Here is a 199,864-nt window from a genome sequence, read left to right as displayed (position 1 = left end):
CAGCGGACGATATTGCGCCATTGCGCTTGAATAAGAGCTCCATGTCGCCGGCGGAACCTCATAATTGGGATTACCGGGATTGGACAAAGCCCTATGCAGCCTGGCAATCGTAATTTGCTGGCTCGTCGGCGTGTTGAAGAACCGCTCCAGCAGGGCCATCAGTTCATAGGTCCACTGCAGATGGGGGCGCGAAACGATGAGCCGCATCGCCCCGAGGATCGCCTGCAGCGCCAGACTGGCACCAACCGTCGGCGGGTCGACCATCGCAACCATGTCGACCATGTGGCCGGCTGCCATCAGCAGGCGGGCTGCTTCGAACGCCACCATGGCGCCGTTGCATTTGCCGCCCAGGAGGAAAGGGCCGCTCGCCTGCCTTTCTAGGATAAGCGGCAGCCGATCGGCTGCCATCTTCTCGATCGATGGCGGAATTGGCTCCCCGTGACGACCATGGGGATTGATGGAGATGATCGGGTAGTCGGCCCCGAAAAGCTCGACCATCTGCCGCATGCACGAGTGGCCGCCGACGAGATCCCCATTGAAGAAATATAGCGGAGGCCGATCACCACGCCCGTTGAACTCCAAGATCGGCGTCGGCGGAGCGTTCATCTGCATGGCGATCTTGGGACCGAATTCCCGGATCGTCTCTGCCCCGAACAGGATCGTGTCCGGCACGGGACGGCCGATGCGCCGCTCCACCTCGAGAAGCATTTCCATCGCAAGAAGGGAGTCGCCACCGCTGGCAAAGAAATCATCGTCGATCGTTACGGCCTCGGACTTGAGCAGCCTCCGCCATAGGGTCAGCAATTCAGCTTCCAGATCATCCAATGGCCCCCTGTTCACATCAGGCCCGGGCATCGCCTCCTGATGGTCGGTCGGGGTATCGATCAACTCGCGCAGCCGTCGCCGCTGAACCTTTCCCGTCGGACCCTTCGGCAGTTCGTCGAGGATCAGAATGCGTCGTGGAATCTTGAACGAGGCCAGCTCGCCTTGCAGGAAGTGGCGAAGCTCGAGAGGCGTCGCGTGGGCATGGGGGCGAGGAACAATGGCGGCTGCGACGTCCTCACCGAGGCGTGGATGGAAGACTGCGAAGGCAGCGGCCTCGGCGACGGCCGGATGGCGTAGTAATACCGATTCGACCTCGGCCGGCGCGATCTTCTCACCGCCACGGTTGATCAGTTCGCTCACGCGCCCGTGCACGGACAGAAAGCCGTCCGCGTCCAGGCTGCCGATATCGCCGGTGCGAAACCACCCTCCCACGAAGGCAGCCCGATTGAGTTCCGGCGCATCGAGATAGCCGGAGGTCACGGTAGGACCGCGAACCATGATCTCACCTCGTGCGCCAACGGGTAGCGGATGGCCATCCTTACCAACAATGGCCAAGGTTTCAGGCCAAGGTTGCCCACAAGTCCCCGGTCTGTTCGGGCCGGGCGGCGGCTGATTGGCCGTGATCTGCGCGGCTTCGCTGGAGCCATAGTGCTCGAGCACGGGCACACCTAGAATGCGCTGCAGACCGTCATGCACTTCCTTCGGAAGCGGCGCACCACCCGACACGACGAACCGCAAGGTGTGCTCTGTCAGCGCATTCTGAGAGGTTGCCTTGTCCAGCACGGCAGCGTGAAGCGTGGGGCCGGCCGAATACCAGGTCGGCCGCAGGATATCGAACCACTCATCCAGCGCCAGGATGGTACCGTTCTTCGGAACAGCAATGCTGCTGCCAGTCAGGAGCGGTGTGAACACCGTCACTTTGAGCCCGTGCGAGTAGAAAGGGGGTGACACGCTAAGGCAACGGTCTCTTGGCGTGAGATCGAACCAGGCCTGAAGCCGTGCGGCTGCGGCCAGCATATTGCTGTGGCTGAATGGAATGAGCTTCGGCTGCGCCGTCGTACCCGACGTTTGCAGGATGAAGGCGGCCGAACTCGGGTCAGGCTCGGCGTCGGTCGCCGGAGAGTCGGCCACATGCACGGCGACGGCCAATCCAAGTTGTCCGTGCCCGGCCGGAGCAGCTTCGAGGATTGCAATCCCTCGACGCTCTGCACGCTTGCGGACCTCAGAAGAACTGCCTTGCGGTATGAGAAGTGCATTCAGACGCAGCATGTCGAGGCGCTGATCAATCTCCGTCGCCAATAGCCGCGGATCAAGAGGAACCGCGATGCTGCAGCAAGCTACTGCCACGATGGCGAGAACCGCCTCCGGACCGTACGGCATGAGCACGCCGATGCGGGCGCTGCAATTGAACCCACCCAAACGCAACTGCCCGCGGATCTCCTCCAACTGGCGCTGAAGGTCGCCGTACGTCAGCGGCGCAAACGTGGTGGAAACGATCGCAGTCTGGTGCGGGAACCGGCTGGCAGTCCGACCAATGACTTGGCCCAGCGTGCATTGTGCTTGGGGCTCTGTACCGTCGGCGGCGAACGAGTTTATTGGAGAGTTCGCGATCTCTCGGAGCAAATTCGTCACAGAAGCCCCATCACCCTCAGGAAGCTGTCAAAGCCGCCGCAATTGCCCGTTGCAAAGATTACGCACGCTTTCCTCCATACCGGGCAACTGGCAATGATGATTACCTCGGAATAGGAAGGGAATTTTACGCTCCCCGGGAGGTCGCCTTTGGTTCACAAGCAGTAATGCTCTAGACGATTAGAAGACTTCCGGTCGGCTCTCAGGAGCCGACATTCCGTTTATGAGTACACTGCCCTACAGCTCGCGGCTCATGGCCGGATACGTGCGGTTCTTGATCTTGAGCCATTCGCGCGTGCGGCCGGCGATGTAGCGGCGATCGCGACGTTTGGAGATGATGCCCTCAAGGCGCAGATCGCAGGCGGCGCGAAACAAGTCGGGCCCGATCGCACCGCTCTCGAACGGCGCGATGAACATGCCGTCGGGTCGGCCACGCAAAAGCCTGGCGAGGTTGGTCTTGCGCATCTCCAGCGGCAGCTGGCGCAGATCTTCGCCGCCCAGCGCCAGAATGTCGAACGCATAGAGCTGCACCTCGTCATCGTGCTTGCGCGAGTGCAGCGCGTCGAAATCGGAAACGCCGTCGACGCCGAGCGCGACGGCCTCGCCGTCGATGGCGAATTCCTGGTGATCAGGCGCACGGTGCGACCCTTGCGCTCGACGCGCAGGCGATAGCCGTCGTACTTGATCTCGTGGAACCAGTCGGGACCGTCGGGGACGGCCTTGACGGATGTGGGCAGGCAGAACTCGAACGCGGGTGACGTGAGAAGGAGATAGTCACGCGGCCGCGAATATGCGAATCTTGGGCTCGATTTGAGCGTCGGAATTTCGTCAGTGAGGCGCCGATGACAAATGCATTGCCGTATCTTGGAATTGCGCTCTGCTGCTCGCTCTCGGTGTGGTTGGTGAGCCTGATGCTGTAGTGTTCTTTCAGCCGCGACGGTAAGGCGGTCGACGGCGGGGCAAGGACTCCAGCTAGACTGCGCTCAATGGCAGCGCTAGCTGAACGCCGATCGCGCGTCCGCGCTGCCCTTCAATGAAGTCCTTCAGCCTATCCGATATCTCGTAGCCGTCGGCTGCGATGCGGAGCTCGAGCAGCAGTGAAGAAGGCGGTCAAGAAGGTGGGCAGCAGCCGTAAGAAGGTTGAGCGCCGTCTCGGCCGATGAGGAAGGCGTGCGGCCGTCGCTTGTTAGGAACGAGCGCCCCCTGCGGCCATTTCAATGATCAGGCTTGCGTGCCCTCCTTCGCAAGACCTGTTGCCGCGACTAAGCTCCAGCTCGCTACCCGGCGGGCTGGAGCGCTCGTTTTTGTGTCGGATTCACAAATGTGAATCCCACCGGGATCGCTTTTTGGGATGAAAGCTCCGTTTGTCGCTGTCTGCCGCCCAGACAGGGGCAGACCTCTCGGTCCCAGCTCGTTTTTCGATCCGGAAAAACCTCCAGGCTGGGGCCGATGTGGTCTGCTCAAAAGCAAGCAAATGCGGGGTACGCCGGTTGCTCAATCGCTAAGTTACCCGCGGCATGCGAGTTGTTCCCTCCCGGCTAGCGTCCAGCCTTAGCTGGCGCGGCAATCGGCCGCCAATCGAGACGGCCTTACTCTCTCGGGAAAAACAGGGGAGTCCGATGAAGACTTATCGGGCTTTCGTCCTCACTTTTGGGGGGCAGATTATTCAGTCGGTTGATTTGGTCTGTGCGACTGAAGAAAACGCCCGAACACTTGCTGAGCGGCTAGCTGAAGATAACCCGGTGGAGCTATGGGACGGGGCGCGGCGAATAGCGCGTTTTGAGCCCAAGAAGACCGACTGAGGCGGCCCTAGTTCCGCGTCAAAGGCTTTGGCGGCTGTTCGCCCATCGCTATGTCAGCGGGTGGGAGTTCTCCGGTTCGGTCCTTCAGGTCGGCCGCCCGCTGAATCAAGCCAGACGCAACCGCCGGGTCCTTTGTGGTCTTTGCCATACGGAGCAGCGTAGCTGCGGCCTCTCTGGCGAAATAATGAAAGCGCGACACGTCTCGACATTCCGACACTTGGCCCGTGGACATGATTCACAGGGCGCGCTTCGGTTCCGGCTTCCGTGCAAAAATGTACACAAGCGATAAAAAGGCCTCAGCTCGGGGCTGGCGGAGCTGAGGCCTTTTGTGTCGGCATCACGTTGTCGAGGCGTGATTCCGGACCCATCAACTTAGATGTGTGGGAATTTGTTCCAACCTTCAGCGGCCTTACTCTGCAGCGTCCTGAACGGTGCGGATCAGCTCGGATCGCCGGGCGATGTCGTCGTAGGTCTTGGCGATCTTCCGGAGCGGTTCCTTGACCCGCTTATGCTCGCAGTTGTCCGCCTTCGCGCGGAACTCTTCCGCGCGGTCTCGCCAGTATTTGGGCGGGTGCATTTTCTCTATGCCCATGAGCCCTCCACGTTTCCGGGGGCGTGTCCCTGGGCCTTGTCTCGCTAACGTATACCACGTGCTGAAGTTGCGGAATTGAACTCCGGGAGCCAGCCGGGTGCAACAGCCACTGGCAGGATATCGAACCACTCATCCAGCGCCAGGATGGTAGCGTTCTTCGGGACAGCAATGCTGCTGCCAGTCAGGAGCGGTGTGAGCACCGTCACTTTGAGCCCGTGCGAGTAGAAGATTTCCGGTCGGCCCTCGGGAGCCGACATTCCGTTTATGAGTACACGGCCAGCTATGCCTCCACTAGCGGACCTCAATGAGTGTCCCGTCACTTCGCTGATGGGCCAATAGGCGACGTCAAGCTGCTACGACGGCGCCACACCCCCCGCGCGCGGCTCTGGGAGCGCGCCGCTCCTCAGGGGAAGCGGCTGATCGCCAAGCAGCACCTTCACCACGACGTCACGCGCATTGTTAGGATCAAGCGAGTGCTTTGCGATCAGGTCGCTACAGTCGGCGACGATCTGGTCGGCGTCCTGCATGATCTTGAGCTCTTTGTAGCGATCGTGCCGATGCAGGCCCATGCTTTCGCCAACCACTTCAAGGATATTTATGATGCGGAATGGCCAGTCGCGCTCGTGCGCGCACAGTTCGCGATGATCGGAATGATAGATCGCGACCAGTGCATCGACGCCTGCATCGCGCGCCGCCTCAAGCTCCATAAGTTGCAATTCGCGCTTGAACTTTGGAAGTACGCCGACATCCACGCTCTGCAAACCCACCGCCGGCTGGTTCAGATCGACGAGTTCGATACCGGGGACCGTCGTCAGGATTTCAGCGGCGGCTTCCACGACGCCGGCCACGCCGGGATGCTTGTGCAGCGCGACCCGCATTTCGACCTTGCGCTGAAGGTGCGGCTTTAGCTGCGCCAGCCGGTCACCGAGAAAGCGCATGAACGGGCTCATCTCGAACGGGCGGGAGCCGCGCTGCCGCTTCACCGTTGGCAGGATGGTTTCTGTGTACTGGACGTAGCACGACGGACACCAGGAGATCACCTGCCCCGAGTTGGAGTGCGACAGCTTTTCCATGGTGCTCGAGCCCATACGACCGGCCATCTCTGCGTCCCCAGACTTGAGTTGGAGGATGCCGCAACAGTGGCTTGGTCCGCCCATCACCTGATAATTGACGCCGAGCGCATCCATGATATCGAGGGCAAGCAAGGCGATGTGCGGCGTCTTGAGCACATTGCAGCCGGTGTAAAACACGAAATCCGGCGCCTCAACGGGCGTGGAGACCGACGCCGATTTCTGACCCAGTCGTTCGAGCACGTCCGTATCGAGTTGCAGGCGCGAAAGCACGCTCACTCCACGACTGCCGTCGCGGTACTTCTCCACCCCCTGCCGGCGTCGTTCGGCAAGCTCATTGTCCGACTTCGAGATGCCAAGCCGCGCCATGCTCAGCAAGAAACGCGGATTGACGCCATAGTCACACGCCTTGATGCATGCCCCGCTCCGCATGCAGGACTGCGCCCATTTGCGCGACGCTTCCGGGCCGTTGCCGGTACGTACCAGTTCGAGGATGCCGCCGATGATGTCTTCGGACTTTGTCCCCAAGATGCCGGCCGGCTCGACACTCGGACAAGCCTCGACGCATTTCCCGCATCGCGTACAGGCGTCGAGCATTTCTTCGACATATTCAGCCAGGGTCGTCTCGAATGGGACCTCGTTCATCGGCTGCATGACCAGCTCCAGACCTGCTGACGGATCAGCTACGATGCGGCACATGACAACTTCGGAACCTAACCCACAAATGGCGAGCTGTACAACGAGTAGGCCGCGATCGGGGTTTGTAGGGGCGGCAAAAGCGGGCTCAGCAAATCGGTGGCCAGGAACGTACGAGCGCCGAATACGGGCTTCTTCTCAGCAAGGCCGGCTTTCGCTTAACTCAGGTGGTGCCGACGAATTCAGCTGCAAGCGTGGTGGAAGCCGTGGTGGCTTGAGCTGGGTCGATGTCAGTTTGGATATCCGTTCTGGGTGACGAGCGTCGATCTCGCTGAAGACCGCTGACTGCCGCGTTGCATCCGGAGCGGAGGGCCTTGCCCTCTCCCAAGTCTTGCGAGGATGCCATCCTGCCCCTGTTTTGCCCGACGGGTCAACGGTTTCGCAAAATCAGCAAAATGCGCGGTGGTTCTTTGAAAGGATCATGCTCGATCAACGAGCCAATGCGCGGTGACGATCCATCCCATCGCGTTGCGCTTTAAGCCGTTGATTTTACTGCCCCCGGCTACTGTGCATGGGGTTGTTTTCGACACTTTTGTTTTGGAGGTGCGAAAGCGCCACGCAGATGCGCGCGCTACTTCATCACCCGCAGGCCCTTGGTCGTGAAGCGCTGCGTCTTGCCGCCGGGGCGAACGGGGCGCTTGGTGCCGGCGGCCTTGCCGGTGCCGGGCGGCTGATGCGCGGGGACGAGCTGGTGGGGCTGCGAGCCGATCAGGTCGCGGCGGCCCATCTCGATCAAGGCCTCGCGCAGCACCGGCCAGTTGTCGGGATCGTGGTAGCGCAAAAACGCCTTGTGCAGGCGGCGCTGGCGCAGGCCCTTGATCGCCTCGACCTTGTCGCTGCCGCCGTGGCGCACGCCGCGCAGCGGATTGACGCCGGTGTGGTACATCGCGGTTGCGGTCGCCATCGGCGAGGGCAGGAAGGTCTGCACCTGATCGGCGCGATAGCGGTTCTTCTTCAGCCACAGCGCGAGGTTCATCATGTCCTCGTCGGTCGTGCCCGGATGCGCCGCGATGAAATAGGGGATCAGGTAATATTTCTTGCCCGCCCGCTCGGCCGCTTCATCGAACATCCGCTTGAACTTGTTGTAGGCGCCGATGCCCGGCTTCATCATCTTGTCGAGCGGACCGCGCTCGGTATGCTCCGGCGCGATCTTGAGGTAGCCGCCGACGTGATGGGTGACGAGCTCCTTGATGTATTCCGGGCTCTCGACCGCAAGGTCGTAGCGCACGCCTGAGGCGACCATCACCTTCTTGATGCCCTTGGTCTCGCGCACCTTGCGATAGAGCCGGATCAGATCGTCATGCGAGGTGTTGAGGTTCGGGCAGATCTCCGGGAAGACGCAGGACGGCCGGCGGCACGCGGCCTCGACCTTCGGGTCCTTGCACGCCATCCGGTACATGTTGGCGGTGGGGCCGCCGATGTCGGAGATCACGCCGGTGAAGCCCGGCGTCTTGTCGCGAATGCGTTCGATCTCGCGCAGGATCGAGCCTTCCGACCGGTTCTGGATGATGCGCCCCTCATGCTCGGTGATCGAGCAGAAGGTGCAACCGCCGAAGCAGCCGCGCATGATCGTCACCGAGAACTTGATCATGTCCCACGCCGGGATCTTGGCATCGCCGTAGGACGGATGCGGCGCGCGCGCGTAATGCAGGTCGTAGACCGCGTCCATCTCGTCGGAGGTAAGCGGGATCGGCGGCGGGTTGAGCCAGAGGTCGCGATCGCCATGACGCTGCACCAGCGGCCGCGCGTTGCCGGGATTGCTCTCCCGGTGCAGCACGCGTGAGGCGCGCGCATAAGCTTCCTTGTCCTGCTCGACCTGCTCCAGTGCCGGCAGCCGGATCACGGTCGCGCCCTTCTGGCGCGTTGCGCCCTCGTCGGCGGAATCGAGGTCGTCGGCGTGCAGCTCGGCGTAATCCGCAGGCACCTTGCGGAACAGCGCGACGCCCCTGATGTCGTCGAGCTCGCGCGGTGCTTCGCCGGCCGCGAGCCGCTGCGCCACCTCGACGACGGCGCGCTCGGCATTGCCGTAAAGCAGGAGGTCCGCCTTGGCGTCGGCCAGCACCGAGCGGCGCACCTTGTCGGACCAGTAGTCGTAATGCGCGATCCGGCGCAGCGAGGCCTCGATGCCGCCGAGCACGATGGGCACGTCCTTGAACGCCTCGCGGCAGCGCTGGGCGTAGACGACGGTGCAGCGGTCCGGCCGCTTGCCGCCTTCGCCGCCGGCGGTATAGGCATCGTCGCTGCGGATGCGGCGGTCCGCGGTATAGCGGTTCACCATGGAATCCATGTTGCCGCCGGTGACGCCGAAGAACACCTTTGGCTTGCCGAGCGCCCTAAACGGCTCGGCCGAGTGCCAGTCGGGCTGGGAGATGATGCCGACCCTGAATCCTTGCGCCTCGAGCAGGCGGCCGATGATGGCCATGCCGAAGCTGGGATGATCGACATAGGCATCGCCGGTCACCAGCACGATGTCGCAGGCATCCCAGCCGAGCGCGTCCATCTCGGCGCGGCTCATGGGAAGGAACGGCGCGGGCTTGCGCGGCCGGGCCTGGGCCATCAGGGGCTTTTCGGCGGTGATGATCTGGGTGTCCATGGCGGATACGCATAGGACTCCGGGCCTCCGAATACAACCGGCCGCTATGCCGCCTTCGCTGATTAAGGTTCCCGGTGGCGCATAATTCGGCAGCACAGGCCGCGGGAAAGGCCCGGTTCGGCTGTGTGACGCCGTCCACATACCCGCCGGCCGCGCCGCGTCATCCTGCTCCCGGTTTCAAGGGAGAGGCCCCATGTTTCTGATCGACGCGTTGCTGGTCCTGGCGATGTTGTTCTTCCTGCTGCTGCCGGTCACCGATCGCAGGACGGTGCACATGAGGCTCTGCGCGTTCTTCGCATTGCTGGCTGTGTTCGCAGTTTCGATCGCCCATACCCCCATCGTGCCGGTGCAACTTGCAGGCATCGTCCTGACGCATTGAGTGTCGCAATCGTCACATCTGCCGGCATTGTGGTTCACTCGCAGGAACCAACCGCCCTCGCGAACATTCTGACCCTGGCGCCTGCGCGAGCCCCCGCTCGCGCGCGCCTCGACAATTCCGGCACAGCGCCGCTGGCCGGATTTCTGCCCCGATGCTCGCTTCGGGGCGAGGGGGGCTTGTGAGCACGGTCATAGAGAACTTGCTGGCGCGAAAGCAGAAGCTCGTGGAGGAACTCGAGAAGGCGCAGGTCGTCCAGGATCGCGACAGGATCGAGCACCAGCTCGAGCAGATCAACACCGCGCTGGACTTCCTGGACAGGCCAGGATCGAGGGACGGGCAGTAGGCGCGCTCATTCCGCCCTCAGCGCTTCCACCTTCAACGCCTCCACCTTCAACGCCTTGGCATAGACCAGGCCCGAATTGGTGATGTGCGTCGTCATCAGCTGTTCGAAAGCGGCGAACTCGCCGCGCGCGAACAGGGCCAGCAGCTTGCGGTGCTCGTCGAAGGACGTGCGAGTGCGCACGTCGATCGGCGAGGTCAAATTGGTGCGGAGCGCGGCGACGCGGCCCGAGACGAGCTGGTAGGATTCGATGAGGTAATTGTTGCCGCAATGGGCGAACAGCGCCTCGTGGAACGCTGCGTCGGCGCGGCCATAGGCGATGTTGTCCCTGGCCGCGACGGCAGGCTCCATCGCCGCGATCGCATCGCTCATCGCGGCGATCGCACTGTTGCGATCATGGCGAAAGGCCAGTTCGGCCGCCTTGGGCTCGAGCGCGATGCGGAAGGTGCAGAGCGCGGTGATGTCGTCCGCGCTCGGCGTGAACACGAAGCTGCCGACCTGCGGGCGGATCACCACGAGCCCCTGCGCCTGCAGCTGGCCCATGGCCTCGCGCACCGGCGTGCGGCTGACGCCGAAGGAATTCGCCACCATCTCTTCCGAGATCGCTGCACCCAGCGCGAACTCGCCGTCGATGATGGCCTGCCGCAGCCGCTGCATCACGCGCTGCGACAGCGATTTCGGCGTATCGAGCTTGAGCGTTCGCATGCGCCTTCCCGCTCAGATCACCTTGCCGGGATTGAGCAGATGATCCGGATCGAGCGCGGCCTTCAGCGTCCGCATCAGCGCGATCTCGGCTTCGCTGCGGGCATGCCCCAGCCATTTCTTCTTCAGGGTGCCGATCCCGTGCTCGGCGGAGACGCTGCCGCCCATCTCGCGGACCAGACCATAGATGATCGCGTCCATCTCCTCCTTCGGCTGCTGCTCGACCGTGAGGCCGGTGACCCAGGAGACCAGATGCAGATTGCCGTCGCCGATATGGCCGTAATAGACGCTCTCGCAGCCCTTGATGCCGGAAGCCAAGCCCGCCTTGCAGCGGGTGACGAACTCGTCCATCCGCGACACCGCAAGCCCGATGTCGTAGGAGATGTGCGGGCCGAGCACCTGGCCGAACTCGGCGCAGATGTCGCGCACGCGCCAGAAGCTCTGCGTCTGCGCCAGCGACTGCGCCACGGCGGCATCGGCCAGCAGCCCGCGCTCCATCAGCTCCTCGAGCCAGCTCTGGAAGCGCGGCGCATCGACGCTCTCGTCGGTGCCTTGCGCCTCCACCAGCACGTAGAGACCGTGGCCTGCCGCGACCGGCGGCTTGACGCCGGCGCGATTCGTGATGACGTCCCAATAGTCCGGCCACATCACCTCGAAGGCCGACAGCAGCGGGCCGAGCCCCGAACGCGCGGCATCGAGCAGCGCGATCACCGCCGCATAATCCTTCAGCGCGCAGAGCGCCGCCATGGTCGAGCGCGGCTTCGGGAACAGCTTCAGCACCACGCGGGTGATGATGCCGAGCGTGCCTTCCGAGCCGATGAAGAGATGCTTCAGATCGTAGCCGGCATTGTTCTTCATCAGCTTGTTGAGATTGGTGATGATGGTGCCATCAGGCAGCACCACTTCGAGGCCGAGCACCAGCTCGCGCGTCATGCCGTAGCGGATCACGCGGTTGCCGCCAGCATTGGTGGAGAGATTGCCGCCGATGGCGCAGGAACCGCGCGAGCCGAGGTCGAGCGGAAAGAAGAAGCCCGCCTCGTCGGCGGCCTTCTGGATCGTCTCCAGCGGCGTGCCCGCCTTCACCGTCATCGTCATCGACGCGCGATCGACCTCCTCGATGCCGGTCATGCGCTCCAGCGAGATCGCGACCCAGTCGGCTTCGGGCGATGCCCCGCGGCACAGTCCGGTCAAGCCGCCCTGCGGCACGAACGGCAGGCGCGCCTGCCGGCACGTCGCAATCGCATCGGCAACGCCCTGCGCATCGGTCGGACGGATCACCGCGCGCGGCGTCTGCGGCAGGCTCGCGCTCCAGTCGTTGCAATTGCGTGCCGGCACGTCCGCGCCAACAAGCACGGCGGCGGCGCCGAGCCGTTCGCGCAGCGCGCCGAGCAGTTGGTCGGGTCGTTCGAGGGGGGTCACCATGTTCATGCGAGACCTCCTTTAGGATTCGGCTGCGCCTCATGCGCGCCGCGACGATGGAAAGGGTTTGCGCCCGTCTTGTATGTAAGGTACAAGATGAAAAGTAAAGCAAAAACATGGCCCCGTCCGGCTGAGAAGATCGTTATGGATCAGAGGCTTAGCCGGCGGCCGCAGCAAAGGGTGGTGTAATGACGGAGGCGATTCGCGGGTTCTGGGTGGCGTCGGCGACGCCGCTGGCGACGGACGGCAGCGTGGACTCCGCAAAGCTCGCTGCGCACGCCAGGCAGCTCTTCAGCAAGGGCGTCGATGGCGTCGTGCTGTTTGGCACCACCGGCGAAGGCACCTCGTTCAATGCCGCCGAACGTATTGCGACCATCGAGGCGCTGCTCAAGAACGGCATCGCTGCGGACCGCATCGGCATCGGCGGCGGCTTCCCCGCCATCACCGACAGCATCGCGCTGACGCGCGCCGTGCTCGGCCTCGGCGTGCGTCACGTGCTGCTGTTGCCGCCTTACTTCGATCGCAACGTCACACCCGAGGGCATCGAGGATGCCTTTGCCGCGATCATCGACGGCGTCGCCGACGATCGGCTGCGCGCGTCGCTCTATCACATCCCGCAGGTCTCGGGCGTCGCGATCCCGACGACAGTCGCCGCAAGCCTGCGCAAGCGCTACGGCAAGGTGGTCGCGGGCCTGAAGGACTCCAGCGGCGACTTCAAGCAGTTCCAGGCGTTCCGCGCTGCCGCGCCAGAGCTCGCCATCACCGTCGGCAACGAAGCCGATATCACCCGCGCGATCGCCGCCGGCGGCGCCGGCACCATCTGCGGCATGGCCAATGTCGTGCCCGAGCTGGTGAAGGGCATGGTTGACGGTAAGGACGTCGAAGCGCGCATGCAGGCCGCGATCGATGTCGTGGTGAAGACGCCATCCCTGGTCGCGACATTGAAGGCGATCCTCGCGGCGCAGACGGGTGATGCCGGCTGGCTGCGCGTGCGCCCGCCGCTCCGCGCCCTGTCCGACGGCAGCGCGTTCAAGCGCAAGCTCGACGAGTTGATCGCTCCCGCCATCGCGTGAGATCACGCAACATTGCGACATGCTCGCTGCGAACTCTCGCGCAGCGTGTCGCAATTGCTGCGAGATCAATCGGAGATTGATGCCCGGCGCTCCTCTGCGCTTAGAACGATTCAACACTAGAGCGATTCAAGCTCCGCTACGGTTCTCCTCGATCCCGGCGACTGTTACACGCGCACACTTCAACGTTCTTGACTTGAAGTGGAATGAAAGTGCGTGCCTTCGTGGATGGCCAGCGCGACAGCGGCCATCGAACTCGTGCCGGCAAGAGCCGTGCAGGTCTTCTCATCGGTGCAGCGGTGCTGCTCATTGAATATCCCACCAACACGGCGAGAGCGCAGGCGCAATCGGCACTACCGCCGGTGACGGTGGAAGCGCCGGCGCCGCGGTCGAAGCCGGCACGTGCATCGGAGGGGGCACCACGCCGCACGCAAGCCGCCGCGCGCCAGCGCAGTCGCAATGCCACGGCCGCGCCCGCGGTGCCGACGCTCTCGGAGCGCGCCGCCGCGGAAGCTGCCGCGCAACAGGCCGCAAAGCTCGGTTACCGCGCGATGCCGAGCGCGACAACGTTGCGCAGCGGCGCCTCGCCGCTCGACACGTCGCAGTCCGTCAACATCGTGCCGGCGCAGGTGTTAAAGGATCAGCTTCCGCGCAACATCGACGATGCGCTCATCAACATCTCCGGCATCACCCAGACCAATACGCTCGCCGGAACCCAGGACGCCGTCATTCGCCGCGGCTTTGGCGACAACCGCGACGGCTCGATCATGCGTAATGGCATGCCGCTGGTGCAGGGCCGCAGCCTCAATGCTGCGGTCGAAAGCGTCGAGGTGCTGAAAGGGCCGGCCTCGCTGCTCTACGGCATCATGGACCCCGGCGGCATCGTCAACACCATCAGCAAGCGTCCGGAGCTCTATCAGCACGGCTCGGTCACGCTGCTTGGCTCGACCTACGCCAACAACCGGAACGGCGCCGACGGCACGCTCGACATCACCGGTCCGATCGGCGATGGCGGTCTTGCCTATCGCTTCATCGGCTACGGCGTCAGCGAAGACTATTGGCGCAATTTCGGCCGTCACAGGGAAATGCTGGTGAACCCGTCGCTGGCTTGGTACGGCGAGACCACGACGGTTCAGCTCACCTATGAGCATCGCGAATTCATCTATCCGTTCGACCGCGGCACGGCCTTCGTCAACGGCGCTCCGCTGGCAATTCCGAAGACCCGCCGGCTCGACGAGCCCTTCAACAACATGTGGGGCACCTCGGACCTGATACAGGGCTCGGTCGAGCAGAAGCTCGACGACAATTGGAAGGTCACGGCAGCCTACAGCTACAACACCGAGACCTACAGCGCCAATCAGCTGCGCATCACCAACGTCAATGCCAAAACCGGCATCGAGACCCGCAGCAACGACGGCACCCGGAACTCGCTAAGCAACGCCAGTTACGGCACCTCCTATCTGCAGGGTGACGTCTGGGTGGGCGGCTTCCGCAACGAGATTTTGTTCGGCGGCGAGGCGCTGTATCGCACCATCGATCGCCACGACCTGATCCGCCAGGCGACCCCGAGTTTCAATTTCTACAACCCGGTCTACGGGCTGGTTACACCCGGCACGACCGTTTCGGGGGTCGACAGCGAGCAGACCGACAAGCTCGGCACCCGCAGCTTTTTCGCCCAAGACACATTCCACGTGACCAACTGGCTGTCCGTGGTCGGCGGCCTGCGCTGGATGGAATACGAGCAGCTTGCCGGAAAAGGCCGGCCGAACTTCATCACGAACACGAATCTGGCGGGCGACAAGGTGCTGCCGCTCGGCGGCATCATCTTCAAGCTGAACGATCAGCTCTCGTACTACGTGAGCTATACGCAGTCGCTGAAGCCGACTTCGACCATCGCGCCTTTTTCCGGTGCTCCCACTGGCTTCGTCGTCGACTCCACGATCGCGCCCGAAGAGGGAACGCAATGGGAGACCGGCGTCAAATTCGACGTCAACAAGCGGTTGTCCGGCACTTTGGCGATCTACGACATCGAGAAGAAGAACGTGCTGGTCCGCGACGATCTCGGCAACAACAACATTGCGATGCGGACGTCCGCGAAGGCGCGGTCGCGTGGCGTCGAATTGGACGTGACCGGCAAGCTGACCGACGATTGGAGCATAATCGGAAGTTACGGCTACACCGATGCGCGTCTGGTCGGCGATCCCATCAACGGTGACGCCAAGCTCCTGAATGCGGCGATGAACACGGCCTCGCTCTATCTCGTCTACGATTTCGGCGACAAGCTGCCCGGACGCCTGCGGCTCGGCGGCGGCGCGCACTATGTCGGTGACCGCCCGGGCGACTCCGCCAACACGTTCTTCTTGCCGGCCTATACCGTCGCAGACATCTTTGCGACCTACGACACCAAAATCGACAATCTGCCGGTGACCTATCAGTTCAACGTCAAGAACCTGTTCGACAAGGTCTACTATACGTCCACCACCGGAAGTGCCTTGAATGTCGCAATCGGCGATGCGCGCCGCGTGTCGCTGTCGGCGACGGTGAAGTTCTAGCCATGGCAGCGCGGCTGGGCCACACCATCAAGGCTACCCTGTTCCAGGTCCATTCCATTGCGGGCCTGGTGCTCGCGCTGCTGCTTGCTCTGATCGCGCTGACCGGCGCGGTCATGAGCTTCGAGGACGAGATCGTCGATCATCTCAACGCCGGCATCATGCATGTCGCGCCGCGCGAGATGCCGGCGCTGATGCCGGACGAACTGGTTGCCCGGCTGAAGGCAGGACAGGATCTCGGCGCGGTCTCGGCGGTGACGCTGTCCAGCGATCCGGCCGCGACGGTGCGTGTTCGCTTCGCGCGCGACGAGCAGGGCACGCGGCCGACGTCGCTCTATGTGGACCCCTATGACGCCCATGTGCTGGGCTCGCCGCGCGGCGAAGAATTCTTTGCGACCGTGCGCAGGCTGCATCGCTGGCTGCTGATCCCCGGCGACGCCAAGGGATGGGGGCGGCAGATCACGGGCGTCGTCGCGATCGGCCTGATTGTCATGCTGGTGTCGGGCCTCGTGCTGCGCTGGCCGCGTCGCGCCAGCAGCGTGAAGATGTGGCTCAAGCCCAACCTCGGTCTGAGCGGGCGCGGCCTGCACCGGTCGCTGCATGCGGTCATCGGGACCTGGGTCCTTCCGGTCTATCTCGTGATGGCGCTGACCGGGCTGTGGTACGCGTTCGACTGGTATAAGGACGGGGTCGTCTGGTTGCTGGCACGCCCGGAGGTCAGTGCTGCGAGGATGCAGCCCAAGATGTCCGCAAAGCCGCCGCGTGCGGCCGGTCATCCCGAGCAAGCCCGGCCGATCGGATTCGATCAGGCATGGACGACGTTCCAACGCGAGGAGGGCGGCCGCTTCTCCAGGGCCTTGCTGACGCTGCCGGCCGGCCCGGGCACGGCGATACGGATCCGGTCGTGGGCGAAGGGCATGACGCTCGAGGCCACGCGCGACGAGTTTCGTATCGACGCCGTCACCGGTCAGTTGGTTTCCGCGGAGCGCTATGTCGACAAGACGTTCGGCGAGAAGACAATCGCGGCTATCTACGACATCCATCGCGGCGCGATCCTGGGGTGGCCGGGCAAGCTCGCGTTCATGATCGCCGCGGGCTTGATGCCGCTGTTCCTGGTCACCGGCATTTTGCTTTATCTCTCGCGCCGCAAGCTGCGGCGGCCCGCACAACCGCCGCTCGGGCAGCTCGTTCCCGGCGAGTGAGCCGTCGCGCAGGCTAGCCAACACGCTCGCAATCGTTCAAAAGCCCATGGCACGTCCTCCTCAGGGTTCACGCCATGAAGCTTCCCCCCGTCCCCCCCGCCGATATCCGCCGCGCGCTGCTTCTGCGCGAGGAAATCGCGCTGCTCGATCTCAGATATGAGGCCGCCTTTGCCACCGGCCATCCGCTGTTCGCCGCCAACATGGCCGCGGACCGGATCGCGATCGAGGCCGAGGTGCGGCTGCCGCGCAAGGACGTGGCGATCGTGCTCTATGATGACGGTGAAGGACTGGTCGCGACCGGCGGCGAACGCCTTGCGGCGCTCGGCTACACCAATATCAGTGCGCTCGAGGGCGGGCTGACGGCCTGGCGCGATGCGGGCTATCAAATGTTCGAGGACGTCAATTCCTATTCGAAGGCGTTCGGCGAGCTGGTCGAGGCGCGCCGCCATACGCCTTCGCTCAGTGCCGACGAGGTGGCAAAGCTGATCGCTGAGAAGGCCAACATTGCCGTCCTCGACGTCCGCCGCTTTGACGAATATGCGACCATGAACATTCCGGGCTCTGTCAGCGTGCCCGGCGCGGAGCTGGTGCTGCGGGCAGGGCAGGCCGCGCCCGACCCTGAAACCACCATCATTGTCAATTGCGCCGGCCGCACCCGCTCGATCATCGGCACGCAGTCGCTGATCAATGCCGGTGTGCCGAACAAGGTGCGGGCGCTGCGCAACGGCACGATCGGCTGGACGCTGGCGCGGCACGCGCTCGATCACGGTGCCGACAGGCGCGGCGCCATCGGATCGTTCGAGGGCGGCCCGGCCAATGCCCGCGACGTCGCCTATCGCGCCGGTGTCCGCCACATCGGCGCGATAGAGATGATGGCGCTGCTCGCGGAGACCGATCGCACGCTCTATCGCTTCGACGTGCGCGACGCCGCGGAATATGCGGCCGGCCATCTCCCAGGCTTCCGTCACTATCCCGGCGGCCAGCTGGTCCAGGAGACCGACATGGCCGCGCCGGTGCGCGGCGCGCGCATTGTCCTGACCGACGACAAAAGCGTGCGCGCCGACATGACGGCATCCTGGCTCGCGCAGATGGGCTGGGAGGTCTATGTGCTTGAGGGCGGCTATGACGGCGCGCTGGACGTCGGCCCGCCGCTGGTGCTGCCAAAACCTGATCCGGCCCACCGCTACCGCCGTCCCTATGAGGGCACCGACGTCGCGCAAGCCGCGATGCAGGCCTATCTCGACTGGGAATACGGCCTCGTCGAGCAACTCCGCCTTGACGGCACGCACGGGTTTTATGTGATTTGACGCGCGTGATCTGCGCGCTCCGCGTCAATACTCCATGACCGTCACCCTGAGGTGGCCGCTTCTTAGCGGCCCTCGAAGGGCGACGGCCCGGCTGGGGCCGTTCATCCTTCGAGGCTCCCGGCGCGATGCTGGGCATCGCGCTACTCGCACCTCAGGATGACGGGACGGCTGCTCTGAGCGTGGGAATGACGGAGCTGGTGGGATGCCAAGCACACCCGTCGCCCCCGCCATCTTCTCCCCGTATCCGACCCCTATTGTGCTTTGCACCGTCTGCGGTCTATGAGCTGCGGCAAAGCCGCCATTTCAGGAGATACTATGCCAGCCCCAGGCCAAAGCCCTGAGCGGAGCGCGAAGGCGCTGCTGCTCGAAGGCGTCAATGACAGTGCTGTGGACCTGTTCAGGAGCGCGGGTTTCACCAATGTCGAGCGGCTCACCAAGGCGCTGGACGGCGAGGATCTGCGCCGGGCGCTCAAGGGCGTGTCGCTGCTCGGCATCCGCTCGCGCACCCAGATTACCGACGACGTGCTCGCCGCCGCCGATGGGCTGCTCGCGGTCGGCTGCTTCAGCGTCGGGACCAACCAGGTCGATCTGCTCGCGGCGCGCAAGCGCGGTATTCCCGTGTTCAACGCACCGTTCTCAAACACGCGCAGCGTTGCCGAGCTCGTGATCGGCGAGATCGTGATGCTGCTGCGGCAGATCTTTCCGCGCTCGGTGTCCGCCCATGACGGCGGCTGGGACAAGTCCGCGGCCGGCAGCCGCGAGGTGCGCGGCCGCACCCTCGGCATCGTCGGCTACGGCAATATCGGCTCGCAGCTCTCGACCCTCGCCGAAGCCATGGGCATGCGCGTGATCTTCTACGATCGCACCGACAAGCTCCGCCACGGCAACACCGAACCGGTCGAAAAGCTCGAAGAGCTCTTGGCGCAGAGCGACGTCGTCAGCCTGCATGTGCCGGAAACGCCGGAGACATCAGGCATGATCGGCGAGAAGGAGCTGCGGGCGATGAAGCCGGGCTCGTTCCTGATCAACAACAGCCGCGGCACCGTGGTTGATCTCGATGCGCTGGCGCGCGCCTTGGGCGACGGTCACATCGCCGGCGCCGCCATCGACGTGTTTCCGGTCGAGCCGTCCTCGAATTCCGAGCGATTCAAGAGCCCGGTGCAGGGCCTTAACAACGTCATCCTCACGCCGCATGTCGGCGGCTCGACCGAGGAGGCGCAGGAGCGCATCGGCGGCGAGGTCGCGCGCAAGCTGGTCGATTATTTCATCACCGGTTCGACCATGGGCGCGGTGAACTTCCCGGAGGTGCAGCTGCACCTGCGTCCCTCCGGCGCGCGCTTCAGCCACGTCCATCGCAACGTGCCGGGCATGCTGCGGCGTCTGAACGAGGTCTTCCTCCAGCGCGACATCAACATCGCCGCGCAATACCTGGAGACCGCCGGCGACCTCGGCTACGTCGTGCTCGATGCCGATCTCGGCGGCCAGGATTCTGGCGAATTGCTCCAGCAGATCCGCGCTCTCGACGGCACGGTCGGCGCAAGGCTGGTATTCGAGCACTAAAAGCGTTTTCGAGCGAAGTGGATACCGGTTCGCGTCAAGAAAACGCGTCCAACTGGAAACTAGGCTCCACGTTCCGGTTGCATCTTGCGGCAACTGCTCTCACACTGCGGTCGAATTCGACGTGGTCGAAAATCGCGTCGCATTTGAGCTTCAGTTGCGTGAGTGTCCGCCATGGAACGCGACGCCGTACTGATTGATCTCGCGCTGCAGGGCGGCGGTTCGCACGGCGCCTTCTCCTGGGGCGTGCTCGATCGCCTTCTTGAGGAGAAATGGCTGGAGATCGCCGCGATCTCCGGAACCTCCGCAGGCGCGATGAATGCGGCGGTGCTGGCGGACGGCTGGACCGCCGGCGGTGCCGAGGGCGCGCGTGAGGCGCTCGAACAATACTGGCGTCGTGTTTCGAAGGCCGCGGCTCTCAGTCCGCTGCAACGCTCGCCGCTCGACCGCTTGATGGGGCGCTGGACCCTCGATACGTCGCCCTTCTACATCCTCACCGATTTGATGTCGCGTGTGCTGTCGCCCTACGATCTCAATCCGACCGGCTACAATCCGCTGCGCGCAGTGCTGGCCGAGAGCATCGATTTCGAACGCCTCGTGCGTTCGCCGATCCAGCTGTTCATCACCGCGACACGGGTGCGCACCGGGCGCGGCCGTATCTTCCGCAACGCGGAGATCACGGCGGATGTGCTGCTGGCATCGGCCTGCCTGCCGACCATGTTCCGTGCCATCGAGATCGACGGCGAGCCCTATTGGGACGGCGGTTTTGCCGGCAACCCGACGATCACGCCGCTGGTCCGCGAAAGCGACGCGCACGACACCATCCTCGTCCAGATCAATCCGACCGAGCGGCTGGAAGAGCCGCGGACGGCTGCGGAGATCCTCAACCGGCTCAACGAAATCTCGTTCAACTCGCCGCTGATGAAGGAGCTGCGCATGATCGCGCTGCTGCGCCAGGCGGCGGATCCCGGCAGCGGCGAGGGCGCGCGCTGGGCGAAGATGCGGACGCACCGGATCAAGAGCGACATGCTGGCGAAGTTCGGCGCCTCGTCAAAGCTCAACGCGGAATGGGAATTCGTCTCGATGCTGCGCGCTGAGGGGCGTATGGCCGCAGACGCTTTTCTCGGCGAGCATGGTGCCGACATCGGGCGGCGATCGACCGCCGATCTCGACGTCCTGCTGACGGAGTGCTGAGGCATGGGTCTCCTCGGCCTCCTCGTCGGGCTCGGTCTGCTCGTTCTGTTCGCCTTCCGCGGCTGGAGCGTGCTGCTGCTCGCGCCGTTCGCCGCCCTCGTTGCCGCGCTGTTCGGCGGTGAGCCGCTGCTCGCCAACCTGACCCAGGTGTTCATGGTGAACGCAGCGGGATTTCTGGCGCAGTTCTTCCCGATCTTTCTGCTTGGTGCCGTGTTCGGCAAGCTGATGGATGACAGCGGCGCGGTGACCTCGGTCGCGGGCTTCATGGCGGAGCGTCTCGGCGAGCGGCGCGTGATCCTGGCGGTCGTGCTCGCCGGCGCACTGGTCACCTATGGCGGTGTCAGCCTGTTCGTTGCGTTCTTCGTCATCGTTCCCATGGCCCGTTCGCTGTTTCGCGCGGCTTCGATCCCGCGCCGTCTGATTCCGGCGGCGATCGTGCTGGGAACGTCGACCTTCACGATGTCGGCCCTGCCGGGCACGCCGTCGATCCAGAATGCGATCCCGATGCCGTTCTTCGGCACGACGCCGTTCGCCGCGCCGGGCCTCGGCATCATCGCCTCGCTCATCATGCTCGGCGCGGGATTGTGGTGGCTGCACCGTGCCGAAGCTGCGGCGCGTCGCGCCGGGGAGGGCTATGGCGACGATGCCGACGGTGCGATCGAGCAGGCCGCCGCCGACGAGCTCGTGCGCGAACGCGCGACGACCGCCCGCGAGTTCGATCCGGCGGAGCTCCAGCACGGTCATCGCAGCGACCGGCCTTCGCCCGTGCTGAACGCCATCGCGCCGCTGGTCGTCGTCGTCACCGTGAATCTGGTGATGTCGCTCGTGGTGCTGCCGCGGCTCGATGTCAGCTATCTCGCCGAGCAACGCTTTGGCGACACGACGCTCGCAGCCGTCGCGGGCGTGTGGTCGGTCGCGGTGGCGCTGGCTGCCGCCATCGCCACCACCATCGCGCTGAACTGGGCGCGCCTGCCGGCGCTGCGCAGGACCATGGATGCCGGGGCCAATGCGTCGGTCCTGCCTGCGTTCAGCGTCGCCAGCCTCGTCGGCTTCGGCGCGGTCGTCGCCGCGCTGCCGGCTTTCACGATCGTGCGCGACTGGGTGCTGGCGATCCAGGGCGGACCGCTGGTCTCGCTTGCCGTCGCGACCAATATCCTGGCCGCGCTGACCGGGTCGGCGTCAGGCGGTCTGACCATCGCCCTCGAGGCTCTCGGTCCGACCTATGTCGAACTTGCCGCGCGGACCGGCATCGACCTTGCGCTGATGCATCGCGTGGCGGTGATCGGCGCGGGTACGTTGGACATCCTGCCGCACAATGGTGCTGTGGTCAGCCTGCTCGCGATCTGCGGCCTCACCCATCGCGACAGCTATTTCGACATCGTCATGGTCGGCATCGTGACCTCGCTCCTGGCGCTGGTGGCTGTGATCGCCCTGGGCAACGCGCTGGGCTCGTTCTGACGGAAAGCCGGCGTCGGCGATTGACGAACGGGCGAAGGTTGCATTGAATGCGGCCAACTTTCGAACGCAACAGAACAAGCCGGGTGGAAACGATGAGGCGAAACAGAGCGAAGCTGTGTGCATGGCTCGTGGGCACGGCGGCCGCAATGAGCGCGAGCAGCGCATCGGCGGTGACGCTGGCGGAGGATGCCGAGACGGTCTGCAAGGGGCTGGTCGGCGGCACCGATGCCGTGAAGATCGATGCCACGACGTTTCAGGCGCCATCGCAACTCGCTGTTGCCGAGCGCGGCCCGACGCCGTCGGGGCGCATCACCCCCGCCAACCCCGGATTCTGCAAGGTGCTCGGCCATATCGATCCGGTCGATCCCAAGGCGCCGCCGATCAAATTCCAGGTCAACCTGCCCGTCGAATGGAACGGGCGCTCGGTGCAATATGGCGGCGGCGGCTTCAACGGCGTGCTGATCACCGGGCTTGCGCTGCCGCCGGCCTATCCCTTCGACAAGCCGTCGCCGCTCGCGCGCGGTTTTGTGACCTACGGCACCGACTCAGGCCACGAGACAAAGCCGGGCGAGCTGCCGCAGCTATTCGCATTGAATGACGAAGCCTTCGAGAATTTTGCCCACCGCGCCTACAAGAAGGTGCGCGACGCGGCCGTGACGCTGATGGAGCGCGCTTACGGCAAGAAGCCGGAGAAGATGTATTTCATGGGCTCGTCCGAGGGCGGCCGCGAAGGCCTCACCATGGCGCAACGCTACCCCGACGATTTCGACGGCATCTTCGCCCGCGTGCCCGTCATCAACTGGGTCGGCCTGCAGCACGCCGGCACGCGCTCGGGCCTCGTGACTATGGGCGAGGGCTGGATCAACCCGGCGCAGGTCAAGCTCGTCGGCGAGGCCGTGCGCGCGGCGTGCGACAAGGCTGACGGTTCCGACGATGCGCTGGTGCAGGATCCCGTCACCTGCAAGGCAGTGTTCAAGGTCGAGACGCTGCGCTGCGGGGCCGGCAAGAGTGGTGATCAGTGTCTCACCGATCCTCAGATCAAGGCGATCAACACGCTGCATGCGACCTACAAATTCCCGTTCGTGCTCGCCAACGGCCTCGACGACTATCCGGGCTGGGGCGTGTCGGGCGAGGACACGCCTGCGGCTGGCCCGACCGGCGGCTGGGTGTCGTGGTGGCTCGGCACCGCGCCGCCGGCGCAGCCGCCCGCGCCCAACAACGGCATCGCCTGGATCTATGGCGCCGGCGGCATTCAATATGTGTTCGCGCGCGATCCCAAGCTCGACGTCACCACCTACAAACCCGAGGACCACAAGGCACGGCTGCTCGAGGTCTCCAGCCTGATGGATTCGACAAATCCCGATCTCAGCCGCTTTCGCGAACGCAAGGGCAAGCTGATCATCCTCGAGCACATGGCCGACTATGCGCAAAGCCCCTATGCCGGCATCCGCTATTTCGAGAGCGTCGAGCGCTTGATGGGGACGGCGACGGCGGCGCAGTTCGCGCGGCTCTACACCGCGCCCGGTGTCGATCATGTCGGCTCCGGGGCGCCCGCCAATGTCGACATGCTCAGCGTGCTGGTCGACTGGGTCGAGAAGGACCAGGCGCCCGGCGACTTGGAGGTCACCGAGCAGAAGGTCGAGGCGCCGTCGTTTGCGGTAGCCCGCTCGCTGCCGCTGTGCCGCTGGCCGGCCTGGCCACACTACAAGTCGGGACCGGTGACGGAGGCGTCGAGCTATTTCTGCGCGCAGTGAGACGGCTCTTCACCTCTCCCCGCTTGCGGGGAGAGGTCGGATTGCTCCCGGCGATGCGAAGCATCGTCCGGCGCAATCCGGGTGAGGGGGTACAGGTCTCCAGATGGATCTCACGTGTGGAGAGAGCCCCTCACCCCGACCCTCTCAGCGCGAGCGAAGTTCGTCGCGGCCCCGTAAGAACGGGGAGAGGGAGAGGAAGCGCGCCTAATGCGCACCACCTCCACCCGCCGCCTTCACCCGCCGCGTCAGCAGCACTGCGATCGCGGCGAGGACCAGCACCACGCCGATCACGGCAAAGGTGTCGGAATAGCCCATCACCAGCGCCTGGCGCTTCACGGTCTTGCCGAGCGCGATGATGGCCTGCTCGCGTGCGGCATTGGGGTCGGGGACGCCGTGGGCCATGAAGTAATTGGTCATCTGGGCGATCCGATCACGGACCTCCTCGCGGCCGAGCGTGACCGAATGGCCGATGATGTTGGAGTGGAACTGCTCGCGCTTGGTGACGATGGTCGCCAGCACCGCGGTGCCGATGGCGCCGCCGAGGTTGCGCATCATGTTGGAGATGCCGGAGGCGGCGGGCGCATCCTGCGGCGCGACGCTGCCGAGGCTGAGCGCCGAGAGCGGCGCGAGCGTCAAGGCCTGGCCCACGGCACGCACCACGTTGGGGATGAAGAACTGGTCGCCGGAATAGTCGAGCGACATCTCGATATTCAGGAAGGAGCTCGCAGCGAACAGCAGCAGGCCAACGGTTGCGATATAGCGGGCGTCGAAACGCTGCATCAGCTTCGGCACCAGCGGAATCAGCAAAAGCTGCGGCAGGCCGGTCCAGGCCAGCACGTTGCCGATCTGCTCGGCATTGTAGCCCTGCACCTGGCCGAGATAGGCCGGCAGCAGATAGACCGAGCCGAACAGCGCGAAGCCGAGGAACACCGCCGCGATCGTGCCGATGCCGAAATTCCACTGCGTCAGCAGGCGCAAGCGGAGCAGCGGCTTCTCGACCACGAGCTCGATATAGATAAAGAGCGACAGGCTGACGGCGGCGATGATGGCGAGCCGCACGATGAAGGGTGAGCCGAACCAATCGTCCTTGTTGCCTTCCTCGAGCACGGCCTGAAGCGAGGCAAGGCCAATCGCCATGGTCGCGATGCCGAACCAGTCGCCTTCACGCAGCAGACCGAGATTCGTCGGCTGGCGCTCCAGGGTGAAGAAGAGGATGGTCACCATGATGGCGGTGGGCAGCACGTTGACATAGAAGATGGTCTGCCAGCCGTAATTCTCGGTGAGATAGCCGCCGATGGTCGGGCCGATCGCGGGCGCAAACGTCACCGCGAGCGAGAACATGGCAAGGCCGATCGGCTGCTGGCCCTTCGGCAGCTTGGTGAAGACCAGCGTGAACGCCATCGGGATCAGCACGCCGCCGAAGAAGCCCTGAAAACCGCGCATCGCGATCATCGAGGGCAGGTCGTGGGTGAAGGCACAGGCGACCGAGAACGCGGCGAACAGCGACGCGAAGCTCAGCATGATGTTGCGGAACGAGAACACCCGCGACAGGTAGTCGGTCAGCGGGATGACGATGATCTCGCCGATCAGATAGGACGTCGAGATCCAGGATCCGTTGTCGGCGCCGGTGCCGATGCCGCCCTCGATGTTGAGCAGCGAGGCGTTGGTGATCTGGATGTTCAGGATCGCCATGAAGGCGCCGATCATCGCCGCGAACACGGCGATCCAGATCGTGGCGCTGGCCCGATTGGGGTCGGCAGCGACGCGCTCAGGCGTCGCGGCCGGAATTGCTTGTGCTGGCGTCGATATTGAGAGGCTGTTTGACATGGCACGACCCTCCGGAAACAGGTTTTGCTTTGGGCGTCGCTGCCGCCTGGGCGGTCGGCGCTGAGCGCGTTGCGATCGTCGGGATCACGGACATGCCGGGCCGCAGCGCGATCGCGGGCGCGGTCTCGGCCTCCAGCGCGATCTTCACGGGAATGCGCTGCACGATCTTGGTGAAATTGCCGGTGGCGTTGTCGGGCGGCAGCAGCGCGAACTCCTGGCCGCTGGCCGGCGCGATGGAATCGACATGCCCGTGCACGAGCTGGCCCGGGAACGTGTCGATCTCGATCTCGACGCTCTGTCCGGCGCGGACATGGCTGAGCTGGGTCTCCTTGAAATTGGCGACTACATAGGCGCCCGTGGCCGGCACGATCGACATCAGCTGCGTGCCCGCCTGCACGAACTGGCCAACGCGCAAGGTGCGGTTGCCGACGACGCCGTCGATCGGCGAGACGATCGTGGTGTAGCCGAGATTGAGCTCCGCCTGCTGCTGGACCGCGGCTGCACGGGCGGCGGCGGCCTTGGCCTGCACGATCTCGGCCTTGAGGAGATCGACCTGCTTCTGTGCGGAGACGAGGTTGGCGTTGTCGCGCGCGATCGCGGCGTCCGCACCGGCATCGCGCGCCTGCGCCTGCTGCGCATTCTGCACGCTGCCATAGCCGGTCCTGGCAAGATCCGTGTAGCGCCTGTTCTCCTGCTGGGCGAAGGTCTTCGCGGCGGTGTCGACATCGATGGTCGCCTTCGCGGCTGCGATCACCGCTTCCTGAACCTCGAGCTGGGCCTCCTTGCTGACGACCGTCGCGTTCGCCGCCTGCACGTCGGCCTTGGCCTGATCGAGCGCGACGCGGAAGTCGCGGTCGTCGATCCGGGCCAGCACCTGGCCCGCTTTCACATGCTCGTTATCGCCGACCAGAACGCGGTCGAGATAGCCGCTGACCTTCGGCGCGATGGTGGTGTTGTCGGCCTTCACATAGGCGTCATCGGTGGAGACGAGGTATTGGCCGACGGTCCAGTAATCGTAGCCGTACCAGCCCGCGCCGGCGAGGGCGGCAGCGGCCACGCCCGCCAGCAACAGCTTGCGAAGGTTCAGCTTTCGGCGCGGGGCGGGGACCGGCGCTGGGGGCAGAATGCCTTCGGGCGGGCTGGTCGGCACCACGATGGTTTCACTCTTGGGCGGGTTGGTGTGCACGGTCATGGCCGGCTCCCTGAATTAGGAAACTTGACGATTTCCAAAATAGGACTAGCTTGGGGAGAGTCAATGGAATGACAGTCATCATCTAAAAACATGGCTCAGGCAAAACCGACATCAGAAAGCCGCCCGCGCGGGCGGCCGCCGGTACGCAGCGACGACGAGACGAAGCGGATCGTCATCGAGGCGGCACGGCACGCCTTCGCCGTCGATGGCTACGCAGCAACCAGCACCGAAGAGCTGGCGCGCGGCGCCGGCATCTCCACCAAGACTCTCTATCGGCTGTTTCCGGGCAAGGCCGCGCTATTCGAGGCGATGTGCGCGGACCGGCTCGACCGGTTGCTGTCCGACGTCAATCTTCAGGCCAACAACCAGGCCGATATCGAAACCAGCCTGGCTGCCGTGCTTGCCGCCTGTGCCGATCTCGCGCTCGATCCAGAGGTCGTGGCGCTGCAGCGTATGGTGCTGCAACAGTCAGCCACGTTTCCCGACCTCGCCGCGAATTTCTACAGGGACGGCATCGCCCGTACCGCGGCGGCGCTCGCGGGCTGGCTCCGCGATCAAGTCAGGAAGAAGCGCATCGCACTCGATAACGTCGATGAAGCCGCCGGGATGATGATCGGCATGATGGTCTCAGCGCCGCAGCGCGCGGCGATCTACGCCAGCCTTGCACTGCCCTCGCGCAAGGAGATCGAGAGGCGGGCGAAGGTATGCGCCGCAATTCTGCTCGACGGCTGTCGCGGGCCGTCGGGCAGTTAGCTCCGGCAGGTTTTGACAATCGGCCGGCGCTCGACTATATGTTTCGCATGCGAAATAAATCGCCCGAGGCGAGGCATCACCGGCTGATCTACCTGCTCAACGTCGCGCAACGCCGGTTGCAACGCTGGATGGCAGCGCAGCCGTCGAGCGAGGTGACGCCGGCGCAGGCCGGGCTGCTGTTCATTCTCGGCAAGCAGGATGGCGTGCTGATGGGCGAGGCGGGCGCAGCGCTCGACATGGGACCGGCCGGCATCTCCGGGCTTGTGGATCGCACGGCAGCCGCGAGGCTGGTCGAGCGCCGGGCCGATCGCGAGGACGGACGCGCTTTTCGCGTGTGGCTGACGCCGAAGGGGCGCGCCGCGCTGGCGCAGGCGAAGACCGACGCGGCCAGGATCAACGAGGCGCTGACGGACGGATTTACCGCTGCGGAGATCGACATCGTCGCGCGCTGGCTGACGAGCGTTCAGGACAAGTTTCCAAGAGACCCTGAGGAATAAGGAGAGAGCAATGACCGAGCATGTGCGAGTTGAGAACAACAACGGAATTCTTACCCTCACGCTGGCGCGTCCCGACAAGAAGAACGCGCTGACCGATGCGATGTACGGCAAGCTCGCCGATACCATCGAATCCGCCGAGTTCGATCCGTCCGCCCGCGTGATCCTGATCCGGGGCGAGGGCGACATGTTCACCGCCGGCAACGATGTCGGCGAGTTCGCGGCCGTCGCGTCCGGCAAGTCGGAAGGCAGCCGCAATGTCATCCGCTTCATCCAGTCGCTGGCGCGCTGCACCCGGCCGCTGGTCGCGGCCGTGCAGGGCCGCGCTGTCGGCGTCGGCACCACGATGCTGCTGCATTGCGACCTCGTCGTGCTCGCCGATAACGCGCAATTGTCGACGCCCTTCGTTAGCCTCGCCCTGGTGCCGGAAGCCGCGTCCAGCCTCTTGATGCCGGCGCGCATCGGCTATGCCCGCGCTTATGAGATGTTCGCGCTCGGCGAGACCGTGCCGGCCAAGGCCGCGCTGGAATGGGGCCTCGCCAACCGCGTCGTCCCGCTCGACAGGCTCGACGCCGAGGCGCTCGCGCTGGCGCAGCGGCTCGCCCGCCAGCCCGCCGGCGCGCTCACCGCCACCAAGAAGCTGATGCGCAACGGCGAAGCGCTGGTCGCGCAGATGCAGGCGGAAGGCGAGCAGTTCGCGCAGCGCCTGCGCACGGCCGAGGCACGTGAAGCTTTCACGGCGTTCGCCGAGCGCCGCGCGCCGGATTTCACGAAGGTTGCGTAATGGAACCTGGCCGCGTGGACGTGCGGCAGGCCGGAAAGCTGGCATTTGACTACAACCTTAACGAAACATTGGCATGTCGCGATGCAAGGTGGCCGCTATTGACGGATAGGCCCCCTTGCTCATGGCAATTCTTAAGAAATCGGTAAGCACGCTGCTTCTGGTGCTGATGGCGCTCCTGGCGGCCGGTGCGCTGACCAGCACCGCGATCCAGATGGTCGGCGCCTTCGGCCGCTATAGCGAGAGCCTGGAAACGGCCCGCCTCGCTGCCGCGGACAAGGCGATCTTCCATGGCGTCCTCGCGCTTCGCAACAATCGCGGCGACGCCCAGAGTGCCATCCTTGGCGAGGACGATCCCAAGGCAAAACTCACCGAGGCCGAGAAGGCCGAGCAGTCCGGCCATGACGGCATCATCGCCGCGCTCGCGACCGTCGATTTCGTGCGTCGCGATGAGTTCGCCAGCACGCTGAAGCAGCGCTGGAACGACGCCGCGCCGCAGTTCCAGCTGTTCTACGACGAAGCCAAGCGTCCGCGCGCCGAGCGCAAGATCGAGCGGACCAATTCCTGGTACGATGCCGTCACCAAGGTCATCGACACCGCGAACCTCGCCTCGGCCGCGGTGTCGAACCGCGCCTGGATGAACGATCCCTACATCGCCCGCATGATCCAGGTCCGCCGCTTCGCCTGGCAGGTGCGCGACCGCTATGGCATCCATTGCTCGTCGCTTCGCTCGAACGTCAACAGCAGCAAGCCGCTCGACGACGCCCAGAAGCGCTCGGTGGCGCAGTGGGATGGCACCATCACGTCCGGCTGGGCAGGCATGGCGGAGCTGCTGGCTGCGCCCGATGTGACGGCTGAGCTGGTGACGGCAGCGTCGGACGCGAAGGCCAAGACCGACGGCGTTCTCAAGCAGATCAACGACCTCACCAGGAATTTCGACGGCAGCGGCAAGCCCGCGATGTCCGCCTCGGAATGGAATGTGCTGTGCCAGTCCCCGTTCGCGCCCATCGTCGCCATCGCGAACAAGGCCCTCGACCAGTCGATCGCGCGCGCGGAGACGATCCAGGCCAAGGCCCTCACCAATCTCGTGGTGCAATCGCTCGCGTTCCTATTGGCGGTCGCGGTGACCCTGGCCGGCGTCTATGTGGTGCGCAGCCGCCTGATGCGGCCGGTGCGCGCCATTCTGGACGCCATCGCGCGGATCGGCGCGCGCGATTATGCGACACCCGTTCCGCAGTCCAAGTATCCCGACGAGTTCGGCACCATGGCGGCAGCGCTCGAAAGCCTGCGCGAAAGCGCGGCGACCGCCGAGCGTCTCGGCCAGGAGCGCGAATCGCAGCAGGCGCTGCAGCTCGCCCGCTCCGGCACGGTGGATGCGGCGTGCCGCAGCTTCGACGACACCGTGCAGGCCGTCATTCACAGCGTTGCGGCCTCGGCCAAGGAGCTCGATACGACGGCAACGGGCGTGCGCTCGCTGGTTGCGGAATCCAGCAGCCAGACCGCGGCGGTGTCCTCCGCGGCCGAGCAGGCCACCAACAATCTCGAGACCATCGCGGCCGCGACCGAGGAGCTCTCGGCCTCCGTCGGCGAGATTTCCGCGCAGGTGCAGTCGAGCGCCCGTGAGGCTCGCGATGCCGTGGCGCAGGCCGAGCAGACCAATGCGACGGTCGAGATCCTCGACCAGACCGCCAGCCGCATCAGCGAAGTCGTGAAGATGATCCACGCCATCGCCGGCCAGACCAACCTGCTGGCCCTGAACGCCACCATCGAGGCCGCGCGCGCGGGCGAGGCCGGCCGCGGCTTTGCCGTGGTCGCCGGCGAGGTCAAGAGCCTCGCCGCGCAGACGGCGACGGCGACCGAAGAGATCTCTCGCCAGGTCGAGGAGATCCAGGGCGCGACCGGCCAGGCCGTGACTGCGATCCGCGCCATCGGCGGCGCCATCAGCGGCATCGACGAGAAGATGACCGCGATTGCCGCCGCCGTCGAGCAGCAGCGCGCCGCCACCACGGAGATCTCGCGCAACTTCCAGCAGGCCGCCCAAGGCACCCGCGAGGTCACCGACACCATCGGCAGCGTCGCGAGGCTCAACCGGGAGACCGGCAACGCCGGCACGGTGCTGTCGGAATCCGTGAAGAACATGTCGGCCGATGCCGATCGTCTCCGCGTCGCGGTCGAGGGTTTCCTCGGCGCGGTGAAGACCGCGTAATTTCGCTCATCCTCCATCCTGACGTCGCGCGGCCATTGCCGCCGGTCCGCGCGGCGGGTACATGTGTGCCGCCGCGCCCCGTATGCGGCGACAGACGTAAGACACCTCAGGGATGGAGAGTTCGATGCCGGTCACCCCACACAAGGCCCAGCGCCCCTATCGCGGCGTGTTCCCGGTCGCGCCCACCATCTTCGACGAGCGCGGCGAGCTCGACCTCGAGGGCCAGCGTCGCTGCATCGACTTCATGATCGACGCCGGCTCGCACGGAATCTGTATTCTCGCCAACTTCTCCGAGCAGTTCGTGCTCACCGATGCCGAGCGCGAGACCGTGATGCATGCGGTGCTGGAACAGGTCGCGGGCCGGGTTCCCGTCATCGTCACCACCACCCATTTCAGCTCCGCCGTCTGCGCCGCGCGCAGCAAGCAGGCCGAAGCCGCCGGTGCTGCCATGGTGATGGTGATGCCGCCCTATCATGGCGCGACCTTCCGCGTCCCCGAGAAGGGCATCGTCGAATTCTTCAAAGTGCTTTCGGGCGCGATCAACATTCCCATCATGATCCAGGACGCGCCGGTCGCCGGCACGCCGCTGTCGGTCGAGCTGCTGGCGCGGCTGGCGCGCGAATTCTCCAACATCCGCTATTTCAAGATCGAGGTTCCCGGCGCGGCTGCAAAGCTCCGCAGCCTGATCGAAGCGGGCGGCAAGGACATCGAGGGCCCCTGGGACGGCGAGGAGGCGATCACGCTGCTCGCCGACCTCGATGCCGGCGCCACCGGCGCCATGACCGGCGGCGGCTATCCCGACGGCATCCGCCAGATCATCGATCCCTATTTCGCCGGCGACCGCGAAAAGGCGAAAGCCGCCTATGAACGCTGGCTGCCGCTGATCAACTACGAGAACCGCCAATGCGGCCTGATCGCCTGCAAGGTAATGATGCAGGCCGGCGGCGTGATCAAGTCGGAGGCCATGCGCCATCCCTTGCAGCCGCTGCATCCGGCGACGCGGGCCGGGCTATTGGAGCTCGCCAAGGAGCGCGATGCGCTGGCGCTGCGGTGGGGGAAGTAGGTCTCTCCCCGTCATTGCGAGGAGCGAAGCGACGAAGCAATCCAGACTGTTTCCGCGGAGAAAAGCCTGGATTGCTTCGCTGCGCTCGCAATGACGGGGGACGCCCATTTCCCCTGAAGGCGTCGAATTAGCGCGGCCTGGGCCGTTTCACGCAGCCCGGCGATGGCATATTGTACGCTTGCCGACCAGGCCCTGCGGAGCATCTGAAGACATCGCGCAACATTTCTTCATTATGCCGCTATCCCGAGCCAGGTTGGAGCGAACCGATAGAACAGGGAGGCAGTGCCATGACGATGAGGCCGGATCCGACCTTTCACGCATCGCCCAAGCTTGCGATGGAAGCGCCTGCGGAGAACTTTGCCTACACCTTGCTGCTCAGTCCGGATTTCTCGAAGCCGGACGCTCTCGCGGTCATCGACGTCAAGCCGGGATCGCCGAGCTATAGCCAGATCGTTCACACCGTGACGATGCCCAACAAGGGCGACGAGTTTCATCACTTCGGCTGGAATGCCTGCTCCTCCGCCTTGTCGCCTCTCGCCGGACACGCCTTCATCGAGCGGCGCTATCTCATCATCCCCGGGCTGCGCTCGTCGCGGATCTACATCATCGATACCAAGCCCGATCCGACCCAAGCCAAGATCCACAAGATCATCGAACCGGAGGAGGTCTTCAAGAAGACCGGCTACTCGCGGCCGCATACCATCCATTGCGGACCGGACGGCATCTATGTGAGCACGCTGGGCGGCGGCGGCAAGGACGGCACTAACGGACCGCCAGGCGTCTTCATCATGGATTGCGAGACGTTCGAGGTCCTAGGACGATGGGAGATCGACCGTGGTCCGCAGACACTGCATTATGATTTCTGGTGGAATCTGCCGCGCGACTACATGGTGACCAGCGAATGGGCGTTGCCGCCGCAGTTCGAGAACGGGATCGTCCCGGAAGATCTGCTTGCGAATAAATATGGCCATCGTCTCCACTTCTGGGACCTTCGCGCCCGTCGCAACGTGCAAACGATCGACCTCGGGGCCAATCATCAGATGGCGCTGGAGGTGCGGCCGGCGCACGATCCGGTTCGCGAGTACGGCTTCGTCGGCGTCGTGGTCGACACCACCAACCTCGAAGCATCGATCTGGACCTGGTGGCGCGAGGGTGGAAAATTCCATGCCGAAAAGACGGCGACGATCCCTCCCGAACCCGCGCCCAAGGAGAAGCTCCCGCCACTGCTGCAGGGATTTGGCGCCGTGCCGCCGCTCGTGACCGACATCGATCTGTCGATGGACGACCGGTTTCTCTATGTCTCGTGCTGGGGCACGGGTGAGATGCGCCAGTACGACGTCAGTGATCCACGCAAGCCGAAGCTTGCGGGCTCGGTCCATATCGGCGGCATCGCGCGCCGCACGCCCCATCCGAACGGCAAGGCCTTTGCGGCGGGTCCGCAGATGGTCGAGATCAGCCGCGACGGCAGGCGCGTGTACTGGACCAATTCACTCTATTCCACCTGGGACGATCAGTTCTATCCCGATGGGGTTCCGGGCGTGGAGGTCATGGCCAATGTCGGCCGCAACGGCGGCCTCGAGCTCGACAAGGACTTTTTCGTGAGCTTCCCCGATGGATATCGTGCGCACCAGATCAGGCTCGAGGGCGGCGACTGTTCGACCGACTCCTTTTGCTACCCGTCGGTCTAGATTGGATGCATGCGAGCCCGGCGCTCGGCTGGCTCTGGCTCGCGCTTGTTGCGAGCGGCCTCTACCACGGCGTCAATCCGGGAATGGGATGGCCGCTCGCCGTTTCGGCCGGGCTCCTGGACAAGAGCCCGCGCGCGCTCTTCCGTGCATTGTGGGCCCTGGCGGCGGGGCATCTCCTGGCAACACTTCTCGTGCTGCTGCCATTCGCGCTCCTGCTCGTGCTGGCCGAATGGCAGCGTCCGATCCAGATCGGTGCGAGCCTTCTCGTCATCGGCTTTGGCGTCTATCGGCTGATCGACCGGCGTCATCCGCGCACGCTGGCACGAATTCCGCCGACGCAATTGGCGCTCTGGTCGTTTGCCGTCGCCATTGCTCACGGCGCCGCGCTGATGCTCGTGCCGATCTATCTCGGGCTCTGCCAGGCCTCCGAGCTCGATGCCGGCCATGAGGCGGCCGGCGCGCTGATGAAGCCAAGTCTTTTGAAGTCAAGTCTGGGGATGGCTGTGCTGGTGTCCCTGGTGCACGTGACCGCCATGGTCGGCGCCGGCGGGTGTCTGGCGTGGCTGGTGTACCGCCATCTGGGATTGAAGTTCGTCTCGCGGAGCTGGTTCAATCTCGATGCAGTCTGGGCGGCCAGCCTCGTTCTGGTCGGCGCGGTGGCGCTCGCCTTCAATCTGGTGAGCTGGCGCTAGGCTGAGAATGTCTCCCCAACGTTATTGCGAGCCACCGGGTCCGCGCGAAGCGCGACCCGATGACAGGCTTCCGCGAAGCAATCCAGACTCTACCTCTGGAAACAGTCTGGATTGCTTCGTCGCTTCGCTCCTCGCAATGACGGAGGAAGTGCTATCTTGCTAACGCCCACTCGCCGATGATGCGAAAGCGCGCCCTGGCGTCATCCTGCTTGAACAACGCGATGCGGTCGACCGTCAGCGCATCGAGCCTCAAGCCCGCAAACCGCTCCCGCAGCATCTGCAGAATCGGCCCGCGCCGCTCCGCATCCAGTCGCCCCGTCAGCGTCATGTGGAAGCGGAATTCTTCCATCACGTAAGGATAGCCCCAGCGGTCGAGATAGTCGCGCTGCCGCTCGCTCAGCTTCTCCGGCCTGCGCCGCGCGCGGTCTTCCGCCGTCAGCGGCGCGCGGAAAGCGTCGAAATCGCGGACGCTATCGGCGGCGAGGCCTTGCAGCGCTTCGACCGGCTCGGCCGGAATGACGGCGATGAAACCGCTGATGGCATCGACGACGGGGCGGATCACCGGAAAGGGCCGCGCCTTGCCGACGAAGGCCGCGCAGGCGGCCATCAGCTCGGCTTCGGTCTTGCCAGGCGCCAGCGCCATCGGCGCCTTCAGCGTGGCGTGAAAGCCGTATTTGCGGGGATCGGCGCTGACGTCGCGCCAGTCCGGTGCGACGTGCAGTGCTTGCTGCGGAAACGGCAGCTCGTCACCGGTATAGGCATCATAGCCGAGCAGTTCGGCGCCGAAGCGGGAGAGGGCGCTGTCGCTGCCGGCGGCAAAATAGATCGCGTAGCGGGGAAAACCTGTCATCGCCTCAGCATAACCAATTTAGGCCGCGACGATAGCCTCGCGCGGCGCAGCCGCCGCGCTGAGCAGCCGCGTCGCATCGGTGAGATGCACCAGCTTTCCGCCTGAGATCACCGCGACGAGCCGCGGCCGCAACGGCACGCTGTCGTCGACCAGCAGAATATCGGCGCGGCGCCCTTCGGCGAGCTGGCCGCGATCGGTGAGGCCGGTCGCGCGTGCGGGGCCGGCGGAGACCAGATCCCAGGCCTTGGTCAGCGGCAGCACGCCGTCGGCGGCGAGACGGAATGCGGCGAGCAGCTGTGCGGGATAGTAGTAATCCGACGCCAGCACCGAGCAGAGCCCCTTTGCAATCATGTCGGATGCCCGGGTCCAGCCGGTGTGGCTGCCGCCGCGCACGACGTTCGGCGCGCCGTAGACGATGGCATCGCCGTGGCTTGCCGCTGCGCGCGCCGTCTCTTCGTTGATCGGGAATTCCGCGATGTCAGCGCCCAGCTCGCGAAACTCCTTGCGCATCGCCGGCGTCGCATCGTCATGCGAGAGCATGCGCACTTCGGCTCCGCGGGCTGCGGCGGCGAGCCTCGAAACCGAAGCCGGCACCTCGGCGGCCCGTGCGACCACGCGCTCGACCAGCTTGTCGAAATCCTCAGCTGACAGCCCGGTGCGCTCCACCATGCGGTTGCGCTTGCGCGGCTTGGCCATGTCGGCCACGGTACCGTCCATGTGGTCGTTGAAGGCGAACAGGTCGACGCGGCCCTCGCTGAGCCATTGTGCGATCTCGTGCTCCGCGTCGAGATTGTAGGTCTCATGCCGCAGATGGAAGCGGGTGTCGGCGGCGAATTGCGGGCGCTGCCGCTCGATCGCCTCCATCAGGCCGCGCGCGTTGTCGGCGCTGCGCAGGCCCGGCTCCCACGAGCAGGTCGTGGCGTGAAACACCGTAGTGATGCCGTTGCTGATGGCCTGCCGGTCGCTGTCGGCGAGCGCGACGTCGATCGGGAAGTCGACCCCGGCGCGCGGCATCATCTGCCGCTCGAAGGCATCGCCGTGCAGATCGACGATGCCGGGCAGCACCAGCAGGTTGCGCGCATCGATTGCGAGCCGCGCGCGGCCGCGGGAGGCGTCCACCTCGGCAATATCGATACCAGAGACGCTCAGCGATGTTTCGACGATCTCGGTGCCGATCAGGGCCCGGCCGCCTTCAAGGAAAATGTCCGTCACGCGATTGCGCTTTTCTTGCTGCTGCGAGGGAAGTTTGTCCGTGCTTCATACGTGGCGAGGAAATCTTCAATCCCGAGCTTGCGGAAATGAGGCAGGGCTTCACGCAATTTGTCGTGATCCCAGTCCCACCAGGCGAGCCTTGCGAGCCGTCCGGCGATCTCCTCCGAGAACCGCCGCCGCACGATCCGCGCCGGATTGCCGGCGACGATGGTATAGGCCGGCACGTCCTTGGTGACGATGGCGCCGGCTGCGATCACCGCGCCGGTGCCGATGTTGCGGCCCGGCAGCACGATCGCGCCATGGCCGATCCAGACGTCGTGGCCGATATGAACGTGATGCTGGCGCCGCCAGTCGAAGAACTCGGCGTCGTCGCTCTCGCCGTCGAAATAGGCGCTGGAACGATAGGTGAAATGCGCCTGCGTCGCGCGGTGCATCGGATGATTGCCCGGGTTGATGCGCGTCATCGCCGCGATCGAGCAGAATTTTCCGATGGTCGTGTAGGTGATCTGCGAATCGTTCACGACATAGGAGTAATCGCCCATCGTGACCTCGTGCAGGATCGTCCGCGCGCCGACCTCGGTGTAGGCGCCGAGCCTGGTCTCATGCAGCTTCGCGGACGCGTCGATGGTCGGTTGGACTGAGAGCACCTTGCCGGCCATGTTGCGTCCGAACGTTCGAGGGCGGGCAATTCTCTTCGAGTGGCTTGATGACAATGTCATGACGCAGCGATGACAGGGGATGAGGTGTGTAGGATCGCCGCAGCGCAACGTGCGTGTCACACAAGTGTCAAGCGTCGGCGTTAGCGGTTGGCTCCAGCTACTCTGGAGCTCCTGTATGCTGGTGGTTGAAGGTCTGACGTGCCGCTTTGGCGCAAAAGCCGCGGTGGACGACGCTTCGTTTCAAATCTCCCCCGGCGGATTCGTCGGTGTGATCGGACGATCCGGCGCCGGCAAGTCGACGCTGCTCCGGACCATCAACCGCCTGGTGACGCCGACGCAAGGGCGCATCCTGTTCGACGGCACCGACGTCACGGCGTTGCGCGGCAAGGAATTGCGGCAGTGGCGCGCCCGCTCGGCGATGATCTTCCAGCAGTTCAATCTGGTTGGCCGGCTCGACGTTCTCACCAACGTCCTGATGGGACGGCTGGCGACGATGCCGGCCTGGCGCTCGCTGTCGCAGATCTGGCCCGAGCAGGACAAGGCGCTGGCGATGTCCGCGCTCGAGCAGTTCGACATTGCCTCGCTCGCCGCCCAGCGCGCCGACCAGCTCTCCGGCGGTCAGCAGCAGCGCGTCGCGATCGCCCGCGCGCTGGTGCAGCAACCCGACATCATCCTCGCCGATGAGCCGATCGCCTCGCTCGATCCGCGCAACACCAAGATCGTGATGGACGCGCTGCTGCGCGTCAACAAGCACTTCGGTATCACCGTGCTCTGTAACCTGCATTCGCTCGATCTCGCCCGCACCTATTGCGACCGCCTGATCGGCATGGCCGCCGGCCGCGTGGTGTTCGACGGCGCGCCGTCCGCGCTGACCGATCACGTCGCGCGCGAGCTCTACGATCTCGAAGCCGCCGACGTCATGGGCGGCATGCCTGTCCCGGCGCCCGAGGGCGTGCCGGCGCTCGGAACCGCCGCGGCCGCCTGAGCCGCGTCGCACCTGTTCAGTTGCCAGTTTTGCGTCAACCGACCCCAACCGATGAAGAGGGTATCATGATCACTCGCAGATTAATCCTTGCCGGCGCCGCCGCGCTTGCCTTCACCGCCTCCGCGTCCGCCGACGACTGGAAGGCCAAATATCCCGAGCTGACCTTCGCCGTCGTCCCGGCCGAGAACGCCTCGGGCGTCACCGAGCGCTGGGCGCCGTTCGTGAGCTATCTCTCCAAGGAACTGGGCGTGAAGGTCACGCTGCGCATCGCCAACGACTACGCCGCGGTAATCGAAGGCCAGCGCGCCGGCAACATCCACATCGCCAGCTACGGCTCGGCCTCGTTCGCCCGCGCCCGCCTGACCGGCGTCAAGACCGACGCCTTCGCCAACGACATCAACGCCGACGGCTCGACCGGCTACTATTCGGTGTTCTTCGTCAAGGCGAGCAGCGCCTACAAGAAGGTCGATGACCTCAAGGGCAAGAACCTCGGCCTCGTCGACCCGAACTCGACCTCGGGCAACAACGTGCCGCGCTTCGAGCTCGACAAGATGGGCATCCCGGATGCCGACGGCTATTTCAGCAAGGTCGTGTTCACCGGCAGCCACGAGAACGCGATGCTGGCGCTGGCGCAGGGCACGGTCGACGTCGCCGCCAACCAGTGGACCAGCGACGACGATTCCACGCTGGCTCAGATGCTGACCAAGGGCATGCTGAAGAACGCCGATGGTTCGGCGATGAAGAAGGACGACTTCCGCATCATCCACAAGTCGGCGCCGATCATCAACGGCCCCTATGCCTACAATGCCGAGCTGCCGGAAGATGCCAAGGCCGCCATCGCCAAGGCGTTCTTCGAGGCGCCGGCCAAGGACAAGGCGGCCTTCGACCGCCTCCAGGACGGCCAGAAGAAGGGTTTTCATCCCGCCACCACCAAGGACTGGGATGGCACGATCGAGCTGATCAAGTTCGTCGATTCGCTGCGTAAGAAGAAGGCGTCCTGAGCTTTCGGGACGAGCTACTCGAGCCGGGTCGATGGACCCGGCTCTTTCTCTTTTTGAACGACCACGCACCTTGACCCAATGACCGTCGCGGTTTCCATCCTTCCCGAGCAGCAGCTTGCCGCGCTGAATGCCGCCTATCGCCAGGCGGTCGCGCGCAGGCGCCTGCGTCTCCTGGTGGGAGCCGCGATCTTTGCCGCAGCGTTGGTTCTCGCCGCGATCGGCGCCGAAGTGAATTTGCGCACGCTGTTCACCTATTTCGGCAACTTCGTCAGCTATTTCGACCGCATCCTCACGCTCGATAGCGGCCAGCGGGTCTGGACCGATGTCGGCGAGTGGCTGTGGGGCTGGCGCAAATGGCTGAAGATGCTGGGCGAGACTCTGCTCATCAGCTATGTCGGCACGCTGATCGGCGCGACCTTCGCCTTCGCCCTCAACTTCTTCGCGGCTGAAAACACCTCGCCGTCACCCTGGCTGCGCTTCACGGTGCGGCGCCTGCTCGAATTCGCCCGCACCGTCCCGGGCATCGTGTTTGCCCTGGTCTTTGTGATTGCCTTCGGCCTGGGGCCAATGGCGGGCGTGCTGGCAATTGCAATCCACTCCACCGGCGCACTGGGAAAACTGTTCTCGGAGATCGTCGAAAATGCCGACATGAAGCCGGTCGAGGGCATTCGCTCGACAGGGGCCAGCTGGCTTTCCTGCATGCGCTTTGCCATCGTGCCGCAGGTGACTGCGGGCTATGCCAGCTATGCTCTGCTGCGCTTCGAGATCAATGTCCGCGAGGCCTCCGTGATGGGCTTCGTCGGTGCCGGCGGCATCGGCCAGGAGCTCGTCGTCGCGATCCGCAAGTTCTACTACTCCGACGTCAGCGCCATCCTGCTCACCATCATCGTCACCGTCTTCATCATCGACATCACCACCGGCTGGCTGCGCGGCCGCCTGTTCGGCAAGGAGGCGCGGACGTGACGCCGCAGGAGGTCGATCCGCGCCAGATGCGCGCGCGCTACCCCGATGTGTTCGACCGCCCGGCCTCGACGCGGCTCGCGATGCCCGCGATGATCGTCGCGGCGTTCGCGATCCTGATTTATGGTCTCGTCGATCTCGATTTCTCCCCGTCGCGCTTCTTCGCCGGCCTCAGCCAGCTCGGCTGGATCAGCCTGATGATGATCCCGCCGGATCCAGGCTCCTCGCTGCCGATCTACCTGAAGGCGCTGGGCGAGACGCTCTCGATCGCGCTGCTCGGCACCACGCTGGCGGCGGTGTTTGCACTGCCGGTGAGCCTGCTGGCGGCGCGCAACATCGTGCCGTCCAACATCCTGCGCTTCCCGATCCGCCGCTTCCTCGATTCGATCCGCGGTGTCGACACGCTGATCTGGGCGCTGGTCTGGATCAACGTCGTCGGCCTCGGCCCGTTCGCCGGCGTGCTCGCCATCGCCGTGTCGGATTTCGGCGCGTTCGGAAAACTGTTCTCGGAGGCGATCGAGGGCGCCGACCAGAAGCAGGTCGAAGGCATCCGCGCTTCCGGCGGCAGCGCGCTGCACGAGATCCGCTTTGGCCTGTTGCCGCAGGTCCTGCCCGTGATCGCCGGCCAGGTGCTCTATTTCATCGAATCGAACACGCGCTCGGCCACCATCATCGGCATCGTCGGCGCCGGCGGCATCGGCCTCCAGCTCGCCGAGCAGATCCGCGTGCTGGAATGGCAGAAGGTGTCGTTCCTGATCCTGATGATCCTGGTCGCCGTCGCCGCGATCGATTTCATCTCGGGCAAGCTGCGCTTTGCGATCATTGGGCGGAGAGCGGTGGCCTGATCGCAGGTGCCGTAGGGTGGGCAAAGCGAAGCGTGCCCACGACTTCTAACGATCAAGAAAAATCGTGGGCACGGCGCGAAGAGCGCCTTGCCCACCCTACGGCCCCGGTTTCGTGGAGGGAGAGTCCCCTACGACTCCACCAGGAACTCCACCCGTTCCGCGGCAAAGCGTGAATGCTTCGTCACCAGCGGCTTGCCGGCGAGATCGTGGTCGGTGGCATCGACCACGAGGATCGGCCGCCCCAGCGGCAGATCGAGCCGTGCGGCGTCGGTGGCATCGACGATGCCGGCGGTGATCCGGGTCGCGCCGCGGCGATAGTCGCGGACGCCGTAATGCTCGAGCAGCTTCGTCATCGAACGCGTCGCGGCAAACACCTCGCCTGCGCCCGGAAACAATTCGGCTGACAGCCAGGTCGTGGAGACGCAGATCGGCGTGCGATCGGCGAGGCGGATCGCCTCGATCCGCACGAGCGGCGCACCGGTCTTCAGTCCAAGTTCCCGCGCCAGCTCCCGCGTCGCGACATCATTGGTCGCCTCGATCAGCCGGCCATGCGGCTCGCGGCCCTCGGCGCCGACGATCTCGGAGAAGCGCGTGCGCGAGCGCAAGGGATAAGCGAGCTTTTGGGCCTCCACATAGGTTCCGCTGCCGCGCTCGGCGCGCACCAGACCGCGCTCGGCAAGGGCCGCGAGCGCGCGGCGCACGGTGTGGCGGTTCACGCGATAGGTTTCGGCGATCTCCATCTCGCCCGGCAGCTTGTCGCCGGCGGCGAAGCGGCCGTCGGCGATGCCGCGCTCGATGCCGTCGGCAACGAGGCGCCACAGCGCGACGCCCGAAGAGGCTGTGTCCTGCATGCTCATGTCGTCGGCCAAGCTAGCCCAGAAATCACACCTTTGTCACGAAACAGTCATGGCGCTCCCGTATGAAGTTGTCTATTATCATAGACAACTTCAATTCGGCAAGTTCTGCCAAAGCTCGGTGGATCCGGTGACCCAGCACAATACCCAGCAAGCCCAGCGCAAGGCCGCCATGGCCGTGCTGGCGCACGCGGAGGCGGGCGAGATCGCCGCTCGCCTCCGCGATCTCGCTCTGCCGGCTCATCAGGATCTGCGTGCGCCGGAGAACGGTCTCGTGATGCTGCGCGGCCGGGTCGGCGGCGACGGTGCGCCGTTCAACCTCGGCGAAGCCACGGTGTCGCGCGCGGCGGTGAGGCTCGCGAGCGGCGAGGTCGGCTTCGGCTACTCGCTCGGGCGCGACGGCGAGAAGGCGCGGCTGATCGCGCTGTGTGATGCGCTGGTGCAGTCCCGCGATTTCGGCGGGCTGGTCGAGCGCAGCGTTATCGCGCCGTTGCGCGAGCAGCTTATGGTCAGGCGGACGCGGGTGGCGGAAGAGACCGCCGCGACGAAGGTTGATTTCTACACCATGGTGCGCGGTGAGGGGTGAGATCATGACCACGATTGCGGAACTGCCGCCAGGCTTCGCCGACAAGGTGCTGTCGGCGCAATCGACTTTTCGTTCGGTCATGGACGCGATGGCGCGGCCGGGCTCGGTCCAGCGCATCGTCCCGATGGCGGGCGCGCCCGGCGTGATGATGCGGGGCACCGCGGCGATCGCACTGACGCTGTTCGACCACGACACGCCGCTCTGGCTCGACGCGCGGATGGCGGAAAGCTCCGACGTGACCAAGTGGCTGAAATTCCACACCGGCGCGCCGGTCGTGCAGGATTCATCGGTCGCTTCATTTGCGCTCATCAGCGACGGCGGTGCGCTGCCCGCGCTCGAGCGCTTCGCGCTCGGCACGAGCGAGTATCCGGACCGCTCGACCACGGTGATCATCCAGGTCGACAGCCTCAGCTCCGGGCGCAGCTTCGAGCTGCGCGGCCCCGGCATCGACGGGGTGGCGGCGCTGCATGCGTCGATCAAGCCTTTCGACCTGTTCGAGCGCCTGCGTATGAACGAAGCGCTGTTTCCGCGCGGCATCGACGTGGTGCTGGTCGCCGATGACGCCGTGGTCGCGATCCCGCGCACCACGCGCGTCGTGAGCAAGGGAAGCTAGAAGCATGTATGTCGCAGTCAAAGGCGGCGAACGCGCCATCGAGAACGCCCATCGCCTGCTCGCCAATGCGCGGCGCGGCGACCAAAGCGTTACGGAAGTCACCCTCGACCAGATCTCGGAGCAGCTTGGGCTCGCCGTCGACCGCGTCATGAGCGAGGGCTCGCTCTATGACCGCGAGCTTGCGGCGCTTGCGATCAAGCAGGCGCGCGGCGATTTGATCGAGGCGATCTTCCTGGTCCGCGCCTTCCGCGCCACGCTGCCGCGATTCGGCACCAGCGAGCCGGTCGACACCGGCGCCATGCGGGTGCAGCGTCGGGTGTCGGCGACCTTCAAGGACATTCCCGGCGGCCAGATCCTCGGGCCGACCTTCGACTACACGCACCGTCTGCTCGATCCCTCGCTCGCCGAAGGTTTTGTGCCGGAGGTGCCGGCGGCGGCTGAAGCCTCCACCGCGCCGACACCGCGCGTCACCGACATTCTCGGCCGCGACGGGCTGATCGAATCCTCGCCGGAGGCAGAGGACGGCGCCGCCGTCGGCGATCTCACCCGCGAGCCGCTGAACTTTCCGGCCGACCGCGACCTGCGCCTGCAAAACCTTGCGCGCGGTGACGAAGGCTTTCTGCTCGCGATGGGCTACTCCACGCAGCGCGGCTATGGCCGCAACCATCCCTTCGTCGGCGAGATTCGCTTTGGTGAGGTCGAGGTTGAATTCGCGGCCGAGGACGTCGGCTTCGCCGTGCCGCTCGGCGCGATCGAGCTCACTGAGTGCCAGATGGTCAACCAGTTCAAGGGCTCTGCGACGGAAGCGCCGTGCTTCACCCGCGGCTATGGCCTCGCCTTCGGCCAGAGCGAGCGCAAGACCATGTCGATGGCGCTGGTCGATCGCGCGCTCCGCGCCCGCGAGCTCGGCGAGGAGGCGCTCGCTCCCGCGCAAGACGAGGAATTCGTGATGTCGCATTCTGACAACGTCCAGGCGACCGGCTTCGTCGAGCATCTGAAGCTGCCGCACTATGTCGATTTCCAGTCCGAGCTCGGCCTGCTGCGCAAGCTGCGTCAGGAGTTTGCCGAGGCCAATGCGCCCGATGCCATGAAGGAGGCCGCGGAATGAACGCGCCCGCCTACAACTTCGCCTATCTCGACGAGCAGACCAAGCGGATGATTCGCCGCGCGATTCTGAAAGCGATCGCGATCCCCGGCTATCAAGTGCCGTTCGCCAGCCGCGAAATGCCGATGCCCTATGGCTGGGGCACCGGCGGCGTGCAGGTGACGGCCGCGATCCTCGGACCCCAGGACGTGCTGAAGGTGATCGACCAGGGCTCCGACGACACCACCAACGCGATCTCGATCCGCAAATTCTTCGCCAAGACCGCCGGCGTTGCCACCACGACGGCAACGGATGAGGCAACCGTAATCCAGACCCGCCACCGCATCCCGGAGACGGCGCTGCACGCAAATCAGGTGCTTGTCTATCAGGTGCCGATCCCGGAACCCCTGCGCTTCCTCGAGCCGCGCGAGACCGAGACGCGGCGCATGCATGCGCTCGCCGAATACGGCCTGATGCATGTGAAACTCTATGAGGACATCGCCCGCTTCGGCCACATCGCCACCGCCTACGCCTATCCGGTCAAGGTCAACGCGCGCTACGTGATGGACCCGTCGCCGACGCCAAAATTCGACAACCCCAAGATGGACAATTGCCCGGCGCTGCAATTGTTCGGCGCCGGCCGCGAGAAGCGCATCTATGCGATCCCGCCTTACACGCAGGTGGTGTCGCTCGATTTCGAGGACCACCCGTTCGAGCCCTACCGCTTCAATGCGCCTTGCGCGCTGTGCGGCGCGGAAAACTCCTACCTCGACGAGATCGTCACCGACGACAAGGGCGGGCGCATGTTCGTCTGCTCCGACACCGACTATTGCGAGGGACGTCAGGCCGCCGGCCATCACGGCAGCCTCAGCGCCGCGCCGTACAAGGAGAAGGCGGGCTCACATGGTTGATCTCGATACGTCCGATAACGACCAGCCGCTGCTGGTCGCCGAGTCCTTGAGCAAGTCGTTCGGCCGCATCGCCGCCTGCCGCGACGTGTCGTTCTCGCTCTATCCGGGCGAGGTGCTGGCGATCGTCGGCGAATCCGGCTCGGGGAAGTCGACGCTGCTGCAAATGCTGTCGGGCCAGCTTGCGCCGAGCGCAGGCCATGTCTCGTATCGCATGCGCGACGGCGTCACCCGCGACCTCGCGACGCTGGGCGAAGCCGAGCGGCGCTTCCTGTTCCGCACCGATTGGGGTTTTGTCCATCAGGATCCCGCGCAGGGCCTGCGCATGGCGGTCTCTGCCGGCGCCAATGTCGGCGAGCGGCTGATGGCGGTCGGCTGGAATCACTACGGCCGAATCCGCGACACCGCGTCCGACTGGCTCACCCGCGTCGAGATCGATACCGCGCGCATCGACGATGCTCCGCGCACCTATTCCGGCGGCATGCGCCAGCGCCTCCAGATCGCACGTAACCTCGTCACCGAACCGCGGCTTGTGTTCATGGACGAGCCGACCGGCGGCCTTGACGTATCGGTGCAGGCCCGCCTGCTTGACCTCCTGCGCAGCCTCGTCGCCGAGCTGAACCTCGCCGTCATCATCGTCACCCACGATCTCGCGGTGGCGCGCCTGTTGTCGCACCGTGTGATGGTGATGAAGGGCGGCCGCGTCATCGAGACCGGTCTCACCGACCAGGTGCTCGACGATCCCCGCGAGCCCTACACGCAACTCCTCGTCTCCTCGATTCTGCCGCCATGAGCATCCCAATGACCGCCATGATCGACGTCACCGATGCGAAGAAGACCTTTACGATGCACCTGCAGGGCGGCATCGAGCTGCCCGTCGTCAGCGGCGTGACCTTCGACGTCAACCCCGGCGAATGCGTCGTGCTCTCGGGACCATCGGGCGCCGGCAAATCGTCGATCCTGAAGATGATCTTCGGCAATTACCGCTGCGATAGCGGCCGCATCGGAATCCGCCATCGCGGCGCGGTGATCGATCTCGCCGCCGCCGAGCCGCGCCAGGTGCTCAACATCCGCCGTTCCACCATCGGCTATGTCAGCCAGTTTCTGCGCGCGGTGCCGCGGGTTGCGACCATCGACGTCGTCGCCGAGCCGCTGATCGTCAACGGCATGGCTCGCGCCGATGCGCAAGCTCGCGCCGGCAGCCTGCTGCATCGTCTCAACATCCCAGAGCGGCTCTGGCAGCTTCCGCCCGCGACCTTCTCCGGCGGCGAGCAGCAGCGCGTCAACATCGCGCGCGGCTTCATCTCGGACCTGCCGATCCTGCTGCTGGATGAGCCGACCGCATCGCTCGACGCCGCCAATCGCACTGTGGTGGTCGAGCTGGTTGCTGAGAAGAAACGCCAGGGCGTTGCCATGGTGGCCATTGTCCATGACGACGAAATCCGTCATCTGATTGCCGACCGTATCGTCGACGTCACCAGCTTTGCCGCCGCCGCCTGAAGGACATGGAAATGAAGCCGAAGGACACATTGATTGCCAACGCCAGGATCGTCCTGGCCGACCGGGTGATCGAGCAGGGCTGGCTCGCGCTCACTGACGGACGCATCGCCGAGATCGGCGATGGGACTGCACCCGCGGGCGCCGAGGATGCCGGCGGCGATTTGATCATGCCCGGCCTAATCGAGCTCCACACCGACCATCTCGAGGCGCATTACGTGCCGCGCCCAAAGGTGTTCTGGAACCCGGTCGCCGCCGTGATCTCCTATGACGGCCAGCTCGCGACCTCGGGCATCACCACCGTGTTCGACTCGCTCCGGGTCTGGCGCGAGGACGGTGCCGAGGAGGTCGATGGCCGCGCCGGCGTGCTCGCCGCCGCCATCACCACCGCGCGCGAGGCCAGCCTGCTGCGCGCCGACCACTTCCTGCACCTGCGCTGCGAAATCCCGATGCCGAGCGTAGTGGAGGAAGCCAAGGAGCTGATCGACCGTCCCGACGTCAAGCTGATGTCGCTGATGGACCATACGCCCGGCCAGCGCCAGTTCCGCGACGAGGTCAAGCTGCGCGACTATTACCGGGGCAAGGGCGGCGGCAAGACCGATGCCGAGCTCGACGAGCTGTTCGCAAAGCGCTTCGAATATCAGAGGCTCTATGCCGCGGCCAACATGCGCGAGATCGTGGCGCTGGCGCATGAGTACGAGATCCCTCTGGCCAGCCACGACGACACCACCGAGGAGAACGTCGCGGACGCCGTGCGCGATCGCGTGTCGGTGGCGGAGTTTCCGACCACGCTGGAGGCCGCGCGCGGCCTGCACCAGGCCGGCATCGACATCCTGATGGGCGCGCCGAACGTGGTTCGCGGCGGCTCGCATTCCGGCAACATCGCTGCGGTCGATCTCGCGCGCGAAGGCCTGCTCGATATCCTGTCGTCGGACTACATCCCGTCAAGCCTGCTGATGGCCGCGCTGCAATTGCCGGAGCATGTGCCCGCGATCAGCCTTCCGGCGGCGGTTCGCACCGTGACGAAGGCGCCCGCCGAGGCGGTCGGCCTCACCGACCGCGGCGAGGTCGCGACCGGCAAGCGCGCCGATTTGATCCGCGTGCATGTCGCAGGCCACGTTCCCGTGGTCCGCAGCGTCTGGCGCGAAGGATACCGCGTCGCATGAGCGAGATCGCGACCACGACGCAGGATGAAGCGGGTGCGACCGGCCCCGGCCGGCTCGTGCTCGTGGTCGGCCCCAGCGGCGCCGGCAAGGATACCCTGCTGCGGCTGGCGCAAGCGGCCTGCAGCGACGATCCCGACATCGTCTTCCCGCGCCGTGTCGTCACGCGCGCCTCCTCCGCCGACGAGGACAATATCGCGATGGGCGAGGACGACTTCCGCCGCGCGCGCGCGCACGGCGACTTCGCCGTGCACTGGGAGGCGCATGGACACGCCTATGCGCTGCCGCTCGAGATCAACGACGACATCCGCGCGGGCCGCGCGGTCGTCGCGAATGTCTCACGCACCGTGATTGCCGCGCTGCGCCGGGCCTTTGCCAATGTCGTGGTGGTCGCGATCACGGCGCCGCCGGACGTGCTGGCGCAGCGCCTCGCCGCGCGCGCCCGGCACAGCGACGGCAATATCGCGGAGCGGCTGTCGCGCAGCGTCGACGAGGCGTCGGCGCAGGCCGATGTCACCATCCTCAACGCCGGCAGCGCGGAGTATCACAGCCGACAGCTCGTGCGCGTGATCAGGAATGAAGGCTGGCACGAATAGCTGGCGCAACAAGGAGAGCGTGGAAGATGACAGTGATCGAAACGGTCGAACAGCTTGAAGCCATCTACGGCGTCACCAATGACGCCTCGACCGTGAAAGTCGCCGACCACGTCACCCCGCTCTACCGCATCTTCATCGAGACGGCGCCGTTCGCCGCGCTCGCCACCATCGGGCCCGAGGGTATCGACTGCTCGCCGCGCGGCGATCTGCCCGGCTTCGTCCGCATCCACGATGCCAAAACGCTGATGCTGCCGGACCGCCGCGGCAACAATCGGGTCGATTCCCTGCGCAACATCGTGCGCGATCCCCGGGTGTCGCTGATGTTCCTGATCCCCGGCTCCGGCAACGCGGTGCGCGCCAACGGACGCGCGCATCTGTCTGTTGATCCGGAGCTGCTGGCCTCGTTCAAGGTCGAAGGCAAGGCGCCGCGCAGCGTCATGGTGATGAACGTGGATGAAATCTACTTCCAGTGCGCCCGCGCCATCGTCCGCTCCGATCTCTGGAACCCCGACAAGCGCGTCGATCCCAAGACACTGCCGACGCCAGGCCAGATCCTCGCCGAGATGAGCCAGAACAAGGTCGGCGGCGCGGAGTACGATCGGATCTGGCCTGAGCGTGCCGCCGCGACGATGTGGTGAGGGTCCGCGCCCTCTCGTCTCCCTCGCCCCGCTCTTGCGGGGAGAGGGCGGGGTGAGGGGCCTCTCTCGACACGTGAGATCGTCGTGGGACCTGTACCCCCTCACCCGGATCGCAAGAGCGATCCGACCTCTCCCCGCAAGCGGGGAGAGGTGAAGGAAGCCGCCGCCCTCCGTCAATTAAACGCCATCCCGCCACTCAGCGCGATCGTCTGCCCGGTCATGTAGGCATTGTCGACCAGCAGCATCACCGCTTTCGCCACCTCATCCGCCGTGCCGAAGCGGCCGAGCGGGATGCGGCTGGCGAGCTGGGGCTGGCCGCTCATCATGTCGGTCTCGATCAGCGACGGCGCCACCGCATTGACGGTGATGCCTTCCTTCACCAGCCGCGCCGCATAGCCTCGCGTGAGGCCCTCCATGCCGGCCTTGGATGCATTGTAGTGCGGGCCGATCGAGCCGGCACCGCGCGCCGCGCCCGAGGAGATGTTGACGATGCGGCCCCATGTCCTTGATCGCATCGAAGGCAGCACCGCCTGCGTGCACAGGAACACCGATTTTAAATTGACCAGCATGGTGCGGTCGAAATCGTCCTCGGTGAGATCGTCGACGCCGCGCGCGATCGCGATGCCGGCGTTGTTGACGAGAATGTCGATCGGCCCCAGCCCGGCCGTGACGCGCTCGACCATTTCGGCCACGGCTTCGGCTTGCGAGACGTCGGCGGCGACGACGATGGCGCGGCCGCCCTGCTTGCCGATCTCGCCTGCGAGCTGTTCGGCCTGGCCGATTCTCTCGCGGCAGTTGATCGCTACCGCTGCACCTGCTTCGGCCAGCGCACGACAGACGGCGGCGCCAATTCCGCGCGAGCCGCCGGTCACGAGCGCTGTGCGCCCCTTCAGAGCATCCGCCATGCCTAAAACCTCCCAAATCATCGGCCGTCCGGTTGCTCGAAGCGTATCATGCTTGCCGCCCGCGCGCGTTGAACTCATCGCGAGATGAATCCGTCTGTCAGCGCTTGCGGCGAGAGAAGCGCTCCCGCGCCCTCACGGCAAATATGGATAGCCATTTCATTGACCAATCGGGCCAACCGCTCGATATTCGGAGCAGTAGAGACTGCTCCTCGAGCTTGAAACCGCGATATGAGAATCGACCACCAGCGCAATCAGAACGACATGCAGGCATGCATGACGCGGCGCTGTTTCTCGGCGGCAACGGGCGCCTGTTGTTGTTGCTGACCGTCTCCTAGCAGCACCTCACACCGCAAATCCCAAGACAGGAACGCCGAATTTCCGGCGAACGAGCAGTCATGTCCCAGACCCAGTCGAACGCCTACATCATCGAGATCCACGACCGCGCCGCCGGCATCATCACGAGAGATGATCGCGGCTTCCGGTTCTTTTCCTCCGAGCGCCTGTTCGACAGCCTCGAAGGCCGCCAGTTCCGTTCGGCCCGCGAGGCCGAGCGCGCCGCCCGTGCCGTGTTCTCCGAGCGTAGCCGGCGCGCGAGCTCGCAACTCTTCGCCAACTGATCCCACCAAAAGGACCGAGTCATGATCACCCGACGACACATCCTTGCAACGACGCTCCTGCTCGCGACCAGTCTGGCTGCACCCGCGCGCGCCGAGGACAAGCCGGCGGAAATCCGCATCGGCACGCAGAAGGGCGGTTTCTTCCCGGCGGTGCGCCAGCGCCAGACACTGGAAAACGCGTTCAAGCCGCTGGGCATCGAGATCAAGTGGGTCGATTTCCAGTTCGGTCCGCCGCTGCTGGAAGCCATCAATGTCGGCAGCGTCGATTTCGGCTATGTCGGCGACTCCCCACCGATCTTCGCGCAGGCCGGCGGCGCCAAGATCCGCTACGTTGCCGCGGTGAAGTCGGACGGCAACACCCAGGCGATCATCGTGCCGAAGGACTCGGCTATCAAGACACTGGCCGATCTCAAGGGCAAGCGCGTCGCCTTCGGCAAGGGATCGAGCGCGCATAATCTCCTGGTCGCGGCGCTCGAAAAAGCCGGCCTCTCCTGGTCCGACATCACGCCGGCGCCGCTCGCGCCGGCCGATGCGACCGCCGCCTTCGTCAAGGGTTCGGTCGATGCCTGGTCGATCTGGGATCCGTATCTCGCGCTCGCCGAATTGAAGGAGAACGCGCGCGTCATCGCCTTCGACAAGGACGTGCACAAGCCGAATGCGTTCTACATCGCCAACACGGATTTCGTCGAAAAATATCCGGCGCTGGTCGCGAAGCTCAACACGACCTTCGCGTCCGAAGGCGTCTGGGCCAACCAGCACCACGAGGACGTCGCCAAAGCGCAGGCAGGCGCGACCGGCGTTGACATCGAAGCCGTCAGGCGTTTCGTGGATCGCTCCAACTTCCGCGTCGTGCCGTTGGATGCCGAAATTGTCGCCAGCCAGCAGGCGGTCGCCGACCGTTTCGCAAAGCTCGGCCTGATCCCGAAGCCGGTCAACATCTCCGACATCGTCTGGAAGTGGACGCCGGGCTCCTGAACCGGCGTGACTGATCAGCTCCGGCGGCGCGCCCTGGTGCGTGCCGCCTTCTTTGCGGCGGCGGAGCGGACCTTCGATCCCTTGGTGTGGCTCGCTTTCCGCGCGGCGGCTGAGCGTGACGCTGCGGTTCGCCGGCTTGCAGCCCGCTTGGCCTGCTTCGACAGCGCGCCGCGCGATGCGGTTGACCGCGGCTCCTTCTTCAGGACGTTCTCGACGGCGCGCGACACTTTCGGCCGACGCTTCGGCGTGCGCTTGCCCTGGCCGACCTCATAGGCGTATTTGGCGCTGCGGCGCGTCGACTTCTTGGTGCGTCCCTTGCGCGGTGGCGGCAGATCGACACCGGCGCGGCGCGCCTCGGAAAGGCCGATGGCGATGGCCTGCTTGGTCGAGCGCGCGCCGTGCTTGCCTTTCCTGATCCTGTCGATCTCGTCCTTGACGAATTCGCCGGCCTGCGTGCTGGCCGACTTGCCGGCGCGCTTGTCCTGCCTGGCTTTACGAATGACTTCCTGTCTTGGCATGGTCGAGTTCCCCTTCTTGATTCAGAGGGATGTCTGACCGCAACGCGCAAGGCGGGAGATCGATCCGCTTAGTTCCTCAGCGCCGCCAGCAGCTCATCCGGGCGTTCGGCCATGATCATGTGGCCGGCGCCGGGCACCACGACGGTCTTCGCATGCGGGATCGCGGCTGCAAGCGCCTTGCCGGCCTTGGCCGGCGTCATCATGTCCCGCTCGCCGAGAATGAGCGTCGTCGGCACCTTCACGCTTGCCGCGGCGGCAAGCGCATTCGCGTAGGCATTGCAGGCCGACAAATCCCTGAACAGCACGCCCGGCTCGCAAGCCTTCAGCACGGCCTGCGCGCCGCCATGCATCCACAGACCCGGCGCGAGGCTGCCGCCGAGTTCCGCGTTGAAGCCGAGGCCCCAGATCGCGACCATGTCGTTGGCATCCTGCGAATTGGCCTCGGCGGCTTTCAACAGATCCGGGCCGACCGTCATGGTCGCGGCGGTGCCGATCAGGCTCAGCGCAGAGACCTTGTCGGGGTGCCGCGCGGCGGTCTCCAGCGAGATCAGCGACCCCATGGAGTGGCCGATCAGATGCGCCTTCGCAGCTCCCGCCGCATCAAGCAGCGCCGCCGTCCAGTCGGCCATCTCCGCGATGCTGCCGAGCGAAGGGCCCGCCGAGCGGCCGTGGCCGGGCAGGTCGGGCGCCAGCACGCTAAAACCGTGATGGGCGAACCAGCGCGTATGCAGTGCCCAGGTCGAATGATCGAAGCCGGCACCATGGATGAAGACGACCGCGGGCAGTGACTTGTCGAAGTCGCGGCCGCCGGTTGCAGCAAACACATCGGTGCCGTTGACGGAAAGCTTCATGGTGTCAGGCCTTTTGCGAGATGCGCAGCGCTTGGTTGAGGTCGTCGATGATGTCGGAGGCCGTCTCGATGCCGACCGAGAGCCGGACCAGCTCCTCGCCGATGCCGGCGGCCTTGAGCTGCTCGGCATCCATCTGCTGATGCGTGGTCGAGGCGGGGTGGATCACCAGCGTCTTGGCATCGCCGACATTGGCGAGATGGCTGATCATGCGCAGCGATTCGATGAACTTGCGGCCCGCGGGCCGGCCACCCTTGATGCCGAAGGAGACGATCGAGCCGGCGCCGCGCGGCAGCAGCGTCTTGGCGAGCTGGTAGTCGGTGTGGTCCTCGAGCGAGGGATGCAGCACCCAGGCGACGGCCTTGTTGGCCTTCAGCGATTCCAGCACCAGATGCGTGTTCTGCATGTGACGGTCCATGCGCACGCCCAGCGTCTCGACGCCCTGCAAGAGCTGGAACGCGTTGGTCGGCGACAGGCAGGCGCCGAAATCGCGCAGGCCCTCGGTGCGCGCGCGCATGATGAAGGCCGCGGTGCCGAACTGCTCGTCGAAGACGATGCCGTGATAGCCGCCATAGGGCTCGGTCAGCACGCCGAATTTGCCGGAGCCACGCCAGTCGAACCGGCCGCCGTCGATGAGGGCGCCGCCGATCGCGATGCCGTGGCCGCCGATCCATTTGGTCGCCGAATGCATGACGATGTCCGCGCCGAGCTCGATCGGGCGGCTGAGATAGGGCGTGGCAAAGGTATTGTCGATCAGCAGCGGAATCTTTGCCTCATGCGCGATCGCCGCGACCTTGGGGATGTCGAGCACCTCGAGGCCGGGGTTGCCGATGGTCTCGCCGATCACGAGCTTCGTGTTCGGCTTGATCGCGGCGCGAAACGCGTCGAGGTCGCGCGGCTTGACGAACGTCGTCGTGATGCCGAAGCGCGGCAGCGTGTGCGCCAAAAGGTTGATGGTGCCGCCATAGAGCGAGCTCGACGCCACGATGTGGTCGCCGGCGCTCAGCAGCGTGGCGATGGCCAGATGCATCGCCGCCTGGCCGCTCGCCGTGCAGATCGCGCCGACGCCGCCTTCCAGCGCCGCGAGCCGCTCCTCCAGCACGCCGGTGGTCGGATTGGAGATGCGCGTATAGATGTGGCCGGCGCGCTCCAGGTTGAACAGCGCGGCGGCGTGGTCGGAATCCTGGAACACGTAGGACGTGGTCTGGTAAATCGGCACCGCGCGGGCACCGGTCGTGGGATCCGGATGCTGGCCCGCATGCAGGCTCAGGGTCTCGAAGGCAGGCGGCTTTGGCGCGGGCATGCGTGGCCTCGTTGGTCGGTCGGTAAGGGTGGCCGTTGTGCCATAAAACGGAACACGAAGTCAGCCATTGACAGTGCCGCATCGCCGGTGCGCTCCCTCGCCCCGTTCTTACGGGGAGAGGGTTGGGGTGAGGGGCTCTCGCCGCTATCACGGTGGCAGTTGGACTCGCGGAGACTCCCCCTCACCCGGAATTCAAGCCTCGCTCGAATTCCGGCCTCCCCGCTCGCGGGGAGAGGCGAAGCTAGCCGCCGATTGCTTGCTCGATCGCGCGCGCCTCCCGCAGCAAAATCTCCGCCACCTCCTGCTCGCGCCGAGGCCCGAGCCTCGTGCGAACGGCGGAGACAGTCATCGCCGCGGCGGGCTGCCCGTCCGGGGTCTTGATCCACGTCGAGATCGATTTCGTCCCCTGCACGAGGCCAATCTCCCTCATGCCGTATCCCAGCCGTCGCGCGGCGGTGACTTCGCCGAGCACCGTCGCGACATCGGTCCGGTAGGCCTCGAACCGCTTCTCATTGGCCGCGACGATCTTTCGCGCCTCCTGCCCCGGCATCGCGGCCAGGATGGCGACGCCTGCGCTGGAGACGCCGAGCGGCCGGCGCGCGCCGACCTCGATCGACAGCACCTGGATCGGATAGACGCCGATCCTGCGGTCGACGCACAGCGTGTCGTTGCCGGTGCGCACAGTCAGGAACAGCGTGTCGCCGATCGCGGCGGATGCACGTTGCAGCGAGGGATTGGCAGCGATCAGCAGCCGCGATGGCCGGGGACGCGCCAGCGCGAGCTCCGGCACCTGGTTGCCGATGGCATAGCGGCCGGTGCGCGCGTGCCGTTCCACGATGCCTTCCTCGATCAGCACATGGACGATGCGATGCACGGTCGGACGGGTGAGGCCGGTGGTCCGCACCACCTCGGCCAATGGCACACCGTCCTCACGCCCTGCGGCAAGAATACGCAGCACCGCGAGCGCGCGCCGGATCGCCTGCGCGCCCTGCCGCGGTTCCATGGCGTTGCGGGTCAATCTGGTTCTGTCCATAATATGGACAAGAACGCCACAATTCACTCGACAGGTAAAGTGCGCATCTGGAGATTGCGCCGCGATCGGGATGCCGTGCGCGACGTCATCGGCACTCGATACTGGAATTGGAAGCGCTGCTGGGAGGTTAACATGAGATTAATCTGGATTGCCATCGCTGCTGCAGCCGCGATGCTGGCAAGTCCCGCGTCGGGCGAGCAATGGCCGACGCGCAACGTCAAGCTGATCGTGCCTTATCCGGCCGGCGGCAATGTCGACAGCGCGGCGCGCATCATCGCCGACAAGCTCCAGGAAAAGCTCGGCCAGCCCTTCATCATCGAGAACAAGGCCGGCGCCGGCGGCATGATCGCGGGCGAGGCCTTCGCGAAGTCGGCGCCCGACGGCTACACGCTGTTCGTCGGCGCCAACGGCCCGGTGCTGTTCGCGACCGAGATCAACAAGCGCGAAGCCTATAACTGGAAGAAGGATTTCCTTCCCATCTCGACCATCTCGATGACGCCGCTGGTGCTCGAGGTGCATCCGTCGGTGCAGGCCAGCAACTTCAAGGAATTCATCGACCTCGCCAAGCGTGAGCCCGGCAAGCTGACCATGGCCTCGCCCGGCCCCGGCACCACCAACCATCTGCTCAGCGAGCTGATGCAGTCGAACCTCGAGCTGCAATGGGTGACCGCGCACTATCGCGGCAATGCGCCGGCGGTCAACGATCTGCTCGGCGGCCAGGTGCAGTTCGCATTCGACCAGCTCACGGTCAGCCTCCAGCACATCAAGGCCGGCCTGTTCCGCGCGCTGGCCGTCACCAGCCCGCATCGCCTGAAGTCGTTGCCTGACGTGCCGACCTTCGTCGAGCTCGGCTACAAGGACTTCGATGGCCAGACCTTCACCGGCCTGTTCGCGCCGGCAGGCACGCCGGCGCCTGTCGTGGACAAGCTGCACGAGACGCTGATCGCGATCCTGAAAGACCCCGGCGTCGTCGACAAGTTCGAAAAACTCGGCGGTGAAGCAACGGCGATGACGCCCGCGGAGTTCAGGGCTTATCTCGAGCGCGAGGACGCCAAGTGGATCCCGGTCGTGCGCAAGGCCAACATCAGGGCTGAATGATCGATGCGGATCGACCCCACCGAGCTCGGCGCCGAGCGCATCTACCGCCTGATGACCGGCATCGTGGTGCCGCGTCCGATCGCCTGGGTCACGAGCCTGTCGAGCAAGGGTGTGCTCAACCTCGCCCCGTTCAGCGCCTTCACCTTCGTCTCGCAGAAGCCGCCGATGCTCGCCATCAGCGTCGGCCGCAAGGGCGCCGACTACAAGGACACCGCGCACAACATCCTCGACACCGAGGAATATGTGATCCACATCGCCGATACACCCCTGATGAACGCGGTGCACGACAGCTCGGTCGAGCATCCGCCTGAGATCAGCGAGGTCGAGCATCTCGGGCTGGAGACGCTGCCCTGCGAGCGCATCAAGGTGCCGCGGCTTAGCGCTGCACCCGTCGCGATGGAGTGCCGCTTCCGCCAGTGCCTCGAATTCGGCGATGCCAAGAGCCGGCTCATCGTCGGCGAGGTCGTGATGTTCCATTTGCGCGACGGTCTCGTGAACGACGGCAAGGTCGAGACGAGAGCGCTCGACCCGATCGCGCGTGTCGGCGGGCCGCGCTATGCCCGCCTCGGCGAGATCGTGACGCTGAACACCGTCTTCCAGACTCCCAAATCGAAAGACTGAGTGCGCGGGCCCGTCGCGGGCCAGGCCGACTCAAGATCATCGGAGGAAATCACAATGCGACTCCTGAGCTATCTCCTGGACGGCGAGCCGCGCTATGGCGCGGCTGTCGAAGGCGGTGTGGTCGATCTGACCAAGCGCATCGGCCGCGACTATTCCGACGTGAAGGCGCTGATCGCGGCCAACGCGCTCGCCGAGGCGCAGGAGGCTATCGCCGGACAGAAGCCGGATCATGCGCTGGACAAGCTCGTCCTGCTGCCGCCGGTGCTGGCGCCGGAAAAGCTCTGGTGCATCGGCGTCAACTACGCCGAGCGCAATGCGGAATATAAAGACAATTCGGACCTGCCCAAATATCCCAGCCTGTTCGTGCGCAGCATGTCCTCGATGACCGGCTCCGGCCAGCCGCTGGAGAAGCCGAAGGTTTCGGAGCAGCTCGATTATGAAGGCGAGCTCGTCATCGTGATCGGGCAGGGCGGCCGCCACATCCCGCGCGAGAAGGCGTGGGCGCACATCTTCGGCATGACGCTGTGCAACGAGGGCACGATCCGCGACTGGCTGCGCCACGGCAAGTTCAACGTCACGCAAGGCAAGAACTTCGATCGCTCCGGCAGCATCGGGCCGTGGATCGTCACGTCGGACGAGCTCGATCCGCGCGGACCGCATGACATCATGACGCGCGTCAACGGCGAGGTGCGGCAGCAGGACACCACCGAGCGGCTGATGTTCCCGTTCGATTTCATCATCTCCTATCTCTCGACCTTCGCGACGCTGAAGCCCGGCGACATGATCGTCACGGGCACGCCGACGGGCGCCGGCGCGCGCTTCGATCCGCCGCGCTGGTTGAAAGTCGGCGACGTCGTCGAGGTCGAGTCGAGCCGCATCGGCGTGCTGCGCAACACCGTCGCGGCGGAGCAATAAGTTATGCTGGACGCCGCCACGATCGAACGCCTTGCCGCGCGCCTCGATGAAGCCGAGCGCACCAAGACGCTGATCCCGATGTTCTCGAAAGAGTATCCGGACTTCAGCATCGAGGATGCCTACGCGGTCCAGCGCACCTGGACAAAGCTTCAGCTCGGCCGCGGTCGCGTCATCAGGGGTCACAAGATCGGCCTGACCTCGAAGGCGATGCAGAACGCAGTCGGCATCAACGAACCCGATTACGGCGTGCTGTTCGCCGACATGTTCTATGCCGATGCCACGCCGATCCCGTTCGATCGCTTCCACGCGCCGCGGATCGAGGTCGAGCTCGCCTTCGTGCTGAAGGCGCCGCTGCGCGGGCCGGATTGCACCATCTTCGACGTGCTCAACGCCACCGACTACGTCACGCCCGCGCTGGAGATCCTGGAAACGCGCATGCATCGCGTCGATCCCGAGACCGGCAAGACGCGCAAGGTGATGGATACGATCTCGGACAATGCGGCCAACGCTGCGCTGGTGCTCGGCGGCCGGCCGATCCGCCCGATGGATGCGGATTTGCGCTGGATCGGCGCGCTCCTGTTCCGCAACGGCGAGGTCGAGGAGACCGGCCTTGCCGCCGGCGTGCTCAACCATCCCGCCAACGGCATTGCCTGGCTCGCCAACCGCCTCGCGCCGCATGACGAATATCTCGCCGCCGGCGAGGTGGTGCTGGCGGGATCGTTCACGCGTCCGGTCGACATCCGCCGCGGCGACACATTCCACGCCGACTACGGCGCCTTCGGCTCGGTGTCGTGCCAGTTCGTCTGAAGCAACAACAAGCAGGGAGCGCACCATGACGGGTCACACGCGGCGCAAGAGCATCCATATCGGCGGCTTCAAGCACGTCAATCCGATTCCGAACGCCTGCCGCATCGGCAATCTCGTGATGTCGGGCGTCATCCTCGGCCGCGACCCCGCGACCAATGCGATGCCCGAGAGCCTCGACGCCCAATGCGCCAACATGTTCGCGCATATGAAGGCAACGGTGGAAGCCGCCGGCGGCACCACCGACGACATCATCAAGATGACGGTGTGGCTGAAGGACCGCTCGCAGCGCGGCCCGGTCAATGTCGAGTGGCTGAAGATGTTTCCGGACGAGCATTCGCGCCCGGCGCGCCACGCGCTGCCGATGGACAACATGGATGGCGGCGCGCTGGTGCAGTGCGACTTCACCGCCGTGATCGACTGAGGAGTTTTGCGCATGCCGACCTATCTGCCGTTCGATCCCAATCCGCGCCGCCCGGTGAAGGCGCCGCCGCCAAAGACCATCGACAGCCAGTTCCACGTGCTGGGGCCGATCGACAAATATCCGGAGCGCCCCGGCGCCGCCTATCGGATGCCGACCGCGACCTGGGAAGCGGCGCTGCGCGTGCACAAGACGCTCGGCATCGAGCGCGGCATCATCGTGCAGACCACGACCTACGGCGCCGACCATGCCGTGGTGCTCGACGGCCTCGCCGCGATGGGCCCGAACTATCGCGGCTGCGCCAATGCGCTGGTGTTCGCCGAGGCGAGCGACTCCTATCTTTCCAAGCTGCATGATGCCGGCGTGCGCGGCGCGCGTTTCAGCTTCCGTCAGGAGCTTGGCGCCGTGCTCTCGGATGCCGACTTCGCCCGCGCCATCGCGCGCATCCGCGAGCTCGGCTGGTACGTCAAGATCCAGCCGGAGAAGGACGGCATCATGTCGAGCGTCGCCAAGTACGAGAACCTCGACGTCCCCGTGCTGATCGACCACATGGCGCGCCCCGACCCCGAGGCCGGCAGGAACGATCCGAATCTGCGCAAGATGCTGGAGCTGCTGGCCAAGGGCAATTTCTGGGTCATGCTGTCGCTCGGCGAGAAGACCTCGAAGGCCGGCGCACCCTATGACGACGTGATCCCGATCGCGCGCGCCTATATCGAGGCCGCCCCCGATCGCTGCGTCTGGGCCAGCGACTGGCCGCACCCGGTCTCCGTCAAGCAGCCGCCGAACGATGCCGATCTGCTCGAGCTGATGTACCGCTACGCGCCCGACCAGGCCGAGCTGGAAAAGATCCTGGTGCACAATCCTGCCAAGCTGTTCGGCTTTCCGGACTAGTCGGGGCGTTCACGATCGGAGGCGCATGTTGAGGGTCTCGGCACGACGAAGGCTGCACCGCCAGTTTTGGCCGTGTGCGGCGCTTGCCCTCATCGGAGCCATTGTCTCCGCCGGGACCGCGGCCGCCGGCAGCGACACCATCTCGCCCGTGATCGCATGTGATCGGCTCCAGTCGGAGGCTGGTCCGGCGATGCGTGTCAGCGAGGCTCAGCCGCGTCCGGCTGCCGGTGGACTGCCCGCGCATTGCGAAGTGATCGCCTATCTGGACGAGCGCACCGGCGTCGACGGCCAGAAATTCGCCATCGGCCTGCATCTCAGATTGCCGGAGGCGTGGAACGGCCGCTTCGTGTTCCAGGGGCAGGGAGGCACTGACGGCGTTCTCGGCAACGGAGATGCGCTGCCCGGCGGCGGACAGCCGAGTGCGCTCAACCAGGGATACGCGACGGTCACGACCGATGCCGGGCACAGTAATGCGCCGGGCCCGCTCGGCGGCGCCAGCTTCGGCCTCGACCCGCAGGCGCGGATCGATTTCGGCTATCGCGCCGACGATGTCGTGACGCGGCGGGCCAGGCAATTCATCCAGGCCTATTACGGCCGCTTGCCGACATACTCTTATTTTCTGGGCTGCTCCAACGGAGGGCGGCACGGAATGGCGCTCACGCAGCGCTTCCCGGAGCACTTCGATGGGGTCGCCGCCGGTGCCCCGGCTTTTCGAATGCCGGAGAAGGGACTTGCAGGAGCCGCCTCGACGCAAGGCTTCGCGGCGATTGCGCCGAAAGCTCCGGATGGCCGCCCCATTCTGGCGGAGGCGCTGTCGAGGGCGGATATGGAATTGCTCTCCAAGGCGGTCGTTCAGTCCTGCGATGAAGCCGACGGACTTGCCGACGGCATCATCGACAATGTGCCCGCCTGTCGCTTTTCGCCGCGCACGCTGCAATGTCCCGCCGAGAAGACCGCGAGCTGTCTCTCCGGCGCCCAGGTCGCAGCGCTCGAAAACTATTTCGAGGGGCCGACCACGGCACAAGGCCGCCGGATCTACGCGCCCTATCCATACGACTCCGGAATTGCCACGGAGGGATGGCGGCGCTGGATTCTGGGCACCGCGCCCGACAGCCGCGTCAACGCCTTCAACGTGTCCTTTGGCGCGACCCTGGCATATCTCTACATGACCCCGCCCCATTCGCCGCTGGCGAGTGAAGCGGAGGCCGTTTACGACTTCTACCGCACTGTGGATGTCACGGCGGCCCATGCCGGGATTTTCGGCACGAGTGCTGCGATGCCGGAATCCTCCGTGCAGACGATCTCCGCAAATTCAGTCGATCTCTCCGCGTTCCGTCAGCGACGCGGCAAGCTGCTGCTCTATCACGGCGTCAGCGATCCCACGTTCTCGGCGCTGGATACGCTGGACTGGTACAAGCGGCTCACCAATGCTGCGGGCGGAGAGAAGGAGACGGCCGAATTCGCCCGCCTCTTCCTCGTGCCCGGCATGAACCATTGCTCGGGAGGCCCTGCCACCGACGGCTTCGACGTGCTGACCCCGCTGGTGGCCTGGGTCGAGCAGGGCCGCGCGCCGGAGCGCATCGAGGCGCGCGCCGGCGCGACGACGCCCTGGCCGGGACGCAGCCGGCCGTTGTGCCCCTATCCCCGCCAGGCTCGCTATCTCGGCAGCGGCAGCATCGAGACGGCCGAGAGCTTCGTCTGCACCGCCCCGTAGCGCGATCAGGGCGAGATGATCCGGTCGCGCATGGCGATCATCACGGCCTGCGTGCGGGTGGTCGCGCCGAGCTTCTTGCAGCAGCTCTTGACGTGCGCCTTCACGGTGCGCGCCGAGATCGTCAAGGCGTCGGCAATCTCCTCGGTGGATCGCCCGATCGCGGCCAGCGTCAGCACCTCGCACTCACGCATTGACAGCGCGAGTGTTCGTGCCTCGGGCCGGCCGCGCAGTGCCAGCGCGCGGTCGAAGGCATAAAGTGCCATGAGATGCAGAGCCGGCAAATCACGCTCCGGCAGATCGATTTCGCGGCCGCCGAAGAACACCTGACCGATGCGGTTGGCGGGTGAAGCGATAGGGACCATCACGCCGTCGCGCAGCCCGAAGTCGCGGGCGCGGCGGACCAGTTCGACCGCGCGCGGCTCCCGGGTCGGATCGAACGGCGCTTCCCTGAACCATCGGAACGGGCGCAGCGTCGTCTTGCAGTAGCGCAGCGCCGGATCGTCCCAGACGAACTGCTCGGTGGAATACATGTCCAGAAAGCCGGGCGGCAGCCGATGGGCGAGAACGGCCTCGCGCGGGACTTCGGTCGAGAGCGGGGCGACATAGGCGCAGCAGAACTGGTCGGGGCCGTACTGGCCGAGCATGCGTCCCATTGCGTCCAGGACACTCGCGGTGTCGGACAGCCTTTCGACGGTCTCGATGAACTCGAATGCGCGGCTGCGGATCACATCCATCGTCGATCCTCCGATCGGGCCTTGAGGGATCGGCGCGACACTACCCTTCTATGTCCCGAGTTTAGGACAGCATTGCGGGGCCTGCAATCTCACGCATGTTCCAGCCTGGTTCAGCGATTGGGCGACGCCGCCAGGCGGTCGCGCACCTCGGCTGCGATCTCGAACGAGCGCAGCCGCGCGGCGTGGTCGTAGATCTGCCCCGTCGTCATCAATTCGTCCGCGCCGGTCTCAAGGATCAGTGCCTTCAGCTTCTCTTCGACGACGCTGGGCGAGCCGACCGCGGAGCAGGACAGCGACTGGCCGACGCCGGCCTTCTCGGCCGGCGACCACAGCGCGTCCATGTCGTCCACCGGTGGCGGCAGCGGACCGGGCGTGCCGCGGCGCAAGTTGATGAACTGCTGCTGCAGCGAGGAGAACATCCGCTGCGCTTCCGCATCGGTGTTCGCGGCGAACACGTTGACGCCGACCATCGCATAGGGCTTGTCGAGCTGCACTGAGGGCTCGAAGCGCGCGCGATATTCGCGCAGCGCCGGCATCATCATCTGCGGCGCGAAATGCGAGGCGAACGCGAAGGGCAGGCCGAGCATGGCCGCAAGCTGCGCGCCAAAGGTGCTCGAGCCCAGGATCCACAGCGGCACCTTGGTCCCCATGCCGGGCACGGCGCGGATCGCCTGGTTCGGCTGCACATCGCCGAGCAGCGCCTGCAATTCCAGCACGTCATGCGGAAAGTTCTCGGACGTGGTGGCGAGGTCGCGTCGCAGCGCTCGCGCGGTGAACTGGTCCGTGCCCGGCGCCCGCCCGAGCCCGAGATCGATCCGTCCGGGATAGAGCGACTCCAGCGTGCCGAACTGCTCGGCGATGACCAACGGCGAATGGTTCGGCAGCATGATCCCGCCGGATCCGACGCGGATGGTCTTCGTCCCGCCCGCGACGTGCCCGATCACCACCGACGTCGCCGCACTCGCGATGCCCGTCATGTTGTGATGCTCGGCCAGCCAGAAGCGCTTGAAGCCCCATTTCTCCGCGTGTTGGGCGAGATCAAGCGAGTTGCGAAACGCCTGCGACGCATCGCCGCCCTGACGGATGGGAGCGAGGTCGAGCACGGAGAAGGGGATCATGCGAGGATACCGGTGAAGGGCGCAACGCGCCGGGCCTCCATATGTAATACCGTCCGGCCCGAATGTTAGCGTTGCGGTGTCGGTTCAACACGGGCGCAATTGTGCCATTCGAAATTGTCGCGGGTGACCGGCGAACCGCCCAGACAACGTTTTTGACCCAGCGGGCTTTCAGCGTGGGCTTGACTTACGTCAACATTCGAAACCAGGCTTTCCAACATTGGTTGCTTCGATGTCCTTCTGGAGAGGTATCATGGCCGATCCGACCAAGCTCTCGGTTGAGAAAGCGCTCGAAAAGATACGTCAGCGCGACGAGCCGAAATCAGAGAATTCACGCCTCGATGAGAAAACCGACGCTCTCAATGAAGAGATCAAACGCATGAGAGCACAAAGGCTCCGCCTTGAACGACAGGGCAAGCGCAGCTGAATAGCGCGTAGGATGGGTAGAGCATTTGCGAAACCCATCATGTTTCATCGAGCAAAGCTGTTTCGCTTCGCTCTACCCGTCCTACGAAGCTGTCTGAGCGGCCCGCACGCCCGTTCACAACACTGTTATTGCGACCTGTTGCGTCCTTTGTCCCAACTGGGCGTTTTGCACCTGTTGTTGTACCCTTGGCGGAGCCATTGCACGGCCGCCAGGAGGAACTGACATGACCGTTGTCGTACTCAATCGCCGCAACCTCCTCGCCGCCGGCGGCTCCGTTCTTGCAACCGGAATTCTGGCCGCAGGCGTGCCCGGGCTCCTGCTGCCCGCCCGCGCGGACGGCCTCGTGCCGACCGAGTCGATGTCGGGCGGGGCGAACAACTACCGCAAGGGCGCGGCGATCGTGGACCGGATCGGCAAGGGCGGCTTCTGGATGAGCGGCACCGTGCGGCGCGCCGGCGACGGCGCGCCGCTGGCCGGACAGCGCATCCAGATCTGGGCGCATACGGTCGAAGGTCAGGAGCACGAGCCGCAGAGTCACGGCGCCACGCTCACCGACAAGGACGGCAAGTTCCGGCTCGAGATGCCGCAGATCATTCCGATCTTCGGCCAGCCGCATGGTCACCTCGCCTACGACAGCGGTGAGTTCAAGACCGTCTTCCTGCGCCCGGTGATGCGGAGCGCGAAGGAGACCAGCCTCGAGGCGCACTTCGTCCTGCAGCCGGCCTGACCGGGCCAGCGAATGACGCGGTGGAAATTGGCCCGGGTGATCCTGATCTGGGCCGCTCTTGCCTTGGCCGTCGGCGTGCCGATCGCGCTTGCTGCGGCAAGCGAGCAGCTCGCATGGCGCGGTCCAATTTACATCCTCGCCGGATTTGCCGGCATCGTTGCCCTCGGCCTCGTGCTGGTTCAGCCGCTACTGATCGGCGGCTACCTGCCGGGATTGTCGGCCTATCGCGGACGGCGCGTCCATCACTGGATCGGCGGCGCGCTGGCCCTTGCGATCGTGATCCATGTCGCCGGCCTCTGGATCACCAGCCCACCCGATATGATCGATGCCCTGTCCTACACATCGCCGACGCCGTTCTCCCCCTTTGGCGTGACCGCCATGTGGGCGATCTTCATCGTTGCGCTGCTGGCGCTGCTGCGTCGGCGCCTGGGATTGCGGCCGCGAACCTGGCGCTTCGTCCATATGCCGCTCGCGATCGTCATCGTCGCAGGCAGCGTCGTTCATTGCCTGCTGATCGAGGGCACGATGGAGACGATCTCGAAGGCGGCGCTGTGCGCGCTCGTCCTCGCGGCGACCGTGAAAGTCATGATTGACCTCCAGGTGTGGCGAAAGCGAAGGGCGCTGCGCGGAGAGAGCATTGCGCGGCAGTGACCGCGCCGACCGGGTCACATCCGAGACTTTCCCGCTTTCCTCCTTTGTGCGCAGAATGGCGCGCGAAGGGTCGTCATCGGGCCGGGAGGATCTCGACATGCCAGAGCAGACAATTCACTTCGACGACGGTGCCGCCTACGAGCAGATGATGGGAATCTGGAGCCGGTCCGCCGGCGAGATATTCCTTTGATTTGCGCGCGCACACGCGATCACGGGGCGCCGGCCCGGATAGTTCGTAGCCCGGATGGAGCGAAGCGCAATCCGGGACGATTGCGTTCGCGGCCGATGATCCAGGATTACGCTCACGCTCCATCCGGGCTCCGCGACTTTCAAGCAATGCCGGGCGCTGTCAGCGCCAATCTGCTCTGCTTGCCGCAAGTAGCGACGGGGCGTATCCTCGCGCGATGACTGTCACGGCCCCCGATCTGAAAGCGTTCCTGCTGGCGACGCCGTTCTTCGGCGGTCTTCCGGATCCGAGCCTCGACCTCCTGATCTCGATGCTGGTCGAGTGCCGCTTCGATGCCGGAGCAACCGTCGTGGCCGAGGGCGAGCCGGGACGCTCGATGTTCATCGTCAAGTCCGGACGGCTGGCGGTGAGCAAACGCACGAATTCAGGGAGCGTCGTCCCGATTTCCCGTCTGGCGCCGGGTGATTTCTTCGGTGAGATGACGCTGATCGAAATGCAAAATCGCTCGGCCACGGTGGTCACGGAGAGCCCGACCGTGCTGTACGAGCTGACGGCCCGAAAGCTCTACGCCTGCTACAAGGCCGATATCCACGCCTATGTGATCGTCCTGCAGAACATCAATCGCGAGCTGTGCCGACGGCTGCGCCGCTCCGACGATCGCTTCGCCGCACATCAGGTGGGCGACGGCAATTGACCGTGCGTAGGATGGGTAGAGCACTTGCGAAACCCATCATGTTTCGAGCGAGACGCTGATGGGATTCGCTTTGCTCGGCCCGTCCTGCGAGCTGGGAGTCACGACTTGTCGTGCGCGTACTTCTCCAGGAGCAGCCGATTATATTCATCTCTCACGGCTCTCTTCGAGACATGCCCTTTTCGGTCCTTGGCAATCCTCAGAAGGTCAGGATCAGTCGGGGCCCGTGACTTCCGCCTGAATCTCGCAAAGAGTGGGGTCGTAGGCGCCGACGTCCTTCCAAACAGCCCGTCAAACCATCCCATTGTGTCCTCCCGGACAGACCGCGAGACATGAGATTATCACTATGGAGGGCAAACGGACAGTGCGACTGTATCTTCTCGAAAAGCTCGCCAACGTATGGTCCGCAATGGGGCAGGCCTTGAGCGACGCAGCTCGAATGTCGGTAAGGGGGGGCACGGTTCGGGCGTGTCGATGCGCTGCAACTTCTTGCTTCGCTGGTGCGCTAAATTTATTCTAGGTTGTGGTGCGGGGGTGCGTCGAATTGCGGGAATGCAACGCTCATGATCTTTCACATCTGCTCACCCACACTATGGGACGTAGCGAAGGGTAGCGAATACCGCTCTCCGTCGTTCGACACCGAGGGCTTCATCCATTGTTCAACGTCCGATCAAGTCGTTGAAGTCGCCAATTATCTGTTTCGTGGGCAACGCGGTCTCGTTTTGCTGGTCATCGATCCCGATCGCGTGACGTCGCCCATTCGGTACGAGGATGCAGGGAACGGTAAGCTTTACCCGCACATCTATGGGCCTCTCAATCCAAGCGCCGTTGTCACAGTCGAGCCTTTTGAACCAGGCGCGAACGGAACGTTCGAGCTATCGTGGCGCTCCATGTGACGCGTGCGCGGCAATGCCCGCGACGGTTCAGCCCGTAGGATGGGTAGAGCACTTGCGAAACCCATCATGTTTCGTCACCGAGCGACGCTGATGGGTTTCGCTTCGCTCTACCCATCCTACGAGCTACGACCTGCAAGTCCGCTGAAGCGGGCGTGATCGCTCGTAATCCAGCCGCGTATGCTCAGGACTTGGCCAGAGATCCGGACGTTCAGGGGAAGCCTGGCTCGGCTACAGCAGCGCCATCGAGTGCAGCGAGTTTCTGTGAAAGCCGAAAGCAACCAAGCCGGTCAGAAGCAGCACAGTCCCAGTCACGATCAGGCAAAACGCAAACACTATCGGAGCCCCTGGTTCGTCATGAATGAGAAGACGATAATAGATAAAATTTTACCGACAATCGAAAGGAAGAATTAACCTTACCTGCGCGGTCCAGCGGGGCGGAGCCTCGGCAATCAGGTCTTTGGGAGGTGTCGTCGGGCCTGTGTTCTCCATGCAGGTCAATTTGCCCGTCGGGCAAAACACCCGCCTCCCGCGCGAAACCCGTCAATACCCCGCAGCAAAAATATTTCGTTTTACCGAAATTCGGATTTACGGCAATATCGCGCCATCCCGGTCCCCGGAGAGGGGCGATCGTACGTCGTAACGAACGTGGATCGGGGTGCGGTGGACGCGGCTGCGTCAGGCACGGGAAGCGGGCCAGGGCGAGATGAACCTCGTGAGGTCTTGCTCCGTGCGGACGGACGGCGCAGTTGCGTACGGCAAAACCATGTGGTCCTGACCGTCGTTGCTACGGTCAAGCCTTGCGGAGATGTTTTGAGGCTCAACCGGGCCTGGAGACATCGCCAATTCGCGAGGTGACGGAGGCCAGAAGGAACTCGGCTCCGGGGAGAGCAGGCATAAGCCGTCAAACCATCGCGCAGGGAAGGCCGTGTGTTGGGCTTCACCTGTATGCCGCTGTGCAAGTTTTCTGCGTATGCCTTCGCACAGTGGACCGTGGGTGCCAGCCGGCACCCGGCCTTCCCTGCGCCCTCTTCACAGAGGAGGGCGAAAGAGAAGAGCAAAACTCGGGCGTCAGATGCCGCGAGAACGCTGATTCATGTCTGATTGAACGAAGAGAATGGTGCTGCCAGACAGGATTGAACTGTCGACCTCTCCATTACCAATGGAGTGCTCTACCACTGAGCTACGGCAGCATGTGCTGGGATCAGAATCGGCCGCTACAGGGGCCTACCAAGCGGGCCGATATCTGCCACAAGCCCCCCTCCTGTGCAAGCTTGCTAGCCCCATCAAAACGAGAAAATCGGGCCGATATCGGGGCCAAAATGCCCGTTTTCGCTTGAAACGGCTGACTTTCCGCCGATTAGGGGGCGATATCCCGCCCAACTGGCCAGTTGGCCCGGGGGCGGATTCGATCCATTTCGAGTTTCGCACGATCGGATCGCGCTCGCCTCTTGAGCTGCCATGTTCGTTGGGCATGTTATGGCCGATCGCTGCGATGGACTTTTGATGACTGACCGGAACGACAAGAGCACGAGCCAGAATTCGCAACAGGGCCGGGGATCCCGGGACGACCGGCTGAAATCGGCGCTGCGCGAAAACCTGAAGCGGCGGAAGCTGCAGGCGCGCGAACGCGCCGCAATCACCGAGCCCTCGCAGAACGACGATGGTTCCCTAAATGAGGGGACCGCCGGCAAGTCCGGCGATTGAAGGCCGGCAGCTGAATTTTTGGAATGAGCGGGGAATGACGATGGCGCAGGACGAAGTGCAACGAACCGACCGGGAGGCGCAGATGGCGCAGTTCACGCGTCCCGAGCAGACCTTTCCGACGCTGACACAAGTCGAGATCGAGCGCCTGCGCCATTTCGGCGAGCTCAGGCACTTTGAGGACGGCGAGTTCCTGTTCGAGACCGGCAAGCCCGGGCCCGGCATGTTCGTGGTGCTGGCGGGCCACGTCGCCATCGCCCAGCGCGACGGTCTCGGTCACGTCACCCCGGTGATCGATCAGGGGCCGGGGCAGTTTCTGGCCGAGCTCGGCCAGCTCTCGGGCCGGCCGGCGCTTGTCGACGGCCGCGCCGAGGGCGATGTCGAGGTGCTGCTCGTCCCGCCGGACCGGCTGCGCGCGCTGCTGGTGGCCGAGGCCGAGCTTGGCGAGCGCATCATGCGCGCGCTGATCCTGCGCCGGGTCAATCTGATCCAGGGCGGCATCGGCGGCCCCGTGCTGATCGGGCCGTCGAACTCCGCCGGCGTGGTGCGCCTGCAGGGCTTTCTCACCCGCAACGGCCAGCCGCATCATCTGCTCGATCCCGACAGCGAGCACGACGCCGCCGAGCTGATCGCGCGCTATTCGCCGAAGCCGGAGGATTGGCCGCTCGTCGTCACGGCCGGCGGCACGGTGCTGCGCAATCCCAGCGAGACCGAGCTCGGCCGCGCCATCGGCATGATCGGCGGGGCCAAGGACAACCGCATCTACGACGTCGCGATCGTCGGCTGCGGACCGGCAGGGCTGGCAACCGCGGTCTATGCGGCCTCCGAAGGCCTCTCGGTCGCCGTGGTCGACACCCGCGCCTTCGGCGGCCAGGCCGGCGCCAGCGCGCGCATCGAGAATTATCTGGGTTTCCCGACCGGCATCTCCGGCCAGGCGCTGGCGGGCCGCGCCTTCACCCAGGCGCAGAAGTTCGGCGCCGACATCATGATTCCGATGTCGGTGAGCTCGTTGGATTGCTCGCGCACCAACGGCACCTTCGCGCTGGCGTTGGATTGCGGCGACACCTTGCGCTCGCGCGCGGTGGTGGTTGCGAGCGGCGCGCGCTATCGCCGGCCCGATATCGCGAATCTCGACAAGTTCGAGGGCCGCGGCGTCTGGTACTGGGCCTCCCCGGTCGAGGCGAAACTCTGCGCCGGCGAGGAGGTGGCGCTGGTCGGCGCCGGCAATTCGGCGGGCCAGGCCGCGGTGTTCCTGTCGGGCCACGCAAAGAAGGTGCTGATGATCATCCGCGGCGGCGGCCTGGGCGCCAGCATGTCGCGCTATCTCATCGAGCGCATCGAAGCGACGCCGAACATCGAATTGATGTTCAACACCGAGATCACCGCGCTCGAAGGCGACGAGACCTCGCTGCTGCGGCGCATCCGCTGGAAGAGCCGCCTGTCGGCCGATGAGGATGAAGCCGACATCCGCAATCTCTTCCTGTTCGTCGGTGCCGATCCCGCCACGTCCTGGCTCGACGGCTGCGGCGTGACGCTCGATCGCGGCGGCTTCGTCGTGACGGGCGCGCAGTCCGAGCTGAACCAGGGCAAGCTGGTGGCGCCGCTCGAAACTTCGGTGCCCGGCGTCTACGCCGTCGGCGATGTCCGCTCCGGCTCGGTCAAGCGCGTCGGCGGTGCTATCGGCGAAGGCGCCCAGGTCGTGGCCTCCCTGCACGGCTATCTCGGCGACGCCGCAAAACCGGCGCTTTAGTCAAGGAGAAGGCAAGGGAATGGCAAGCCGAATCCGGCTTGCCATCTTGCTGCGTCCCACAGACTATCGTCTCGTCGCGAGGCCAATCGCGCGTGGAAAAACAAGGATTCCCAAGGGAGGACTCAATGGCTGAAATCGTCGTGCTGTACAAAACACCCAAGGACGCTGCCGCCTTCGACAAGTACTATGCCGAGACGCACATCCCGCTCGCCACGAAGCTTCCCGGCCTGAAGAAATACGCCGTCAGCAAGGGGCCGGTCGCATCTCCCGCAGGTCCCTCCGGAATCCATCTCGTCGCCATCCTCACCTTCGACAGCGTGGCCGACATCCAGGCGGCATTCGCCAGTCCCGAAGGCAAGGCGACCGGCGCCGACGTGCCGAAATTCGCCAGCGGCGGCGCCGATTTGCTGATCTTCGACACCAAGGACGTGTGAGGGATCGATTCAACTTTCGTCGAAAGCCTGAATGTCCGTAGCCCGGATGGAGCGAAGCGTAATCCGGGACCTATCGGACTTATGGAGAGCCCCGGATTTCGCTGCGCTCCATCCGGACTACAAGCTGCCGTCGTTCGCGACAGCGCTGCAAAAAATTCAGCCATGCGTTTGTCGATTCGCACGATGACGCATGGCTGTGCGCAAGCCTGTGACATTGCGTGTGTAGCCATCCAATGAGGACCGTAATACCATCTAGCTGTTTCCCCATGGAGAGAGTGAGATGTTTGGATTGAGCCTGTCTGCCATTACACTGATCCATGTCGTCATCAGCCTGATCGCGATCGTCGCCGGCTTCGTCGTGATGTTCGGCCTGCTCGGCTCGAAGTCGATGCCCGGCCTCACCGCGATCTTCCTGCTGTTCACCATTCTCACCAGCGCCACCGGCTTCCTGTTTCCGTTCAAGGAGCTGCTGCCCTCGCACATCATCGGCATCATCTCGCTGGTGCTGCTCGCGATCGCCTGCCTCGCGCTCTACGGCATGAAGCTCTCCGGCGTCTGGCGTCCGGTCTACATCGTGACCGCGATGATCTCGCTCTATTTCAACGTCTTCGTGCTGGTGATCCAGTCGTTCCTGAAAGTGCCGGCGCTCGCCGCGCTCGCGCCTGCCGTGCCGCCGGCGCCGCCCTCCGGTCCGGTGTTCGCCGTGGTGCAGGGCATCGTGCTGGTGTTTTTCGTCGTGCTCACGATCGGCGCCTGGCGCCGCTACAAGCCGATGACGTTTGCTTGAACGCACGTTTCAGGTCGGTGCGCGGCATCGACCTCGTGATATCGCACAACCATCTCCGGTTCGCCGGCTCGCGCTTTTGCGAGTCCCGGATTGATTCTCACTGAAGGAGCCATTCATGCCCACCATCACCACCAAGGACGGTGTCGAAATCTTCTACAAGGACTGGGGCTCGGGGCAGCCGATCGTTTTCAGCCATGGCTGGCCGCTGTCGGCCGACGACTGGGACGCGCAGATGATGTACTTCGTCACGCGCGGCTATCGCGTCATCGCCCATGACCGCCGTGGCCACGGCCGCTCGGCGCAGGTCGCCGACGGTCACGACATGGATCACTACGCCGACGACCTCGCCGCGCTGACCGCGCATCTCGATCTCAAGAACGCCATCCATGTCGGCCACTCCACCGGCGGCGGTGAGGTCGTGCACTACATCGCCCGTCACGGCGAGAGCCGCGTCGCGAAGGCTGCGATCCTCTCGGCGGTGCCGCCGCTGATGGTGCAGACCGCGGCCAATCCCGGCGGCCTGCCGAAGAGCGTGTTCGACGATTTCCAGGCCCAGCTCGCCGCCGGCCGCTCCGCATTTTACCGTGATATCGCGGCGGGCCCGTTCTACGGCTACAACCGCCCCGGCGCAATACCACTGGAAGCGGTGATCGAGAACTGGTGGCGCCAGGGCATGATGGGCGGCGCCAAAGCGCATTACGACGGCATCGTCGCGTTCTCGCAGACCGACTTCACCGAGGATCTGAAGAAGATCAACGTCCCCGTGCTGGTGATGCACGGCGACGACGACCAGATCGTGCCCTATGCCGACTCCGCGCCGCTCTCGGCCAAGCTGCTCAAGAAGGGCATCCTGAAAACCTACAAGGGTTTTCCGCACGGCATGCCGACCACCCACGCCGAAACGATCAACGCCGACCTGCTGGCGTTTTTCAAGGAGTGAAGCGGCGAGACAGGTGAGGGGCTCTCTCCGCGAGCCCGGAATCGTAGGGTGGGCAAAGGCGCACTTGCGCCGTGCCCACCATCGATCCAGCCCTGCAACGGAGGCGGTGGGCACGCTTCGCTTTGCCCACCCTACGATACTCGCGATTGAATTCGCGGATCGCCCCCTCTCACAAGGGGGAAAGGAAGAGAACACTCACTTCAATATCGCCCTGATCGCGTCGAACGTTCGCTTCACGAACGCCTCCGGCTTTTCGCGTACACCCTCGCCGATCCAGCTCTCGCCGCCGACGCGCATCGCGCCGGTCGAGATCATCGCGACGAGCCGCGCCTTCAGCTGGTCCGATTTGTTTCTCGCACGCCGTGCAAGCCCTTCCGCCAGCGCGCGCTCGAGCTTCTCGTATTTGAGCTGGTCGCGCGCCTGTAGCGCAGGATTGTCGCGCTTGAGCCGCGACATTGCGGCGGCTTCCGCGGGATCGATCCGCTTGACCGCCGCTGCGATCGCGTTCTCCGCCGCTGTCAGCATCGATTCCTCCGCAGGCCGTGCCAGGATCTCGATGACCAGCGCGGCCGCGGCGTCTTCCTGCCAGGCGGAAACGACGTCCTCCTTCGACGCGAAGTAGTGGAAGAAGCTGCGGCGCGAGACGTCGGCAGCCGCCGCGATGTCGTCGATGGTGGTGGCCTCGAAGCCGCGCTCCAGGAACAGCGCCATCGCTGCGCGGGTCAGCCGCTCACGAGTCTCCTGCTGCTTCCGCTGGCGCAGGCCGGCGGAGGGCGGCGATTTTGCGGCCGCTGACAATGGCTTGGCGCCTTTCCTGACCGCTTTCGAAGCCTTCAAATCATTTCACCTCTTGCAAATTTGCACTCAGTGCACATTTAGACCCGTCGCGGGCTTTTTGTAAGGCCGAACGGAGACACCGCATGACCGACTGGACCACGGCAGACATTCCCTCCCTCAGCGGCAAGACCGCGGTCGTGACCGGCGCCACCGGCGGGCTCGGTTATGAGACCGCGATGGCGCTGGCGGGCGCCGGTGCCATTGTCATACTCACCGGGCGCAGCGACGCAAAGGGCCTGCGGGCGATCGAGGGCATTTGCGAGCGGTTTCCCAACGCCTTGATCGCCTATGAGCATCTCGACCTCGCCAGCCTTGCCTCCGTCGCCGATTTCGCCAGGCGCTTTGCCGCTGGCAACGAGCAGCTCGATCTCCTCGTCAACAATGCCGGCGTGATGGCGCTGCCGAAGCGGCAGCAGACGGCGGATGGTTTCGAGATGCAGCTCGGCACCAACTATCTCGGCCATTACGCGCTGACGGCGCATCTGCTGCCGCAGCTTCGCCGCGCTAAGGCGCCGCGTGTCGTCAATCTCTCCAGCCTTGCGCACCGCTCCGGCGCGATCAATTTTGACGATCTGCAAGGCAAGCATTCCTATCGTCCCTGGCGGGCCTATTGCCAGTCCAAGCTTGCGATGCTGATGTTTGCGCTGGAGTTGCAGCGCCGCAGCCTCGCCGCCGGCTGGGGTGTGACGAGCCTTGCCGCCCATCCCGGCTATGCGCGGACCGATCTCATTTCGAACGGGCCGGGCGCCAACACATTCCAGTGGCGGGTCGGCCGGTTGCTGCAGCCGCTGATGAGCCAGTCCGCGGCCGAAGGCGCGTTGCCGACGCTGTTCGCGGCGGCCTCGCCCGGTGCTGAACCGGGCGGCTATTACGGTCCGAACGGATTCTACGAACTGAAGGGGGCGCCCGCGCCCGCGAGGATCATGCCGCAGGCGAAGGACTTTGCCGCGGCTGCGATGCTGTGGGATGTCTCGGCAACGCTGACCGGTGTATCCTTCGACGATATCGCGGTCGCCGCATGAGCCGCGACATCCTTGGGGACGCCCGATGCGCGTGATCATCTTCGGTGCGACCGGCATGGTCGGGCAGGGCGTCTTGCGCGAGTGCCTGATCGATCCCGGCATCAGTCGCGTGCTCGTGGTCGGCCGCAGCCCGACCGGCGTGCGCGACGCCAAGTTCGCCGAGATCATCCACGATGACTTCCTGAATTATTCAGCGATCGAAGCCGAGCTCACAGGCTTCGACGCCTGCTTTTTCTGCCTCGGCGTCTCCTCGATCGGCATGAGCGAGGAGCGCTATCGCCACCTCACCTACGACCTCACGCTCGCGGCGGCGACGACGCTGGCACGGCTCAATCCGCAGATGATCTTTACTTACGTCACCGGCGCCGGCACCGATTCCACCGAGCAGGGGACGCGGATGTGGGCCCGGGTCAAGGGCAAGACCGAGAACGATCTCCTCAAGCTGCCGTTCAAGGGCGCCTACATGTTCCGGCCCGGCGCAATTCAGCCGCTGCACGGCGTCCGTTCCAAGACCGCCTGGGTGCAGGCCGTGTATACCGCAACCTGGCCGCTCTGGTTGGTGCTGCGCCGGATTTCGCCCAGGCTCGTCACCTCGACGGAGCAGATGGGCCGCGCCATGATCCATGTTGCCCGGGAAGGGTATCCGCGGAAGGTGCTGGAAATGGAGGATATCAATAGCATCTAGCCGGCCGGCCCGTTAGTTGTGAGGAAATTTCGGCGCCTGCGCGCGTTGAGCCCCGTCCGCCCTGAAGGAGAAGCGCCGGCGATGTCTCCCCAGCTCAAAATGATTGCGCTCGATGCCGACGATCTCGCTGTGATCTCGGCCCATGTCCAGGACGCCCGCGTGCAGGCCTCGGACATCATCTGGCGGCAGGGCGAGAAGCGCCTGGTGGTCGGCATGAGCCGGCTGGACTGGGAGCAGACCCTGGACGGCGAGACCGAGCCGCGCCGGCTGGTCGCCGCGCTCCGCTTCGACCGCGTGCTCGCCTGCAAATCGCGCAATATCGATTTGGGCGCGCTGGACAAGGTTCTGGACCTCGTCGGCATCGAGTTTCACCCCCAGGACGGCCGCGCCGAGGAGCCCGGCGGCAGCGCCCTCCTGCTGTTCGCCCAGGGCGGCGCCATCCGCCTCGACGTCGAATGCCTGGAATGCGAGCTGACGGATCTGGGTGCGGACGACCTGGGGACGGGCGTGGAGGTCGAAGGGGAGGGGTGAGGGATGGAATGTCGTACGCCACCCCGGCCGTCGTCCTGGCGAAAGCCAGGACCCATTACCCCAACTTGTTGTAATTGAAGCAGGATGTGGCCCCAACCCACTCTCTCACGACCGCCGGTGGTAATGGGTCCTGGCTTTCGCCAGGACGACATCGAAGCAGGATGACGACCGATGACGACGACACCTTCCAAGGGTTGACGGCGGGGGGCCGCCGCGCCATTGAGCAGGGGGCCTTGTGACGCCAATCCGCCCCAAAGACCAGCCGGAAGCCAAGCCAAAATGCCCGTCCGTCTCGACCGCAGCAGCGCCGATTTTGACCAGCGATTCGCGGCCTTCCTCGCCGCCAAGCGCGAGGTTTCGGCCGACGTGGAGGCCGCCGCGCGCTCCATCGTCGACGATGTGGCGAGGCGCGGCGACGCGGCGCTGCTCGAGGCCACCGCCAAGTTCGATCGGCTGAAGCTGGATGCATCCGGTCTGCGCGTCACCGCTGCCGAGATCGATGCTGCGGTGAAGATTTGCGATGCCCCGACGCTGGACGCGCTCAAGCTCGCGCGCGACCGCATCGAGACCTACCATCGCCGCCAGCTGCCGAAGGACGAGCGCTTCACCGATCCGCTCGGCGTCGAGCTCGGCTGGCGCTACACCGCGATCGAATCCGCCGGCCTCTACGTCCCCGGCGGCACCGCGGCCTATCCGTCGTCGGTGCTGATGAATGCGGTGCCTGCAAAGGTCGCCGGCGTCTCGCGTCTCGTGATGGTGGTGCCTTCGCCCGACGGCAAGCTCAATCCGCTGGTGCTGGCGGCAGCCCAACTCGGCGGCGTCACCGAGATCTACCGCGTCGGCGGCGCGCAGGCCGTGGCCGCGCTCGCGCACGGCACCGCGACGATCGCGCCGGTCGCAAAAATCGTCGGCCCCGGCAATGCCTATGTCGCCGCCGCAAAACGGCTGGTGTTCGGCAAGGTCGGCATCGACATGATCGCCGGTCCCTCCGAGGTGCTGGTGATTGCCGACGACACCGGCAATGCCGACTGGATCGCCGCCGACCTCCTGGCGCAGGCCGAGCACGATGCCAGCGCGCAATCGATCCTGATCACCGATTCGGCGCGGCTTGCGGCCGATGTCGAAAAGGCCGTCGAGGCGCAGCTGAAGACGCTGCCGCGCGCGGCGATCGCGGGCAGCTCGTGGGCCGATTTCGGCGCCATCATCATGGTGAAGAACCTCACTGAGGCCATTCCGCTCGCGGATGCGATCGCGGCCGAGCATCTCGAGATCATGACCGTTGATCCCGACGCGCTCGCCGCAAGGATCCGCAACGCAGGCGCGGTGTTTCTCGGGGCCCATACGCCCGAGGCGATCGGCGATTATGTCGGCGGCTCCAACCACGTGCTGCCGACGGCGCGCTCGGCGCGATTCTCCTCGGGCCTCGGGGTTGCCGACTTCATGAAGCGCACCTCGATCCTGAAATGCGGCCCGGATCAGCTCCGCGCGCTGGGACCGGCCGCGATGACGCTCGGCAAGGCGGAGGGGCTGGATGCTCATTCGCGCTCGATTGGATTGCGCCTCAATCTGTCATGACAAAGCCGCCCGAACAGGACGACTCCAGCAATCGCATCGTCGCGGTCACCCTCGACGAGGACTCGATCGGCCGTTCCGGGCCGGACATCGAGCACGAGCGTGCGATCGCGATCTACGATCTGATCGAGCAGAACCTGTTCGCGCCCGATGGCGCCGACGGGAAGGGGCCGTTCACGCTGCATATCGGCATCACCGGCAACCGCCTGATGTTCGACATCCGCAGCGAGGATGGCACGCCCGTGGTCGCGCATCTCTTGTCGCTGACGCCGTTCCGGCGGATCGTGAAGGACTATTTCATGATCTGCGACAGCTACTACCAGGCGATCCGCACCGCGACGCCGGACAAGATCGAGGCTATCGACATGGGCCGCCGCGGCATCCATGACGAGGGATCGCGCACGCTGCAGGAGCGGCTGAAGGGCAAGGTGCGGATCGATTTCGAGACCTCGCGCCGGCTGTTCACGCTCATTACCGTCCTTCATTGGAAAGGCTAAACGCGGATGGCTGCGCCCCCACGCGCACGCGATCCGCAATCGGTGCTGTTCGCCTGTGCGATGAACAGCGTGCGCTCTCCGATGGCCGAGAGCCTGCTGCAGCACATGTTTCCGCAAGGCCTCTACGTGAAGTCCGCCGGGGCGAGGAAGGGCGAGCTCGATCCCTTCGCGGTCGCCGTGATGGGCGAGCTCGGTCAGGACATCTCTGGCCACAAGCCGCAGACCTTCGAGGAGCTGGAGGACTGGGAGGGGCTGAATTTCGACCTGATCATCACGCTGTCGCCGGAGGCGCACCACAAGGCGCTGGAGCTGACCCGCACGCTCGCCGCCGATGTCGAATACTGGCCGACCCAGGATCCCACCACCATCGAGGGCAGCCGCGACCAGAAGCTCGCCGCCTACCGCGAGGTCTGCGACCAGCTCCTGCTGCGCATCCGCCGCCGGTTTGCCAAGGTCGGCGCGGCGAGCGGCTAGCATCCGGCAGGCGTAACACCCGCGTCACAGGGCGCAGGCACACCGTGTCGGAAACCTCGAATCAGCAAAGTCCGGGTTCCCGGGTTGTGAAATCAGCCCCCTTCCGATAGGTTCCGCGCGCAATTCACCCCTGCCTCATCCCCCAAATCACCTGATGCTCGGCCGCCCCAAATTCGTACTTGCCTCCGGTTCGCCGCGACGCCTGTCGCTGCTCAACCAGGCCGGCATCGAGCCGGACGCACTCCGGCCGGCCGACGTCGACGAGACGCCGCGGCGGGGCGAGCTGCCGCGCGCCTGCGCCAATCGGCTCGCGCGCGCCAAGGCCGATGCGGCGCTCAAATCGGTGCAGCTCGACGACGAGCTGCGCGGCTCCTTCATCCTCTCCGCCGATACCGTGGTGGCGGTCGGCCGCCGCATCCTGCCCAAGGCCAATCTCGTCGATGAGGCCGCGCAATGCCTGCGGCTGCTGTCGGGCCGCAACCATCGCGTCTACACCGCGATTTGCCTCGTCACCCCGCGCGAGGCCTTCCGTCAGCGCCTGGTCGAGACCCGCGTCCGCTTCAAGCGCCTCTCGGAGGACGACATCCAGGCCTATATCGGCTCCGGCGAATGGCGCGGCAAAGCCGGCGGCTACGCCGTGCAGGGCATCGCCGGCTCCTTCGTGGTCAAGATGGTCGGCTCCTACTCCAACGTGGTCGGCCTGCCGCTCTACGAGACCACGACGCTGCTGGGCGGCGAAGGCTTCCCGATCCGCTTCGGCTGGCTCAACTCCACCGCGGTCTGAGTGCCAGGCCGCGCCGACAAAAACATCGAAAACAACCCCATGCACAGTAGAATGGCCCGGCCGGGTCCGAGCGGCGGCGCATGCGCCGCTGCGCCAGGAACCCGTTCGCCGACAGGCGTTTGAACTGCCTCACCCCGTGTAAGCTGCGCACCTCATGGACGACCAGGTCAACAAGCCCGCCGGGCCGCTCAAAACCTGCCCGATCTGCGGCAAGCCGCAGGCGCAGGCCACCCGCCCGTTCTGCTCCTCGCGCTGCCGCGACGTCGATCTGAACCGTTGGCTGAAAGGCTCCTACGTCATCCCCGGCCGCGACGACGAGGTGGATGATGTTGAATAGCCAAATGATTTCAATAATTTAAAAGAATGGCCAATGCGCCGCGCGCCAGCCGCGGCCAGCCCGCCCCACCTTGTGCACAGCCGGGCCGCGCCCCGCGAAGCCAAAGGCGAAGCGTGGGTGGACAGGCAGCTCTCGGCCCACTATAAACCGCCCGCTCGATGGGCTTTGGCCCCTCTTTGGAGCACGCCCAGGTAGCTCAGTTGGTAGAGCATGCGACTGAAAATCGCAGTGTCGGTGGTTCGATTCCGCCCCTGGGCACCATCCCCCCACCATTCCGTATAAAACCGCGAGCCGTTGCAGAGCTCCCGCAGGCCTATTCGGTCCCCGATCGGCATCCGCGGCGGTGTCGTTGCCAACGCCTCAGCGGATAGCGGCCTGCCGCTCCGCTCCGTGTCGCCTGGGCGCCACTTCGACCGCCGACGCCAAAAGGGTCGGCTGGAGCAGGACCGTGAACTCTTCGAGCGATACCGGCGGAGAGAAAATATAACCTTGCGCCATGGTCGCGCCGTTTTCGGCCGCGAACCGAAGGTCTTCGGCCGTTTCGATGCCTTCTACGACCGTTTCGAACCCCAATTCGTCCGCAAGTCCGAGCGCCAGGCGAAGGATCGTCTGCTTCTCGCGGTCTTCCGCGACACCCGCGACGAGCGTGCGATCGAGCTTCACGGCGTCGAAGGGGAGCCTCGCCATCGTCGAAAGATTCGAATAGCCGGCTCCGAAATCGTCCATTGCGAAGCGTATGCCCAATTGCCTGAGCAGGCTTATTCTCTCGCGCACGACATCAGGATTGCGCATCGCGACCGACTCTGTGACCTCGATCTCGAGGTGTGACGGCGGGAAGTCGGCCTTGCGAACGGTCGTGACGATATCCTTGATGAACAGCGGGTCCTCGATTTCCGTCGCCGCGACGTTTACGGCGAGCACGAGGTTTGAGCCGGCCCGGATCAAGCCCCCGATTTCGGCAAGCGCGCGCCTGAGCACAAAGCGGTCGATCTCCATGATGAGGCCGATCTCTTCCGCGATCTTGATGAAGCGCTGAGGAGGAATGTTGCCCTCCTTCGGATGATGCCAGCGCGCCAGCGCCTCCACCCCGACGATGCGGCCATCCAAGCAGGACACCTTGGGCTGGTAATGGACGATGAGCTCTTCATTGCGGATCGCCAAGGCGAGATCGGTTTCGAGCGCATGCCGGGCACGCGCGACCTCTGCGAGATCCGGGGTGAAGAACGCGTGGGTATTGCGTCCCGAGCTCTTCGCGACGTACATCGCAAGGTCGGCGCGGATCAGAAGATCGTCATAGGTCGTGCCGTGGGTGGGCCAGATCGCAACGCCGATGCTGACGCCGATGGTCGCATGGTTGCTCTGGAGCTTGAACGAAACCTGCAGCGTCTCGATCATCTCGCGGGCACAGAGGCTCGCGGCCTCGACCGTCTTCACCCCGGCGATGATGGCGACGAACTCGTCGCCCCCGACCCGGGCGAGCAGACTTTTGCCGGCAGCGACCTTGGACGTCAGCAAATTGCTCAAGCGCTCGGCCACCATCTTGAGCAGCTCGTCGCCAGCCTTGTGCCCGAAAGTGTCGTTGATGGATTTGAAGCCATCGAGGTCGAGGAAGAACAGCGCTCCATCTTCTTCGGCGTCGATGAGCGCCGGCGCATCGAGGCGCATCTTCTCCCGATTGGGAATGCGGCTCACCGTATCGTAGAAAGCGAGCTGACGAATTCTTCGCGTGCTGGCCCGCAAATGCGTCAGCATTCGCTCGAATGCGAGGCCGAGGCCGCGAACCTCGCCGATGCCCGTTGCGCGGAACGGAACGTCGAGATTGCCTCCCGCGATTTCCTGGGCGGTCTTGGCGAGCGCCGAAAGTCCTTTCGTGAAGTGCCTTACGGCGACCAATAGCGCGACGACCAAGGCACCGAGCGCCAGCGCCGCGGATGCCAGGAACTGCCACATCAGCGAACGGGTATGGGCGGCGCCGATCTGGAACATCTGATCGCGTGTCGTCGTCACGAGCGATGCGCTCGCGAACGTACACACCTTGAGCGTCGCCTCATATTCGACACAGCGCGCGACGTAGTTGCCGTCATCCGAGCGCTGCAGCCCGCCCAAACGCGTCCTGGCGCTGCTGAATTTCACCCCTTCAGGCCCCGCGGAAGACACGATCTCGTTGTCTCCCGTGATGATGACCACGCCGGCATTAGCCAGCGAAGTGAAGTTCTCGAGAGTCCCCTCCGTCCGCCCGAGCGGTCGGATGGCGACAAGCGCGCCGATGAGGTCGCCGAAGTCGTCGAACACGGGCTCGATTGCGGTGTGCGCTATAGTGCGGCGCTTCGGCAGGCCAAGCGCCGACAATTCACCCAATTTGAGCTCATAGGTGCCTTCCTCACCCCGCGGGTGCGAGCGGCTATTGTGCTTGAGGATCGACCTGAGATTGACAGAGAGGTCGGTCCCCTCGATCGCCCCGTTCAGAGCGAGGAGGTCGAGGGGCGTGTTGGCACCGATCACGCGGCCGGTTTCGTCGAAGGCGATCAGCCTTTCGAAGCCGGAGGTCGAAGCAACGATGCTGAGCAGCTCGCGGATCGTCACATCGTTGTTCGAGGCGACCGCCTTGGCGACATCGGCGCGCTGAGCGATCTGACGCAGGCGCGATGCGGTTTCCGCGCCGAGGACCTCGATTCGCGCGCGCGCCAACTGCGCCTCGCCGTCGAGGCGATGAGCGAGCTGGTCTTCTGAGAGTTCACCCAGTGCCGCAGCCTGCTGGCTCAATTGCTGCTGCAGGCGTAGCGCCGTCAAGCCGCCGATGAGGCCGAGTCCGAGCACGCCGGTCGCGAGCACGACGGCAACAAGGCGCATGGCGATAGACGAGGGGAAACCTGGAACCCCGGACGCAACGGCCCGACGACGCCAGCGGGGCGGCGCCTTCGATGCCTTCGCCATATCGGTGTCAGTCGCCACCACTGCCAGCACCCTGAACTTGCGGGGACCGATCAAATGTCGCTCACTGAGGCCCCCACTGACGTGTCTTCCAGGCGCCGAATTTAGGCGAGTGAAACCCACTAAATCGTCTATTTCTCGTCTATTTGTGCCTAGTTAATTACCAACTGGTTTTTCGAACCCATCAGATTGTGTGCTTTCACTTTCTGTTCGCCACGCCGATGATTCCAAAAGGCACGACGTTGCGACAACAGAAGGTTTAGGTTTCTTTGCCAGATTGTGCACCTCGTGGTTCGAAGGGGTCTGCAATGGCATTTTCGAGGATAATGGCAGCCCTTTTGGGCCTTTGCCTTGCGGTGGTGAACGCCGCTGGCGCCGAAACACGCAAGCTCGACATCGTCGGGACCGGAGACGGCATCGATGTCCTGCGGGCCATCGCCGCGAGCTTCATGCAGCAGGAAGGATCGGCACAGGTTGAGGTCCCGCCGAGCATCGGTTCTGGCGGAGGCATCGCGGCCGTGGGGTCCGGTAAGGCGATCTTAGGGCGCGTCGCACGCCGCCTGACCGACGCCGAAGCGGCTTCCGGGATCGTCTACAAGGCGATCGCCCGTCTCCCCTCAGCTTTCATCGTCCATCCCGGCTGCGGAGTGAGTGCCGTCACAAGCGCTCAGCTCGTTGCGATCTATTCGGGCCGCCTTGCGAACTGGAAGGAGCTGGGTGGCGCCGATATGCGCATCCGCGTCGTGCGGCGCGAGGACCAGGACAGCACTCTCACCGTGCTACGGGCCAGCATGCCCGGCTGGCATGATCTCGAGATCACCGAGAAATCGAAGATAGCAACGACCACACAGGAAGCGATCGAGACGGTTCGCGAAGTTCAAGGCGCGATCGGCTTCGGTCCTTTCTCGCGGCCGTTGGAACAGGGGCTCACGGTGCTTCGCGTGGACGGCCACTACCCGACGGACTCGGATTATCCCTCGAGCGTGGTGCTGGCGCTGATCTATTTGAAGACGTTGCAGGATCCGGACGCCCTGGCCTTTCTACGCTTTGCCGATGCGCAGAAGGCAGCCGACGTCATCACCAGCCTCGGTAGTCTGCCCGTCAAGCCGTGAAGCGCCGGGGCTCGGCGGCCGTCGGCGCTGCTGAACTCGGCATCGGCTCACAGACCGGGGCGGTGAGGTTGCTCCCGGCTTCGCCATAGACGGGTGACTTTGTCCATCAGCGATGGGGCTTGAGAGCTCGGCAGGAAAGGATCGGCGTAGCATTGCGCATTGGCCGAGTGCGCCTTGTTCTTCACGATCTCGACGAGGCCAACGGGGCCGGCGACGTAGACCGTATCCTCCAGCCCAAGCAGGGGCAGGTAGTGCGATGGGCGCCCGGGCCTGATCGGCAGGGTAGACCCGACCTCCGTCGTCGCAATGACGTCGCGGACACCGTCGTCGATCAGCCACTGCAACGAGGGAAGCATATAGAGATTATCGACATCCCGGCTGCCGGCGACGACCGCCATCTCGCGGTTGCGCTGGGTCGAGCGCGCCGAGCGGGCGAGCGCCCAGATCGGGGCCCAGCCTGCTCCGCCGGCGACCAGCACCAGCGGCCCCTCGCCCTGTCGCAGATAGGCTTGTCCGAAGGGGCCTTGCACATGCGCCGCATGGCCCAGCCTGATGGCTTTGCCGAGCTGCCCCGACACGGTGCCGTCGGGCAGGCAGCGGATGTGGAAGACGAGTTCGACTTGCTTGAAGGAACCATCGAGCCTGAAGGTCGGGCTGAACTCGCGCGCAGGATAGCCGGAAAACTTGACGCGCACGTATTGTCCGGGCCGAAACTCGAGCGGCGCTGAGGTCGTCAGCACGACTTCGGCGATCTCCGACGAGAGCTGGTTGATCTCGGTGACGGCGCCCGCCCGCTTCACCGGTAGCGGCAATTCTTCGAATTCGATCTCGGCATCGCCTGCGACCGCCGCCTGGCAGGCGAGCACAGTGCGGCCATGGCCCGAGCCGCCGTCATCGATCGAGCCCGAAACGACCGTCACCCGGCAGCTCTGACATTGTCCCGACCTGCAGTCGTGTGGAACGAGTATCGCGCCGCCGAGCGCCGCATCGATCAGGCTTTCGCCGGCGCGGGCTTCGACGGGCTTGCCGTTGATGACGAGCCGACAATGCCTCTTCATCGCGAGGCCTCTAGCAGTAGCCTCCGGTCGAGCCCGTCGCCCCTCATCAGATGCCTATTTCTCCGACACCACACGCACCGGACGGTTATGGCTCGCATGCCGCGTCTGTGTATGGTCGAAGACGGCGACCCACATGTAGAGATCCCGGCCCGGCACGAAGGCTTTGTCATATCTGCCATCGCTTTTCATGTTGCGCGTCAGCTCGAGCGTCCAATGTCCGTTGCTCCATTTTGAAACTCCGGCGACATTGGCTCGTTCTCCTTCGGTGTCGCCAGCAATAATCACGCCGGGCAGGATCGTGCCCACGGGAATCCTCGCGTCGGCCTCCGGCGTGTAGGGTTCGCTCTCCCAGTCGAACATGTACCAGCGGCCGTTCTCGTCGTCGTTGCTGTCGGGATCAAGATCGAATTTGCCGAGGGCTGCGACTTGCGCCTTCAAGTCCTTGGGAAGCCGCAGAACCGTGACTGGCCCTTTGTCGTCCCGGTGGATGAACTTGAAATTATACGAATAAAGAGAGCGGCCAGGCTTATTCCAATAGCCGCCCTGATAGCGGGCATTGTAATTCTGCTCGTCCAGGGTCGGGGCGTAGGGCGGGCCGATATATTGGCTGTCGACGCGCCCGAGCATGCCCCCGCGCGAGGCCTTCCACTGCCACATGTCTATGTAGCTGCCATCCGTCGTGAAGTGGAAGCCCCGGCCGTTGATCGGCATCGGTTTGCCGGGCAGCGGGTTGGCGCCGAGATCCGTCGCGCCGGCGCCGCCTAGCGATGGATTGTCCGAGAAAATGACCGCCAGCTTATCCTCATAGAAGTCGGAGGCGTCTTGCAGGCCCGCACGCTCGTCGAGGGCGTGCCAGCCATCCTCTTGCTTGATGATCGGAACGCGGCGGAGGGAGCGCGTGGGATCCTCCCAGCGGAAGGCAAAATAGATCTTCTGCCCGTCGTGCAGGGCGCGCACCTCCACGAGCGATTCGCCCGATCCGGAGAGATTCGCTCCTTGTTGCGTGTGGATGAAGACGGGGGTCGCGCGCGACCAGGCGGGATCGCCCATGGCGCCGTCGAGCTTGGGCGCGGCGCTCACCCGCGCGATGACGAGCGTATCGCGCGTCGCCCAGTCGAGCCCGGCGACGCCGCACGTGACGGCCACCCCGATTGCAGCGGCGACGAGAACAGGTCTCGGCCGCACGGCCTTCGTGATCGCGAGCGCCGTCGGCCGAAACACCCGGAAAATCTGCTGCCAGCCGCCATGGAGATAATGCGCGGCGACATGCGCGAAGATATAGGCGAGCCCGACGAAGGCGGCGGTCGAGTGGAGATAAGCCCACCAGCCGCCATAGCCGAGATACATCATGACGCCCGTCGCCGTGAGGAAGATCACGAGCGCATAGACGAACCAGTGCAGGATGACGTTGACGGCGCCCCATTTGAGGCGCGCCGGGGCGCGCATCGCCAGGATCCGCGTCTTCTTGGGGCTGTTGCGCTCGACCAGGCCGCTGCGCGCGAGGTAGGCGACGTAGGCCGCCCCGCAGAAGAAGACGGCGAGCCCCGCGAGGAAATGCCAGGAAAAGATCTCGCCCTGCGGCAGGACCGGAGCGAGCCATTTCGAGAAGGGGGCGTGCAGCGCGTCCGCTGCGATGCGTATGCCGGTAACGAGGCTTACGACGAACGCGAGCGCGGTCGCCCAATGGAGAATGATCGTCCCGACATCGGTGCGTGGCGGGCTTTCTCGGGTCTTTGTCTGAGCGAGGCGTTTCTCGGTCAAGGCATCGGCGTTCGTTCGAGCGGCGACATCGTTCATTGCACAAAGTTTGCCTACGGTAAACCAGCAGTTGCGCCAGAAGGCTGCGAAGCATTGGGGGATTCGGCGAGATGGGCGTGGTCGCCGAAGAAGCCAAGGCGGCCGGCAACGATCATTATCCCAATCAATGCGGTCGGCCACAACGAGCCGCCCTCGGGGCCTACGCCAGTCTCGAAGTCTGGTCTCTAATCCTGCTTAGCTCTGGTGCTGGGCAGCTCAGAGCGCTGCCGTTGCGCGGGTCGCCGTTGGGAAGACGTCGGTCGCCGATGCTCCCGCGCAACTTGAATTTATATAGTAATTTCAATTATATACGAATTCTTGATTTTGTTCTGACTGGCGCACAGCCTGTTCGCTGAATCTCCCCAATCCTTAGTGAAGCCGAACGACGGCCGCGAGCTCCGCCCCGCTTGCGCGTTCACCGGTCCATTCTGACGGCCGGACCATCGCGCAGCTCGCTCCTGAACCAGATCTCGCCCCGCCCATTCCTGGCACTCCGCTTGCTCAGTCAGGACCAATCCAGGCCCCAGCAGAGGTGGCCGTTTCAGGTTGAGGCAAAGTGATGCAGGAAGTGTCCCGTTCTGGTGCTGGTGAACTCCAGCTCGATGCGTTGATCGCCGATTTGTGGTGGCGTGTTCGGCTCCTGAACACCGACATTCTCGAGGAAGAAGCGAGAACCGGGGTGTTCGACGCGAATCAGCCGACCTATCCGCTGCTCGCGGCCAATCTTCGCGCGCGACGCGACAATCTGGTGTCGACGATCGGCGTGCTCGAGCAGCGTGCGAAATCAATGTCGGAAGCGGCTTGAGCGTGGTCTTCGGCTGAGGGCCGCGATCCGCGGCCCTCATTCCCGCAACCGCCCGCGCGATGCACGCACATTCCCTGTGCGCGGTCGCCGGCATCATCGGATTGTCATCGCCCGGTCAATGAATGCTGCTCCTTTCGCCGCGCTTCGCGGAGAGAGTGGACATGCATCCGATCAAGACAATTTTTTCCGACCGCCGGTCGATCCTGAAGGGCCTCGCGGCCGCAGCCGTCGCGCCGCTGGCGGCGCCGGCGCTTGCCGCCGAGGGCCTTCCGCCGCAGCCGACCGGACCTGCGGCCGCAATCGCCACCGACAAGGCCTATTGGACGGCCGTGAAGGGGCTCTATTCCGTGACGCCTGACGTCGTCAATCTGGAGAACGGCTTCTGGGGCATCATGGCCGAGCCGGTGAGGCGCGAGTTCATCCGCCTGTCCGACATGGTCAACTATCAGAACACCTATTATGCGCGGCAGCGCGCGGGCGCGGATTTCGAGGCCGTGCGGGCCAAGGTGGCGGCGGCGCTTGGAGCTGCGCCGGAGGAGATCGCGCTCACTCGCGGTGCGACCGAAGCGCTGCAGCTGCTCATCAGCGGCTACAACAGGCTGAAGCCCGGCGACAGCGTGCTCTACGCCGACCTCGACTATGATTCGATGCAGTACGCCATGAACGCGCTGAAGGCGCGCCGCGGCGTCGACGTGGTCAAGTTCGATGTGCCGGAGCCGGCCACCCGTCAGGGCGTGCTCGACGCCTATGCCCGCGCGCTCGAGGCCAATCCGAAGACCAGGCTTCTGCTCCTCACCCACGTTAGTCACCGCACCGGCCTCATCATGCCGGTCGCCGAGATCGCGCGCATGGCCAAGGCGAAGGGTATCGACGTCATCCTCGATGCCGCTCATTCCTGGGGACAGATGGACTTCAGGGTGGGCGAGCTCGAGGTCGATTTCGTCGGCTTCAACCTGCACAAATGGATCGGCGCCCCGGTCGGCGTCGGCTTCCTCTACATCAAGAAGGACCGCCTCGCCGCCATCGACCGCGACCTCGGCGACGAGGACTTCCCGGAAACCGACATCCGCTCGCGCGTGCACACCGGCACGGTCAATTTTGCGACGGTGCTGACGGTGCCCACGGCGGTCGAGCTCCATCAGCAGATCGGCGCTGCGGCGAAGCAGGCGCGGCTGCGCTATCTGCGCGACTACTGGGTCAGTCGCAGCAGGGGCTTCAAGGACCTCGAGATCCTGACGCCGGACGAGGCCGGCCTCTATGGCGCGATCACGTCCTTCCGCCTCGCCGGCAAGACGAGCAAGGCCGACAACGACGCCATCGTGGCGAAGCTCAGGGACACGCATAAGGTCCTGACGGTTCGCCGGGCGGGCGTCGCCAAGGGCCAATGCATCCGCGTAACGCCGGCGCTCTACACCGATGAGGCTGATCTCGACCGCTTCGTCGAGGCGCTTGCGGCCATCACGGGGTCGAAGACCGGCTGAAGCGGCGCGGGCGATTCAGCCAGCTGCGGTATTTTTCACGTCAGGTTGCATAGTTATTCCATGCAACGTCAATTGACGCGTAGTATCCTTCCGTGCGCGGGGATGGAATTGGCCGTCCCCGCCTCTGGAAGGACATGGCCATGACGCTGTCGTCACGCTTCATTGCGGGGCCCGCTCTCGCCGTCTCTTCGATCGGACTGCTGTTGTGCGCTCTTGGCGGCACGGCAATGTCTCAACCGACACCTGCGGACACCCAGATTCCCGGCGTCACGGTCGATGCGCCGAAGCACGCTGTGCGGCCACACCGACCGGCACACGCTGTGACAGCGCGCCGTTCCGCCTTCCGCACCTCGTCAGTGATTTCGACGGCATCGGCTGCCCCGATGTCGGATGCCGTCAAGCTTGCCAAGCTCGAGCGCGAGACGGGCAGTTGCGTCGGCGGTTGCCAATCGAGCTTCAAGACGGCCGACAAGCCCTGGGTCGGCTGCAACGCCTCGGGCGGTGTGTACTCAGCCACGTGCCGTAACGTCGGCAACTACAAGAGTTACGACGAGTGCAAGGAGGCCGGACGCGTCACCGGCTGGCGATCAGGCGAGACCTCGGCGTATTGCAGCAGCGTAGCGTTGGCGACCGGCTGGCGTTGAAATAATTTGCGGCTGCAGTTGATGGGGCCAGTGTCCACTCAAGTAGCCCGGATGAGCGAAGCGACATCCGGGTCTTGTCCAGGTCTTGTCGGCTACCGTTCCCGCATATCGCTTCGCTCATGCGGGCTACGAGCTGGCTCATGCTCTCCAATGGCACTGGTCGCGCTTCGCGGCCTACTGCGCCACCTTGGTGAGGTTTGCCAGGCTCGCCGCCAGCTCGTCGCTCCGGAAGGGCTTTGTCAGCCGCGACAAATCCGGCGCGATGCCTTCGTTGTTGGCGTAGCCTGAGACGACGAGGATCTGGAGCTCGGGATATTGGCTGCGCAGCGCGCGGCCGAGATCCGTTCCACTCATGCCCGGCATGAGATGGTCGGTGACGAGCAGGTTCGGCCGTAGGCCCTCCCTGACGCGTTGAAGGGCGTCTTCCGCCGAGGTCGCCTCGACGACCCTGTAGCCGAGCTCGCTCAGCATCTCGGCGGTGCTCATGCGCACCAGCGGTTCGTCGTCCACCAGCAGCGCCGTGCCGGCGGGAAGCGGCTGCAGTTTCGGCTGAGGGACGCTGTCGATCGCGCCCGCGGTCACCTGACTCACCGGCAGCCATAACTCCACGGTCGTCCCGGCCCCCACGGCACTCCTGATCGTGAGCGCGCCGCCGAGCTGGGACGCAAGGCCGTGGACCATCGAAAGCCCGAGACCGGTGCCTTGTCCGACGCCCTTGGTCGAGAAGAACGGCTCGACCGCGTGCGCCAGTGTGTCCTCGTCCATGCCGATGCCGGTATCGGCGACCGCGATGCAGACATAGGTTCCCGGCGTCAGCCCCGATGTGTGTGCGCGCTCAACCGTGCGGGCCTTGGCCGAGATGCGCAACTTGCCGCCGTCAGGCATGGCGTCCCGCGCATTCACGCTGAGGTTCAGGATCGCCATCTCGACCTGATTGGGATCGGCCATCGCCTCGGGAAGCCCTTCCGGCGCGTCCACCGTCACCTGGATCTGCGGTCCGGTCGTGCTCGAGATCAGGTCGCCCATCTCGGCGACGAGCCGGCCGATATCGACCGGCACGGCCTGCAGCGGTTGCCGGCGCGCAAAGGCGAGGAGACGCTGCACCAGCGTCTTGGCGCGCTCGGCCGCCTGCGCTGCGCCGGCGATCAGGCGGTGCTCGCGCTCGCTGCCGATGCCCCTGCGCTGGAACCTATCGAGCAGGCCGACGATCGGTGTGAGAAGATTGTTGAAGTCATGCGCGACGCCGCCGGTGAGCTGGCCCATGGCCTCCATCTTCTGGGCCTGGCGCAGCGCCTCCTCCGCCTGTGCCAGACGCGCCTGCTCCTCCAGGCGATCGGTCACGTCCGTCCCGGTCAGGAACGCACCGATCCGCGTGCCATCCGGCGCGCGCAGCGCCTCGAACCTCATCTCGTAGACGCGGCGGTCGAAGCGGGGATCGCCGAATTCCTCGATCGTGGTGAAGGCTTCGCCGCCCAGCGCGCGGCTCCAGATCGCAATGGCCGCAGCAAGATGCTCCGGCCGGTCGGCGAGGAATTCGTGCAGGGAATCGCCGACCCTCGGCCGCTTGCCGTAGATGCGCTGATAGGCATCGGCGCAGGACGCGTTGATGGCGAGCCAGCGGTAATCGAGATCGAGCGCCTGAATCTGCCCGTCGGTGGTTTCCACGATCGTGGCAAGCAGGTGCCGCTCGGCGGTGCGTTCGGCCACGCGCTGTTCGAGCGTGCCATTGAGCTCCCTGTAGCGCGCTTCGCTGGCCCGCAGCTGGGTCTCGCCGAGAACACGCTCGGTGGTCTCGGAGACGATGCAGAGGACGCCGCCGACCGAGCCATCGTCATCCGGTATGGCCGAATAGGACACGTCCCAGTAACTCGTCTCGCCGTAACCGTGACGCTCGACGTAGAAGGGGCGGTCCTTTGCGGCGAACGTTGTCCGCGTTCGGCGGACGCCGGCCAGCAGCGGTTCGAGATCGTCCCACAGCTCCCCCCAATTCTCGATCGCCGGGCGGCCGAGGGCGCGGGGATGATTGGCGCCGATGCCCGGCGCATAGGCATCATTGTAGAGCGCGACAAAATCGGGCCCCCAGAACAGAACGATCTGGGCTTGCGCCGCCAGCAGCATGCCGACCGTCGTCTTGAGGGCCTGTGACCGATGATTGGGGGGGCCGAGCGGCGAGTCCGACCAGTCGAGGGCGCGCATCATCGCGCCCAGCTCGCCGCCATCGGCGAGGAAGCGTGCATCAGTTGACTGCCGAGCGGCTTTCTCAGACAGCACCGAACTCCTCGCGACGCGTGACATGGGCATCCTTGCCCAACCGAGCCCGGATTTCGAAGACTCGACGGCCGACAACGTCCGGCACGGCTTCTGGTTCCGTCCCAGTAGTTTTGCGCTGGCCTTGTGCTATTGCTGCCTCCCGCAACGACGCGAGGTTCCCATGCTCCCCATTCCCGCCGACATCTTCACCGAGCCCGAGGACGTCTCGCCCGACGCCCTCGCCAATCTCGGCCCGCTTCGCCGTCTTGCCGGCACGTGGCAGGCGGACAAGGGCATCGACATCAATCCGAAGGCGGACGGGCCGGAGCGGCGGACCTTCATCGAGCGTATCAGGATGGACCCGATCGATCCGCAGGCGAACGGCCCGCAGCTGTTCTATGGCTTGCGCTATCACATCCACATCAACACGCCGGAAGAAGACATCACCTTCCACGACCAGGTCGGCTACTGGCTGTGGGAGCCCGCGACCGGGCTGATCATGCAGACGCTGGCGATCCCGCGCGGGCAGGTGCTGCTGGCCTCGGGCAAGGCCGCGCCTGATGACCGCAAGATCTCCGTCACCGCCAAGCGCGGCGATACCGCTTACGGGATCTGCTCGACCGACTTCCTGGAACAGGCCTTCCGCACGGATTCCTATCGCTGCGACATCACCTTCAACGACGATGGAAGCTGGACCTATCTGATCCAGACCGAGTTGTTCGTCCGCGGCGCGCCGTTCAATCATCACGACACCAACACGCTCCAGCTCATAGCGCCGCCAAAGCTCAATCCGCTCGCGGTGATCGTCAACGATCGCGCCAAAGCCGACGGCGGCGGCGGAACGGCGGCGTGAGCGTCATCCGGAGATTTGCATGAAGCCGTATGTGATTTGCCTGATGCATTCGAGCCTGGACGGCCGCACGCATCCCAGCCGCTGGCGTCCGAAGGGTGCGGGCACGGACTGGTTCGAGAAGATCCATGAGGAGCTCGGCGGCGATGCCTGGGTGATCGGCCGCGTCACCGGCTCCGAGTTCGCCAAGGGCAAGCCCTATCCCGCGATGTCGGGCGCGGCCTTTCCGCGTCAGAACTGGTTAGCGCGGCGCGACGCTAAAACCTACGGCGTCGTGCTCGACGCGCAGGGCAAGATCGGCTGGGGCCGCTCCGACATCGGCGGCGATCCGATCGTGGTGGTGCTGACCGAGAGCGTGCCGGATTCGCATCTTGCCGGGCTGCGCGGCGAGGGCGTGTCCTACATCTTCGCCGGCAAGTCCGAGATCGACCTGGCGCTGGCGCTCGACATCCTCAACCGCGAACTCGGTGTAAAGCGGCTGCTGGTGGAGGGCGGCGGCGTCGCCAACGGCGCCTTCCTGCGCGCCGGTCTGATCGACGAATTCAATCTGATCCTCAGTCCCGCGATCGACGGCGCCAAGGGGGCACCGTTCGTGTTCGACTCGACGGAAGCGGATAGCGACAAGCGCGCGCCGCTCGCCGCGATGACGCTGGAGAGCGTGCGCGAGCTCGGCGGCGGCGTCCTGCTGCTGCGCTATCTGATCAAGAACGATCCGCAAGGCGTGGCCGGGTAAAGCGCCGCCATGCCGGAGACGTCGGAGCACATTGTCATCGTCGGCGCCGGTGCGGCCGGGCTGATGGCGGCGCGCGCGCTCGTGCGCGCCGGCAAGAGGGTGACCATCCTCGAAGCACGCGAGCGCTGCGGCGGTCGCATTCATCCGCTGCCGGCATCGGAGTTCGGCTATCCCGCCGATGGCGGCGCCGAATTCATCCATGGCGAGGCGCCGGTCACGCGCGCTTTGCTGCGCGAGGCGGGGCTATCGCTTCGGGAGATCGCAGGCACGCAATGGAGCTTTGACGGCACAGGGCTCTCGCGCGAGGATCGGCACGATCCGCATGAGGCGGAGCTGCAAGCCGTGCTCGGGGCGTTGAAGGACGATCTCACCGTCGCCGATTTCCTGCGGCGGTACTTTGCCGGACCAAAATACGAGCGGCTGCGCCATTCCATCGAGCGCATGGTCGAAGGTTACGATGCGGCCGATCCGGCGCGCGCCTCCATCCTGGCGCTGCGCGAGGAATGGATGGACGGCGGGCATCACGCCCAGGCGCGCATCGTCGGCGGCTATGGCGCACTGATCGAATTCCTGGCGGCCGAGTGCCGTGGGCATGGCGCCGCGATCCGCTTCGGCTGCGTGGTGTCGGCCGTCGAAGAGGCGGGCGGCGCGCTTGTCGTCCGTTGCGCCAATGGCGAGGTGCACGGCTGCGATCGCGTGATCGTCACCGTTCCGCTGCCGTTGTTGCGGGACATCGCTCTGCCCGCGGCTGCGCGGACGAAGGCCGCTGCCGCCGACGACATCGGCTTCGGCAGCGTGATCAAGATCCTGCTGCGCTTCGCGCGGCCGTGGTGGCGCGAGCGCAAGCCGGAGCTCGCCGATATGACCTTCCTGTTGTCGGAGCAGGCCATCCCGGTGTGGTGGACGCGCTATCCGGACGAGCGTGCCGTGCTCACCGGCTGGTTCGGCGGCCCGCGGACGGCGCAGCTGTCGCATCTCGATTCGCAAGGATTGGTCGACAAGGGACTGGACTCGCTCGCCGCGATCTTCAGCCTGCCCCGCGAGGACGTCGCGCGCGAGCTCGTCGCGGCGGCGGCGACCAACTGGACGCATGACCCTTTCGCCCGCGGCGCCTATTCCTGGGCGACGCCGCGCACGCGCGATGCGCAGGCGATCCTCGCGCGCGCCGATGGTGCCGTGCTGTTCTCGGGCGAAGCGCTCTATCGCGGCCGCGACATGGGCACGGTCGAGGCCGCGCTGGCGAGCGGGCTGGCGACGGCGGAGATGATGTTGCGCGGATGAAAAAGGCCCGCGCATGCGCGGGCCTTTCGTTCGTCCGTGCCGGCCAGTTTACCAGCGGCTGCCGCCAAAGCCGAACGTGACGCTGGGGCCGCCGCCGTAATAGCCGTACGGTCCGCCACCATAATAGCCTTGGTGCCGCGGGTAATAGCCGTAGTTCCGGTAGTGCGGACGATAATAGCCATGATTGTGATGGCGCCAGTGATGATGGCGGTGGCCATGATGGTGCCGATGCTGCGCGCTGATGTCGGTCGGCGCGTTCTGCTTCGCGCTCGTGCTGTTGGCCGCGTTCGCCGCCGATCCGCCGGCCAGCGCCGCAGCGCCGATGGCCATCACGGCAATGAGATACTTCATGTCGTCACTCCAGTTGAATGTCGTGTGACAACACATGGGTGCTGGCCGCGTTCCGGCCAGTGCGGGCGTCGAAACGACGCAGCGCGCGATGTCTGACTGGTAATGATGATCGCGCGTCGTGAGATTTATTGTCGCATCATCCGCGTTGATCGCATTGTTGCCATCACTTCGCCGCGAATGATGCGACGACCTCGTCCGTCGTGACGATGCGCGCGAATTCGCCGTTGAGATTCGACAGCGTCATCGCGTGGATCTCCTCGGCGGAATGCGCGTCACCATCGGGCCCGATCCGCTCGAACGTCCAGGTCGCATCGCGCACCAGACGCGCATCGAAGTCGAGATTGCCGGCCATCCGCGTCGTCGTCTCGACGCAATGATTGGTGGTGGCGCCGCAGATCACGAGCGTGGTGATGCCAGCCTCGCGCAGGCGCGTTTCGAGATCCGTGCCGATGAAGGCGCTGTTGACACGCTTGACGATGACGGGCTCGCCGTCCTGCTCGCGCGCCTCGTCCTTGACGGCATAACCGGAGCGCGACGGCAGAAACGACGAATTCGGCTTCGTGCCCTCGTGGCGGATGTGGAAGATCGGCGCGCGGTTCGTCCTGAACGCTGCGAGCAGTTCGGCGATGCGCGCCACGGCCTCGGGGTTGTTGCGCCGCTTGCCGGCAGCCTCCCATTCGTCGAACGCACGCTGGACGTCGACCACGATGAGGGCGGGGAGGGGCGTGGGCATGGTGGGGCGGGCTCGGTTGGCTTGTTGCGCCGACTATGCGCAGCGATCGACAGGACGCAATGCCAATCTTCCCTCGTTTCGCGACGTATCCTGTAGCCCGGATGAGCGAAGCGATATCCGGGACGACTGCTCCCGCATGTCGCTGCCCTCATGCGGGCTACGGGACCATTTCCTACGGATGCGGATCGGGAAAGCCGTGCCGCTCTGAGAGCGCGGCGAGGATCGCGTCCCTGTCGGCGATGAAAGCGCGGCCCTGATGGCTGCCGGTCTGGTGCCGCGATGTCGCGCCATCGGCGAGCACGAGCAGCGGCAGCGACTGGTTCTGTTCGCCGACCAATTCGATCGCGGCCTGCCGCGGCCGTGGCCAGGCGATGCGCTCGACGTCGAGCTTTTCGGCCAGTGCCGGAAACGAGGCGAGCACGCCCTCCATCAGTGCGCAATGCCAGCAATAGAAGCGTTGGCCCGGATAGGCCGGGTCCTCGAAGCCGGGGCGCAGCAGGAACAGGCGGTCGCGCGTCATGGGTCGCTCCGAGGTTGATCGCTACTGCGGCGCTGCCAGCGGCAGGCTGACGTGAAAGACGGCGCCCCCTGACGGGGCATTTTCAGCCCAGATGCGGCCGCCATGCGCCTCGACGATGGTATGCGCGATCGAGAGGCCTATGCCCATGCCCTGCGCCTTGGTCGTGAAGAACGGCTTGAAGATCTCGCTCACTTTCTCCGCGAGGATGCCGTGACCGGCGTCGGCAATGGAGACAAGGGCCAAGTTGCCCTCAGTGAGACTGGTTCGTCCGACCACGCGGCGCCGCTCGTCCGGGAGATGGGCCACAGCCTCCATGCCGTTCATGACGATGTTCAGGATGGCCTGCTGGAGCTGCACCTTGTCGCCTTTCACGCGGATGTCCGCGGGCGACGGCTGTGACAGGAGCTCGACATCGTGGGTCAGGGCCTGCACGGAGAGGAATCGAAACACCTCGCCGACGGTGGCATTGAGGTCAAGCTCGCGCCGTTCGGTCGGGTCTCGTTTCAGAAACGAGCGCAGCCGGCCGATGACTTCGGCGGCCCGCTGATCGTCACGGCGGATGTGGTCCAATATGTCCCTGACTTCGCCGAGGTCGGGCGCCGGCTTCCGTAATATCTGCTGGGCCGTCTCGGCATTGATCATAATGGCGGCGAGCGGCTGGTTCAGCTCGTGTGCGAGCGAGACGGACATCTCCCCCGCGGTGGCGCGACGGTTCATGTGGGCGAGCTCCGACATGCGCTGGCGCGCCTCGACCTCGGCCACGAAGCGCAAGCGCCGCTCGCGCAGCAGAATGGTGATCATCAGCGCCTGCACCAGCACCACGCCCGCGATGATGATGGAGTGCCAGTAATACTGCGCCCAGAAGCTCGGTTCGCGGAAACGTACCTCGCTGCCGGGGGGCAGATTGACCTCGTCCACATTCCAGCGCTTCAACTGCCGCCAGTCGAAGATCGGCTTCACGTTGTTGCCGCTGAACGGAACGATGCTCGACGGCGCTTCGCCGTCGAGCATCCGCATCGCCACCTCGCCGGCTTCCCGTCCGATGATCTCGGGCAGCAGCAGGAAGCCGCCCACGCCCGAGCGCCCGAGGAACGTATCTGATGTGATGATGATCGGGCGGTTCGCACTCTCGGCGACGCGTGCGAGTGCCGAGGCGGGGGAATAATAGGTGCCTTCGCCGTCGGAATACATCGCCGAGGTCAGGATCGCAGAGCGTGCGGGCAGGGAGGCGACGTGGCTGCGGACCTCACGCAGTACCGCGCCGGACAGATCGGTGACTTCGAGATCGGGCATCTCGGCCGCGAAGTCCTGTTTCCAATGCCCGTAGGTTAGTGGATTCTTCCAGGCCTCGCCCACGAGGACGACATGGGTCAGGTCGGGAACGATGGCGCGCGCTGCGGTCAAGAGCTGTGCTGGTCTCACCCTTGCGAAGACGGCTGTCGTGTTGGGCAGGAATAGCGCGCGCGTCTCGGGCAGATCGGGCACGAAGCCGTAAACGACGGGCGCGGCGGGCCAGATGTCCTGCTTGCGCGCTTGAAGGAATTTCGCCGATGTCACGCCGATCGAAACGATGACGTCGATCGGCCGCTGCGCATATTTGGTCTTGAGATGACCGACCAGACTCTCTTCGTAGCCCGGTCCCGGGAAGCGGGCGAGATCGAGGCTTTCGCCGTAGATCACCGTGTGACCCCTGCCGTTCTGCTTCGCGGCGGCGCGGATACCGGCAAAGATCTCGGAATAGAAGGGCGAGCGAAAATCGGCTTCTTCCAGCACCAGGATCGAACGCTGCCGTGGGCCGTCGGCTGCGATGCATTCACGCGACAGGCTTGCGAGCAGGCAGACGATCAGGATGCGCACGAGCCCGGTGATCACAAGCATTGCTGGACTCTCGGCCCCCCGGCTCCAGTTGCAATCGGGCCTCCTCGATGAGGACGCGCGCGCGAGCATACCCGCCTGGTCCGGAGTTTCAAATGGAAGGATGCACGCCCGCTTCGCTGCCGGGCAGGGCGGGACGAAGTGCCGCTACTTGAACGGGTCCTGGATCGACGGCGACGATTGCCGGATGCGGCGCACACTCACCGGCGTACCGTCGGAGACGAACAGCAGTTCATATCGGCGGCCTTCGCTGTCGGTCGCCGAGCAGGTCACGTCGTTCACCTTCTTGGCAGCGAAGTTACCGGTCTGGCGGCAAATGCCGGTGGAGGCCTGTTCGGCAGGTACCGGCAGTCCGTCGACCCTGGGCCGGTCCTTGGAGTTGAGCAGCATGCGGTCGATCGGCAGCTCGTAGGAATTATCGTCAGCGCGCTTGCCGTTCTCGCCGGAGAACGACACGACGTGGTTTTCGTCGCTGGGGTCGTCGACGGCGACCGCGAAATTGACCCGGCCCGTGTCGCCATGGGCGTAGGCGACCGTCTTGCAGGCGAAGGTGCGGCCCGCGACCTTCAGCGTCTTGCACTGGCCGGACATCAGCGCCAGCAGGTCGATCAGGGCGTTCTGCTGCGCCGGCGGATTGTTGACCGCAATGGGCTTGGAATCTTCGGCGAAACAAGGGCTTGCCGAAGCTGCAAGGGAGGCGACGAGGGTTGCTGCGAGGACCGGTCGGCAGAGGCGCATCGTCAGGCTCGTATGCCAAGGGACGCTGGAGGGACGCTGGAGGTCCGCTTCATAACCATCGAACCGCAAATTGGTTGCGATCCCGTTCGCGCTGCCGAGTCCGTCTGGAATACCACCGCACCATCCCTGGCGATTCGTCCAAATCGCCCCACCGTCCCGCCGGGCACTTGCCGTCAGGCCGGTGTTTTTTTCGTGGCGGAGCTAAGCCATCGTCGCCTGCCAGCGCGTATCGCGCAGGGAGGGGCGGCGGTGCAGGCGGGCGTCGAGCAGGGTGCGCGCGCGAGGGACGTCGCCGCTGCACATCAGCGCGACGATGAAGGTATCCTCGATCAGCTCGCGCTGGGCGTGGCTGCCGCCGATGCGGACGACCTCGCCGAGGACGGGCGCGAGCATTTGCACGCAGGCCGCATAGTCCTCGTCGGCAAAGGCGGCCAGCGCGCGGCAGATCGCGGGGACCACGGGACCGGCGGGCAGCTTGCCCTCGGCGAGGCGTTGCTCGATGACGGCAAGCCGCGCCGCCAGCGCCTCATTGTTTTGCGTTGCCGCAGCGAACAGCGCCATGTGGACGTCGGCGAACGGCAGGCTCGATTTTGGAAATAGTTTTTGCGCGGCCGTGTCGGCTTCCAGCCACAACGCTCTGGGCACGGCGTGGCCGTAGGCGGACAGGCGCCAGAGCAGCGAGGCGCCGTCAGTGACGACGTTGAGCGGCGGCGCCTGCGTGGCGGAAGGCTGGAGCACGTCGGCATAGATCTTGAGCGCGCGTGCTGCGTCGCCATGCTCGAGCGCGCCGAGCGCCTGGTGCCACAGGATATGGCCGTGCAGGATGCCGGCGCGGTCGTAAGAGAGGATCCAGTCGTCGACGAGACGATCAGCTTCCTCGATCGAGCCGTCCTCGAACATCGCATGCAGCACCGCATGCGCGGCGTGAGCGTTGGTGCGGCGGAGGTTGAAGCCACGCTCGGTGACGGCGCGGCCGCGCGCGACATCGCCATTCTCCGTCATCGCCCAGCCGGACATGGTGAGAAACCACCAGTCCTCGCCATAGTGCCGTGCGACCCGCTCGCACAGCTGATGCCGCGCGCGATCGTGATCGGCCATGCCCGAGAACGCGAACAGGCCGAAGGCGCCGAGCGGCAGCGACAGCACCACGGCATCGCGCGGCCAGGCGTCGACGTGCTTCAACATCGTCGCGATCGCTTCGGGCAGCCGCCCCTCGATCGCCAGCGCCAGTGTCTCGACATGCGAGCGCTCGCGCTCCGTGCCGCGCCTGGCAACGAGCTCGCGCGCCAGCGCCGCCTTCTGCCGCGCGAGATCGCCCTGCTGGTAGAAGGCGTGCACGCGGCCGCGGGCAATGTGAGCAAGCGCGAAGCCCGGATCAGCCGCAATCGCCCGCTCCAGCGTCTCGGCCGTACCGGTCCAGCCGGAGAGCATGAGATCGATGCCCTCGCGATAGGCGGATGCCGCCTCGTCCGAGGAGGTAGACAGCGGAAGACCGTAGCGATCTTCAAGCGGCATCATCGTCTCCCGCTGTTAGCTCGTCCGCGCGCGGCGGCCCTCGATCGGATAGGCCGGATCGTTGTAGCCCGGCGTCGAGGGATGGCCCGGCACGACCAGTCGGTCGATCAGCGCCTCGTCCTCCGCCGTGAACCGATAGTCGAGTGCGCGGATATAGTCGTCCCACTGCTGCTCGGTGCGGGGACCGGCGATGATGGAGGTCACGAACGCCGAGTTCAGCACCCAGGCGACCGCGAACTGGCCGGCGGTGATGCCTTTCTTCTCGGCGTGAGTCTTGATCTCCTGCGCAAGCTGGAGCGATTCCGGTCGCCATTCCGTCTGCATCATGCGGGTGTCGTTGCGGCCGGCGCGCGTCTCCTTGTCCGGGGCGGCATCCGGCTTGTACTTGCCGGTGAGCACGCCGCGCGCCAAAGGGCTATAGGGCACGATACCGAGGCCGTAATAGGCGCAGGCCGGAAAATGCTCGACCTCGGGCATGCGGTTCATCGCGTTGTAATAGGGCTGGCTCACCGCGGGCCGGTCGATGCCGAGCCGGTCGCAGATGTTGCAGATCTCGGCGACGCGCCAGGCGCGGTAGTTGGAGACGCCGAAATAGCGCACCTTGCCTGATCGGATCAGGTCGCCCATCGCGCGCACCGTCTCCTCCAGCGGCGTCGCATGGTCTTCCTTGTGCAGATAGTAGATGTCGATGTGGTCGGTGCCGAGCCGCCTCAAGCTTTCGTCCGCGGCCTGCAACACCCAGCGCCGCGACAGGCCGCCACGGTTGGGATCATCACCCATAGGATTGGCGAGCTTTGTGGCGAGCACCCAGGCATTGCGGTTGCCGGCGATGGCGCGTCCCACGACCTCTTCGGATGCGCCTTTCGAATAGGCGTCTGCGGTGTCGATGAAATTGATGCCTGCACCGTGCGCCTTGTCGATGATCCGCTTCGAGGCAGCTTCATCGGTCGGCCCGCCGAACATCATGGTGCCGAGACAAATCGGCGAGACTTTCAGGCCGGTGCGGCCGAGCTGGCGGTAGTCCATGGGCTATCCTCGATGCTTCTTGTCGCGCCAGCATAGCCGCCCGGTTCCGTCATTGCGAGCGCAGCGAAGCAATCCAGAGATGCGTCCGCGGAGAGATTCCTGGATTGCTTCGCTGCGCTCGCAATGACGGGGAGAGGGAGGCACCTCCTCTCGTCGTCCCGGACAAGCGCAGCTCCCGGCAACGCGAAGCGTTGCCTAGAGCGGAGCGCAGATCCGGGACCCCCGCGCGAGCGATTGCGCTCGTCGCGATAGCCGCAGCAAGAGTTTTGCGAAGACTCGGAGTTGCCTATTTCGCGCCACTCCACTCCCTGTGGTTATGGGTCCCTGCGTTCGCAGGGACGACGGCGGAGTTTGTGGCGCGCGGAGTAGGCCGCCTGACAACGGCGGCCTACGTCGGCCCCTTCAAGATCTTGAACACGCCATTCGCCATCACGATGCAGCGGTCGTCCACCGTCACCTCGGTGCTCATGAAGATCAGGCTGCGGGTCGAGCGCACCACGCGCGGGCGGGAGATCAGGATGTCGCCGATCTGGCCGGCCTCGACGAAATGGGTGTCGAGCTGCACAGTCGCCATGAATTCCTTGCCGGAGGTGTAGCGGGCGGTCATGCCGCAGGTGCGGTCGGCGAAGGTCATCATCACGCCGCCCTGAACCATGCCGCGGCGGTTATGGTGCTTGTCTTCGGTGGCGAGTGCGAATTCGTAGTGGCCGTCGACCTTGCGCTCCCACAACGGGCCGATCAAGTGCATGAAGCCGGTGGTATCGAGGATGCTCCAGCCCTCTGATTTGAGCCTTGCGGCGGCCTTGTTGGTCATCTCGTCGTCCATTCCTGTGCGGGCCTTCGATCTCATTTCATCGGGGCCGGACGTGGTGTAGTCAAGCATGATGAGACCGTTCGACGATGCCACACGGCGGAATATCGCGGCTGCCTGCGCGGCCTTCACGCGTCTGCCGGTGCATGACACTGCGCCGGCGCTGAAGCGCGCCGCGGTGGCGGTCGCGCTGACCGCAGCGGGCGAGGGCGACGACACCGCGTTCCTGCTGACGCTGCGCGCATCGCATTTGCGCGCCCATCGCGGCCAATGGGCGCTGCCGGGCGGGCGCTGCGATGCCGGCGAGACGCCGGTCGAGGCGGCGCTGCGCGAGCTCGACGAGGAGCTCGGCCTTCGCCTCACCGGCACTGACGTGCTCGGCACGCTCGACGACTATCCGACCCGCTCCGGTTATCTGATCACCCCGGTCGTGATCTGGACCGCGGGCAGCGCTGCGATCCGGCCGAACCCCGAAGAGGTCGCTTCGGTTCATCGCATCGCGCTTGCCACGATCGAGCGCGAAGAGGCCTTCGACTTCGTCGCGATCCCCGAGAGCGCGCGCCGCGTGATCCGCTTCCATCATCAAATGAGCCTGATCCACGCGCCGACGGCGGCGCTGATCTATCAGTTCCGCGAGGTGCTGGCGGGGCGGCAGACCCGCGTGGCCGAGCTGGAACAGCCGGTGTTCGCCTGGAAGTGACGATGGTAAACGGCACGTTAACGTGACGGTTACCGGATGCCTGCTAAGAGGGCAGCATGCATCACTCGATTCGAAAAAGCCTGGTTGCGGTTCCACTCACGCTCGTTCTGCTCGCGCCCGCCGCGCGTGGCGGCGAGGCCGACACGCTGCCGCCTTCCGTCGCCAATGCCAACGCCCAGCTGCTGTCGCAATTCTTCGCGCAAGGCGGCGCCTCGCCCGCCGTGCTCGAATATCGCCGCAAGCTGCAGGAATATCAGGCCGCGCGCGCCGCCTTCGACGAGGAGGCCGGCGCCTATTGGAGCCAGATCTCCGAGAAGCGGAAAGGCCGCAACGCCAAGCGGCGCAGCGGGCAGCAAGTGACGCTCGACGATTACGTGCTGGAGCATCCGCCGCTCTATACCGGTCCGAAGCGCCCGGTGAATCCGGAGCCTGAGGAAACGCCGGATCGACCGACCAAGAAGCCGATTCCCGTCGTCGCCGACCTCCTGCGCGCGGCGCAGGAGCTCTACCAGTTCACGCCGCAGCGGCCGTCCAGCGAGGTCGAGTTCAAGCGCGCCTATGCGCGCTACGCGCTCGCCTCGGGGCTGACGCGCGAGCAGGCGGTGCGGGTCTATTCGTTCGAGACCGGCGGCACCGGCAGCTACGACGTGCAGGCGGGCATCGAGCATGGCGGCAAGCGCGCGATCTCGACGGCGATGGGCTACAACCAGCTGCTCACCACCAACAGCGTCGAGCTGCTCGCCGAGCAGGGCCACGAATTCATCCGTGCGCTCTCCGACAAGGTGGCGCGGACCTCGGGGCCTGCGCGCCAGGCGCTCGAGCACAAGCTCGCTGTGCTCAAGAAGATGGTGGCGCATGCGAAGTCGGTGCCCGACACCTGGTCGGAGCACGAGAAGATCGGCAACACCGCGCAGGGCTGGGCCATGCATGCGATGGTGCTCGACGTCGACATCGGACCGATGCTGCAGACCCACAAGCTGCTCACCTCGGTGCTGTTCGCGCGCGCCAAGGGTTACAGCCGTCCGCTCACCGCGGCCGAGCTCGAGATGATGAACCTCACCGGGGACGGCACCGGCCTCGACATGGTGACCATGCCGCAGGCGATGCGCGAGCAGGTGCCGACCTCGAACTTCTTCCAGCGCGGCGGCTACGAACGCAACCCGGTCGCGATCCGCCACAACACGGTGGCGAAGCTGCTCGCGGTGACGGACACGCGGATGGACTCGAACAGCAACAACGCCGGCGCGAGGGAATTGGCGGCGGCGTTTTAGGGCTCGGTGTCGTCCCGGACAAGCGCGCCTAAAGCGCGCGCAGATCCGGGACCCATAACCACAGAATCAGATTTGGCGAAGACTCGTGGTTACCGGCTTCGCGCCGCAACTGCTCCCTGGGGTTATGGGTCCCGGGTTCGCGCTTCGCGCGCCCCGGGACGACAAAAAGGGATTACTGATCCGGCCCGAACTTGAACTTGCCGTCGCCTTCCAGATACGGGCCGCTGCGCATGTAGAGCTGGCCGTTGTGGCCGATGAAGAACAGCGTGCCCTTCGGCACCTTCTTGGCGCCCTTCAAGAGCTCGCCGGCATTGCTGGTGCCCATCTTGTAGGAAAAGGTCTTGCCCTCCTTGTCATAGGCGTAGCCCGTGTCGGGCTTGAGCTCCCAGGGCGCCGGCCCTGTCTGCGCCAATGCGGGTGCTGCGAAGGCCGCGAAGGCGGCAGCGATTGCAAATGTCTTCGTTGAAAATGCCATGTTTCCATCCTCCCCATCCACGGGGCGCCCGCTTGAACAAATCACGAACGGTATTTCCCGGTCAATTCGCGAAAGCACCGCGGCGCATCACGTCTCGCCCAGCAGTTTGTGATTTTCCCTTCGTCCCCTCGCGACTATGTTCCGCTTTCCGTCTAGAACGCAATTCGACAAAAATATTGGTGGGGATGATTCGAATGAACCATGTCATTAAAGCCTGCTCGGCCGCCGCGCTGCTGCTCACGGCGCTGGCGCCGGCCGCCCGGGCCGATGATTACCAGCTCAGCCACAACCAGCGGATTTCCTGCAGCCGCGGCCTCGCCCCGGGCAAGCTGAACACGGCGACCTGCAAATCCTACACCTACCTCTTCAACACCAAGACCTCGGAATATTTCCGCTGCCAGGTCTCCCTGGCGCTGACGCGGGATAACAAGGAGGTCATCAACGTCCAGACCGACGGCGGCTGCACCAAGAAGCCGCGCATCTTCGAGACCGACGGCAAGTACGATTTCGACGCCACCGAGACCGAGCCACCGAACACCAACTCGTTCTTCGGTCCAGGCGGCTACTCGGTCTGGGCCGCCGACGTCACGACCCAGAAGGTGCGCGGCTGCATCATCATCTCCTCCGGCCTCGGCTCCGACATCTCCAAATGCCTGGACATGACGTTCCAGTGAGGGTGCGCTTACGTGCGATGAGGCCGGGCTCGACCATCGCCTCGTAGAAGGTGCGCTCCCTCCCCCGCTTGCGGGGGAGGGCTGGGGAGAGGGTGTCTCCACAACGGGAGACCCCCTAGAGGTGAGAACCCTCACTCGGCGCTACGCGCCGACCTCTCCCGCAAGCGGGAGAGGTTGCACCGAGCCTGCGGCATGAGCATCTGTTCATCATCGTTCCTGCGCCACCTCGCCGCACCCATCGGGTTCCCCAAAAGCCCAGCGCGCGCGGCCGTTTACCGCAGTCCTGTTTTGCCTTTTGGATGGGTTGACCCGCATCCCCTGTCCGGCCAATTTCGCCGCCGGTTTGGGGAGTACAAAAATCATGAAACGGACGTTCTTCGGCGTGGCCGCGGCTCTTGCTCTGGCGGCGTCGGCACCTTGCGCGCATGCGCAATCCTTCATCAACGTGCTGACCGGCGGCACCTCCGGGGTCTACTATCCGCTCGGGGTCGCGATCGGGAAGATCTACGGCGACAAGATTCCGAACGTGAAGACGCAGGTGCAGGCCACCAAGGCGTCGGTCGAGAATTTGATCCTGCTGCAGCAGGGCCGCGGCGAGCTGGCGTTCACGCTGGGTGACTCGCTGAAAGCGGCCTGGGACGGCGAGGAGGAGGCGGGCTTCAAGACCAAGCTCGACAAGCTCCGGACCATCGGCGCGATCTATCCGAACTACATCCAGATCGTCGCGACCGCCGAGAGCGGCATCAAGACGCTGGCCGACCTCAAGGGCAAGAGCCTGTCGGTCGGCGCGCCGAAGTCCGGCACCGAGCTGAATTCCCGCGCGATCCTGGCCGCGGCCGGCATGAACTACAAGGATCTCGGCAAGGTCGAGTACTTGCCGTTCGCCGAATCCGTCGATCTCATGAAGAACCGCCAGCTGGGTGCGACGCTGCAATCGGCCGGCCTCGGCGTCGCCTCGCTGAAGGATCTCTCGACCTCGAGCCCGATCACGGTGGTGTCTGTGCCGAAGGAGACCGTCGACAAGATCGGCCCGCCCTTCATCTCGGCGACCATTCCCGCCAACACCTATACCGGCCAGGACAAGGACGTGCCGACCGCGGCCGTGGTCAACTACCTCGTGACCAGCTCGGCGGTGTCGGACGATCTCGCCTATCAGATGACAAAACTGGTCTACGAGTCGCTGCCGGAATTGCAGAATGCGCACGCGGCCGGCAAGGAGATCAAGCTCGAGACGGCCGCCAATGGCAGCCCGGTTCCGCTGCACCCCGGCGCGATCCGCTATTACAAGGAAAAAGGGCTGATCAAGTAATTCTCCCTCCGTCGTCATTCCGGGTTCGATGCTCCGGGCCGCTACGCGGTCCCGTCGCATCGCCCCGGAATGACGGAGCGAGAGTGGATGCCCGGGGCAGAGGCGAGCGGAAGCGACGCCGTCCTTTGGACGGCTATGCCCGGGCATGACGTATTCAGGGTGCAGCGCGAATGCTGTAGGAACGCCCCATCAGGGCGCGGGGACATATCGATGTTGCAGGCTGAGGGCACTCAAGAGCCCATCAAGGTCGAGTTCGACAATTTCGAGCACGGTTTTCCGGAAGGTTTTGGTCCGGGCTGGTGGGGCCAGCTCGCCTACTGGATCGGCATCGCTTTTGCCACGTTCCAGCTCTATGTCGCCGCCTTCAACTATCTGCCGAGCCAGGTGGTGCGCGGCGTCCATGTCGGCTTCCTCGTTCTGCTCACCTTCGGTCTGATCGCCAACTTCACCGCGAAGAGCAATTTCGGCCGCGCGCTCGGCTGGGTGATCGGCGGCGCCGGATTCTTTTGTGGCCTCTACCAGTGGATCTTCTATGCGGACCTGATCGCGCGCGACGGCGATCCGACGAAGCTCGACCTCGCGGTGGGCACGCTGCTCGCCGTGCTGATCTTCGAGGGCACGCGGCGCCTGATGGGCGCGGCGCTGCCGCTGATGTGCGGCGCCTGCCTCGTCTACTGGTTCTTCGGCCAGTACCTGCCGTCGCCGCTCAATCATCGCGGCTATGATTTCGACCAGATCGTCACGCATCTGTCGTTCGGCACCGAAGGTTTCTACGGCGTGCCGATCTACGTCTCGGCGACCTACATTTTCCTGTTCATCCTGTTCGGCTCGTTCCTGGAGCGCGCCGGCATGATCCAGCTGTTCACCGACGTTTCCCTTGGGTTATTCGGCAGGACCCGCGGCGGGCCTGCCAAGGTCGCGGTGTTCGCCTCGGGCATGATGGGCACGATCTCCGGCTCGGGTGTCGCCAACGTCGTCACCGTCGGCCAGTTCACCATTCCCCTGATGATCAAGTTCGGCTATCGCCGCGCCTTCGCGGCGGGCGTCGAAGCCACGGCCTCGATGGGCGGCCAGATCATGCCGCCGGTGATGGGCGCGGTCGCCTTCATCATGGCGGAGACGCTCGGCGTCCAATATTCGGAGATCGTGAAGGCGGCCGCGATTCCCGCGATCCTCTACTTCGCGTCCGCGTTCTGGATGGTGCACCTCGAAGCCGGCAAGCATGGTCTCGTCGGCATGAAGTGCTCGGAGATCCCGAGCGCCTGGAGGGCGCTGGTGACGCGTTGGTATCTCGTGCTGCCGCTCGCGGCCCTCGTCTACATGCTGTTCGAAGGCTTTACGCCGCTCTATGCCGGCAGCATGGGCCTCGCGCTCACGGTGACGCTGATCCTCGGCACCGCCATCACGACGGGCGCCTCCTCGATGGTGATCCGCACCATCTTCTGGGTCGGGCTCGCGCTGGTCGTCGCGGCGCTGTCGCGCGACGGCCTCCAGATCGTGCCGGTCGCGAGCGTCGTCGTTGGATTGATCGTCATCACCGCGTTCGTGCGCGGTGGGTTCAAGGCCTTGCGCGAGTGCCGCGATGCGCTCGCCGAGAGCGCAAAATCGGCCATCACCGTCGGCATGGCCTGCGCCATCGTCGGAGTCATCATCGGCATGATGTCGCAGACCGGCGTCGGCACCATCTTCGGCAGCTGGGTGATCGGGCTCGGCGAGAAGAGCCTGTTCCTGGCGCTGGTCATGACCATGCTGCTGTCGATCCTGCTCGGCACCGGCATCCCGACCATCCCGACCTACATCATCACCGCCGCGCTCGCCGCGCCGGCCCTCGCCAAGCTCGGCGTGCCCCTGATCGCGAGCCACATGTTCGCGTTCTACTACGGCATCATGGCCGACCTCTCGCCACCGGTGGCGCTGGCCGCGCTCGCGGCGGCGCCGATCGCGAAGGAGAATCCGGACAAGATCGGCTGGGAGGCGATGCGCATCGCGCTCGCCGGCTATGTCATTCCCTTCATCTTCGTCTATTCGCCGGCCTTGATGCTCCAGGCCGGCGATCCCATGGCGGCAAAACTCGGCTTCTACGGCGCGGTGGCGCTCGCGACCGTCAAGGCGCTGGTGGCGATCGGCCTGTTCGGCATGGTCGCGATCGGCTTCCTGTTCACGAAGCTGACGATCGTCGAACGCCTGGTTGCGCTCGGCGCCGCGTTCTGCCTGCTCGGCGACTTCGCGTTCAGCGACACCGCCGGCTTCGTGCTCTCCGCCGCGCTCGTGCTGTGGCAATGGCGGCAGCGTCCGCCGGCGCCGGTCGAGGCCGTGTGAGCCTCTGCTTCGCAACAGCCGGGGCTACGAAGGCGCTGGTGCTGTCCGCCTTCACGCTCGCATGGACGCATTCAATCGCGAAGGTCGAGTGGCAGGAGGACTGGCGGGTGACGCCCGCCGGCCTCGAACTGGTGCAGGCCCGCGTCAAGGGCACCGGTCCCGGCATGGAGCCGCCGCCCGAGGCGCGGCTCGTCGACGGCTGGTTTCAATGGCGGCCGCAGCGTGCGCCGATGCCGGAGGTGGTGCTCGGCAACTCCGGTGCGGCCGGCGAATGGCGGCTATGCCATGAGGGGACGTGCCGGACGTTGTCGGAGATTGTCGGCCATCCCATTGGTGCTAACGTCACGACGATGAAAATTTGCAAGGATCTGTAGCCCGGATGAGCGAAGCGATATCCGGGAACGGTCCCCCCGGATATCGCTTCGCTCATCCGGGCTACAAGAACACGGGAGACACGCGATGGATCGGCTCAAGGGCAAGGTTGCGATGGTGGTGGGGGCCGGCTCGATCGGACCGGGCTGGGGCAACGGCAAGGCGACCGCGGTGACCTTTGCGCGCGAGGGCGCGCAGGTGTTTTGCGTCGACCGCAACGGTGCCGCGGCCGAGGAGGCCGCCAAGATCATCACGGGTGAGGGCGGCAAGGCGACCGCGTTCACGGCCGACGTCTCGCGTCCCGCCGAGATCGAGGCGATGGTTGCGGCGTGCCTGAAGGCCTGTGGCCGCATCGACGTGCTCGACAACAATGTCGGCATCGCCGAGATGGGCAGCGTGGTCGAGGTGACCGAAGAAAGCTGGGACCGTGTCTTCAGCGTCAACCTCAAGAGCGCCTATTTCGCCATGAAGCACGTCATCCCCGTGATGGTGAAGCAGGGCGGCGGCTCGATCATCAACATCTCCTCGATCGCCTCGATCCGCCATGTCGGGATTTCCTATGTCAGCTACAACGCCAGCAAGGCGGCGATGAACCAGCTCACCCGCTCCACCGCAATCGAGTTCGCGAAGAACCATGTGCGGGTGAACGCGATCCTGCCCGGCCTGATGAAGACGCCGATGGTCGAGCATTCCGCCGGACTTGCGAACAGCTACGCCAAGGGCGATGTCGAAGCGATGTGGCGCGCCCGTGATGCGCAGGTGCCGATGGGGCACATGGGCGAGGCTTGGGATGTCGCCAATGCCGCGCTGTTCCTGGCATCGGACGAGTCGAAATATGTGACGGGAATCGAGCTGGTGGTGGACGGCGGGATTACGTGCAAGGCGGGGGCTTGATACGCAGCTGTTAAACCCGTCATCCTGAGGTGCGAGGCGCGCGATGCAGAGCATCGCGCGGGGAGCCTCGAAGGATGAGCGGCCGGGATGCAGCCGGGCCGTCGCCCTTCGAGGGCCGCTGAAGAAGCGGCCACCTCAGGGTGACGGATTGGCATTGGTGCTTCGGGACGGCACCGAGAGCTACTGCGCCAGCGCCAGGATCCCGCCGGCAAATGCATGCCACGCGGCCGTCTCGCTGATCGGCCAGTTCAGCACCTTCACCGCCAGCAGCGCGAGCGTGCCGTAAATGTAGACCGGATGCACGCGGCCCTCAGCGCGCCAGTCGCGCACCATGGCGACGACGAGCAAGAGTGCGGCGACCACGGCGGGGGCGATCGTCACCGGCACCGGCGGCGGGCCGGGCGGTCCCGGGGGCGCGAGGAAGGTCAGGAACCAGCGGGCGATCGCGGCGTCGAGGATCGAGACTGCGGCGAGCAGCATCAGGCGCTTGTGAATTTCAGGCTTGCGCGTGTTCATGATCGCAAGCGCGAACACCACGGCGAAGAACGCAATCCCACTCATCGGCACGATCGAGAAGGCGATGCCGGCGTCTTTCTGCCCAAGCGCGGCGGAATGCTGCATCACATGCACTGAGGCGAGGAAGCCGAAGATCGTCATTGCGGTCGCAAGCGACACGCCGACAATGCCGAGCGAGCGGTGATTGACCACGCGGCCCGAGGCCGCGAGCCAGGTCTGGAGCACGAAATAGAGCGACCAGGTGAAGAACAAGAGTCCGTGAAAATGAATCACCGGGCTTGCGGAGAATGTCCGGTGAGCGAGCGGCACCCAATAGGTCGGCGCGAAACCGAGAAAGGCGGTGGCCGCGCAGGCCAGGGCCATGTGGAAATAAAAATATCGTGCAGGCGACGCATCACGCGCGCGTACACGACGGTCGTCGATCAGGGTTGTCATCAAGAATGAGTCTGGAGGGGCGGCGTTTGGTTCAAACTCGCCGTCGTCCCGGACAAGCGCAGCGAAGCGGAGCGCTGATCCGGGACCCATAACCACGGGATCGCGTTGCTTCGCTCGCCGGCAACTCCGAGTCTTCGCCAAATACAATGTCGTGGCTATGGGTCCCGGATCGGCGCGCGCTTTGGGCGCGCTTGTCCGGGACGACGGCGGGGGTTATCCCCCCGCGCTCAATTCCGCGCGATCGAGCTCTTCCTCGAGCCGGTGAAACGCGTCGTCGCCGATCACCTCGGTGGTGCGCAGGTCGAAGATGGATTTGCGCGCGGCCTCGATGGCGCGGCGGCGCAGGGGATCGGCGGGCAATTCGCCGCTCGCGATGCCGCCATTCGGATCGGTCTCGGTCTGCATCAAGATGGCGCGATATTCGAGCCGCAGGATTTCCGCCTCTTCCGACGGATCGCTTTCGATCGCATCGAGCGCTGCGCGATAGGCGACGGCGCGACCGCGCGCGACCTCGATGCCGACGGGATCGTCGTCCTTGAGATCGAAGGCGAGGATCAGCGGCCGCAGCGTCAGGCCCTGGATGATGAGCGATCCCAGCACCACCGCAAAGGCGATGAAGACGATGAAGTCGCGATAGGGAAAATTCTCCGGCAGCGCAAAGGCGGTGGCGAGCGTGACGAGGCCGCGCATGCCGCACCAGGAGATGATGAGGCCGCCTTTCGGCGAGGCGACCTGTTTCGGATCCTTGGGATGGTAGAGGTTATGCGCGATCAGCACGCGCAGCGTCGTGCGATAGAACGTCACCCAGGACAGGCGCACCAGGACCACCGTGAGCAGGATCCAGGCCGCAGCCACGCAATATTCCCAGCGTACGTCCGTGTCCAGCCGCGTCCAGATCGGCCGCATCTGCATGCCGATCAGCATGAAGGCGAGCACGTTGAGCACGAACACCGTCGTCTCCCACACCGCATAGGACGGCACCCGCAGCCGTGCCGGCATGCGCGCCGGCGCGGTGCGTGCGAGGGCGATGGCGTAGATCACGATGGTGAGGATGCCGGACAGGCCGAGATGCTCGGCACCGATCCAGATCATGAAGGTGGTGGCGAACTGGACGATGATCGCGCTCGGGGCTTCCGTCACGCGCTCCATCATGGGCGCGATGATGCGTGCTGCGGCAAGGCCGGTGATGACGCTGCCGACCAGCGCCAGCGCCATGGTCGGCGCGACCTGGCTCCAGGTCAGATGCTCGGTGGCGACCGCGCCGACGGCGATGCGGTAGATCAGGAGCGCGCTCGCATCGTTGAGCAGGCTCTCGCCCTCCAGCACCTTCACCATGCGGTGGGGCAGCTTGACCTGGCTCAGGATCGCGACCGCGGCGGCGGCATCCGGCGGCGCCACGATGGCGCCGAGCGCAACCGCAGCGGCCCAGGGCATATCAGGCATCAACCGGTGCGCGACATAGGCGACGCCCGCCGTGGTCAGGCCGACGGCGGCGACGACCAGGGTGGAGACCGGAACCCAGTTGTTGCGCAGATCCCGCAACGAGGTATCGAACGCAGCATCGAGCAGCACCGGTGCGACAAAAAGCGCCAAGGCCAGGTCCGGCTCCAGCGTCCAGGTCGGGCTCGACGGCACGAAGGCGATCAGGGCGCCGCCGATGGCGAGAAAGGTCGGGTAGGGGACCTTGATCCGCCGCGCCAGCGCCGATAAGGCAACGGCGCCGAGCAGCAATGCGATGATCCATTCGAATGTCGACACGATAGTCCCCGAGACCGATTTGGGCGGTGCCACAAGCTAGCACCAATCCGGCCGTATGATGGATAATGCGGCCCCAAGGCAAGAGTGAAGCAAGACCTTCCGACTGCAACAAGCATGCGTTTTCAAAAACTCATCCAATGGTCAGCTGCCGCAGCGCTCTCGGCGCTTCCGATCGGCGCGGTCCATGCTGCGACCGGCGGCGAGCCGGCGGCCGTCACGCAGGTTGATATCGCACCGTGCCTCGCGGCCACCGCGGCCGACGACATCGACAAGGCGAATCCCGCCTGCGCGGCCGTGATCGACAACGAGAAGACGGCGAAGGCGGACCTGGTCAAGGCATTGATTGCGCGCGGTGCACTGTATGCGCGGCACGACCAGACCGATCGCGCAATCGCCGACGACAGCCGCGCTCTTTTGCTCGATCCCACGCTCGCCGATATCTTCAACGCCCGCGGCGAGCTCTGGCTGAAGAAGGGCGACAAGCCCAAGGCAGTGCAGGATTTCGGTGCCGCGCTCAAGATCGATCCAAACCACGAGAAGGCCAAGGCCAATCACAAGGCGATGGCGCGCGAGCTCGAGCGCATCGGCGCGCAGATGGCGGTCGCCGGCAAGCCCAGCTTCAATTGCGCCCGCGCGGCCAGGGCTGTGGAGAAGGCGATCTGCGGCAATCGCGAGCTCGCCGATCTCGACCGCGAGATCTATGGGTCGCATCTGCGCGCTGTCCGCGAGGCTCAGAGCCCGGCGGAGGCGCGCAAGATCCAGCGCGAGCAGGACGCCTTCGTCGCCCGCCGCAACGCCGAATTCGGGCGACCGGGGTACGACCTGAAAAAGGCGATGCAGGAGCGCTTGCAACAGATCAACGGCGTGGACGGATATTGATGCCGCGCTTGTCCTTTCCCGCCTGCGGCCGCGTTTTGGGGCGAGATATTAGACCCTCATGGTGAGGAGCCCGCCAAAGCGGGCTCTCCGGACGATGCTGCGCATCGCCGGGCGAACCATGCAAGCCGAGCTCATCCGGCAGTCTCCCACTGTCATGCGATAGGCCTTCCCGCCCGCGGCGGGGAGGAGAGCCCGCCGTTTGAACCTGTTGCCGGATGGCGGCGACAATGGGGAAAGCCCTTGTCCTGGAGTCCAAAGCCATGTGCGGCATGTCCCGTTCCGCGCAAATGTTCTCGTTTGCCAAAATCTCGCTCCGCGCCTTCTTCCTCGGCGCGGTTATGGGCCTGACCCTCATCGGTCCGGCTTCCGCCGGCACGGATTGCGTGCCGGGCAGCAAGGCTGCTCCCGCGGAACTGATCTCCGCGTGCGGCGTCATCATCGACCAGACGGCAAATCCGGCGTCTGAACGCTCCATGGCGCTCGTCGCTCGCGCCGAAGCCAATGCGCGAACCTCCGGAGGCCAGTCGCAGGCGCTGCGCGATCTGGACCGCGCCATCGCCCTCGACGGCAAGAACGCAAAGGCCTGGCGCGTGCGCGGCAACCTCTTGCGCGAGGCCGGCGGCGACCTCAATCGGGCCGCGGCGGATCTGACCAAGGCGATCGAGCTCGATCCGCAGGATGCGGAAGCTTTCGAGCTGCGCGGCGTCGTCTACACCAACCAGCATCGCTTCGACCGCGCCATTGCAGACTACGACCAGGCCATCAAGCTGAAGGCAGATTCCGCCCAGGCCTGGTCCGACCGTGGCGCGACCTTCTATCTGCGCGGCGACTACGACAAGGCTGTCGCTGACCTCAGCGAGGCGCTACGGCTCGATCCGAACCGGGCGCGCAGTTACACCAACCGCGGCGCCGCCTACAAGAAGCTCGGCGAGCTCGACAAGGCGATCGCAGACGACAGCGAGGCGATCCGGCTCGATCCAAAGGTGCCGGAGTACTTCGACAACCGCGGCCTCACCTATGCCGCGATGAAGGAGTACGACAAGGCGATCGCCGATTACGATCAGGCGATCCGTCTCGAGCAGCGGGTGAACTTCCTGACCAACCGCGGCGACTCCTACCAGTTCAAGGGCGAACTCGGTGCTGCGCTGTCGGACTACAATGACGCGCTGAAGCTCGATCCGAATTTTGCCAAGACCTACAACAATCGCGCCGTGCTCTACAAGAAGATGGGCGAGCGCAAGAAGGCGCTGGCCGACTACGAGGCGACGTTGCGGCTCGATCCCGCCAATGAGAACGCGCTCAACGGCCGCCGCGCGATGATCGCCGAGATCGCAAAATTCGGCGGCGAGCCGTCCCGTGTGCTGAACGCCGCCGCCAGCGATCCGTCGTTCGACTGTGCCTCCGCCAAGCGCGAGGTCGAGAAGGTGATCTGCGCCGATCCGCAGCTCGGCGTGCTCGACCGCCAGATCGCCGAGGCCTATGAGCGCGTGCTGAAAGCGGCGAGCAAGCGCTCGGCGGATGGCCTGCGCAAGTCCCAGCGCGATTTTCTCGTCACGCGCGATGCGAGCTTCCGTCGCCCCGACTACGATCTGAAAAAGGTCATGCAGGAGCGATTGCAGAAGCTGAACGCGATGGAGAGCTGAGAGGCGAAGGAGCCGAAGCCTTGCGGCTGGCTCCGTACCTCTCCCGCTTGCGGGAGAGGTCGACGCGCTCGGAGAGCGCGGCGGGTGAGGGCTCTCTCCTCTTGGGGACCTTCATGAGTCCTGCACAATCCCAGCGCGGAGGCACCCCCACCCAAACCCTCCCCCGCAAGCGGAAGAGGGAGCCGACTGCCGATGCCGCGCAAGCTCCACACCTCTCCCCAAAGCCCATCCTTTTCGGCTTGAACCGCGGCTCGTTCCCGGGAAAATAGCCCTCAAGCAAGGCCGGCAATTGATCCTGGTCATGGCGGGACACCTGTCCTGCCACAAGGGTCAGGGCCAGGCCATAAAGGGAACGGGAGCGCGGGAATGAATGTCCAGGGGAAGAGTCTCTATCACGAGGTCCATGCGCGCTCGCTGGCCGACCCCGAGGGCTTCTGGGCCGAGGCGGCCAAGGAGATCGACTGGATCGAGCCGCCCAAAAAGATCTTCGATGCCTCGCAGGGACCCTATGGCCGCTGGTTTACCGGCGGCGTGGTCAACACCTGCTACAACGCGCTCGACCGCCATGTCGAACGCGGCCGCGCCGACCAGGTCGCGCTGATCCATGATTCGCCGCTGACGGGCTCGATCACCAAATTGACCTATGCCGAGCTCCTCGGCGAGGTGCAGGCGCTTGGCGCCATCATGCAGGATTTCGGTGTCACCAAGGGCGACCGCGTCATCCTCTACATGCCGATGGTGACGGAGGCGGTGGTCGCGATGCTCGCCTGCGCACGCATCGGTGCGGTGCACTCGGTGGTGTTCGGCGGCTTTGCCGCAAAGGAACTCGCCACCCGCATCGACGATGCGCAGCCGAAGCTCATTCTCTCGGCGAGCTGCGGCATCGAGCCCGGCCGGATCGTGCAGTACAAGCCGCTGCTCGACGAGGCGATCAAGCTTGCCGGCAGCAAGCCGAAGGCCTGTATCGTGCTGCAGCGTCCGCAGCTCACCTGTGATCTCACGCCCGGCCGGGACTATGATTGGGCAAGTCTGCGCCGCAAGGCGATCAACGACGGCAAGAAGGCGCCTTGCGTGCCGGTTGCCGCCACCGATCCGCTCTACATCCTCTACACCTCGGGCACGACGGGCATTCCCAAGGGCGTCGTGCGCGACAATGGCGGCCATCTGGTTGCGGTGAAATGGTCGATGTTCAACCTCTATGGCGTCAAGCCGGGCGAGGTCTGGTGGTGCGGCTCCGACATCGGCTGGGTGGTCGGCCACAGCTACATCGTCTATGGCCCGCTGCTGCATGGCGCGACCTCGATCATGTACGAGGGCAAGCCGGTCGGCACACCCGATGCCGGTGCGTTCTGGCGCGTCATCAGCGAGCACAAGGCGGTCGCCTTGTTCACCGCACCGACCGCGTTCCGCGCGATCCGGAAAGAGGATCCGGACGGGAAGTTCATCCGGCAATATGACCTGTCGAAATTCCGCACGCTGTTCCTCGCCGGCGAGCGCGCCGATCCGCCGACGGTGGAATGGGCGGAGCAGCAGCTGAAGGTGCCCGTCATCGACCATTGGTGGCAGACCGAGACCGGCTGGTGCATCGCCGGCAATCCGGTCGGCCTCGGCATGCTGCCGGTGAAGCACGGCTCGCCGACGGTGCCGATGCCGGGCTATCAGGTCGATGTCGTCGATGAAGCGGCCAAGCCCGTCGGCCCCAACACCATGGGCTCGATCGTCATCAAGCTGCCGATGCCGCCGGGCTGCCTGCCGACGCTGTGGAATCAGGACGCTCGTTTCAAGGAAGCTTACCTCAGCGAATTCCCCGGCTACTACAAGACCTCCGACGCCGGCTACAAGGACGAGGACGGCTACGTCTTCGTCATGGGCCGCACCGACGACATCATCAATGTCGCCGGCCATCGCCTGTCGACCGGCGGCATGGAGGAGATCCTGGCCTCGCATCCCGACGTCGCCGAATGCGCCGTGCTCGGCGTCAAGGACGCGATCAAGGGCGAGGTGCCCTGCGGCTTCCTGGTGCTCAAGGCCGGCGTGAAGCGCGCCCCCGCCGAGATCGAGAAGGAGATCGTTGCGCTGGTGCGCGACCGGCTCGGCCCGGTCGCCGCCTTCAAGCTCGCCATCACCGTGGGCCGCCTGCCCAAGACGCGCTCCGGCAAGATCCTGCGCGGCACCATCAAGAAGATCGCCGACGGCGAGTCCTGGACCATGCCGGCGACGATCGAAGATCCCAAGGTGCTGGACGAGATCGGCGAGGCGCTGAAGGGGCGTGTGTGAGGTTTCGAACCGTCATTCCGGGGCGATGCGAAGCATCGAGCTATGGTGCGCGATTGCGCACCTGAGAATCTCGAGATTCCGGGTCTGGTGCTTGCGCACCAGACCGGAATGACGGTGTTACCGACTTACAATCTCCGCATTCCGCGCTAAACAGGGGCCGGCCAAAAGGGGACCTTCGATGCCACTCGCCACCGCGCCGCGTCTGCTCGCAGCCGTCACTCTCGCCATCGCTCTCTCCGCCTGCTCGGCGCGCTACCAGACGCCGGTGGCCGTGGGCGGTGACGATGACGACGCGGTGTGCCAGAGCCGCGGCTACGCCCAGGGGTCGCCGGAATACGTGGCCTGCCGCAAGGATCGCGACGTCCAGCGCAACGCCGCCACCGCGCGCGCCGATCGCCGCCAGCGCGATCTCGGCGAGTACATGCTGAACAATCCCGTGCGGCCGTAAGCGCGGAGCGCGGAATTATCCTGCCGCGCTACTGTCTCGCACCTGCATCTGTCGTGACACATCTGCAACGCCACGGCCAAATCGTGTCGCGTTTGTCCTGATTTGATCGGCGTCAAATCCTTCACCGTCCCCTTTCTGCTCTGAGGCCCATGTCGCGCAACGACGCGCGAGAGATGGCTGAAGGGGAATGCAATGGAAGGAACGATAAGAAACCTGGCGCGGCTCGCGATGATTGGCGCGATGCTCGCGGGGACCTTTGTCGCGGCGCAGGCTGCCGATCTGCCGGTCTACAAGAAGGCGCCGCCACAGGTAGAAGGCTTCAATCCCTGGATGGTGCGCCTGCGCGTGCTCGGCGTCTTGCCGGACGCCGGCGGCTCCACCGTCAATGTCGCGGGCGTTCCCTCGCTGTCGTCGCCGAATTCCGGCCTCGAGATCAGCGACCAGGTCGTGCCCGAGCTCGACATCAGCTATTTCTTCACGAAGAACATCGCGGCCGAACTGATCCTCGGAGTGACCAGGCATTCGATCAGCGGCACCGGCTCGCTCGCAAGCCTGCCGATCGGCAAGACCACGCTGCTGCCGCCGACGCTGACGCTGCAATATCACTTCGACAATTTCGGCGCGTTCAAGCCGTATGTCGGTGCCGGCGTGAACTACACCGTGTTCTTCAACAATTCCGCCGCCAACGTGCCGGCCGCCATCGTCGGACCGCCCGCGATCGTCGCCACCACCACGAACCTGCACGTCAGCAATGCCTTCGGCGGTGCCGTGCAGTTCGGCTTCGACTACATGCTCGACCGGCACTGGGGTCTCAACGTCGACGTCAAGAAGCTCTGGCTGCGGCCGGATTACTCGGCGACCGTTAGCGGCCTCCCCGTCAAGGGCACTGCGCATATCGATCCCTGGCTGGTCGGCGCCGGTGTGACGTACAAGTTTTGAGATGCGGCGGTGTTGGGGAGGCACACTACCTCCCCGCGTCGTCCCGGCGAAGGCCGGGACCCATACCGCGTGATCTCGCGGTTGCGGACGGTCGGCGTACCGGACGACGAGTCTTCGCCAAACCTCTCCTTGGGGTTATGGGTCCTGGCTTTCGCCAGGACGACGATGGGGAGACGCGCAAAACAAAAACGCGGCAGGTTTTCCTGCCGCGTTTTGATTGCATTTGATCGCAAACGAGCGAGGAGCCTTACTCCTCCTCTTCGTCCTGCTTCTTGCCGCCGAGCGTCTTCAGCTTGGCGAACACGGCGTCGACGTTGAGGTCGTCGCTCGATCGCTCGGCGGGCTCGAACTCGTCCTTCTTGGTGGTCTCGGAGGCCGGCAGCAGGGTGGCGCCGCCATAGGCCGCGTCGATCGGCTTCTCCTTCGCAGCGCGCTGGACTTCGAAATCCAGCTCGATCTGCGAGCAGAGGCCGAGGGTGACGGGGTCGATCGGGGTCAGCTGGGACGTATTCCAGTGGGTGCGGTCGCGGACGCTGGCGATGGTGCTCTTGGTGGTGCCGACGAGGCGCATGATCTGGGCGTCCTTGAGCTCCGGATGGCTGCGCAGCAGCCAGAGGATCGCGCTCGGGCGCTCGTGGCGGCGCGAGACCGGGGTGTAGCGCGGGCCCTTGCGCTTGGGCTGCGGCGGCAGCACCACCTTGCTCTCCTGCAGGCGGAGCCGGTAATCCGGGTTCTTCTCGCCCTTCTCGATCTCCTCGCGGGTCAGCTGGCCGTTGGAGAGGGGGTCCATGCCCTTGATGCCCTGGGCGGCGTCGCCATCGGCGATGGCGCGCACCTCGAGGGGATGCATCTTGGTGAAATCGGCGACCTGGTCGAAGGTCAGCGCGGTGTTGTCGAGCAGCCAGACGGCGGTCGCCTTGGGCATCAGAGGTGCGTTGCTCATGGCAAATCTCCTTTGTGCTTCGCCCACCCCTCTGGAGGCGAAACCGGTGGTCATCAGCGATGACAGGGAATTCGCGCTATATAAGCCCGGAGGGGCTGGCCACGCAATGGTTCTGCTATAGATAGTGCCTTGACAGCGCCCGAAAGGGGGCCCAATTCCCTCTGCAGTCCCGTAAGCCCGTACCTAAGCCCATTCATCCATCCGACCGCTTCCCGCCCCATTTGGCGAGGTGATTCGGTCCCGAGATCGCCCAATGTCAGCCAAACCAGACCTTAAGATCGTGCTTTGTTCTCCCCGCGGCTTCTGTGCCGGGGTGGTCCGGGCGATCGACACCGTGGAACGGGCGCTCGATAAGTACGGCGCCCCCGTCTATGTTCGCCATGAGATTGTGCACAACAAGTACGTCGTCGATGGGTTGAAAAAGAAGGGCGCCATCTTCGTCGAGGAACTGGCCGAAATCCCCGAAAATACCACCGCGCCGGTGGTGTTCTCGGCCCATGGCGTGCCGAAATCGGTTCCGGCCGACGCCCAGTCCCGCAATCTGTTCTCGCTGGATGCGACCTGCCCGCTGGTGACCAAGGTCCACCGCGAGGCCGCGATCCACTTCAAGCGCGGCCGCGAGATCTTCCTGATCGGCCATTCCCATCACCCTGAGGTGGTCGGCACGCTCGGCCAGCTCCCCGTCGGCGCGGTCACCCTGATCGAGACCGCCGAGGACGCCAAGACCATCAATCCGAAGGACCCCGATAACCTCGCCTTCGTGACCCAGACCACGCTGTCGATCGACGACACCGCGGAGATCGTGGCGCTGCTCAAGGAGCGCTTCCCGAACATCAACGGGCCGCACAAGGAAGACATCTGCTACGCCACCACCAACCGCCAGCTCGCGGTGAAGAAGGTGGCGCCGGTGGTGGACGCCTTGATCGTGGTCGGCGCGCCGAATTCGTCGAACTCGCAACGCCTGCGCGAGGTCGCCGAGCGCGAGGGCTGCAGGATCGCGGTGCTGGCGCAGCGCGCCGCCGACATCGACTGGGACAAGTTCGGCAACATCGCGAGCCTCGGCATCACCGCGGGCGCCTCCGCGCCGGAAGTGATTGTCGAGGAGATCATGGACGCCTTCGCCGAGCGCTACACGCTGCATGTGGAGACGGTCTCGGCCGCGGAGGAGAACGAGTTCTTCCCGCTGCCGCGTCAGGTGCGCCCCGAAGCTGCCGCCGAGTAGACCCTTATGGCGGTCTACACCGACGTCGCCGCCGACGAACTTGCGGATTTCCTGAAACAATACGATCTCGGCGAATTGCTCTCCTACAAGGGCATCGCCGAGGGCGTCGAGAACTCCAACTTCCTGCTGCATACCAGCCAGGGGTCGTTCATCCTCACGCTCTATGAGAAGCGCGTGGCGAAGAACGATCTGCCCTTCTTCCTCGCGCTGATGACGCATCTCGCCGAGCACGGCGTCAATTGCCCGCTGCCCGTGAAGGGACGGGACGGCGAAGCGCTGCGCGAATTGTCGGGCCGCCCCGCCGCGATCATCACCTTTCTCGAAGGCGTCTGGCCGCGCAAGCCGAACGCGACCCATTGCGCCGGCGTCGGCGAGGGGTTGGCCCGGATGCATCTGGCCGGCGCAAATTTCGCGGTTCGGCGCGCCAATGCGCTGTCGGTTGGGGGTTGGCGGCCGCTGTTCGACGCGGCGTCGAGCCGTGCCGACGAGGTACAGCCCGGCCTGCGTGCGTTTCTCGCCGCCGAGCTCGATCATCTCGCGAGCGGGATCTGGCCGACCAACCTGCCGGAGGGCGTGATCCACGCCGACCTCTTCAACGACAACGTCTTCTTCCTCGGCGACAAGCTCTCCGGCATCATCGACTTCACCTTCGCCTGCAATGACATGCTGGCCTATGACGTCGCGATCTGCCTCAACGCCTGGTGCTTCGAGCCGGATCATTCCTTCAACGTCACCAAGGCGCGCGCCTTCCTCAATGCCTATGGTCGTGTGCGCAAGCTGAGCGAAGCCGAAGAGGCTGCGCTGCCGCTGCTGGCGCGCGGCGCTGCGATCCGCTTCCTGCTGACGCGGCTGGTGGATTGGCTCAACGTGCCGCCCGGCGCGCTGGTCAAGCCGAAGGATCCGCTGGAATATGTCCGCAAGCTGCGCTTCCATCAGAGCGTATCGAGCGTGCGCGATTACGGGCTGATGCCATCAGGATTGGTCGCGTGAGCGAAAAGCCCGTCGTCACGATCTATACCGACGGCGCCTGCTCGGGGAATCCCGGGCCGGGCGGCTGGGGCGCGATCCTGAAGTTCGGCGACAAGGAGAAGGAGCTGAACGGCGGCGAGCGCCACACCACCAACAACCAGATGGAGCTGATGGCGGCGATCTCCGCGCTCGAGGCGCTGAAGAAGCCGTGCACGGTCGATCTGTACACCGACAGCCAGTATGTCCGGCAGGGCATCACCGGCTGGATCTTCGGCTGGAAGCGCAACGGCTGGCGCACCGCCGACAAGAAGCCGGTGAAGAATGTCGAGCTATGGCAGCGCCTCGACGCCGCCTTGAAGCAGCACGAGGTGCGCTGGCACTGGGTCAAGGGCCATGCCGGCCATCCCGAGAACGAGCGCGCCGATCAGCTCGCGCGCGACGGGATCGTGAAGGCGCGGTTGCAGCAGCGGGTGGGGGAGTAGGACGCGGCGCATTTCGCTTGTGTCACCGCCTAGCACCCCAATCCCCGCGGTCATCCCGGCGAAGGCCGGGATCCATAACCACAGGGTCGAGTTTGGCGAAGACTCGTGGTTACCAGCTCGTGCCGCAACTCCACCCTGGGGGTATGGGTCCCGGCCTTCGCCGGGACGACACCGAGAGCGCGGCTAGAAGCGACGGCAGTTTCGTAGGGTGGGCAAAGCGAAGCGTGCCCACGGCTTTTTTCAATCTGGGACAGATGGTGGGCACGGCGCTGGCGCGCCTTTGCCCACCCTACGGCACTTCCGCCGTGGCTCAGAGCTGCCCGAGCAGCGTATCGCCGCCGGAGACCTCGACCTTGCCGGGCATGGCTTCGAGGTTCAGCTTCTTCACCACGCCGTCCTCGACCAGCATCGAATAGCGCTTGGAGCGGATGCCGAGGCCGTTGGCGGAAGCATCTAGCTCCATGCCGATCGCCTTGGCGAACTCGGCATTGCCGTCGGCGAGGAAGATCGCCTCGTCGCGCTGGTCGGTGTCGCGCTTCCAGGCGTTCATGACGAAGGCGTCGTTGACCGAGACGATGGCGATGGTGTCGACGCCCTTGTCCTTCATGGCGTAGGCGTTGAGGAAGATGCTCGGCAGATGCATCTTGTGGCAGGTGCCGGTATAGGCGCCGGGCACGGCGAACAGCGCCACCTTCTTGCCCTTGAAGATATCGTCGGTGGTCTTCACCTGCGGGCCTTCCGCCGTCATTACGCGGAATTTCGCCTCGGGCAGCTTGTCGCCAGTCTGGATCGCCATCGTCAGTCTCCCTGAAAATCGGTCCCGCTTTTTAGACCGAGCGGCGGGCCCGCACAATATTGCCGGCGGGGAAAGCGACGTGGGCCGTGGCCCTTCACCGTGATGTCATCAGCCCGCAAATCCGCCGCCGTCGAGGAAGGCCTGTTCTTCCTCGGTGGTGTCGCGGCCAAGGATGCGGTTGCGGTGGGGGAAGCGGCCGAACCGCTCGATGATGTCGGCGTGCTCCCGGGCGTATTTCTGGTTCTCGGTATTGTCGGTGTTCGCAAACAGCGCGACGCAGTGCAACTGGTCGGGCAGGTGCTCCGAATGCATGAAGGGCATGTAGAGGAATTCGAGCAGGATGGGATCGATCCTGCGGTCGACGCCCCGCGCGATGGCGCGGCGGGCGACATCGCGTGCCAAGGCGTCGCTGCCAAAGGCTTGCCGAGTGCCGCGAAACATGTTGCGGGGAAACTGGTCGAGCACGATGATCAGCGCGAGTGCGCCGTCGTCGCTATCCTCCCATGACGAGAGTTCGCCGGCGACGGCCTTCTGCCAGAGCGCGGCAAAACGGTGTCGCACGTCCGCGTCGAAGGCGTCATTGCGCTCGTACCAGCGTTCGTGGCCGGCCTCTCGCCAGAAGGCGAGAACGCCTGCCGGCGTGATGTCGCGGGCGTCGGTCATGAACGGGAGGCGCGCGTTACGCCGCCTCCGCCTTCTTCTCGTCCCGAAGCTGCCGGCGCAGGATCTTGCCGACATTGGTCTTCGGCAGGTCGGTGCGGAATTCGATGTGCTTGGGCACCTTGTAGCCGGTGAGCTGCTCCTGGCAGAACTTGATCACGGCTTCGGCGGTGAGGTTCGGGTCCTTCTTCACGACGAACGCCTTCACCGCCTCGCCGGATTTGGCATCGGGGATGCCGATCACGGCGCATTCGAGCACGCCGGGATGGCTCGCGATCACTTCCTCGATCTCGTTGGGATAGACGTTGAAGCCGGAGACCAGGATCATGTCCTTCTTGCGATCGACGATCTTGGTGTAGCCCTTCTCGTCCATGATGCCGATGTCGCCGGTGCGGAAATAGCCGTCCGCCGTCATGACCTTGGCGGTCTCCTCCGGCCTGTTCCAGTAGCCCGACATCACCTGCGGGCCCTTGGCGCAGATCTCGCCGGCCTGGCCGAGCGGCACTTCGTTGCCGTCGTCATCGCGGATCGAGATGTAGGTCGAGGGCACGGGAATGCCGATCGATCCCGAGAATTCGGTGGTGGTCGCGGGGTTGCAGGTGAGCGTCGGCGAGGTCTCGGACAGGCCGTAGCCTTCGGCGATGAAGCAGCCGGTCACCGCCTTCCACTGCTCGGCGACGGAGCGCTGCACCGCCATGCCGCCGCCGTTGGAGATCTTCAGCTTGGAGAAGTCGAGCTTCTTGAAATCCGGGTGGTGCATCAGGCCGTTGTAGAGCGTGTTGACGGCCGGGAAGCTGTTGACCTGGTACTTTGCCAGCTCCTTGACGAAGCCGGCGATGTCGCGCGGATTGGGGATCAGCAGATTGCAGCCGCCGGCGCGCACCGCGAGCAGGTAGCAGGCCGTCAGCGCGAAGATGTGATAGAGCGGCAGCGCGCAGACGATCATGAGCTGCTCGACATGCGGCGGCTGGGCCAGCGCCGGCTGGAGCCAGGCGTCGTTCTGCAGAACGTTGGCAACGATGTTGCGGTGGACCAGGGTCGCGCCCTTGGAGACGCCGGTCGTGCCGCCGGTATATTGCAGGAAGGCGACGTCGCCCGGCGACAGCTTTGGCTTGTTGAAGGCCAGAGAGCGGCCGGACGACAGCGCGTCGTTGAACGACACCGCGCCCGGCAGCGACCAGGCCGGCACCATCTTCTTGACGCGGCGGACGACGAGATTGACGATCACGCCCTTGAAGCCGAGCAGGTCGCCCATGCTGGCGACGATGACGTGCTTCACCGGCGTCTTCGCGATCACCTGCTCGACGGTGTGCGCAAAATTCTCCAGCACGATGATGGCTTCGGCGCCGGAATCCTTGAGCTGGTGCTCGAGCTCGCGCGGGGTGTAGAGCGGGTTGACGTTGACGACGGCGAAGCCCGCCCGCAGCACCGCGGCGGTCGCGACCGGATATTGCAGCACGTTCGGCATCATGATGGCGACGCGCGCGCCGCGCTGCAGCCCGCGGCCTTGCAAGTAAGCGGCGAGCGCGACCGACATCTGGTCGAGGTCGCGATAGCTGATCGACTTGTCCATGCAGATGAACGCCTTGCGGTCGGCGAACTTGGTGAAGCTCTCCTCCAAGAGGTCGACCAGCGATGCGTATTGCGTCGGCTCGATATCAGCAGGCACGCCGGGCGGATATTGCTTGAGCCAGATGCGCTCCATGGAAAACTCCCCTCAATTTACCAGAGCCCGTTGTGTCTCGGGCTTGCCTCGTTGCCGCCAGTATCGAGCCTGCCGCAACGGGTGGCAAGCCGTCGTGGCTTAGGGCAAAGGTCGGAGAGTGGCTACTGGAATCGTCGCAAAACCGCGCTTCCCGCAGGTGCGAAGCGCGGGCCGCGGTTTTAGCCTCGCGGGGGCGTTAGCTGTTGTTGGCCGGCTTGGCGGGAGGCTTGGTTGCGGCCTTGGGCTTGGCGGGCTTCACGGCCTGGTCGCCGCTCGCCGCGGGCTTTGCCGCCGCATCGGGCTTGGCCGCGGCATGCTTGGTCCCAGCCGGCTTGGCTGCGGTCTTGCCGTCGGTCGGTTTGGCATCCGGCTTTGCCGCTGCCGTCTTCGCCGCTGCCGTCTTCGCGTCCTTCGGCTTATCGGCGGGCTTGTCGGCTGCATCAGGCTTCTTCGCGACGCGCGACTTCTTGCCACGCGGTTTTGGCGTCGCCTGCTGGTCGGCATCGGCCGCGACCGCGGCGATCAGGGCGGTGCCGGTGCGGGTCGGACCGGTATAGACGAGCACGGGCTCGGTCGCCGCCGGCGCCGAGGCCATCAGCTCGGAGGCCTTCATCAAGGGCGGCTGGAGGCCGGCCGTAAAGAACGTCACCTGAGCTTCACCGCCGGTCGCGGAGGCCGATCCGGACGTGCCGCCATTGGCTGCGATCAGCGCGTCGTCGTCGTCGCTGGCCGGCCGCTTGCGATGACCGCCGCACATCTCGTCGCGCAGGTTCGGCGGCGAGGCATCGACCGGCACCAGCTTGTCGACGGTGCCGAGCGAGGGGCGGAGCCAGGTGAGACCGTCCTGGCTGAAGCCGCGCTCGAGCAGCTGCGCCGCCTTCACTGCGCGCGCGGTGCCGGAGTTCGCACCCAGCACCACCGCGATCAACCGGCGGCCGTTGCGCGTCGCCGAGGCCACGAGGTTGTAGCCGGAGGCGCAGATGAAGCCGGTCTTGAAACCGTCGGCGCCGGGATAGCGGCCGATCAGCTTGTTGAAATTGCCGGTGGTGCGCTTGCCGAAGCGGATCGCCGGAATGTGCACGAAGTATTCGTATTCGGGCAGATCGCGCAGGAACGAGCGGGCGAGAATGCCGAGGTCGCGGGCCGAAGTGATCTGGCCGTCGGCGGGCAGGCCGTTTGGATTGACGTAGCTCGTCTGCGTCATGCCGAGCTTCTGCGCTGTGTCGTTCATCATCGCGGAGAAGCCGTCGATCGAACCGCCGACGCCTTCGGCGAGCACCACGGCCATGTCGTTCGCCGACTTCACCATCATCATCTTCAGCGCATTGTCGACCGTGAGCTGTGTTCCCGGACGGAACCCCATCTTCGAGGGCGACTGCGAGGCGGCCGTCGGCGACACCGTGAGCAGCGTGTCGAGCGTGAGCCTGCCGTCCTTCACCGCCTTCAGCGTCACATAGGCTGTCATGATCTTGGTGACGGAGGCCGGATACCAGGGAATGGTCGCGTTGTCCGCCTGCAGCACCTTGCCGCTATCGGCCTCGATCAGCAGCAGCGCTTCGGCGCTCGCCGCGCGCGGCGCGAGCAGCACGACACATGCGAAGGCCGCAGCGAACAGGTTGAACAGGGATTTGCGAAGCAGCGGGCGAAGGGCGTGCACTATCCGATTCCGGTCCTTGGAGATCCGCCTGATACGGGCGGTTCTCGTGATCTGAGTTTCGGGTTCTGAAATCCGGCGCCGCCGCTTGCGGCGTCGCAAACCTATACCGGCTCGTGCGTCGAGAATAGGGGCTTCGGGTGGGTATTCCGCAAGGAAGTAGGCCGAATTTCGACGGTCCTCTCGGGACTTGCTAAGGGGATTTGACAGCTGTCGCGGCAGCCTCGGCGGCCGTCACGCTGGCCCGTGCGTTCTCCTGGACCATGAACTGGGCCTTGGCCATCTCTGCAAAATGGCCGCCTTTGGCTACGAGTTCATCGAAAGTTCCGGTTTCGATCACGCGTCCATTCTCGAACACCAGGATCCGCGTGGCGTTGCGGATGGTGGAGAGGCGATGGGCGATCACGAAGGTGGTACGGCCCTTCATCACTTCGTCGAGAGCAGCGTTCACCTTGACCTCGGTGACGGCGTCGAGCGCGGAGGTGGCCTCGTCCAGGATCAGGATCGGCGGATCCTTCAGCAGCGCGCGGGCGATCGAGAGGCGCTGGCGCTCGCCGCCGGAGAGCATGCGGCCGCGCTCGCCGGCATTGGTCGCAAAGCCGCCGCTGCGCTCGATGAAATCGAGCGCCTGCGCGCGCTCGGCCGCTTTCCGCATCTCGGCCTCGGTCGCATCCGGCTTGCCGACGCGCAAATTCTCCTGGATCGAGCGGTTGAACAGCAGCGCTTCCTGGAACACGACGCCGATGTTTCGCCGCAGCGAGGTCAGCGTCACGCCGCGGACGTCCATGCCGTCGATCTTGATGAAGCCGGATTGCGGATCGAAGGCGCGGTGCAAGAGCGCGATCGCGGTGGATTTGCCGGCGCCGGTCGGCCCGACCAGCGCGATGGTCTGGCCGGGCAGTGCGGTGAAGGTGAGGTCCTCGATCGCCGGCCGCTTGCCGTCATAGGAGAAGGTGACGTCGTTGAACTCGACGAGGCCGGACAGCCGGCCGGCATCGATCGCGTCGGGCCGGTCGTGGACGGCGGGCACGGCGTCGAGCACGTTGAAGAACTCACGCAGGCGCGGCGCCTCCATGAAGACGTTGTTGATGAAGCTCACGACCTGCTCGAGCTTCTGGATCAGCATCGTCGCGAAGCTCACGAACATCACGATCTCGCCGACCGAGGTCAGCCCCTGGTCGTGCAGGGCGATGCCGAGGGTGAAGATCGCGAGCACAGTGATGGTGGTCGAGGCCCGCGTGATCACGGTGACGAGCGCCCACCAGGACAGCACCGGCATCTGCGCGGCCAGCAGCTCGTCGGCGACGGAGCGCAGCCCCTTCACCTCGGATTCGACGCGGACGAAGCTCTGCACCAGCGCGACGTTGCCGAGCGCGTCGGAGGCGCGCGCGGAGAGCTCGCTGTAGTGCTCCTCGACCTCCATCTGCATGCCGAAGGTCTTGCGCACCACGAAGGTCGTCAGCGCGGTGAAGACGACACAGAGCACGAACAGCAGGATCGCGAGCCGCCAGTTCAGGTACAGCGACAGCGGCAGCAGCACCACGACCGAGAGGATCGCGGCGAAATGCTCGCGGAAGAAGCCGAGCCACAGCCGCCACAGCGCATCGGTGCCGTTGAGCATCACCTTCATCAGCCGGCCCGAATGGGTGCCGGAGTGGAAGGTCAGCGGCAGCTGCAGGATGTGCTCGAAATAGTCGGTCAGCACCGCCTGGCGCTGCCGGTGCGAGAGCCGGTCGGCCTGCAGGGCGACGAGCGCGCTGCAGGCGATGGTGAACAGCCCGAACGCCACCCAGGCGGCCAGGAACGGCCAGGCCGAGCTCGAGCCGGCAACGGTCTTGCCTGAGAGCACGTCGACGATCCGGCCGAACAGCACGGGTTCCGCGAATTGCGAGGCGGCGAGCAGGAGGTTGGCGACCGCGAGCAGCCAGCCCAGCCGTGCCTCCTTGCCGAGTAGCTCGAGAACGCGGGAATAGAGACGGAGAATGGACATGCGGACTGGCAACTTGGCAGCTGATGGAGTCCGTATTCTAAGCCGGGATCACCCGCGAGATACAGCGGAAGCTTTGGTTTTGCTCAATTGATGAGCCGGCTCTCGACCGGCGGCAGGAACCGGTCATCGAAGATGTCGCCCGCCGCCGGCCGCTTGCGGAATTTGAAGTCCTGGGCGATCTGGTCGATCGAGCGCTCCAGGCGCGCCGGATCGATTCCGCCGAGGCCGTTGCGCCTGACTTCGTCGGTCAGGATGTTGTCGACGAGCACGGTGCGCAGGCGCTCAAGCTCGAGCTCGCGGTCGCCATCCTCGATGCGGCTTGCAGCCTCGTCCGCCGCGCGCGCCGGCTCTTTGACCGTTGCGTTGATGCCGCCGATCAGGGCGCGGACGAAACCCTTCACGACGTCCGGCTTCGCCGCGGCGAAGGCGGGATTGGCCACCACGGCAAAGCCATAGGCTTCGCAACCATAGTCGGCATATCGCAGCACGACGAGATCGCCGCCGGGCACGCCGCGGTCGCGCAGGTTCACCGCCGACAGATGGCTGAAGCCGGCGACGGCATCGACCTGTCCTGCGGACAGGATCGGCTCTCGCACCGCGGCGCTGATCTTGTGGAATTTTACGCGCGAAGCGTTGATGTTGTTCTGCTGCGCCAGCGCCGGCCACAGCCGCATCGACAGATCGCCGTCGGCGACGCCGACGGTCTTGCCGTCGAGGTCGGGCAGGATGTGGATGCCGCGGCTCCTGCGCGCGACGATCGCGTAGGGCGCGCGGTTGAACAGCACGAACACCGCCCTGATCGGCGCCGCATCGTCCTTGTCGCGGAAGCGGATCAGCTCGTTGATGTCGACCAATGCGAGCTCGCTGTCGCCCCTGGCGACGCGCGTGAGCGCCTCCGGCGATCCGGGCGCGGTGTTGAACGACACGTTGAGATGCTCGGCGCCGAACTTGCCGTCTTTCGCGGCAAGGAAGAATGGCGCCATGCTGGCATCGACGGGACGGTCGAAGGTGAAGTGGATCGCCGTGGAGGGAGCGGCGCTCTCGGCCGCTGTGGCCTCGCGCGCCGTCAACGCGGCGAGCGAGATAGCAAGGGCCAGCAGGCCGCGAAGGACGATCGTCTTGAATCCTGACATCAACTGCGCCGGTCCCGCATTGTTGTGGTTTGTGACGCTCGCAGCGCCGGCCGGCAACGACCGTGCGCGCGCCAACATGAACGGCGGATGAGCGGCGGTTGCGTCACGATCACGCAACCCCGTTCAGCTTGTGTTGGGGTTGGGGAACCCAACATGGGATGCGGGTGTTTGAGAGACATGAGCCTGTCTCAAGGCACCATTCAAGGTCCCAAGGAGGGTCCAGGACATGTTTGACAGATTTTCGAGCCTTACCGGCCGTAAAGCCGTCCTCGCGACAGCTGCCGTGCTGGCGCTGACCGCGGTCGCTCCGACGGCCTCCTACGCAGGCGGCCGCCACTGGCGTGGCGGTGGTGGCGGTGCTGCTGCCGCCGCGGCTTTCGCAGCCATTGGTACCGGTCTCGCCATCGCTGCGACCCGCGACGCATATGCCTATGACTACGGTCCGGGCTACGGCTATTACGGCGGTCCCGCCTATTACAGTGCCCCGGCCTACGGTCCCTATTACGGCCCGGGCCCGAACTACCAGTATCAGCGCTACGGCGGCACCGCGCCCTCGGAGCTCTGTGGCCAAGGCTACTTCACGAACTGCTACTAGGCTTGCCGGCCCCCTTGGCTACCAAAGGTTGACCAAAACAGGCCGTCGCGCTTGTCGCGCCGGCCTGTTTTTTGCTTTTATCGCTGGGCGTTAACGTGCTCGCCATTGGTTTAGAGTAGTTTTGAGTACCATGAGTGATTCGCTTGAGCGGCTATATCTGGCTGTGCTCGCGGCCAGGGATCTTGATCCGGCAACATCGCGTACGGCCCGGCTGTTTCAGCGCGGCCCCTCCAAAATGGCGAAGAAGCTGGCCGAAGAGGCCATCGAAGTCGTGATCGATGCGGTCAACGGCGACAGCGAGGCCGTGATCCGGGAAAGCGCCGACCTGCTCTACAATCTGACCGTGCTGTGGGCCTCGGCAGGCGTGCGCCCCGAGGACGTCTGGCGCGAGATGACGCGGCGGGAAGACATGCTCGGCATTGCCGAAAAGTTGCCGAAATCGCCGATGAAGCTGCCCAAAGTCGCGTCACCGCGCGTGGCCGCCAGGCGGCCAATTGTCGCGCTCGAGAGCCGCGCTGCGCGCAAGCGCCACTAAAACCTTCACAAAACTCGCGATGGACAAATCCGTCCCATGGTGCTTCATCGCGGCGCCATGCTGAAACGTATCTACGACTGGTGCATCGACGCCGCCCACAAGCCCTACGCGCTCTGGATCATGGGAGCCGTGGCTTTCGCAGAAAGCTCCTTCTTTCCGGTTCCGCCGGATGTGATGCTGATCCCGATGTCACTGGCGCGCCCGCAGCGCGCCTGGGTCTATGCCGCGGTCTGCACGATCACATCGGTGCTCGGCGGCCTCCTTGGCTACGCCATCGGCGCGCTGCTGTTCGACTCTGTCGGTCACTGGCTGATCCAGGTCTATGGCCTTGGCGACAAGGTCGAGGCCTTCCGCGCCTCTTATGCCGAGTGGGGCGCGGTGATCATCCTGCTCAAGGGGCTGACGCCGATCCCCTACAAGCTCGTCACCATCACCTCGGGCTTTGCCGGTTATAATCTCGTTCTCTTCACCCTGTGCTCGATCGTCGCGCGCGGCGGACGCTTCTTCATCGTGGCGATCCTGCTCAACCGCTATGGCGACTGGATCCGGCACAAGCTCGAGGAGCATCTCGGATTGTGGGTGGCGATCGGCGCCATCGTGCTGGTGCTCGGCTTCGTGGTGGCGGTCAAGCTGATCTAAACAGCCACGCTTTGCCCGCGCGCCGGCTTCGGCTACGGTTGCCGCCATGATGGTTCGATCCGGCAATCCGGCCGTGCGGCTCGGGACGCTGATATCAGCAGTGGCGCTGATCCTGCTCAATGCCGGCGAGGCAGGATGGCCGCAATCCCGGCCGCCGTCGCTCGGCCTGCAGGAGCCGGGGCCGCAGGCCGCGCCGCCGATGCCCGCTTCATCGGCGCCGCCGGCGGGCGAGGAGAATCCCGGGCTGATCAACGAAATGGGCAAGCTGTTCGACAAGCTGCCTTCGATCCTGCCGCCGATCAAAAGCCCGGGCGAAACCATGAATGACCTGTCGCGGCTGGCCACGCCCTCGACCATGGTGTCGGGACGCGTGGTCTGCCCGGTCTCGTCGAATGGTGCGCCCGACTGCAAGCAGGCGGCCGACCAGCTCTGCCAGGGCAAGGGTTACAAGGAAGGCAAGAGCCTGAATGCCGACTCCGCCGAGAAATGCTCGGCCAAGGTCCTCATCCCAGGCAGGCAGCGTAAACCGGACGACTGCCGCACCGATACTTTCGTGACCAGCGCGCTGTGCCAGAACTGACGTGATGGCCCGCGCGCGTGCAACAAGGAGCGCCCATGAGCCGTACGGAGCAGGATTTCCTCGGACAGCGTGAGATCGCCGACGACATCTATTACGGCGTCCAGACCATCCGGGGGAAGGAGAACTTCCACATCACCGGCATTCCGATGAACCAGGAGCCTTACTTCGTGAAGGCGCTTGGTTACGTGAAGAAGGCCGCCGCGATGGCCAACCGCGACCTCGGCGCGATCGACGCCAAGGTGGCGGATGCGATCATCCTCGGCTGCGACCGCGTCATCGCCGGCGACATGATGGACCAGTTCGTCACCGACTTCATCCAGGGCGGCGCCGGCACCTCGACCAACATGAACGCCAACGAGGTGATCGCCAACCTCGCGCTGGAATCGCTCGGCTTCAACAAGGGCGACTATCAGCACGTCAGCCCCAACGATCACGTCAATTACGGCCAGTCGACCAACGACACCTATCCGACCGCCTTCCGCCTCGCGCTGATCCTGCGGCTCGAGAGCTACATGACGGCATTGCGGCAGCTGCAGGAAGCCTTCTTCGCCAAGGGCCGCGAGTTCGACCGTGTGCTGAAGATGGGCCGCACGCATCTGCAGGACGCGGTGCCGATGTCGCTCGGCGCCGAATTCCGGGGCTGGGGCACCACGATCGGCGAGGAGGTCGATCGCATCTCCGAGGCGCGGGCGCTGCTGCGCGAGATCAACCTCGGCGCCACCGCGATCGGCACCTCCGTGACCGCCGCGGTCGGCTATCCCAAGCTCGCGGTCCGGCACCTGAGCGCGCTCACCGGCGTCGACTTCATCCTCGCCGGCGATCTCGTCGAGGCGACCTCGGATACCGGCGCTTATGTGCAATTGTCCGGTGTGCTGAAGCGCACGGCGAGCAAGCTGACCAAGATCTGCAACGACATCCGCCTGCTCGCCTCCGGCCCGCGTGCCGGCTTCAACGAGATCAACCTGCCGCAGCTTCAGCCGGGCTCCTCGATCATGCCGGGCAAGGTCAATCCGGTCATCCCCGAGGTCGTCAACCAGACCAGCTTCCTCGTCATCGGCCTCGACACCACGGTGACGCTGGCGGCAAGCGCCGGCCAGCTCCAGCTCAACGTGATGGAGCCGGTGATCTCGTTCGCGCTGTTCTTCTCGATCCGCACCATGGAGCGCGCGGTCAACAGCCTGCGCGAGAACTGCGTCGTCGGCATCACCGCCAACGAGGACCACACCCGCAACATGGTGCTGAACTCGCTCGGCATCGTCACGGTGCTGAAGCCGCTGCTCGGCTACAAGCAGTGCGCCGAGATCGCGCGCGAGGGTTACAAGAGCGGCAAGTCGCTGCACCAGATCGTGGTGGTCGAGCGCAAGCTGCTGACGCAGGAGAAGTGGGACGAGATGTTCTCGTTCGAGCGGCTGATCAACCCGGATTTGATTGGGTAGCTGTTGGCTATCCACCACTCTCGCCTCGTCATTGCGAGGAGCTCTTGCGACGAAGCAATCCAGACTACCTCCGCGGATACATTTCTGGATTGCTTCGCTTCGCTCGCAATGACGGACGGATAGACCTAGGAGGCTCGAATTCCGCTGCTTGGAATTGCGGTAACGGCATCCGCCGCGGCGCCAAAACGCAATACTTGACAGTGGAAAGATTGCCTTGTTGGTATGGCTCCCAACTTCAGTTTGACCGCCAGAAGAGGATCGTTCCGCAATGTCCATGCCTGCCTTGTTCAAGGGACGCCTGTCGATCCCCGTGATCGGCTCGCCGCTCTTCATCATCTCGGTGCCCGATCTCGTGATCGCGCAGTGCAAGGCGGGTGTGGTCGGCTCGTTCCCGGCGCTGAACGCGCGGCCGCCGGAGCTGCTCGACGAATGGTTGGCGCGGATCACGGAAGAACTCGCGGCCTATGACCGCGCGCATCCCGACAAGCCGTCGGCGCCGTTCGCGGTCAATCAGATCGTGCACAAGTCGAACAACCGGCTCGATCACGACATGCAGCTCTGCGCCAAGTACAAGGTGCCGATGATCATCTCTTCGCTCGGTGCGCGCGAGGAGCTGAACCAGGCCGTGCACGGTTGGGGCGGCATCGTCTTCCACGACGTGATCAACCAGAAATTCGCGCACAAGGCGATCGAGAAGGGCGCCGACGGCCTGATCCTGGTCGCGGCCGGCGCCGGCGGTCATGCCGGCACGATCTCGCCGCTGGCTTTCGTTGCAGAGACGCGCAAGTGGTTCGACGGCCCGATCGCGCTGTCGGGCGCCATCGGCAACGGCAAGGCGATCCGCGCCGCGCGCATCCTAGGGGCCGACTTCGCCTATATCGGCTCGGCCTTCATCGCGACCAAGGAGGCCAACGCGGTCGAGAAGTACAAGGAGATGATCGCGGGCTCGACGGCCGACGACATCGTCTATTCCAACCTCTTCACCGGCGTGCATGGCAACTATCTGAAGCCCTCGATCCTCGCCGCCGGCATGGATCCGGAAAACCTGCCGACCTCCGATCCCTCCAAGATGAACTTCGGCACCGACGCCTCCGGCGAGCGCGCCAAGCCGAAGGCCTGGAAGGAGATCTGGGGCTCGGGCCAGGGCATCGGCAGCGTCGAGGGCATCGTGCCCGCCGCCGAGATGATCGCGCGCTTCAAGAAGGAATACGAGGAAGCGGTCGATCCGCCGTTGTGAGGATTGTCGTCCCGGTTCTTTCTTTCGTCGTCCTGGACAAGCGAGCGGAGCGAGCGCTGATCCAGGACCCATAACCACAGGGCGTAGTTTGGCGAAGGCTCGCGGTTAACGATCTCGCGCAGCAACTTCTCCCTGGGGTAATGGGTCCTGGCTTTCGCCAGGACGACACCGTCATTGGGACTCCGAGCATCTCAGCCAACAGGGATTGCACCATGCCCCCCATCTACCGCGTCGACGGCAACAGCGTCGTCACCAGCCCGGACGCTGCCGGTCCCTGGGACCGGCGCATGCAGCACGGCTCGGCGCCGGCATCGCTGGTGACATGGGCGGCCGAACGCATCCCGACGCCTGCCCCGATGGACATCGCGCGCGTCACGATCGATCTGATGCGGCCGGTGCCGGTTGCGCCGCTCACGATTGCGAGCGAAGTGCTGCGCGAGGGCCGTAAGATCCAGCTCTGCGAGATCAAGCTGCTCGCCGACGGCGTGCAGGTCGTCGGCGCCACCGTGCTCAAGGTCAGACGCCAGGCGCAGGCGCTGCCCGACGATGTGAGGGATCTGCCGGTCACGCTGCCGTCGCCGGAGGACTCGCTGGTGGAGGACGGTCACGCCGCCACCAGTCCGTTCGTGCGGTCGGTCTCGATGCGCGCCGCGCGCGGCCGCTTCGGCCAGGCCGGCGCCGGCGCGATCTGGTTTCGTGTCGACCATCCCCTGATCGAGGGCGAGGCCATCTCGCAGGCCATGCGCGCCGTGGTCGCCGCCGACTTCTCCAACGGCACCGCCTCGACGCTCGATTTCCGCGCCTGGACCTACATCAACGCCGATCTCACCGTGAGCTTTGCGCGCCAGCCGGTCGGCGAGTGGATCCTGCTCGACGGCGACTCCTGGATCGGCCCTGACGGCGCGGGTCTTGCGATGTCGCGGCTTGCCGATCGGCAGGGCTATTTCGGCCGCGCGGTGCAGAGCCTTGTGATCGAGAGGCGGTGAGCATGACGGCTTCCGCCGTGCTCAGGCCGGAAGCCAATTGAATGGCAGCTTCCGCCGCCGCGGAAGGGATGCCCTGGTCGCGAACCTCTTCTTGTCCGGAGGCCTCTTGTTCGACGCCAGCGTCCTGCCAGTTCAAATACCGTAGAAGATCTTGATCTCCCACAGCACCACGATGATAGCCGTGATCAACGTGATCGCGGCGACTGCACTTTCCAAGGAAGCGACTCTCATTTGATACTCCGCTTCCCAGCCCCATCTGCGGTCTAGTTGATTCCCTGATTCGCCCGCAATCGCTCGGCCGGCACGGGCGCACACTCCGTCGTCCGATGTGGTGCCGGAGCCACAACGGCACCGTAGAATTCCGGGGTATCTACCCCACCATCCGGTCCCGTCCGCTCCAGAAGCCTGCACGCAGTACCTTCTTGTCGACCTTGCCGACGCCGGTCATCGGCAGCTGCTCGACGAACTGGATCTGCTTGGGCGCATGCGCCGAGCGCCTTTTCGCGTCTTCACGAGGTTGAAAGCAGTGCGGTCGGGATAGCGTGACAGTGCCCGTAGCGTCTGCGCGCAAGTCGGCGACGATGCGTGGAGCGGATCGGGCATGTGTCTCTTCGTTGCTTTGTCATCGGCTTCTAACGTGCCAATGTTTGCCGCAACGCTAGCACAGGGAATGCGGGAGGAAACGACAAAGCCCGCGCGAGGGAGGCATGCGTGACGTCAGAGCGACTGCAACGTTTCGGCGATTGTCTCGCCCTGCCGCTGATCGCAGCGCCGATGTTTCTGGTGTCGGGCGTCGAGCTCATGGTCGCGGCCTGCCGCAGCGGCGTGATCGGCAGTTTCCCCACTGCGAATTGTCGCAGCACGGAACAGCTCGACGCATGGCTCACTGAGATCGAAGCGCAGCTGCTGCAGCACGAACGACAGACTGGCCGCAAGGCCGCGCCGCTCTGCCCGAACCTGATCGTGCACCGCTCCAACGTTCGGCTGGAGCAGGATCTCGCGGCGCTGCTGCGGCACAAGCCGGAGATCGTCATCACCTCGGTCGGCTCGCCGTCGCCAGTCTTGAAGCCGCTGCACGACGCCGGCGCGCTGGTGTTCGCAGACGTCGCCTCGATCCGCCATGCCGAACGCGCGGCGGAAGTGGGGGCAGACGGGCTCGTCCTGCTGACCGCAGGCGCGGGCGGACAGACCGGCTGGCTCAATCCGTTCGCCTTCGTCCGCGCGGTACGCGCATTCTATGACGGCATCATCGTGCTCGCGGGCGGCATCAGCGATGGCCGCGCGCTGCATGCCGCCGAGGTGCTCGGCTGCGATCTCGGCTATATGGGCACGAAATTCGTCGCGACGCGCGAGAGCATGGCCGACGACCGTTACAAGCGGATGCTGGTCGAGAGCAGCGCCGACGACATCCTGCTCACCACCGCGTTCACGGGACTTCAGACCAGCATGCTGAAGCCGTCGATCATCGCTGCGGGTCTCGATCCTGACGATTTGCCGGCGCGCGGCGCGATCGACATCGCTGAGGATATCGAGGTCGCCGCGCGCGAGAGCCGGCCCAAGCGCTGGCGCGACATCTGGAGCGGCGGGCACTCCACGTCGGGCGTCACCGATGTGCTCGGGGTCGATGATCTCGTCGCGCGGACGATCGCGGAATACCGCGAGGCAGGCGGGCGGTAAGCTCTTCGCCTCTCCCCGCGTGCGGGGAGAGGCCGACGCGCTCGGCAGCGCAATTGCGCGCCAGCGCGCGGCGGGTGAGGGGTAGCCTCCGCAAGGGCAGCCGTTACCGTGATTGTGGAGACAGCCCCTCACCCCGACCCTCTCCCCGTAAGAACGGGGAGAGGCAGAGAGGGCGCGATCGCATCGGTCACAGTTAATCCCGCATACCTCAAAACCCCCTCATTTAACGGCGGATTAACCAAGCCCCGCCAAGAATCCCTCTCAAGGCCGCCAATCAGGACCGAGAGGGACAGGCGATGGACTTCGATTTTCTCAACACCAAGACGGCGGCGTCGCTGGACGAGATTCGCGTCCGCGTCGCCCACGCCTTGGCCCGCCACCCGCTGTGCCGCAATGTGCGCTTCGACATCGTCAGCGTCCCCCGCACCCGCCGGGGCGGCAATTGGACGGTCACGCTGCAATCGGTCGAGCCACGCGCAGTGTGGGAGGCCTCCGAGATCGTTGCCGACATCCAGGACGCCTACGATCTGGCGGCAGCTGCCTGATTTTCTTGAGGTTTTTGGCGATGTCGCCGCAGTCCGCGCGATTGCCGCCGCGATGGCACGGTTAAGCCTTAATTATCGCCCAGTTTCCGGGCAGTGATCACGTGGACTTGAAGTTGTGGGCGCGGAGGGACGTTTGTCCAAAGCCATCACCATCGTCGTGCTGACCTGTTTCCTCGTCCTTGGCGCCGCCACCACCGCCATCCTCGGCCGTGACAGTGTGCCGAGCGTCAGCGCCGAGATGATCACCGAAGCCCCGCCATCGAAGCCGCTTGCCACCAATCGCGCTGCCAAGGCCGATCGACTGGTTCCGACGTTGGCGCTGGCCTCGGCCGCGATCGAGCCGGTCCAGGTGCCCGCCGACAAGCTCGCGCAGGCGCCGCTCCTGACCGAGCCGCTGCGCCAGGCCTTTGCCGCTGCGACGCCGTCCGATTTCCCGATGCCAAAAGCAAATGCGCATGAGGCGCCCGCGGCGGCTGAAGTTCCAGCCGTCGAGGTCCCGGTCAAGCCGAAAGTCGCCGCCAAGCCGCAGCCGCAGAAATCCTATTCGCTGCTCTCCGACGTTCAGATTTCGGGAATCAAGGATCGCCTGAAGCTGTCGTCGTCGCAGGAATATTACTGGCCTTCGGTGGAGACCGCGCTGCGCAACGTCGCGCGCAGGATCCAGGCGAACAAGCTGTCGAATCCGAACGCGCCGCCCAGCGCGCAGATCGATCCGAATTGCGACGAGGTGCAGCAGTTGAAGTCGGCCGCGATGCCGCTGCTGTTCCAGCTGCGCGACGACCAGAAAGAGGAAGTGCGCAAGCTCGCCCGCCTCATCGGGCTCGAGAAGGTCGCGCAGCAGATCTGACGCTCGGGGTTTCCTTTCAGGAACCCGCGGGTATCAGGAACATCTGGCAATCCCCACGCGTTGCCCGCCCCAAGAGAGGGAGTGGATCAATGCGCGCCTCGACAGCCTATTTCGTCGGTGCCGGAACGATCATCGTGGCCATTGCCATTGGTCTCGGCGGCGGCATCGTTGCCGGCAACATCATGAATCCGATCGCGCCCAAGCAGGGCGCGGACACCAGCAAGATGGCGCAGCGCACGGAGGCTGCCACGTCGGCTCCAACGAGCGCGCCGTCCGAGCGCGTGAACTATCTCACCGGCTCGCAGGCCTTTGGCGCGATGATCGCTGCACCGGCACAGGCCGAAGCAAAGCCTGAAGCCGCAAAGCCCGACACGCAGACCAATCAGGCGAATGCCAAGCCGCCAGCGCCGCAGCCTTCGCAAGCGGCCGCGGTTGAGCCGCCGAAGCCGGCTCCGGCATCGTCCCCGAAGCCTGTCGAGCAGCAGGCTTCAACTGAGCCTTCCTCCTCACCTGACAACGCCTATGCCAAGGCCAGGGATGCCGACGTAAAGCGTGCTGCGTCCGAACGGCGCCGGATGGATCGCCGCGAGCGCTGGGCGGAACGTCATCGCTACGACTCCCGCGATCCGCGCGGCATGCGCGACCGCACCGATTGGAACGACGTGGCACGGAGCGTTCGCGAAGATTCCGATGCGCGCGATTACGCAAGCCGGCCACGTGGCGGCTTCCCGCAGATCAGGCTGTTCGGGGCGGATGACGACGACTAGATCTGTCGTCAGCCCAGGATCGCCGCCGCTGCGCATTCTGCAATCAGGATCGTCGGCGTCTGGATATTGCCTGAGATCATGATCGGGATCACCGAGGCGTCGGCGACATGAAGGCCGTCGAGGCCGCGCACCTGCAACCGCTGCGGATCGACGACGGCCAGATCATCCGTGCCCATGCGGCAGGTCGAGGCGGCATGATAGAGGGTCGTGCAATGGCCGCGGATGTAGTCGGCGATCTCGGCGTCGCTGACAGCTTCCGCGCTGGGCGTGATCTCCCCCTCGATCATCTCCTTCAGCGGCGATTGCGCGGCGATGCGGCGGTTGATGCGCACGCCCTCGATCATGGTCGCGATGTCGCTGCCGCTCGCATCCGATGCGAAATAGCCGGGGTCGATCGCGGGATGTTCGATCGGATCGGCCGAGCGCAGCGTGATCCGGCCGCGGCTGTTCGGCCGCTGCAACGTCGCATGCAGGGTGATGCCCGGCCTGGACGACAGGAAGCGGACATAGTCGCGGTGCGGGCTGATTGCGCCGTAGAGCTGCAGGTCCGGTTCGACGTCGGGGCGGCTTCGCACATGCGCGCCGGCGGCGACCCAGGGCGAGGTGCGCGGACCGCTGCGGCTGGTTTCCCACTCGGCAAGGCTCGCGGCCAGGCTCTCCTCGGTCCAGGCGCCGACGCCGATCTTCTCCTTCGTATAGAAGGTGATGGGAATGTTGATGTGGTCCTGGAGATCACGGCCGACGCCGGGCAGATCGTGCACGACATCCATGCCGACCGCCTTCAATTCGTCGGCAGGGCCGACGCCTGACAGCAGCAACTGTTGCGCCGAGCCGATGGCGCCGGAGGCGAGCACCACTTCGGTGGTGGCGAAGGCGCTCTTCGGCTGCCCATTCTCGAGATATTCGACGCCGATCGCGCGGGAGCGCTCGAAGATGATGCGGGTGACACGCACGCCCGTCTTCAGCGTGAGATTGGTGCGCGCCAGCGCCGGGCGCAAATAGGCCTTGCCGGTGCCGAAACGCTCGCCGTCCTTGATGACGAACTGGAAGAAGCCCGCGCCTTCCTGGATGGCGCCGTTGAAGTCGGGATTGTGCGTCAGCCCCGCACCTAGCGCTGCCTCCAGCCATGTCAGCTCGTTCGGATCGACATAGGGGACGTCCGCCACGTGCAGGGGACCGCGCGTGCCATGGAAGGGATTGTCGGAGAAGCGCGCATTGCTCTCGAAGGCGATGAACTTTGGCAGCACGTCGCGCCAGGCCCAGCCTGCGCAGCCCGCCTTTTCCCATCCGTCGTAGTCGGACGGCAGGCCGCGGATATAGATCATCGCGTTCATCGCGCCGGAGCCGCCGACCATCTTGCCGCGCGGCCAGAAGATGCGGCGGCCGCGGCAGCCCGCCTGCGGTTCGGTGTAATAGCCCCAGTCGACCGCCGTGTTGAACATCGTCGGCCAGTCCGAGGGAATGTCGGACGCGAGCGGCGCAGCCCGGCCGGCTTCCAGCACCAGCACCTTGCGGTGCGGATCGGCCGACAGCCGGTTGGCCAATACGCAGCCGGCCGAGCCGGCGCCTACGATGATGGTGTCGTACATTGAAGAGCACTCCGCGCAGAAACGTCCGCTGCGGAGTGCTTGCAAGATTTGTGCTTTGGGAGAGGTCGGAGTTTGCTCACCCTCCCCTGGAGGGGGAGGGTCGATCGCGCGCAGCGCGAGCGGGGTGGGGTGACGGTCTCTCCGCAGCGAACAATGCCCGAGTGGATAGATCACCCCACCCCGCTGCGCATTTCGCTTCGCTGCATGCGCAGCGACCCTCCCCCTCCAGGGGAGGGTGAAACATGCGTCTACCCCCCGTGCGATTCCACCACCTTGCGGCAGCCGTCCGAAAGCTTCGACTTGTTTTCGCGCAGGCAGGCGTTCATCTGCGGCGGTTTGCCGATGTGCTCGGCGCAGAACTTGCTGGCATCGCTGCGGCAGGCCATCTGCTCCTGTGGCGTCGGACCGGATTGCGCTGCGGCGGGCAGGATGGTGGCGGCAAGCAGCAGCGCGGCGAGAGCTGAAATCTTCATTAAGCACCTCTTTGGGATTGTCGGTGGTCCCGTTCGGGATCAAGCGGGCCGGACCATCCCGCGAGGGGCGGGTAGCGGTCCATGCCATGTTCATGGCATCGGCGCATCGCCTCGGCCGCCGCACCCCCATCTTCATGGCATGTATCCGCGCGCCGTCTTTTGCCATTCAGACTGCACGTCGGCTGCGAGACCCGGTGAATTGCATCGGGCGCCGAACGGGAAGCAGGAGAGCAAGATGTCGAAAAGAGCGGGAGCGCTGAGCGCCGGGCTGACGGTCATGGTGCTGGCGGGTGCGGCGATGGTGTCGCTGGGCACGAGCCCGGCGCAGGCCGTGGTCTATTGCAAGACCGTCGGCGTGCCCAAGGGCTGCGTGGTGCGGCCGACGGCGGCGGTGGTGGTTGCACCGGGAGCCCCGGTTGCGGCGGCTGCGGTCGCGACACCCGGTGTCGGTGCGCCCGGCGTTGGCGTTCGTGCGGGAACGCCGATGAATCGCGGCGGTCCGGTCAATCGCGTGGGCGTGCGCTGACGATCTCGTTCCATTGAGTTGATTGCATCGTTTCGGGCAAAGGAGCCCCAGCGGACGAACCCCCCGTCCTCCGCAGGCAAAACACTCCGGCCCGTTCCCTCTCTCCGTGCGTCCCACACGTTCGGGGAGGGGGCTTTTCAGCCGCCAGCCGCGTCGCTGTCGGGAAAGACTTGCGGCAATTGCAGCCGCACCCGAGTGCCCGAGGCATTCGAGGCCAGATTGAGCACTGCGCCACAGCGCGCGGCGCGGCTTCTCATATTGCGCAAGCCCCGTGCGGTCTGGCTCGCGCCGGCGGTCTCGCCGTTGCCAGAGAGCGCAAAACCACGGCCGTCGTCGGTCACGCTGATCACGCCATACGGTCCCCCGCCTCCGTCGAGTGTCTCGATGGTCACCGCGATGTTGCGCGCCTGCGCATGCTTGACGGCATTGGTCACGGCTTCGTCGAGGATGCGCACGATCTGGATCACGTGCCATGGCCTGAGCTCGGGATGCAGCGGCAGGCCCTGCGGCGTCGCCACGCGCCAGTCGAGCGCGATGTCGTGCGGTCGCAACTGTGCCGTCGCGCGCTCGCGCCAGGAGCCAAGCGCGAGCATGAGGTCGCCGCCGATGTCGTCCATGGAGTCGATGACGAGGCGCAGATCCTTCAGTGCCGCGCGGGCGGCGTCCGTGATGGTCGCGCCCTCATGGCCGCGCTCGGAGAGCGCGACGATGCTGACGAGCTGGCCGCCGAGGCCGTCATGGAGGTCGCGCATCAGGCGGGTGCGCTCGTTGGCGAGCGCGGCCGCGCGGGCGCGCTCCTCCTCGCGGGCGAAGCTCGCCTTCAGCCGCTCCTCGGCCTCGCGTACGCGCGCCACGAGCTGGCCGGCAAAGCTGTCGACCTGATTCAGCGCACGGGCGAAGCGCCAGGTCAGCCCGGCGCCGATCGCGACCAGCATCGCCGAATAGGACAGGCGCGAGACGAAGATGCGCTCGTTGGTCACGATCTCGAACACCGACAGCATGTCGTGGACCCAGCAGGTCAGCACGATGGTCACCGCGCAGCCGATCGTGAAGCTCGCCGCGTCCTGCCGCCGCACCACCGCGGTCGCGGTGACGCAGGCCATCAGGAACAGGCTGATCCCGACCGTCGGGATGCCTAGCGTGAGAAACAGAATGCGCGGCAGCGGCGGGCCGGCGATCAGCCCGACCACGAACACGATGAGGCCCGGAGCGAACAGCAGCGCGCCGTAACGCGGCCAGCGCCAACCGAAGAACAGCACGCCGAACATCACGATCAGCGCGCTCTCGGTCGGCGCCGACGCCAGCAGGACCGCGGCCAGGCGCGACGTGGTGACAGGCGGCACCGGCGGTGGGACGAAGGCCTGCACGACGCCGAGCACCATCGCCACCGCCAGCACGCCGTAAACCGGCTCGCGCCGCCGCATCAGCCACATGATGGCGAGGATGACGGCGAGGATCGACTGCCACGCTGAGAACACCACCTGTAGCGTCACGAACAGCAGCGTGCGCGTTTCAAAGGCCGGCCGCAGGGCGGTGTCGGGGCCGACATAGACGGTGTCGAGAAAGCCCTTCAACGGCCCCCATACGAACAGCCGCACCGTGATCTCATTGCTGCCGTCGCGCAGCAGGGACGCCGGGATCAGCGCGATCTGCGGCGTGTTGCGGTCCGGCCGGTTGGCGTTGGCGTCGCGGCGGGAGTCGAGCACGACGACGCCGTTGACGGCGATCTCCACCGCGTTGCTGAAGCGCGGCAGGAACACCGACCATCCCGATGCTGCTTGGTCGCGCTGGAACGTGAAGGCGCCGGTATAGAGTGGCGGATCGGCCAGCGAATAGCGCGACGAGGTGAAGTGCGGCAAGGTGACCGGGCGCGTCGCGCCGTCCTCGCGCAGGGAAAATCCACTCACCGCGAAATCGTCGGGGTCGCTGGGCTGGAGCAGCCGCAGCCCGAGGATGGTCGCGATCACGATCAGCGCCTGGAGCAGCAGATACGGCACGAGGCGCGACGCGATCAGCCGGCGCCGCGGACGCGTGGGTGCCTTCACCGCGATCTCGCTCACAGCTTGATCAGGCCCTGCTGCACCGCCTCGAACACCGCTTCGCTGCGCGTGTGCACCTCGAGCTTGCGATAGATGTTCTTGATGTGCCCGGGCACGGTCTGCCTGGACAGGCCGAGATGGCTCGCGATCTCGGCGTAGCTGAAACCTTTCGCGATGCCCCAGAGGATGTCGATCTCGCGTGGCGTCAGCTTTGCCGTGTTGAGCACGGGCCCCGGCGACGGCTCGGCCGAGCTCTGCGCGGCACCTTGCGTGCGGCGGACGATGAACCGGGCGATCGAGGCCGAGATCGGGGAATGGCCAGCGACCAGATCGCGCACGGTGGTGGCGATGTCGGTGGGGAAGGCGTCCTTGAGCAGATAGCCGGTGGCGCCGACCGTGATCGCCGAGATCACGCTCTCCTCGTCGCCGAGCGCCGAGATCACCATGATCTCGGTGTCGGGAAAGCGCTGCCGGATCTCGCGGATCAGCTCGACGCCATGGCCGTCGGGAAGCCTGAGATCGGTGAGCAGCACGCGCGGGGCCGTCGCGGCCAGCGCGGAGCGGGCCTCCGCCAGCGTGCCGGCGCTGCGCACCTCGTAGCCGGCCTTGACCAGCGCGTCCTGCAGCCGCCAGCAGGTCGGCGCATCGTCCTCGACGAGGAGGATGGTGATGGCTTCACCCGTCTCGCCCTGTTCGCTCATGTTCGTGGTCCCGCACCACGTGTCCCCCGCGGCGCGAGGCCAAGCTTAGCCGCAGCGTGGGGAGCGCGACACCCATAATCATGGGGGCGCGATGTCATTCTTCCTTCCGCTCCGTCGTGGACGGCGCCTACTGCTTTGCTGCAGTCGATGGTGTCGGCGGCGCGGGCAGGCGCTGTACCGTGATCCGCGCCGTGCCGCTGTTGTTCTTGTAGTATTGTTCGTCCGGCCCGAAATAGTCGGCATATTTTGACGGCGCCAGCCATCTCAGGAAGCCCGGGACGATCTGCACGGCGTCGTTGACGTAGAAGAACAGCTCGCCGGAATCAGGTGCGGTGAATTCGGCCACCATCCGGTCTGCAAGTTTCTGCGTGTCCCAGACCTTGCGCGCCGTCTCGTCTGGGGGAAGCGCATCGAATGTGCCCATCTTGGCGATATCGGCCTTGAGTTTCGTCAGCTTCGTCGCATCGTCCGTGCCCGATTCCTCAGCGTTTTCGAGGCGGACGGGATATCTGTTCTTCGGCTCATCCTCCGCCTTTTCCGCGGGAAGGGTCGGGTCAATGCGGCGCGGCAGCTCATCTGCCGACATCACGTTCACGGCCTGCAGCGGCTGATCGTTCAGGCCCTTCTCGCCGACGCGTACGACCGGCTGGAACCAGTCCGCGCCGAGCAGTCGCCGGGCCGGGAGGGCGACGTAGTGGTGGTTTTCGTAGGTCTGGAATCCGTTGACCCCGGTCGTGATCGTGCGGTCGAACCAGCGTTGGTCGATATCGATCCAGACCCGGTATTTGCGGCCCTTCTCCACGGCGAGCCTGCTTGCCCAGCAGAACTGGTTGACGTTGAACAGCTCGGTCGCGGGAAGCGCGTCGTCGCCCACCGGCCTGGCCGGCGGAATGTCCGTCGCGACGTTCACTCCCTTCTTCTTCGCCTCTGCGGCTTTTGTTTCCGGGGCCTCGCAAACCTGCCCGGTCGCGACGCGCCAGGTGAAGAAGCTGCTCGAGGCGATCAGCAGGGCCGCGCCGTAGATGGCGACGATGGAGGCGATGGGAAAGATGATCTTGGTGAACGGAAAGCTCATCCATTGTGCATTTCGCTGCATCAAACCGCCGAACCTGAACAACGGACTCATCCGGCTGAGGTTTTTTGCGCTCGCCTTGCGCTCCGGCCGGTACCAGGCGAGCCGCGCGCGCTCCTGGATGCCATCACGCAGCGAGGCGTTGATGTTCCAGACCCACCATGTGACGAGCACGACGAGTGAGGTGGCGAGAGGATAATAGAGTGCGATATTGAGCCATGGCCCTGCATAGGAGGGCAACACGTTCTTGAGCAGGTTCGCGAGGGAGCCGAGTATGGCGCTGAAACCCCAGTCGATGTCGCTGACAGAATCGCGCAGGTTCTTGCTGAATGTATCTATGATCATGTGGGCGATCCACGGCCAGGCTGCAATGATGCCCGTCATGATCAGGAGCGCGAAATAGGCCACGCGTCGCCACCACACGGCGCCGCGCGCGAGATTCGCCATGTCCGCGTCTGGTGCTTTCATCCCGGTGAAGGCGTCGGATTCCTCCTTGCTTATCGGGCCCTTCGCCTTCTTCACATAGGCGTCATGCATGGCCTGATGCGCGCCGCCATTGGTGAGCTCCCTGATGCTTCCGTCGGGCATCAGCACCCGCGCGTTTGCGGGTAGCATGATCGGCGCATAATCGTCGCATCCGAACAGCATGCGTTCGACCACGGCGAAGTGAACCACCGGTGTGCCGCCGTTCACATCGCCTTCGAGGATCGGCCGCGGACCGTAGCGGTAAAGCACGGCGGCGCCGCTGCGTGAATCGTGCTTTGGCCCGATCGCCGATTGATACTCGCGGAAACGCTCGATCGTGCCCTCCTGGAAGCGCAATTGGCCACCGAGCTGCTCGGTCATCCAGACAAGCGGAACGAAGGAGAGGGTGGATTCCGGATAACCGCCGCCGATGTCGGAATGGACGCCCGCGAACCACACCTCCTTGACGGTCTGGTCAGTCGCGAGACGGCTCTGGTCGATCCGCAGCGGATGAAAGGTGGTGCGCTCGTCGTCGAGCGCAAGCGCGTGACAGATGTGCTTCGCCTTATGGGAGGGCCGGTGATTGCGGAACGAAATCGGCCAGATTGCCCAGTCGATCGCGACGCGCAGCTCCTCGATCGGGACGCCGAAAGCCTCGACCGTGTCGAACAGGCCAAGATATTCGATCGTGACGTTCTTGCGACCGGCCATGGCGTTGCGGACCGTGCGATAGGAGCGGTGCCGGCAGACGAAATGGTAGATGATGAGCAGCAAGTCGCGGATCCAGCGCGTGATCCAGATCGTCGGCAGGCTCCAATAGCCCACCGATTCCTTGCGGTATTCCCGCCATGCGGACATGGCGTTGCGCTCCATCTCGGCATGCGACACCGGCTCGCCCTTGATCTCCGCGGGCACGAGGCCCTGGCTCGCGATCATGGACGCCAGCGTGCGCGCGGTGAAGGCGCCGCGGCTGAAGCCGAAGATGTAGATCTCGTCGCCGGGGCGCCAATTCCAGCACAGGAAGCGGTAGAGCTTGCGGACGTTGGAGGGCACGCCGAAACCGGTGGCGCCGTCGAGGGCTGCGAGCGGCGCCCAGCCGGCGGTGCCCACGCCCTTGATGTAGTGGGAGATCTGGTCTGGCTGGGTGTGGTCGAGCGCCTCGTAGAGACGCCAGACGCTGGATTCCTGGGTCGTGAATGCATTGCCCGTACCGTCGGCGAACAGCACCAGCTTGCGCTTTGCCGGGGTGGTGTCTGTCGCGCCGCCGGTATTGATGTCGCGATGAGGGTGTTCCGGTCTGGCACTATCAATATTCGGCGCGCCACGTGACATGGGGCTTCTCCGGCAATTCCGTGGGAAGGCGCTTCAGGCCCGAGTCGAGCTGCATTCCCCTGATTCAATCAATGGTTGCGTCATGAAATAAGATGTATTCTGTACACAATCCCGCTGAGGTAGCAAGCGGGAACGTGCCGACACGCCGCGGTCGGACCTACGGAACGGCGGTCGCGGCCAGCTCTTCAGTTTCAGCGAATAGGGAACGGGTAGATGACGGCTGCGCCAAGCTTGTCCTAGAGAACGTCCACCCGCGGCGGCGGATAACGCCGCGCCAGCGCCGACAGCGGCAGGTGCCGTTCGCCTTCCGGCAGCTCCAAATACGCCAGCACCTGCGGCCGCTTCCAGTCGCCGATGCCGAAATCCATCGTCATCCATTTCTGCGGCTCGGGGCCTTCGAGGCCCCGGACCCAGACGAAATAGCGGGGGAGACCGTCGGCGTCCGCTTCCGTCGTGCGTCTTCTGGCCATCAAAGCTGCTCGCTGCATCACCATCCGTTGCGGTAGGATATAGGTATCGGTTCGCTGAAGTCGAACTCCCGGCTGCGGCTCTTGCACGTCCGGACCGGTTGGTTAGCGCGCGGGCGTGAAGATATGAACGAAGCCACGATCGATCGCTGGGGTGAAGCCTCTAAAATCACGAAAAAGCTGGTCGGCTCGTGGTCCTTCAACCGGGTCATCGAAGGCCAGGCCACGATGCAGGGTATCGCGACCTTCGCGCCACTCGACAGGGAGCGGTTGGCCTATCGCGAGCAGGGACAACTGAGGCTTGCGAACGGCACCATTGTGCAGGCCGAACGCGAATACGTCTTCAGCCACAGCGACGGAGGATTCAAGGTCTTCTTCAGGGAAGATCCACCGCGGCTGTTTCACGAGATTTCACTGTCCGTATCCTCCGGAGGAGAGTTGAGCGGATACGCGCGCCATCTCTGCAGGCGCGACGAGTATCGGTCGGCCTACATGTTCCTGCCGGACGGAACGTTCGTCGTCCGTCATGTGGCGTCGGGTCCAAGCAAGGACTACACGATGAACACGACCTACACCCGCCTGTCGTGATCAAGCCGGCGCGGCAGCCTCGCCTCACTGCCAGAGCTGGCTCTCCGCCACGCGGTTGATGTCGGCGAGCCTGCGGTCGGCGTCGGCATTCAGATCGATGCTCGCGACCAGCGTCAGCAGGCGGTGATAGGCGCTGTCGGCGACCTCGACCGGCAGTGGGGCCTCGTCATAGGCCTCGACATAGCTGCCGACGAGACTGCTCAGCAGGCGGCAGAGGCCGCGCTGGGCGGGATCGTCCCGGCCGAGCGTCTCGAGCTTTTGCTGGAATGTCCGGAAGGTGCGCAGGCCGTGGTGCTGTTCGGAAAGCCACGCGTGCAGGTCGTTCATGTGAGCTCCTTCGAGTGAGAAGAAGCTACCGGCTTATACAGTGGGGATGTGACGATTGCTAGTGGAGGGGGAGATTGAGCTGTGTTGAGCCAGTCCGTCTTCGCCAAGAGGCTTCGCCGGACACGCTTCACCCTTCGGGCTTCGCATGGCCGCGCCACGCGAAGCCCGAAGGGCGAAGCGTGGTGCCCCTGGCCGGAATCGAACCAGCACTCCTTGCGGAACTCGATTTTGAGTCGAGCGCGTCTACCAGTTCCGCCACAGGGGCCCTCGGTCGGCCCCTCCAAGGAGGGCGTCACGAAGCCGGCGGACTATAGCCATGGGCAAGGCGGGGTCAACCCGCGCCAAAGTGATCCCGGCCGTTCTCGACAGCCGCTTGGGCGGGGGCTAGAGGCATGGAAGCGCGACCGATCGGAAAGAGGCTGCCGTGACGACCCAGAGTGCCGCAATACCCGCGTTCAAGCCGGCGGCCACGAGCCCCGCGCTGGCCGCCTCGCTTGCGGTCACCCTGATCGCGGCGGCCACGATCGCAGGCGCCTGGTTCTTCCAGCTCGTGCTGGAAATCGTGCCCTGTCCGCTGTGCCTGGAGCAGCGCTACGCTTACTATCTGGCGATCCCGGTCGGCGCTCTCACGGCGCTTGCGGCACGCGCCGGCGCGCCGCGGCCGCTGCTGCTTGCAGGGCTTGCGATCCTCGCGCTGGCGACCCTCGCCAATGCCGGCCTCGGCACCTACCACTCCGGCGTCGAATGGGGCTTCTGGAAGGGCCCGACCGATTGCTCCGGTCCCGTCGTCAATCTCGGCAGCGCCGCTGATCTGCTGTCGAAGCTCGACACGGTCAAGGTGGTCCGCTGCGACGAGGTGCAGTGGCGCTTCCTCGGCCTCTCGCTCGCCGGCTACAACGTGCTGATCTCGCTCCTGATGGCCGCGATCGCCGCCTGGGGATTTGTGCGGACGGCGAAGCGGGCATAGCTGGTGGGCACGCTTCGCTTTGCCCACCCTACGAGAGCTCGGGATGAGGAGAGCTAGCTAGTCGTCCACATCGTCCTGCGTGCGCCCGAACAGGTGCACGATGCCCGGCGTTGCGATCGTCACGAACACGAAACGCGACAGGTGATGGGCGCCGACGAAGATCGGGTCGATATGCAGCGTCAGCGCCAGCGCCAGCATCGCGTCCATGGCCCCCGGCGCGAAGGCGACGACGACGTCGGAGAACTTCACCTGCGTGGTGAGCGCGACGATGCCGACGAAGATCGCGGAGACGGCGATGGCCACGGCAAACGAGCCCAGCGCCGCATTGATGTGGCCGGCCAGCGTCTTGATCCGCATCCGCGCAAAGCGGCTGCCGATCAGCGCGCCGATGCCGACCAGCGCCATGCCGCGCCCCCAATCCGGCAGGCCGCCCTCGACCCAGCCCGCGCCATGCAGCACGCTGGAGCCGATCATCGCGCCGAACATCCAGCTCGCCGGAAACTTGACCAGCCGCAGCAGGAGCGCCGCAGCCAGGGAGGCCGCGACCAGCGCCAGGAGGCCGAGCGGCGAGGCGATCGTCGTCGCCAGCGACGGCGCGGCCGAAGGCGCCACGCCCGCGAGTGCCAGTACCATCGGCAGGGCGGCGGTGAGGATGATGACGCGCATGGTCTGCACCACCGCGATGCCCGGCAGGTCGGCGCCCCGCTCGACGGCCAAGATCGTGATCTGCGACAGCGCGCCGGGACTGCCGGCGAGGAAGGCCGAGGTGCGGTCCCAGCCATGGATGCGCTGGAGGTAATAGCTCGAGCCGAAGGTCGAGCAGAAGGTGGCGAGCGCGAGCAGCCCGATCGTGAGGGGATAGGCGCTGACCTGCTGGATCAGATGGCGCGAGACGACCGAGCCCAGCGAGATGCCGAGCAGCACGAGCACGGTCTGGGTCAGGATCGGCGGCAGCGTCAGCTGGCGGCCGGCGATCGCGGCGATCCCGACCGCGATCATCGAGCCCGAGATCAACCCGCCGGGAAGGTTGGCGAAGAGAAACACCAGGCCGCCGGCCGTGCCGATGGCAAGCGTTTCCACCGTGCTCAGGATCTTGGCACGGCTCGGCCATTCGAACGGCAGGGAGGCGGTGATTTGCTTCACGCCACCTTATCGCAAATCAGCGAAAGGCGCACAATTGCGGCTACGTCATGCCGCAATGCGCGACGCCTCTCACTGACGCTCACAAACCGTATTGGGACGGGTTTACTTCTTGTCAGCGGCAGGGGCGGCAGTGCCGGCCTTGGCTTCCTTCATGCACTCGCGGCGGAATTTCTTGCGCTCCTTGCCCTTCAGGGCCTTGGCATCCGCCTGCTTGGAGCATTCGAGCGACTCGGCCGAACGCTCCTTCGGCGCCGCCTTCTTGTCGGCGGTGGCAGCGGTATCGGTCTTGGCGGCCGGCGCGGTGGCCTGCGCGAAGGCGGCGCCCGAGGCGAGCAGGGAGACGAGGGCGGCGGCGGCGAGGCGAGAGGCGAGGGTCATGATGTTGCACTCTTCTTGCGAGAATTGCGGAGGGCTGGAACGTCGGCTCGCGATGCTGAACGCGACATGAATGATTTCAACGGTGCGATCACTATATTTTTGCGGCGAAAGCCATCGCTTCCTTGTCGCGAGCCGGCGGCACGCTAGGATAGCAATCCTCGTTTCGCTTCCCCCAAAGGGAAGATCAAGGGAAGATCAAGGGAAGACCAAGGAGGAGATCAGGGATGACCAATCAGACAAAATTGCTGTGTGCGATTGTGGCGTCAGGTGTCGTGGCATTGATGGCCGCCGCGCCGGCGCAGGCGCTGACCTCGCAGGAGTGCAGCGCGAAATATCAGGCCGCCAAGAAGGACGGCTCGCTCGGCACCATGAAGTGGAACGACTTCCGCAAGGCCCAGTGTGGGGCCGATGCGACGCCGGCCGCTGCGCCGACCGCGGCTGCTCCGGCCGCGCCTGCCGCTCCGGCCGAACCGAAGCAGGCCAAGAAGGAGGCGGCTCCCGCTGCCGTGCCGACGCTGCCGGCCGGCCCCGCGATCTACCCGAACGCGGTCGATCCGAAATACGCCAAGGAGCCCGCCGGCAAGGCGCGCCTGCACACCTGCGTCGACCAGTACAATGCCAACAAGACCACCAACGGCAATGGCGGCTTGAAGTGGATCCAGAAAGGCGGCGGCTATTACAGCGAATGCACCAAGAAGCTGAAGGGCGCCGCCTGAGCTTCAACGGAACGGGATGCGATGGCCGGAGCAAAGCTCCGGCCATTTTCGTTCGACCCGATCGTCTAGTCCAACAGCTTCTCGGCCGATTTCGCCACGAGCTGCGAACGCTTGCGCGGGCCGCGCTCGACGAACAGCAGGCTCTGGCCGAAGATGAAGCAATAGAACAGGAAGGCCTGCGCCTCGGCCGCCTCGGCCTCTAAGCCGGTCGCGCGATAGAGCTCGGCAACGTGCTTGAGCCGCGCGGCATCCACGCTCGCGACCGCGGCCGCGGCGTTCTCGTCCGAGCGGGCCCATTGCCGGATCGCGAGCTCGATCGCCATGCCTTCCGGATTGAGCCGCTCGGAATAGAGCTGGATCATCGCCTTCAGCCGTTCGCGGGGCGCCTCGCCGTCGAGGCTCGTCTGCTGCGCGATCGACGCCGCGCGTCCCTCGCGCCAGCGTTCCAGCATGGTCTCGAGCAGCGCGGCGCGGTCGGCGAAACGGCGGTAGAAGCCACCCTTGGTGACGCCGAGATTCTTGGCGAGCACCTCGACCCTGACACCCTCGACCCCCGTGCGGGCGAGCTCGGCGAACCCCGCCTCGACCCAGACATCGCCCTTGCCGTCACTCATGAAGGAAGCCTCACCGGTTCTTGATACGGTGCCGTATTGCTAACGCGCCGGAGCCCTGATACGCTACCGTATCAACAACAAAGAACGGAACGGGCAGGGAGAAAATTGCGATGGAGCGGGAGGCGACCTATCGCGGCACGGTTTATCCGTGGCAATGCGACCATGTCGGCCACATGAACATCATGTGGTATGTCGGCAAGTTCGACGAGGCCAACTGGAATCTGTTCGCCCGTCTCGGGCTGACGCCGAGTTACCTGCGCAGCTCCGGGCGCGGCATGGCCGCGGTCCAGCAGAACATCGCCTACAAGTGCGAGCTGCTCGCCGGCGACATCGTCGAGATTCACAGCCACCTGCTCGAGGTCCGCGACAAGGCGATCCGCTTCCGGCACGACATGCGGAATGCCGAGACCGGGGAGATCGCCGCGACGTGCGAGATCACGGGCGTGCATATGGACCGTCAGCTCCGCAAGTCCGCGCCGTTCGCCGATGCCATCCGCGAAGCGGCCTCGCGGCATCTCGTCGAACCGGCCGAGGTGTGAGCCATGACCGCGTTCGAGCCGAAAAACCCGGGCTATCGTGCTGCGGCCATCGCCATGTTCGACGGCCAGCCGGCCATGCGCACGCTCGGCATCGTGATCGTCCGTCTCGCGCCGGGCGAGGTCGAACTGGCGATGCTGCATGCGCCGGCCTTCACACAGCAGAACGGCTTTATCCATGCCGGCATCATCACGGCCGGGCTCGACAACGCCTGCGGCGTTGCCGCCTACACCTTGATGCCACCGGAGGCCGATATCCTCACCGTCGAATTCAAGACCACGCTGCTCGCACCCGCCCGGGGCGAGCGTTTCGTCTTCAAGGCCGAGGTGGTCAAGCCCGGCCGTACGCTCACCTTCTGCGAGGCAAAGGCCTTCGCCGAGCATGACGGCAAGACCACGCTGATCGCCACGATGACCGGGACACTGATGGCGATGCTGCCTCGCCCTGCGAGTTCGCATGAGGTGCGCGCGTCGCGCGCATAGCGGCGATTGACAAGCCTGGCGGCGCATCCCTTGATGCGAACGCCATGCTTGCAAGTCTCGGCCTCATCCTGCTCTGCCAGTTGATCGGCGAAGCCGTCGTGCGCGGCCTCGGCCTGCCATTGCCGGGGCCCGTGCTCGGACTTCTTCTGCTCCTGATCGTGCTGCTCGCCCGCGACCGCTTTGCGCTGCTTGCGCGCGGGCCGCTGCGCGATGGCGGCATCGAGACGGCGAGCAAGGGCCTTCTGGTCCATCTCTCGCTGCTCTTCGTGCCGGCCGGCGTCGGTGTCGTGCAGGAGCTCGATCTCCTCGCGTCTCACGGTATCGCCATCGTCGTCGTGCTCGCGCTGTCCGTGGTCGTCACGCTGCTCGCGACTGTGCTGACCTTCCGCCTCGTCAGCCGATTGTTGCGGCAACAGGACGCGCGATGAAGGACAACCCGTTCTCGCTCTGGGTCTACCTCTCGCAGTCCCCGCTGCTATGGCTGACCGTGACCCTGCTGGTCTATGCGAGCACGGATGCGGTGTCGCTGGCGACGCGGCGCCATCCGCTCGCCAATCCCGTGCTGCATGCGACGTGGATCATCGGCGCGTTCCTGCTCCTGACCGGCACCTCCTACACGACCTATTTCGCCGGCGCGCAGTTCGTGCATTTCCTGCTTGGACCCGCGACCGTCGCGCTGGCCGTGCCGCTCTACGAGAACCGCAAGCGCGTGGTTTCATCCATCGTGCCGATGCTGGTGGCGCTGATCTCAGGCTCGGTCACGGCGGTGGTGTCGGTGGTGCTGCTGGCCGAAGTCGCTGGACTGCCGCGCGATGTCGTGCTGTCGCTGGCGCCGAAATCCGTCACCGCCGGCGTCGCCATGGGCATCGCCGAATCCCTGCACGCCGATCCTTCGCTGGCGGCGGTCGCGGTGATCCTCACCGGCATCATGGGCGCGATCATCGTGACGCCGCTGATGAACCGCACCGGCATCACCGATTACCGGGCTCGCGGCTTTGCCGCGGGCCTTGCCGCGCACGGCATCGGGACGGCGCGCGCGTTCCAGGTCGACGAGATCGCCGGCGTCTTCTCCGGCATCGCCATGAGCCTGAACGCTTTGGTGACCTCGTTCCTGGTCCCCTTGGCCGTCACGCTGCTGGTGCGATGACATCGCTGCCGCGACACTCTATATGGTCGGTAACAATTCCCGGTCCCAAGCCGTATTTGCCGAAGATGGGACCGAAACGGGACGAGATATGACTGGATCTGGAAATAAGAACCGCATGGTGCGGACCCGACGCGCGGCGCTGACGCTGATCGGGGCGGGCGCGCTTGCGGCGGGCGGCATCACCTCTGCGCTGGCAGCCACCGACGATGACGAGGTGCTGACAGAAACCAAGGTGCTGCGCGATCCCGACACGCCGGTCGCCGGCAATCCCGACGGCAACATCACCATCGTCGAATGGTCCGACTACAATTGTCCCTATTGCCGCAAGCTCGAGCCCGAGCTGCGCCAGGTCGTTCAGGATGACGGCAAGGTGAGGCTGGTGATGAAGGACTGGCCGATCCTGGGGCCGGTCTCGGTCACGGCGGCACGGATCGCGCTCGCGGCCAAATTCCAGGACAAGTACCACCAGGCCCACGACGCCATGATGGGCGTCTCTTCGCGCCTGACCGAGCCGCGCATCAACGAGCTGCTCGCGGCCGCCGGCGTCGACATGGACCGGTTGAAGCGCGATCTCACCGATCACGCCAAGGACATCGACGCCATCCTCAAGCGCAACAACGAGCAGGCTGAGGCTTTTGGTTTCCGCGGCACCCCGTCCTTCATCGTCGGCAAGTACCGCGTGCCCGGCGTGCTCAGCATGACCGAGTTCGAGCAGGTGATCGCCGACGCCCGCAAAGCCAAGATGAACTGACGCACGCAACGTTGATCGTCGCCCAACACAAAGGCGCCGCCGCGGACCCGCGACGGCGCCTTGTTCATGATACCGCGACGTTACTTCGACGAGATGCGGACCCAGTCCTTGTGCGCGCGATCGCGCAGCGCATCCCAATCGGCCTTCGCGACATCCCAGTTCACGATGGTGCGATTGGTGGTTGCGACCTCGCCATTGGCGACCGACGAGGTCTGCATGGAGTCATAGACATAGACGCCGCCCGCAAGCAGCAGCGCGCCCAAAATCATTCCGAAAAAAGTCCTCATAGCGAGCCTCCGGTGTCGCGCCGATAACGTCGGCACGGCCACGATGGTTCCGCGGCCATGCGGCGCATCTAAGGAGAGGTTGTTCATTCTCCGTTCAGCCACGCCAGCAGCTCCGCGTTGATCTCGCGCGGATAGGTGTGGCTGAGGTCGTCGATCTCGCGGTAGCTGACGTCGGCGCCGGCGGCGGAGAGCGCAGCCTGGGTCTGCCGCGCGGTCTGCACCGGAAACATCCAGTCCAGCTTGCCGTGGGTGATGAAGATGGGCAGGCCCCGCATGCGCTCGGCATCCGCCATCTCCACCATCAGCGGATGGAAGGTCGCCGAGACCGGCGCGAGATGCGTGAAGGGCGAGGCGCCGTCGAGGCCGGTGACGTAGCAGAAGGTGCCGCCGTCGCTCATGCCGGTCAGCAGCATGCGCGAGACGTCGATGGTCCAGCGGCTGCGGACGGTCTCGAGGATGCGCATCAGGTTCGGCGTGTCGGAATCGTCGCCCATCAGTGCCCAGGTTGGTCCGGTTGCAGTCGGTGCCAGCAGGATCGCGCCGAGACTGCGTGCGTCGCGCAGCCAGCTCCAGAGAAAGCCGCGGCCGTTGCCGCTGCCGCCATGCAGCGCCATCACCAGCGGCATGGCGCGATCGGGCGTGTAGTATTCGGGGACATAGACCGAGAAGCCACCGCGGCTGCCGGGCTCGTTGTGGTCGTGGAAGATGCCGGTGTGTTCGCCTGCGCCGACTTCCAGCCGTGAGAGCAGATCGCCATTCTCGCGATTGGCGGCATTGAGAAAGAAGCTGCTCACGGGCGGAAACTGGGCCGCCAGCGGATAGAGCGCCTCCAGCGCGCGCGGCGCGTGGCGCAGTGCGCGAAACACGGCGACGAGATCGCCATTGCCGCGCTCGACATCGCGGATGCCGGCAAAGGCGGCGAGCGTCTCGCCGCAGGCGCGATCAAGTCGTTCGCGCAGCCCGGCGAATTGCTCCGGCCATTCTCCAATCGCGGCGTGCGATGCCTGCAGCGCCTCGTCCGGCGCGCCGATCGCGTTCATCACCGAGGCGAAGGCCGGCGGGTGCAAGTGCCGCTGGAAGAAGCCGAGCGCTTCAAGCGCATTGAGCAGCGGCGGCAGAACGGCCACGATGTCGTCGATCACGGCCTCGCTCATTGCAGCTTCCCTTGGCGGCGTTCCTGGCTTGGGGTCAGTGCAGCTTCGGCGCCTTCAACAGCCTGAAGCGATCGGTCGAGGTCACCGTGACGTCGAAGGTGACGCCCTCGTGATGGATGGTCAGCGGCACGTCGACGCCGGCGGCGCCGAGAGCCCACATCTTCCTGTAGAAGGCGGTCTGGCTCGTGACCTTGTCGCCGTCCACGGCGAGGATGACGTCGCCGGTCTTGAGTTCGGCGCGTGCGGCCGGGCCGTTGGCGGAGATCCCGATCACCACCACGCGGTTGTCGATCTCGGTCGAGTAGAGCCCGAGCCAGGGCCGCGACGGCTTGTTGACGCGGCCGAATTTGCGCAAGTCCTCCAGGATCGGCTTCAAGAGGTCGATCGGCACGATCATGTTGACGTGCTCGGCCTTGCCGTCGCGTTCTCGCTCGAGCTGGAGCGAGCCGATGCCGATCAACTCGCCGCGCTCATTGAGCAGGCCGGTGCCGCCCCAGTTCGGATGCGCGGGATAGGTGAAGACGGCTTCATCCAGTAGATATTCCCAGTAGCCGGCGAATTCCTGCTTGGCCACGATCTGGCTTGCAACCGACCGCGTGCGGCCGCCGGCGCCGCCGACCACGACGCGGTCGCCGATGCGAGTATCGGCCGAGTTGCCAAGCGGCAAGGGTTCGACGTCGAGCTGACCGAGTGCCTGCACGAGGCCGAAGCCGGTGACGGAATCGAAACCGAGGGCATGCCCCTCGACGACACGTCCGTCGGCGAGGTGCAGCCAGACCGATTCCGCCTCGGTGATGAGATAGCCGATGGTGAGCACCAGCCCGTCGTCGATCACGACTCCGTTGCCGGCGCGTTCGGTGCCCAGCGTTTCGGCGCTGAATGCGTCCGGCGGGACGATGGCGTGCAGGCCGACGACGGAAGCGAGCGCGCGGTCGAGATCGAATCCGTAATCGCTCGCACGCGGCTGATTGGCCGGCGGCACTCTCCATTCGGTCAGGGCGGGCATGGAGTTCTCCTGGCTGAGTGCATCGCGCCGCCATTCATGCCGGACGACGCGCGAAGCACGTATAATTTAGGCCGGAGAGGGCCGTCTTGAAAGCCTCGTTGCTCAACAATTCCGGAGAACGCCGCATGAAATCTTCGAAACGCACGGAAACACCTCGTGCACAGCGGGCGGGCAACGGCGCGATCCGGCACCGGCCGCATGGCTGCTGTCCGGCGAGGTGCTAGGCGGGCTGCAATGAAGCTGCTAACCATTGCCGCTTCGTTTGACCAAGGGATCACGGACCGAAGCATGGATAACCGCAGCGACATCTGGCGTGGCGTCGACACGATCAAGGCGCGTTTCATCGACCTCAGCGACAAGGTCTGGGGCACGCCCGAGGTGTGCTACACCGAGGCGCGGTCCGCCGCCGAACATCTCGCCGAGCTGCGTCATCAGGGCTTCCGCATCACCGAGAACGTCGCCGGCATCCCGACCGCGCTGATGGGCGAATGGGGCGAGGGCGGACCGGTCATCGCCTTCATGGGTGAATATGATGCGCTGCCGGGGCTCAGCCAGGAGGCGGGCGTTGCGGAACACCGTCCGGTCGAGACCGGCGGCCATGGCCATGGCTGCGGCCACAATCTGCTCGGCTCTGCCGCGCTGCTCGCTGCGACCGCCGTGAAGGACTGGCTTGCCGAGAACAAGGTGCCCGGCCGCGTGCGCTATTACGGCTGCCCGGCCGAAGAAGGCGGCGCGGCAAAGGCCTTCATGGTGCGCTTCGGCGCGTTCGAGGACGCCGACATCGCCATCACCTGGCATCCGCACAGCTTCTGGGAAGTGGCGGTGACGCCGTCGCTCGCGAACACCCGCGCCGACTTCATCTTCACCGGCCGCACCTCGCATGCGGCGGCCTCGCCGCATCTCGGCCGTTCCGCGCTCGATGCCGTGGAACTGATGAATGTCGGCGTGAACTACATGCGCGAGCACATGCCGAGCGATGCCCGCGTGCATTATGCGCTGCTCGACACCGGCGGCATCGCGCCCAACGTGGTGCAGGCGCATGCGCGCGTGCGCTACTCGATCCGCGCCCGCGATCTTCCCGGCATGAACGAGCTGGTCGAACGCGTGTCCAAGATCGCGCAGGGTGCTGCGCTGATGACCGAGACCAAGGTCGAGATGAAGATCATCTCCGCGGTCTCGAACATCCTGCCGAACGCGCCGCTGGAGCAGGCGCTGCATCGGGTCATGGAAGAGCTCGGACCGCCGCATTTCGACGATGCGGACAAGAGCTTTGCCACAGAGATCCGTGCGACGCTGAGCGACAAGGACATCTCCTCGGTCTACTACGCGATCGGCATGGAGCCGACCGATCGGCCACTGGCCGATTTCCTGGTGCCGCTCGATGCCAAGCGCAATCCGCTTGTCGGCTCGACCGACGTGGGCGACGTCAGCTGGGTGGTGCCGACCGTGCAGGTTCATGCACCGACGGTTGCAATCGGCACGCCCTTCCACACCTGGCAGGTGGTGGCGCAGGGCAAGAGCCCGCACGCGCACAAGGCCATGGTGCAGGCGGCCAAGGCGATGGCCGGGCTCGGCATCAAGGCGCTGATGGATCCGGAGCTGATCAAGGCCGCCAAGGCCGACCTTCAGAAGCGCACGGCGAAAACGCCTTACGTTTGTCCGCTGCCGGACCACGTCGCGCCCCCGCTCGATATGTCCGTGGCGTAGAATTCCGTCTCGATACTTCGTCTGATCCGGCGAACAAATTTTCCGCAGTGCAGCGCGGTTTCCGGCGCATTTTGGCGCCGGATTGCCGAACGCTTGGGCTGCGGAACAGGGTTTTGCCCAACGGACAGCCAGAAGACCGTTTGCATACACACGGTCCTAGTTGACGTGCCCCCTAATCGGTGTGCCATCTACCGCCAGCCAAACCCGGCGGTCGCGTCTTGCGGCCGCCTGCATCCATACGGGAACCAGACGGGGGACAACCATGCTGGATAAAGAACTGCGTTCGATGATCGGTCAGGTGAAGGACGGGCGGATGGATCGCCGCGCCTTCATCAAGCGCATGGCCGCTGTCGGTCTCACCGCCCCCCTGGCCAACCAGATCCTCGCGCTTGGCGGTGTCGCCATGGCGGAGGGCCCCTCGACCTACAAGCCGACCAAGCGTGGCGGCGGTGGCGCGCTGAAGCTGCTGTGGTGGCAGGGCCCGACCCTGCTCAACCCGCACTTCGCCACCGGCACCAAGGACCAGGACGGCTCGCGCCTGTTCTACGAGCCGCTCGCCTGCTGGGATCCGGATGGCAACATGAAGCTGGTTCTGGCATCCGAAATTCCGTCGATCCAGAACGGTCTGCTCGCGGCTGACGGCAAATCGGTGACGTGGAAGCTGAAGCCCGGCGTGAAGTGGCATGACGGCAAGCCGTTCACCGCCGACGACATTGTCTTCACCTGGGAATACATCATCGATCCCGCGACGGCGGCCATTACCGTGGCCACCTACCGCGACATCACGGTCGAGAAAGTGGACGACCTGACGGTTCGCATCACCTTCAAGAAGCCAACGCCGTTCTGGGCGGACGCCTTTGTTGGCGCGCCCAACACCATCATCCCCAAGCATCTGTTCGCCGACTACAAGGGGTCCAAATCGCGGGAAGCGCCGACCAACCTGTCGCCGGTCGGAACCGGCCCGTACAAGTTCGTCGAATTCAAGCCCGGCGATCTCGTCCGCGGCCAGCTCAACCCCGATTACCACATGCCGAACCGGCCTTATTTCGACACGGTCGAGATGAAGGGCGGTGGTGACGCGGTTTCGGCTGCGCGCGCCGTGATCCAGACCGGCGAATATGATTTCGGCTGGAACATCCAGGTCGAGGACGACGTCCTCCTGCGCCTGGAGAAGGGCGGCAAGGGCAAGACGATCTATGCCGTCGGCGGCGACACCGAGTTCATCGCGCTCAACTTCACCGACCCCAACACCGAGGTCGACGGCGAGAAGTCGTCGATGAAGACCAAGCATCCGCTGTTCTCCGACCCCGCGGTCCGCAAGGCGCTATCGCTGCTGATCGATCGCGAGTCGGTGAAGAAGGCGATCTACGGCCGTGCCGGCCGCACCACGGCCAATTTCCTCAACGGCCCGGAAAAATTCGTCTCCAAGAACACTTCGTGGGAATTCAGCATCGAGAAGGCTTCGAAGATCCTGGACGATGCCGGCTGGAAGCCGGGCGCGGACGGCATCCGCGAGAAGGACGGCAAGAAGCTGAAGCTCTTGTACCAGACCTCGATCAACGGTCCGCGCCAGAAGACGCAGGCTATCGTCAAGCAGGCCTGTCAGAAGGCCGGCATCGACGTCGAATTGAAGTCGGTCGTGGCCTCGGTGTTCTTCTCGTCGGACGTCGCCAATCCCGACACCTATGCGAAATTCTATGCCGACATCGAGATGTTCCAGATCCCGCTGAGCCAGCCCGATCCGTCGCAGCATATGCGCCGCTTTCTGTCGACCAACGTCGCCACCAAGGAGAACAAGTGGCAGGGCACGAATTTCCCGCGCTGGATCAACAAGGACTACGACGCAGCGATCGAAGCCGCCGAAAGCGAGATGGATCCGCTCAAGCGCGCGGAGCACTACATCAAGGCCAACGACCTCATGTATCAGGACACCGTGTTCATCCCGGTGCAGCATCGGTTGAAGGTGGAAGCGGCGGCCAACAATTTGCGGCCGATCATCAGCGGCTGGGCCAACGAAACCGACAATCTGCACGATTGGTACCGCGAGGAATGATCCCCCAACTCTAGACGGGGCCCTTCCCTCATGAGTCAATACGTCCTGCGTCGCCTGCTGATCGCGATTCCGAGCCTGCTCGGAATCTCGGTCGTGCTGTTCGTCGTGCTTGCGCTCGCCCCCGGCGATCCGTTCTCTGAACTGGCGACGAACCCGAACGTGCCGCCCGAAGTGCAAGCCGCGCTTCGGGCCAAGTTCGGCCTCGACGATCCGATCCACCTCCGTTACCTGCACTGGCTCAACGCCATGCTGCACGGCGACTGGGGCTTTTCCTTCGTCAGCCGGATGAACGTCGACACGCTGATCCTCCAGCGCCTGCCGGCCACGCTCTACGTGATCGGCTCGGCGCAGATCCTGGCGCTGTTGATCGCGATTCCGGTCGGGGTCTATGCCGCGACGAAGCCCTATTCGTTGTTCGACCAGATCGCCAACACGCTCGCCTTCGTCGGCTTCTCGCTGCCGACCTTCTTCACCGGCATCCTGTTCATCCTGATCTTCTCGGTCACGCTGGACTGGCTGCCCTTCGTCTACACCACCGACATCAAGGCCACCGGCATCCACTGGGTGCTGGAGATGATCCGTCAGGCCATCATGCCGGTCGCTGTGCTCGGCCTGTTCCAGGCGGCGTCGATGACGCGCTTCGTGCGCTCGGCGATGCTCGACGTCATCAGGCTCGACTACGTCACCACGGCGCGGGCCAAGGGCCTCGGCCAGGCCACGGTGATCGTCAAGCACGTGATGCGCAACGCCATGATCCCCGTGGTCACGCTGATCGCGTTGCAGATGCCTGCGGTGTTCGGCGGCGCCATCGTCACCGAGCAGATCTTCCGTATCCCCGGCATCGGCTCGCTGCTGATCTCCTCCATCCTTTCCAACGACACGCCGGTGGTGATGGCCGTCACCTTCGTCTTCGCGTGCCTCGTGGTGCTGTTCAACCTCATCGCGGACGTTCTTTATGGCTGGCTTGACCCTCGCATCTCCCTCCGCTGAGCGGGGCGTCTACTCGCCCTGGCGCGAGACGTGGCGGCGCTACAGCCGCCACCGGCTCGCTGTCGTCAGCGCCTTCCTGCTCCTCATCCTGGTGCTCGCCGTCGTGCTCGGGCCCTTCGTGTGGCGCGTGAAGATCAACGAGATCGACATCGTCGCGGGCATGCAGGGGCCGTCGTTCGCCCATCCCTTCGGCACCGACGATCTCGGCCAAGACATCCTGGCGCGCATGATCTATGGCGGCCGCATCTCGCTCGCTGTGGGGCTCGCCGCGATGCTGGTCTCGGTCTTCATCGGCACGCTGATCGGCGCGCTCGCCGGCATGTCGCGCGGTGCGCTCGGGCACGGATTGATGTGGCTCACCGACCTTTTCCTGTCGTTGCCGCAACTGCCGCTGCTGCTCCTGCTCATCTATCTGTTCCGCGACGGGCTGAAGCAGGTGTTTGGTCCCGAAGGCGGCATCTTCATCCTGATCGTGCTCGTGATCGGGGGCTTGCGCTGGATGCCGGTGGCGCGGCTCGTGCGCGCGCAGTTCCTGTCGATCCGCGAGAAGGAGTTCGTCGAGGCGGCCCGCGCGCTCGGCGCCAGCCCGGTGCGGCAGGTGGTACGCCACATCCTGCCCAATGCGGTCGGCCCGGTGATCATTGCCGGCACCATCGACGTCGCCGCCGCCATCATCGCCGAATCGACGCTGTCCTTCCTCGGTCTCGGCTTTCCGCCCGATACTCCGACCTGGGGACGACTGCTGTATGACGCGAAGGACTTCCTCGACATCGGTCCGCACTGGGCGCTGTTCCCGGGCGGCGCGATCTTCATCGCGGTGGTCGCCATCAACTTCATCGGCGACGGCCTGCGGGACGCGCTCGATGCGCGACGGGTGATCTGATGGCGCCGCTGCTCGAGATCAAGGGCCTGAAAACCCACTTCTCCACCGACGACGGCATCCTCCAGGCCGTCGACGGCGTCGACATCTCCATCAACAAGGGCGAGACGCTCTGCGTCGTCGGCGAATCCGGCTGCGGCAAGACCGTGACCGCGATGTCGATCCTTAAGCTGATCGCGATGCCGCCGGGCCGCATCGCGGCCGGCCAGATCATCTTCGAAGGCCGCGATCTCGTGCCGCTGACCAGCAATCAGCTCGACGAGATCAGGGCCAAGGAGATCGGCTTCATCTTCCAGGAGCCGATGACCTCGCTCAATCCGGTGCTCACGATCGGCGAGCAGATCGCCGAGAGCCTGCGCCGGCACGAAGCGGTGACCAAGAAGCAGGCGCTCGAGCGCACCATCGAGATGCTGAAGCTGGTGCAGATCCCCAATGCCGAAGGCCGGGTGCACAATTATCCGCACCAGTTCTCCGGCGGCATGCGCCAGCGCGTGATGATCGCGATGGCGCTCGCCTGCAAGCCGAAGCTGATCATCGCCGACGAGCCCACCACGGCGCTCGACGTCACCATCCAGGCGCAGATTCTCGACCTCCTGCAGGACATGAAGGAGCGCTTCGGCATGGCGGTGATGCTGATCACCCATGCCATGGGCGTCGTCGCCGAGACCGCGCAGCGCGTCGTCGTGATGTATGCCGGCAAGGTGGTCGAGGAGGCGCCCGTCGACGATCTCTTCGGCGATCCCCGTCACCCCTATACGCAAGGCCTGATCCGCTCGATCCCGCGCATCGACCTCGACAGCGAGCACAAGACACGGCTCGAGGCGATCGGCGGCTCGGTGCCGATCCTGATCAATCCGCCGGTCGGCTGCCGCTTCGCACCGCGCTGCAAGTTCGCCATGAACGTCTGCATCGAGAAGGAGCCGCTGCTGCGCGAGGTCTCACCCGGCCATCGCATGGCCTGTCACCTCGGCGATACACAGTTGGGAGGCGCGGCATGAGCGAGCCCTTGCTCCGCGTCAGCGGCCTGAAGAAACATTTCCCCGTGCTCGGCGGCCTGCTGTCGCGCCAGGTCGGCAGCGTCTATGCGGTCGACGGCGTGTCGTTCTCGGTCAATCGCGGCGAGACGCTCGGCCTCGTCGGCGAATCCGGCTGCGGCAAGTCCACCACGGGGCGCTGCGTGCTGCGCCTGATCGAGCCGACCGACGGCGAGGTCACCTTCGACGGCCAGGACGTGCGCAAGCTCGGCGGCACCGATCTGCGCGCGATGCGGCGGAACATGCAGCTGGTGTTCCAGGACCCGTTCGCCTCGCTCAATCCGCGCATGACGGTCGGTGCCATCCTCGGCGAGGCCTTCACCATCCACAATCTGGCCTCGTCCGCCAAGGAGCGCGAGGAGCGCGTCGCGGGCCTGCTCGTGAAGGTCGGGCTCAAGGCCGAGCACATGCGGCGCTATCCGCACGAATTCTCCGGCGGCCAGCGCCAGCGCATCGTGATCGCGCGCGCGCTCGCGGTCGAGCCGAAGCTGATCGTCTGCGACGAGCCGGTCTCGGCGCTCGACGTGTCGATCCAGGCGCAGGTCATCAACCTGCTGGAAGATCTCCAGGCCGAGCTGAATCTGACCTATCTCTTCGTCGCCCACGACCTCTCGGTGGTCGAGCACATCTCCGACCGCGTCGCGGTGATGTATCTCGGCCGCATCGTCGAGCTCGCCAAGGCCAGCGACCTCTACCGCAATCCGCAGCATCCCTACACCAAGGCGCTGCTATCGGCGGTGCCGGTGCCCGATCCGAAACTCAAGCGCGAGCGCATCCGCCTCAAGGGCGACGTGCCGAGCCCGATGAAGCCGCCGTCGGGCTGCCACTTCCACACCCGGTGTCCGATCGCTCAGCCGCGCTGCGCCGAAAGCGCGCCGGAGCTGAAGGAAGGGGCGGGCGGGCACTTCGTGGCGTGTCATCTGGCGTAATGGTGCGGCGCGTCATGCGCAGCAGCGCCCTTTACGGTGCCTCTTAATTTAATCCGACAGGCGGGGAATAATTCGAACAGGCGAGTTGGCGGCGTCCTGCACGCCGTCCGCGTCGTAGCGTCGCATCGTCCGGAAACTTTCTTGCCAAAGTCCGGCGCAAGTCCTTGTCTTCTCCTTACAAAAAAGGGGCGATCCGTCACGGATCGCGCTGAGGGAGGACATCATGACGAAGACGAGCAAGGACGGCGCGTCGACGCGCCGCCGTTTTCTGAAGGCTGCCGCAACCGGGGCGGCCGCCACTGTCGCCGCACCAACCATCGTCCTGGCGCAGGGGCCGATCAGCATGCGCTGGCAGAGCACCTGGCCGGCCAAGGACATCTTCCACGAATACGCGCTCGACTATGCCAAGAAGGTCAACGACATGACCGGCGGCGACCTCAAGATCGAGGTGCTTCCCGCCGGCGCTGTGGTGCCGGCCTTCGGTCTGCTGGATGCGGTGTCGAAGGGCACGCTCGACGGCGGGCACGGCGTGCTCGCCTATCACTATGGCAAGCAGAACGCGCTGGCGCTGTGGGGCTCGGGTCCGGGCTATGCCATGGATGCCAACATGCTGCTCGCCTGGCACCGCTATGGCGGCGGCAAGGAGCTCCTCGAGAAGCTCTACGCCTCGATCGGAGCCAACGTCGTCTCGTTCCCGTACGGGCCGATGCCGACCCAGCCGCTCGGCTGGTACAAGAAGCCGATGACCAAGGTGGAGGATTTCCAGGGCCTCAAATTCCGCACCGTCGGTATCTCCATCGACGTGTTCACTGGCCTCGGCGCAGCGGTCAACGCGTTGCCGGGTGGTGAGATCGTCTCGGCGATGGATCGTGGCCTGCTGGATGCGGCCGAATTCAACAACGCCACATCCGATCGCGTCCTCGGCTTCCCGGATGTTTCCAAGATCTGCATGCTCCAGAGCTACCACCAGAACGCCGAGCAGTTCGAGATCTTGTTCAACAAGACCAAGTTCGACGCGCTGCCGGAGAAGATGAGGGCGATCATCGCCAATGCTGTCGACTCGGCCGGCCAGGACATGGCCTGGAAGGCGATCGACCGCTATTCCAGGGACTACGAGGAGCTGCAGACCAAGGACAAGGTCAAGTTCTACAAGACACCGGACTCGATCCTCCAGAAGCAGTTGGAGGTGTTCGACCAGGTGGCCGAGAAGAAGTCGGCAGAGAACCCGCTGTTCAAGGAGATCGTGGAATCGCAATTGGCCTTCGCCAAGCGGGCGACGCAGTGGGAGCAGGATACGGTGGTCAGCCGCCGCATGGCCTACGCCCACTATTTTGGTCCCAACGCCAAGAAGAAGAGCTAGCCGGCTCATCGCACGATCGAAGCGTCATCCGGGACCGCAACCCGGATGGCGCTTGTCTTGTCTCTAGGCAACAGTGACGCCAGGATTGGCGGTGGCAACGCACATGAATCCGCAGCGCTTTCTGTACACCATCGACGCGATCAGCACGTGGACCGGCAAGGTCGCGGCCTGGCTGGTCGTGGGCCTGATGGCGCTGGTCTGCGCCGAGGTCTTCAAGCGTTACATCCTCAACATGCCGACCGCCTGGATCTTCGACGCCTCGAACATGCTGTATGGCACCCTGTTCATGATCGCGGGCGCCTATACGCTGGCCCAGAACGCGCATGTTCGCGGCGACTTCCTCTACTCCTCGATGCGGCCGCGCACCCAGGCGAGCCTCGACCTCGTGCTGTACTTCGCATTCTTCCTGCCCGGCATCGCCGCGCTGGTCTATGCGGGATGGGACTATGCGCTGGATTCCTGGCGCATCAACGAGCATTCCAACGTCACCGCCGAGGGGCCGCCGGTCTACCACTTCAAGTTCATGATTCCGCTCGCAGGCGCTCTGGTGCTGCTGCAGGGTGTAGCCGAAATCGCCCGCTGCGTGCTCTGTCTCAAGACGGGGGCCTGGCCGAGCCGGCTCGCCGATGTCTCCGAAATCGACGTCATCGAGGAGCAGCTTGCGCACAGCGAGCATGTCGACGAAGAGGCGCGGACGGCAGCGATCGCACGCGCGCAGGACATCGAGGAAAGCGCGCGGCAGCGCGGCATGGGCGGAGACCTGCAGGGATGATCAGCGATCCGGCACTCGGACTCTTGATGCTCGGCCTCATCGTGGTCGTGATCATGATGGGCTTTCCGACCGCCTTCACCCTGATGGGGCTCGGCATGTTCTTCGGCTTCTTCGCCTATCACCGGGCGGGCGAAGCCTGGGGAGACAATCACATCTTCGACCTGATGGTTCAGCGCACCTATGGTGCGATGACCAACGACGTCCTGATCTCGATCCCGCTGTTCGTGCTGATGGGCTACGTCATGGAGCGCGGCGCGCTGGTCGACAAGATGTTCTACTCGATCCAGCTCGCCTTCCGCCGCGTGCCTGCCTCGCTCGCGGTGGCGACGCTGATCGTCTGCACGTTCTGGGGCATCGCAAGCGGGCTCGTCGGCGCGGTCGTGGTATTGATGGGCGTCATCGCCTTCAATCCGATGCTGAAGGCCGGCTATGACGTCAAGCTCGCCTCCGGCGTCATCACCGCCGGCGGCACGCTCGGCATCCTGATTCCGCCCTCGGTGATGATCATCGTCTACGCGGCCGTGGCCGGACAGTCGGTGGTGAAGCTCTACGCGGCGGCGATGTTTCCGGGCTTCTTCCTGGCCTTCCTCTATCTCGTCTACATCGTCGGCTGGGCGCTGCTCAATCCGAAGATTGCGCCGAAGCTTCCCGAAAGCGAAATCAAGGTTCCGGTCCGTCCGTGGCTCGTCACGCTGCAGCAAGCCTATTCGCGCAAAGTGCTGCCGGCACTCGTTGCGGCGCTGCTGGCGCCCGCCAGGATCGTCAGCGCCGGCGTCGACGGCGCCCGCGTTACCTATTCAACGCTCGTGAAGAGCCTCGGCTACGCGCTGGTGCCGCTGGTCCTCACGCTCGCAACGCTCTGGGTCACCTGGTGGTACGTCGTGATCCACCAGCAGGCCGACATTCAAACGCCGGTCGCGGCCGCGACGCAGCAACAGCCTCGCGCGGAGGAGACGCTCCAGCCGCTCGGCGCGGGCGCCCAGCAGCAGGAGAGCGCCGAAGACAAGCTCGAGGAGCTCGGCGGCGCCGCCAGCCGGTCGGAGAGGTCCACGACGAACGAGCCCGAGGTGCTCCAGCAGATGGGCAGTGCCGAATTGCGGGGCAAGACCACGGCCGCGCCCGTGGAGTCCGGACCGCCGCCCGAGTTCTATACTTATTTTGCCGTCGTCGCCGGCATCTTCGCGCTCATGCTGCTCTATTATTACTGGACCATGGAGGCCGAGCAGTTCGAGGTGTTGCGGCTCCTGGTCATGTCCGTGATGCCCCTCGGCATCCTGACCGTGGTCGTGCTCGCCGTGATCCTGTTCGGCATCACCACCGCGACGGAATCGGCGGCGGTGGGCGCGGCCGGCGCCTTCCTGCTCGCGTTCCAGGCCCGGACGCTGGACTGGAAGCGCACCAAGGAAGCGGTGTTTCTGACCGCCAAGACCACCTCGATGGTGTGCTGGCTTTTCGTGGGCTCGGCGCTGTTCTCGGCGGTGTTCGCGATTCTCGGCGGCCAGGCGCTCCTCGAAAGCTGGGTGCTCTCGCTCAACATGTCGCCGGTCCAGTTCATGATCCTGTCGCAGGCGATCATCTTCCTGCTCGGCTGGCCGCTGGAATGGACCGAGATCATCGTGATCTTCGTGCCGATCTTCCTGCCGATGCTGAAGCACTTCAACATCGATCCGGTCCTGTGGGGCGTGCTGGTCTTCGTCAACCTCCAGGCTGCATTCCTGTCGCCGCCCGTGGCGATGTCGGCGTTCTATCTGAAGGGCGTGGCGCCAAAGCACGTCACGCTCAACCAGATCTTCTCCGGCATGATGCCCTATATGCTGATCGTGATCGTCTGCATGGTATTCATGTACATCTGGCCCGGCCTGACGCTGTGGCTGCCGAACTATCTGTACGGAAGTTGAGCATCGGACGTCCCCGTGCTCGCCGGCCTGGAATCCGGCCCCTGGAAACGAAGGCCGGCGCACCCGCGTTCGACGCTTCCATGGGCGGCATGGATCCCCCGGCCGCTTCTTGGGTGAAGGAGTAAGCGGAAAAAACATTTCGGACTGTGAAGCATCTTACACCACCTGCCTCCGATGGTGCTAGAATGGCCGCGCTTCTTAGGAGGCCCCGATGCTGACGCCCTTCAACAGGCCGTACTGGGAACAGAGCGCTCGTGACTGGACGATGAGGCTTGGCGCGCTCATGCCCCAACCGCGGAACAAGCCCGCCGAGCCCAAACCACAGCAGCCTCCATGGCGGCACTTCGACGATACCCATCATTGGGACTCGACCGCGGAGGAATGGGTCCCCAATCACGACAGGTGACGCGCCGGGACCGAGCCAGCCTGGACGCCTTCATCGGCGTTACGCTGTTACGCATATTCATCCATGAAGCAGGCCATATTCCGAGAGAGCCTGCCTGAAAGCCTCTACCGACGTATGGTGATGCGCGAGCAGCCCCGCCTCGCGCGCGCCGGTAACATTGGCCATGAGATCGTCGACGAACAGCACGGTCTGCGGCATCAGGTTGAGTTCGGACAGACAGCGGCGATAGCAGCGCGGGTCCGGTTTCGCGGTCTTGAACCGGGCCGAGGCGTAGATCCTCGAGCCGAACAGCGGACGCAGACCGGGCAGCAGCGCGTCGATATGGTCGGCGACCAGCGTGGTGTTGTTGGTCAGGACCGCAACATCGACGGTCTTGCGCAGGCAGCGGACGATCTCCAGCATCTCGGCATTCGCCTGCATCGAACGGCGTCGCGCCTCCACCCACTCGTCGAGCGACAGCGGATAGCGCATGCGTTCGCCGAAGCCTCGCAGGTAATCCGCAGCATCGAGCGCGCCGGAATCGCCGAGCGCCTCGAAGCCGCTGTCCCAGATCGCCTCGTGGATGAATTCGCTGGTCGTCCCCGCCAGCTCCGCCAGACAGGCGACGCGCTTGGCCCTGTCATAGTCGCAAAGCACGTTGTCCATGTCGAACAGGACGAGCTTGATTCCGTCGGTCACAACAGCACTCTTGGAGTGGCCGAACATCCGGCCGTGACTGCAGTCATATCGCGCCGGCGGACTGAGGACAAACCTGGGACTGTCTCTACGGTTGTGGTGCACGCCGCAGCGTTCGTTGCGCCTGGTGAGAGGTCGATCCCGTCACGCGGTCTTCGCCGGCCAGGCGACGACCTGTCCCGACATCACCAGCCGGTCACGGCCGCTGTCCTTGGCGGCGTAGAGCGCGCGGTCAGCGGCAGCGACCAGCGTGCTGGAGTCCGCAGTGGTTTCCGACGGGAGGCTTGCCGCGGCGCCTACGCTGACGGTCACCAGGCGAGAGGGCGGGTTTTGCGCATGCAGCATTGCGAGATCGCGCAGCGCCTGGCGAATCGCTTCGCCGACCTCGGCGCAGCCGTCCGGGCCGGTGTCCGGCAACAGCACGGCGAACTCCTCGCCGCCGTAGCGGGCGGCGAGATCGGCGGGGCGCCTGGCGTGAGCGGATAGGATCCGGCTCAGCGCGCGAAGGCACCCGTCGCCCGCCAGGTGTCCGTAGTGGTCGTTGAACTTCTTGAAATGATCGACATCGATCAGCAGGAGGGAAAGCTGCGTGCCGTCGCGCCGCGCGCGCGCCCATTCATCAGTGAGGCGTTCGTCGAACGTGCGCCGGTTGGCAAGGCCGGTGAGGCCGTCGGTCGTTGCAAGCGCGGCGAGCTTGTCCTGAAGGTCCTTCTGCTCGGTCATGTCGCGCACGACCGCAACAACGCCGTCGATCTCGCCGCTGTCGGAAGCCCGTGTCACGTGCAGGGCCGCTTCGACCCAGATATCGCCCTTCTCGCGATGGCGTTGGCGGTAGACGAACCTCGCCTCCTCGGCCTCGCCGTTCTTCAGCGCGGTGATGGCCTGCTCGACCCGTTCCATGTCCTCCTCGTGGATGCCGGCCACGGCCGACTTGCCGAGAAGCTCGTCGGGCGACCAGCCGATCATGCGCTGGCATGATGGAGAGACGTAGAGCAGGCGGTTATCCAGCCCGATCCGGGTCACCATATCGCTGGATTGCTCGGCAAGCAGGCGGAAATGGGCTTCGTTGGCGGCCAGCGCCTGTGCCATGCGCTGGCGCTGCGACAGCTGTCGGACCAGATAGTAGCCGATCACCGCGATCAACAGGACGAGTCCGAGGACGAAGGTCACGCGCGTGACGGCCGCGCGTCGCCAGGGCGTCAGCACATCGTCTTGCGACTTGCTCGCCAGCACCATCAGCGGATAGCGGCTGCTGCGCTGGTAGTAGCTCAGCCGCTGCACGCTATCTAGCGGCGACTTGAAATAGTAGACGGCCGCGACCGGCCGTTTTTTCCACTCCCTGAACAACGGCGCCTTCGACAGGTCGCGCCCGACGAAGACGCCGCTCTCGTCGCGGCTGCGCGCCAGCATGATGCCGTCATTGTTCAGTAGCGACGCCGAGCCGTTCGGCCCGACGTCGAAGCGCTCGTAGAATTTGACGAAATAGGCGACGTCGATCGTGAGCAGGGCGACGCCGGCGAAGCTGCCGTCGGGGCGGTCGATCCGGCGCGACGCAGTGATGATCCACTGACCGCCGGCGCGGCTCTTGATGGGCCGCCCGATCAGCGTTCCCTTTTCCGGGGAGTCGCGGTGCCGCTGGAAATATTCGCGGTCGCTGTTGTTGAGTCTGGAGAAATCGATCTGCTCGGTCGTGGCGAGCCAGCGGCCGGTCTCGTCATAGACGAAGATGCCGCGGATGCGGTCCGATGATTTGCGAGTCGGCAGATAGGTCTGGAGCTTCTCGATCGTGTCGGGACCCATCCCGTCGAGTTCGAGACGATGAACCAGCCCGACCAGGATCGTATCGGCGAGCTCGAACGTGTCGTCCGCGTGCTGAATCAGCGAATGCGCGAGATTTGCCATGTCGATCTCGGCGTTCCTGAGATCGGCATTTCGCGTCTCCCATTCGCGCCAGGCGCTCAAGCCGAGGATCGTCACGCAGATGAGCACGACGAAACCCGCCGCCCAGAGCGGAAGGCGCGTCTTGCCGAGTTCGCGGCTCGTGACCATCGGGCTTGCTCCCAATCGGAGCAAACCTCTCACTTCGGACTTAACGGCCTGTTGCAATATCCGCGATGATTGTGCGCGGTCCGTATTCAACCGGGTCGTGTCGATAGATCTTGATCGACTGTCGTCGGCAGATGTTAACCACGCTGCCGCGGCGTGGCGGTTTTGCCCGGCATCGGCCGCGTCATCCCTCCAGCGTAAATCCGACCCGCAGCGTCACCTGGTAGTGGCGCACGGAATTGTTCTCGATGTGACCGCGCGTCTGCACCACCTCGAACCATTTCATATCGCGGACGGTCTTGGCGGCGCGGCCGATCGCGTTCTTGATCGCATCCTCGATCGAGGTCTCGGATGATCCGACCAGCTCCAGGATCTTGTAGACGTGGTCCTTCTCGGCGGTGGGCATGAGGCGTCTCCCCTTGTGCTGTGGCGGGCCCGGATACCGCTCCCGCGGTGTATCCGAAAGCGTCGGGCCTCCCCTGTGAACGGGCGGCCTGGCTTCGGGTTCCCTGCTCTGCGATGGCCTCGATGCGCCAGCCGAGGTGGAGCGGCCAGCGTTCGCCTGCTAAGCGCTAGCCATGGATTCGGCGCGGCGCGACAGGACGATCGGCTCTCTCTGCCTCTGCGTGACGGCGTTCGGCTGGGCGCTGAACTGGCCGCTGATGAAGCTGTTGCTCCAGCAATGGCCGCCTTTGTTCGCCCGCGGGCTCGCCGGTGTCTGCGCCGCGGTCATTCTCGGGATCCTGGCGCTGAGCCGGAAGGAGGCGTTTGCCGTGCCGCGGGAGGCGATCCCGCGGCTGCTGTTTGCGACCCTCACCAATGTCTTTGCCTGGATGGGGCTCGGCACGGTCGCAATGAAATACGTGACCGTGAGCGAAGGGGCGCTGCTCGCCTATACCATGCCGATCTGGGCCATGCTGTTCGCCTGGCCGGTGCTGCACACCCGGCCCACGTTGCGGGATGGTTTCGGGCTCGCCCTCGGCGTCGCCGGCGTTGCGCTGCTGCTGAGCGGCCACGGCTTCGCCTTCGGCGCCGACAAGCTCTTGGGCATCGTCCTGGCGCTGCTCTGCGCCATCCTGTTCGCGCTGGGCAACGTGCTCAATCGCAAGCCGCTGCCGATGCCGCCGCTGGTCGTCGTCGCCTGGCAGGTCGGGCTCGGCTGCGCCACCATGCTGATTCTCGGCGTGCTGTTCGAGCACCCGGACGTCTCGGCGATCACCCCGCTGGGCCTCGGCTGCTTCGTCTACATGACGCTGGTGCCGATGGGCCTCTGCTACGTCACCTGGTTCGAGACGCTGCGCCGCCTGCCGCCGACCGCGGCGTCGACCGGCATGCTGATTGTCCCCGTGATCGGCGTGATCTCCGCCGCAATCATCCTCGGCGAGCCGCTGGGCCTGCGCGAATGGGCGGCGATGGCGCTCACGCTCGGCGGCGTGACGCTGGCATTGCAGCGCGCCTAGACGTGGTGTTGTGCGGCCTGCGGCGAGGCCGGTGCAGGCTGTGTCCGTCTCCACAGCAGTCCTAGCAGGAGAAACAGCAGTGCCATCAACGCGAAGCCGCCAATGGCGGGTGTGAAATGCCGACTGGGATCGGCTGTCTGCTCGACTTGCACGGCCAGCCGTGCCGATTGCAGTAGCCCATAGGCGCCGGCGAGCAGGATCAACCCGTACATCCAGCTGCGCTCGCGCGGGCTCGCCAGCGTGGCGAGATCGGGCAGGATCAAAGCAAGACCGATCCCCAGCATCGGCAAGTCGTAATCATACGCATAAGGGCTGATCATCACCGACACCGTCACCGCAATGCCAAGCGCGAATCTGGACGACGTGCCCCGTGCAGTGCCGATGAGGACGGCGAGCAAGGCCAGCCCTGCAACGGTCACCTGGCCCCAAAAGGCGATATTTGCTGGAAGGCCGGCTTCGTAGAGCGCGGCATAGGCCGAGATCATGCGATAGAGCGGATAGGAGCCCTGCTCGAGATAGCTCGCCGATTCCCTGATCGCGCCCAGCCAGGCTGTCCAGATCTGCCAGCCGAACAGGAGCGTGCAGAGCAGCGAGCTCGCCAGCACAACGGCTGCCGCGGTCGCAAGCGCGACCCAGCGCCGCGTCGCCAGCAGATAGACGCCGACGGCGATGGCAAGGTGCGGCTTGATCACCATGGCGCCGAGGGCAAGGCCCGCGAGAAGCGGCCGCCGTTCGACGCTGAGGCAGACCAGCGCGATCAGTGCGCCGGTGAGAAAGCCGTTCTGCCCGGCGCCGATGGTGATCGCCAGCGCCGGAAACAGGATCACCAGCACCGGCGCGAAATTTACGTCCGCGATCTTGCGCAGCACCGCGAGGTAGAGCGCGAGTGTTGCGGCCGTGAACAGCAGATAGGCGAGGCCGACCGGCAGCAACGCGAACGGCGCAAGCAGGAGATCGTATTGCGGCGGATAGGTCCAGGGCATGAAGCCGGTCGCGCCGCCGGCGGCCTCCATCTGCATCTTCAGCAGGGCCTCGAAGTGATAGACCTGGTCGAGGTCGCCGCGCCAGACGCGCTGCGCGACGATGTGGAAGGCGTCGAAATCGGCGAGCTTGCGGTCGGTCCAGCCGCCCCAGCGGGCGAACCAGAAGGTCTTGAAAGCGACGATCGCCGCCAGCGCGGCCAGCACGAGACGCAGATAGGTCGCCCGCTTCGACGGCGAGAGCCGAACTCCTTCCAGTGTTTCGGCGAGCATGGCGGCGGCAACCTCATACCTGACGGATTGGCGGCCGGGCGGGCAGGTCCGCAGATCCCTGCAAGGCTGCCATTGGAGGCTTAAGGGACGGTAAGGAATCCGGAAGGATTTCGGCGGCGGAGCGGTCCCTGGCGCGAGAATCTGCCCGGATTCGTCATCAGGCTTGTGCTGATGATGCGCTTCCGGGCCTATCGGCGTGAGCGGTCAAGATGTCTTGCGAAATCGCCCGGGGGCGTCGGATCGGTGCGCTTGCCCGTTCAGGGACAGGCAAGGTAATTTCAGTGAGGTTTCCTGGCATGTTCGATGTGCGGTGATGATCGACCGTTGGACGAAGGGTGCTCTGCTCGCGATCGGTCTGTCGGTCGTGCCTGCGCCTGTCGTGGCGCAGGATGATCTCGGTGACGCGCCCGGCACGGTATCGCTGCAGGTGACGACCGATCCTTCCACGATCGAGTGCCGCAGGCTGGAGACGGTCAATCCCTCGTCGCTCGCGTTCCTGACGCTGCGCCGGACGTTCAACGACGATTTCAACGAGCATCCGCTCGCGACAGGGCGCTGGGTGCCGCACTATGCCGGCGGCGCGGCGTGGCCGGAGGCGCGCTACTGGGGCGGCGACGGCTCCGACTTCAAGCGCAAGACCAGCGCCAATGGCGAGCAGCAGATCTATGTCGATCCGCGTTACGCCGGCCGCGGGGCGGCGCCGCTCGGGCTCGATCCGTTCAAGGTCAAGGACGGCGTGCTCTCCATCGTCGCCAGCCGCACGCCGCCGGAATTGAAATCCGTTCTGTTCAACAACGAGTACATCTCGGGGATCCTGACGACGCAGGGATCGTTCGCGCAGAAGCACGGCTATTTCGAGATCCGCGCAAAAGTCCCGGTCGGCCATGCGGTGTGGCCTGCCTTCTGGATGCTGGCGGACGACGGCGGCTGGCCGCCGGAGGTCGACGTGCTGGAGGGGCGCGGCGAGCGGCCTGGGGACCTCGTGATGACCACGCACTGGCGGGTCCCGTCGACCCAGAAGATCCAGTCCTGCGGCTTCGATTTCGCAGTCGGCGATGCTTCGAACACCTTCCACAATTACGGTGTGCTGTGGGAGGAGGATCGCCTGGTCTATTTCATCGACCGTCGGCCGGTGTCCGACATCAAGGTGCCGATCGGCTTCGACGATCCCATGTACATGATCGTCAACCTGGCGATCGGATCGAAGTTCTTTATTGGCGTGGGACCAGTCGACGCGGAATCGCCGCCGAGCGTGGCCTTCGAGATCGACCGGATATCCGTCTATCAGATCGATATGGAGCAGGCGCGGAGATAGCGATGTCCGGAAAAGTCTCGCGGCGCGAATTTGCAGGGCTTGCGGGTCTCGCCGCGCTTGGCGCGGGAATGGGTGCAAAGGCTGCCGAGACCACTGACCGTCACGGGCCCGCGCCTTTCCCCAAGGATTTCCTGTGGGGCACGGCGACCTCGTCCTACCAGATCGAGGGCGCCGTCAACGAGGACGGCCGCGGCAAATCGATCTGGGACATCTTCAGCCATACGCCCGGCAAGATCGAGGACGGCTCGACCGGCGATCGCGCCAACGAGCATTATCATCGCTACAAGCAGGACGTCGCGCTGATCAAGGCGCTCGGCGTCAAGGCCTATCGTTTCTCCATCGCATGGCCACGCGTATTCCCGGAGGGATCGGGCCCGCCTAATCCAAAAGGGCTCGATTTCTACAACCGCCTCGTCGACGAGCTGCTCGCAAACGGCATCGAACCCTACGCCACGCTGTATCACTGGGATCTGCCGCAGGCCCTGCAGGACCGCGTCGGCGGCTGGCAGTCGAGCGACACGTCAAAAGCCTTTGCCGACTACGCCGCCTATGTCGCGGAGCGCCTGACCGATCGCGTCAAGACCGTCTTCACCGTGAACGAGGTTGGGCGCTTCGTGAATTTCGGTTATGGCTGGGGCATCGACGCGCCTGGCCTGAAGGTGCCGACCGCGCAGCTCAACCAGGCCCGCCATCACGTCGCGCTGGCGCACGGGCTTGCCGTGCAGGCGATCCGCGCCTCCGGGCGGGCCCGCACGCGCGTTGGCGCGGCCGAGAACATCGCCGCCTGCGTGCCGGCGATCGCGACACCGGACAACATCCGCGCCGCCGAGATCGCGACGCGCGAGCTCAATGCCGGCTTTCTCGGCGTGGTGCTGGAGGGAAAGTATACCGACGGCTTCCTCGCCTATGCCGGCGCGAACGCGCCGAAGTTCACGCCCGAGGAATTGAAGATCATCGGCACGCCGAACGACTTCGTCGGCCTCAACATCTACGCGCCGCAGTTCTACGTCACCGCCACCGACCGCGCGCCGGGCTTCCACGTGCTGCCGTTCCCGACCTCATTCCCGCACATGAATTCGGAATGGCTGCGGGTCGGCCCAGAGGTGATCTACTGGGCCCCGCGCCTTGCCGCGAAAATCTGGAACATCGAGACGATCTACATCAGCGAGAACGGCACCTCGTCCGAGGACAGGATCGCCGCCGACGGCCAGGTCTACGACCTCGACCGTATCATGTTCCTGCGCAACTACCTGACCCAGATGCAGCGCGCGATCAGCGAGGGGGTGCCCATCCGCGGCTATTTCCTCTGGAGCCTGATGGACAATTTCGAATGGATCTTCGGCTACGGGAAGCGGTTCGGCCTGTATCGGGTCGACTTCGAGACACAGGCGAGGGTGCCGAAGCTGAGCGCGGCGTTCTATCGCGACGTGGTGGCGCGGAATGCGATTGGGGTGTGACACCGTCCTTTATTGGCGGGGCGGGTAGTCGCGTTTGAGCCGCGCGATCTCTTCTGGAGGTGCAGCAAGCAGCATCAGCTTGAGCGGAGATAGCGGGCCGCCATGGCAAGGACCGAACTGGCCGTCGACCCGCCCGCGGTACAGCGTCTTGCCGTCGCTGGTGACCTTGTCGGGGCTAGGTGAAACTCCGATTGTGAGCATCGCACCGGGAGCCCACTCGAGCGGACGGTGAGCGCAGCCACCATCACACCATCTATCGTACGCGACCATTGCGATACGATCGATCTTGCTGCGAGGAAGCACGCCCCTCAGGACTTTGACGTCCTTAAATCCAAGCAGCTCGATCCCGGTGTCCGGTCCGGAAAGGTGGTGGATGCTGGTGAGACGGCCGCTAAAGACAATCGGGCTTAGATTCTCGAGAGCGGCACGTGCCTCAAGATCCACGACTGTTTTTGTTGGATCGACATTTGTGTTTACGGATTCGAAATAGGAGGCGGTCGGAAGGCCGCAGTCCAGTCCGTAGACGGTAGCGGGCCATCCAGCTCCAAGAGCGGCCAGGAAGAGAGCCGATCGAACACCGCGGGAAAAGGCGAACCGCATCGCCGGCCGCCAGACCCTACGGATCCAGCTCCGTATCCCAGTACAGATAGTCCAGCCAGCTGTCGTGCAGATAGTTCGGCGGGAACAGGCGGCCGTTGCGGTGGAGCTGGTGCACGGTGGGCGCGAACGCGCTCTGGCGCGGAAACATTTTGGCCTGCGCCGGGGTGAGATTGCCCTTGCGTAGGTTACACGGCGAGCATGCCGCGACCACGTTCTCCCAGGTGGTCTGGCCGCCTTTGCTGCGGGGGATGATGTGATCGAAGGTGAGGTCTTCGGGCGAGCCGCAATATTGGCAATTGAAGCGGTCGCGGAGGAAGACGTTGAAACGGGTGAAGGCGGGATGGGTGGTCGGCTTGACGAAGGATTTGAGCGAGACGACGCTCGGTAACTGCATCTCTAACGTCGGACTTCGAACCGCCTGATCGTAATGTGCAACGATGTTGACGCGGTCGAGAAACACCGCCTTGATCGCGTCCTGCCACGACCACAGAGACAGTGGGTAGTAACTCAGCGGCCGGAAGTCCGCATTCAGCACCAACACCGGCCAACTGCCTTGCGAGACATGTGCGTTCAAGTAACGCTCCCGGCCTCCAATGTACGCTGCGAAGCAGCATGTACTGACATACTACATGCAGCGTGACGGGATTGTGAAGCCCGCCGAGAGACTTATTCAGCCGTGGCCAATGCGGCGGCGGGGTGGCGAAGCGCCCAGAAACGCCGTGATTCGGCGAGGGGCCGGCGAGGCCGGCCGGAACCGCCGGGCGGTCGCCGATGCCTCATTCCGGCACCCGCTCCAGCTTCTGCAGGCACCGCGTCGCACGCACCACGGCGGGCATTTCCTCGTCCGGAAAGCTCGCCTTCCAGTTGGTCACGCCGACCTCGCCGACATAGATGTCGCCCTTCGAATCCAGCGCGATGCCGTGCGGCGCCAGGAACCTGCCGCTGGCAACGCCCGGACCTTCCTCGCCGCCGAGCCGCGCGATGCGTTTGCCCTGCGCGTCGACGATCGACAGCCGCGGGCCGAGATTGGGCACGTTGCGGTTGATGTCGAGGCCGGGGCCGAGCTCGCCGATGACGAAGGTCGGGCGCTTGGCCCCGCCGCAGCAGCACAGCGCGCAGGGCCGGTGCAGATTGTTCCACTGCGTCTCGTATCTGCCCTCGCCGTCGAACACCTGCACGCGATGGTTCTCGCGGTCGGCGACATAGACCCAGCCGTCGGTATCGGTCGCGATATTGTGCACGATGTTGAACTGGCCAGGGTCGGTGCCCGGCTCGCCCCAGCTCTTGATCAGCTTGCCGTCGGGCGTGAACTTGTGCACGCGCGCATTGCCATAGCCGTCGGAGACGTAGATCTCGCCCTTCGGCGACAATGCGGTGTGGGTGCAGCGGTGGAACGGCTCGCCGCTCATGAACGGCGCCGGCTTTGCGGGGATGCCGATCGTCAGCAGTACCTTGCCGTCGGTGGTGCATTTGCGCACCGTGTGGTCGCCGTCGTCGGTGCAGTAGAGATTGTCGTCCGCATCGATATGCAGGCCGTGCGCACGGGAGAACAGGCCTTCGCCCCAACTGCGGAGAAAATTACCCTCGCGGTCTAGCACCACCATCGGATGGGCGCCGCGGTTGAACACGTAGATTCGGTCCTTGCTGTCGACCGCGACCGAGGCGACGTCGGTCAGCGTCCAGCCGTCGGGCAGCTTGGCGAAATTTTCGACGACGCGGTAGCGGTGCTCGCCGCTGCCGAGAATGGCTGGCATGGGTGTCCCTTCCTCTCGCTGTCTCTGTCGTGCTCGCCTGCATCCGCGTCGTCATTGCGAGCGCAGCGAAGCAATCCAGAATCCTTCCGCGGAGACGGTCTGGATTGCTTCGCGGAGCCTGTCATCGGGCCGCGCTGTGCGCGGACCCGGTGGCTCGCAATGACGGAGGCTCAAGTTGCGCTCACCTCGCGCCCCAGCATCCCTTCCTCGATCGCCTTGATCTGGAGCGCGAGGTATTTCGAGTTGATGCGGCATTGCGCGAGGCTGCCGGCGATGAACCAGAGGCCGGGCTGCTTCGTGCGCGCATACATGTTGCGCAGCTCGAAACCCTCACCAAAGCCCCAGATCGGGCCGACGCGGTCGGCGATTGCGTCGCCGAACAATTTCCGCACCAGATATTCCTGCGGCTTGTAGCCGGTGGAGAGCACGATCAGATCGGCGGCAATGGTCGAGCCGTCCGTCATCCGCGCGCCCTCGGCGAGGAAGCGCTCGATGTCGGAAAACTGCCTGAGCTTGACCGCGCCCTCGACGATCAGGTTGGAGCAGCCGACGTTGAAATAATAGCCGCCGCCGCGGGTGAGGTATTTGAACTGCCAGCCGGTGCCGGCCTCGCCGAAGTCGAGCTTGAAGCCGACGCGCGAGAGGCCGTCGAGCAGCTCCTTGTCGAGCTGCTTCGACTGCTCGGTCAGCATCACATGCGTCTTCCTGGCGAGCGGCGTCGGCATCGAGGCCGCGATCAGATCGTTGTCCTCGAGCGTACCCTCATTGTAGGTCGCGTAGGCAAGCTGCGCCGAAGGCTCGATATTGGTGACCAGCGTCGGCGAACGCTGCACCAGCGTCACCTCGGCGCCGCTGGAATGCAGATCCTGTGCGATGTCGTGGCCGCTGTTGCCGGTGCCGATGACGATGGCGCGCTTGCCGGTCCAGTTCTCGCCGTCCTCGTAGCGGCTGGAATGCACCAGCGTCCCCTTGAAATTGTCGAGGGTCGGAATGTCAGGGATATTGGCGATGCCGCTGACCCCGGTCGCCATGATCACATGGTGCGGATGCATGGTGCGTCTGCTGTCGTCGGCGCGGCGCAGGGTGACGGTCCAGTGGCCCTTGGCCTCGTCATACGAGCCGCCCTCGAACTCTGTGCCGGTCCAGTAGTCCAGCTCCATGGCATCGACATAGGCTTCGAACCAGTTGGCGAGCTTGTCCTTGGGGATATAGACCGGCCAGTTCGGCGGAAACGGCATGTAGGGGAGGTGATTGACCTGCACCTGATTGTGCAGGGTGAGCGCGTGATAGCGCTTGCGCCAATTGTCGCCGATCCGCATCCCGCGATCGACGATCAGGGTGTCGACCTTCAACTGCTTCAGCCGCGCCGCAATCGCGAGCCCGGCCTGGCCGCCGCCGACCACCAGCACGGCCGGATCGCGATCGGAATAGTCGCGCGAGGCGTTGCGCAGGTCGAGCCAGTTCGGTCCGCGGAAATCGCGCGAATAGGCCTGGCCGCGCGGCCGCGAGGTGCCGAGCTGCTCCTCGAAGCTCTTCAATTCGTCGAGCGCGGTGAGCAGCGTCCATGCCTTCAAGCGGTCGCCGTCGGCGGCGTCAGGGACGAGCCGCACGATACCGCTGCCGCGGCCTATCGCGGTCTCGAAACTGAAGATGGCTTCGATGTTGTTCGTGCCGGCGCGCGTCACCCAGCGCGGCGGTGCGCGGTTCGCTGCGATCTTGAAATTGGCCGGCGCGGCCTTTGGTGCGAGTGCTGTCAGCGCCCGAGCGACTGCATCTTGGCCGGCGATCGTTTGCAGGTTCCAGCTCAGTGCCAGCACATCGCGCCAGAAACATTCGGCGACGAATAGGCGGGCGAGTGCTTCGCGATCGGGTTTGCCCAGCGTCCGCTCGAAATCGTCGAGCCAGGCCTGTGCGGCGACGGAAATATCCTTCGTCCTGTCCAGCATTGGCGACCTCGTGGCCGTCTTCGCGGCGTTTCCTCTGAGATCGAACGCTATACCGGATCAATCCATGTCAAAAGCGCTTTACCCGAGCAGCGAGAGCATATGGCCCTGCTCCGGCGGAATGCGGCCCTGCAGCGTGTCGAGATAGACCTGCCGCACTGCCTCGGGCCCACGGCTCTCGATCACGGTCAAGCATCGCTCCAACATCGGCGCGAAGCCGGCCCAGGCCGCACCAAGGCGCTGCTCGATGCCGCCCGGACCCCATTCCTTGGCGCGCTTGCGGATGTGGTCGGGCGCGAAGAACCAGCGCGGCTTTGCGCCGGGCAGGACGCCTTCGTCGGCATCGGTCGCGCGATGCGTCAATCCGACGCGTACCGAGCACTTCATCTGGTCGCCGAAATGTCGGTGCAGCGTGGTGCGCAGCGCGCTGTTGCCGGCCATGTCGACGAAGGCAACCGGTGCGTCCGACGGCAGCGACGTCACGCGGTCATAGGTGACGACCTCGTCATAGCAGCCGAGCGAGGTGACAAAGCCGGTATTGCTTGACGAGGTCAGGCCGATCACCTTGCGGCCGCGCGTGTGAAGCAGATGCGCGAGCCCGAATGCGGTCTTGCTCGAGGCACTCGACAGCAGCACGGCGCGCGCGCCGAAATCGTCGTTCTCGGCGAGGAAGTCGTCGACCAGGAACGACAGCATGAACAGCGGCCGCAGCAGCGCCTGGTAATCGCCCTGCCGCCCCGCGTAAGCGGGGTCGCCGCCGACGCGCGCATAGGCATTGTAGACGGGCGCAACGCCCTGCCGGTGCGCGGCGCCGTCGCGCAAGCCCCGCTTGCTGACGTCGGTCGCTTCGATCACGAGATGCGTCGCCATCGGGAAATAGCCGAACAGGCGCTCGCCAACCGGCACGTTCGGATGTTTCGAGGCGATCACCTCGCCAAAGCCCCATACCGGAATGTTGCCGAATCCCTCAGGTGCGGGAAAGATCTGCCAGTATTTCAGCTCGTCGCCCATGACCGCATAGGTGATGTTGTTGGCGGTGAACGCAAAGCGCTCGACTTTGACGAGCAGTGCGTCCTGCGGAAGCGCGTCTGCCGCGGGAAGCCCGGTTGCGATCGTCTTGCAGGTTTCGAGATTGTCCCGTGCAACGATGAAGTCGGTGGCTGTCATGATGTCGATCCCGGCTCTGATCCGCACCGGCATCTCATCGGCTATGCGCGCCCCGTTTGCAACCTCAACATAGTTTTAAACGCTGTTTGCTGCTGCGGGGCATGCACAAGGGAAAGGCTCCACTTCAGCGGAGCCTTTCTTTGCGAGTGGAATTGCCTGTCACTCTACAGGTGGCAAGCCAACTATCTTCGGGTGCCCGCGCCATACAACTCGCGTTCGCGCCCGACATCATCGGGGGACAGCGGTGGGCTGGCGGCATCGAAGCTGGTCCAGCCGGACTTTTTCCAGGCAGCGCTCCGGTCCTGCAGGTTCACCGACCTCTCGTGCAGAAGGGCATCGAGACGCGAGCGGTCCTGATCGGGGACCTTCACCGAAACCAGCGTTCCGCCCCTGCGGACGCCCTCGGCGTAGCGAGACGCATCGTCCCTGGACACGCCGGCCTCAGTCAGCGCACCGACGATGCCGCCAGTGGCAGCGCCGGCCGCCGCGCCTACCGCGGTCGATGCCAGCCAGCCGGCAGCGACGACGGGTCCGAGTCCAGGAATAGCCATCAATCCCAGTCCCGCCAGCAGGCCCGCCGCGCCTCCGAGGCCCGCGCCGACGCCGGCGCCCGTGCCCGCACCTTCAGCGCGGTCGTCGACGCCGTCGCGATCGCGATCGACCTTGCGGGTCGAGGTGCCGTACCAGTTGTCGGAATTGTTGGCGACGATACTGATGTCGGAGTGCGGCACCCCCGCGGCCTCGAGACGGGTGACTGCACGCTCCGCATCCGAATAGTTGTCATAGAGTCGGGAAATGGTGGTGGTCATGTTGCATCCTCCGCTTACTTGGTGGGGTTCACGTTGCCCTGGAAGTCGACGCTCACGTCGGTCTTGGTCCCGGCCTTGTCGGCCTTGCCGCGCCAGACGCCGTCGTTGTCCTTCTGCAGGACGGATACGTTGGAATAACCGGCGGCCTCGATCTTCGATTTCGCCTGGCCTTCGGTGAAGCTGTTGCGCCCCGCGACCGGGGCGTTCGAATTGTTATGATCGGAACTGTTGATCGCGTTGTTGCCCGGCCCGCTTTGCGCGGGCTGCGACTGTGCGCTGACGGGCACTGACCCGAGCAGCAGGAGCGTTGCGGCGAGAATGGGTAGACGTGACATTGTTGTCCTCCGACGGTTGATTGTGCCGGGCGACAACAGACGAGATTCCGATTGGTTGCTCCGCGATGGCGATCAAAGCGCGCCTAAGCAACGCGCAGTGGGTGCGGCAATGGGCGCCGTTACGAACATCACGTGACGTGACGATGCGCAGGAACCATGGCCGATACGTCCCGTTGACGCATCTTTGCAACTCGGTACGCGTTGCCCCTTCACGTGCCCTTTAGGCGACCCTCGCTGATCGCCGGCGGCATGCTTGCCGCGGCATCGATCACCGAGCCGGGGACGCGGACCTGATCAAGCCGCCCAATAGGGATCGCGCAGCTTGCGCTTGAAGATCTTCCCGGTCGCCTCGCGGGGCAGCGCATCCAGGAACTGGACCTCCTTCGGCACCTTGAAGTTGGCCAATCGCTCGCGCAGAAAGGCCTGCACCGCGGCGGTGGAGAGCTGCGCGCCCGTCTCCGGCTCGATGCAGGCGCACAGTCGCTCGCCAAATTCGGCGTCGGGGATACCGAACACGGCGCAGTCGCGCACGCCGGGCATTGCGATCAGAACGTTCTCGATCTCGGCGGGATAGATGTTGACGCCGCCTGATATCACCATGTCGCGCTTGCGGTCGCACAGGAACAGATAGCCGTCTTCGTCGAGATAGCCGACGTCGCCGACGCTGACGAGACCGTCGCGCCCGGCCTCTGCCCGCGCCTGCGCCTTGCCGTGATAGTCGAAATCGGGCACGGCCGTCTGTCGCATGTAGATCTCGCCGACCTCATTGACGTTGCAGAGGCTGCCGTCATCGCGAAAAATCTTGACGATGCCGCCTTCGATGGCGCGGCCGACCGTGCCCGGCTTCTTCAGCGCCTCCTCGGCCGAGTGCGACACCGGGATGCCGGTCTCGGTCGAGCCGAAATATTCGTTGATGACGGGTCCCCACCACTCGATCATGGCGCGCTTCACCTCGGGCGGGCAGGGCGCGGCGCCGTGCACGACGAAGCGCAGCGAGGAGAGGTCGTAGCAGCGTCTTACAGCCTCGGGCAGCCGCAGCAACCGGACGAACATGGTCGGCACCATGTGAATATGCGTGACGCGGTGGCGCTCGATCAGGGCCAGCAGCTCCTCGGCGTCGAACCGCGCCTGGAGGACGATGGTGCAGCCGCTGCGGAACGCCAGCATGCCGTAGGAGTGCGGCGCCGAGTGGTACATCGGCCCGTTGATCAGCACGACCTGGTTGTCCCGCGGCTTGATGCCATAGGCTATCGCGCCGACGCGCTCGGAGGCGGCTGCCTGTTCGGGCTGCATCGGCATGCGCCGCACGCCCTTCGGCATGCCTGTGGTCCCCGACGTGTAGATCATCGCCGCGGCCCGGCGCGGCGGCTCCTGATTTTCCGGATGACCGCCGCGCCAGCGGTCCCAATCGGTCAGGCCCGCCGGGACTTCGGTCAGCTCCGGCGGAACGGCGAAAGTCGCCGCGAGCTCGGGTGGCGTCGCGACGACGAGCAGGTGGACATCCTCGGGCAGGCCGGCGCGGATCTGCGGCAGCAGATCGGCATGGCAGACTAGGATCTTCGCCCCGCTGTCGGTCAGGATGTAGCGGACCTCCTCGGCCTTGAGATGCCAGTTGATCGGCACCACCGGGCTGCCCAGCGCGGCGGAGGCCGCAACCACCTCGAACAGCGCGAAATCGTTGCGCAGCATCATGGCGACCGGAACGCCCTCGGCAAGGCCGAGAGCGCGGAGCCCGCTCGCCGCCCGTCTGATGCGGATCTGGATCTCGTCGTAGCCGATTCGCCGTTCGCCGCTGATGATCATGGCGTGTCCTTACCTTGTTCCAGTCTAGCGATCGTCCAGCACGTCGCCGAACCCGACCCAGCTCTTGCCGTTGAATCGCCGGAGCTGCAGCTGCTGGAACGGCAGATAGTCATCGGGGCCGGTGGTGACAGACATGCCCGGCAGCAGCAGCGGCAGCTTCACCTCTTTGAGCGATGCGGCCTGGCGCATGATGTTGTCGCGGCTGAAATCATCCTTGCATGCCTTCAGCACCGTCATCAGCAGCGTCGCATAGTGGTAGCCGGCAGCGTAGTTGGAATTGGAGAGGTCCGCGGTCGGCATGTACTGCTTCATGAAGGCAAAATAATCCTTCACGCCGGGATCGCTGGCCCATTGCGGGTCCATCGTGTCCTTCTGGTTGCTCGACGAGATCAGGCCGACCGCGTTGTCGAGCCCGGCCGGCTCGAGGAACGAGATCGACGAGGCCGAGGTCGGCACGAAGAACAGCTCGGGCTTCCAGCCGATCTCGGCGACGCCCTTGATCATCTGCGAGGTGAACTTGCCGAGCACGACGCCGAACAGAACGTCGGCGCCCGATGACTTCAGGGTCGAGAGCTGCGAGCTGATCGTCGGCGCGCTGGTCTCGTAGGTCTGCTCCGCCACGATCATGCTGGCGCCTTTCTCGCCGAGCGCACGCTTGAAGCCTGCGACATAGTCGCGGCCGAAATCGTCGTTCTGGGAGAGGATGGCGATCCTCGCGCCGGGCTTCGTGCGCAGCACGTGCTTGGCATAGACCACGCCCTCGGATTCGTAGGCGGCCATGCCGGGCATGGTCCACGGATATTTCTGCGGATCGGCCCATTTCGTCGCGCCCGAGAGCACGAACAGCTGCGGCACCTTCTTGCCGTTGAGGTAGCGCTGCACGGCGCTGTTGGTGGCGGTGCCGAGCGAGCCGAACATCATCAGCACCTCGTCCTGCTCCACCAGCTTGCGGGTCTGCTCCACCGTCTTGGGCGGCGAGTAGGCGTCGTCCAGTGTGATGAACTTGACCTTGCGGCCGTTGATGCCGCCCTCGGCATTGACCTTCTCGAAGAACGCCTCCTGCGTCCGTCCGATCGCTCCGAAGCCGGAGGCGGGACCGCTATAGGGCAGGGTCTGGCCGATCCGGATCTCGTCGCCGCCTTCGGCACGGGCGGTCCCGGTTGCGAGCGTCAGCAACGACAGGCCGATCAGCGCGGCTGCCAGCTTCATGATGTCCTCCCGTTTTTCTTTCTGTCAGTCCGAGCCGTCAGGCGCTGGCGCGCATCAGGAAATCCTGCCGGGCCTGATCGAATTCGCCCTTCATCCGGCCGACGAGCTCTGCGACCGGCGGTGCGTCCATGATCTGGCCGATGCCCTGGCCCGATCCCCAGATGTCGCGCCACGCCTTGGATTTCATGTTGCCGCCGGAGCCGAAATTCATCTTCGACTTATCGGCGGCGGGAAGATTGTCCGGATCGAGGCCGGCGGCGGCGATCGAGGGCCCGAGGTAATTGCCGTGCACGCCGGTGAACAGGTTGGTGTAGATGATGTCGTGCGCGGCATGCTGCGTCAGCGCCGACTTGTAGGCTTCGTCGGCGTTGGCTTCCTGCGTGGCGATGAAGCGCGTGCCCATATAGGCGAGGTCGGCGCCCAGCGTCAGCGCGGAGGCAATGCCGAAACCGTCGCTGATCGCGCCCGACAGCAGGATCGCGCCGCCAAACCATTGCTTGACCTCGCGCACCAGCGCGAAGGGCGACAGCGTGCCGGCATGTCCGCCCGCGCCGGCGCAGACCAGGATCAGGCCGTCGACGCCCTGCTCGGCGGCTTTGCGCGCATGCTTGACGTTGATGACGTCGTGGAACACCAGCCCGCCATAGGAATGCGCGGCCTCGACGATCTCCGCCGGCGGCCGCAGCGAGGTGATGATGATCGGCGCCTTGTGCTTCACACAGGTCTCCATGTCCTTCATCAGCCGGTCGTTGGAGGCATGGCAGATCTGGTTGACGGCGTAGGGCGCGACCTTCTTGCCGGGATTGCGCGACTTGTATTCGCCGAGCTCGTCCTCGATCCGGCTCAACCATTCGTCGAGCTTCTCGACGGGGCGGGCATTGAGCGCGGGAAACGAGCCGACGATTCCCGCCTTGCACTGGGCGATCGCCAGCTCCGGTCCGGAGACGATGAAGAGCGGCGAGCCGACGACGGGCAGCTCCAGATTGTTCTTGAGCAGGGCGGGCAGTGCCATCCGATCCTCCTGATAACGCGCATCGCCGGTCCTTGCGGCCGATGGTGAGCGCTTCCATGTCGATTTGTCGCGCCGGCGGAGTGTTCTCGCCTGGCGGTTTGACCCCACTATAGGGTTGAACGGCGGTCGCGTGATCGTTCAATATTGAACAAGCGCATATTCAGATTTGAACGGAGCCGGTGGTGGATTGGGACCTCTGCAAGACCTTCGTCGCGGTCGCCGATACCGGCAGCTTCACGGCTGCGGCAAAGCGTCTGCATGCCAGCCATCCGACCGTCAGCCGCAAGGTCGCGGCGCTGGAGGCGCAACTCGGCACCAAGCTGCTGGCGCGCGCCGCGGATGGTTTCGTGCTCACCGCCGACGGCCGGACGCTGCGCGAGCACGCGGAGGCGATGGCGGCCGCCGCGCTCCGCGCCGAGGCGGCCGTTGGCGCCGGCGGGCGCAAGGCGCGCGGCACGGTCAAGCTGTCGATCGGCGCGACGCTTGCCTCGCACTGGCTGATGCCGCGGCTGCCGTCCTTTCTGGGCGCGCATGACCATATCCGGCTCGAGATCATCACCCATCCGTTTCCGGCCAGCGTGCGCCGCCGCGAGGCCGACGTGGTGCTGCGCCCGGTCGACAGCGGCGAGGAAAACCTGGTCGGCCGCAAGATCGGCCGTCTCGGCACCGGCTTCTACGCCTCGCGCGACTATGCCGCCGGCCGTTCCCTGCCGGAGCGCAGCGGCGAGTGGAAGGGGCATAGCGTGATCGGCTTTGCCGACCAGGATTCCAACGCGCAGCTGGCGCGCTGGAGCGATGCGATCACACGCCAGGGCACCGTGGTGATGCGCTGCTCGTCGCAAGGCGACATGCTGGCGGCGGTGCGCGCGGGGATCGGAATCTCCGCGCTGTCCTGCTTCGTCGCGGAAAGCTATCCGGACCTCGTGCGCGTCGCGCCGCAGAAGCTCGTCAGCGTCGCCGACCTCTGGCTGCTCGCCCATCCCGATCTGGTCGAGCTGTCCGCGGTGCGCGCCGTCGTCGACTTCGTGGCCGAGTGTGCCCGCGCCGACCGCGAGCGGCTGCGGGGCTAGGGCCTCGTGCCCCGGACGCAGCGCAGCACGCAGTGATGCGCTGCTGATCCGGGGCCCATGCATCCATCTCGCGAAGCCCATGGGTCCCGGCTCTGCGGCGCGTCACTTCGTGCCGCACCGCGTCCGGGACACGATAAACTTGTGATGATCAGGTTTGGCCGGCGAGCACGCCCTCGCGCTTCTTCACCGCGCGATAATAGCTCCACCACAGATGCGCCGCCGCGCCGCGCAGGGGACGCCAGGGCTCGGCGAGCGGTGCCATCTGTTTCTCCGTCGGCCGCGCCTTGAGGCCGAGCCCGATCTTGATGCCCTCCTGCACGGCGAGGTCGCCGGCCGGCCAGGCATCGCCATGGCCGAGACAGAACAAGAGATAGACATCCGCCGTCCACGGCCCGATGCCGGGCAGCGAGATCAGCGTGTGATGCGCGGCGTCGGCATCTTCCTCCGCCAGCACGTCGAGGTTCAGCCGCTGCGCACCGATCTCGCGCGCCAGATGCTTCAGCGTCTTGATCTTGGCGGCGGACAGGCCGAGCCGCCCCAGCCGGTCGGTGCGGGCGCGGCGCACGGCATCATGGTCGAACGGATCGAAGGCGGCGGACAACCGCCCCCAGATCGCCGACGCGCTCGCGGTCGAAAGCTGCTGGCCGCAGACGATGTGCGCGAGCCCGGTAAAGCCCGGCTCGCGTCGCCGCAACGCCGGCATGCCCGCGGTCTCGAGCACGGGCTTGAGCCGTGGATCGCGCTTGATCAGCGCGTGGACGGCTTCTTCGAGGTCGGACTGGGATTCGAGATGGATGGTCATGTGGCTCGGTAAGCTCTCTCCGGCGTCATGGCCGGGCTTGACCCGGCCATCCATCTCCTATCGTAACAGAGTCATGGAAGATGGATTGCCGGGTCAAGCCCGCAATGACGAGTCTTGAGAGAATTCATGCCACCCGTTTTCCGATTTGCCCCGAGCCCGAACGGCCTCCTGCATCTCGGCCACGCCTATTCCGCGCTGCTCAACTTCGATCGGGCGCGCGAGACCGGCGGGCGGCTGTTGCTGCGGATCGAGGACATCGATGCGACACGCTGCCGGCCGGAATATGAAGCCGCGATCTACGAAGACCTCGCCTGGCTCGGGATCGCCTGGGAGACGCCGGTGCGAAGGCAGTCGGAGCATCTGTCCGACTATCGCGCTGCGCTCGAAAGACTCTCCGAGTTGGGCCTCGTCTATCCCGCCTTTGAAAGCCGCGCCGAGATCGCAAGGCTGGTGACCGCGCGAGAGGCCGACGGGCCGTGGCCGCGCGATCCCGACGGCGCACCGCTTTATCCCGGTGACGCCAAATCGGTGTCCTCAGGCGAGCGGGCACGACTGATCGCCTCGGGCGCGCCCTACGCGCTCCGGCTCGACATGGCGGCCGCCTGCCGCCGCGTCGATGGCCTGAGCTGGAACGAACTCGGCGAGGGGCCGGATGGCGAGCGTGATACCGTCCCGGCGCGACCGGAGGCCTGGGGCGACGTGATCCTGGCCCGCAAGGAGACGCCGACCAGCTACCATCTGTCGGTGGTCGTCGACGACGCGCTCCAGGGCGTCAGCGAGATCGTGCGGGGCCAGGACCTGTTTCATGCGACGTCGGTCCACCGCCTGCTCCAGGTCCTGCTTGGCCTGCCGGAACCCGCCTACCGCCACCACGCGCTGATTCGTGACGAGGAGGGACGGAAGCTGTCGAAATCCAGCCGCTCGACGGGGCTGCGGGAGTTGCGCAGCGCGGGCATCACACCTGCCGGTGTTCGCCAGCTGGTGGGATTAGGTTAAGTTTCTCTGGGGGTTAGCTAAACGCTGCCGTGACTCCGAGGGTTCCGTCGTGCCATGCTCGCCGCATAGCCCGGGTTCGAAGGGGATACTTCGAAGGGGAATTATGGCGGCGAAAACGCGCGCGGTGCGCACTACGCGGACGTCCACGCGACCGCCTCGGAAACGGTCCGGGGCGGCCGGGCGGTCGCGCAAGCGCGCCACCAAGGCCGCCGCGCCAGATGTGGTCCAGGCGGCGCTCGCCGCCTTTGCCCACGAGGTCCGCACCCCCCTGACCGGCATTCTCGCGATCAGCGATCTGCTCGCGACCTCCGATCTCGGGGAGCGGGAGCGGCGCTGGGCTGACACCATCAAGGCCGGCGCCGAGCATCTGGCGAGCCTTGCCACGCTGTTCGTGGACGCTGCCAAAACGGGCAAGGGCGCCGGGAAGGCCGGCAGCACGCTGCGGCAGGATCTGTTCGACTTACGGGCGCTCGCACGCAGCACCGGCGATTCGCTCGCCGGGCGCGCCGCGGCCAAGGGGCTGCAGGCCCAGGTCGATATTTCCGACAAGCTGCCGGGGCTGGTGGTCGGCGATCCCGTCCGTCTGCGCGCCGCGCTCGAGAACCTGATCGACAATGCGGTGAAGTTCACCGAGCAGGGCGGTGTGGCGCTGGCGGTGGCGCCCTGGCGTCCTGCCAAGAAGAGCAAAGGCAAGGTCGGCGTCGCCTTCGCGGTGTCCGACAGCGGCATCGGCCTGACCATGGCCGAGATCAAGCGGCTGTTCCGCCCCTTCACCCAGGCCAATGTCACCATCGCCTCGCGTTTCGGCGGCGCCGGCCTCGGGCTGTCCTCGGTGAAGCAGTTGGCGCGCGCGATGGGCGGCGACATCTCGGTCGCGCCGCGCAGTGGCGGCGGCGCCACCTTCACATTGACGGTGTCGCTGGATGCGGCAGGGCCGGCCAGGTCGCGCAAATCGAAAGGCGAAGCCGGGGTGGACGCGTTGTCTGCGCTGCGCGTGCTCAGCGTCGAGGACAATCCGTTCGGCCGCGTCGTGCTCAACACCATCCTCACCGAGCTCGGCCATCATGCCGAGTTCATCGGCCGCGGCGAGGATGCCGTGAACCGGCTGGAGCAGGGCGCCTTCGATGCGGTGCTGATGGACATGGTGCTGCCGGGGATCGACGGCGTCGAGGCGATCAGGCGGATCCGCACCATGCCGGCGCCGCTGGCTCAAATCCCCATCATCGGGGTCTCCGGGCGCGGCGAGGACGAGGCGGCCTCGCGTGAAGCCGGCGCCGACGCTTTCCTGGTCAAGCCTGTGTCTCCGCGGGCTCTAGCGACTGCGCTGCTTGAAGCGACACGCCGTGAGGAAGCTGCGACTTGATGATCGCGGCATTGAGCTCGCCGCCGTAAACGAAGATCGCCGCGATGAAATACAGGAACACCAGCGCGATGATCACCGAGGCGAGGCCTGCATACATCGTCACGTAATTGTTGGCGAAGCGCGCCAGATATTGTCCGAAGACGATGCCTGAGATCAGCGACGCCACGATGGTGAAGACGATGCCGGGCAGGATCTGGAAGAACCTCCTCCGGCCCGCGGGCAGCCAGGCATGCAGGATCACCAGCGCCACCACCAATGCGCCGATGGTGATGCCGTAGCGCAGCCAGGTGAGGATGCTCTCGTTGGATTCGACGAACAGCGGGATATGGCGCCGGGCCGCCTCGATGAAGAGCGGACCGAGCACGATCAGGAATGCCATGGCGAGCGCAGTGAAGGCCGCGACCAACGTGTAGCCGATCGATTCCAGCCGCAGCCAGTACCAGCGCCGCATCTCCACCACGGCATAGGCGCGGTTGAGCGCGACGCGGAGCGCCTCGACGCCGTTCGAGGCGAAGTAGACCGACAGCGCCGCGCCGATGGTCAGCACGCCGGTGCGGGTGGTGGTCAGCACGTCGTGGATTTCGCCCGAGATCGAATCGGCGACCTGCTTGGGCCACACCTCGAGCATCAGGCTGGCGGCCTGATCGGCGAGTTCCTTGGAGCCGAAGAAGCCGGCGAGCGAGGTCAGCACGATCAGGAACGGGAACAGCGCCATCAGGGTCGACAGCGCGATATGGCTCGCGATCGCCCAGCCGTCGTCGGCCAGGAACGTATAGAACGCATCCTCCAGAACGCAGTAGATGTAGCGGATCGCTTTCACGTGGCACCCGCAGTTGCGGCGGATGCTTTCGTACCCTGCTTGCAGTGCGGTTCGCCTCGTCCCGCCTGCGGGGAGAGGCCGACGCGCTCGGCAGCGCACTTGCGCGCCTGAGCGCGGCGGGTGAGGGGGAGTCTCCGCGTGGACGGTGAGAGCCGGGTTCGCGGAGAGTCCTCCTCACCCGAATTCGATCTGCGATCGAATTCGACCTCTCCCCGCAGGCGGGGAGTGGTGAAGGACGGCTGCATCGGATCGATATTCATCCAGCCAGCTTCTGATATTATTGGCTTAAAAGCCAGATCGGGAACGCCATGGCGAACCGCCGCACACGGTGTTATCTACCCTGATGGCATCTATCCTGAGTACTTTCATCCTGCCGATCGCGGTCGGCGCCGTGGCACTGGTGCTGCTGCTCGGTCTCGTCAACATGATGCGCGGCGGCTCGCCGAACACCTCGCAGAAGCTGATGCGCTGGCGGGTTCTGCTGCAGTTCGTGGCGATCGTCATCGCCATGGCCGCAGTCTGGGCGATGGGACGCTGAACATGGTGGTATTGAACCGCATCTATACCAAAACCGGTGACGACGGCACGACGGCGCTCGGCTCGGGCGAGCGCCGTCCGAAATACGATCTGCGCATCGAGGCCTATGGCACCGTCGATGAGACCAATGCCGCAATCGGCGTGGTCAGGCTTCACACCCATGACATGCCCGAGTTCGATGCGATGCTCGGCCGCATCCAGAACGACCTGTTCGACCTCGGCGCCGATCTCGCCGTGCCCGAGCGTGAGGGCAAAGCGGAGCGGCTGCGGGTGGTCGCGAGCCAGGTCGAGCGCCTCGAGCGCGACATCGACGCGCTCAACGACAAGCTCGCGCCGCTGACCTCCTTCGTGCTCCCCGGCGGCACTCCGGCCGCAGCCTATCTCCATGTCGCGCGCACGATATGCCGCAGGGCGGAACGCGTCATCGTGGAACTGGCGGCCCGACCGGGCGAGCCGGTCAGCGCGGCTGGCATCCAGTATATGAACCGCCTGTCGGATTTCCTGTTCGTGGCGAGCCGAGCCGCTAACCATAACGGCGCCGGGGACGTGCTCTGGGTTCCGGGCCAGAACCGCTGACCCATTTGGGCGGTGCATTTCTAAGGTCTAAAAATTGGCCGCTTCGCGCGTTGACCGGGCCGGATCAGGCCTTTAGGTTCCGCGCCAGTTGATAACCCCCCTCCCAAATTGAGTGAAAGAGGATCGATGAAGGTCTTAGTGCCGGTAAAGCGGGTGGTCGATTACAACGTCAAGGTCCGCGTCAAGGGCGATGGATCGGGCGTTGAACTCGCCAACGTCAAGATGTCGATGAACCCGTTCGACGAAATCGCGGTCGAGGAAGCGTTGCGTCTGAAGGAAGCCGGCAAGGCGACCGAAGTCGTGGTGGTCTCCATTGGGCCCGCGCAGGCGTCGGAGACGATCCGCACCGGTCTTGCCATGGGCGCCGATCGCGGCATCCTGGTGAAGGCCGAAGGCACCGTCGAGCCGCTCGCCGTCGCCAAGATCCTGAAGAAGGTTGCGGACGAAGAGCAGCCTGGCCTCATCATCCTCGGCAAGCAGGCGATCGACGACGACAGCAACCAGACCGGCCAGATGCTGGCCGCGCTGCTCGGCTGGTCGCAGGCGACCTTCGCCTCGAAGCTCGAGGTTGAAGGTTCTGACTTCAAGGTCACGCGCGAAGTCGACGGGGGCTTGCAGACCGTCAAGCTGAAGGGACCGGCGATCGTCACCACCGATCTTCGTCTCAACGAGCCGCGCTACGCCTCGCTGCCGAACATCATGAAGGCCAAGAAGAAGCCGATCGCGGAGAAGACCGTTGCCGATTACGGCGTCGATGTCGCCGCGCGCCTCGAGGTTCTGAAGACGACTGAACCGGCGGGCCGCAAGGCGGGCGTCAAGGTCAAGGACGTCGCCGAGCTGGTGTCGAAACTCAAGAACGAAGCCGGGGTGCTCTGATGACGACGCTTCTGATTGCCGAACACGACAATGCGTCGCTCAAGGATGCGACCAACAAGACCCTCACCGCGGCTGCTGCGCTCGGCGCGGACGTCGAGGTGCTGGTGGCCGGCCAGAACGCCAAGGCGGCGGCTGATACCGCTGCCAAGCTTGCCGGCGTGAAGAAAGTGCTGCTCGCCGACGGCGAGCTCTACGCGCATGATCTCGCCGAGCCGCTGGCCGCGCTGATCGTCTCGCTGGCCCCGTCCTATGACGCGATCGTCGCGCCCGCGACCTCGCGCTTCAAGAATGTGATGCCGCGTGTCGCGGCCCTGCTCGACGTCATGCAGGTCTCGGAGATCATCAAGGTGGTCGCCCCCGACACCTATGAGCGTCCGATCTATGCCGGCAACGCCATCCAGACGGTGAAGTCGAAGGACGCCAAGAAGGTCATCACGGTCCGCACCTCCACCTTCGCCGCGGCAGGCGAAGGCGGCAGCGCGCCGGTCGAGACCGTGGCGGCGGCGGCCGATCCCGGCCTGTCGTCCTTCGTCGGTGAGGAGGTCGCCAAGAGCGACCGTCCCGAGCTGACCTCGGCCAAGATCATCGTCTCCGGTGGCCGCGCCATGCAGAGCCGGGAAAACTTCGCAAAGTACATCGAGCCGCTCGCCGACAAGCTGGGTGCCGGCGTCGGTGCCTCGCGTGCGGCGGTGGACGCCGGCTATGCCCCGAACGACTGGCAGGTCGGCCAGACCGGCAAGGTCGTGGCCCCCGAGCTCTATGTCGCCGTGGGCATTTCCGGCGCAATCCAGCATCTGGCCGGCATGAAGGACTCCAAGGTGATCGTCGCGATCAACAAGGACGAGGACGCGCCGATCTTCCAGGTCGCCGATTACGGCCTGGTCGCCGACCTCTACCAGGCGGTTCCGGAGCTGACGGCCGAACTCGGCAAGCTCGGCAAGTAAACCGCGTTCAAAACACCGGCCGGAGGTATAAACTCCGGCCGGTGTTTCATTTTTGAGCGTTTTCTTTGGCGTGGGGCACGCCTTCGAAGCGATCCAATCTAGGTTTCGAGCCAAGGTTCTGATTAAATCAGGCTACTGGTCAAATCAGACCTCCCGGCTCAGGGGATAGGCAGGGCGCGATCTGCGCGCCGTTCCGGTGGATGACATTATGGCGGCAGTGATCAAGAAGGTCGGCGTGATCGGCGCGGGTCAGATGGGCAATGGCATCGCGCATGTTGCGGCGCTCGCCGGCTTCGACGTGGTGCTCAACGACGTTTCGGCCGACCGCCTCAAGTCGGGCATGGCCACCATCAACGGCAATCTGGCCCGCCAGGTCTCCAAGAAGGTCGTCACCGAGGAGGCCAAGACCCAGGCGCTCTCGCGCATCGTGGCCGCCGAGAAGTTCGACGACCTCGCCGACTGCGATCTCGTGATCGAGACCGCGGTCGAGAAGGAGGAGGTCAAGCGCAAGATCTTCCACGAGCTCTGCGCCATCTTGAAGCCCGAGGCGATCGTCGCCTCCGACACGTCTTCGATCTCGATCACGCGGCTCGCCGCCGCCACCGACCGGCCCGAGCGCTTCATCGGCATTCATTTCATGAATCCGGTGCCGCTGATGGAGCTGGTGGAGCTGATCCGCGGCATTGCCACGGATGATGCGACCTTCGAGGCGGCCAAGGAATTCGTCGCCAAGCTCGGCAAGCAGGTCGCGGTCTCCGAGGATTTCCCGGCCTTCATCGTCAACCGCATCCTGCTGCCGATGATCAACGAGGCGATCTACACGCTGTATGAAGGCGTCGGCAATGTCGAGGCGATCGACGCTGCGATGAAGCTCGGCGCGCACCATCCGATGGGGCCGCTCGAGCTTGCCGACTTCATCGGTCTCGATACCTGCCTGTCGATCATGCAGGTGCTGCACGAGGGGCTCGCCGATTCCAAGTACCGCCCGTGCCCGCTGCTGGTGAAATACGTCGAGGCCGGCTGGCTCGGTCGCAAGACCCAGCGCGGCTTCTACGACTACCGCGGCGCCAAGCCGGTTCCGACGCGCTGACCCATTTCCCGGTGCCGTAGGGTGGGCAAAGCGAAGCGTGCCCATGCATTTTTTGCGACCATGGTGAGGTGGTGGGCACGGCGCAAATGCGCCTTTGCCCACCCTACGGCATCTCGGCCGTGGGTCGACCGTGTGACAATTCATGTCCCATTAACCCCTCGCGTCTAGGTTACAGCCGGTACGAGGGTTCGCGTAATGGACATGATGGCGATGGTCAGCACCATGCTGGCCGCTCAGCAAGGCGCGCTGCAGTCGAATATTGCGGCGACGCTGACCAGTCGTCCGTGAAGAAGGACTAAGCCACTGATCGGGAATCTCGATTTGGGCTAAGGGGCATTTCCAGATTGCAAGGTTTTGATGCTTTGGGCGTCAGAACCTTGCGATTTGGTTTTCGTGGATTCCCTCGAAGCGGGAAGCATGATTCCTTGTCTGCATCGGAGGGAACGATGCGGCCGAAGAAGCACAAGACGACGGGATCGAACGATCTGTTCCGGGCTCGGCTCGACCAGATCATCAATATGAAGCACGAGCTGGTTCTGCTCGCCGGCAAGGTCGATTGGGACTGGATCGACGGCGAGATCGCGCCGCTCTACAGCGAGAACGGCAGGCCCGGGATC

General features: G+C 65.1%; 195 protein-coding genes and 3 tRNA genes. 124 read left to right on the top strand and 74 right to left on the bottom strand.

What is annotated here, in order from left to right:
• Positions 1–2,457: AMP-binding protein (locus IQ16_RS30440; RefSeq protein ID WP_145831916.1), on the bottom strand; the 2,457-nt coding region annotated here is incomplete at its 3' end.
• Positions 2,458–2,691: 234 nt separating this feature from the next.
• Entirely contained in the window at positions 2,692–3,066 is a 375-nt protein-coding gene (locus IQ16_RS30435) for an ATP-dependent DNA ligase (RefSeq protein ID WP_347340203.1), read from the bottom strand.
• Between the two features lie 443 nt (positions 3,067–3,509).
• Here IQ16_RS30435 and IQ16_RS46675 point away from each other — a divergent pair, with 443 nt between their 5' ends.
• On the top strand, positions 3,510–3,617 hold the full coding sequence (locus tag IQ16_RS46675) for a DUF3606 domain-containing protein (RefSeq protein WP_080648193.1): 108 nt from the start codon (positions 3,510–3,512) through the stop codon (positions 3,615–3,617).
• 456 nt (positions 3,618–4,073) lie between these two features.
• Positions 4,074–4,256, top strand: coding sequence for a hypothetical protein (locus tag IQ16_RS30425; protein WP_035668734.1), 183 nt, complete (start codon positions 4,074–4,076; stop codon positions 4,254–4,256).
• 409 nt (positions 4,257–4,665) lie between these two features.
• On the opposite strand, the gene IQ16_RS30415 is transcribed toward IQ16_RS30425, so the two are convergent.
• From IQ16_RS30415 to IQ16_RS30400, 3 genes are all read right to left on the bottom strand, one after another.
• Entirely contained in the window at positions 4,666–4,848 is a 183-nt protein-coding gene (locus IQ16_RS30415) for a hypothetical protein (RefSeq protein WP_145831915.1), read from the bottom strand.
• A gap of 353 nt (positions 4,849–5,201) precedes the next feature.
• Positions 5,202–6,572, bottom strand: a complete 1,371-nt coding sequence (locus tag IQ16_RS30410) for a heterodisulfide reductase-related iron-sulfur binding cluster (RefSeq protein WP_145831914.1) — start codon at positions 6,570–6,572, stop codon at positions 5,202–5,204.
• A 613-nt stretch (positions 6,573–7,185) separates the two neighbouring features.
• Positions 7,186–9,207, bottom strand: coding sequence for a YgiQ family radical SAM protein (locus IQ16_RS30400; protein WP_145831913.1), 2,022 nt, complete (start codon positions 9,205–9,207; stop codon positions 7,186–7,188).
• A gap of 193 nt (positions 9,208–9,400) precedes the next feature.
• On the opposite strand from IQ16_RS30400, the gene IQ16_RS30395 reads away from it, so the two are divergent.
• Positions 9,401–9,586, top strand: a complete 186-nt coding sequence (locus IQ16_RS30395) for a hypothetical protein (RefSeq protein ID WP_018646339.1) — start codon at positions 9,401–9,403, stop codon at positions 9,584–9,586.
• 178 nt (positions 9,587–9,764) lie between these two features.
• Complete coding sequence (locus IQ16_RS45870) at positions 9,765–9,929, top strand: hypothetical protein (RefSeq protein ID WP_167526360.1); 165 nt, start codon at positions 9,765–9,767, stop codon at positions 9,927–9,929.
• 6 nt (positions 9,930–9,935) lie between these two features.
• Here IQ16_RS45870 and IQ16_RS30390 read toward each other — a convergent pair whose 3' ends face one another.
• Together IQ16_RS30390 and IQ16_RS30385 are read right to left on the bottom strand one after the other, a co-directional pair.
• The gene (locus IQ16_RS30390) at positions 9,936–10,631 is read right to left on the bottom strand and encodes a GntR family transcriptional regulator (RefSeq protein ID WP_018646341.1); all 696 of its coding nucleotides are present in this window, start codon (positions 10,629–10,631) and stop codon (positions 9,936–9,938) included.
• Positions 10,632–10,643: 12 nt separating this feature from the next.
• On the bottom strand, positions 10,644–12,056 hold the full coding sequence (locus tag IQ16_RS30385) for an FAD-binding oxidoreductase (RefSeq protein ID WP_018646342.1): 1,413 nt from the start codon (positions 12,054–12,056) through the stop codon (positions 10,644–10,646).
• Between the two features lie 179 nt (positions 12,057–12,235).
• Between IQ16_RS30385 and IQ16_RS30380 the strand changes: the two genes are divergently transcribed.
• From IQ16_RS30380 to IQ16_RS30345, 8 genes are all read left to right on the top strand, one after another.
• The gene (locus tag IQ16_RS30380; protein ID WP_018646343.1) at positions 12,236–13,120 is read left to right on the top strand and encodes a dihydrodipicolinate synthase family protein; all 885 of its coding nucleotides are present in this window, start codon (positions 12,236–12,238) and stop codon (positions 13,118–13,120) included.
• 203 nt (positions 13,121–13,323) lie between these two features.
• Positions 13,324–15,669: a TonB-dependent siderophore receptor gene (locus IQ16_RS30375; protein ID WP_018646344.1), complete on the top strand. Its 2,346-nt coding sequence runs from the start codon at positions 13,324–13,326 to the stop codon at positions 15,667–15,669.
• A gap of 2 nt (positions 15,670–15,671) precedes the next feature.
• Complete coding sequence (locus tag IQ16_RS30370; protein ID WP_145831912.1) at positions 15,672–16,868, top strand: PepSY-associated TM helix domain-containing protein; 1,197 nt, start codon at positions 15,672–15,674, stop codon at positions 16,866–16,868.
• A 74-nt stretch (positions 16,869–16,942) separates the two neighbouring features.
• Entirely contained in the window at positions 16,943–18,175 is a 1,233-nt protein-coding gene (locus tag IQ16_RS30365) for a rhodanese-like domain-containing protein (RefSeq protein WP_145831911.1), read from the top strand.
• Positions 18,176–18,490: 315 nt separating this feature from the next.
• The gene (gene serA / locus IQ16_RS30360) at positions 18,491–19,735 is read left to right on the top strand and encodes a phosphoglycerate dehydrogenase (protein ID WP_026312515.1); all 1,245 of its coding nucleotides are present in this window, start codon (positions 18,491–18,493) and stop codon (positions 19,733–19,735) included.
• A gap of 171 nt (positions 19,736–19,906) precedes the next feature.
• Positions 19,907–20,926 (top strand): patatin-like phospholipase family protein, encoded by a 1,020-nt coding sequence (locus IQ16_RS30355; RefSeq protein ID WP_026312516.1) that lies wholly within the window; start codon positions 19,907–19,909, stop codon positions 20,924–20,926.
• A 3-nt stretch (positions 20,927–20,929) separates the two neighbouring features.
• Complete coding sequence (locus tag IQ16_RS30350) at positions 20,930–22,384, top strand: GntP family permease (protein WP_018646349.1); 1,455 nt, start codon at positions 20,930–20,932, stop codon at positions 22,382–22,384.
• Positions 22,385–22,476: 92 nt separating this feature from the next.
• Complete coding sequence (locus IQ16_RS30345; RefSeq protein ID WP_026312517.1) at positions 22,477–24,138, top strand: tannase/feruloyl esterase family alpha/beta hydrolase; 1,662 nt, start codon at positions 22,477–22,479, stop codon at positions 24,136–24,138.
• A gap of 204 nt (positions 24,139–24,342) precedes the next feature.
• Here IQ16_RS30345 and IQ16_RS30340 read toward each other — a convergent pair whose 3' ends face one another.
• Both IQ16_RS30340 and IQ16_RS30335 read right to left on the bottom strand, forming a co-directional pair.
• Positions 24,343–25,965, bottom strand: a complete 1,623-nt coding sequence (locus tag IQ16_RS30340) for an MDR family MFS transporter (protein ID WP_035667524.1) — start codon at positions 25,963–25,965, stop codon at positions 24,343–24,345.
• The gene (locus IQ16_RS30335) at positions 25,907–27,157 is read right to left on the bottom strand and encodes an HlyD family secretion protein (protein WP_018646352.1); all 1,251 of its coding nucleotides are present in this window, start codon (positions 27,155–27,157) and stop codon (positions 25,907–25,909) included. Before IQ16_RS30335 ends, IQ16_RS30340 begins: the two co-directional genes overlap by 59 nt.
• Positions 27,158–27,247: 90 nt before the next feature.
• On the opposite strand from IQ16_RS30335, the gene IQ16_RS30330 reads away from it, so the two are divergent.
• The 7 genes from IQ16_RS30330 (at position 27,248) to IQ16_RS30300 (ending at position 34,834) form a co-directional block, all read left to right on the top strand.
• A complete protein-coding gene (locus IQ16_RS30330; RefSeq protein ID WP_018646353.1) occupies positions 27,248–27,910 on the top strand; it encodes a TetR/AcrR family transcriptional regulator in 663 nt (220 codons plus the stop codon).
• 47 nt (positions 27,911–27,957) lie between these two features.
• Positions 27,958–28,407 carry a MarR family winged helix-turn-helix transcriptional regulator gene (locus tag IQ16_RS30325; protein ID WP_026312518.1) on the top strand — a complete coding sequence of 150 codons (450 nt, stop codon included), beginning with the start codon at positions 27,958–27,960 and terminating at the stop codon, positions 28,405–28,407.
• A gap of 10 nt (positions 28,408–28,417) precedes the next feature.
• Positions 28,418–29,188, top strand: a complete 771-nt coding sequence (locus tag IQ16_RS30320; RefSeq protein WP_018646355.1) for an enoyl-CoA hydratase — start codon at positions 28,418–28,420, stop codon at positions 29,186–29,188.
• Between the two features lie 121 nt (positions 29,189–29,309).
• Positions 29,310–31,391: a methyl-accepting chemotaxis protein gene (locus IQ16_RS30315; protein ID WP_018646356.1), complete on the top strand. Its 2,082-nt coding sequence runs from the start codon at positions 29,310–29,312 to the stop codon at positions 31,389–31,391.
• Between the two features lie 124 nt (positions 31,392–31,515).
• The gene (locus IQ16_RS30310; protein WP_026312519.1) at positions 31,516–32,454 is read left to right on the top strand and encodes a dihydrodipicolinate synthase family protein; all 939 of its coding nucleotides are present in this window, start codon (positions 31,516–31,518) and stop codon (positions 32,452–32,454) included.
• A 287-nt stretch (positions 32,455–32,741) separates the two neighbouring features.
• Complete coding sequence (locus IQ16_RS30305) at positions 32,742–34,142, top strand: selenium-binding protein SBP56-related protein (RefSeq protein WP_018646358.1); 1,401 nt, start codon at positions 32,742–32,744, stop codon at positions 34,140–34,142.
• A 5-nt stretch (positions 34,143–34,147) separates the two neighbouring features.
• Positions 34,148–34,834, top strand: a complete 687-nt coding sequence (locus IQ16_RS30300; RefSeq protein ID WP_167526359.1) for a hypothetical protein — start codon at positions 34,148–34,150, stop codon at positions 34,832–34,834.
• Positions 34,835–34,985: 151 nt separating this feature from the next.
• Here IQ16_RS30300 and IQ16_RS30295 read toward each other — a convergent pair whose 3' ends face one another.
• Genes IQ16_RS30295 through IQ16_RS30285 form a run of 3 tightly spaced genes read right to left on the bottom strand, consistent with a single transcriptional unit; the run spans position 34,986 to position 37,555 of the window.
• On the bottom strand, positions 34,986–35,684 hold the full coding sequence (locus IQ16_RS30295; RefSeq protein ID WP_018646360.1) for a DUF1045 domain-containing protein: 699 nt from the start codon (positions 35,682–35,684) through the stop codon (positions 34,986–34,988).
• Between the two features lie 18 nt (positions 35,685–35,702).
• Positions 35,703–36,896: an alpha-D-ribose 1-methylphosphonate 5-triphosphate diphosphatase gene (locus tag IQ16_RS30290; protein ID WP_018646361.1), complete on the bottom strand. Its 1,194-nt coding sequence runs from the start codon at positions 36,894–36,896 to the stop codon at positions 35,703–35,705.
• Positions 36,893–37,555 (bottom strand): LbetaH domain-containing protein, encoded by a 663-nt coding sequence (locus IQ16_RS30285; protein ID WP_018646362.1) that lies wholly within the window; start codon positions 37,553–37,555, stop codon positions 36,893–36,895. The genes IQ16_RS30290 and IQ16_RS30285 overlap by 4 nt, the downstream gene beginning before the upstream one ends.
• Before the next feature lie 175 nt (positions 37,556–37,730).
• Between IQ16_RS30285 and phnC the strand changes: the two genes are divergently transcribed.
• From phnC to phnE (IQ16_RS30265), 4 genes are all read left to right on the top strand, one after another.
• Positions 37,731–38,540 carry a phosphonate ABC transporter ATP-binding protein gene (gene phnC, locus IQ16_RS30280; RefSeq protein WP_145831910.1) on the top strand — a complete coding sequence of 270 codons (810 nt, stop codon included), beginning with the start codon at positions 37,731–37,733 and terminating at the stop codon, positions 38,538–38,540.
• Between the two features lie 65 nt (positions 38,541–38,605).
• Positions 38,606–39,541 carry a phosphonate ABC transporter substrate-binding protein gene (gene phnD, locus IQ16_RS30275; protein WP_018646364.1) on the top strand — a complete coding sequence of 312 codons (936 nt, stop codon included), beginning with the start codon at positions 38,606–38,608 and terminating at the stop codon, positions 39,539–39,541.
• Between the two features lie 78 nt (positions 39,542–39,619).
• Complete coding sequence (gene phnE, locus IQ16_RS30270) at positions 39,620–40,504, top strand: phosphonate ABC transporter, permease protein PhnE (RefSeq protein WP_018646365.1); 885 nt, start codon at positions 39,620–39,622, stop codon at positions 40,502–40,504.
• 26 nt (positions 40,505–40,530) lie between these two features.
• A complete protein-coding gene (gene phnE, locus IQ16_RS30265; protein ID WP_035667585.1) occupies positions 40,531–41,346 on the top strand; it encodes a phosphonate ABC transporter, permease protein PhnE in 816 nt (271 codons plus the stop codon).
• A gap of 128 nt (positions 41,347–41,474) precedes the next feature.
• Here phnE (IQ16_RS30265) and phnF read toward each other — a convergent pair whose 3' ends face one another.
• A complete protein-coding gene (gene phnF / locus IQ16_RS30260; protein WP_026312520.1) occupies positions 41,475–42,203 on the bottom strand; it encodes a phosphonate metabolism transcriptional regulator PhnF in 729 nt (242 codons plus the stop codon).
• A 169-nt stretch (positions 42,204–42,372) separates the two neighbouring features.
• Between phnF and phnG the strand changes: the two genes are divergently transcribed.
• The 9 genes from phnG to IQ16_RS30215 are packed head-to-tail and all read left to right on the top strand — an operon-like array spanning position 42,373 to position 49,285.
• Positions 42,373–42,786: a phosphonate C-P lyase system protein PhnG gene (phnG, locus tag IQ16_RS30255; protein ID WP_051123051.1), complete on the top strand. Its 414-nt coding sequence runs from the start codon at positions 42,373–42,375 to the stop codon at positions 42,784–42,786.
• Between the two features lie 4 nt (positions 42,787–42,790).
• Entirely contained in the window at positions 42,791–43,399 is a 609-nt protein-coding gene (gene phnH / locus IQ16_RS30250) for a phosphonate C-P lyase system protein PhnH (RefSeq protein ID WP_018646369.1), read from the top strand.
• A gap of 4 nt (positions 43,400–43,403) precedes the next feature.
• Entirely contained in the window at positions 43,404–44,507 is a 1,104-nt protein-coding gene (locus tag IQ16_RS30245; protein WP_145831909.1) for a carbon-phosphorus lyase complex subunit, read from the top strand.
• A complete protein-coding gene (locus tag IQ16_RS30240; protein WP_018646371.1) occupies positions 44,504–45,394 on the top strand; it encodes an alpha-D-ribose 1-methylphosphonate 5-phosphate C-P-lyase PhnJ in 891 nt (296 codons plus the stop codon). Before IQ16_RS30245 ends, IQ16_RS30240 begins: the two co-directional genes overlap by 4 nt.
• A complete protein-coding gene (gene phnK, locus IQ16_RS30235; protein WP_018646372.1) occupies positions 45,387–46,184 on the top strand; it encodes a phosphonate C-P lyase system protein PhnK in 798 nt (265 codons plus the stop codon). Before IQ16_RS30240 ends, phnK begins: the two co-directional genes overlap by 8 nt.
• Positions 46,185–46,192: 8 nt before the next feature.
• Complete coding sequence (phnL, locus tag IQ16_RS30230) at positions 46,193–46,891, top strand: phosphonate C-P lyase system protein PhnL (RefSeq protein WP_020608050.1); 699 nt, start codon at positions 46,193–46,195, stop codon at positions 46,889–46,891.
• 5 nt (positions 46,892–46,896) lie between these two features.
• The gene (locus IQ16_RS30225; RefSeq protein WP_018646374.1) at positions 46,897–48,054 is read left to right on the top strand and encodes an alpha-D-ribose 1-methylphosphonate 5-triphosphate diphosphatase; all 1,158 of its coding nucleotides are present in this window, start codon (positions 46,897–46,899) and stop codon (positions 48,052–48,054) included.
• The gene (gene phnN / locus IQ16_RS30220) at positions 48,051–48,647 is read left to right on the top strand and encodes a phosphonate metabolism protein/1,5-bisphosphokinase (PRPP-forming) PhnN (protein ID WP_018646375.1); all 597 of its coding nucleotides are present in this window, start codon (positions 48,051–48,053) and stop codon (positions 48,645–48,647) included. The genes IQ16_RS30225 and phnN overlap by 4 nt, the downstream gene beginning before the upstream one ends.
• A 26-nt stretch (positions 48,648–48,673) precedes the next feature.
• The gene (locus tag IQ16_RS30215) at positions 48,674–49,285 is read left to right on the top strand and encodes a pyridoxamine 5'-phosphate oxidase family protein (RefSeq protein WP_018646376.1); all 612 of its coding nucleotides are present in this window, start codon (positions 48,674–48,676) and stop codon (positions 49,283–49,285) included.
• Between the two features lie 173 nt (positions 49,286–49,458).
• Here IQ16_RS30215 and IQ16_RS30210 read toward each other — a convergent pair whose 3' ends face one another.
• A complete protein-coding gene (locus IQ16_RS30210; protein WP_018646377.1) occupies positions 49,459–50,190 on the bottom strand; it encodes an SDR family NAD(P)-dependent oxidoreductase in 732 nt (243 codons plus the stop codon).
• 395 nt (positions 50,191–50,585) lie between these two features.
• On the opposite strand from IQ16_RS30210, the gene IQ16_RS30205 reads away from it, so the two are divergent.
• Both IQ16_RS30205 and IQ16_RS30200 read left to right on the top strand, forming a co-directional pair.
• A complete protein-coding gene (locus IQ16_RS30205; RefSeq protein ID WP_018646378.1) occupies positions 50,586–50,807 on the top strand; it encodes a hypothetical protein in 222 nt (73 codons plus the stop codon).
• Between the two features lie 21 nt (positions 50,808–50,828).
• Positions 50,829–51,782 (top strand): aliphatic sulfonate ABC transporter substrate-binding protein, encoded by a 954-nt coding sequence (locus IQ16_RS30200; protein ID WP_018646379.1) that lies wholly within the window; start codon positions 50,829–50,831, stop codon positions 51,780–51,782.
• Between the two features lie 14 nt (positions 51,783–51,796).
• Here the strand turns inward: IQ16_RS30200 and IQ16_RS30195 are convergent, their stop codons facing one another.
• From IQ16_RS30195 to IQ16_RS30175, 4 genes are all read right to left on the bottom strand, one after another.
• Entirely contained in the window at positions 51,797–52,300 is a 504-nt protein-coding gene (locus tag IQ16_RS30195; RefSeq protein ID WP_018646380.1) for a DUF6496 domain-containing protein, read from the bottom strand.
• A 68-nt stretch (positions 52,301–52,368) separates the two neighbouring features.
• Entirely contained in the window at positions 52,369–53,151 is a 783-nt protein-coding gene (locus tag IQ16_RS30190) for an alpha/beta fold hydrolase (protein ID WP_018646381.1), read from the bottom strand.
• 4 nt (positions 53,152–53,155) lie between these two features.
• Positions 53,156–54,451: an O-acetylhomoserine aminocarboxypropyltransferase gene (locus IQ16_RS30185; protein ID WP_018646382.1), complete on the bottom strand. Its 1,296-nt coding sequence runs from the start codon at positions 54,449–54,451 to the stop codon at positions 53,156–53,158.
• A 241-nt stretch (positions 54,452–54,692) separates the two neighbouring features.
• Positions 54,693–55,484, bottom strand: a complete 792-nt coding sequence (locus IQ16_RS30175) for an IclR family transcriptional regulator (RefSeq protein ID WP_018646383.1) — start codon at positions 55,482–55,484, stop codon at positions 54,693–54,695.
• Positions 55,485–55,616: 132 nt separating this feature from the next.
• On the opposite strand from IQ16_RS30175, the gene IQ16_RS30170 reads away from it, so the two are divergent.
• The 7 genes from IQ16_RS30170 to IQ16_RS30140 are packed head-to-tail and all read left to right on the top strand — an operon-like array spanning position 55,617 to position 61,948.
• Positions 55,617–56,582 carry a Bug family tripartite tricarboxylate transporter substrate binding protein gene (locus IQ16_RS30170; RefSeq protein WP_018646384.1) on the top strand — a complete coding sequence of 322 codons (966 nt, stop codon included), beginning with the start codon at positions 55,617–55,619 and terminating at the stop codon, positions 56,580–56,582.
• Between the two features lie 3 nt (positions 56,583–56,585).
• A complete protein-coding gene (locus IQ16_RS30165) occupies positions 56,586–57,203 on the top strand; it encodes a flavin reductase family protein (protein WP_018646385.1) in 618 nt (205 codons plus the stop codon).
• A gap of 54 nt (positions 57,204–57,257) precedes the next feature.
• Entirely contained in the window at positions 57,258–58,118 is an 861-nt protein-coding gene (locus IQ16_RS30160) for a fumarylacetoacetate hydrolase family protein (protein WP_018646386.1), read from the top strand.
• Positions 58,119–58,121: 3 nt separating this feature from the next.
• Positions 58,122–58,925 carry a 2-oxo-hept-4-ene-1,7-dioate hydratase gene (gene hpaH, locus IQ16_RS30155; protein ID WP_018646387.1) on the top strand — a complete coding sequence of 268 codons (804 nt, stop codon included), beginning with the start codon at positions 58,122–58,124 and terminating at the stop codon, positions 58,923–58,925.
• Positions 58,926–58,950: 25 nt separating this feature from the next.
• Positions 58,951–59,346, top strand: a complete 396-nt coding sequence (locus IQ16_RS30150; RefSeq protein WP_018646388.1) for a RidA family protein — start codon at positions 58,951–58,953, stop codon at positions 59,344–59,346.
• 12 nt (positions 59,347–59,358) lie between these two features.
• Positions 59,359–60,234, top strand: coding sequence for an amidohydrolase family protein (locus IQ16_RS30145; protein ID WP_018646389.1), 876 nt, complete (start codon positions 59,359–59,361; stop codon positions 60,232–60,234).
• 25 nt (positions 60,235–60,259) lie between these two features.
• Positions 60,260–61,948, top strand: a complete 1,689-nt coding sequence (locus IQ16_RS30140; RefSeq protein WP_018646390.1) for a tannase/feruloyl esterase family alpha/beta hydrolase — start codon at positions 60,260–60,262, stop codon at positions 61,946–61,948.
• A gap of 5 nt (positions 61,949–61,953) precedes the next feature.
• Here IQ16_RS30140 and IQ16_RS30135 read toward each other — a convergent pair whose 3' ends face one another.
• A complete protein-coding gene (locus tag IQ16_RS30135; protein WP_018646391.1) occupies positions 61,954–62,682 on the bottom strand; it encodes a helix-turn-helix transcriptional regulator in 729 nt (242 codons plus the stop codon).
• Between the two features lie 110 nt (positions 62,683–62,792).
• Positions 62,793–63,800: an LLM class flavin-dependent oxidoreductase gene (locus tag IQ16_RS30130; protein WP_018646392.1), complete on the bottom strand. Its 1,008-nt coding sequence runs from the start codon at positions 63,798–63,800 to the stop codon at positions 62,793–62,795.
• A 250-nt stretch (positions 63,801–64,050) separates the two neighbouring features.
• On the opposite strand from IQ16_RS30130, the gene IQ16_RS45865 reads away from it, so the two are divergent.
• The 6 genes from IQ16_RS45865 (at position 64,051) to IQ16_RS30105 (ending at position 67,376) form a co-directional block, all read left to right on the top strand.
• Positions 64,051–64,224, top strand: a complete 174-nt coding sequence (locus IQ16_RS45865; protein ID WP_018646393.1) for a hypothetical protein — start codon at positions 64,051–64,053, stop codon at positions 64,222–64,224.
• A gap of 223 nt (positions 64,225–64,447) precedes the next feature.
• On the top strand, positions 64,448–64,951 hold the full coding sequence (locus IQ16_RS30125; protein ID WP_018646394.1) for a peptidase associated/transthyretin-like domain-containing protein: 504 nt from the start codon (positions 64,448–64,450) through the stop codon (positions 64,949–64,951).
• 12 nt (positions 64,952–64,963) lie between these two features.
• A complete protein-coding gene (locus tag IQ16_RS30120) occupies positions 64,964–65,602 on the top strand; it encodes a ferric reductase-like transmembrane domain-containing protein (protein WP_018646395.1) in 639 nt (212 codons plus the stop codon).
• Positions 65,589–65,792, top strand: coding sequence for a hypothetical protein (locus tag IQ16_RS30115; RefSeq protein WP_035667532.1), 204 nt, complete (start codon positions 65,589–65,591; stop codon positions 65,790–65,792). Before IQ16_RS30120 ends, IQ16_RS30115 begins: the two co-directional genes overlap by 14 nt.
• A 214-nt stretch (positions 65,793–66,006) precedes the next feature.
• A complete protein-coding gene (locus tag IQ16_RS30110) occupies positions 66,007–66,483 on the top strand; it encodes a Crp/Fnr family transcriptional regulator (protein ID WP_018646397.1) in 477 nt (158 codons plus the stop codon).
• Positions 66,484–67,043: 560 nt separating this feature from the next.
• The gene (locus IQ16_RS30105) at positions 67,044–67,376 is read left to right on the top strand and encodes a DUF952 domain-containing protein (RefSeq protein WP_018646398.1); all 333 of its coding nucleotides are present in this window, start codon (positions 67,044–67,046) and stop codon (positions 67,374–67,376) included.
• Positions 67,377–68,491: 1,115 nt separating this feature from the next.
• On the opposite strand, the gene IQ16_RS30095 is transcribed toward IQ16_RS30105, so the two are convergent.
• Positions 68,492–68,566, bottom strand: a tRNA-Thr gene (locus IQ16_RS30095).
• Positions 68,567–68,879: 313 nt separating this feature from the next.
• Between IQ16_RS30095 and IQ16_RS30090 the strand changes: the two genes are divergently transcribed.
• The 5 genes from IQ16_RS30090 to IQ16_RS30070 all read left to right on the top strand — a co-directional run bounded on the left by IQ16_RS30090 (position 68,880) and on the right by IQ16_RS30070 (position 72,988).
• The gene (locus tag IQ16_RS30090) at positions 68,880–69,080 is read left to right on the top strand and encodes a hypothetical protein (RefSeq protein WP_026312522.1); all 201 of its coding nucleotides are present in this window, start codon (positions 68,880–68,882) and stop codon (positions 69,078–69,080) included.
• 40 nt (positions 69,081–69,120) lie between these two features.
• Positions 69,121–70,827, top strand: coding sequence for an FAD-dependent oxidoreductase (locus IQ16_RS30085; protein WP_026312523.1), 1,707 nt, complete (start codon positions 69,121–69,123; stop codon positions 70,825–70,827).
• A gap of 125 nt (positions 70,828–70,952) precedes the next feature.
• A complete protein-coding gene (locus tag IQ16_RS30080; protein ID WP_026312524.1) occupies positions 70,953–71,261 on the top strand; it encodes an EthD family reductase in 309 nt (102 codons plus the stop codon).
• A 280-nt stretch (positions 71,262–71,541) separates the two neighbouring features.
• The gene (locus IQ16_RS30075) at positions 71,542–72,048 is read left to right on the top strand and encodes a hypothetical protein (protein ID WP_018646409.1); all 507 of its coding nucleotides are present in this window, start codon (positions 71,542–71,544) and stop codon (positions 72,046–72,048) included.
• A gap of 115 nt (positions 72,049–72,163) precedes the next feature.
• Positions 72,164–72,988, top strand: coding sequence for an alpha/beta fold hydrolase (locus IQ16_RS30070; RefSeq protein WP_018646410.1), 825 nt, complete (start codon positions 72,164–72,166; stop codon positions 72,986–72,988).
• A gap of 195 nt (positions 72,989–73,183) precedes the next feature.
• On the opposite strand, the gene IQ16_RS30065 is transcribed toward IQ16_RS30070, so the two are convergent.
• On the bottom strand, positions 73,184–73,825 hold the full coding sequence (locus IQ16_RS30065) for a TetR/AcrR family transcriptional regulator (protein WP_018646411.1): 642 nt from the start codon (positions 73,823–73,825) through the stop codon (positions 73,184–73,186).
• 83 nt (positions 73,826–73,908) lie between these two features.
• Here IQ16_RS30065 and IQ16_RS30060 point away from each other — a divergent pair, with 83 nt between their 5' ends.
• From IQ16_RS30060 to IQ16_RS30020, 9 genes are all read left to right on the top strand, one after another.
• Positions 73,909–74,847, top strand: a complete 939-nt coding sequence (locus tag IQ16_RS30060; RefSeq protein WP_018646412.1) for an SDR family oxidoreductase — start codon at positions 73,909–73,911, stop codon at positions 74,845–74,847.
• Positions 74,848–74,872: 25 nt separating this feature from the next.
• Positions 74,873–75,532 carry a Rossmann-fold NAD(P)-binding domain-containing protein gene (locus IQ16_RS30055; RefSeq protein ID WP_018646413.1) on the top strand — a complete coding sequence of 220 codons (660 nt, stop codon included), beginning with the start codon at positions 74,873–74,875 and terminating at the stop codon, positions 75,530–75,532.
• Positions 75,533–75,613: 81 nt separating this feature from the next.
• Positions 75,614–76,063 (top strand): DUF2948 family protein, encoded by a 450-nt coding sequence (locus IQ16_RS30050; protein WP_026312525.1) that lies wholly within the window; start codon positions 75,614–75,616, stop codon positions 76,061–76,063.
• Positions 76,064–76,342: 279 nt separating this feature from the next.
• Positions 76,343–77,638 (top strand): histidinol dehydrogenase, encoded by a 1,296-nt coding sequence (hisD, locus tag IQ16_RS30045; protein WP_018646415.1) that lies wholly within the window; start codon positions 76,343–76,345, stop codon positions 77,636–77,638.
• Positions 77,635–78,132 (top strand): UPF0262 family protein, encoded by a 498-nt coding sequence (locus IQ16_RS30040; protein WP_018646416.1) that lies wholly within the window; start codon positions 77,635–77,637, stop codon positions 78,130–78,132. Before hisD ends, IQ16_RS30040 begins: the two co-directional genes overlap by 4 nt.
• Before the next feature lie 6 nt (positions 78,133–78,138).
• Positions 78,139–78,606: an arsenate-mycothiol transferase ArsC gene (locus IQ16_RS30035; protein ID WP_018646417.1), complete on the top strand. Its 468-nt coding sequence runs from the start codon at positions 78,139–78,141 to the stop codon at positions 78,604–78,606.
• A gap of 154 nt (positions 78,607–78,760) precedes the next feature.
• Positions 78,761–79,390: a Maf-like protein gene (locus tag IQ16_RS30030; protein ID WP_018646418.1), complete on the top strand. Its 630-nt coding sequence runs from the start codon at positions 78,761–78,763 to the stop codon at positions 79,388–79,390.
• 154 nt (positions 79,391–79,544) lie between these two features.
• Positions 79,545–79,727 carry a DNA gyrase inhibitor YacG gene (gene yacG, locus IQ16_RS30025; RefSeq protein ID WP_018646419.1) on the top strand — a complete coding sequence of 61 codons (183 nt, stop codon included), beginning with the start codon at positions 79,545–79,547 and terminating at the stop codon, positions 79,725–79,727.
• Between the two features lie 185 nt (positions 79,728–79,912).
• Positions 79,913–79,988: transfer RNA gene (locus IQ16_RS30020), tRNA-Phe, on the top strand.
• A gap of 99 nt (positions 79,989–80,087) precedes the next feature.
• Here the strand turns inward: IQ16_RS30020 and IQ16_RS30015 are convergent.
• Positions 80,088–82,577 (bottom strand): bifunctional diguanylate cyclase/phosphodiesterase, encoded by a 2,490-nt coding sequence (locus IQ16_RS30015; protein ID WP_244635901.1) that lies wholly within the window; start codon positions 82,575–82,577, stop codon positions 80,088–80,090.
• A 389-nt stretch (positions 82,578–82,966) separates the two neighbouring features.
• Here IQ16_RS30015 and IQ16_RS30010 point away from each other — a divergent pair, with 389 nt between their 5' ends.
• The gene (locus IQ16_RS30010) at positions 82,967–83,770 is read left to right on the top strand and encodes a substrate-binding domain-containing protein (RefSeq protein ID WP_018646421.1); all 804 of its coding nucleotides are present in this window, start codon (positions 82,967–82,969) and stop codon (positions 83,768–83,770) included.
• 47 nt (positions 83,771–83,817) lie between these two features.
• On the opposite strand, the gene IQ16_RS30005 is transcribed toward IQ16_RS30010, so the two are convergent.
• Complete coding sequence (locus IQ16_RS30005) at positions 83,818–84,828, bottom strand: 2Fe-2S iron-sulfur cluster-binding protein (protein WP_018646422.1); 1,011 nt, start codon at positions 84,826–84,828, stop codon at positions 83,818–83,820.
• Between the two features lie 54 nt (positions 84,829–84,882).
• Positions 84,883–86,625: an ethylbenzene dehydrogenase-related protein gene (locus IQ16_RS30000; protein WP_018646423.1), complete on the bottom strand. Its 1,743-nt coding sequence runs from the start codon at positions 86,623–86,625 to the stop codon at positions 84,883–84,885.
• 559 nt (positions 86,626–87,184) lie between these two features.
• Here IQ16_RS30000 and IQ16_RS29995 point away from each other — a divergent pair.
• From IQ16_RS29995 to IQ16_RS29985, 3 genes are all read left to right on the top strand, one after another.
• Entirely contained in the window at positions 87,185–87,430 is a 246-nt protein-coding gene (locus IQ16_RS29995; protein WP_026312526.1) for a hypothetical protein, read from the top strand.
• Positions 87,431–87,591: 161 nt separating this feature from the next.
• Complete coding sequence (locus IQ16_RS29990; RefSeq protein WP_026312527.1) at positions 87,592–88,911, top strand: aminotransferase class V-fold PLP-dependent enzyme; 1,320 nt, start codon at positions 87,592–87,594, stop codon at positions 88,909–88,911.
• A 140-nt stretch (positions 88,912–89,051) separates the two neighbouring features.
• Positions 89,052–89,555, top strand: coding sequence for a hypothetical protein (locus tag IQ16_RS29985; protein ID WP_026312528.1), 504 nt, complete (start codon positions 89,052–89,054; stop codon positions 89,553–89,555).
• Between the two features lie 174 nt (positions 89,556–89,729).
• Here IQ16_RS29985 and IQ16_RS29980 read toward each other — a convergent pair whose 3' ends face one another.
• Positions 89,730–91,850 (bottom strand): hybrid sensor histidine kinase/response regulator, encoded by a 2,121-nt coding sequence (locus IQ16_RS29980; protein ID WP_145831906.1) that lies wholly within the window; start codon positions 91,848–91,850, stop codon positions 89,730–89,732.
• Between the two features lie 136 nt (positions 91,851–91,986).
• Between IQ16_RS29980 and IQ16_RS29975 the strand changes: the two genes are divergently transcribed.
• The 3 genes from IQ16_RS29975 to IQ16_RS29965 are packed head-to-tail and all read left to right on the top strand — an operon-like array spanning position 91,987 to position 94,669.
• The gene (locus IQ16_RS29975; RefSeq protein ID WP_020608052.1) at positions 91,987–92,658 is read left to right on the top strand and encodes an FABP family protein; all 672 of its coding nucleotides are present in this window, start codon (positions 91,987–91,989) and stop codon (positions 92,656–92,658) included.
• A gap of 19 nt (positions 92,659–92,677) precedes the next feature.
• Complete coding sequence (locus IQ16_RS29970; protein ID WP_018646427.1) at positions 92,678–93,388, top strand: RibD family protein; 711 nt, start codon at positions 92,678–92,680, stop codon at positions 93,386–93,388.
• Between the two features lie 9 nt (positions 93,389–93,397).
• On the top strand, positions 93,398–94,669 hold the full coding sequence (locus tag IQ16_RS29965) for a flavin monoamine oxidase family protein (RefSeq protein ID WP_018646428.1): 1,272 nt from the start codon (positions 93,398–93,400) through the stop codon (positions 94,667–94,669).
• Between the two features lie 48 nt (positions 94,670–94,717).
• Here the strand turns inward: IQ16_RS29965 and IQ16_RS29960 are convergent, their stop codons facing one another.
• From IQ16_RS29960 to IQ16_RS29925, 8 genes are all read right to left on the bottom strand, one after another.
• Positions 94,718–95,020 (bottom strand): hypothetical protein, encoded by a 303-nt coding sequence (locus tag IQ16_RS29960; protein ID WP_018646429.1) that lies wholly within the window; start codon positions 95,018–95,020, stop codon positions 94,718–94,720.
• 163 nt (positions 95,021–95,183) lie between these two features.
• On the bottom strand, positions 95,184–95,753 hold the full coding sequence (locus IQ16_RS29955; protein WP_018646430.1) for a cysteine hydrolase family protein: 570 nt from the start codon (positions 95,751–95,753) through the stop codon (positions 95,184–95,186).
• Positions 95,754–95,925: 172 nt separating this feature from the next.
• A complete protein-coding gene (locus IQ16_RS29950; protein WP_018646431.1) occupies positions 95,926–96,273 on the bottom strand; it encodes a DUF3088 domain-containing protein in 348 nt (115 codons plus the stop codon).
• A 21-nt stretch (positions 96,274–96,294) separates the two neighbouring features.
• The gene (locus tag IQ16_RS29945; RefSeq protein WP_018646432.1) at positions 96,295–98,151 is read right to left on the bottom strand and encodes a sensor histidine kinase; all 1,857 of its coding nucleotides are present in this window, start codon (positions 98,149–98,151) and stop codon (positions 96,295–96,297) included.
• A 144-nt stretch (positions 98,152–98,295) separates the two neighbouring features.
• Positions 98,296–98,886 (bottom strand): hypothetical protein, encoded by a 591-nt coding sequence (locus tag IQ16_RS29940; RefSeq protein ID WP_018646433.1) that lies wholly within the window; start codon positions 98,884–98,886, stop codon positions 98,296–98,298.
• Positions 98,887–99,087: 201 nt separating this feature from the next.
• Positions 99,088–100,401, bottom strand: coding sequence for a tetratricopeptide repeat protein (locus IQ16_RS29935; RefSeq protein WP_026312529.1), 1,314 nt, complete (start codon positions 100,399–100,401; stop codon positions 99,088–99,090).
• A 15-nt stretch (positions 100,402–100,416) separates the two neighbouring features.
• On the bottom strand, positions 100,417–101,427 hold the full coding sequence (locus IQ16_RS29930; RefSeq protein WP_018646435.1) for an aldo/keto reductase: 1,011 nt from the start codon (positions 101,425–101,427) through the stop codon (positions 100,417–100,419).
• Positions 101,428–101,815: 388 nt separating this feature from the next.
• Positions 101,816–102,241, bottom strand: coding sequence for a PaaI family thioesterase (locus IQ16_RS29925; RefSeq protein ID WP_026312530.1), 426 nt, complete (start codon positions 102,239–102,241; stop codon positions 101,816–101,818).
• A gap of 67 nt (positions 102,242–102,308) precedes the next feature.
• Between IQ16_RS29925 and IQ16_RS29920 the strand changes: the two genes are divergently transcribed.
• Both IQ16_RS29920 and IQ16_RS29915 read left to right on the top strand, forming a co-directional pair.
• The gene (locus tag IQ16_RS29920) at positions 102,309–102,938 is read left to right on the top strand and encodes an NUDIX hydrolase (RefSeq protein WP_018646437.1); all 630 of its coding nucleotides are present in this window, start codon (positions 102,309–102,311) and stop codon (positions 102,936–102,938) included.
• 56 nt (positions 102,939–102,994) lie between these two features.
• On the top strand, positions 102,995–104,209 hold the full coding sequence (locus tag IQ16_RS29915; RefSeq protein ID WP_018646438.1) for a hypothetical protein: 1,215 nt from the start codon (positions 102,995–102,997) through the stop codon (positions 104,207–104,209).
• Between the two features lie 172 nt (positions 104,210–104,381).
• Here IQ16_RS29915 and IQ16_RS29910 read toward each other — a convergent pair whose 3' ends face one another.
• Complete coding sequence (locus IQ16_RS29910; protein ID WP_020608054.1) at positions 104,382–104,684, bottom strand: hypothetical protein; 303 nt, start codon at positions 104,682–104,684, stop codon at positions 104,382–104,384.
• 194 nt (positions 104,685–104,878) lie between these two features.
• Here IQ16_RS29910 and IQ16_RS29905 point away from each other — a divergent pair, with 194 nt between their 5' ends.
• The 5 genes from IQ16_RS29905 to IQ16_RS29880 all read left to right on the top strand — a co-directional run bounded on the left by IQ16_RS29905 (position 104,879) and on the right by IQ16_RS29880 (position 110,252).
• Positions 104,879–105,358 (top strand): hypothetical protein, encoded by a 480-nt coding sequence (locus IQ16_RS29905; protein ID WP_026312531.1) that lies wholly within the window; start codon positions 104,879–104,881, stop codon positions 105,356–105,358.
• A gap of 361 nt (positions 105,359–105,719) precedes the next feature.
• On the top strand, positions 105,720–106,667 hold the full coding sequence (locus IQ16_RS29895) for a TAXI family TRAP transporter solute-binding subunit (RefSeq protein ID WP_018646441.1): 948 nt from the start codon (positions 105,720–105,722) through the stop codon (positions 106,665–106,667).
• Between the two features lie 210 nt (positions 106,668–106,877).
• The gene (locus IQ16_RS29890; RefSeq protein WP_018646442.1) at positions 106,878–108,986 is read left to right on the top strand and encodes a TRAP transporter permease; all 2,109 of its coding nucleotides are present in this window, start codon (positions 106,878–106,880) and stop codon (positions 108,984–108,986) included.
• The gene (locus IQ16_RS29885; protein ID WP_018646443.1) at positions 108,947–109,360 is read left to right on the top strand and encodes a DUF1850 domain-containing protein; all 414 of its coding nucleotides are present in this window, start codon (positions 108,947–108,949) and stop codon (positions 109,358–109,360) included. Before IQ16_RS29890 ends, IQ16_RS29885 begins: the two co-directional genes overlap by 40 nt.
• Positions 109,361–109,445: 85 nt before the next feature.
• Positions 109,446–110,252: an SDR family NAD(P)-dependent oxidoreductase gene (locus IQ16_RS29880; RefSeq protein ID WP_018646444.1), complete on the top strand. Its 807-nt coding sequence runs from the start codon at positions 109,446–109,448 to the stop codon at positions 110,250–110,252.
• A 180-nt stretch (positions 110,253–110,432) separates the two neighbouring features.
• Here IQ16_RS29880 and IQ16_RS29875 read toward each other — a convergent pair whose 3' ends face one another.
• Both IQ16_RS29875 and IQ16_RS29870 read right to left on the bottom strand, forming a co-directional pair.
• Positions 110,433–111,203, bottom strand: coding sequence for a hypothetical protein (locus IQ16_RS29875; protein ID WP_018646445.1), 771 nt, complete (start codon positions 111,201–111,203; stop codon positions 110,433–110,435).
• 213 nt (positions 111,204–111,416) lie between these two features.
• Complete coding sequence (locus IQ16_RS29870) at positions 111,417–112,994, bottom strand: cation:proton antiporter (protein ID WP_018646446.1); 1,578 nt, start codon at positions 112,992–112,994, stop codon at positions 111,417–111,419.
• Positions 112,995–113,075: 81 nt separating this feature from the next.
• Between IQ16_RS29870 and IQ16_RS29865 the strand changes: the two genes are divergently transcribed.
• The 5 genes from IQ16_RS29865 (at position 113,076) to IQ16_RS29845 (ending at position 119,147) form a co-directional block, all read left to right on the top strand.
• A complete protein-coding gene (locus IQ16_RS29865) occupies positions 113,076–113,840 on the top strand; it encodes a tetratricopeptide repeat protein (protein WP_018646447.1) in 765 nt (254 codons plus the stop codon).
• 260 nt (positions 113,841–114,100) lie between these two features.
• The gene (locus tag IQ16_RS29860; protein WP_018646448.1) at positions 114,101–115,483 is read left to right on the top strand and encodes a tetratricopeptide repeat protein; all 1,383 of its coding nucleotides are present in this window, start codon (positions 114,101–114,103) and stop codon (positions 115,481–115,483) included.
• A 366-nt stretch (positions 115,484–115,849) separates the two neighbouring features.
• Complete coding sequence (locus IQ16_RS29855) at positions 115,850–117,760, top strand: propionyl-CoA synthetase (protein ID WP_145831905.1); 1,911 nt, start codon at positions 115,850–115,852, stop codon at positions 117,758–117,760.
• A 178-nt stretch (positions 117,761–117,938) separates the two neighbouring features.
• On the top strand, positions 117,939–118,208 hold the full coding sequence (locus IQ16_RS29850; RefSeq protein ID WP_018646450.1) for a hypothetical protein: 270 nt from the start codon (positions 117,939–117,941) through the stop codon (positions 118,206–118,208).
• A gap of 192 nt (positions 118,209–118,400) precedes the next feature.
• Positions 118,401–119,147: an OmpW/AlkL family protein gene (locus IQ16_RS29845; protein WP_018646451.1), complete on the top strand. Its 747-nt coding sequence runs from the start codon at positions 118,401–118,403 to the stop codon at positions 119,145–119,147.
• A 247-nt stretch (positions 119,148–119,394) separates the two neighbouring features.
• On the opposite strand, the gene IQ16_RS29840 is transcribed toward IQ16_RS29845, so the two are convergent.
• The gene (locus IQ16_RS29840) at positions 119,395–120,090 is read right to left on the bottom strand and encodes a DUF1013 domain-containing protein (protein ID WP_026312533.1); all 696 of its coding nucleotides are present in this window, start codon (positions 120,088–120,090) and stop codon (positions 119,395–119,397) included.
• 253 nt (positions 120,091–120,343) lie between these two features.
• Here IQ16_RS29840 and ispH point away from each other — a divergent pair, with 253 nt between their 5' ends.
• Genes ispH through rnhA form a run of 3 tightly spaced genes read left to right on the top strand, consistent with a single transcriptional unit; the run spans position 120,344 to position 122,763 of the window.
• Positions 120,344–121,312, top strand: a complete 969-nt coding sequence (gene ispH, locus IQ16_RS29835; RefSeq protein ID WP_018646453.1) for a 4-hydroxy-3-methylbut-2-enyl diphosphate reductase — start codon at positions 120,344–120,346, stop codon at positions 121,310–121,312.
• Between the two features lie 6 nt (positions 121,313–121,318).
• Positions 121,319–122,302, top strand: a complete 984-nt coding sequence (locus tag IQ16_RS29830) for a homoserine kinase (RefSeq protein WP_018646454.1) — start codon at positions 121,319–121,321, stop codon at positions 122,300–122,302.
• The gene (gene rnhA / locus IQ16_RS29825) at positions 122,299–122,763 is read left to right on the top strand and encodes a ribonuclease HI (RefSeq protein ID WP_018646455.1); all 465 of its coding nucleotides are present in this window, start codon (positions 122,299–122,301) and stop codon (positions 122,761–122,763) included. Before IQ16_RS29830 ends, rnhA begins: the two co-directional genes overlap by 4 nt.
• A gap of 310 nt (positions 122,764–123,073) precedes the next feature.
• On the opposite strand, the gene IQ16_RS29820 is transcribed toward rnhA, so the two are convergent.
• From IQ16_RS29820 to IQ16_RS29795, 6 genes are all read right to left on the bottom strand, one after another.
• Positions 123,074–123,559 (bottom strand): peroxiredoxin, encoded by a 486-nt coding sequence (locus IQ16_RS29820; RefSeq protein ID WP_008543132.1) that lies wholly within the window; start codon positions 123,557–123,559, stop codon positions 123,074–123,076.
• A 108-nt stretch (positions 123,560–123,667) separates the two neighbouring features.
• Entirely contained in the window at positions 123,668–124,222 is a 555-nt protein-coding gene (locus IQ16_RS29815) for a DUF924 family protein (protein WP_018646456.1), read from the bottom strand.
• Between the two features lie 16 nt (positions 124,223–124,238).
• Positions 124,239–125,924: a long-chain fatty acid--CoA ligase gene (locus IQ16_RS29810; protein ID WP_018646457.1), complete on the bottom strand. Its 1,686-nt coding sequence runs from the start codon at positions 125,922–125,924 to the stop codon at positions 124,239–124,241.
• 196 nt (positions 125,925–126,120) lie between these two features.
• Positions 126,121–127,581: a D-alanyl-D-alanine carboxypeptidase family protein gene (locus IQ16_RS29805; protein ID WP_018646458.1), complete on the bottom strand. Its 1,461-nt coding sequence runs from the start codon at positions 127,579–127,581 to the stop codon at positions 126,121–126,123.
• Positions 127,582–127,771: 190 nt separating this feature from the next.
• Entirely contained in the window at positions 127,772–129,568 is a 1,797-nt protein-coding gene (locus IQ16_RS29800; protein ID WP_018646459.1) for a glucan ABC transporter ATP-binding protein/ permease, read from the bottom strand.
• A gap of 83 nt (positions 129,569–129,651) precedes the next feature.
• Positions 129,652–130,701: an ABC transporter substrate-binding protein gene (locus IQ16_RS29795; RefSeq protein WP_026312534.1), complete on the bottom strand. Its 1,050-nt coding sequence runs from the start codon at positions 130,699–130,701 to the stop codon at positions 129,652–129,654.
• Positions 130,702–130,927: 226 nt separating this feature from the next.
• On the opposite strand from IQ16_RS29795, the gene IQ16_RS29790 reads away from it, so the two are divergent.
• From IQ16_RS29790 to IQ16_RS29740, 11 genes are all read left to right on the top strand, one after another.
• The gene (locus tag IQ16_RS29790; RefSeq protein WP_018646462.1) at positions 130,928–131,296 is read left to right on the top strand and encodes a hypothetical protein; all 369 of its coding nucleotides are present in this window, start codon (positions 130,928–130,930) and stop codon (positions 131,294–131,296) included.
• 130 nt (positions 131,297–131,426) lie between these two features.
• Entirely contained in the window at positions 131,427–131,831 is a 405-nt protein-coding gene (hisE, locus tag IQ16_RS29785; protein WP_018646463.1) for a phosphoribosyl-ATP diphosphatase, read from the top strand.
• A 36-nt stretch (positions 131,832–131,867) separates the two neighbouring features.
• Positions 131,868–132,470 carry a YqaA family protein gene (locus IQ16_RS29780; RefSeq protein ID WP_018646464.1) on the top strand — a complete coding sequence of 201 codons (603 nt, stop codon included), beginning with the start codon at positions 131,868–131,870 and terminating at the stop codon, positions 132,468–132,470.
• Between the two features lie 46 nt (positions 132,471–132,516).
• Complete coding sequence (locus tag IQ16_RS29775; RefSeq protein ID WP_018646465.1) at positions 132,517–133,050, top strand: hypothetical protein; 534 nt, start codon at positions 132,517–132,519, stop codon at positions 133,048–133,050.
• A 35-nt stretch (positions 133,051–133,085) separates the two neighbouring features.
• Positions 133,086–134,486 (top strand): aspartate ammonia-lyase, encoded by a 1,401-nt coding sequence (locus tag IQ16_RS29770; protein WP_018646466.1) that lies wholly within the window; start codon positions 133,086–133,088, stop codon positions 134,484–134,486.
• 268 nt (positions 134,487–134,754) lie between these two features.
• Positions 134,755–135,723 carry an NAD(P)H-dependent flavin oxidoreductase gene (locus tag IQ16_RS29765; protein ID WP_018646467.1) on the top strand — a complete coding sequence of 323 codons (969 nt, stop codon included), beginning with the start codon at positions 134,755–134,757 and terminating at the stop codon, positions 135,721–135,723.
• 212 nt (positions 135,724–135,935) lie between these two features.
• Positions 135,936–136,709 carry a thioesterase family protein gene (locus IQ16_RS29760; protein WP_018646468.1) on the top strand — a complete coding sequence of 258 codons (774 nt, stop codon included), beginning with the start codon at positions 135,936–135,938 and terminating at the stop codon, positions 136,707–136,709.
• Positions 136,710–137,420: 711 nt separating this feature from the next.
• The gene (locus tag IQ16_RS29755; RefSeq protein WP_018646470.1) at positions 137,421–138,386 is read left to right on the top strand and encodes an NAD(P)H-dependent flavin oxidoreductase; all 966 of its coding nucleotides are present in this window, start codon (positions 137,421–137,423) and stop codon (positions 138,384–138,386) included.
• 296 nt (positions 138,387–138,682) lie between these two features.
• On the top strand, positions 138,683–138,931 hold the full coding sequence (locus IQ16_RS29750; protein ID WP_018646471.1) for a hypothetical protein: 249 nt from the start codon (positions 138,683–138,685) through the stop codon (positions 138,929–138,931).
• A 133-nt stretch (positions 138,932–139,064) separates the two neighbouring features.
• On the top strand, positions 139,065–139,778 hold the full coding sequence (locus IQ16_RS29745) for a hypothetical protein (RefSeq protein ID WP_020608055.1): 714 nt from the start codon (positions 139,065–139,067) through the stop codon (positions 139,776–139,778).
• A gap of 89 nt (positions 139,779–139,867) precedes the next feature.
• The gene (locus IQ16_RS29740) at positions 139,868–140,545 is read left to right on the top strand and encodes a hypothetical protein (RefSeq protein ID WP_018646473.1); all 678 of its coding nucleotides are present in this window, start codon (positions 139,868–139,870) and stop codon (positions 140,543–140,545) included.
• 8 nt (positions 140,546–140,553) lie between these two features.
• On the opposite strand, the gene IQ16_RS29735 is transcribed toward IQ16_RS29740, so the two are convergent.
• Positions 140,554–142,134 (bottom strand): GMC family oxidoreductase, encoded by a 1,581-nt coding sequence (locus IQ16_RS29735; RefSeq protein ID WP_018646474.1) that lies wholly within the window; start codon positions 142,132–142,134, stop codon positions 140,554–140,556.
• 248 nt (positions 142,135–142,382) lie between these two features.
• Positions 142,383–142,607: a cysteine rich repeat-containing protein gene (locus IQ16_RS29725; RefSeq protein WP_018646475.1), complete on the bottom strand. Its 225-nt coding sequence runs from the start codon at positions 142,605–142,607 to the stop codon at positions 142,383–142,385.
• A 235-nt stretch (positions 142,608–142,842) separates the two neighbouring features.
• Here IQ16_RS29725 and IQ16_RS29720 point away from each other — a divergent pair, with 235 nt between their 5' ends.
• Complete coding sequence (locus tag IQ16_RS29720; protein ID WP_026312537.1) at positions 142,843–143,133, top strand: hypothetical protein; 291 nt, start codon at positions 142,843–142,845, stop codon at positions 143,131–143,133.
• Positions 143,134–143,270: 137 nt separating this feature from the next.
• Here the strand turns inward: IQ16_RS29720 and IQ16_RS29715 are convergent, their stop codons facing one another.
• The 4 genes from IQ16_RS29715 to IQ16_RS29700 all read right to left on the bottom strand — a co-directional run bounded on the left by IQ16_RS29715 (position 143,271) and on the right by IQ16_RS29700 (position 149,212).
• A complete protein-coding gene (locus IQ16_RS29715; RefSeq protein WP_018646477.1) occupies positions 143,271–145,193 on the bottom strand; it encodes a sensor histidine kinase in 1,923 nt (640 codons plus the stop codon).
• Positions 145,190–145,873, bottom strand: coding sequence for a response regulator (locus IQ16_RS29710; protein ID WP_018646478.1), 684 nt, complete (start codon positions 145,871–145,873; stop codon positions 145,190–145,192). Before IQ16_RS29710 ends, IQ16_RS29715 begins: the two co-directional genes overlap by 4 nt.
• Positions 145,874–146,000: 127 nt before the next feature.
• Entirely contained in the window at positions 146,001–148,742 is a 2,742-nt protein-coding gene (locus IQ16_RS29705; protein WP_018646479.1) for a T6SS phospholipase effector Tle1-like catalytic domain-containing protein, read from the bottom strand.
• 236 nt (positions 148,743–148,978) lie between these two features.
• Positions 148,979–149,212 carry a hypothetical protein gene (locus IQ16_RS29700; protein WP_018646480.1) on the bottom strand — a complete coding sequence of 78 codons (234 nt, stop codon included), beginning with the start codon at positions 149,210–149,212 and terminating at the stop codon, positions 148,979–148,981.
• 123 nt (positions 149,213–149,335) lie between these two features.
• Here IQ16_RS29700 and IQ16_RS29695 point away from each other — a divergent pair, with 123 nt between their 5' ends.
• On the top strand, positions 149,336–149,797 hold the full coding sequence (locus IQ16_RS29695) for a DUF6314 family protein (RefSeq protein ID WP_018646481.1): 462 nt from the start codon (positions 149,336–149,338) through the stop codon (positions 149,795–149,797).
• Between the two features lie 24 nt (positions 149,798–149,821).
• Here IQ16_RS29695 and IQ16_RS29690 read toward each other — a convergent pair whose 3' ends face one another.
• Positions 149,822–150,124, bottom strand: coding sequence for a hypothetical protein (locus tag IQ16_RS29690; RefSeq protein ID WP_018646482.1), 303 nt, complete (start codon positions 150,122–150,124; stop codon positions 149,822–149,824).
• 180 nt (positions 150,125–150,304) lie between these two features.
• Positions 150,305–150,389: transfer RNA gene (locus IQ16_RS29685), tRNA-Leu, on the bottom strand.
• Between the two features lie 159 nt (positions 150,390–150,548).
• Here IQ16_RS29685 and IQ16_RS29680 point away from each other — a divergent pair.
• On the top strand, positions 150,549–151,091 hold the full coding sequence (locus IQ16_RS29680) for a disulfide bond formation protein B (RefSeq protein WP_018646483.1): 543 nt from the start codon (positions 150,549–150,551) through the stop codon (positions 151,089–151,091).
• Between the two features lie 57 nt (positions 151,092–151,148).
• Here IQ16_RS29680 and IQ16_RS29675 read toward each other — a convergent pair whose 3' ends face one another.
• Positions 151,149–152,234, bottom strand: coding sequence for an AbrB family transcriptional regulator (locus IQ16_RS29675; protein ID WP_018646484.1), 1,086 nt, complete (start codon positions 152,232–152,234; stop codon positions 151,149–151,151).
• A gap of 102 nt (positions 152,235–152,336) precedes the next feature.
• A complete protein-coding gene (locus IQ16_RS45860; RefSeq protein ID WP_018646485.1) occupies positions 152,337–152,612 on the bottom strand; it encodes a PsiF family protein in 276 nt (91 codons plus the stop codon).
• A 224-nt stretch (positions 152,613–152,836) separates the two neighbouring features.
• On the opposite strand from IQ16_RS45860, the gene IQ16_RS29665 reads away from it, so the two are divergent.
• Entirely contained in the window at positions 152,837–153,328 is a 492-nt protein-coding gene (locus tag IQ16_RS29665) for a hypothetical protein (protein ID WP_018646486.1), read from the top strand.
• Positions 153,329–153,393: 65 nt separating this feature from the next.
• On the opposite strand, the gene IQ16_RS29660 is transcribed toward IQ16_RS29665, so the two are convergent.
• Positions 153,394–153,942 (bottom strand): TetR/AcrR family transcriptional regulator, encoded by a 549-nt coding sequence (locus IQ16_RS29660; RefSeq protein ID WP_018646487.1) that lies wholly within the window; start codon positions 153,940–153,942, stop codon positions 153,394–153,396.
• A 110-nt stretch (positions 153,943–154,052) separates the two neighbouring features.
• On the opposite strand from IQ16_RS29660, the gene IQ16_RS29655 reads away from it, so the two are divergent.
• The 5 genes from IQ16_RS29655 (at position 154,053) to IQ16_RS29635 (ending at position 156,859) form a co-directional block, all read left to right on the top strand.
• Positions 154,053–154,481, top strand: coding sequence for an acyl-CoA thioesterase (locus IQ16_RS29655; RefSeq protein ID WP_018646488.1), 429 nt, complete (start codon positions 154,053–154,055; stop codon positions 154,479–154,481).
• A 3-nt stretch (positions 154,482–154,484) separates the two neighbouring features.
• On the top strand, positions 154,485–154,961 hold the full coding sequence (locus IQ16_RS29650) for a PaaI family thioesterase (RefSeq protein WP_018646489.1): 477 nt from the start codon (positions 154,485–154,487) through the stop codon (positions 154,959–154,961).
• Positions 154,962–155,005: 44 nt separating this feature from the next.
• Positions 155,006–155,389: a CidA/LrgA family protein gene (locus tag IQ16_RS29645; protein ID WP_018646490.1), complete on the top strand. Its 384-nt coding sequence runs from the start codon at positions 155,006–155,008 to the stop codon at positions 155,387–155,389.
• The gene (locus IQ16_RS29640; RefSeq protein ID WP_018646491.1) at positions 155,386–156,108 is read left to right on the top strand and encodes an LrgB family protein; all 723 of its coding nucleotides are present in this window, start codon (positions 155,386–155,388) and stop codon (positions 156,106–156,108) included. Before IQ16_RS29645 ends, IQ16_RS29640 begins: the two co-directional genes overlap by 4 nt.
• An 88-nt stretch (positions 156,109–156,196) precedes the next feature.
• A complete protein-coding gene (locus tag IQ16_RS29635; protein WP_026312538.1) occupies positions 156,197–156,859 on the top strand; it encodes a DsbA family protein in 663 nt (220 codons plus the stop codon).
• Between the two features lie 80 nt (positions 156,860–156,939).
• Here the strand turns inward: IQ16_RS29635 and IQ16_RS29630 are convergent, their stop codons facing one another.
• From IQ16_RS29630 to IQ16_RS29620, 3 genes are all read right to left on the bottom strand, one after another.
• Positions 156,940–157,146, bottom strand: coding sequence for a hypothetical protein (locus IQ16_RS29630; RefSeq protein ID WP_026312539.1), 207 nt, complete (start codon positions 157,144–157,146; stop codon positions 156,940–156,942).
• Between the two features lie 83 nt (positions 157,147–157,229).
• Positions 157,230–158,300, bottom strand: a complete 1,071-nt coding sequence (locus IQ16_RS29625; protein WP_018646494.1) for a carboxylesterase family protein — start codon at positions 158,298–158,300, stop codon at positions 157,230–157,232.
• A 34-nt stretch (positions 158,301–158,334) separates the two neighbouring features.
• On the bottom strand, positions 158,335–159,306 hold the full coding sequence (locus tag IQ16_RS29620; RefSeq protein ID WP_018646495.1) for a S1C family serine protease: 972 nt from the start codon (positions 159,304–159,306) through the stop codon (positions 158,335–158,337).
• A gap of 288 nt (positions 159,307–159,594) precedes the next feature.
• Here IQ16_RS29620 and IQ16_RS29615 point away from each other — a divergent pair, with 288 nt between their 5' ends.
• The 9 genes from IQ16_RS29615 (at position 159,595) to IQ16_RS29575 (ending at position 170,929) form a co-directional block, all read left to right on the top strand.
• Entirely contained in the window at positions 159,595–161,013 is a 1,419-nt protein-coding gene (locus tag IQ16_RS29615) for a M20 family metallopeptidase (RefSeq protein ID WP_026312540.1), read from the top strand.
• Between the two features lie 262 nt (positions 161,014–161,275).
• On the top strand, positions 161,276–163,066 hold the full coding sequence (locus tag IQ16_RS29610; protein WP_018646497.1) for a peptide ABC transporter substrate-binding protein: 1,791 nt from the start codon (positions 161,276–161,278) through the stop codon (positions 163,064–163,066).
• Between the two features lie 30 nt (positions 163,067–163,096).
• Positions 163,097–164,056 carry an ABC transporter permease gene (locus tag IQ16_RS29605; RefSeq protein WP_018646498.1) on the top strand — a complete coding sequence of 320 codons (960 nt, stop codon included), beginning with the start codon at positions 163,097–163,099 and terminating at the stop codon, positions 164,054–164,056.
• Complete coding sequence (locus tag IQ16_RS29600) at positions 164,022–164,939, top strand: ABC transporter permease (protein WP_018646499.1); 918 nt, start codon at positions 164,022–164,024, stop codon at positions 164,937–164,939. Before IQ16_RS29605 ends, IQ16_RS29600 begins: the two co-directional genes overlap by 35 nt.
• The gene (locus tag IQ16_RS29595) at positions 164,939–165,934 is read left to right on the top strand and encodes an ABC transporter ATP-binding protein (protein ID WP_018646500.1); all 996 of its coding nucleotides are present in this window, start codon (positions 164,939–164,941) and stop codon (positions 165,932–165,934) included. The genes IQ16_RS29600 and IQ16_RS29595 overlap by 1 nt, the downstream gene beginning before the upstream one ends.
• On the top strand, positions 165,931–166,899 hold the full coding sequence (locus IQ16_RS29590; protein ID WP_018646501.1) for an ABC transporter ATP-binding protein: 969 nt from the start codon (positions 165,931–165,933) through the stop codon (positions 166,897–166,899). Before IQ16_RS29595 ends, IQ16_RS29590 begins: the two co-directional genes overlap by 4 nt.
• 223 nt (positions 166,900–167,122) lie before the next feature.
• A complete protein-coding gene (locus tag IQ16_RS29585; RefSeq protein ID WP_018646502.1) occupies positions 167,123–168,259 on the top strand; it encodes a TRAP transporter substrate-binding protein in 1,137 nt (378 codons plus the stop codon).
• A 103-nt stretch (positions 168,260–168,362) separates the two neighbouring features.
• Positions 168,363–169,031 (top strand): TRAP transporter small permease subunit, encoded by a 669-nt coding sequence (locus IQ16_RS29580; protein ID WP_035667545.1) that lies wholly within the window; start codon positions 168,363–168,365, stop codon positions 169,029–169,031.
• Positions 169,031–170,929, top strand: coding sequence for a TRAP transporter large permease (locus IQ16_RS29575; protein ID WP_026312541.1), 1,899 nt, complete (start codon positions 169,031–169,033; stop codon positions 170,927–170,929). The genes IQ16_RS29580 and IQ16_RS29575 overlap by 1 nt, the downstream gene beginning before the upstream one ends.
• A gap of 463 nt (positions 170,930–171,392) precedes the next feature.
• Here the strand turns inward: IQ16_RS29575 and IQ16_RS29570 are convergent, their stop codons facing one another.
• From IQ16_RS29570 to IQ16_RS29560, 3 genes are all read right to left on the bottom strand, one after another.
• Positions 171,393–172,040, bottom strand: a complete 648-nt coding sequence (locus tag IQ16_RS29570; protein WP_018646506.1) for an HAD family hydrolase — start codon at positions 172,038–172,040, stop codon at positions 171,393–171,395.
• 114 nt (positions 172,041–172,154) lie between these two features.
• Positions 172,155–174,059 (bottom strand): sensor domain-containing diguanylate cyclase, encoded by a 1,905-nt coding sequence (locus tag IQ16_RS29565; RefSeq protein WP_018646507.1) that lies wholly within the window; start codon positions 174,057–174,059, stop codon positions 172,155–172,157.
• Positions 174,060–174,240: 181 nt separating this feature from the next.
• A complete protein-coding gene (locus tag IQ16_RS29560; RefSeq protein ID WP_018646508.1) occupies positions 174,241–174,462 on the bottom strand; it encodes a dodecin in 222 nt (73 codons plus the stop codon).
• Positions 174,463–174,634: 172 nt separating this feature from the next.
• Here IQ16_RS29560 and IQ16_RS29555 point away from each other — a divergent pair, with 172 nt between their 5' ends.
• The gene (locus tag IQ16_RS29555) at positions 174,635–175,516 is read left to right on the top strand and encodes a DMT family transporter (protein ID WP_018646509.1); all 882 of its coding nucleotides are present in this window, start codon (positions 174,635–174,637) and stop codon (positions 175,514–175,516) included.
• Here the strand turns inward: IQ16_RS29555 and IQ16_RS29550 are convergent.
• The gene (locus tag IQ16_RS29550; protein WP_018646510.1) at positions 175,513–176,769 is read right to left on the bottom strand and encodes a glycosyltransferase family 87 protein; all 1,257 of its coding nucleotides are present in this window, start codon (positions 176,767–176,769) and stop codon (positions 175,513–175,515) included. The genes IQ16_RS29555 and IQ16_RS29550 overlap by 4 nt on opposite strands.
• Positions 176,770–177,082: 313 nt before the next feature.
• Here IQ16_RS29550 and IQ16_RS29545 point away from each other — a divergent pair, with 313 nt between their 5' ends.
• A complete protein-coding gene (locus tag IQ16_RS29545; RefSeq protein WP_018646511.1) occupies positions 177,083–178,084 on the top strand; it encodes a glycoside hydrolase family 16 protein in 1,002 nt (333 codons plus the stop codon).
• 2 nt (positions 178,085–178,086) lie between these two features.
• Entirely contained in the window at positions 178,087–179,541 is a 1,455-nt protein-coding gene (locus tag IQ16_RS29540) for a GH1 family beta-glucosidase (protein ID WP_018646512.1), read from the top strand.
• A 9-nt stretch (positions 179,542–179,550) separates the two neighbouring features.
• Here IQ16_RS29540 and IQ16_RS29535 read toward each other — a convergent pair whose 3' ends face one another.
• The 10 genes from IQ16_RS29535 to IQ16_RS29490 all read right to left on the bottom strand — a co-directional run bounded on the left by IQ16_RS29535 (position 179,551) and on the right by IQ16_RS29490 (position 190,173).
• Complete coding sequence (locus tag IQ16_RS29535) at positions 179,551–180,141, bottom strand: hypothetical protein (protein ID WP_051123049.1); 591 nt, start codon at positions 180,139–180,141, stop codon at positions 179,551–179,553.
• A gap of 16 nt (positions 180,142–180,157) precedes the next feature.
• Positions 180,158–180,715 (bottom strand): HNH endonuclease, encoded by a 558-nt coding sequence (locus IQ16_RS29530; RefSeq protein ID WP_018646514.1) that lies wholly within the window; start codon positions 180,713–180,715, stop codon positions 180,158–180,160.
• 202 nt (positions 180,716–180,917) lie between these two features.
• Positions 180,918–181,895, bottom strand: coding sequence for a peptidyl-alpha-hydroxyglycine alpha-amidating lyase family protein (locus IQ16_RS29525; protein WP_018646515.1), 978 nt, complete (start codon positions 181,893–181,895; stop codon positions 180,918–180,920).
• A 170-nt stretch (positions 181,896–182,065) separates the two neighbouring features.
• Positions 182,066–183,841 (bottom strand): flavin-containing monooxygenase, encoded by a 1,776-nt coding sequence (locus tag IQ16_RS29520; RefSeq protein ID WP_018646516.1) that lies wholly within the window; start codon positions 183,839–183,841, stop codon positions 182,066–182,068.
• 78 nt (positions 183,842–183,919) lie between these two features.
• Entirely contained in the window at positions 183,920–185,005 is a 1,086-nt protein-coding gene (locus IQ16_RS29515; protein WP_026312542.1) for a DUF2855 family protein, read from the bottom strand.
• Positions 185,006–185,187: 182 nt separating this feature from the next.
• Positions 185,188–185,814, bottom strand: coding sequence for a general stress protein (locus tag IQ16_RS29510; RefSeq protein ID WP_018646518.1), 627 nt, complete (start codon positions 185,812–185,814; stop codon positions 185,188–185,190).
• A 14-nt stretch (positions 185,815–185,828) separates the two neighbouring features.
• Positions 185,829–186,149 (bottom strand): PepSY domain-containing protein, encoded by a 321-nt coding sequence (locus tag IQ16_RS29505; RefSeq protein ID WP_018646519.1) that lies wholly within the window; start codon positions 186,147–186,149, stop codon positions 185,829–185,831.
• Positions 186,150–186,443: 294 nt separating this feature from the next.
• The gene (locus IQ16_RS29500) at positions 186,444–187,952 is read right to left on the bottom strand and encodes an acyl-CoA synthetase (RefSeq protein ID WP_018646520.1); all 1,509 of its coding nucleotides are present in this window, start codon (positions 187,950–187,952) and stop codon (positions 186,444–186,446) included.
• Positions 187,953–187,976: 24 nt separating this feature from the next.
• Positions 187,977–189,161: an ABC transporter substrate-binding protein gene (locus IQ16_RS29495; protein ID WP_018646521.1), complete on the bottom strand. Its 1,185-nt coding sequence runs from the start codon at positions 189,159–189,161 to the stop codon at positions 187,977–187,979.
• Positions 189,162–189,198: 37 nt separating this feature from the next.
• Positions 189,199–190,173 (bottom strand): NAD(P)H-dependent flavin oxidoreductase, encoded by a 975-nt coding sequence (locus IQ16_RS29490; RefSeq protein WP_018646522.1) that lies wholly within the window; start codon positions 190,171–190,173, stop codon positions 189,199–189,201.
• Positions 190,174–190,355: 182 nt separating this feature from the next.
• On the opposite strand from IQ16_RS29490, the gene IQ16_RS29485 reads away from it, so the two are divergent.
• Positions 190,356–191,243: a LysR family transcriptional regulator gene (locus IQ16_RS29485; protein ID WP_018646523.1), complete on the top strand. Its 888-nt coding sequence runs from the start codon at positions 190,356–190,358 to the stop codon at positions 191,241–191,243.
• A 148-nt stretch (positions 191,244–191,391) separates the two neighbouring features.
• On the opposite strand, the gene IQ16_RS29480 is transcribed toward IQ16_RS29485, so the two are convergent.
• The gene (locus IQ16_RS29480) at positions 191,392–192,045 is read right to left on the bottom strand and encodes a DNA-3-methyladenine glycosylase family protein (RefSeq protein WP_020608058.1); all 654 of its coding nucleotides are present in this window, start codon (positions 192,043–192,045) and stop codon (positions 191,392–191,394) included.
• A 126-nt stretch (positions 192,046–192,171) separates the two neighbouring features.
• On the opposite strand from IQ16_RS29480, the gene gluQRS reads away from it, so the two are divergent.
• Both gluQRS and IQ16_RS29470 read left to right on the top strand, forming a co-directional pair.
• Complete coding sequence (gluQRS, locus tag IQ16_RS29475; RefSeq protein ID WP_026312544.1) at positions 192,172–193,041, top strand: tRNA glutamyl-Q(34) synthetase GluQRS; 870 nt, start codon at positions 192,172–192,174, stop codon at positions 193,039–193,041.
• Between the two features lie 103 nt (positions 193,042–193,144).
• Entirely contained in the window at positions 193,145–194,404 is a 1,260-nt protein-coding gene (locus IQ16_RS29470; RefSeq protein ID WP_018646525.1) for an ATP-binding protein, read from the top strand.
• Here IQ16_RS29470 and IQ16_RS29465 read toward each other — a convergent pair.
• On the bottom strand, positions 194,331–195,224 hold the full coding sequence (locus IQ16_RS29465; RefSeq protein WP_018646526.1) for a YihY/virulence factor BrkB family protein: 894 nt from the start codon (positions 195,222–195,224) through the stop codon (positions 194,331–194,333). The genes IQ16_RS29470 and IQ16_RS29465 overlap by 74 nt on opposite strands.
• A 343-nt stretch (positions 195,225–195,567) precedes the next feature.
• Here IQ16_RS29465 and IQ16_RS29460 point away from each other — a divergent pair, with 343 nt between their 5' ends.
• The 6 genes from IQ16_RS29460 to IQ16_RS29435 all read left to right on the top strand — a co-directional run.
• Positions 195,568–195,762 (top strand): twin transmembrane helix small protein, encoded by a 195-nt coding sequence (locus IQ16_RS29460; protein WP_018646527.1) that lies wholly within the window; start codon positions 195,568–195,570, stop codon positions 195,760–195,762.
• A gap of 2 nt (positions 195,763–195,764) precedes the next feature.
• A complete protein-coding gene (locus IQ16_RS29455) occupies positions 195,765–196,337 on the top strand; it encodes a cob(I)yrinic acid a,c-diamide adenosyltransferase (RefSeq protein WP_018646528.1) in 573 nt (190 codons plus the stop codon).
• Positions 196,338–196,463: 126 nt separating this feature from the next.
• On the top strand, positions 196,464–197,213 hold the full coding sequence (locus IQ16_RS29450) for an electron transfer flavoprotein subunit beta/FixA family protein (RefSeq protein ID WP_018646529.1): 750 nt from the start codon (positions 196,464–196,466) through the stop codon (positions 197,211–197,213).
• On the top strand, positions 197,213–198,157 hold the full coding sequence (locus tag IQ16_RS29445) for an electron transfer flavoprotein subunit alpha/FixB family protein (RefSeq protein ID WP_018646530.1): 945 nt from the start codon (positions 197,213–197,215) through the stop codon (positions 198,155–198,157). The genes IQ16_RS29450 and IQ16_RS29445 overlap by 1 nt, the downstream gene beginning before the upstream one ends.
• A gap of 208 nt (positions 198,158–198,365) precedes the next feature.
• Positions 198,366–199,247 carry a 3-hydroxybutyryl-CoA dehydrogenase gene (locus IQ16_RS29440; RefSeq protein WP_018646531.1) on the top strand — a complete coding sequence of 294 codons (882 nt, stop codon included), beginning with the start codon at positions 198,366–198,368 and terminating at the stop codon, positions 199,245–199,247.
• A 446-nt stretch (positions 199,248–199,693) separates the two neighbouring features.
• The coding region (locus IQ16_RS29435) for a transposase (protein WP_488226075.1) at positions 199,694–199,864 on the top strand (171 nt) is incomplete at its 3' end.

Origin of the sequence: Bradyrhizobium huanghuaihaiense (genome assembly GCF_007830635.1) — a bacterium.
Taxonomy (GTDB): Bacteria; Pseudomonadota; Alphaproteobacteria; order Rhizobiales; family Xanthobacteraceae; genus Bradyrhizobium; species Bradyrhizobium huanghuaihaiense.
This window is presented reverse-complemented; position numbering and strand designations above follow the sequence as displayed.

Bases quoted from the DNA above. Each gene is read 5' to 3' on its own strand.
- yacG (WP_018646419.1), top strand. From the start codon at position 79,545: ATGGACGACCAGGTCAACAAGCCCGCCGGGCCGCTCAAAACCTGCCCG.
- IQ16_RS30125 (WP_018646394.1), top strand. From the start codon at position 64,448: ATGACCGTTGTCGTACTCAATCGCCGCAACCTCCTCGCCGCCGGCGGC.
- IQ16_RS30345 (WP_026312517.1), top strand. From the start codon at position 22,477: ATGAGGCGAAACAGAGCGAAGCTGTGTGCATGGCTCGTGGGCACGGCG.
- IQ16_RS30160 (WP_018646386.1), top strand. From the start codon at position 57,258: ATGCGACTCCTGAGCTATCTCCTGGACGGCGAGCCGCGCTATGGCGCG.
- IQ16_RS30295 (WP_018646360.1), bottom strand. From the start codon at position 35,684: ATGACAGGTTTTCCCCGCTACGCGATCTATTTTGCCGCCGGCAGCGAC.
- IQ16_RS29525 (WP_018646515.1), bottom strand. From the start codon at position 181,895: ATGCCAGCCATTCTCGGCAGCGGCGAGCACCGCTACCGCGTCGTCGAA.
- IQ16_RS29760 (WP_018646468.1), top strand. From the start codon at position 135,936: ATGCCCCCCATCTACCGCGTCGACGGCAACAGCGTCGTCACCAGCCCG.
- IQ16_RS29945 (WP_018646432.1), bottom strand. From the start codon at position 98,151: ATGCTTGTGATCACCGGGCTCGTGCGCATCCTGATCGTCTGCCTGCTC.
- IQ16_RS29955 (WP_018646430.1), bottom strand. From the start codon at position 95,753: ATGCCCACGCCCCTCCCCGCCCTCATCGTGGTCGACGTCCAGCGTGCG.
- IQ16_RS29510 (WP_018646518.1), bottom strand. From the start codon at position 185,814: ATGACCACCACCATTTCCCGACTCTATGACAACTATTCGGATGCGGAG.
- IQ16_RS30340 (WP_035667524.1), bottom strand. From the start codon at position 25,965: ATGTCAAACAGCCTCTCAATATCGACGCCAGCACAAGCAATTCCGGCC.
- IQ16_RS29840 (WP_026312533.1), bottom strand. From the start codon at position 120,090: ATGAGCAACGCACCTCTGATGCCCAAGGCGACCGCCGTCTGGCTGCTC.
- hisD (WP_018646415.1), top strand. From the start codon at position 76,343: ATGCCCGTCCGTCTCGACCGCAGCAGCGCCGATTTTGACCAGCGATTC.
- IQ16_RS29500 (WP_018646520.1), bottom strand. From the start codon at position 187,952: ATGATCATCAGCGGCGAACGGCGAATCGGCTACGACGAGATCCAGATC.
- IQ16_RS29620 (WP_018646495.1), bottom strand. From the start codon at position 159,306: ATGCCCGCCCTGACCGAATGGAGAGTGCCGCCGGCCAATCAGCCGCGT.
- IQ16_RS29610 (WP_018646497.1), top strand. From the start codon at position 161,276: ATGCTGGATAAAGAACTGCGTTCGATGATCGGTCAGGTGAAGGACGGG.
- IQ16_RS30300 (WP_167526359.1), top strand. From the start codon at position 34,148: ATGCATGCGAGCCCGGCGCTCGGCTGGCTCTGGCTCGCGCTTGTTGCG.
- IQ16_RS30365 (WP_145831911.1), top strand. From the start codon at position 16,943: ATGAAGCTTCCCCCCGTCCCCCCCGCCGATATCCGCCGCGCGCTGCTT.
- IQ16_RS29460 (WP_018646527.1), top strand. From the start codon at position 195,568: ATGGCATCTATCCTGAGTACTTTCATCCTGCCGATCGCGGTCGGCGCC.
- IQ16_RS29735 (WP_018646474.1), bottom strand. From the start codon at position 142,134: ATGTACGACACCATCATCGTAGGCGCCGGCTCGGCCGGCTGCGTATTG.
- IQ16_RS30030 (WP_018646418.1), top strand. From the start codon at position 78,761: ATGCTCGGCCGCCCCAAATTCGTACTTGCCTCCGGTTCGCCGCGACGC.
- IQ16_RS29585 (WP_018646502.1), top strand. From the start codon at position 167,123: ATGACGAAGACGAGCAAGGACGGCGCGTCGACGCGCCGCCGTTTTCTG.
- phnH (WP_018646369.1), top strand. From the start codon at position 42,791: ATGACCACGATTGCGGAACTGCCGCCAGGCTTCGCCGACAAGGTGCTG.
- IQ16_RS29495 (WP_018646521.1), bottom strand. From the start codon at position 189,161: ATGAAGCTGGCAGCCGCGCTGATCGGCCTGTCGTTGCTGACGCTCGCA.
- phnE (WP_035667585.1), top strand. From the start codon at position 40,531: ATGCGCGCGCGCTACCCCGATGTGTTCGACCGCCCGGCCTCGACGCGG.
- IQ16_RS30225 (WP_018646374.1), top strand. From the start codon at position 46,897: ATGGAAATGAAGCCGAAGGACACATTGATTGCCAACGCCAGGATCGTC.
- IQ16_RS29600 (WP_018646499.1), top strand. From the start codon at position 164,022: ATGGCTGGCTTGACCCTCGCATCTCCCTCCGCTGAGCGGGGCGTCTAC.
- IQ16_RS30395 (WP_018646339.1), top strand. From the start codon at position 9,401: ATGTTTCTGATCGACGCGTTGCTGGTCCTGGCGATGTTGTTCTTCCTG.
- IQ16_RS29660 (WP_018646487.1), bottom strand. From the start codon at position 153,942: ATGAGTGACGGCAAGGGCGATGTCTGGGTCGAGGCGGGGTTCGCCGAG.
- IQ16_RS30415 (WP_145831915.1), bottom strand. From the start codon at position 4,848: ATGGGCATAGAGAAAATGCACCCGCCCAAATACTGGCGAGACCGCGCG.
- IQ16_RS30370 (WP_145831912.1), top strand. From the start codon at position 15,672: ATGGCAGCGCGGCTGGGCCACACCATCAAGGCTACCCTGTTCCAGGTC.
- IQ16_RS29815 (WP_018646456.1), bottom strand. From the start codon at position 124,222: ATGACCGACGCCCGCGACATCACGCCGGCAGGCGTTCTCGCCTTCTGG.
- IQ16_RS30245 (WP_145831909.1), top strand. From the start codon at position 43,404: ATGTATGTCGCAGTCAAAGGCGGCGAACGCGCCATCGAGAACGCCCAT.
- IQ16_RS29895 (WP_018646441.1), top strand. From the start codon at position 105,720: ATGAAACGGACGTTCTTCGGCGTGGCCGCGGCTCTTGCTCTGGCGGCG.
- IQ16_RS30325 (WP_026312518.1), top strand. From the start codon at position 27,958: ATGCGAAATAAATCGCCCGAGGCGAGGCATCACCGGCTGATCTACCTG.
- IQ16_RS30150 (WP_018646388.1), top strand. From the start codon at position 58,951: ATGACGGGTCACACGCGGCGCAAGAGCATCCATATCGGCGGCTTCAAG.
- IQ16_RS29965 (WP_018646428.1), top strand. From the start codon at position 93,398: ATGCCGGAGACGTCGGAGCACATTGTCATCGTCGGCGCCGGTGCGGCC.
- IQ16_RS29635 (WP_026312538.1), top strand. From the start codon at position 156,197: ATGACTGGATCTGGAAATAAGAACCGCATGGTGCGGACCCGACGCGCG.
- IQ16_RS29580 (WP_035667545.1), top strand. From the start codon at position 168,363: ATGAATCCGCAGCGCTTTCTGTACACCATCGACGCGATCAGCACGTGG.
- IQ16_RS29490 (WP_018646522.1), bottom strand. From the start codon at position 190,173: ATGGCACTGCCCGCCCTGCTCAAGAACAATCTGGAGCTGCCCGTCGTC.
- IQ16_RS30145 (WP_018646389.1), top strand. From the start codon at position 59,359: ATGCCGACCTATCTGCCGTTCGATCCCAATCCGCGCCGCCCGGTGAAG.
- IQ16_RS29665 (WP_018646486.1), top strand. From the start codon at position 152,837: ATGACCAATCAGACAAAATTGCTGTGTGCGATTGTGGCGTCAGGTGTC.
- IQ16_RS29705 (WP_018646479.1), bottom strand. From the start codon at position 148,742: ATGTCACGTGGCGCGCCGAATATTGATAGTGCCAGACCGGAACACCCT.
- IQ16_RS29645 (WP_018646490.1), top strand. From the start codon at position 155,006: ATGCTTGCAAGTCTCGGCCTCATCCTGCTCTGCCAGTTGATCGGCGAA.
- IQ16_RS29565 (WP_018646507.1), bottom strand. From the start codon at position 174,059: ATGGTCACGAGCCGCGAACTCGGCAAGACGCGCCTTCCGCTCTGGGCG.
- IQ16_RS29860 (WP_018646448.1), top strand. From the start codon at position 114,101: ATGTGCGGCATGTCCCGTTCCGCGCAAATGTTCTCGTTTGCCAAAATC.
- IQ16_RS29590 (WP_018646501.1), top strand. From the start codon at position 165,931: ATGAGCGAGCCCTTGCTCCGCGTCAGCGGCCTGAAGAAACATTTCCCC.
- IQ16_RS29960 (WP_018646429.1), bottom strand. From the start codon at position 95,020: ATGAAGTATCTCATTGCCGTGATGGCCATCGGCGCTGCGGCGCTGGCC.
- IQ16_RS29595 (WP_018646500.1), top strand. From the start codon at position 164,939: ATGGCGCCGCTGCTCGAGATCAAGGGCCTGAAAACCCACTTCTCCACC.
- IQ16_RS30040 (WP_018646416.1), top strand. From the start codon at position 77,635: ATGACAAAGCCGCCCGAACAGGACGACTCCAGCAATCGCATCGTCGCG.
- IQ16_RS29885 (WP_018646443.1), top strand. From the start codon at position 108,947: ATGGCGGCAGCGTCCGCCGGCGCCGGTCGAGGCCGTGTGAGCCTCTGC.
- IQ16_RS29555 (WP_018646509.1), top strand. From the start codon at position 174,635: ATGGATTCGGCGCGGCGCGACAGGACGATCGGCTCTCTCTGCCTCTGC.
- IQ16_RS29725 (WP_018646475.1), bottom strand. From the start codon at position 142,607: ATGAAGATTTCAGCTCTCGCCGCGCTGCTGCTTGCCGCCACCATCCTG.
- IQ16_RS30055 (WP_018646413.1), top strand. From the start codon at position 74,873: ATGCGCGTGATCATCTTCGGTGCGACCGGCATGGTCGGGCAGGGCGTC.
- IQ16_RS29740 (WP_018646473.1), top strand. From the start codon at position 139,868: ATGCGCGCCTCGACAGCCTATTTCGTCGGTGCCGGAACGATCATCGTG.
- IQ16_RS30000 (WP_018646423.1), bottom strand. From the start codon at position 86,625: ATGAACGATGTCGCCGCTCGAACGAACGCCGATGCCTTGACCGAGAAA.
- IQ16_RS30210 (WP_018646377.1), bottom strand. From the start codon at position 50,190: ATGGCGGATGCTCTGAAGGGGCGCACAGCGCTCGTGACCGGCGGCTCG.
- IQ16_RS29920 (WP_018646437.1), top strand. From the start codon at position 102,309: ATGATGAGACCGTTCGACGATGCCACACGGCGGAATATCGCGGCTGCC.
- gluQRS (WP_026312544.1), top strand. From the start codon at position 192,172: ATGCCACCCGTTTTCCGATTTGCCCCGAGCCCGAACGGCCTCCTGCAT.
- IQ16_RS30410 (WP_145831914.1), bottom strand. From the start codon at position 6,572: ATGCAGCCGATGAACGAGGTCCCATTCGAGACGACCCTGGCTGAATAT.
- IQ16_RS29535 (WP_051123049.1), bottom strand. From the start codon at position 180,141: ATGCGGTTCGCCTTTTCCCGCGGTGTTCGATCGGCTCTCTTCCTGGCC.
- IQ16_RS29765 (WP_018646467.1), top strand. From the start codon at position 134,755: ATGTCCATGCCTGCCTTGTTCAAGGGACGCCTGTCGATCCCCGTGATC.
- phnN (WP_018646375.1), top strand. From the start codon at position 48,051: ATGAGCGAGATCGCGACCACGACGCAGGATGAAGCGGGTGCGACCGGC.
- IQ16_RS29975 (WP_020608052.1), top strand. From the start codon at position 91,987: ATGCTCCCCATTCCCGCCGACATCTTCACCGAGCCCGAGGACGTCTCG.
- IQ16_RS29950 (WP_018646431.1), bottom strand. From the start codon at position 96,273: ATGACGCGCGACCGCCTGTTCCTGCTGCGCCCCGGCTTCGAGGACCCG.
- IQ16_RS29605 (WP_018646498.1), top strand. From the start codon at position 163,097: ATGAGTCAATACGTCCTGCGTCGCCTGCTGATCGCGATTCCGAGCCTG.
- IQ16_RS29695 (WP_018646481.1), top strand. From the start codon at position 149,336: ATGAACGAAGCCACGATCGATCGCTGGGGTGAAGCCTCTAAAATCACG.
- IQ16_RS30090 (WP_026312522.1), top strand. From the start codon at position 68,880: ATGACTGACCGGAACGACAAGAGCACGAGCCAGAATTCGCAACAGGGC.
- phnG (WP_051123051.1), top strand. From the start codon at position 42,373: ATGGCCGTGCTGGCGCACGCGGAGGCGGGCGAGATCGCCGCTCGCCTC.
- IQ16_RS30135 (WP_018646391.1), bottom strand. From the start codon at position 62,682: ATGGATGTGATCCGCAGCCGCGCATTCGAGTTCATCGAGACCGTCGAA.
- IQ16_RS30215 (WP_018646376.1), top strand. From the start codon at position 48,674: ATGACAGTGATCGAAACGGTCGAACAGCTTGAAGCCATCTACGGCGTC.
- IQ16_RS29820 (WP_008543132.1), bottom strand. From the start codon at position 123,559: ATGGCGATCCAGACTGGCGACAAGCTGCCCGAGGCGAAATTCCGCGTA.
- IQ16_RS30050 (WP_026312525.1), top strand. From the start codon at position 75,614: ATGTCTCCCCAGCTCAAAATGATTGCGCTCGATGCCGACGATCTCGCT.
- IQ16_RS29915 (WP_018646438.1), top strand. From the start codon at position 102,995: ATGCATCACTCGATTCGAAAAAGCCTGGTTGCGGTTCCACTCACGCTC.
- ispH (WP_018646453.1), top strand. From the start codon at position 120,344: ATGTCAGCCAAACCAGACCTTAAGATCGTGCTTTGTTCTCCCCGCGGC.
- IQ16_RS29545 (WP_018646511.1), top strand. From the start codon at position 177,083: ATGATCGACCGTTGGACGAAGGGTGCTCTGCTCGCGATCGGTCTGTCG.
- phnK (WP_018646372.1), top strand. From the start codon at position 45,387: ATGGTTGATCTCGATACGTCCGATAACGACCAGCCGCTGCTGGTCGCC.
- IQ16_RS30380 (WP_018646343.1), top strand. From the start codon at position 12,236: ATGACGGAGGCGATTCGCGGGTTCTGGGTGGCGTCGGCGACGCCGCTG.
- IQ16_RS29875 (WP_018646445.1), bottom strand. From the start codon at position 111,203: ATGACAACCCTGATCGACGACCGTCGTGTACGCGCGCGTGATGCGTCG.
- IQ16_RS29935 (WP_026312529.1), bottom strand. From the start codon at position 100,401: ATGCCGCTTGAAGATCGCTACGGTCTTCCGCTGTCTACCTCCTCGGAC.
- IQ16_RS30060 (WP_018646412.1), top strand. From the start codon at position 73,909: ATGACCGACTGGACCACGGCAGACATTCCCTCCCTCAGCGGCAAGACC.
- IQ16_RS30200 (WP_018646379.1), top strand. From the start codon at position 50,829: ATGATCACCCGACGACACATCCTTGCAACGACGCTCCTGCTCGCGACC.
- IQ16_RS30185 (WP_018646382.1), bottom strand. From the start codon at position 54,451: ATGCCCGCGCCAAAGCCGCCTGCCTTCGAGACCCTGAGCCTGCATGCG.
- IQ16_RS30110 (WP_018646397.1), top strand. From the start codon at position 66,007: ATGACTGTCACGGCCCCCGATCTGAAAGCGTTCCTGCTGGCGACGCCG.
- IQ16_RS30335 (WP_018646352.1), bottom strand. From the start codon at position 27,157: ATGACCGTGCACACCAACCCGCCCAAGAGTGAAACCATCGTGGTGCCG.
- IQ16_RS30075 (WP_018646409.1), top strand. From the start codon at position 71,542: ATGTTTGGATTGAGCCTGTCTGCCATTACACTGATCCATGTCGTCATC.
- IQ16_RS29700 (WP_018646480.1), bottom strand. From the start codon at position 149,212: ATGGCCAGAAGACGCACGACGGAAGCGGACGCCGACGGTCTCCCCCGC.
- IQ16_RS30390 (WP_018646341.1), bottom strand. From the start codon at position 10,631: ATGCGAACGCTCAAGCTCGATACGCCGAAATCGCTGTCGCAGCGCGTG.
- IQ16_RS29630 (WP_026312539.1), bottom strand. From the start codon at position 157,146: ATGAGGACTTTTTTCGGAATGATTTTGGGCGCGCTGCTGCTTGCGGGC.
- IQ16_RS30385 (WP_018646342.1), bottom strand. From the start codon at position 12,056: ATGAACATGGTGACCCCCCTCGAACGACCCGACCAACTGCTCGGCGCG.
- IQ16_RS30105 (WP_018646398.1), top strand. From the start codon at position 67,044: ATGATCTTTCACATCTGCTCACCCACACTATGGGACGTAGCGAAGGGT.
- IQ16_RS30165 (WP_018646385.1), top strand. From the start codon at position 56,586: ATGCGGATCGACCCCACCGAGCTCGGCGCCGAGCGCATCTACCGCCTG.
- IQ16_RS29910 (WP_020608054.1), bottom strand. From the start codon at position 104,684: ATGGCATTTTCAACGAAGACATTTGCAATCGCTGCCGCCTTCGCGGCC.
- IQ16_RS29690 (WP_018646482.1), bottom strand. From the start codon at position 150,124: ATGAACGACCTGCACGCGTGGCTTTCCGAACAGCACCACGGCCTGCGC.
- IQ16_RS45865 (WP_018646393.1), top strand. From the start codon at position 64,051: ATGGCCGATCCGACCAAGCTCTCGGTTGAGAAAGCGCTCGAAAAGATA.
- IQ16_RS29855 (WP_145831905.1), top strand. From the start codon at position 115,850: ATGAATGTCCAGGGGAAGAGTCTCTATCACGAGGTCCATGCGCGCTCG.
- IQ16_RS29890 (WP_018646442.1), top strand. From the start codon at position 106,878: ATGTTGCAGGCTGAGGGCACTCAAGAGCCCATCAAGGTCGAGTTCGAC.
- IQ16_RS29550 (WP_018646510.1), bottom strand. From the start codon at position 176,769: ATGCTCGCCGAAACACTGGAAGGAGTTCGGCTCTCGCCGTCGAAGCGG.
- IQ16_RS29850 (WP_018646450.1), top strand. From the start codon at position 117,939: ATGCCACTCGCCACCGCGCCGCGTCTGCTCGCAGCCGTCACTCTCGCC.
- IQ16_RS30205 (WP_018646378.1), top strand. From the start codon at position 50,586: ATGTCCCAGACCCAGTCGAACGCCTACATCATCGAGATCCACGACCGC.
- IQ16_RS29970 (WP_018646427.1), top strand. From the start codon at position 92,678: ATGAAGCCGTATGTGATTTGCCTGATGCATTCGAGCCTGGACGGCCGC.
- IQ16_RS30320 (WP_018646355.1), top strand. From the start codon at position 28,418: ATGACCGAGCATGTGCGAGTTGAGAACAACAACGGAATTCTTACCCTC.
- IQ16_RS30085 (WP_026312523.1), top strand. From the start codon at position 69,121: ATGGCGCAGGACGAAGTGCAACGAACCGACCGGGAGGCGCAGATGGCG.
- IQ16_RS30330 (WP_018646353.1), top strand. From the start codon at position 27,248: ATGGCTCAGGCAAAACCGACATCAGAAAGCCGCCCGCGCGGGCGGCCG.
- IQ16_RS29455 (WP_018646528.1), top strand. From the start codon at position 195,765: ATGGTGGTATTGAACCGCATCTATACCAAAACCGGTGACGACGGCACG.
- IQ16_RS30285 (WP_018646362.1), bottom strand. From the start codon at position 37,555: ATGGCCGGCAAGGTGCTCTCAGTCCAACCGACCATCGACGCGTCCGCG.
- IQ16_RS29905 (WP_026312531.1), top strand. From the start codon at position 104,879: ATGAACCATGTCATTAAAGCCTGCTCGGCCGCCGCGCTGCTGCTCACG.
- IQ16_RS29720 (WP_026312537.1), top strand. From the start codon at position 142,843: ATGTCGAAAAGAGCGGGAGCGCTGAGCGCCGGGCTGACGGTCATGGTG.
- IQ16_RS29560 (WP_018646508.1), bottom strand. From the start codon at position 174,462: ATGCCCACCGCCGAGAAGGACCACGTCTACAAGATCCTGGAGCTGGTC.
- IQ16_RS29990 (WP_026312527.1), top strand. From the start codon at position 87,592: ATGCATCCGATCAAGACAATTTTTTCCGACCGCCGGTCGATCCTGAAG.
- IQ16_RS30190 (WP_018646381.1), bottom strand. From the start codon at position 53,151: ATGAAGCTTTCCGTCAACGGCACCGATGTGTTTGCTGCAACCGGCGGC.
- IQ16_RS29795 (WP_026312534.1), bottom strand. From the start codon at position 130,701: ATGTCAGGATTCAAGACGATCGTCCTTCGCGGCCTGCTGGCCCTTGCT.
- IQ16_RS45860 (WP_018646485.1), bottom strand. From the start codon at position 152,612: ATGACCCTCGCCTCTCGCCTCGCCGCCGCCGCCCTCGTCTCCCTGCTC.
- IQ16_RS29985 (WP_026312528.1), top strand. From the start codon at position 89,052: ATGACGCTGTCGTCACGCTTCATTGCGGGGCCCGCTCTCGCCGTCTCT.
- phnF (WP_026312520.1), bottom strand. From the start codon at position 42,203: ATGAGCATGCAGGACACAGCCTCTTCGGGCGTCGCGCTGTGGCGCCTC.
- IQ16_RS29780 (WP_018646464.1), top strand. From the start codon at position 131,868: ATGGTGCTTCATCGCGGCGCCATGCTGAAACGTATCTACGACTGGTGC.
- IQ16_RS29505 (WP_018646519.1), bottom strand. From the start codon at position 186,149: ATGTCACGTCTACCCATTCTCGCCGCAACGCTCCTGCTGCTCGGGTCA.
- IQ16_RS29640 (WP_018646491.1), top strand. From the start codon at position 155,386: ATGAAGGACAACCCGTTCTCGCTCTGGGTCTACCTCTCGCAGTCCCCG.
- IQ16_RS29980 (WP_145831906.1), bottom strand. From the start codon at position 91,850: ATGTCACGCGTCGCGAGGAGTTCGGTGCTGTCTGAGAAAGCCGCTCGG.
- phnC (WP_145831910.1), top strand. From the start codon at position 37,731: ATGCTGGTGGTTGAAGGTCTGACGTGCCGCTTTGGCGCAAAAGCCGCG.
- serA (WP_026312515.1), top strand. From the start codon at position 18,491: ATGCCAGCCCCAGGCCAAAGCCCTGAGCGGAGCGCGAAGGCGCTGCTG.
- IQ16_RS29940 (WP_018646433.1), bottom strand. From the start codon at position 98,886: ATGCGCCTCTGCCGACCGGTCCTCGCAGCAACCCTCGTCGCCTCCCTT.
- IQ16_RS29655 (WP_018646488.1), top strand. From the start codon at position 154,053: ATGGAGCGGGAGGCGACCTATCGCGGCACGGTTTATCCGTGGCAATGC.
- IQ16_RS30175 (WP_018646383.1), bottom strand. From the start codon at position 55,484: ATGGACAGAACCAGATTGACCCGCAACGCCATGGAACCGCGGCAGGGC.
- IQ16_RS29810 (WP_018646457.1), bottom strand. From the start codon at position 125,924: ATGGAGCGCATCTGGCTCAAGCAATATCCGCCCGGCGTGCCTGCTGAT.
- IQ16_RS29615 (WP_026312540.1), top strand. From the start codon at position 159,595: ATGGATAACCGCAGCGACATCTGGCGTGGCGTCGACACGATCAAGGCG.
- IQ16_RS29845 (WP_018646451.1), top strand. From the start codon at position 118,401: ATGGAAGGAACGATAAGAAACCTGGCGCGGCTCGCGATGATTGGCGCG.
- IQ16_RS29570 (WP_018646506.1), bottom strand. From the start codon at position 172,040: ATGTTCGGCCACTCCAAGAGTGCTGTTGTGACCGACGGAATCAAGCTC.
- IQ16_RS29470 (WP_018646525.1), top strand. From the start codon at position 193,145: ATGGCGGCGAAAACGCGCGCGGTGCGCACTACGCGGACGTCCACGCGA.
- IQ16_RS30035 (WP_018646417.1), top strand. From the start codon at position 78,139: ATGGCTGCGCCCCCACGCGCACGCGATCCGCAATCGGTGCTGTTCGCC.
- IQ16_RS29770 (WP_018646466.1), top strand. From the start codon at position 133,086: ATGAGCCGTACGGAGCAGGATTTCCTCGGACAGCGTGAGATCGCCGAC.
- IQ16_RS30120 (WP_018646395.1), top strand. From the start codon at position 64,964: ATGACGCGGTGGAAATTGGCCCGGGTGATCCTGATCTGGGCCGCTCTT.
- IQ16_RS29930 (WP_018646435.1), bottom strand. From the start codon at position 101,427: ATGGACTACCGCCAGCTCGGCCGCACCGGCCTGAAAGTCTCGCCGATT.
- IQ16_RS30425 (WP_035668734.1), top strand. From the start codon at position 4,074: ATGAAGACTTATCGGGCTTTCGTCCTCACTTTTGGGGGGCAGATTATT.
- IQ16_RS29800 (WP_018646459.1), bottom strand. From the start codon at position 129,568: ATGTCCATTCTCCGTCTCTATTCCCGCGTTCTCGAGCTACTCGGCAAG.
- IQ16_RS29925 (WP_026312530.1), bottom strand. From the start codon at position 102,241: ATGACCAACAAGGCCGCCGCAAGGCTCAAATCAGAGGGCTGGAGCATC.
- IQ16_RS29830 (WP_018646454.1), top strand. From the start codon at position 121,319: ATGGCGGTCTACACCGACGTCGCCGCCGACGAACTTGCGGATTTCCTG.
- phnD (WP_018646364.1), top strand. From the start codon at position 38,606: ATGATCACTCGCAGATTAATCCTTGCCGGCGCCGCCGCGCTTGCCTTC.
- IQ16_RS29775 (WP_018646465.1), top strand. From the start codon at position 132,517: ATGATGGTTCGATCCGGCAATCCGGCCGTGCGGCTCGGGACGCTGATA.
- IQ16_RS29540 (WP_018646512.1), top strand. From the start codon at position 178,087: ATGTCCGGAAAAGTCTCGCGGCGCGAATTTGCAGGGCTTGCGGGTCTC.
- IQ16_RS30005 (WP_018646422.1), bottom strand. From the start codon at position 84,828: ATGAAGAGGCATTGTCGGCTCGTCATCAACGGCAAGCCCGTCGAAGCC.
- IQ16_RS29625 (WP_018646494.1), bottom strand. From the start codon at position 158,300: ATGAGCGAGGCCGTGATCGACGACATCGTGGCCGTTCTGCCGCCGCTG.
- IQ16_RS30400 (WP_145831913.1), bottom strand. From the start codon at position 9,207: ATGGACACCCAGATCATCACCGCCGAAAAGCCCCTGATGGCCCAGGCC.
- IQ16_RS30350 (WP_018646349.1), top strand. From the start codon at position 20,930: ATGGGTCTCCTCGGCCTCCTCGTCGGGCTCGGTCTGCTCGTTCTGTTC.
- IQ16_RS30310 (WP_026312519.1), top strand. From the start codon at position 31,516: ATGCCGGTCACCCCACACAAGGCCCAGCGCCCCTATCGCGGCGTGTTC.
- IQ16_RS29440 (WP_018646531.1), top strand. From the start codon at position 198,366: ATGGCGGCAGTGATCAAGAAGGTCGGCGTGATCGGCGCGGGTCAGATG.
- IQ16_RS29515 (WP_026312542.1), bottom strand. From the start codon at position 185,005: ATGACAGCCACCGACTTCATCGTTGCACGGGACAATCTCGAAACCTGC.
- IQ16_RS30240 (WP_018646371.1), top strand. From the start codon at position 44,504: ATGAACGCGCCCGCCTACAACTTCGCCTATCTCGACGAGCAGACCAAG.
- IQ16_RS30170 (WP_018646384.1), top strand. From the start codon at position 55,617: ATGAGATTAATCTGGATTGCCATCGCTGCTGCAGCCGCGATGCTGGCA.
- IQ16_RS29865 (WP_018646447.1), top strand. From the start codon at position 113,076: ATGCGTTTTCAAAAACTCATCCAATGGTCAGCTGCCGCAGCGCTCTCG.
- IQ16_RS30015 (WP_244635901.1), bottom strand. From the start codon at position 82,577: ATGCGCCTTGTTGCCGTCGTGCTCGCGACCGGCGTGCTCGGACTCGGC.
- IQ16_RS29480 (WP_020608058.1), bottom strand. From the start codon at position 192,045: ATGACCATCCATCTCGAATCCCAGTCCGACCTCGAAGAAGCCGTCCAC.
- IQ16_RS29445 (WP_018646530.1), top strand. From the start codon at position 197,213: ATGACGACGCTTCTGATTGCCGAACACGACAATGCGTCGCTCAAGGAT.
- IQ16_RS29710 (WP_018646478.1), bottom strand. From the start codon at position 145,873: ATGAGCGAACAGGGCGAGACGGGTGAAGCCATCACCATCCTCCTCGTC.
- IQ16_RS29880 (WP_018646444.1), top strand. From the start codon at position 109,446: ATGGATCGGCTCAAGGGCAAGGTTGCGATGGTGGTGGGGGCCGGCTCG.
- IQ16_RS30355 (WP_026312516.1), top strand. From the start codon at position 19,907: ATGGAACGCGACGCCGTACTGATTGATCTCGCGCTGCAGGGCGGCGGT.
- IQ16_RS30375 (WP_018646344.1), top strand. From the start codon at position 13,324: ATGAAAGTGCGTGCCTTCGTGGATGGCCAGCGCGACAGCGGCCATCGA.
- IQ16_RS29790 (WP_018646462.1), top strand. From the start codon at position 130,928: ATGTTTGACAGATTTTCGAGCCTTACCGGCCGTAAAGCCGTCCTCGCG.
- phnE (WP_018646365.1), top strand. From the start codon at position 39,620: ATGACCGTCGCGGTTTCCATCCTTCCCGAGCAGCAGCTTGCCGCGCTG.
- hisE (WP_018646463.1), top strand. From the start codon at position 131,427: ATGAGTGATTCGCTTGAGCGGCTATATCTGGCTGTGCTCGCGGCCAGG.
- IQ16_RS30305 (WP_018646358.1), top strand. From the start codon at position 32,742: ATGACGATGAGGCCGGATCCGACCTTTCACGCATCGCCCAAGCTTGCG.
- IQ16_RS29750 (WP_018646471.1), top strand. From the start codon at position 138,683: ATGGACTTCGATTTTCTCAACACCAAGACGGCGGCGTCGCTGGACGAG.
- IQ16_RS29995 (WP_026312526.1), top strand. From the start codon at position 87,185: ATGCAGGAAGTGTCCCGTTCTGGTGCTGGTGAACTCCAGCTCGATGCG.
- IQ16_RS30140 (WP_018646390.1), top strand. From the start codon at position 60,260: ATGTTGAGGGTCTCGGCACGACGAAGGCTGCACCGCCAGTTTTGGCCG.
- IQ16_RS29520 (WP_018646516.1), bottom strand. From the start codon at position 183,841: ATGCTGGACAGGACGAAGGATATTTCCGTCGCCGCACAGGCCTGGCTC.
- IQ16_RS30070 (WP_018646410.1), top strand. From the start codon at position 72,164: ATGCCCACCATCACCACCAAGGACGGTGTCGAAATCTTCTACAAGGAC.
- IQ16_RS30080 (WP_026312524.1), top strand. From the start codon at position 70,953: ATGGCTGAAATCGTCGTGCTGTACAAAACACCCAAGGACGCTGCCGCC.
- phnL (WP_020608050.1), top strand. From the start codon at position 46,193: ATGACCGCCATGATCGACGTCACCGATGCGAAGAAGACCTTTACGATG.
- IQ16_RS30010 (WP_018646421.1), top strand. From the start codon at position 82,967: ATGGCATTTTCGAGGATAATGGCAGCCCTTTTGGGCCTTTGCCTTGCG.
- IQ16_RS29450 (WP_018646529.1), top strand. From the start codon at position 196,464: ATGAAGGTCTTAGTGCCGGTAAAGCGGGTGGTCGATTACAACGTCAAG.
- IQ16_RS30315 (WP_018646356.1), top strand. From the start codon at position 29,310: ATGGCAATTCTTAAGAAATCGGTAAGCACGCTGCTTCTGGTGCTGATG.
- hpaH (WP_018646387.1), top strand. From the start codon at position 58,122: ATGCTGGACGCCGCCACGATCGAACGCCTTGCCGCGCGCCTCGATGAA.
- IQ16_RS30130 (WP_018646392.1), bottom strand. From the start codon at position 63,800: ATGATCCCCTTCTCCGTGCTCGACCTCGCTCCCATCCGTCAGGGCGGC.
- IQ16_RS29650 (WP_018646489.1), top strand. From the start codon at position 154,485: ATGACCGCGTTCGAGCCGAAAAACCCGGGCTATCGTGCTGCGGCCATC.
- IQ16_RS30195 (WP_018646380.1), bottom strand. From the start codon at position 52,300: ATGCCAAGACAGGAAGTCATTCGTAAAGCCAGGCAGGACAAGCGCGCC.